The sequence below is a fragment of the Ochrobactrum sp. XJ1 genome (assembly GCF_024701725.1).
GTDB classification, from domain to species: domain Bacteria; phylum Pseudomonadota; class Alphaproteobacteria; order Rhizobiales; family Rhizobiaceae; genus Brucella; species Brucella anthropi.
In genome coordinates this window covers 112404-282431 of sequence record NZ_VDGD01000009.1, presented here as the reverse complement: position 1 = coordinate 282431, position 170028 = coordinate 112404, and the positions used below count along the sequence as shown (strand labels likewise).

The following is a 170028-nucleotide window of genomic DNA, read 5'->3' as shown; positions in this document are numbered from 1 at the left end:
TTGAAATTCCGCGCCGTCTTGCGGTAGATCAGATTTCCTTCCGTATCGCCCTTCCACGCATGGATCAGCGCAAGATCTGCGAATAGCCCCGTCTCCATGATGTAGTCGTCGTTTCCAAACCGCCGAATTTCCTTGCTCTCGGCCACCAGCGTCCCAACTCCCGTTTTAGTGTAAAACGCCGGAATGCCCGCGCCGCCTGCGCGGATACGCTCAGCGAGAGTTCCCTGGGGATTGAATTCGAGGTCAAGAACGCCGGTTAGATATTGCTCAGCGAACAGTTTGTTTTCGCCAACATACGAAGAAACCATCTTCTTGATCTGTCGCGTTTCCAAAAGCACGCCTAGCCCATATCCGTCCACCCCGGCGTTGTTTGAGATGACGGTAAGTTCTTTGACGCCGGCAAGCTGGATTGCTTCGATCAGATTTGAAGGGATGCCACAAAGCCCAAACCCCCCTGACATGATCGTCATGCCGTCAGTCAACACGTCTGCAAGCGCTTCTGTCGCGGTGGCGCGCAGTTTCTTCATGGTTTCAACCTGCTTTTAAGCTTCGAACGATGATCTTTACGGCAAGACTACGACTTGATCCGCGCGACAAGTTAGCAGTATTTATACTGCACCTTGCGAGGAGAGAGATATGGCGGCCGATCGTGGCGCTGAACAATTCGCTTTGAGCGAAATGCCGGTACCGATGGTGTATGCGACCCACCGGATTATCCGCAATTGTAATGAGGAATTCGCGAGGCTCTTCAAGTATCAAAGGTTCGATCTGATCGATAGGAGCTTTGCGCGACTCTATCCCAAACATGCCGATTTTGTACGCACTGGACGGATGTGGCAGGCGCACCTTCCCGGCGGCCAAGTCTATTACGACGAGCGCGTAATGACGGCTAGCGACGGACAGCGCTTTTGGTGTCAAGTACACGGTAGAACACGTCACGCCACTGATCCCTTCGCGCAAGCGATATATTGCTTTCAACCGCTGCCGAGACCCGTGGGACAAGGGACAAGCCTGCTCACACCAAGGCGAGCCCAGATCGTTACGCTGATGACGCAGGGCAAAACCAGCAAGGAGATTGCGAGAGAACTTGGTTTGTCCTGCCGTACCGTCGAATCTCATCGAGCTCGCTTGGCGACATCAATTGGTGCAAAGAATGCATCTGAGATTGTTGCCTGGTTTAGCTGCCATATGCAATCCTAGGGTCAAGTCTGTAATTCGCAGAGCTAGTGGTTTCCGAGGGTTCAACGATCTATCTGCACTCATGGCTACGAGCAACGAGCGTGCTGTATCGGCTTTCAAAAGGCCGAACATTGCTTGGACGAAAGGCGGGCTTTTTGGCCCATCCATCACCCTTTACAGATTAGTCGTTCCTGCTTTCCCTCTCGGGACCCCGCCTCGCGTCAAGGTTCCGACTTCACATCTGTAAAAACAGGGACGAAAATGGGCGATAAAATCCAGTCATACAGCTCGAATAGCATTAGCGAAAATACCTCTGTTCCTTAACGATGCTACACACTAGCTTTGCTCCTCCCCAAGGGATCAAGCGTTAATCGGATGTCGTCAGCTCAATGATTGCGACCGCCCCGAAGCCATGATACGGATCGGCGAAGTAAGCTGTCCTTACTTCAACATTCGCCCTTCGATTCACCGCGCCTGATAGTAGTTGGGATGTCGAAAGCGCTGACATCGGGCAGAGGATCCGTGAAAAGGGATATTTCGACGAGCGCGCTCTGCGCTGAGCAGGCCTGGGCGAGTTTAGACGTTCCCTTGTCGGCAGTCAGGACGTTGACGTTACCATGCTTGTCAAGGCTACCGGCAACACCCATCTTTTCGGGATCGTAGGTAGCGCCCGTCGACAGGCATACGACGCCTGGCCTGATTTCATCGGATATGATGGCGCCGGCAAGAACACTGCCGCGATCATTGAAGACCCGGACGATATCCCCGCTTCCGATCCCCCTTGATACCGCATCGGCAGAATTGATAAGTATGGGTTCTCGACCGGCGATCTTGGCGCTGCGGCTGACGCCGAAATTGTCCATCTGGCCATGCAACCGTTCCCGAGGCTGGTTCGAGATCAGATGGAGCGGAAAATTGCGTGCCGCTAGGGCCCCGAGCCATTCGCCCGGCGGCAGCCAGGTCGGATGTCCCGGGCAATCGTCGTAGCCGAAACCCGCAATCGTCTCCGAATAGATTTCGATGCGACCGGAGGGCGTCTTCAACGGAGAGGCGACCGGATCCCTGCGGAAGCTTTCCAGCATGATTTCAGGATGGTCCGGCTCCGGGATCTCGACGATACCGGCGCTCCAGAAACTATCGAAATCGGGCAACCGGATATCGCGCGTTTCCGCATTCGCGCGGACGACACGATAGAGCTCCCGCAACCACTCGTCCGTATTGCGGCCTTCCGTGAAAGCCTCCCGAAAGCCGAGCTTGTCCGCCAGTCCGGCAAAGATGGCATGGTCGTCGCGCGCCTCTCCGACAGGCGCGATCACCTGGTCCATGGCCATGATGAAGCGGTCGCGCGAGCTGTAGGTGAGGTCGCGCCGTTCGAGGGACGTTGTGGCGGGAAGAACGATATCGGCCATCCGCGAATGGGCGTTCCACCAGGGTTCGTGGACAATGATCGTTTCCGGCCGCTGCCAGGCCTGTACGAGGCGGTTCAGGTCCTGCTGGTGGTGAAATGGGTTGCCGCCGCACCAGTAGATCATCCGGATATCGGGATAGGTGTGGACGGTGCCGCGGTAATCGTAGGAAGCGCCCGGATTGAGCAGCATGTCGCTCAGCCTCGCGACCGGGATCGAACTCTCAGCCTTGTTCCTGCCGGTGGGCAGGCCAGGCATGCGGATATCATATCGCGGCGAACCGATTCCGCCTTCGCACCCGTAGCCGAAACCGACCCCACCGCCGCCCGTTCCGATCTGGCCCAGCATGGCGGCAAGGGTAACGGCCATCCAGTAGGGCTGCTCGCCGTGATCTGCGCGCTGCAGCGACCAGGCGACCGTTATCATGGTGCGGCGGGACGCCATCCGCCGGGCGAGGCCAACAATCTCCTGCGCGGCGATCCCGGTAATCGAGGAGGCCCAGTCGGGATCCTTGCGGATACCGTCGGTCTCCCCCATCAGATAGGGCAGGAAGCGGGCGAAGCCGACGCAGTGGCTGTTGAGGAATTCCCCGTCATGCAGTCCCTCCGCCACCAGCGTATAGGCCAGCCCAAGCATCAGGGCGGTGTCGGTGTTGGGGCGAGGGGCTATCCATTGCGCCTCGAGGAAGGGAGCCGCGTCTTCCTTCAGGAGGCTGATATTGACGAATTCGGTCCCGGCACCCCGCAGTTTCCCAAGCCAGTCGGCCGTGGAATGAGAGCCGATGCCGCCATACTCCATCTGCACGTTCTTCAGGGGCATGCCGCCGAACATGACCATGAGTTCCGTCGAGCCGACCATCGATTTCCATGAGGTGGCGCGACCCGTCACATAGTCGGAACCGCCCAGGATATAGGGCATGAGAACCGTGCCGGCGGCGAAACTGTAACTGTCCGTCTTTTCCGTGAAGCCGCCGGCCAGGTTCATGAAGCGGTAGAGCTGGAAATTGGCGTGGTGAAAACGGCCGGCACTGCCCCAGCCGTAGGAGCCTGCGAAAATGCTTCTGTTGCCATGTTTGTCGCGGACGCGATTGATTTCGGCTGCCACAAGATCGAGTGCAGTGTCCCAGGAAACGCTCACGAAGCTTTCGCGGCCACGGCAGCCGGTCGGTCCGCCAGGGCCATTTTTCAGCCATCCTTCCCGGACCATAGGCGTGGTGATCCGCGTCGGTGCATAGACCGCTTCGACGCCTGACGCGGTTACCGGGCTTGGTGACCTGTCGCCGGACCAGGGATGAAGTGCGACGAGCCTGCCGTCCCGGACTTCTGCCCGCTGGGCTCCCCAATGCGATGCGGTCCGCAGGAAAGTTGTATCGCCCATCATCCGGATGCTCCAAAGCCGCGATTTCGTTCGCGCCCCGTCGATCGGCTTTCGCGGCGGGAGCGCATGTGAACCGATGCTCGTTGCGGCGTCGGAGACGACTATAGGCGAAGCTTGATCCGTGCATCCAGCGCGCGGGCATTTTTCCCGGTGGCCAGAAGCGGGTTGAGCTCGACCTCCACGATTTCGGGCATATCCCCGAAAGCCGCGATTCTCGACAGCGTATCGACAAGCGCATCCATATCGACGGCCGGCTTGCCGCGATAACCGTGCAGCAGCGGCGCGCATTTCAGTTCGTCGAGCATTTCCCGCAGCTCGGTCTTGCCGACCGGCAGCAGCCGCAACGACACGTCCTTGAGCAGTTCCACCGCCGTTCCGCCGACGCCGAGCATGAGATACTTGCCGAACTGGGGATCTTCGGAAACGCCGCAGATCAGCTCGATCCCGGCATCCTTCACCATGGGCTGGACGCTGACCCCATCCATGACGCCATCAGGGACATGCCTGGAAAAACTGGCGTTCATGTGCTCGAATGCGGCCAAGACCTGCGCAGCATCCTCGATGTTCAACGCGACGCCGCCAATATCCGACTTGTGCGTGGCATCGGCCGATTGCAGCTTGAGAACGACCGGATATCCGATCTTCTCCGCCGCGGTTACGGCCTCGGCGCCTGAGCGGACGAGGATGGACGGCACGACCGGGATGGAGGCCTGCGCAAGCAGCATCTTCGAATCGTGCTCGGTGAGCACGTCCTTGCGCGCGGCGATCGCCTCCGACAGCGCCTCGGGGCGCCGGCAGGCCGGTGCGGCTTCCTGCGCTCCGACCTTGATGCGGCCGTGCTCGACGAGGCCCCGGAGCAGCGAAACCGCTTCCTCGGGATAGGTCGTGACCGGGATCGACAGGGTGGCCAGACGCTCGCGAACGGTGGCGATCTGCGATCCGCCGGTTTCGTCGAACACCCAATGGACTGCGCATCCCATTCCCTGCGCCCGCGCTTCGCGAAGCGCTTCGAGGCACGCATCCGCGTAAGCCAGATCGCCAAAGGCTTCGGAATTCGGGACACCCATGACAAGCGGCAGCACGCAATCGAACTCGCCGCTTTCAGCGATCATACGGATGACCGCAGCCAGCATTGCCGGGCTGACGTCACCGGTCAGATCGACCGGGTTTGTGGTGCTTCCTTTCGCGGGAACGATCGTCGCAAGCCGCGCGCGCAGGGCGGCGGACGGTTCCGCGACGTTCAATCCCTGGTCTTCGCACGCATCCGCGGCCACGACACCCACGCCAGCAAGGCTGGTTACGATGGCCACGCGCGGGCCTTTTGCACCGCCCTGGCCGCTCAGCGCCATCGCAAGCAGGCCGACGGACCTCATATCGTCGGCCCAGACGATGCCGGCGCGCCGGAACGCTGCCCTGTAGATCATTTCCGGACTGGAGATGCTCGCCGTATGAGAGAAGATGGCGCCATGGCCGGCGGCAGTCCGGCCACCCTTGATCGCGACGATCGGCTTCGATTTCGTCACCCTGCTCGCGATTTCGACGAACCGGCGACCATCGACCACGCTCTCCAGATACATGCAGATCGCGCCGATATCGTCATCCGATGACAGGTAATCCAGCAGGTCCTCGGCGCAGAGATCCACCTGGTTGCCGAAGCAGATGAACCGGCCGAATTCGAGCCCGTCCTGCCGTGCGTTTCTCTGGATCATGTAGGCGATCGATCCGGCCTGCGACAGGATCGCGAGGTTTCCGGATGCCACCTGACCCGATACGAAAGTCGCGTTGAGGCGGGCGCGATTGTTGGTGAAACCGGGAACGTTAGGCCCCAGGATCCGCATTCCGGCGCGCCGTGCGATCTCCGTGATTTTCTGTTCGATCAAGGCGCCTTCTTCGCCGGTCTCGGCAAATCCGCCGGCGGGGATGACGACCCCCTTGATGCCACGCGCGGACAGCTTTTCGACCGTTTCCAGCACCTGGTCGGCAGGCAGAAGCACGATCGCCAGATCGATGCCGTCCGGCAGAAGGGATGCATCCGATATGCAGGGCAAACCGCAAATTTCGGACGCAGTGGGATTCACCGGGATGACCAGGCCTTCGTATCCTCCGGATAATATTGCCTTCACGGCCGCGTGTCCAAGTTTTTCAGGGTTCGAGGATGCGCCTATGATCGCGATCGATTGCGGTGTGAAAAACCGATGAAGAGGGTGCTCTGAAACTGACTGCTTGAGGCATGCTAGATCATCCTTCGCGTTTCCCAAGTCCCTTGTGACTGAAATGCCCATAGTCCGCCCACTCTCGTTGAAAAATTGGTTTGCATTTCAAAATTCAAGTTTGTATTATGAAAATAATGACAGGCTTGACAATGTCAATAAAGCATTCCTCAATTAATAATAATCGAAATCTCAGTTAGTATGAGTGCCAATCATCGGTATTAGACTACTATCCGTCGCGGCGGTTAGTATAGAATGTCGTTTATGTGATTGATGCTGATCTTAACTGAAATATAAATGAAGTCGTCTAGGGGTAATACGCAGATTTCTGTAGTGCAGCGAATGTATTATTTTCGGCGCTGGACGCGATCCGGCCAATAGCGACAAGGAAATATGGCATGATTACTCGGAGACAGGGACTTAAAGGCGCGGCGGCTGTCATCTTGGCATCAGCGACGGGCAATGGATTTCTAGGTGCTGCTCGCGCCCAGAGCCGCGAAGATACCTTGCGTCAGGTTATGGGAGGTGCGGTCAGCACTCTCGATCCGACCACGCCAGGCAGCACGCGCGAAGCCTATGGCGTTGCCATGGGCGTCTACGACCGGCTGGCGCGCTTCGAAGTGCGGGAAATCGATGGAAACCCCTTCTACGATTTCCGTTCCATTACCGGGGAGCTCGCGGACAAGATCGAGCGTCTGGATAACGACAAAAGATTTGTGTTCCATATTCGCGAAGATGCGTTATGGCATGATGGAACTCCTGTGACGGCGGAAGACGTGAAATGGTCGCTTGATCGGCATGTTTCGGCCAAAACGCTCGCGACCGCGCAACTCGCGACCGGCTCGCTGACCAAGCCTGAACAGTTCCGCATCGTGGGCAACCGCTCGGTGGAGGTTCTGAATGAGACGGGGGATCGTCTGGCCTTGGCCAACACCTGTGTACCCTATGCGATCATGATCAACTCAACGCTAGCAAAGCGCAACGCGACGACGGACGATCCGTGGGCGGTCGGCTGGCTCAAGGACAACGCAGCCGCCGGCGGGGCCTACATGGTCGAAAGTTTTCAGTCGAGCCGCTCTGTCACATTGCGCCGTAACGATTCGTGGAAAAACGGTGCAATGCCATTCTTCCAGCGCGTCGTGGTACAGACGGTGCCCGAAGTATCCACCCGAATGAATCTGATCCAGCGCGGTGGCGCGGATATCTGCCTTGATCTCCAGGCGATCGACGTCGCCAATATTGCCAATGAAAGCCAGTTGAATGTCATTTCGATCCCGCTGGCCAACGCCTTCCAGGCTCTGGTGTTCAACAATCGGCTGGCGCCCTTCGACAATCTGAAAGTCCGTCAGGCGATCGCTGCCGCGCTTCCCTATGAATCGATCTACCAGGCAAGCGTCTTTGGCCGTGGACGACCGCTGTACGGTGCAACATGGTCCTCGCCGCCGGATGCATCCTTTCCACAACCCTTCCCGCAGAACCTCAATATCGACGCCGCCAAACAGTTGATGGCGGAGGCCGGGCTTGCCAGCGGGTTTGCCACGACCTTCAGCTACCCGACGGCCTACGCTCCGATCGCCGATCCCATGTCGGCCCTGATCAAGGAGGCGCTGGCCAAGATCAACATCGAAGTCACCATCCAGAAACTGCCGGATGCGCAGTTCTCGACGCTCGAAGTCGAACGGCGCATGCCTTTCTTCATGGAATCGGGCACGGCCTGGCTGCCTTCGACCGATTATTTTTACCGTACCTTCCTGACCGGCGACCAGCGCTGGAACTGGTCGGGCTACGACAACAAGGAAATAGCTGAGCTTGTCCAGAAGCTGAGGTTCGAGACCGATCCGGAACGTTACGAGGTCGGTTGCCGTCGTCTCATCGAACTGTCGGCAAAGGACACGCCGATGGTCTATCTTTGGCAGCCGAACCTTGATGTCGTAATGAACAGCCAATTGAGCGGCTTTACCTATTGGCCCCATCGTCAGGTCGACTATCGCGACATTAAGCGAGGATGATTGTGTCGAGACCTGTTCTGATCTTCACTCGGCTCACGAGCCGTCTTTTCGCGGCGATCCCTCCGCTTGTCGGAGTCGTTATCGTAACATTCTTGCTGATGCGCGTCCTGCCGGGCGATCCGGCTGTATTCTTCGCTTCCGGACCAAATGCGGGTGAGGCAGAAATACAGAATTTGCGGGAAGAACTCGGATTGGACAAACCGCTCCTGATGCAGCTCGGCTTCTACTTCCGCGACATTCTGACGGGGAACCTCGGGCATTCGGTGATGACTGGGCAACCGGTCGTTGCGGACATGGCCGAGCGTCTGCCGGCCTCGCTGGAGCTGACGGTGGCCGCACTGGTCCTCGCACTGGTCACTGCAATTCCGTTGGGCATCATTGCTGCCCTTCGGTCCGGCTCGTTTATAGATCACTTGGTCCGGCTGCTCTGTACATTCGGCGTATGCGTCCCGACCTTCGTCTCGGGCCTGATGCTGATCTACCTCTTTTACGTCAAGCTGGGCTGGGCGCCCGACCCGAGCGGCCGGATCGATCCCTTCGCCCTGACGCCTCCGGCGGTGACCGGATTCCTGCTGATCGACAGTGCTCTTGCCGGAGACTGGGAGAGTTGGTGGTCGGCGGCGACGCAACTTGTCCTTCCCGCCGGCACGATGGCGCTCTTCGTCCTTGCGCCGCTGACGCGGATGACACGCGCGTCGATGCTTGCCGCACTCGGCAGCGAGTTCATTCGAACAGCCCGCTCGCTCGGTCTGCCGCGCGGCAAGATTGTCGTCACATATGCCCTGCGCAATGCGCTGCTCCCGGTGCTGACCATCGCGGGTATCGTCGTTTCCTCTATGCTGGGGGCAAATGTCCTAGTTGAAAAAGTTTTCTCTTGGCCAGGGGTCGCATCCTATGCCGTGGATGCACTCGTGGCTTCGGACTATGCGCCGGTCCAAGGTTTCGTATTGCTGATGGCATGTATTTTCGTCGTCGTTAATCTGATTATTGACCTGCTCTATGGCTTGGTTGATCCAAGGGTATCAGTCGCATGAAGGCAATGTTGCGTCATATCGGTTGGGTTCTCAGTGAGAACGTTGTCACGGGCTTGGCTGGTTTAGGCTTCGCCCTTCTGGCGATCGTTGGCGTTCTCGCTGACTGGATCGCACCTTACGATCCTTTCGTAACAAATGTTGCGATTGCCCTTCAACCTCCTTCGTCGATGCACTGGTTCGGTACGGACCAACTGGGGCGCGACGTCCTGTCAAGATTGATTCTGGCGACACGTCTCGATCTTGTTATCGCGATAACCTCGGTTGGCATATCGTTCCTTGTCGGTGCGGTAATCGGTGCGTTATGCGGTTATTATATGGGTTGGATGGACCGGGTCGTCGGCCGTTGCGTTGATGTATTGATGGCATTTCCACTTTTCGTGCTTGCTATGGCCATGGTTGCTGCCCTGGGAAATCACGTCGAGAACGTCATCATTGCAACAGCTGCAATCAATCTGCCTTTCTACATCCGATTCGCCCGTACCGAAGTCAATGTTCGCCGTGGATTAGGTTGGGTGGAGGCTGCTCGTGCCAGCGGTGAAGGAAATACCGCGGTGGTCATGCGCTTTCTGCTGCCGAACATCCTGCCCGTCATGGCAGTGCAGATCTCTCTGAACCTCGGTTGGGCCATCCTTAATGCCGCAGGGCTTTCGTTTCTTGGCCTCGGGATCACCGCGCCAACTCCGGAATGGGGCATGATGGTCGCCGAGGGGGCCCGGTTCATCAATGCTGGTCATTGGTGGCTGGTGGCCTTTCCCGGCGCTGCACTAATGTTTGCAGTGCTTTGCTTCAATCTGCTGGGTGACGGCTTGCGCGACATTCTTGATCCGAGGATGAGGACATGAACAATCTCCTGAAGGTAGAAGACCTCAAGGTCGCATTCTCGACGCGACGTGGTACCGTCGAGGCGATATCGGGAGTGTCGTTCTCACTCGCAAAAGGCGAGACACTTGGGTTGGTAGGGGAATCTGGCAGCGGAAAGTCGGTAACAGCCTATGCGATCAGCCGACTGCTGGATCGCGCCGGCAAGATCACAAACGGCCGAATTCTGTTTCAGGGGCACGATATCACCCGGGCATCCGACAGGGAGCTTCGAGAGGTTCGAGGCGCTTCAATGTCAATGATATTCCAGAACCCGCGCGCCGCGCTGAATCCCATCCGCACGATCGGCCAGCAGCTGGCCGATACCTTGCGCGCCCATGGACAGCTGACGGCGCGACAGGCGCGCGACAAGGCGCTCGACCTGCTGGATGGGGTCATGATCCGCAATCCCGCCGAGCGGATGAATGCCTACCCTCACGAACTCTCCGGCGGCATGTGCCAGCGGGTCATGATCGCGATGGCGATCGCCTGCGAGCCGGATCTGCTGATCGCCGACGAACCGACGACCGGGCTCGACGTCACCACGCAGAAGGTGGTGATGGACATGCTTGCGGTCGTTGCGGCCAGGCGCGGCATGGCAACCATCCTGATCACCCACGATTTGGGGCTGGCAGCCCAGTACTGCGGCAATATCGCGGTCATGGAGCGCGGCCTTCTGGTGGAGCGCGGGCAGACGGCCGAACTGTTCCGAAATCCCCGGCATACCTATACGCAGCGCTTGATAGGAGCGTCGCCCACGCCATCCTCGACGATCTCGGATCTCGCCCAGGCGGCGATCACCGCGGGCGAGCCACTCAGCCCTGAACCCCTGGTGGTAAAGCCGCAACAAGACCTCCCAAGCGGGCGCCCGCTGCTGGAAGTGAAAGGTCTCCGCAAGGATTACGACGTGTCGGTGAAGGCGGTCGATGATGTTTCCTTCGCGATTCCTGCCGGCGGCAGCCTCGGCCTCGTCGGTGAATCGGGAAGCGGAAAGAGTACGCTTTCGCGGCTGATCTGCCGTCTTGTCGACAAAACGGCCGGTGAGATTCTCTTCGACGGAAAATCGATTGGAGACATAGCCGCAAATATTTTCCACAAATCGCCGCAGCGCCGCGATATCCAGATCGTTTTTCAGGATCCGAACGAAAGCCTCAATCCGCGTTTCACTGCATATGATTGCATCGCGCATCCGCTGCGCACGCTCGACGGCTTGCGCCCGGGCAATGAATTGCGGTCACGCGTCCAGAATGCGGCTCGGCGCTGCGGGCTGTCGATCGAGCTTCTGAGCCGTTTCCCGCATCAGCTTTCGGGTGGCCAGAAGGCGCGGGTTGGCATTGCGCGCGCTCTCGTCTCGTCTCCGCGCCTGCTCGTTCTCGACGAGCCGACAGCCGCGCTTGACGTTTCCGTGCAGGCGATCATCCTGACGCTTCTCGACAGGCTTCGAAGGGAGGACGGGATCACCTATCTGTTTGTGAGCCACGATCTCAACGTCGTCAGGATGATGTGCGAACAGGTTGTAGTTCTGCGTCACGGCAAAATCGTCGAGGAAAGCGCAAGCCAGTCACTGTTCGACAATCCGGCGACGGATTACACGCGCGAGCTGATTGCCGCGATCCCGCATTTTCGTCCATCGCCCATATCAAGTTAGCTGGCGACAGGCATCAAACCACAAGGTTCTTTTTGCCGACCACCAGAGTCCCATGGTCGAAAGATCAGCATGCGTGTGGATTTCAGAAAGCGACGCAAGAAATGCACCCGAGTTGATACAATCGCGCGGTCAGATATAGGCGCTTGTTATTTGCTCGATTTCCCAAGAAATGACAGTGCCATAATCTGATGAAACTTATTTAAGGTTGATTACGGTTTTGGTAAGCGGTAACGCAATCGCAAAGCAAAAGGTGATCGAGGTGTATGCATGGCGAGCCTAGATAAGGTTTTTAAGCTGATTGATGTCCTTGCCAGCAGGTCCGAGCCGTTCGGGTTGACAGAGCTTGCTACAGTTGCCGGTCTCGACAAAGGTACGACGCATCGTCTGCTAGAGGCTCTTATCGGCCATGGTTATGTCAACCGTTCTATGGACTCGCCTAAATATGAGCTATCGTTGAAGTTGTGGACTCTCGGCTCTCGCGTCGTGGCTGATCGTTCCGTGATGACGCTCTCACGCAGCTACATGGAGCGGTTGGTCAAGCTTACGGGCGAAACTGTCTACCTGACAATCTGCGACAACCTCGAAGCCGTATACATGGCCCGCATCGATAGTCCTCGACTGGTGCGTGCGCATACCCCGATGGGAGGTCGGGTCCCCCTTCACTCGGGCTCGACAGGCAGAGCGTTGCTTGCCCATTTGCCTGAAGAGGAGATCGAGCGTGTTTGCGAGCGTCTGACCAAGTTCACTGAGAATACCATTACGGACAAGGCGACGCTCCTTCTGGAGCTCGAAAGGATTCGAAGCAACGGATATGCGATTAGTGTCGGTGAATGGGAGCTCAGCATTTCCGGTGTCGCTGCGCCGATCTTTGGACATGACCGGCGCGTGGTCGCATCTCTTGGCGTCACCGGTCCGGTGGATCGGCTGTCCGGGTCGCGACTGAAGGAACTTGGACCGTGTGTCGCAGAGGCCGCACTCGAATTGTCTGAGGAGCTTGGCTATCATCCACCTTCTACCAGTCGAACGGCAATAGTAAAGGTCAAGGACCGATTGCCCAAGATGGCTTGACTGCGAGGATTGGTGTTACGTTAGACACTTGTTAAAAATCGCGCGACTTTGTCGCGTTTCGAGGAAACACCGGGATCACGTGTCTCTTAATTGCGTGCGAAACAAAGACCCTTGCTGCGGTATCTCATCTCTGATGTTTCCAAGTCTCAGGCAATGCCATGCCATTGCAAGGTTGCTGGAAAAGACCGGAAGCCCGATCTCCGCTTCCAGGGTTTCTGCGAATTCGCACATGCGCAGGCTTCCGCATGATACGAATACGCCATCAATGCCGCCGCGTGCGACAAGGTTCCGCACCGCTTTCTCGATCGAATCTCCGGTAATCCTGGCGACCTCGCTGTCATTTGGATTAAGAAAGGAGCCCATTATGGGCACCGAAACATTGCGCTCTTCGATATAGCTCCGCATCATGGTGTTGATGGACTCTACATACGGTGTCAGCAGAGCAATCCGCTTCAGACCCAGCGACGACATAGCAGCCATCGCAGCAGTGATTGGCGTCGTACACGCGATCCCCGGTCGCACCTCGCGGATGCGCGCGAAGATACGATCTTCGCCATTGACGATCGTCGCGGAAGTGCAGGTGAAGGCCACAACGTCAAGAGGAAGGCCGGGAAGGATAAGCGACACGGCGCTCGCAAGATGCTGCTCTGTTTCCCTCAAGGTTTCAGGTGACACTATCGTTGAATCCGGCAGGCGCGATACAAAGAACGCAACGCCCTCAATATTCAACAATTTGCGGAACTCATACTCGGTCGTCTGGTTCCCACTTAGTGCGGCCATACCGATTCGAAGCTTCTCGCCAACTCCTCGGTCCAGCATACAAGGAAACGCTATCTGTTCGCTTTGATGAAGCAACGACTTTGAAATCTCTCCCATGCTTACCCCCACACTTAATAGTCATACAGTTATATTCAATCAAGCGATATGGAACCGGATGAGTCAGTAAACACAAAAACTCAGCAAGGCTACGCAACACAATGGAAAGCGAGAACCACACAAATCGGTTTGAATGGCGATATATGATATCAACATGCGAACCTTACATTGAAGTCTGCCCGAGTGCAAATCATGTGATCCGATCAGACTTTACAACTCACGTTTCGCTGGCTTCGACGTCGGTCGGCCGATCCAGCAAGAAGATCAAGTGGTCGCCGCGGACGACTTCGGTACCATCATCCTTGATGAGATAGCCGCGTTCGGTCGCCAGACCGCGGCCCGGCTTGGATGTGCGCCGGCGGTCAACGAACTCAAGTTTGAGACGAACGGTTTCGCCAGGATAGAGCGGCGCGGAAAATTTGATGTCCGTCCAGCCGAGGGATGCGGTCACGGAACGATCGAACACGCCCAGTCGCGCTTTGAGACCTTCGAGCAAGGCAAGATTGAAAAGACCATGGGTGATGCGCCCGGTAAAGCCTGCCGAGCGGGCGAATTCGTCATCCATATGGACAGGATGATCCTCGCCAGTCAGCTTGGCATAGGCGTCAATGTCATCGAATTCGATCGTGCGGGTAGGACTTTCCAGGACTGTGCCAGGGGTAAAATCCTCGTACCAGATTTGATCGGTTCCTGCCTGTGTCATCCCATATCCTTGCCAAGCTCGTGAGTTGAATCGGTTTGCGCTTCTGCCCAAACCTGCGTCTGAAGCGTGCGCCAGTCGATCTTGCGAGTGCCCGATCTGGGCAGCTGATCGCGGAAATCGACCTGGCGGGGTATTTTGTAAGCGGCCATCAGGCCACGAGCGAATGTGATGATGTCGTCTTCGGTCACCATTCCGCGAAACTGCGGGTGCAGCGCAATGATTGCGCGGACGCATTCGCCACGGCGTGGATCAGGTGCCGACACCACTGCACATTCCATGACGGCGGGATGGCGATACAAAAGCATTTCGCATTCCGCCGGCCAGACCTTGTAGCCGGACATGTTGATCATCCGCTTGATGCGGTCCACCAGATAGAAGGCGCCTTCGGCGTCGACATAGCCTAGGTCGCCGGTCCGCAGCCAGGTTCGGCCGTTGAGTTCGATCAACGTCTCCTCGGTCGCCTCCGGCCGTTGCCAGTAGCCACTCATGACTTGCGGACCGCTGATCAGGATCTCGCCTAGCTCGCTGGTTTCAACGACTTCGAGGCTATCTGGATTGACGACGATGGAATGGGTATTGGAAATCGGAATACCCAAGCATTGCGCTTTGGGATGTTTGATCGAATTGATATGCGTCGCCGATATCGTCTCGGTCAAACCGTAGGCCTCGCAGAAGCGCAGGCCCCAGCGATCTTCAAGGCGCTGCGCAATTGGTGCCGGCATGGACGAGCCACCACCGGTGAGGACCTTGAGGCTCTCGAAACAATCGTCCGAGAAGCTCTCGCTACCCAGCACATCGACCACCATTGTTGGGGCGGCTGACCACCAAGTGGGCCTATATCGCTTGAACAGGATTGAAATGAGGTTAGGGTCCCAGCGCGTCTTGATGATGAGCGTCGCGCCGACGGACACGCCACTCGCCATTGACGCCATCATGCCGGCAACATGGAAAAACGGCATGAAGCTGGTCATGACTGAGCTGTGATCCAACCCATACCATATCGCTTGGGCTTCGGCGACAAACTGCGCGGCAGCATGACTGTGCATGCACGCCTTCGGTCGCCCGGTGGTCCCGGAACTATAGGGCAAGATGGCGAGATCATCGTCGCCTCTCGACAAGGGTGGCGCCGACATCCGTAGGGAGAGCGCTTCTGCAAGGTCCGTCACATCCGCCGTGCTGGGGTAACGCGCCTCGTTCATGACGGCGGGGAAGGGCAGTTCGTCATCCGGCACAGCCATGTCGGCATAGTGAGCACTGACGATGTGGTCCAGGCGAGAGCCGATCACGGACGAGAAGCGTGTAACCAGCTCGCTACCGACAATCGCCAGTCTCGCACCGCTATCTTCCAGAAAGTAGTCTATCTCCTCGGCCGTATTCATCGGATTGATTGGCACGACGACGCCGTTCGCCCTCAGGATCGCATAGAAGCTGATGACATATTGCGGTGAGTTCTGCATATCGAGCAAAACACGGTCACCGGGCTTCAAACCCTTCGACACCAGGAAACCAGCCAGTCGATCCACATCCGCGGCAAGCTTGCGATAAGTGTGGCTCGTGCCGTAATAGTGCATCGCCGTCTGCTCGGGATGCCGTGCAGCCGAACGGCTTATCGCCTCAGCGATATTACCTTGCGGGGCATCGATCCGCGATGGGGTGGTACGGACCCAAAGTGGCGACTGCGGCCCCGTCTCAAACGGATGTTGCCTGTACGGGCTTGTGTCCTCGGTCATGCACTGAAACCTGTCACGTTGCGCAGCGCCTGAACTGCATCGGCCAGAACGTCGATTGCGGCATCGATCATGTCGAGATCGGTGTCTTCTTCGGGACAATGGCTGCGCCCGCCGACCGACGGCACGAACAGCATGGCGCCGGGGACAAGCCGCCCGATAATGCCGGCATCGTGGTTTGCACCCGACGGCAGTTCCACCGTCTTCAGTTGCCGGTCGGCCGCAGCTTTGTGTAGGGCCTGCTGGAGGGCAGGGGCCATCGGCACCGGGGAATCGGAATAGATCCGGCGCGTGCGAAGTGAGAGCTTTTCGTCGTCGGCGATCGTCTGAGCGAGTGCTTCTATACGGTCCCTCGTGCTGGCAAGCAGATCCTTATCGGTTCCTCGGATCTCAAGTCCCAGGGTGACTTCGCCCGGCACGACGTTACCTTGATTTGGCTCAACCTTGACGACGCCGATCGTACCTCTCAGCGACGTGCCCTCTGAGCGCACCAGAGCGCGGAACGCCTCGGCAAAGCGGGCGGCGCCAGCGAATGCATCGCGCCGCAAATCCATTGGTGCCGTTCCAGCATGGTCCGGCTGTCCTGTGAACTTGAGGGACAAACGCTCCTGGCCCGCGATCGCTGTGACGATCCCAAGGTCGATACCGGCACCCTCAAGAACCGGGCCCTGTTCGATGTGAAGCTCGAGATAGGCTGCGACCTGCGACCAATCCCGTGGCGCATTTGCAAGAACGAAGCCGGCGGTCTCGACGGCCGCCGACAGCATCTGGCCATCGGCCGCGCGTGCCTTCGCCAGCCCAGTCTCCGTGTGAAGTCCGGCCATCGCGCGGCTGCCGGTAAACGGCCCGAACCGTCCTTCCTCGTCGCGGAAGGCGATGACTTCGACCGGAGCACCCGGCGATCCGTCCCGGCGCAGCCGGCGAAGAATTTCCAACCCCGCCAAAACACCGATGGCACCATCGAAGGCACCGCCATTGACAACCGTATCGAGGTGGGACCCGATCAGGATGGCTGGCCGATCGTCGCCTTCCAGCCGCAGGATGGCATTGCCGAACGTGTCGTAACGCGCGGTGAGCCCTGCTTCCCGACCCTTCCCCAAAAACCATTCATGCGCTTCGATGTCCGCCACCGAGAAGGCCGGCCGGGACCAGCCACCGGCGCTATCTGCACCAATCTCCTTCAGCGCCTCGAAATCTTCGCGAAAGCTCATACGGTTGGCCTTTTCGGCTCCGCCCGAGAGACGAACCGGCCCTGCCCCTCGGCCCCAAGGAAGGCACCGTCCTGAACGACAAGCTTTCCACGATAGATCGTTTCGCTGGCAAAACCGGTCAATTCCATCCCGCTATAGGGATTGTAACCGATATCGCCATAGTCGCTGTCGGTGGACATCGTCCTCCGCCTCACCGGATCGATGATCGCGAGGTCGGCATCATAGCCAGCCAAGATACGACCTTTGCCTTCGAAGCCGAAAATCTCCGCAGGCCAGGTGGAGAAGAGTTCGACGAAGCGTTCGAGACTGATACGCCCCTGATCGACGCCGAGCGTGTAAAGGATCGGCAGGCGCGCTTCGATCCCGGTGACGCCGTTGGCGACATCGGCGAAGGACGGCAACCCCATCGCCTTGGCCTGGGCCGAATAGGAGACCTCGTCGGAAGCGATCAACGACAACGCCGCCGACTGCAGACCGCTCCAGAGCTTTTCCTGGTTCGCTTGATCGCGAAGCGGTGGAGACAGGATGAACTCGTGGCCGTTTTCGCGAGACAGTGCCTCATCGGTCAGGGCAAGATAGTGCGGGCAGGTTTCACCCGTGACAGGCAAGCCTTCGGCGCGGGCGCTGGCGATCAGGTCGATCGCGTCTGCGGCGGCCACGTGGAAGATATGCACGCCGCAGCCGGTCACACGCGAAAAGGCGATAGCCCTCTGGACCGCCTCGATCTCGACGATGGGAGGACGGGTCAAGGCATGAAAGCGTGGCTCCAGATTTCCTGCCGCTACCGCTTCTGCCCGCAGTCGCTCAACGATACCGGCGTTTTCGGCGTGCAGAACTATAGACAGGCCCTGCTTGGCAGCTTCCTGCATCAGCGCGAACAATTCTCCGTCGCCGAGCTTGAGGCCGTCGTCTTCATAGACCGTGTAGACCTTGAGCGTCGTCACGCCTTGGGCGCGGAGTTCCGCGAGTTCCTTCAGCGTGTCCGCGTTGACGTCCGTAACGATCACATGCAGCCCGTAATCGAGCGTGACATTGGCATCGGCCTGCTTGCGGCGATGCGCCAGTCCCTTGAGCATCGATCCGCCTCGGCGCTGGAGGGCAAAATCGACAACTGCTGTCGTGCCACCGCGCAGGGCCGCGATGCCCCCGGATCCGAAGTCGTAGACAGACCGCTGGCCCATGAAGCTGACCATCAAATGAACATGAGGGTCGACGCCGGCCGGAATGACGATCTTGCCGTGCGCATCGACGATTGTCGCATCGGGATATCGCTCCGCGCCTTTGCCGACTGGCATGACCGCGACGATCTTTTCCCCTTCGGTGACGACGTCGGCAAGACGTTTGCCTTCAGGCGTGACGACCATGCCGCCCGATACGATGAGGTTCATTTCAGTTCTCCAGAGCTTGTTGCAAGTCCTCGATGAGGTCGGCCGTGTCCTCGATGCCAACAGAAATCCGTACAAGCCGATCGGAGATCCCCATCGCTAGTCGTTGTTCGGCGGCCACGGCGAAGTGCGAAGTATTGCCCGGCTGCGATATCAGGCTTTCCACACCACCCACTGAAGGCCCGATGCCAAACAGGCGCGTGCGGTCTACAACCTGCCGCGCCGTTTCCGGGCTATCGGTTTCGAACGACATGAGGCCGCCAAAACCCTGCATCGTCTTAACGGCAAGCGCGTGATCCGGATGGCTCTGCAATCCCGGATAAAGGACCCGATCGATCTTGGGGTGAGACTCGAGAAACGTCGCGACCGCCAGGCCGGAGGTATTGTGCTGACGCATGCGCAAAGCGAACGTGGCGATCCCGCGCATGAGAAGCCATGCTGAATGCGCATCGACCATAGATCCGGTGATCTGCTGATGGCTGCGCACGTCGCGGGTGAGGCTCCGGCCACCACAAACCGCGCCAACAATCAGGTCGCCATGACCGTTCAGATATTTCGATGCCGAGTGGACGACGAGGTCGGCGCCCAGTTGGAGCGGTTGCTGGTTCAGGGGGCCGCCAAGCGTACCGTCGACGATTAGTTTCAGGCCATGCTTCGTGGCGATGTTGCCAAGCGCCTGCAGGTCGACAATACGAACCAGGGGATTTGTCGGCGTTTCCGCGTAGATGACTTTCGTGCGAGACGTGATTGCAGCTTCGACGTTATCAGGCGAAATCGATTTCGCCCAAGTGACCGTCGTTCCCTGTCCGGGAAGGATGTCGCGGAAGTATTTAAGCGAACCGCCGTAGATTTCCGGCAGGACGACGACATCGTCGCCGGTCTTCAGAAACGGAGCCAGCGCACCGACGATCGCGGCCATTCCCGAGGAGAACAAAACGCAGGATTCCGACTCTTCAAGCGAGGCGATCCTCTGTTCCGCCGCCACGACGGTCGGGTTGCGAATGCGCGAATAGACATATCCGCGCTTCGCTCCCGTGTTGATTGCCATCAGTTCATCCGTGTCGGCGGCCACGAAGGTCGCCGACTGATAGATCGGAGTGGTGACGGCGCCCATATGCTCGGACGGCGTCAGGCCGGCGTGGACCGCACGCGTGCCTAGTCGGAGCACGGGCGTCTTGCTCATCGCGTCAGCTCACGCGAGATGATGATGCGCAGGATTTCCGACGTGCCACCACCGATTTCGGCGAGCTTGGAATCGCGGAAATGGCGCTGCATGTCGTATTCCATCAGATAGCCCCAGCCACCCATCATGCGCATGCCGTTCAGCGCGGCGCGCACATACATTTCCGACGAGTAGAGATTGGCCATCGCGCTTTCCTTGTTGTTCGGAATGCCGCGGTCGACGAGGTTGGCAGATCTGTAAAGCAGCAGGCGGGCCGCCTCGATTTCCATATCGATATCGGCGAGCTTCGTGCGCGTCTGCTGGAACGAGCTGATCTTCTGGCCGAACTGCTCGCGCTGGCCCGTATATTCCAGCGCGTAATCGAGAACGTGCTGGGCGGCGCCGACATTGACGGCAGACAGGCAGCAACGCTCGTAGTCGAGCGTCTTGAGAACATTGGTCCAACCGTGATTGGCTTCGCCGATGATCGCGTCCTTGGGCAGGCGGACGTCGGTGAGGAAGATCTCGTTGAGGTCCATCGGCTTGAGGCCGAGTTTCTTCAGCTTGCGAATCTCGACGCCCGGCGTCTTGGCCGGCAGAAGGAACATCGTGATGCCCTTGTGCTTGGGCGCCTCGTTGTCGGAGCGGGCCATCAACAGGATGTAGTCGGCGACCTGCGCTGCCGAGCAGAACATCTTTTGTCCGTTGATCACCCATTCGTCGCCTTCAAGGACAGCCTTGGTGCGAAGCGATGCCGCGTCCGAGCCGGAATTGGGTTCTGACAGCGAAAGCGCGAAGCGGATCTCGCCCTTTGCAAGCTTCGGCAGAAGGTCCTTCTTCTGCTCTTCGCTGGCGAAATGAACCAGGGCGTCGGTGGCGATCACGACGGTCGTGTAATAGATGTTGGCGCCAGCTTCGAAATGGCGGGCGAATTCTTCGAGGAACACGGCCAGATCTGTACAGCTACCGCCCATGCCGCCGTATTCGACCGGGATCGGCAGGCCGAGCCAGCCTTCGGCCGCGAGCTTCTCGTAGAGTTCGATCGGAAAACGTTCCTGCTCGTCGCATTCGCGAACATATTCGATCGGGCATTCGCGCGTCAGGAACGTGCGAAGGCTGTCACGCATCAGGCGCTGTTCGTCAGAAATTTCAAAATCCATTTTTTTACTTCCCTGTCCAATTGGGTGGGCGTTTTTCGGCGAAAGCGCGCGGGCCTTCCTTGTAGTCATCGGATGTGCGCAAGCGGTCCCGCCATGGCAGGCCGGCATACAGGCGCTCGAACGCAGCCCGATCCGGAAGGCTCTCGACCTCGCGGGTGACTTCCAGCAGCGCGGCGACGGCAAGCGGCGCGCCCGATATGATCTGGGCTGCCATCTCGTGGGCCGTTTCCATCAGTTTTTCGCGCGCAACGATCTTGTTGACGAAGCCGTAATGACGGCCTTCCTCGGCCGTCAGCCGGCGACCGGTCAGCAGAAGCTCGGATGCGATGTTGATCGGTAGCCGACGATGTGCCCGCCAGAGACCACCGGCCTCTGGAATGAAACCGCGCTGCAGCTCCGGCAGACCGAATTCGGCCTCGGGCACGGCGATAACAAGGGTCGCGTTCAGGGCGAACTCAAACCCGCCGCCGACCGCCAGGCCGTTCACCGCGCAGATGACTGGCTTGATCATGTCGTGACGGTTCAGGGACATGAACCCGTGAGGGCCGAAGTCTTCGCCGTCATTTCCGGCCGCAACACTTTTTAGATCCCAACCTGCCGAGAACATGCGTTCGCCGGATCCTGTGACGATACCCACGCGCAGCGTCGGATCCTCATTCAGGCGGGTGAGCGCCGCGTCGAGATCACGGCTTGCCTGCTCGTCGAAGGCATTGGCCGGCGGGTGGTCGACAATGATCTCAAGGACCTTGTCTTTGACGATCGTCTTGATGCGGCTCATACGCGGAATTCCCGAAGGATGTCGCGCGCAATGATGTCGCGATGAATTTCAGACGTGCCTTCCCAGATGCGCTCGACGCGAACGTCACGCCACATCCGTTCGATCGGCCATTCCTTGGAAACGCCCATGCCGCCGAGGATCTGCAGGGCATTGTCGGTCACGCGACCGGCCATTTCCGATCCGAACAGGTTGACGATCGAGGCCTCGCGCTGACTGATCGTCCCAGCTTCCAGCTTGGAGGCGCCGTCCAGGACCAGAAGGCTTGTGGCCTGGATATCGACCGCCATGTCGGCCAGCTTGAAGGACGTGCCCTGGAACTCGCCGATCGTCTTGCCGAAGGCGCGACGGGTGTTCGCGTAAGTTGCGGCAATTCCCATGGCGCGCTCTGCGAGACCAACCATGTTTGCGGCCAGCATGATCCGGCCCGAAAAAATCCAGCTCTTTGCGATGTTGAAGCCGCCGCCTTCTTCGCCGAGGATGTTGCGCGCCGGAACGCGGACATCTTCAAGGGCGATCGAGCAGGACTTGAAGCCGCGATTGCCGAGCAGGGCCAGCGGCCGGACCGAAACGCCCGGGAGGTCCTTGTCGACGAGGAAGCAGGTGATGCGCTTCTGCGGTCCTTTGGGGGTGTCGTCCACGCCGGTCACGGCAAAGAGGATGATGAAGTCCGCCACCATCGCCATGGTGATGAAGATCTTCTCGCCATTGATGATGTAGTCGTCGCCATCCTTGACAGCTTTTGTGGCAATCTGGCGCGCGTCGGAGCCGGCACCCGGCTCCGTCAGACCAAAGCATTCCCAGCGCTCACCGGAAATCACTGGCTTGAGATAGGTCTCGATCTGGTCGCCGCTGCAGTTCTTCAAAATCGGCGCTGGCCGATTGCAAATGACCGACAGGGCTCGGGTGGTCCGGCCAAATTCGATCTCAGCCGCTGCGCGCAGGGACTGCCCCAGACCGCCGCCGCCGTGTTCTTCCGGCATGTTGATGGCGTAGTAGCCGGCCGCGATAGCCTTCTGCTTCAACTCGGCGAATAGGTCTGGAGGAACATGGTCGTTCTCTTCGACCAGAGCCTCGTGCGGCATCAGCTCACGTTCGACAAAGGCGCGAACGCCATCGGCCACCATTTGCTGATCTTCAGAAAAAGAAAGCGACATTGAAACCCTTCCCAGTCGAAACTTGTCGTATGTTTGTTTCATTATTCGGCACCACGTTTTATTAATTTGCACGTCTTGTCAATGCGTGTTTAAATGGATTTGTCAGATATCCGTCCCTTTGGCGCCGGCTGGATCGGGCAGAAAAAACAGGAGTGAGCGAAATGCCGCAGAAAATATCCAAACATATCAAGGATATGGTTGCCGAGGCTAACAGCCTCGTCAAAACCGTTAGCGTCGAGGAAGCTAAAGCGATGCACGGTCGTGAAGACGTCGTGTTCGTTGATTTGCGCGATCCGCGCGAGCAGCAGCGCGAAGGCATGCTCCCTGGTGCATTTTCCTGCACGCGTGGCATGCTCGAGTTCTGGATTGACCCGGAAAGCCCGTACGCAAAACCGATTTTTCAGGAAGACAAGACCTTCGTTTTCTACTGCGCCTCTGGCTGGCGCTCCGCGCTTGCGACGCGCACTGCACAGGAAATGGGCCTGAGCCCGGTCGCACATATCGAAGGCGGTTTCGGCTCATGGAAGAGCAACGACGGCGCGGTCGAAATGCCACAGCCCAAGCCGGCCAAGTAAGGCGGCTTCTAGTCCCGGATGATCTCAAACGCGCTTCGCCGTTGTCGCGCGGGTACTGTTTTCAGGCGTCTGGATCTCGACCGACTGATCGCGCTTGCAGGGGGCGGGGGCTCTAAGGCGGCGCGTTCTGATCTGGCTTTCGAGGGGCCTTGTCTGGCGCGCGCCTGGTTCGCGCGCCAGCGGGTCCACCGTCACCACGATGCTGTGTTTCGGAGAGAGGTACACTTGTCATGAACATGAGCGCCTTAGCTGAGCCGGCGGAACCCTACGATCCATCGTCGCACTATTCGCCCTATCACAGCTTCACAGCACGCCAGTGGGCTGATTTTCGGGCCGATACCCCGCTGACGCTGACAGCAGATGAGGTGCGCAGACTGCGGTCCCTTGAAGATCCGATCGACCTCGATGAAGTGCGACGCATTTACCTGTCATTGTCTCGTCTACTGTCGGCGCATGTCGAAGCCTCGCAAATGCTTTTCAAGCAACGGGATCGTTTCTTAAACCTTCACGACGTCGCGAAGACGCCGTTCATCATCGGTATTGCGGGGTCGGTCGCGGTCGGTAAATCGACAGTTGCCAGAATTCTGAAAGAGCTGCTCTCGCGCTGGCCGTCCAGCCCCAAGGTTGATCTGATCACGACGGACGGGTTTCTCCAGCCGAATGCAGTGCTCAACCGAGATGGCATTATGGACAAGAAAGGATTCCCGGAAAGCTACGACATCGGCGCGATCCTCCGGTTTCTTTCCGCGATCAAGGCTGGCCAGAGAGACGTCCGAGCACCTCGGTACTCGCACATGACCTATGACGTGATCCCGAACGAGACCACGCTCATTGATCGGCCAGATATCCTGATCTTCGAGGGCATCAATGTCTTGCAAACCCGTGCGCTGCCAGCGACCGGACGCATCGTTCCGATTGTCTCGGATTTCTTCGATTTCTCAATCTATATCGATGCCGCCGAAGAGCACATTCATCGGTGGTATCTGCATCGCTTCAAGAGGCTGCGTGAGACAGCCTTTCGCGATCCTTCCTCTTATTTCAACAAGTACGCCGCCATGCCGGAGCGGGATGCTATCGAGATGGCGGAACGCCTTTGGCACGGTATCAACCTGAAGAACCTGAGAGAAAATATCCTGCCGACCCGTCCGCGCGCCGATCTGATCCTGCAAAAGGCGGAAAACCATCTGGTTGAAACCGTGTCGCTTCGGAAGCTTTGAGCGCGGAACGCAAAGCAGAACTAACACGAATCCAACCCAAAACCATAAACGAGGACCGGATATGCTGAACTGCGGCAAGACCTCCAAGGCCGTCGATAAGGCCCTCAAAATCAAGGAGCGCGCATGGCAGGATTACACGGCATTGGAAAAGATGTCGGCCTGGGGGCTTGTGATGCTGGTGATCGTTTCCTTCATATGGCCGTTGTTTGCCTGAGGGTGTTACCAAAGCAGGATCATATGCAAGCAAGGGTCGCGGCATTGCAGCTGCCGCGACTGTAGATGATGAGGTGACCTTCAGTCCTTAGAGCTTTGAAGTCAGTTCCGGAAGGATCTCGTTGAGATCGCCCACAAGTCCGATATCCGCGATCTGGAAGATTGGAGCATCTTCGTCTTTGTTGATGGCGACGATCAGCTTGGAGTCCTTCATACCGGCCAGATGCTGGATTGCTCCGGAGATGCCGACGGCGACATACAGATCCGGCGCCACGATCTTGCCGGTTTGGCCCACTTGCTGCTCGCTCGACGCATAACCGGAATCGACTGCCGCTCGCGAAGCGCCAACGGCGCCGCCCATCTTGTCGGCCAGCGATCCGATCAAAGCGAAATTGTCCTTCGACCCAACCCCACGGCCACCGGATACAACGACCTTTGCCGACGTCAATTCCGGTCGGTCGGACTTTACGACCTGATCTTCGACCCAGGAGGACAGTGCGACGTCCGGTCCGCTGACAATCTCGATTGCGACGTTCCCACCGGAGGCTACCGCCGAAAGACCGGCGGTCCGTAGGGTGAACACCTTGATGCTATCGCCCGACTTGACCGTCTGCACGGCGCTACCGCTGTAGACCGATCGTTCAAATGTCTCCTGGTCGATTACGGCGCTGACATCTGAGATCACCATGACATCCAGAAGCGCTGCAACACGAGGAAGCGTCGACTTGCCAAACGACGTCGAGGGCGCAGCAATATGGGTGTAATTCTGCGCCAACGAGGCGATCAACGCAGCGGCCGGTTCCGCCAATCCATGGACATAAGATTCGTCTGCTGCATGCAGGACCTTGCTGACGCCAGACAGTGTGGCTGCCTGCGCCGCTGATTCCGCCGTGCCGAAGACGAGTAGATGGACATCGCCTATCGCGCCGAGAGCAGTCAGGGATTTGGCGACAGTGTCAAGGGCTTCAACACCGCCCGAGGTTTCAGATGCGAGGAGAATGGTCATCAGATTACGCTCCTTCCTTGAGCTTTGCGATCAACTCATCGACGGACTGCACTTTGACCCCAGCCGGCCTGACGGCAGGTTCGATTGTCTTCAACACCGTCAATCGCGGCGTAATGTCGACGCCGAGGTCGGATGGTGCCTTGATGGCAAGTGGCTTGGACTTCGCCTTCATGATGTTGGGGAGGCTTGCGTAACGCGGTTCATTCAGGCGCAGATCGGTCGTGATGATTGCCGGAAGCCCAACTTTTATGACCTGCAGACCTGCATCGACTTCGCGCGTCGCCGTGGCGCAATCACCGGAGATTTCGAGGTTCGAAACGAATGTCGCTTGCCCCCAGCCCAGGAGCGCAGCAACCATCTGGCCCGTTGCATTGAAATCATTGTCGATAGCCTGCTTGCCGAGAATGAGCAGGCCGGCATTTTCCTCGCGCGCAATGGTCGCCAGAAGCTTTGCGACTGCCAGTGGTTCGACGTCGACCTGTACATCCTGTGTCGCCTCGACAAGGATTGCGCGATCCGCGCCCATGGCCAGAGCGGTGCGAAGCGTATCCTGGGCTGCCTTGGTTCCGATCGATACAACGACGATCTCGCTGGCAATGCCCTTTTCTTTCAGTCGAACGGCCTCCTCAACGGCGATCTCATCGAAAGGATTCATCGACATTTTGGCGTTTGCAAGCTCGACGCCGGCGCCGTTGGGCTTCAGTCTGGCTTTCACATTGTGGTCGAGTACGCGCTTGACCGCGACAAGAACTTTCATTTTGGACTCCTTCGAATAAATCACGCGCTACGGTGGTCGCGGTAGTAGGACGGGCCGCCTCGCCAGGCTGGCCATCCGTAGCCATGGACCCAGATCACATCGATGTCGGAGGGGCGAACGACGATCTTTTCGTCGATGATACGGCCCACTTCCTCGAGCATCGGCGTCAAGAGGCGCTCAAGCAAAGCGGGTTTGTCGAGGGTCGCGGCTGGCGAAGCCGTTCGGCCACTTTTCTCACGAAACTCGGCGATCAGCTTCAGCGCAGCTTCGGACGGCTGTGATTTTCCTGCAGTGTCATAGTCGTAATAGCCAAGCAGGTTCTTGCGACCAAAACGCTCTGCTTCGCAGAAGACTTCCTCGATCGTCCGACCCGCACTGCCGGCTTTGTCCCAGCCGACATCGAGACCGGCGAGATCGGCCATCTGGAATGGTCCCATCGGCAATCCGAACTCGACCATCGCCGCGTCGATATCGTAAGGAGAAGCCCCGTCGAGCATGAGCTCAACCGCAGCCGTCTGGCGTGGCAGGAGAATGCGATTGCCAACAAATCCGTGGCAATTGCCGACGCACACGGAAATCTTGCCTATGCGCTGGCCAAGCGTCATTGCCGCCCGGATCGTTTCCGGCGACGTCTTGGCTCCGCGGACCACTTCGAGAAGCCGCATGACATTGGCCGGCGAGAAGAAGTGCATGCCAATAACGCGGTCGGGCCGGCCGGTCGCAGAGGCGATCGCATCGATATCGAGAAACGACGTATTGGTCGCCAGGATAGCGCCGTCTTTTGCGACACGATCCAGCTCGCGGAATACTTCAAGCTTCACCGGCATGGATTCGTGAACCGCTTCGATTATGAGGTCTGCATCACCCAGCATCTCCAGACTGTCCACCAGCTTGAGGCGGTCCAGGGCTTGATCCTTGTCGAAGTCTGAAAGCTTGCCGCGCTTGACCGCGCCGTCGAGATTGGCCTGGATAAGACCGCGCCCTCGCTCGAGTCCCCGCTGGTCGACGTCGAACAGAGCAACTGCGAGACCAGAAGTCAGCATGGCCGTGGCAATTCCGCTTCCCATCGTGCCGGCACCGACAACGCCAACCTTGCTTACCGGATGCTCTGAGGCCCCATCAGGAAGGATGGGTAGATCCCTCACACGGCGCTCCGCGCTGAAAATGTGCCGCAGTGCGGCAGACTGCTCGCCTTTTTCGAGGCGTTCGAATGCGGCAAGCGTCTCGTCACGCATATCGCGCGCTGGGTCAGTGGCGGCCGCTTCAATCAGCGTGAGGGCTTCCAGCGGGGCGGTCTGCCCCCTGAGGCGGAATCCATTCTTTGATTTCCACTTCTCGATTTTTGCTGCGGCGTCTGTGTCTACAGATGCCGATGCGCGCTGGCTGTCGCCGGCGGACAGAGCAATGGCAACTTCGAGCAGGTTTCCATCGGTGACCATGTCTATCAGGCCCATCGAAAGAGCTTCGGAGGCTCCCACTTCGCGCCCGGAAATGACCAGATCAAGGGCCGTCTCCACCCCAGCAATACGGGTGACCTGTGCAACACCGTTGCAACCTGGAACCAGCCCAAGTTTGATCTCCGGTAGTCCGACGGAGGCGTTTGCCAACGCGGCGCGGCCCTTCGCAGCCAATGCCAACTCGAACCCACCACCAAGCGTGCGCCCGTTGAGCGCGACAACGACCGGCTTTGGCGATTGCGCGATCGCGGCGATCAGTGACGGCAGATCGGGTACGGCGATCGGTTTGCCGAATTCGCTGATATCTGCGCCGGAAAAGCCCGTCCTTCCCTCGCACACAATCACGACGGAGCGGACGTCCCCGTCGGCTGCTGCCGCATCAAGGCCAGCCAGAAGCCCCTGACGAACCGATGCCGACAAGACGTTCAGAGGAGGGTTATCGACGTGGAGAACGAGCGTGCCCGAAATCGTTTCAGCAGAGACGGTCTCGCTCAGGGATCTTTTTGTCATAGACGGCTCCAATCAATAGATCTCGAATAGGCCCGCGGCACCCATGCCACCGCCGATGCACATAGAAACCACGCCCAGTTTGGCGCCACGACGTTTTCCCTCGTGAAGGATATGGGCCGCCATGCGTGCGCCCGACATTCCGTAGGGATGACCCATCGCGATTGCGCCGCCGTCGACATTGAGCTTGTCGGGAGAGATCCCCAGTCGATCGCGGCAATAGACGGCCTGTGAAGCGAACGCTTCGTTGATCTCCCAGAGATCGATGTCGTCGATGTTCAGATTGAACCGCTTCAACAATGCCGGGATCGCGAAAACAGGGCCAATGCCCATCTCGTCGGGATCACAGCCGGCAACTTCGATACCGCGCATCGCACCCAGCGGCTTCAGACCGCGTCGGGCAGCTTCTTCACCCTGCATGACCACGACCGCGGCCGCACCGTCCGACAGCTGGCTGGAATTACCCGCCGTGATCGCCTGGCCCTTCTCGAGCCTCTGACCATTCTTGAGGACCGGTTCGAGTGCCGACAGCCCTTCCAGAGTCGTCGTCGGGCGGTTGCATTCGTCCGTATCGATGGTCCTGTCCTTTATCGAAGTCTCGCCGGAGGCCTTGTCCGCCACAAGCTGGCGCACAGCCATGCCGACGATTTCAGCATCAAATCTGCCTTCTTGCTGCGCCGCAGCCATCCGCTGCTGCGACAAAAGCGAAAACTCGTCCTGGACCTCGCGCGAAACGCCATAGCGCGACGCGACGATCTCGGCGGTCTCAATCATCTGCATATAAAGAGCGGGACGATTGCGGACCAAGCCCTCATCCTGGCTTCTATAAAGGTTCATATGTTCGTTCTGAACGACAGAGCAGCTTTCGACACCCCCCGCGACCACGATGCCACCGCCCTCGTTGCGAACCTGGTTTGTGGCAATGCCAATCGCCATAAGACCGGAAGAGCATTGCCGATCGACGGTCATCCCTGGAACGGCAACGGGAAGACCAGCGGCAAGCGCGCCCTGACGCCCGACGTTGAAGCTTGTTGCCCCCTGCTGAAGGGCACAGCCAAGAATGACGTCGCGAACGTAAGCGCCGATTTCGTCAAGCGGTGCAACCCTACCAAGCGCCGCCTGAATGGCATGGCCGGCAAGATGCTGCGGAGACGTGTTGTTGAGGGCTCCCCGATAGGCCTTTCCAACGGGGGTACGGCATGCGCTGACGATCACGGCTTCGTTCATGGGTGGCTTTCTTAGATCTGGATTTCACGATCCCATACAGCCCAGACCGAGACTGCTATCAAGGCTGAGGGGTTGCGTCTTTGCAAAAATTCGTTTCATTATCTGGCACCATGTTGCAATTTGTAAAACAAAATGCAAGGGTCTTTTCGTGACAGACGAGGATTCACCCAATGACTCAAGCTACGCCCCTGAACACAAAGCGGATAACAGAACACCAGTTCGCAGAGCGAACGGCGTCCTATAAAGACCGCGACGTCATTCTTTATGCGCTGTGCTGTGGCGCGGGCGCCGATGGTGATCTGACCTTCGTCCACGAGGACTATTTGAAGGTTATCCCGAGCTTCGGCCAGAACCTGTGCTTCGATGACAGCTGGATGGAAGAAAGCGGCATCGATCTTCCGCGCGTCGTACATGGTGGGCTGGATCTTCGGATGCACAAGCCTTTCAAGGTCGGGGGCTCGGTGCAAGTGCAGAGCCGGATCGCGGGTTTGACCGACAAGGGTGAGGGACGCCCTGCCTTCGTTCTCCACCAGTCCGACGTCAAGGACGGTGACGATGTCGTCTTCACATCATACTCCAACCTCTTTGTGATGGGTGGCGGTGGCTTCGGCGGAAGCCAGGGCGAGACGTTCGAAATGGTTCGCCTTCCGGAAACCGCGCCGACATCGACCGCGGTGGTCGCCACGCGTGCCGACAGCCCCGTCCTGTTCCGACTGCTCGGCGACCTCAATCCGCTGCACGTTAAGCCTGATGTTGCAAAGCAGGCCGGCTTCGACAGACCGATCATGCACGGCGCCAACACATTTGGTTACGTCTGCCACGATGTCGTTCTTCGTTTCTGCGGCGGCGACCCGGCTCGCCTGAAACGGTTCGCCGCACGGTTCTCGGGACCGTTCTTTCCGGGCGAACAACTGGCTCTTTCCTACTGGGCCGTGGATGGCGGCGTGAGGTTCGCGGCCAGGTCCGTTGAGCGCGATGCGCCAGTTCTCGATGGTGGCGTGGCGGAGATTATCTGACCATGTCCCTAACCCTGTCCCATTGGGGCGCTGCGTCGCCCGTTATCAAGGACGGTCGGTTGATCTCGATGGATCCCAACCCCGGTGATCCGAACCCATCTCCGATCAACGAAAACTACGTTGAGGCGATCTCAAGCCCGATGCGGATCACCCAGCCGATGGTGCGCAAGGGTTATCTCGAAGGCGACGGTGGCAAGGGCCGTGGTGAGGACAGTTTCGTTCCCGTCTCGTGGGAGACCGCAACGACCCTGTTGGCCGATCACATGAAGCGCATCCTCGCCGAGCACGGCAATGAGGCAATCTTTGGCGGATCCTACGGCTGGGCAAGCGCCGGCCGCTTCCACCACGCCCAAAGCCAGATCCACCGTTTCTTGAACCTCATGGGCGGCTATGTACGCTCGGTGAATACCCACAGCCATGCCGCAGCCGAGGTGGTACTTCCTCACATGATCGGCAGCCAGGACGGGTTGGCGGACAATCAGACGTCATGGGAACTTATTATCGGGCATACGGAATTGTTCGTGGCTTTCGGTGGCCTACCGGTCAAGAACGCAGCGGTCAGCGCCGGCGGCGTGAGCAAGCATCTGGTGACCGACAAGCTGCGTGAGGCCAAGGCTACCGGTACGCATATCGTCAATGTCGGCCCGCTGCGCGATGACGTGGACGCCGAGCTGGGCGCGGAATGGATCGCGCCTCGGCCAAACACCGACGTCGCCTTCATGTTGGGCCTTGCCTACGTGCTGGAGACCGAAGGACTGGTCGATCGGCCGTTCCTTGACAAATTTACGGTCGGATACGAGATGTTCCGGCCTTATCTGCTGGGCACGGATGATGGTCAGCCCAAGGATCCCGCCTGGGCCGCCGCGATCACCGGTGTCGATGCCGACATTATCACCGGGCTTGCCCGGCGCATGGCAGCCAAGCGCACCCTGATATCAATGGCCTGGTCGCTTCAGCGCGCCGACCACGGCGAGCAGGCGGTGTGGATGGTCATCACGCTTGCCGCGATGCTGGGGCAGATCGGATTACCCGGTGGTGGATTTGGCACCGGCTATGCGGCCGCCAACCGGGTGGGCAACACGTCATTGCCGTTCTCTTGGCCGGCGTTTCCACAGTTGCGCAATCCGATCCGGCGGTTCATCCCGGTTGCCCGACTTGGCGACATGCTGGAGTTTCCTGGCGAAGAATTCGATTACAACGGCGAACGCTATACCTATCCAGACATCAAGATGATCTGGTGGGCGGGCGGTAATCCGTTCCACCACCAGCAGGATCTGCGCCGTCTTCACCGCGTTTGGAAAAACCCCGAACTCGTCGTGGTGCAGGAGCCGCTTTGGAACGCGATCGCGCGCCACGCCGACATCGCTCTTCCAGCGACGATGCCGCTTGAACGCAACGATCTCGGTATTACCAAGGGCGAGCCGCATCTGATCGCAATGAAGCAGGTCCTGCCTCCGCCGGATAAGGCTTTGAGCGATTACGACATCCTGGCCCTGATCGCGGATAAGTTCGGTATCAGGCAAGAGTTTACCGAAGGGCGCGACGAACTGGCGTGGATACGCGAGCTTTATGCCCGCAGCATCGAAGTCGCGGGGAAGAATGGCTATAACCTCCCTGATTTCGATAGCTTCTGGGAAACAGGAGATTTCTATTTCCAGTCGCACGAGCCGCCGAAGGCACTCCTGCAGAATTTCCGTCAGGACCCTGCAGCCAATCCGCTTGCGACACCTTCGGGACTGATCGAGATCGGGTCGGCCAAGGTCGCTTCGTTCGGCTACGATGATTGCCCCGGCTATGCTCGCTGGTTCGAACCTAGCGAGTGGCTCGGCGCCGCGCATCCCGACGGACTTCATCTGATCTCGAACCAGCCCTCGCGCAAGCTGCACAGCCAGCTCGACGTCGGAGGTTACTCGCGGGCCGGTAAAGTGGCCGACCGAGAGCCAGCCCGACTGAACAGTCGCGAGGCCGAACGGCGCGGAATTTCCAGCGGCGACGTTATTCGTGTCCGATCACCTCGTGGCGAGTGTCTGGCTGGAGCCGTCGTCAGCGAGGATGTGGCTGATGGCGTGATCCAGATATCGACGGGCGCATGGCTCGATCTCGACGAAGACGGTCTCGATCGGCACGGGAATGTCAACGTGCTGACCATGGACACGCCGACGTCGCGGCTGGCCCAAGGGCCCACGGCGCATACGACAATCGTTTTTGTTGAACGGTACGAAGGCAAGGCACCTGACGTCCTCGCGTTCGAACCACCGCTTTTTGAGAAACAGGAGTAGAAATGACGAACGACACATATTGGAGCGAACAACGGGTCATCATTACCGCGGGTGCAAGCGGAATTGGCCTGTCGATCGCGCGCGCCATGACGGACCTGGGCGCAAAAGTCTGGATTTGTGATATCGCGGAAGCCGAATTGGCGAAGGTCCGGGAAGAGCTGCCGACCGTAAAGACCACTGTCTGCGACGTATCGGATGCTGCGGCCTGCGAGGCCTTCGTCAAGGCAGCGACCGACGACATGGGTGGACTGGACATCCTCGTCAACAATGCTGGCATCGCCGGTCCGGCCGCAGCCGTCGAAGACATTTCAACCGAAGACTGGGCGCGTTCGTTCTCCGTCAACGTCAATGGTCAGTTCTTCATGGCCCGCGCCGCAATTCCGCATCTGAAGCAGAATGCATCCGGATCGATCGTCTGCATGGCATCGGTCGCCGGAAAATACGCGTTCGGCCTGCGCTCGCCATATGCCGCATCCAAGGCGGCCGTCATCGCGCTGGCGCGCTCCATGTCGGTCGAACTCGGTCCCCACCAGATTCGCGTCAATGCGATTGCTCCTGGCGTGGTCGCCGGCGACCGTATCAAGCGCGTGTTCACCGATCGCGCGAAAACGCGCGGTATTTCCTATGACGAAATGGCCGCAACCGTGCTTCGCGCCGTCTCGATGAAGACCATGGTCGAGCCGGAAGAAATTGCCGCGCTTGTCGTCTACCTCACCGGCCCCTCCGGCCGACCAATCAGCGGCCAAGTGATGCAGATTTGCGGCGGCCTGGAGTACACCGAATGAGCATTATCGAAAAAGGCGATCGCAATCGCGTCATCATCACTTGCGCGATCACCGGCGCGACCCACACACCGACAATGTCGGAACACCTGCCGATCACCCCTGACCAGATCATTGAGCAGGCAATCGGCGCCGCAAAGGCTGGCGCCGCCGTCATTCACCTTCATGCGCGCGATCCGGAAACCCATCGTCCCACGCCGGATCTCGACATTTGGATGCACATCCTCCGTTCGATCCGCTCCGAGTGCGATGCGATCTTGAACATGACCACCGGCGGATCGACTTTCATGTCGATCGAGGATCGGCTCAGCGCGCCGTCTAAGGCCTCGCCGGAGCTATGCTCCTGCAACATGGGCTCCATGAACTTCGGCACCTATGCGATGATCGACAAATACCGCGGCAAGTGGAAGTTCGACTGGGAAGAAGACTATCTGGAGGCGTCGCGCAACGCCATCTTCCGCAACACCTTCGCCGATATCGAAACCATTCTTAGTGTCATGGGCGCGGGCGGAACCCGCTTTGAATTCGAATGCTATGACGTTGGCCACCTCTATAACCTTGCCCACATGAAGGACCGCGGCCTTGTGCCGTCGCCGATGTTCCTGCAGCTGATCGTCGGTACGCTTGGCGGTATCGGACCTGGGCCGGAAAACCTGATGTTCATGAAGGAAACCGCCGATCGGCTGTTCGGCGCCGGCGAATATCACTGGTCGGTTCTGGCGGGCGGCAGGCACCAGCTCAACATGGCGACAATGGCGGCCACAATGAGCGGCAACGTCCGCGTCGGTCTGGAAGACAGCCTCTATGCCGGCCCAGGCAAGATGGCTGAATCGAATGCCGAACAGGTCACCATGATCCGCACCGTGATCGAAGGTCTTCGCAAGGATGTCGCGTCACCTGAAGACGCACGCCGCATGCTCGGCCTCAAGGGTGCCGGCCAGGTCGCGTTTTGATTTTTCCGCGGGGGCGTTTGTCGTCCCCGCTTACTTCCTGGTAGCCCTCATCGCCAGTGAAAGACCGATTTTCCAGTCAATCAAATATGGGCCGGAGCTTCAGCCCGGCCGCAGACACGTTTTGCAGGCACGGAGGCCACGATGCGGATCGTAAAGATCAATGACGAATTTGCTATTGCAACACAGCTTGAAGTGGCCGATCTGAAGCTGATCGCTGAGCGAGGTTTTACGAAGATCGTGAACCTGCGCCCGGACCTCGGTCGTCCTTCATTACTCGATAACGCCACGGAGAAAGCTGCGGCCAATTCAGCCGGTCTGCTTTATGATTTCGTCCCCATTCGATCGAGCAGCATCACTCTGGCAGATATCCGCGCATTGCAGCGGTCAGTCTCCAACACAGACGGTCCGATCGTCGTGCATGCCCGCGAACCCGACCTTGCCTTGATCGTCTACGCTATCGCCAAAGTCCTGGACGGCGAAATCGAACTCTCCGAACTACACGAGCTGGGCCGCATTCATGAAGTCGATCTGTCTCCAGCCGAGCAATGGATCGAGCAGCACAATTCACGACGCCCCATCGTCGAAGCCTTCTTTGATCCACGCACCTTCAGCGTCCAATACGTCGTTACGGATCCAGAGACGTCGCGATGCGCCATCATAGACCCGGTCTACGACTATGATGAAAAGTCGGGATCGACTTCGACGAAAAGCGCCGATGCCATCCTCGACTATATCAGTCGCAATGGTCTGAGTGTCGAGTGGATCCTCGACACACATCCACATGCCGACCATTTCTCGGCCGCGCATTACCTGAAGCAAAAGACCGGTGCGCCCACCGCGATCGGCGCCCATGTCGTGGATGTTCAGAAGCTCTGGCAAGCCTTTTACAACTGGCCTGATCTCCAAACGGACGGAACCCAGTGGGACAATCTGTTCCATGCCGGAGACACCTTCAAAATCGGTAATCTAGAGGGTCGCGTCCTATTTTCGCCCGGTCACACCCTAGCCTCGATCACCTATGTGATCGGCGATGCGGCTTTCATCCATGACACGTTGTTTTCGCCGGAATTCGGATCGGCGCGTGCTGACTTTCCAGGCGGCGACGCGCGAAAGCTGTGGCAATCTATCCATGCCATTCTTGCGCTTCCTGATGAGACGAGACTGTTTACCGGCCATGACTATCCGTCGAACGGTCAGCATCCGCGCTGGGAAAGTACTGTCGCTGAGCAAAAGCGTGCCAATCCGCATGTCGCCGGTGTCACTGAGGAACAATATGTCTCGTTGCGGGAGGCGCGCGATCGCACCCTCCCCATGCCGAAGCTAATTTTGCATGCGCTACAGGTGAATATCCGCGGCGGCCGCCTGCCCGAGCCCGACGACACCGGTCGGCGTTACCTCAAGATTCCGATCGACGCGTTTGAAGGATGCAAGTGGTGATGCGCCAGCGTGAACAGAGAGGGAGGCGACACTCACAAAAACAAGCCAACGTGCCGCTGGCACTCAAAGGACGGTGCGAGACGTTGGCGTCTGTTGAGCGCCCGACACGATGAACTCCATCTCCCTAATCCGCGCTCTGGGATCCGGCGGTCTTGTTGGGTTCATGCTTGGGCTCGTCGGTGGTGGCGGATCCATCCTTGCGACACCGTTGCTGCTCTATGTCGTTGGCGTCTCCAGCCCGCATGTCGCAATCGGTACCAGTGCGTTTGCCGTAGCGATTAACGCCTACGCCAATCTCTTCTCTCACTCCCGCAAGGGCAATGTTCTTTGGCGGCAAGCTGCGTGGTTTGCTGCATTCGGCACGCTTGGTGCCTTGCTTGGATCGAGACTTGGACTGCTCGTTGATGGAAAACGCCTGCTTCTGCTGTTCAGCTTTTTCATGTTCATCGTCGGACTTTTCATGCTGTCTAAGCGAAGCACCCATGGCAACGCCCTGCGGGGTATGGATGGACACACAATTTTCCGCACAGCTGCAACGGCAATGGGTACCGGAATAGCCGCCGGGTTTTTTGGTATCGGTGGTGGCTTTCTGGTGGTCCCGGCTCTGATCTTCGCCACCGGAATGCCGACGATCAATGCTATTGCATCGTCACTGCTTTCTGTCGGGACTTTCGGCCTTGCAACAGGCTTGAACTATGCGATTGCCGGCATGGTCGATTGGAGACTCACGTTCGCGTTTATCGTCGGCGGCACGATCTGCGGATACGTGGGAATGACACTTTCGTCCCGTCTTTCGACCCACAAAAATGCTCTCAACCGGATTCTCGCCGTCCTGATCCTCGCTGTCGCGGCTTATGTCATGCTGCAAAATCTGCCTTGAGCGACACAAGCAGCCACCGAATTTCGCAGTCGATGAGGGATTGGCGGCGGGACGTCGGTTCGGGACTGACGCCAGCGGTCATTCGCCGCCTTGTACCAAGTCGGTCACAACACCGATACAGTCAAAATGGTTCCTATATTTGAACTAGCGTTTCAATTAGCGGCATGATACGCATTGATAAAGAGACAGAAGAGGTTTTGAAAATTGATCGACCAAGTCCCCCTTCGTAATTACCTCGAAAAGACACTTGGCAAGCCTGCAGACAGCTTCAGCTTCACCAAATTTGAGGGTGGCCAGTCGAACCCGACCTATCTCGTCTCCTCCGACACAACCAAGGTTGTTCTGCGCAAGCGTCCTGCGGGTGTCATCTTGCCGTCGGCCCACGCGGTCGACCGCGAGTTCCGCGTCCAGCAAGCACTCGCAGGCTCCGACATCCCAGTCTCGCGCATGATCAGCTATTGCGACGACACTTCTGTGCTGCCGGAAGCTTTCTATCTCATGGATTTCATCCCGGGCAGGACCTTCAACCACGTTCAGTTGCCCGAAGTTGCGGCAGATGAGCGCGGTACCCTGTATGACGAAATGGTCGACGTTGCTGCAAAGCTGCACAGCGTGGACTGGAAAGCCGCGGGCCTTGAAGGGTTTGGGCGCGCAGAGGGATATCTGGAGCGTCAGGTCAGGCGATGGACTGCCCAGTACGAGGCGTCCAGAACGAGCGAAGATGACGGCCCGATGAGCAAGATCGCGGACTGGCTACGCGAAAAGATGCCGTTGGAAAGCCCGGTTTCGATCGTTCATGGTGATTACCGTCTCGGCAATTTGATCTATGCCCCAGACAAAAACGAGGTTGCTGCCGTTCTCGATTGGGAGCTGGCGACAATAGGCCATCCATGGGCGGATTTTGCCTATACCTGCCACTTCTACCACATGGGCGACAAGGACGGTCCGCAGTTCGCTCTGGAAGTTCTGCCCGCGGGAATTCCGAACGAGACTGAAGCGCTCGCGCGCTACTGCAAGACTGCCGGGATTTCTGAGATTCCACGCTGGCCTTATTATCTCGTATTCGCGCTCTTTCGCAGTGCGGCGATCCTGGCCGGCGTCTACAGCCGCGCGCTTCAGGGCAATGCGGCCGATGCCCATGCCCGCGAGGTCGGCTCCCGCTACAGGAATGTCGCCAAGAAAGCCTGGCACATCGCCCAGACAAGCAAGCTGTAGAAGCGCCATGACGGAACCGAGGTACCCCCTGTTCACACTCGCCGGCAAGACCGCGATCATCACCGGATCCTCGCGCGGTATCGGGCGGGCGATCGCCGAGCGTTTCGCCGAGGCCGGATGCCGTGTGATCGTCACCAGCCGCAACCTCGACAACTGCGAGGCCGTGGTCGCGGACATCCGCGCGGCCGGCGGCACCGCACAGGCGATCGCCTGCAATATCGCTTCCCACGATCAGGTGAAAAACCTGTTTGCCGCCTGTGAGGGGTTCTTCGGGCCGCCCGACATCCTCGTCTGTAATTCGGCGCTCAACGTGCATGTGGGCTCGATGGCCAGCCTGAGTGACGAAAAATTCGAAAAGACCATGTCGGTCAACGTGAAGGCGAACCTCTGGCTTGCGAACCTTGCAGCGCCGGGCATGCAGGCAGCCGGCGGCGGCGCGATCATCATGATCTCGTCCATTTCCGGTCTTGCCGGATCGAGAACGCTCGGCGCCTATGCGATATCGAAGGCGGCTGAAATACAACTGGCGCGAAACCTCGCCGTTGAACTCGGGCCGTTCAATGTTCGCGTAAACAGTATCGCACCGGGCCTTATCCGGACTGATTTTTCCCGCGTCATCTGGGAAAACCCCGAATTGCTGCAAGGATCCGTCGGACGCGCTCTTCTTGGCCGGATCGGCGAGGTCGATGATGTTGCCGGACCGGCGCTCTTCCTTGCTTCCGATGCTGGTCGCTACGTCACAGGCCAGACCATCGTAGTGGATGGCGGCGTCATGGCCGCTGCAGTCGGCGACTAGCCTCCACTTATGTGATTGAAATTAAAGTCAAAGGACAACAGAAAATGAATTTCGACTATACTGACAAGGTCAAGGCGCTTCAGGCGCGCGTCACCGAATTCATGTCTGAATTCGTGTATCCGAACGAGCGGGAACTGTGGGCATCGATCGGCGCCGAGGGACGTAGCCGTTGGGACCATATTCCGCTTTTGACCGAACTTGCCAAAGAAGCTCAGAAGCGCGACCTCTGGAACCTGTTCCTGCCCGATTCCAAGCGCGGCGCCGGCCTGACGAACCTCGAATACGCGCCGCTCGCCGAGATCATGGGCCGGTCCTTCTGGGCGCCGGAAATCTTCAACTGCGACGCCCCCAACACGGGCAACATGGAAGTCCTTGAGCGCTTTGGCACCGAGGAAATGAAGAAGACCTATCTCGAGCCGATGCTGGCCGGCACGCTGAAATCGGCGTTCGGCATGACCGAGCCGAACCTGGCCTCGTCCGACGCCTCGAACATCTCGCTGGAGATCCGTCGCGATGGTGACGAGTATGTCATCAACGGCACGAAATGGTGGACGTCGCATGCTTGCGACAGCCGCTGCAAGGTGCTGATCGTCATGGGCAAGTCCGACCCCGACAATGCCGACAAGTACAAGCAGCAGTCGATGGTCGTCGTGCCGTTCCCGACAAAGGGCATCACCGTCAAGCGTCATCTGAATGTGTTCGGCTTCGACGACGCGCCACACGGCCATGCCGAGATCGTCTTCGACAACGTTCGTGTTCCGGCCGAAAACATGCTTCTCGGCGAGGGCAGGGGATTCGAAATCGCCCAGGCCCGCCTTGGACCTGGCCGTATCCACCATTGCATGCGCCTCATCGGCGTGGCCGAACGCGCGCTTGAGCGGATGTGCCGTCGTCTGCAGTCGCGTGAAGCCTTCGGCCAGAAGATCTCCACCCAGAGCGTCTGGTCTGAGCGGATCGCCGAAGCGCGCTGCCAGATCGATCAGGCCCGTCTTCTGACCCTTCGGGCGGCGCATATGATGGACACCGTCGGCAACAAGCAGGCCCGGCAGGAAATCGCGATGATCAAGATCGTCGCTCCGAACATGGCCGCCAATGTTCTCGACATGGCGATCCAGGCATTCGGCGGTGGCGGTTTCGCCGACCTCATCCTCACGAACGGCTATCTCTATGGCCGCACCGTGCGCATCGCCGACGGTCCGGATGAAGTCCATCGCAACCAGCTTGCACGTCTTGAGCTCAAAAAGATCCAGGGCCTCGATATCAAGATTACCGGTGGCGATCCGACGATCATGATCGCCGACGGCCAGACGCCTCCCGGCATGCCGCCGGCATAACGGCCGACGTTTCGAAACCGGGCAAGCCCGCCACCTGCGTATATGGAGTAAATCCGATGTCCTCGCCTTTCCTTCTACACGACGTCATCGATCATGTGGCGGTCTTGACCCTGAACCGTCCCGACAAGCTCAATGCCCTGACCTTCGAACTCTACGCAGACCTGCGTGATGCAATCATGCAGGCACAGGGCAATCCGGAGGTGAGGGCGATCTTGCTGACTGGCGCCGGTCGCGGCTTCTGTGCGGGTGCAGATATGAGGGCGCTCGAAAGCGCGACGAAGACTGCAGGTGATGAAAAACATGGTGTTCCCGGCCCGTCCGGGGACACGATGACGATGTCCTACCTCCCAGCTATTCGTAAACCCATCATCGCGGCCGTCAACGGCGTGGCTGTAGGCCTTGGCTTCGTGCTCGCCATGTTTGCCGACGTCCGCTTTTCGTCGGAAAGTGCGATGTTCATGACCTCGTTTGCGACCCGCGGTCTTGTTGCCGAGGACGGGATATCCTGGCTATTGCCAAAGGTCATCGGCCACAGCAAGGCGATGGATCTCCTGCTGTCCGGCCGGGCGGTTCGTGGCGAGGAAGCCTTGTCCATGGGCCTCGTTTCGCGTGTCTTAAAGGATGACGAACTTTTCGACCACGCGCTTGACTACGCTCGTTCCATGGCGAAGAACTGCTCGCCGCGCTCGATGGATATCATCAAGCGGCAAGTCTGGAACGACCATGAGAAGAGCTATTCGGGTTCTGTCGATGTATCGATTGCGCTTCTGCATGAAGCTTTTACGACTGATGATTTCAAGGAAGGCGTGCAACACCATCTCGAGCGGCGTCCGGCAAATTTTCAAGGACTGATGGTCTAGTCGCTTTACCTCAACCAAATCCTCTCGGGGCAATACAATGCTTTCGATAGGGACATAGATTTCGATCTGGTCGACAGATCGACAGGCTTGGAGACAACATTAATGTCAAAACACCTCGACAGCGCACCTTCAAGCAACGCAGCTGGCGGCCTGGGCCCGGCAATGCAGAATGCTTTTCTGCCCTTGAAGCGCTCTGCCGAACGCGCGCCTGACAAGGCTGCGATCCATTATTACGGAACGACCACAACCTATTCCGAGCTGCTCGGCCAATGCGTCGCGCTCGCCGGCTATCTCACGAGCCGTTGCGGCATCAAGCCCGGCGATCGGGTCCTGCTGGACATGCAGAATTCACCGCAATTCGTCATCGCCTACTACGCGATCCTGCGGGCCAACGCCGTTGTCGTGCCGGTAAATCCGATGAACCGGGAAGCAGAACTGCGACGTGTCGTCGAAAACAGCGGCGCGCGCTGTGCGATCGCCGGCATCGAAGTGGCCGACTTTTTCAGCGGCATGGTTGGCAAGGATCTCGATCACGTCATCACGGCACGCTACGCGGACATGCTGATCGATGAGATCGTGGAGCCGCTTCCGCCAATCCTTAAGGAAGAGCGGCGGGATGTGCCGGCAGGCTTCATCGACATGCAGGTGGCAATAGCGGCGGACCTCGTACCCGACGAGATCTCTGCCGGACCGGATGATATTGCCCTTCTTTGCTACACCTCCGGATCGACCGGCGTTCCGAAGGCCTGCATTCATCCGCACAAGAATCTCACCTTCATTCAAGGCGCCGCTGCATCCTGGTATCGACTGGACGAAACGCTAGTCATGGGCGTTTCGATGCCGATGTTCCATATCACCGGCCTGCAGATCTGCATTGGAACGACGATCGCTTGTGGTGGCGCGATTGTTCCGCTGACCCGATGGGACCGCAACGCAATCGCTTCCCTGTTCGCACGCTACAAGGCGACTTTCTGGAGCACAGCTCCACCGATGATCAATGATGTCGTCAACAGCGATAATTTCACGGACGGGGCGTTTGAAAGCCTCAAAATCCTCACCGGTGGCGGCGCGCCCATGCCGGTGGAACTGGCACGCCGGCTTGGCGAAAAATATGGCGTTGTCTATTGCGAAGGTTATGGCCTGAGCGAGACCTGCTCGGCGACGCATATCTGCCCCGTCGACAGCCCCAAGCTCGGCTCGATCGGTGTTCCGATCTATTCGACGCGTGCCTTGATCGTGGATCCCGAAACGCTCGAAGAACTTGCAGGGCAGGAGATCGGCGAGTTGCTCATATCCGGCCCGCAGGTGATGCGCGGCTATTGGAACAGCCCGGAGGCGACCGCCGAGACGCTCATAGAGCGCGACGGTGCCATTTTCCTGCGGACCGGCGACCTGGGCTATAAGGACCCTGACGGCTATTTCTTCATCGTCGATCGCTTGAAGCGCGTCATCAACGCGTCCGGCTTCAAGGTCTGGCCGGCGGAATGCGAACGCGTATTGCAAGCCCATCCCGCAGTCCGCGAATGCTGCGTCGTGTCGGCGCCGGACAGCTATCGCGGCGAAACTGTCCGGGCCGTTATCGTCTTGCACACCGGCTTCGAGACAACCACGTCGGACGACATCATCGCTTTCGCCCGATCGCAGATGTCGGCCTACAAGGTTCCCAGGATCGTGGATTTTGTCGAAAGCCTGCCGACCTTGAGCAGCGGCAAGGTCGACTGGCGCAAGGTCCAGACGGCGGCGGCCTAAATCCGGTCTACCGGGCGACACCGGAAATCACTTCGAGAAGCACGGCGCCAGGCGGCGCCGTCTGGCGTGGATTGTTTAAAAACCGACAGGATATCGTATGACTGAGCAGCAGCTGCCCGAACGCGAAAGTATGGAATTCGACGTCGTGATCGTGGGCGGCGGTCCGGCTGGTCTCTCCGCGGCGATCCGGCTCAAGCAGGTCAATCCGGAGCTTTCGGTGGTCGTGCTTGAAAAAGGCGCCGAGGTCGGTGCGCATATTCTGTCGGGTGCGGTTGTCGACCCGATCGGCATCGACAGGCTTCTCCCTGGCTGGCGGGAGGAAGAGGGCCATCCCTTCAAGACCGAGGTCAAGGACGACCAGTTTCTTATCCTCGGCTCGGCCCGCTCGTTCCGGTTGCCGAATGTTTTGATGCCGAAGTTGCTCAACAATCATGGCAATTACATCGTCCCGCTCGGCAACGTCTGTCGCTGGCTGGCCGAAAAGGCAGAAGCCCTCGGCGTCGACATTTATCCGGGATTTGCCGCCGCAGAGGTGCTTTACAACGACGCCGGCGCTGTAATTGGCGTTGCCACCGGCGACATGGGCATCGAGAAGAACGGCGCGCTCGGCCCCAACTATACCCGCGGCATGGAACTGCTCGGAAAATATGTCCTGATCGGTGAGGGTGTACGAGGTTCGCTGGCGAAGGAACTCATCGCCAAGTTCGATTTATCCAAGGATCGCCAGCCCCAGAAGTTCGGTATCGGCATCAAGGAACTCTGGCAGGTCAAGCCGGAAAATCATAAGCAAGGCCTGGTCCAGCACTCCTTCGGCTGGCCGCTCGACATGAAAACAGGGGGCGGATCTTTCCTCTATCATCTGGAGGACAATCTCGTCGCCGTCGGCTTCGTTGTCCACCTCAACTACAAGAACCCCTATCTTTATCCCTTCGAGGAATTCCAGCGGTTCAAGACGCATCCCGCGATCCGCGATACGTTCGAGGGCGGCAAGCGGCTGTCGTACGGCGCCCGCGCGATCACAGAAGGTGGCTACCAGTCGGTCCCGAAACTGTCCTTCCCCGGTGGCGCGCTGATCGGCTGTTCGGCTGGCTTCGTCAACGTCCCACGTATCAAGGGCAGCCACAACGCGGTGCTTTCGGGCATGATGGCCGCCGACCGGGTTGCGGCCGCGATCGAGGCTGGTCGCGCCAATGACGAGATCGTCGAGATCGAGACCGAGTGGCGCGCGAGCGATATAGGCAAGGACCTGAAACGCGTGCGCAACGTCAAGCCGCTGTGGTCAAAGTTCGGCACTGCCATCGGCGTCGGCCTCGGTGGCCTTGACATGTGGACCAACCAGTTGTTCGGCTTCTCCGTCTTCGGCACCCTTGGCCACGGCAAGACGGATGCTGCGAGCCTGGAGCCCGCGTCGAAGCACAAGAAGATAGACTACCCGAAGCCCGATGGTGTGCTGACCTTCGATCGTCTCTCCTCAGTGTTCCTGTCGAACACCAATCACGAGGAAAACGAACCAGTGCATCTGAAGGTGAGAGACATGGCGCTGCAGAAGTCCTCGGAGCACGACATCTTCGCCGGCCCCTCGACCCGCTACTGTCCGGCCGGGGTCTACGAGTGGGTGGAGAAGGACGGCGAGGAGACCTACGTCATCAACGCCCAGAACTGCGTCCACTGCAAAACCTGCGACATCAAGGATCCCAACCAGAACATCAACTGGGTGCCGCCGCAGGGCGGCGAGGGACCGGTCTATCCGAACATGTGATTGTTGGTCCGTCTGTCTTGTTTCGGCGAATGCGACCCATGCTATGAAGCGCAGACGATTCTGCGGTTCGAAAAAAGCCCTACCACACTGGAGTGTTGAACATGAGCGCATCGGCTCCGAAAGGCCAGACGATAACGTCACAAGCGATCCGACTGCGCAAAGGCGGAGTGCCGATCGTTTGTCTGACCGCATACACGACACCGATCGCTACATTGGTGGATGATGCATGCGATCTCGTCCTCGTAGGAGACAGCGTCGGGATGGTTCTCCATGGCATGGCGTCGACACTCGAGGTCACCATGGACATGATGGTCCTCCACGGCCGTGCCGTCAGGCGTGGGCTGTCGAAAGCCTGCATGATCGTCGATATGCCTTTTGGCAGCTATGAAGAAGGTCCAGCTCAGGCATTTCACAATGCCAGGACGCTGATGGCTGAAACCGGATGCCAGGGCGTCAAGCTCGAAGGCGGTGCGCATATGGTTGAGACCGTGCGGTTTCTGACTGATCGGGGTATCCCTGTCATGGGTCATGTAGGATTGACGCCACAATCCGTGAACGCTCTTGGCGGCTATAAGGTTCAGGGGCGTGGCGAGAACGGTCAAAAGGTCCTGGCCGACGCTTTGGCGATAGCGGAGGCCGGTGCGTTTTCCGTTGTGCTGGAGAAGATCCCGGCCGCGCTTGGAAGGCAGATCACCGAAGCGATCAGTGTCCCGACAATTGGCATTGGCGCCGGGGCGGACTGCGATGGTCAGATTCTGGTTATCGACGACATAATCGGCTTATTTGACCAGTTCCGACCGAAGTTCGTAAAACGCTATGCGGAGCTCGGCAACCAGATACGAGCCGCGGTTGCGGCGTACGCCGAGGACGTGCGCGGCAAGGCCTTTCCAGGCAATGAGCATGTATTCAATGACGAGGTAAAGCAGTGAGCGTTCCAATCGTAGCGTCGATTTCCGATCTCCGGGAGCAGATCAAATCGTGGCGGAGAGCTGGCCAGACGATAGGGGTAGTGCCGACCATGGGTGGACTTCACGAGGGCCACCTGAGCTTGGTACGCGCGGCAAAGCAGAGCTGCGACAGGGTCATCGTGACGCTGTTCGTCAACCCGCGGCAATTCAATAATGAAGACGACTACAGGAAGTATCCGAGAACCGAAGAGATCGACGCAAAGCTACTTGCGCCGCTTGGCGTCGATGTCCTTTTCCTTCCAGACGGACGGGACATCTATCCCGACAATCATGCCACATCGGTGATCGTTTCCGGTGTGAGCAAACCTCTGGAGGGCGTCTATCGGCCGGGGCATTTTGACGGCGTTGCAACTGTCGTCACGATTTTGTTCAACATCACAAGCCCGGACCGGGCCTTCTTCGGGGAAAAGGACTGGCAGCAGCTTCAGGTCGTGAGGACCCTTGTCAGAGACCTCAAGCTTCCGATCGATGTCGTGGCGTGTCCGACGATCCGATCTACCGATGGCCTGGCACTGTCTTCACGCAATATGCGCCTTAGCGCAGACGCAAGACAGAAGGCGGCGAAACTCTCCGAAGCGCTGATGTGTGCCGCGGAGTGTATCGCATTAGGCGAGCCGTCGGCGGATGTGCTGGCACGAGCCAGATCCGCGCTGGGCGAAAATGAGGATTTCGTAGTCGAGTATTTGGAGATGCGGGACGCGGAAACACTCGACGAGGCTACTGCTGGCCGCCCCGCCCGGCTACTCGCGTCCGTATGGCTTGATGGTGTCAGGCTCATTGACAATGTGCCATTAGTCCCGCCCATGTTCGACTACAGGCATCTGCGGTCTGTCTAGACAATAATCGTCTTGCCTGTGGCCCTGAAGGGGACGGCCAAACGCAATGCCGTCTGAATCTCGACAAGTGGAATGGTATCTCTAATTGTCGTCTTGATGACACCCGATGCGATCAGGGCGGCGACCTGATCGTAGATGGATTGGACGGTCTCCATCGGCTGCTTATGAACCCATTCCCGCAAGTGGAAATAGCCGAATGAGATTTCTTTATGGAGCGCCCAAAACGAGGCCGGAATGCTTTCTTCAGAAAGCAGCCCGTAATGGATGAAATGACCTTTTGGTCGTAGCGCGCCAGCAAGTAGGGAGGCCTGCGGTCCGCCAACGCAATCGAGAACCGCATCAAGGTCGCTGCGACTGGACAGCGCCTCCATTAAATGGGAGGGTCGTTCACAGTCATCGAGAATGACCGTTTCCAGGCGCCCCTCGAGTTTTGCAGCGGATTCTGGCGATCGAACGATCGCGATCGGCTCCACGCCAGCGGCATTTGCAAGATTGATCAGGATCGATCCGATCGAGGAAGCCGCCGCGTTGATGGCAATACGCATTCCAGGTCGCACCTTGACCCGGTCGTGCAACATAAGCCAGGCAGTCATCGGGTTGACGTAACTCGTCGCGGCTTCGATGTCGGACAGGACATCGGGAACGCGGAGACACCAGGTCGGTTCTGTATCCTTGAACTCCTGCCAACCACCGGCGTTGCGGATTGGAAGAACCCGCACGCCAGGTGCGATGCCGCGGACTGCCTCTCCGCAGGCATGAACCACGCCGAATGCTTCGAAGCCGGGAATGAAGGGCAGGGTGGTCCGCGTGCTGTAGGCACCGGAAATCGTGATGATATCGGAGGGATTGATAGTTCGCGCCTTCAGGTGGACGCGGACCTGATCACGCCCGAGTACCCGCAAGGCGTTACGCTCAACAACGACGACGTCCGAAGCAGGCCCGAATTTGTGCACGACTGCCTGGCTTTGCATTGCTCCCCCAGTAATTTCCATTTAGACCACCACAATATTCAGGAGCACGCATGGGATTCGACGGCACACCTATATCATCATTTCGGGTCTCGATGCGAGACATCGACATCTACGGCCATGTCCACAACTCCGTTTACCTGGATTACTGTGAGGATGCGGTCGTTGATTATATTCGACACCGAGCGCTCCTACCACATTTCCGTCACACCACATCCGGCGTTGCTTATCACGTCAAAAAAGCCGAGATCGTTTTTCATAGCCCGATCGATGTCGATGATGTTGTCGAGGCAAGCGTGGGTATCGGTTCGATCGGACGTACCAGTCTGACCTTCGGCATTGAGCTGCGCCGGCAACGCGATGGTGCCCATTGTGCGACAGCACAACTGGTCTGGGTCTGCGTCGATTTGTCAACCAATCGACCCGCGCCAATCCCCGACGCAACCCGCGAAGGTCTGGCGGAAGTTTAAGCGCAAAAATCCATGGCATCTCTTGCAGCGGCGTGCTGTCAACGGAGACGAGACGTCGTTCCGCCACAAGGTTTCCCGGGATTGCTTCAGAAGAAAGCTAGAGGTCGCAGAGGTGATCCGGAGCCTCCGGCAATGGGTAGAGGTGCGGAGAACAAAAAGACTTCTCGTGGAACCTTCTCAAGATTTGCCACGCATTCCAGGATAAGAATATCGTTTGGCAGCCAATAGCGCCCGTGCCCGGGGTTGTCGTAATAGACACCGTTCACCATTGCGATCTCGCAGGCGATTGTATCGGCTCCGACGGCCTTTACCCCACGATCGAGAAAGAATTTCGCGGCTGCGTCATCCATTCCCGGCTGGTTCAACGCGTAGAAGTTGGTCTTGTCAGAGGTCGACCAGTAGCGTTCAAGCCAGCCGAAATTGACAAGAGCGATCTCGCCACCGGACACAGGTGAGCCATGAGCCGCCTCGTAGTCCTCAATGTCCTCCAGCGTCAACAATTCTCCTGGTTTCCAATCACGATCCGAAAAATCATAGACCTTGGCAAGCCCGACAAGGCAGTCGGGCGCCGCAGATTCAATCGTCTTGTGCATCAGATTTTTATGGATATGCGCCGGCGCGTCGCAGTGACAACCGATGTGTTCGGGCATATTGATTGTCTGGCAATAATAACCATCCCGCTCGTGTCCAATGGTTGGATCGATGATCAGATGGGGGTGTGTAGGGTATCGAGGAATGCCCTTTTCCAACTTCGGAGCAAGATCGATACAGCTCGCCCCCTTGATCAGGTCGGCAATCATTGTCGGCACGGAAGGAAGCAGCCCTGACGGTGTGTTCATTCGTTCACCTACGCGACCGAAGCGATTTCGAATGGCATTTTCGGGATCGCGTCCAGAAGCATCTTTGTATACTCGTGCTGCGGGTTTTCAAAGACCTCCTGGCTTGGCCCCTGTTCCACCATGACGCCGGTTTTCAGAACGAGCGTGTAATCGCACATCATGCGGACCACATTGAGGTCATGACTGACGAAGAGATAGCTCAAACCACGCTCGTGCTTCAGCCGCTCGAGAAGCGCCAGAACCGTCGCCTGCACGGAAACGTCGAGTGCAGCAGTTGGCTCGTCGAGCACCAGCAGCTGCGGCTCTACCGCTAACGCCCTGGCGATGCCGACTCTGGCTTTCTGGCCCCCCGACAGCTGATGTGGAAGCCTGTCGATAAATTCGATCGGTAGCCCGACCTGCTGGGCAAGCTCGGTCACGCGTGCGCGAAGCTTCTCGCCGGAAAGCCCCTGAAGGCGGCGCAGCGGATCGGCGATCGACTGAAACGCCGTGTAACGTGGATTGAGACTGTCAGTCGGATCCTGGAAGACAAGCTGGATCGCTCGACGAAGGGGTGAAGCGTAGAACTCATCAGCCGAGATCTTGCCGACATCCTGGCCGTCAAAGATGATGGATCCCGATGTCGGATCGAGCAATCGCGTAACAAGGCGTGATAACGTGCTTTTGCCCGATCCTGATTCACCCACCAGGCCGACGCTTTGACCACGGTTGATCGTGAACGAGACATTGGAGACCGCGTCATAATCGTGAAATTTCTTCGAGAGCCCCTGAACGGCCAGTAATACCTGACCGCCGGCATGGAATTTCTCGACGTCCGCCGGGCCCGGTTCGCCGGAAATGCGGCACAGATCGCCGATCGTCGTGGTCCGCATCGGAGACGAAGCGATCAGGCGCTTAGTATAATCATGCTGCGGCCGTTCGAAAATTGTTTGTGAATCCGACGCCTCGATCACCTCTCCATGCCGCATTACGACCATGCGATCGGAATATTCAGCAGCAAGACCGAGGTCATGTGTGATGAGAACCATCGACATGCCGCGATCTTTGATGAGGCCTGCCAGCAGATCCATTACCGTGCGCTGCGTGGTGGCATCCAGTCCCGTTGTTGGCTCGTCTGCGAAGAGCAATTGCGGGGAGCAACTGATGGCGATGGCGATCACGGCGCGCTGGCACATTCCTCCAGAGAGCTGGTGGGCATAGGCATCCATGTGCTTTTCGGGCGAGCGGAACTGCACAGCCTTCAAAAGGTCAAGGGCTTCTTCGCGAGCCTGCTTGGCTGTAACCTGCTTATGCGCGCGGATAGCATCGACGATCTGCTGCCCGACAGGACGAACCGGGTTGAGGGCCGCACGCGGGTTCTGGAAAATCATCGACATCGTCGAACCGCGCAAGGTCTGCAACTGCGGCTTTGAGGCATACGTAATGTCTTGCCCGTTGAGGACGATCTGCCCGCCCTTGATCACAGCATTCGAGGCAAGCAACCCCATAGCGGCAAGCGCGCCGGTGGTCTTTCCGGATCCGCTCTCGCCGACAATGCCCACGACCTCGCCACGACCGACTTCGAAATCAACACCCTTGATGGCCGAGAATACACCGGAACTGGTGTTGAAATCGATTTCGAGGTTTTTGATAGAGAGAATTGAGCTCGTCATCGACGTCCCCTTGGGTCCAGGAGATCACGCAAGCTGTCTCCGACAATATTGAAGGAAAGGACCGCCAACATCAGTGCCAGGCCGGGGAAGGCCACGAGCCACCAGTTACCGTTGGAGATGTAACCGGCGCCATCCGACACCATCATCCCCCATTCCGGGACAGGCGGCTGAACGCCGAGCCCAAGGAACGACAGACCCGCAGCATTCAAGATCGCCCAGCCGAGGTTGAGGCTGATCTGGACGGCTGCCAGCGGCAGAATATTGGGAATGAGGAAAAACAGGATGATGCGCCAGTGACTATTGCCGGAGAGGCGGGCGGCCTCGACCCAACCACTGTGGCGTCTCGCATTCACCTCGGCGCGGGCGAAACGAATGTAAAACGGCAGGTTTATAAGTGCCGTTGCGTAGATGATATTGGCCATCCCGTTGCCCAGCGCCGCGACAAACGCCATCGCGAGAATGAAAAGAGGAAACGCCATCAGGACGTCGACAAGCCGACCGACTATTTTATCGAACCAACCGACGAAATACCCACTGATGGCACCAATGACTGTCCCGAAGCTGAAGGACAACAATACGGCACTGAACGCAATGAATAGATCAATTTGCGCCGCAATTATGAGGCGCGAAAGGATGTCACGACCAAGCTGGTCGGTTCCAGCCCAATGTGCCCAGCTTGGGCCCTGCATGGCGCGCGCCGCATTCGTTGCGAGTGGATCATAAGGGGTGATGTAGTTCGCGAATATCGCCACCAGGATGAGCAGCAGCAAAAACCCGATACCGATCAGGCTCAAGAAATTTATGCGCACGTTTCTACCTTTGGAGGGTGTTTTGATTTTGGTCGCGGGCTGAGCGACTTTGGCCGCCGTCATAGGGAAACTCGCGGGTCGGCGAAGCTGGACAGAACATCGATCAGCCAGTTCAGCACAACGTAGGCGACTGCCATCAGCAGGACGAAACCTTGCACCGGCGCAAAATCGCTCGAGGCGAGGCCATCGGCGGCATAAGAGGCAATCCCGGGCCAGGCGAAAACCTTTTCGACCATCACGTTGGCGCCAAGGAGAGAGGAAAATACCGGCCCAAGCGTCGTCAGCACGGGCAAGATTGCGTTTCTTAGGGCGTAGACCACGATAATCGTCGGTCGACTGAGACCCGTGGCCTCTGCCATTCTGATATAATCACTTTCCAAGACGGATAACATTGAGGCCCGAGTAACTCGCGTCAACGGTGCCACAACGAACAGAGCAAGTGTCAGCGTCGGCAAGACCAACTGACGTGCGGCAGCCCAGAATGTCTCGACATCGCCGACCAACAGTGAATCGATAAGGTAGAAGCCGGTAAAGGTAGACGGTGCTGTGGCAAAGATGTCCATGCGGCCGGTCGGGTCAGGCGCCCAGCCGAGATCATAATAGAAGATGTAAATCAGCAGCAAACCGGACACGAATGTTGGAATTGCGACGCCGAATGTACAGACAACCCGAACAAAGTGGTCGATGAGTGATCCTTGCCGCAGGGCCGCAGCTACACCAAGCGGCAAGGAAAATATGAGCGCCACGATCAAGGCGCATGTGATGAGCTCGATGGAAGCGGGAAGCCGCCGCCACAGATCCGTAGTGACTGACTGTCCCGTCATATGCGACTGACCAAGATCGCCTTGAGCCACCTGAACAGCATAGATTGCAAGCTGCTCAGGTATGCTTTTATCGAGCCCCATCTGTTTGCGGATTTCGTCTAGAACGTCATTGCTCGCTGATGGCGGGGCCATAAGCCCCGCCGGATCACCTGGAAGTACGCGCAGCAGGAGGAAGGTAACCACCAGAATTCCCAGCAAGGCCGGTACGGCGGTTAACAGGCGCTTGAACGCACCTATGATGTGAAACGTCACCAACGACACAATTGATACTCCAGTTGAAAACTAGGACTTGCGCACCGGATCGCGTGAATCGAGATAATACGACGGCCAAATGGTAAAGCCGCTAAGGCTCGGCACCATTGCCACATCCAAATTGGGACCCCAAAGCATGAGCATCGGCTTTTCTTCATTGAAAAGCGAGATCAGCTCCTTTGCAATGGTGCCGTATTTCACCGGATCGACCTCGTATTTCGCGATGGCCAGGAGTTCGTCGACGCGGGCATTCTTCCAGCTGGAAAAGTTCCAACGCTGCTCGCCGCTCAGGAATACCCTGAAGAAGTAGTCCGCAACGGGGAAATATGCCAGTGAACGCTCCAACATCATCGGCATTGTCTTGTTGGTGACCGCTTCGGTAAACTGTGCATCGGCCAGCTTCTGGATTTTCACCTTGATGCCGATCTTGCCCAGCGCTTCCTGGATAAGAGGCGCTGCGATGTCGGCCCATTCGGCGCGATAGGCGCCGTAAGACAACGTCGTCTCAAAACCGTCCTTGAAACCCGCCTCGGCCAGCTTCTGCTTCGCAAGCTCGATATTGGTCTTTTCCGGCATCGGCTGCGGAAATTTCTCGCTCGGAGGGGAACCGCTCCAATCACCGCCAAAGAGCTTTACTCCGCGGCCAAGCGCGGCTGTCGACAACAGATCCTCGTAGGGCGTGGCTGCGGCAATGGCCTGGCGCACGAGCGGGTTATCGAACGGCGCCATGCGTGTGTTGAAGCTCAGCGCGACAAACGCGGTTGGCATCGGCATGGACGCGACCCTGACGTTCTTGGAATTTTCCAGAGCAACGACGTCGGCCGTCTGCAGCTGGATCGTTATGTCGGCATCGCCGCGCTCAACCAGGCTCCGACGCGTCGCCGCCGCCGGCACCGTCTGAAGGATGACCCGTTCCATGAAAGGAAGGGGACCGTTGGTCCATTTGTCATTGCGCTTGAGCACGACTTGCTCGCCGGAAACGAACCTCTCCACCGTATAGGCACCGCCCGCCGCCGTGTTGGTCTTGAGCCATTCCAGACCCCATGGATCGGCTTCGGTGGTGTGCTTCTTGACCAGGGTGGAATTAAACATCGGCGAGTACAAGGTCGTCAGGTTGGGGATCGCCAGGCGATCGCCCTTCGCCAGCGTCACCTTGACGATCTTGTCGTCGACGGCTTCGATCGTTGCATCCTTGGTGAGTGAACCCGTCGACATCTGGGCCTTGGACATTGTCTCCGCCGTAACAGCGCGTTCCAGCGACCATTTCACGTCCGCCGCGGTGACCGGGGTGCCATCGTGCCACATCGCATTGGGTCGAACGTAGATGGTCAGTGTGCGACCGTTGTCGGAGATCTCGTATTTCTCGGCGAGTTCGCCCTGAACATCGTTGAAATCGTACGTGAAGGTCTCGCCGTTCGGCTTCTTTCCAAACCGAAACAGCCTGTCATAGACGGCGGCACTCATTGCCGTCGATTCCGTCGTTGCCGTGAACGCAACCGGATCGAGGGAGTTGACTGCTCCCGGCGTGACATAGCGCATCATCTTCGTGCGATCATCAGCCAGGGCCGACCCGCCAAAAGGCATGGCAAGCGCTCCCAAGCCGATCGCACTGCTGGATATGAGATTGCGTCTTGAAATCTCGAACATTGTGGCTTCCTTCCTCAGTTAGTGGGTCCTCACTGCAGCTTGTGCTGCAGTTCATTCACTTTGCTGCTTCGGGGGGAGCAGCATCCTGTAGAAAAAAGCCGGCGCCATCTCTCGGTTTGTGAGAGATCAAAAGCGACACGATCACGGATTACTACTCCGCGACTTGCATGACCACTTTCAAAAGCTCGCACAAATACCGTGATACAGCATTTGCTTTCGTTCCCCGATTACCCATCATTGCGTGGATAATTTCATTATTTGACACCTTGTTTCATAAAATGGCTGTTATTGTCAACTGCGATATGGGTAGAATAGATAACGAAAAGGAGCTGACTGCCTGTTCCGTAATGATGTTAGCGCCTAGGTCTAGTTGGGTGATACGAAGAGTCGAGGTTGAAAAAAAGTGTACGGCTGGATATGGGTGGACGATCACATAGTGGCGTCTTCAACTTATCCGTAACTGCCTTTGGGCGCCCTGTTTTAGAGAGATCGAATGTCTGGCACTGTTGACAAGGCACTTAAGATTCTGGAACTGCTGTCGACCTACGACGCTCCTGTACGAATGGCCGACTTGGCGCGCGCTGCGAAGATGAACAAGAGCACGGCCTACCGCATGCTCGAAACGATGAGCCAACTTGGCTACGTGCAGCAAGACGAACCGAACGGACGATATATGATCACCACAAAAATGTGGGAGATCGGAGTCCGTGCGTTTCAACGGCTAGACATCAGGGCGTGGAGCCGACAGCATCTTGAGAAAATTCGCGATTTGACGGGCGAAACCTCCGTGCTCGCGATCGTCGAGGGAAATGATGTTGTGATCATCGAAAAATGCGAGAGTTCACAGTCGATCCAGACCTTCTCGCCCATTGGTAGCCGAACACCCCTCCATTGCTCGTCTCTGGGTAAGGCGTACCTCATGGTGGACACTGACGAAAAAATATCGAAGCTCAAGGCTCCCTATGTCGCTTTCACCTCCAGCACGATAACGACCTCTGGAAAATTACGAAAAGACATCGAGGCCTCGTTTGAGGAAGGTGTTTGCCTTGGCGTAGATGAATTCAGCGAAGGCGTCTGCGGGATATCCGCACCTGTTCTGGGGGCGGATGGACGCGTACATGCTATGGTGGGCATAACTCTACCCACGGCCAGACTCAACGAGAAATTGGTTGCATCCGCGAAGGAGGTTATACGCGCCGAGGCCAATACGTTCTCAGCGAATCTTGGATATGCAGCCCAGTTGGTTCAATCGACAAGTGGTCGCAAAGCACGCATGAAGGTGGTTGCGAATGGCGTGTGATTTGTTCATAGACAATTCCTCTCTCACTTCTGGTAAGCGGATTATTATGATCTTAGCTTCTTGCGCATTTGAAGTAATGTGTGCGGTTGTCGATTGTGAGAAATAGCAAAACTGACAGCATCGGCAGCATTCAGGTCCTGTTCTCAGAGGAAGTAGACAGTACCAACACAGAAGCTGCTCGCCAACTTGCGGTCGGGCGGACGCGACCGTTTGTGATCTCAGCCGACCGCCAGACCAAGAGCCGGGGGAGGTTCGATCGACAGTGGGTCTCTCCTGCTGGCAATTTGTCCATGACAATTGCAGTAGCCCTTCCGCGAAACCGTTACGATACGCCCGTATTATCTCTGGTGACTGGTTTGGCGATAAGTGATGTGCTGGAAACCGTTCTTCCCAGCTCGGCCAGACTCAGTATAAAGTGGCCGAACGACGTGCTTATCGATGACGGCAAGGTTTCCGGGACCTTGATCGAAGTCACCGGTTTGAACGCATTCGTCGGCATTGGCGTAAACATCGTTACACATCCTGAAACAACCATCTACCCCACGACATCGCTCGATCGTTATTGTATGAGCAGCCGCGATGAATTGGTGGGCCTGATTACGGCTGAATGGTTTCGACGGTTTGAGACTTGGTTGGCGCATGGCTTTAAGGCTCTTGCCCAGGACTACAGCGCTAAGCTTTGGCGTCTCAATGAGCCACTTTCCGTTTCGTTGGATGCAGAAAGATCTGTAAGGAAAAACGGCCTGTGCGTCGGTGTCAATGAGCATGGCCACTTGATGCTGCAGGACGAGACCGGACAAGTGGCACCAATCCATGTTGGAGATGTGCTGGCGCCTCTCGTGAATGAGGCTGCTCCGATCTGCGACGACGGCGAGTAGGCGCCAGATGGAAAGAAACCGGCGACCATCTGCTCAGCAGCATTGTTGATATCCACCAAAAGCTCATTGCAGAGCCTCGAAGCACATTGCAATGCCCATACCACCGCCGATGCATAAGGTCGCAAGTCCTTTTCTGGCATAGCGGCGCTTCATCTCGAACAGCAGCGTGTTGAGAATGCGGGCACCGGACGCCCCGATAGGATGGCCGACGGCAATCGCCCCTCCGTTGACGTTGACGATGGCGGGATCCCAGCCGAGGTCGCGGTTGACGGCCAAGGCCTGCGCCGCGAAGGCTTCGTTGGCCTCGACCAGATCGAGATCTCTGACCGACCAACCGGCCTTCTCGAGCGCCTTTTGCGAGGCTGGGATCGGTCCGGTGCCCATGATCCGTGGATCAACGCCCGCCGTCGCCCAGGAGACGATGCGCGCCAGCGGCTGTATGCCGCGACGCGAAGCCTCTGCTTCAGTCATCAGAACGGCCGCCGCCGCTCCGTCGTTGAGCCCGGATGCGTTGGCTGCTGTCACCGTACCCTCTTCGTCAAAGGCGGGGCGGAGCTTTGCCGTTGCCTCCATGGTGGCGCCCTGGCGGATGTATTCGTCAGCATCGACGGTAACGTCGCCCTTGCGACCCTGGATGACGTAGGCAATGATTTCGTCGGCGAAACGCCCGGCCTTTTGCGCCGCTTCAGCCTTGTTTTGCGAAGCCACGGCAAACAAATCCTGATCCTCTCGCGAAAGATACCACTGACGCGCGATGTTTTCGGCCGTGACGCCCATGTGGTAGCCGTAGAAGGCGTCGGTCAACCCGTCTTTCATCATAGTGTCGATCATCTTCATGTCGCCCATCTTGGTGCCGCCGCGCAGATGCGCGGCATGCGGCGCCATTGACATCGACTCCTGGCCACCGGCGACGACGATCTTTGCGTCGCCAAGCGCAATCTGTTGCATGCCGAGCGCCACGGCGCGAAGCCCGGAGCCGCAGAGTTGGTTGATACCAAAGGCAGTTGCCTCCTTCGGCACGCCGGCCTTTAGCGCCGCTTGTCGAGCCGGGTTCTGCCCCGCGCCTGCTGGTAGCACCTGACCAAGTATGACCTCATCGACCTCGGCGGCATCCACGTTCGCCCGCTCCAGCACGCCCTTGACGACTGCTGCCCCAAGCTCGTGTGCAGCAACGGTGGCGAAGACGCCATTGAACGAGCCCACCGCCGTGCGGCCGGCGCCGGCTATAACGATGGAGGCCTTAGACATGTGCGCTGGCACCTTGAGTGAGTTTCACAGTGAACGGAGCTTCTGTCTTGGACCGTACTTCATCAACAGAAACGTTTTCCGCCAATTCGATGAGGGTCAATCTGGGCGCTCCGTGGCGTGCAACATTGAACACACCGAGATCAGTGATGACCATGTCAGTGACCCGCCGTCCGGTCAGCGGGAGGGAGCACTCCTTGAGCAATTTGGGTTCGCCCTTCGCGATATGTTCCATGACCACGACGACTCTTTTCACGCCAGCCACAAGGTCCATCGCACCTCCCATGCCCTTTACCATTTTACCGGGGACCATCCAGTTGGCGAGATCCCCGCTCAACGAAACTTGCATCGCACCTAAAATCGATAGATCAATGTGCCCCCCGCGGATCATCGCAAAGCTATCCGCTGACGAGAAGAAACTGGTTTTCGGTAACTGTGTGATCGTCTGCTTGCCCGCGTTGATCAAGTCGGCATCTTCTTCACCTTCGAATGGAAAGGGACCCATTCCCAGCATGCCGTTTTCGCTTTGAAGCGTGACCTCGATGTTTTCAGGAATATGGTTGGCGACAAGGGTCGGAATACCGATGCCAAGATTGACGTAAAAACCGTCTTCCAACTCACGTGCGGCGCGCGCGGCCATCTGCTCTCGTGTCCAAGCCATTCATACGACCTCATTCGTTTGTGTTCTAACGGTCCTTTGTTCGATCCGCTTTGTGCTGTCAGTGACGACGACCATTCTCTTGACGAAGATCCCCGGCGTGTGGATCGCGTCAGGGTCGAGATCACCAGCAGACACAAGGTTCTCGACTTCAGCAACCGTTACGCGCGCGGCGGTCGCCATGATCGGGTTGAAATTCCGCGCCGTCTTGCGGTAGATCAGATTTCCTTCCGTATCGCCCTTCCAGGCGTGGATCAGCGCAAGATCTGCGAATAACCCAGTCTCCATGATATAGTCGTCGTCTCCAAACCGTCGGATTTCCTTACCCTCGGCCACCAGCGTCCCAACTCCCGTTTTAGTGTAAAACGCCGGAATGCCAGCGCCGCCGGCGCGGACACGCTCAGCGAGAGTTCCCTGAGGATTGAATTCGAGGTCAAGAACGCCGGTGAGATATTGCTCGGCGAACAGTTTGTTTTCGCCAACATACGAAGAAACCATTTTCTTGATCTGTCGCGTTTCCAAAAGCACGCCTAACCCATATCCATCCACCCCGGCATTGTTTGAGATGACGGTGAGATCTTTGACGCCGGCAAGCTGGATTGCTGCGATCAGATTTGAAGGGATGCCACAAAGCCCGAACCCCCCTGACATGATCGTCATGCCGTCAGTCAACACGTCTGCAAGCGCTTCTGTCGCGGTGGCGCGCAGTTTCTTCATGGTTTCAACCTGCTTTTAAGCTTCGAACGATGATCTTTACGGCAAGACTACGACTTGATCCGCACGACAAGTTAGCGGTATTTATACTGCACCTTGCGAGGAGGGAGATATGGCGGCCGATCGTGGCACTGAACAATTTGCTCTGAGCGAAATGCCGGTACCGATGGTGTATGCGACCCACCGGATTATCCGCAATTGTAATGAGGAATTCGCGAGGCTCTTCAAGTATCAAAGGTCCGATCTGATCGATAGGAGCTTTGCGCGACTCTATCCCAAACATGCCGATTTTGTACGCACTGGACGGATGTGGCAGGCGCACCTTCCGGGCGGCCAAGTCTACTATGACGAGCGCGTAATGACGGCGAGCGACGGACAGCGCTTTTGGTGTCAAGTGCACGGTAGAACACGTCATACGACTGATCCCTTCGCGCAAGCGATATATTGCTTTCAACCGCTCCCGAGACCCGTGGGACAAGGGACAAGCCTACTCACACCAAGGCAAGCACAGATCGTTACGCTGATGACTCAGGGGAAAACCAGCAAGGAGATTGCAAGAGAACTTGGTTTGTCTTGCCGTACCGTCGAATCTCATCGAGCTCGCTTGGCGACATCAATTGGTGCAAAGAATGCATCTGAAATTGTTGCTTGGTTTAGCTGCCGTATGCAATCTTAAGAGGTGTGCACACTAAGGTCGCGCCAATGCTCGCCGGACCGCAAAACCCACGACCAGCCATTGATGAACAGACGGTTGTCCTAGGCGCCCCGTCTGGGATCACCAACCTTGCCAAGCAATAGGGGTGCAATCTTGAGCCACTGAGCGTCGCTCAGTTCAGACAGCTAATCGCCATCATCAATCTCCGTGACAAACGCGGTGATCTATGAAGCAGTGACCGACCGAAATAGCGGCTGAAGCCAGTCCTTCAATCGATGGGATGTACGCATATGTGCCAGAGCTTCTTCGTTTGGCAGGACTGGATGAACAGGGAGGCCGTGCTGACCGATGCACGGGCAAGAGAGAATTTGGATAGCTGCGTACGTGCATTTTGCGATGGTCTTGATGCCTTTGAGCAAATCAAACGTCGCTCAAAGCCATTGAAATAGAGTGAACAGCTCCCATTGCTGTGATTTCCGACACTAAGGATGTGATCCAGCCGCTGTTGAGGTTGCAACGGTATAGCCTGGGGATGTCTGGAGACAGCGCTACGATACTTTGAGCCTTTTCACGTTACGCAAAATGAGCGGCCTTCCCAGACTTCCTCTTGCCGGAGATCTGGACTGTTGCCCAACTGCCTTCGAATTTGCGAACTATCCAGCGCGATTTGAACGGACGGCGGTCATCGGGTGTAAACCGGACGAAAGACGGGTATTATATTCCATCATGTTGCCAACGATGCCGCCGTTTCGCGCTGTCAGGTCAGAGACGGCATGACCGCCTCCCGCCCAGGTCACATGAAACGGGACTGGTGCGCACTTTTCGCGTCAGTGCCGGCCTGGCTCATCTGAATTCCGCAAGAAGCGCGTCGGCACCTTTTTGTATCCCGACCTTCGAAGCCTCGAGGGAGGAGAAGGTGGCCCCCACGTTCATCGCATTCGGATATTGCTTGGTAATGTAGGCGTGGAGGAGGCGATTGTTTTCTGCGTCGTAGATTTCGACCGCATAGCTCACCGAGCCCGACATGGATCCTTCCCGCCCCCTTACCGCCTGGACGCCGTTATAAATCCCGCCCGCCATGTCGAGGCGTGACACCGGCCCAAGCACGGGCATTGTTGTTTTCGCACCGGTGAGAGTAAGATGAATCCTGAGCGTTCCCGGTCCCGGTGCGTTGACGATAGCAAAGCGCGTTCTCAGCCTTGCCGTGAACTCGCTCTGCATATAGCTGGCGAGCGCCAACTTGTCCTTTTCTTCCACCTTGACGAACTGGTTGTCGGGACCTTGGTAGATCGTGACATGGTCAACGATGATTTTGCCATACTGCCGTCAGTTGGCGTTGCTCCGATAGCTGTAGGGAACGAGCCCGGTCTTGTCGTGCACATTAGGTCGAAGGTCCGCGGCCGAAGAAAGACCGGCATACACGTTCGGATCGGCAGTCGTGCATCCTGCAAGGATCGAAACGGCAAAGAGGGCGAAGGCGGTGGTGCAACGGGTTCTGGTCAAATCAGGCTCTAGGTATCAAACATTACCAGAAGCAAGTTCTATTGAGACACAGATTGCAGTGTTTGCTTTAATGTTGGGAAATATTGGGGGCGTCGTCAGCACCGCTGATCGCCGTCAGGCTTCGATGGTCTTCGGACCCGAATGGCGGAAGCCTGATTTCGGCCACCAGCCCATGAGGTTTGCCATCCAGAAGAACCAGCCGTCCGCCGTGGCCTTTTCGGATAACACCTTCGGCGGTCGGCAAGCCAAGGCCGAAGCCGCCACCCGCCCCGGTCGTCCGCGCCGTTTCGACCTTGAAGAAGGGTTGCAGAACCTTGACCTTCAGTTCGTCGCTGAGACCCGGCCCATTGTCGCTGACACGGATTACGACGCCACCATCGGCGGCTTCGGCGAGCTCGATCTCGACCTTGGTGGCATAGCGCGATGCATTTTCAACGAGATTGGAGACAGCGCGCGTGATCGCTTGTGGCCGGCAAACATACTTGAGACGGCGAGGACCGGAAAAGCTGACATTGGCACCAGTTTCGCTGAAGTCAGTGGCGATCGTCTGAAGAACACTCGAAAGATCGACCTTCCGGGACGGCGTGGCGTAGAATGTGTTTGAAAGGAATGCCAGGGCCTCGTCGATCATCGCATCTAGGACCTTCAGATCCGCGACCATCTTCTTCTGCAATTCGGGCGGCTCGCAGCGCTCCGCGCGCATGCGCAGCCTCGTCAGAGGCGTGCGAAGGTCGTGGCTCATGCCACTCAGCATCCGTGTACGAGCTTCCGCCATTTCCAGAATTCGCCCGCGCATGATATTGAGTGACGTCGCAAGGCTTCTCAGTTCCGAGGAACCCGTCACGGAAAATGGCATCTCCAGACTGTCATCGGTACTTGCTCTCTTCGCATCGGCAGCAAAACGAATGAGAGGTTTTGTGATGAGCCAACTGCTCGCATAAGCGAGAACCGTAAGAGGAAGGATGATCTTGAGGATTCCACTAATGACGGCTGGGAAAAACCACAAGGATCGCGGGAAGCTCGGCAAATGAAATAGCAGAGCCCGATCCTCATCGATCCGTACGACCAGTGGCTCTGGCGTCGCCTCCCGATCAAACATATGACCGAGAATATAAAAGAAGCCCTTTTCCAGGGTTTCACGAATGCGTTGCCGAATAACGGCAGGCTCCGCCTCGATCGTGTCGATCATCCTGACATCTTTGGTCGAGATTACCTCGATCGAAAGCCCCAACCGTTCTGCAACGCGCATGGCATTTTCTGCCTCGTCAACAGAGCGTGCTTGCTGAAACTCATCGACAACCCGTTCGATATGTCCAGCCAGCAAGCCAATCTCCATCCCCTTGTCGTGCCGGCCATAGATGAAGGGTTCGGTCGTGGCCGCGACCACCGACACCAGCAGGGTCAGAAGGATAGCCAGGGCGAGAATTTGCGTGCGGATGGATGCGGTGCGAAGACGGTTCAAGATAGCCTCCGGACAGTGGCCGCGAACAGATAGCCGCCCAGACGCACGGTCTTGATGAACGAAGGATCCTTGAGGTTGGGCTCAATCTTCTGGCGAATGCGGCTGATATGGGCGTCGATACTTCGCTCGACCGGACCCGCGGTACCGGCATGCGTCATCGATAAAAGCTGTTCGCGAGTCAGGACCTTGTTCGGATTGCAGCAGAACGCCCATAGCAGATCAAACTCTGCCGTAGTCAAAGAGACCTCGTCGCCGTCCGCATCGAACAGTTGCCGGCTGTTGGGATCGATCCGCCAACCCGAGAAGGTCATCGTGGCGGAAACGTCATCCGCGTGTTGGGACAGGGAAGTCCGGCGCAGAATGCTTTTGATCCGTGCCAGGAGTTCGCGGGAATTGAACGGCTTGGTGACGTAGTCATCGGCGCCGATTTCGAGGCCAAGAATCCTGTCGACATCATCGCGGCGTGCGGTCAGCATGAGAATGGGAATAGCATTCGATGACCGCAGGCGCATGCAGATATTGAACCCGTCCTCGCCGGGAAGCATGCCGTCGAGGACGATGAGATCGAACCGTCGTCGGTTGAGTTGTCGGTCCATCTCTGCACCGTTACCGACCGCTTGGGCATCGAACCCGTTGGCCTTCATCAGGTCGACCAGCATGCTGGCGATATCGGAATCGTCTTCGACGATAAGGATGTTCGGGATGCTCGCGGTTCGTTCGAGTAACGACATTCAAATGGCCATCAAGTTGCATCGAGTGATCATGGGTTAGGTACCCGTCAACGCGATCATCTCACTCGAACACTGATGTGTCACGCCAGCGTTCTGGCACAATCGTCAGCCGCTTACCGGCAGCTCCGATAATGAGGGTGCGTTGCACCCCGTTTCGAACCTGCTTTCGAAGTCTTCACACCGCTCATGACAAGATACTCCTACCAGAGTAGCTGAAACTTTGTCATCTTCTATTCTGAAATGTTGAGATTTGTTGCGAGCGAGCGTCGGTATCACGGCTTGTGAATATCCTCACCGGCAAATCATCCTGCAAGCATGCGATGTTTTGTGTTCATGATGTCGAACACCCGCTTCAGAAAGGACGCCGCATCGAACTGTCGTTTCCGAGCCGACCCGGCGTCATCGCTTTTCTCGAAGATGAAGGTTTCGAAATTGACGACCGGCAGGTCCATGAGCGCACGAACACACCCGATCATCGCCGTGTAAGTGACGACCACTCGACAGTGGGGGAGATCCCATCCGGTAGACACTGCCGATGGAGAGATTCCGACCGCTATCACACCATGCTGCCTGAGTAGCGCCTCGATACGCGCGGAGATTTGCGCGTTTTCGAGGCAGATCACGACTTGGGGATCAGGCGACATAGCTGCGGTCATTTATACTCGATCTCGATTCGGATCGAACAACTATGGACACTGCATGTATGAACGCGTGTTCTGATTTGTTGCGTTTTGTTGTGCGAGAACCGCCGAAAGCTTCGTCATCGAATACAATCCACCGCAACATAAGAGAACACCCGGCTTTCCGAAAATGCGCTGAGATGGAGACGATTCCATCGGCGACGGAGAAAACCATGACCGGCAACAGGCAATCGAGGGGTGCCGCGTTCTCGCTCGGAGATGCCATAGGCTTCCTGCTCGCTCGCAAGACGCCTGACTTTCTGATCTGCCTGGCCGGAAACGCGATGCTTTGCATTCTCCTCGCGAGTTTCTGGCAGTTCGCAATCCTCAACATACTCTGCTTTATAATTTTCGTGATCAGACATTGGAACCGACCCGCAGAACAGCGCGCAGAGCGTGATGTTGCAGACCTGCCTGCGCGTCGGGCGTTTCTAATTTTTTTGCTGCAGGTGCTGATCGCCTGTGATGTCGTTGCGGCAGTCGTCGACAGCTTTTCCGCGAGCGCGATTGTTTAGCAGGAACCGGTTGCGGGCAACGGCAACAAGCAGGCTCGCTTCCCTCGTTTCCCGGCGCAACATTTCTCAATCAAAAAGCACACAGGCCAAAACGGAAATCGCCAGAATTGGGAAACTGCCGGCTGATTGCCGACAGGTGTTCATCGGTTGAGCGATGGAAGGATTGAACGATGAAACTACGCAAGACTGTACTCACCGCAGCCATGATCATAACGGCTGCGTTTGCTGTGCCCGCGAGCGCCCAGGTGGTCATTCAAGAGGGCCGGTATCCCGGATATTACGGCGACGACTCTCAGGACGAGGCTGACTTCCTCCAGCGCTGGAACCGCCGACATGACCGGCGAAGCGAATGGTCGCCGAACTGGTCGAACTTCGGCCCGAGCGATGCGGTCCGCCTGCTCGAGCGGCGCGGCTATCGTGTCAGAGACGTGAGGGATGTCGGCGAACGTTTTCTGATCCGGGCCTGGCGTGACGGCGATGACCTCCTGGTGAGCGTCTCGCGCAGGGGCGAGATCGTCGGCGTGGTCCACGACCAATACTGACATGCCTGCTGGTGAAAGCACGGGAAACCTGACGAATGTCAGATGGCGCGAACATTTCGCAACATAACAGGACGCAAGGCAACATCCGGATCGACCACAATGCCGGAGGCTGCCGTCCCGGCATACGTGTCGCTGGCCGGTGGTCCGAAACCGGGAAGATCGGGGGGCAAGGATGAGCATCCGAAGAACCCCGCTCCCGACCGACATGAAGAGAGATCCGGCAACGAGGCTATCCGCCCATGCCGCATCCGGGGTGTTTCTTGGGGGTAGTAAGTATGAAATTCACGAGCCGAACATGGCTTATCGCCGCTATCGTGGGGGGCGCAGCGATCACAGGCTATCTTGCCTGGCTGACATCGGCGCGCTCCGGCCTTCCTGATGGCATTGCGAGCGGCAACGGCCGGCTTGAAGCCGTCGAGATCGATATTTCGGCAAAGACGGCGGGCCGTCTGAAGGACATCCTTGTCGGCGAGGGCGAATTCGTCAACGCCGGTCAGCCTCTGGCGCAGTTGGATACGGTCCAGCTCGTTGCCCGGAAAAGGGAAGCGGACGCGCAGCTTCGCCGTTCGCAGATCGCCATCGAGACCGCCGGCAGCCTGGTCTCACAGCGCGAGGCCGAGCGTGCGGCGGCTGAAGCCGTCGTCGAACAGCGCCAGGCAGAGCTTGAAGGCGCTCAAAGCAAGCTTGCCCGATCCGAACAGCTCGCTCGCGGCAATACGATCTCCCAACAGACACTCGATGATGATCGTGCAACGGAGCGAAGCGCGAAAGCCGCCGTGGCCGCGGCAAAGGCATCGCTTGCCGCCTCTGATGCGGCGATCGGATCGGCGAAAGCGCAGGTGATCGACGCGGAGGCCAGCGTGGAGGCGTCCCGTGCCGCCATCGAAAGCCTCGAAGCCGACATTGCCGACAGCACTCTTGTGTCACCGCGCGACGGCCGTATTCAGTATCGCGTCGCCCAACCCGGAGAGGTTCTTTCCAGTGGTGGCCGCGTCGTCAACATGATCGATGTGTCCGATGTCTACATGACCTTCTTCCTGCCCACGGAGCAGGCTGGACGCATCACACTTGGCACTGAGGCCCGCCTCGTCATGGATGCCGCCCCGCAAGCCGTCATTCCGGCAACGGTCTCCTTTGTCTCCGATGTCGCGCAGTTCACGCCGAAGACAGTGGAAACCGAAGAGGAACGGCTCAAGCTGATGTTCCGGGTGCGGGCGCGCATCCCGCCCGACCTACTGCAGCGCTACATCCAGCTGGTGAAGACCGGCCTTCCGGGCATGGCCTATGTTCGCCTTGATTCGGCAACACCGTGGCCGGCCTTCCTGGAAGCGAATCTCGTGCGATGAGCGAGCAATCCGAAAACCCCGTCGTTTCCTTCGATCAGCTCGAGCTCACTTACCGAAAAGCCCGCGCATTGGATGGAATCTCCTTGTCGATCCCGGCAGGCCGGATGATCGGCCTGATCGGCCCGGACGGCGTCGGCAAGTCGAGCCTGCTGTCACTGATCGCCGGCGCCCGCGCCATGCAGGGTGGCACCTTGCAGGTGCTCGGCGGTGACATGCGCTCCTCCGCCCATCGGCGGCAGGTCTGCCCGAAGATCGCCTATATGCCGCAGGGGCTCGGCAAGAACCTCTATCCGACGCTGTCGATCTTGGAGAATGTCGATTTCTTCGCCAGGCTGTTTGGTCAGGACGCCCGCGAGCGCGACGCGCGCATCGCCGACCTGCTGGAGGCGACCGGGCTTGCTCCCTTTCGCGACCGCCCGGCCGGCAAGCTGTCCGGCGGCATGAAGCAGAAACTCGGCCTTTGCTGCGCTCTCATTCACGATCCGGACCTGCTGATCCTCGATGAGCCGACGACGGGTGTCGATCCCCTCTCCCGCCGCCAGTTCTGGGAACTCATCGACCGTATCCGCGCCGACCGGTCAGGCATGAGCGTCATCGTTGCCACGGCCTATATGGAGGAGGCAGCAAGGTTCGACTGGCTGGTCGCGATGAATGCCGGAAATATCCTCACCACCGGCACGCCAGAAGAACTTCTGACAAGAACCGGAACCGACAATCTCGATGCAGCCTTCATCGAGCTTCTTCCGGAAGAAGACCGTAAAGGCCACCACAGGGTCGACATTCCGCCGATCGACGGAGACAACAACGGCAGCTATGCCATCGAGGCCGAACATCTGACCATGCGTTTCGGCGATTTTACCGCCGTCGATAATGTCAGCTTCCAGATCCCGCGTGGCGAGATATTCGGATTCCTCGGGTCCAACGGTTGCGGCAAGACCACCACCATGAAGATGCTGACCGGACTTCTGGCGGCGACCGAGGGAACCGCGAAGCTGTTCGGCCAGGAGGTCGATCCCAACGACATGGCGGTTCGCCGGCGCGTTGGCTACATGAGCCAGGCCTTCTCGCTCTACGGCGAACTGACCGTCGCCCAGAACCTCGATCTGCATGCGCGTCTGTTCAAGATTGACGATAATGACATTCCGGCGCGCATCGATGAGATGGCAGAACGGTTTAACCTGAAGGACGACATGGGCGCCTTTCCAGCCGCACTGCCGCTCGGCATCCGCCAGCGCCTGTCGCTCGCCGTCGCCATGATCCACAAGCCGGATATCCTCATCCTCGACGAACCGACCTCCGGCGTCGATCCTGTAGCCCGCGACGGCTTCTGGCAGATCCTCGCCGACCTGTCGCGCAAGGACGGTGTGACGATCTTCGTATCAACGCATTTCATGAACGAGGCTGAACTTTGTGATCGTATCTCGCTGATGCATGCCGGAAAGGTACTCGTCAGCGACACGCCTCAGGCCATCATCGTGAACAGGTCCGCCACCAGTCTTGAAGAGGCTTTCATCGCCTTCCTTGAGGAAGCGATCGCAGAACAGCCCCGTCGGCCTGCAACCCCACAGGCTGCAAGGACGGATGAAGCCCATGCCCCCCCGAAGGCAGCTTCATCCGTCCGCCCTCCATTCGATCCACGCCGGATGATGAGTTATGCATGGCGCGAAACGCTGGAACTGCTGCGTGATCCGATCCGGGCAACGATGGCGGTGCTCGGCACACTGATCCTGATGTTCGTCATGGGCTACGGCATCAACACCGATGTCGAGGATCTGACCTTCGCCGTCCTCGACCGCGACGACTCCACCATCAGCCGTGCCTACGTGCTCGACATTTCCGGTTCGCGCTATTTCGTAGAGAAGTCGCCGATCGCGAGCTACGACGACATGGACCGTCGCATGCGCAGCGGTGAACTGAACCTTGCGCTGGAAATACCGCCGGGTTTTGGCCGAGATGTGCTGCGCGGCAAGGATGTCCAGATTGGCGGCTGGCTCGATGGCTCCAACCCGAGCCGCGCCGAAACCGTCAGCGGCTATGTGCAGGGCATGCACGCAGTCTGGCTGTCGTCGCGGGCGCGTGAAGCATTGGGACGGACCGCAACCGAACCGGAATTCAGCATCGAGCTGCGTTACCGTTACAATCCCGACATCAAGAGCCTCGTCACAATGGCGCCCGCCGTTATCCCGCTGCTCCTGATGATGATCCCGGCCATGCTGGCGACACTGAGCGTCGTGCGCGAAAAGGAACTCGGCTCGATCACAAACCTTTACGTGACTCCGGTGACCAGGCTGGAATTCCTGCTCGGCAAGCAGCTTCCCTATATCGTCGTGGCAATGCTGAACTTCATCCTGCTGACAGCTTTCGCGGTCTTCGTCTTCCAGGTACCGTTCACCGGCAGCTTTGCCGTCTTCCTGCTGGCCGCACTCCTCTATGTGACCGCAGCCACGGCGCTCGGCCTCGTCGTCTCCGCTTTCGTGAAGAGCCAGATCGCCGCCATTCTCGCGACCTCGGTCGTGACCATCCTTCCGGCCATGCAGTTCTCCGGCCTCGTCGATCCGGTATCCTCGCTCGAAGGCTTCGGCGCCTTCATCTCGAAGATCTACCCGACGACCTACTTCACGACCATCGCCCGCGGCACCTTCTCCAAGGCGCTCGGGTTCGAGGCGCTGGCCGATTCCCTGATCCCGCTCGCCATGACCGTTCCGGCGCTGATCGCGCTCGGCTCGGTCCTTCTGAAAAAGCAGGAGACGTGAGCCATGCTGAACGCCAACATCATTCAACTCGGCATCAAGGAACTGAGGGGCCTGTTGCGCGACCCCGTGATGCTCATCCTGATCGTCTATTCCTTCACCATGGGAGTCTACACCAATGCAACCTCGTCGCCGGAGACGCTGAACCGTGCGACCATCGCCATCGTCGACGAGGATCAATCGCCTCTTTCCGGCCGGATCGCGACATCCTTCTACCTTCCCTATTTCATGCCCCCCGAACCGATCACCATCGCCGAGATGGACCGGCGCATGGACAACGGGCTGGACACCTTCGCGCTCGACATTCCGCCGAACTTCCAGCGCGACCTGCTGGCGGGTAAATCGCCCGTCATCCAGCTCAACGTCGACGCGACGCGGACATCGCAGGCCTTCACCGGCGGCGGCTACATCCAGAACATCGTGTCCGCCGAGGTGAGCGAATTCCTCCAACACTACCGGGCATCGAGCCAGCCGCCGGTCGATCTTTCATTACGCTCCCGCTTCAACCCCGAACTCAACAAGGGATGGATGACCGGGGTTACGGGCATCATCAACAATATCACCATGCTGTCGATCATACTCGCCGGAGCAGCCCTCATCCGCGAGCGGGAACACGGTACGATCGAGCATCTTCTGGTGATGCCGGTCACGCCGCTGGAGATCATGATCAGCAAGGTCCTGTCGATGGGGTTTGTCGTTCTCGTGGCCGCGACCTTTTCGATCGTCGTCGTGGTGCAGGGTATCCTCGGCATTCCGATCTACGGCTCTTTGGCGCTGTTTCTCGCAGGTGCGGCGCTACAGCTCTTCGCATCCACCTCGCTCGGCATCTTCCTGGCGTCGGTCGCGGGTACCATGCCGCAGTTCGGCTTGCTGATGATCCTGGTACTCATGCCGCTTCAGGTCCTGTCGGGCGCGATGACGCCGCGCGAGAGCATGCCGGAAATCGTCCAGACGATCATGCTCGCGGCCCCGGATACGCATTTCGTGATGCTGGCCCAGGCGGTCCTCTTCCGTGGGGCAGGCCTCGACGTCGTCTGGCCGCAACTCCTGGCACTCGCCCTGATCGGCTCGGTTCTGTTCTTTTTCTCGCTCAGGCGCTTCCGCGCCTTCCTGAAATAGGAAGGCGGTGCCGCGACCAGGCCACGCCATCCTACATCCGCGACCCGCTTGTACTACCAAAGGGAATATCGAAATGACGATCAGACCGTTGATCTCACGTCTCGCAATCGTATTGGCAGGCCTCTTTCTCGCAGGTTGCGTCAGCGATCCGTACGATGGCAACTATCGATACTATGACCGATATGATGGCGGAAGCCGGCGGCCTGCCGTTGTCTACCGCGGCGACCGGGCGGATGGATGGGATCGGCGTTACCCACCGCGTGTTTACCGGGAGGGACGGCGCTATCAACCCCAGCCCTGGCCAGTCTACCGATAAGCAACCCGGCCAGCCCTCGCCTCCGGACAAGGTAATCTGATCAGGCGCTTGCCGGCAAATTCCCATATTGACTCTCTTCGTAACCGATCTGCATCTCACTGGAGACAATTCAGATGATCGTCGACAATCCCGAAGTCACTCTCGACATAGAGGCTCATGGCATTCCCGATGACGCCCACGAGGCGCCATTCCTCGACTGGCTTTGTTCGGCCGTTGTCGAAGGCGATGACGGCCGGATCTACTGGTTCGGCGCCTCGCCACTGATCCTGCCGCTCGACGGCCGCGAGATCTGGAACATGGAAATCAGTTGGGAGACCGGAAAGATCGTTCAGATTCCCGGCTCGATCCACAAGCGCGCCGATTTTCCGCCGGTCGGCGTAACGACACAGAAGGTCTATCCGACTGGCACTCTTTCGGTCGAGCAAGGCCAGAGGCAGGTGGTGGTGCGCCTCGGCGACGGGTTCCAGGTGGTCTGCAAGGACGACAAGACCTGGCGCTACACCATCGAGGACCCCGAAACGGGGATCAAGGCGGATTTCCTTCACCGGGGCGCCGGGTTTCCGACATGGTACGGTCGCGAGAAACCCTCCTATCTGACCCCGCACAGCATCGCCTATGGCTATAACTGGTCAGGAACGGTTGAAGGCACCCTGACCGTCGAGGGCCGCACGGTGAACTTCAAAGGCAAAGGCATCCGGGAACGATACATCGCGGTGGATTCTTCCGCCGCGGAGATCGGCGGCTGGGAAGACTGGATGTGGTTCCATTTCGATGAGGTGTTCGGCAGCCTCTACGAAATGAAGCTGGGACAGAAGGATATGTCCCTCAACGTCGCCGGCGCCGGCTATTTCCCTGCGGGCCGTTTCGAGATCGAGCACCATGACTGGGCCTGGCTGCCCGCGCTCGGCGGCTTCATTCCCGCGCTCTACAAGGTAACGATGGAAGTCGAAGCTGGCACGCTTGAATTTATAGCGAAAACCGTTGGAGCGACCGTCTGGGGAGTCACGACCAAGCCGCCCGCCACACCGGTCGCCACACTGAACTGGGACCGGCTCGAAGGAACCTTTACCGACAGGCAAGGAAACCGACAGGTGCTGAGCGGCGGGTTCGGCGGCGTCTCGATCCGCCAGTGGCGACCTTATCCCGATATCTTCGGAGCGACACTTGGTGATGCCAGCGGGCTTCAGTCGACCGGCCGGATGACGACACTTTGATCCAGATTGACACCTTTCTGTCCTTCAACCTCGCCGTCGTGCTGCTCATCTGCGGCAAGATCTTCACCATGAACGTCCGGCTTCTGAGGAAGTATTCCATTCCCGAACCCGTGGCAGGCGGCTTCCTTTGCGCCGCCCTTGTCGGGGCGGTTTATTTCGCGTTCGGAAGCAAGGTGGAGTTCGACCTGGGGATGCGCGACTTCCTCCTTCTCATCTTCTTCGGCGGGATAGGCCTCAACTCCGACATCCGCACCCTTGTGAACGGTGGCAAGCCGCTCGCCGTCCTGGTGGTGCTTGCCGCTTTCTTTATCGTCCTGCAGAACCTGACCGGAATGGGTATCGCCTCCCTGTTCGGGCTCGATCCAAGGACCGGCCTGATGGCAGGATCGATCTCTCTGACGGGTGGCGTCGGCACTGCACTCGCCTGGGCACCAATCCTGGTCAACGATCACGGGATCAGCAACGCGCTTGAAATCGGTGTTGCAAGCAACACGGTCGGGCTGATCGCCGCCTGCGTCATTGGCGGCCCGGTCGCAGGTTTCCTGATCAGGCGCTTTAGAATCGAGACCTCCGGTAATACCGATCTCGATATTGGAGCGCCCTATGCAAGTCCGCATATCCGGATGGATTATTTCTGCGTGCTTTGGGCAATGCTTGGCCTCAATCTCGCGCTGATGGTCGGGATCGGCCTGCATCGCCTTATTGAGGCAGCGGGGATCACACTGCCCGCCTTCGTGAGTTGCCTGCTCGCCGGTATTCTGATCCGCAATCTGACCCCCCTTGCGGTCGGCAACACCATAGCGAAACTCTGGCCGGGAATCGGCGACGGACTGGCCCTTATCTCCGATCTGGCGCTCGGTCTGTTCCTGACGATGGCGCTGATGAGTCTCAAGCTCTGGGAACTACAAGGCGTCTTCCTGTTCATCGTCACGGTGCTGGCCGTCCAGGTGGTGCTGACCATCGCCTACATTCTGCTCGTCGTCTTCCCGGCCATGGGACGCGACTATGAGGCAGCGGTGGTTTCGGCCGGTTTCGGTGGTATCACGCTTGGATCGACCGCCACGGCCATCGCCAACATGACGGCGGTGAGCCAGCAACATGGCGCAGCCCACCGCGCCTTCATCATCGTGCCGCTGGTCTGCGGTTTCTTCATCGACCTCGTCAACGCGCTGATGATTTCAATCTTCCTGAGATAATGCCTGTCGGGGGGACGCCGTTCGCATCTCTTCGGTCACCAGGCGATCTGGTACATTGGCTTCTGCTTCACGACGAATGTCCTGCGCCGAATGATCGGACTGGTTGAGGTCCGGCGGTCAGGAGATGGAAGTCGAATGCCGTTCTGCGATCTGCATCGAGGACATATTGCCGATGCACACGAAGCAGGTTCCATTTTATCTTCCGATAGCGCTCGGGAGATAGCATGTTTCTCATGCGGATGAACCGGATCTCAGCCTGCGGTGCGTCCGGGTGGCCGCACGAACTGACGGTCTTTGTCTTGTAGAAATTGATCACGTCCGTCAGGCACTGCACGTCCAGCCAGAACATTTCCTTCGTCCGTGCGATTTGGCCCACTCGGGACCGTAACACCCGGGCAGAACGCAACAGCGCGCACTGAAGGACCGCACCACCGAGCGTGACGAACGCGACCTTTTTACCTCGAAGCAGGTCTGGCTGTCTGCCAAGCAACATGCCCGTGACATGTGCGGCGACGCAGGAGCCCATGCTATGGGAACTGATCACAAACTCATCCGCATCCTGCTGCAGGATCAGCGTCATGCGCTCCGCACATCGATCTAGAAAATCGAGAAGTTCATGATCGTCCAGACGGGCGACAGAAAGGGCCATGTCCCAGTCGGAAAACAGATGCATGACATAAAAGCGATCCGACCATGGAATAAACGCGTTGAAGAAAAAAGCGTAAGCCATCGCCAGTGCCGGCGCGAAATGCCATGCGGCGAGGCCAATCCAAAGAGGATAGGCCGCGATGACCAGACTTGCTGCCATTGCCAGGGAACCGAGCGCGAAAGGAAACAGGAAAAAGAGGCCGAAACGCCAGGCATGACTGAAATATCCGTATGCACCGCCTTCCAGAACGACACGGAAAGCACTCGCGAACCCACTCAAGAGTCGTTGATAACGCGGGCGAGCGTTCAATCGCCAGACAATGTCATTATGATCGAAAATGTAAATCCGGCTGGTCGTCTGCCATCCGTCCCCCTCGCTTGAGACATCGAAATAGCTCCCCGTTCCGTCGTGTTTCAATGTGCCGGCTTGCGCGCGGAACGCCCAGAGATCAGCAGCCTTCATCAAACATCGATCGTAGCGAGCGCGATGCTGGTCGGCGCTCAAACGCTCGAAACCGGGAAAGTGCAGGACGATACGTTTGCAGACTTGCTGCTCTGGCCTGTCTGAATACATGGATTGTCTCTTTTGCGCCAATCGCTCGCTCAAAAGGCAAAGATTGGCGTCGGTGAAACGTTTTCGGCAGCGAGGCGGATCCGGGAAACAAAGGCGGCCCGGTCGAACAGGCATGACGGCTTGCCCGTCCCATCGTTCGGCCAGGCATGAATGAACGACCGGATGTTGATGACCGGAAGGGCGGCGACCGATCGAATGAGATCGATGACCTCATCGACAGCGACAATCGCGCTATAGCCACCAGCGCGGCTGGCCTCATCGAACTCAGCCAGGTTTCGCACACTCGTCACGGAAAAACCTTCCCGAGTCAGAATTTCGTTTACGAGAACAATTGCCTTGGCATTGGAGAGGCAAACCAGAACCGGCAGTCGCTCCCTCGCGTTGGAACGCGTGTCCATCATCGTATTTCTCCCACGGGTCACCGTGGCATGATGCCGAAATGCACGTTCAACGGTGTTCTGTTATGTTGAGATTTGTTGATGCGCAGGCAGTGACCTCGTGAACGCCCTGATGATTTCCCCTCCGCAAAACAGAGACCAGCTTTGGTGTCGGCCAGCCCGTTAGACGTCCCTCACCGGATTGCGTTGACTGCGAACTGGATCGCCCTCCGCCCCATCGTCAGGGTCGTGTCCGGCACGTCGGCAACGCGCCCGAGCAGGTCTCGGCCACGGCCGACAATCGAGCGGTCGGAGGCGAGGGTCTCCTGTTCCTGAACGGATGGAACCTCGTCCAGGGACATCCGGACCGAAGGTATCCGTTCCATCGCCGAGCGGTTGGCGACCTGCGGGTCGCGTGTATCACAAGCCGGGACGCAGCGATCGAACCGCTGGACCTCCGTGCGCGTCGTGCTGACCGTCTTCCTGGACGGCGCCAGACTGTCGCGAAGCACTGCCTGGGTAGGTGACTTGACGTGCGGTATCACATCCTGCGAACGAGCCTCGGAAGGTTTCTCCACGCTAATGACCGTCTCTACTTTGGCCGGTATTTTCTCCGGGGCATCGGTCTTGATCGTGCCAAGTTGCTTGTGATCGGTGACCCGCAACGCAGACTCTGGGAAACCACCATTGGCGACAGCATAAATCAGCGCGGCGCCGAACCCAGCCACGCCGACACGTATCGCTGCTTTCTTGAGCCGCTCGACCTTCTCGTAGGGTGTCATCTGCAGCGGGACCATTGTTTTCTCCTATGGGTTACAGTTACAGTTTCAACCCCGCTTTGTGGCGCTTTCGGCCAGAAAATGTGTTCGGACAACGGCCTGTCTTAAAGAAACATTGCGACGATGACGGCAAATGGATTCGAGCAAGACCATAGCTTTCTTCCGGTGATGCTATGCATCAAGAAAGAGCCGACAAACCTCTCCTACAGCCCGGCATGATGTTCAGCCGCAGCATCCTGGCCATCCGGCAGCGGATGAACTGCCGGAGCCGGATCGAGATCAAAGATTTCATGCACAGCCTGAAGGATGCGCAATGCGTCACGATGGGCACATGAATAGTAACGCTGCTGAGCCTCGTAACGAACGCTGACCAATCCGGACTGCCGCAGACGTGTCAGATGTTGGCTGAGAGCGGACTGAGACAGACCTACCCTGACCGCAAGGCTTTTGACGTTCCATTCCCCGTGCGAGAGAATCGTGCAGATGAGCATTCGTTTGGAATTGCCCAATTGACGAAGCAATTCTGCTTGCCTCGCCAGCCGTTGTTCCAGATGAGTTGTATCCGAATCCATGAAATCGCTCTGTGTCGTACGAAGCGAGAAAGTTCGCGCAATCAGCCTAACCGGAACTCTTGCAACCTTTTATTCTTTCTTATTCAGAAATATTGTCGGCATCGGTGCGGCGGGTGGCGAAACGCTCGATCTCATTATGAAATCGATCCAACGTCCTTTGCATGAGCAAGCGGCTGTTCCTCGGGTTTGCGCGCTTGCGCTATCTTCATGACGACCACGAAGAAGACGGGCACGAAGAAGATGGCGAGCACGGTCGCGGAGATCATCCCCCCCCATGACGCCCGAGCCGATGGCACGCTGGCTGGCCGAGCCCGCACCGCTTGCAATTGCCAGCGGCACGACGCCGAGCGTGAAGGCGAGTGAAGTCATCAGGATCGGCCGGAAGCGGAGATGTGCAGCTTCCACCGCCGCATTGTAAACCGACTTTCCCTGTGCCCGCAGATCCTTGGCGAATTCGATGATGAGGATCGCGTTCTTCGCCGACAGGCCGATGATGGTGATCAGGCCGGCCTTGAAGTAGACGTCGTTCGGCATGTCGCGCAGCATGACGGCGGCAAGCGAGCCTATTATTCCCAGCGGGATCACCAGCATGACGGAGACCGGAATGGCCCAGCTTTCATAGAGTGCATGTAGCACATGACGGACAATCATTCGGCGATTGAAGGGAAGTCGTTTGGGAGGCAATCTACGGTGCTGGACATTGCGTGTGATTGTTTGTTGTTCAGAAATGTTGTGGTTATGCGTTGAAACGACTTTCCGCATGCAGGTCTCCCCACCCTTCGCTATCGCCGTCGCGTCGTACAATTCGCCATCGCAACAAAACTGAACATGAAAGCACGCTCTGCAACATTGCGGTCGGCATAGTTCGGTCATGAGCCGGGCCGATGCGTCTTGCAGTCGCCCTCTCGTTTACTGCAACTAAGGACGAGGCACTTCCAATCATGCAGATCAAATCATTTGTCTTCATCGCTCTGGCAACATCCATGGCAGCCGTCCCGGCGATCGCCGCTGACCTGACCTACGATAATCCCGCGCCTGTCGGCGAACAGCAGGCTTATTCGGCCTATGACTGGTCCGGCTTCTATCTCGGCGCACAGGGCGGCTACTCCTGGAACAAGGGAACCGTTCTCGGATCGGACCAGAACATCGACAGCGGCACCGCCGGCATTCATGCAGGATACAATTTCCAGTCCGGCAGCATCGTCTACGGCATCGAAAACGACTTCAACTACAACTTCGAGGACAAAAACGACGCGAATCTCGAGTGGGATGCTTCCGGCCGCGCGCGCGTCGGTTACGCGCTCGACAGGACGCTGGTGTACGCGACCGGTGGCGTTGCCGCGGCAGGCGGTAAGGTCGATGTGCCAGGCGTTGGCAAGAAAGACGATATCCTGATCGGATGGACTGCGGGTGGAGGCGTCGAACATGCGTTCACCAATAACGTCACCGTTCGTGGCGAGTATCGCTACTCCGACTTCGGAAACAAGGATTTTGGGTCGTCGATCGGCGATTTTGGCGCGACGCAGCACAAGGTTATCGTCGGTGCGAGCTACAAGTTCTAGGACGAAGCTCGCTTCCGCTTGATCGATGGTCTAACCTCCGAACGAAATGGTGATCATGACGGGTTGAAGAAGCTGGCCGGCGTACGAGCTGCCTTTCAGGCCGCAGTCATCCAAGCTAGTTGCTTTTGAAGCACTTTCAGCCCGTCAGGCCGCCGTCATTCGGTTTGACGTTTACGATCCAGGCAAGCTCATGCAGCATCGCAGTGATACGGCCGTGACAACACCGGGCTTGCGGAGAGCAAGCGCCGCAATCTCGGCGATCAATGCCCCTCGTCATCAGGGATTCTTGCGATATTGCCCTGTGTCGAACGATATTGACCGCGACCCCGGCATGACGGGATCGGAACAAGATTTGCCCCCAGTCGATGGGGTTGTCGAATCGCCGCTGGGGCGTCAAGCGTAAAGTCGTTGAGGCGGTTCTGCCGGATGCATGGTTGTCTTCGCGGTCGACATCAGGCGCCGCATGATGGAGCTTCGCGGGACGAGCCTTCAATGTGGATGACGCATTCAGCTGAGACAGCGATGCAATCCCATCAACGGAATGGCTCAGCTTACGTCCCGGCAGGGACGCTTCAAGCGCTCAGTCTTGAGCCCTATTACCATCTTGGCACACTGCGATACCGGTGGGAGGGGCATCCAACCCATCAATGGAAATTATGCGCCTAACCGGCTCAGTTCTGCATGGAAACCAACAGTCAGGACCCTGTTGGCTGCCTGCGAAATGGTCCGCTCGGTCGAAAAGGTCGTCGCCGCCTTTGCCTCACCAGCCTTCAGGACCGGATTGCGAGAGCCTGACGAAACATAGGTGCCGGAGCCATGCCGCGCGACGGCGTAGCCTTCGGCAATCAGGATTTCATAGGCCTCGGCAACGGTGCCGCGCGACAGTTTCCATTCCTGTGACGCAAGACGCGTGGACGGCAGCCGCTGACCTGCATCCAGGCGACCATCAGCAATCGCCTCGCGCAGTCCTAGGTAGAGTTGCCGTGCTAGGGAGGCTGGTGACAACTGATCGACCTTTGGTTGGAAACCGGCAGACGGACTCTCCCTGTGCCTTTTCAGATTCACGTTCTGACTTCCAAGTGGCCCGATGTACCTAACTAAAGTGGCTCTTTATCTCGCACCAATATTGTACTCTTAATAATCCACTTTCAAGCCACCACAGCGCATTGAAATGTGCCGATGATCCGGGATGCCAATGAAAAACGTGCCATACTTCAGTCAGTGGGAAACGCCCGAGATGACATTGCCTGTCCTTGCAAAGGGCGCTGTCGCTTTGCTCGACGATCCGCTATGGCAGCGATCGGGAGCGGAGAGCGTCGAGGAATACGCCCAGTGGGCCGTTAACCTCTGCGGCATGGCGTGCCTGAAGATGATCCTTGCTACGCGGGGCGAGGATCATTCCGCGCTCGAACTCGCCCGGGCCTGTACCCGGTACGGGGGCTATGTCGTCAGCGCAGACGGGATTTCCATCAAAGGTTTGATCTATGCGCCATTCGCCGAACTGGTTTCCAGCCAGTTCGGGCTGAAAGCCGAAGTCATGACAGGTGTCGAGACCGCAGCGCTTCCGGAGCTTCTGTCCCGCTGGCCATTCTTCATGGCCTCGGTGCATCATTCGATCCGCTGGCCCGACCAGGCTCCGCCATTGAAGGGTGGCCATCTGGTGCTCATTACGTCAGCGTCGTCGCAAGGCGTTCGGTTTCACAACCCGTCCGGGCATGACCGGGCCAGCCAGGCAGATGTGGTTCTGCCACTTGATGTCTTCGATCGGTTCTTCGCTGGTCGCGGAATCGCCGTGAGCTTCTAACTTTGTCTTCAAAACACCCTTCTGGAGTTTCCATGCCTGTATCTCCGACCAGACGGAGGATCGCCGTGCTCTTCGGCGGACGTTCCGCCGAACACGACGTCTCCATCCTCTCCGCGACCAATGTCATGGCCGCTTTGGCCGCGGAAAAATACGATGCGGTTCCGGTCTTCGTGACACGTGAAGGGCGCTGGCTGCGAAGCCGATTCGAGAACGGGGTGCTGTCGAGACCTGAACAGGGCACCGAGCTTTCTCTTGTCCCCGGGGGGCGGGGTCGGATGATCGCGATCGGACCGGATGGCCAGATCGGCGCTGCGGGGAGCATCGATATTCTTTTTCCGGTTTTGCATGGGCTTTATGGAGAGGATGGGTCAGTACAGGGCCTTGCGGATGTGGCGCGTGTGCCGCTTGCCGGGTGCGGCATTCTCGGCTCCGCGACAGCGCTGGACAAGGTGATGGCCAAGCGCCTGTTCAAGGCCGCTGGCCTGCCAGTCGCGAGATCGGTCACGATAAGGGAGGAGCAGGCCCCTGATTTTGCAACGCTCGAAAGCGAACTTGGACTTCCACTGTTTATCAAGCCGGCACGGCAGGGATCGTCGGTCGGTGCCCGAAAGGTTTCCGGAAGCCAGGAGTTCATGCCAGCGCTGATTGAAGGCTTTCGTCATGACCGGGAATTGCTGGCGGAAGAGTTCATAGAAGGGCACGAAATCGAGTTCAGCGTGTTGGAAGACGCCTTGGGCGAATTGTTCGTCTCCCGCCCCGGCGAAATCGTTCCGGCCGAAAGCCATGGTTTCTACAGCTATGACGCAAAATACCTCGACCAGGACGGGGCTACGCTCAAAGTGCCAGCAGAGCTGCCGCCCGAAGTGGAGGTGGATATGCGCGCGATGGCCGGCCGGGCGTTCAGGGCGCTCGGCTGCGATGGCATGGCCCGCGTTGATTTTTTCCTGATGCCGGATATGACGTTCATCATCAACGAGGTGAACACCATTCCCGGCTTCACCAATATCAGCATGTATGCGAAGGCGATGGCCGCAAGCGGTGTGAGCTATGCCGAAATTATCGATCGCCTCGTCGACCACGGGTTGGCCAGGGCGGGGCGGGCCGCATGACCATGCCAGCGCCCCGGATAAGAGTGCAACAGTTCGATCCGGTATTTTTACCTGTCTCTTGGGCCGCGATCGCCGGCATACCGGCTCTTGGCCAGCTACTTCTTTTTGGTGAAAAACGCCCGAAATGATCTCCTCGACACGAGGAAGGTGAGCGGGAGTGAGCCTCGATTGGCTGTGCGTGGCTCGGGCTGCGGGTTGAGACAGACCACTTCACCATCGGACAGGAACGGATCAAAATCGGCACGATGACCTCAAACGCCTGGTTGTTTTCTTCCGGAACGTGGGTGGATACTTATGAAGCTATCTCATTGATCGCAGAATTCGAAACCACGTCTTTGTCTATTGCAAATCGACTGAGGTCGCTTTCATTCCGCGGTGGAAGTGATATTTCGATCATCAACCCATGTGGATTCAGATCAGGCAAGACAAATTTTCCGCTGTGCCCGATACAAATAATCCCTTCGGCAGTTGGTAAAACCGAGCTCGAAGCCGCCGCCTAAGCCAACAGTTCGAGCGGCATCGACCTTAAAGAATGATTCAAGTACCCGTGCTTTGAGTTCATTCGTCAGGCCGGGGCCGTCGTCGCTCACCCGGATAATGACGCCGCCATCGCCGGTATCTTCCAGTTCGATGTCCACCCGCGTCCCGTAGCGGGCGGCGTTCTCGACCAGGTTTGATATCGCGCGTGTTATGGCCTGTGGTCGGCATGTGTACTTCAGCCGCAGTGGCCCCGAAAACCTGACATCGGCGCCCGTTTCTGAGAAATCCGTCGCGATTGTCTGAAGCAGACTTGATCCGAGCCCACCGCAACCGTCACAAGCGCGCCGCTGCCGAAAGGCGGGTGCCAACGACGAATAGTCCCTTGCCGCTCGCTTACCGAGACCCTGCAACCAGGCCCGCGATAACGCCGGTGGCGATCGAGACCAGGACGTAGTCGTTGCCGACCCTGATCCATTGCTGCCCGCGTCCAGGCGCGCGCAGGCCGTAGCGGCGATGGTCCCGAACGCTGTTGTATCGGCGCCAATCGCTCATGCGTTGACCTTTCGACCACTTTTTCCGCTGCACGTTTTTCCTCGTGTCATAACGGGGCTCCTGAACACGGCGATCGTGCCGGGGCTGTTCCTTCCATTGCTGTGCTTGCGCCACGGGAACCAGCAGCATCGTGGATGTGATCATGGCTGCGAATAGTTTTTTCATTTCTATCTCTAGGTTTCAAAGGGGGGTTTCTGTCAATGTGAGGGCAGTGATGATTTACCAGATGGTGTCCATAGCAAGGCGCAACGTCGCCTTGCCCTTGTTGAGAGCAGCCCCGGACGCATCGGTTACCAGGCCAAGGACTTCGCGGCCGCCGCGTACCAAACGACCATGTGAAACAACGGGCTCTGACTCCGGAATGGGAGCCTGGATGGGCTGGAATGCCGACTCCGGAGGGACTTGCGCCACGTCCTGCTTTGCCGCGACCAAAGGATCACGCGTATCGCAGGCCGGGCGGCAGAGGTCGAACCGCTGGACGTCGACGCCCAAGGTTGCCTTTCTATCCGGTTTCACGCTGGCGCGAAGCATCTCCGGGTCAGGCAATACAACATGCGTCATAGGACTTTCACGATGACCTTCGGAAGAGGCTTTCACAGTCAAAGGCTCTACCCTGCTATGAGGCAATTCACCGCCACCGATCTCGTTCGGGTGCGATGCCGTCATTTCTGCAGGTGACGGTTCGGTGCGTGGAAATACGCCGCCAGCAGCAGCGTAAACCAGAGCGGAACCCAGACCGGCAACACCGATGAAAGCTGCTACTTTTCCGGCTCTCCCGGCCCTTTCATAGGATGTCATTGGCAACGGAGCCATTGTTCTTTTCCTCATGAACTACAACGTCACCACTTGAACCCGGGAATGTGGCGCTTTCGTCCGTGAAACGTGTCCTGGGGGAGGCATTGCATGCTTAAATATTGTCGCCAGCCTACACGATGCATCGAATGCGGACCGAATGGCACCTGCGAAGAACCGAAAGCCGTTTTGCCCATCCCAGTGCCGTATCATTCCGCAGCCGAAAGTTTCTCACCGCCGGTTTCCTCCACTGACGGTCGCTTGCCGGCGAAGCGCATGACCACGACGAAAAAGACCGGCACGAAGAAGACGGCCAGCACGGTCGCGGAGATCATCCCCCCCATGACGCCCGTGCCGATGGCCCGCTGGCTCGCAGAGCCGGCACCACTCGCGATCACCAGTGGCACGACGCCAAGCGTGAAAGCGAGCGACGTCATCAGGATCGGCCGGAAGCGCAGATGGGCCGCCTCAACCGCCGCGTCCCATGTCGATTTTCCTTGTTCCCGAAGATCCTTGGCGAACTCGATAATGAGGATCGCGTTTTTGGCGGATAGTCCGATGATGGTGATGAGGCCAACCTTGAAATACACGTCGTTCGGCATGTCTCGTAGCATCACTGCGGCAAGCGAGCCGACGATACCGAGCGGGATCACCAACATCACCGACAAAGGGATCGCCCAGCTTTCGTACAGGGCCGCCAGGCACAGGAAGACCAGCAGGCAGGAAAGACCAAGCAGCATGGGCACCTGCGAACCGGACTGGATCTCCTGAAGCGACTGGCCGCTCCACTCATAGCCGAATCCCGAAGGAAGCAGCCCGGCGATCCGCTCCACTTCGGTGATGGCGTCACCGGAGGAATAGCCAGGAGCCGCCTGCCCGCTGATGCGGATCGCCGGAAAGCCGTTGTAGCCGACAAGCTGCGTCGGCCCCTTCGACCAGTCGTAGGTGGCGAAGGCCGAGATTGGAACCATGCCTCCTTCGCTGTTGCGAACACTCATGTTCATGATGTCGAAGATGTTACCGCGTTTGCCGGGATCGGCCTGCACGGTCACCCTCTGCATGCGCCCTGCATTGGGGAAGTCGTTGACGTAAGCCGATCCGGTGCTGGTGCTGATCGTCTGGTTGATGTCGGCGAAGGTCACCCCGAAAGCGTTCGCCTTCTCACGATCGATCGTCATCACCATCTGCGGAGCATCAGCCAGGCCTTCCTCACGCACGCCGGCGAGGATCGGGCTCTTCCGCGCCTCGGCCAGAAACTGGTCGCGCGCGGCCGACAGAGCCTGATAGCCGCGATTGCCGCGATCCTGGAGCCGAAAGGCGAAGCCATTCGTCGTACCAAGTCCTGAGATCGCCGGCGGCGAGGTCGCGAATGGGACCGCATCCTTGATCGACTGGAAGGCTCCGTTGAGTTTTTGCGCGACAAGGGCAGAGGCTTGCTCCGCGCTGCGCTCACTCCAGTCCTTGAGCGTCATGAACACCAGCGCCGCATTCTCACCCGCGCCAGAGAAGCTGAAGCCGTTGATGGCGACGACGCGTGTAACGGCGGGATCGTCCAGTACGATCTTTTCCATCGCCTCGATGGATTCGAGCGTGCGTGCAGACGTCGCGTCGGCAGGTCCCTGCACCTGCGCCAGAAGCGTTCCCTGGTCCTCGACGGGCAGGAAGTCGGTCGGAAGCCGCAGGAACATGTACCCGGTCGCTCCGGCGATAACGAGGTATACCATCATCACGCGAATGCTCTTGTTCAGGAGCGTACCAACCCATCCACTGTATCTGCGCGAAGTTTTGTCAAAACCACGGTTGAACCAGCCGAAGAAGCCGGTCTTTGCATGGGCGTGGCCCTTCTCGACAGGTTTCAGGAACGTGGCGCAGAGCGCCGGCGTCAGCGACAGTGCCAGGAAAGCGGAAAACAGGATCGAGGCCACCATCGTCAGCGCGAACTGTTTATAAATAACGCCGACCGCACCGGGGAAGAAAGCCATCGGTACGAACACCGAGGTGAGCACCAGGGTTATGCCGATCACCGCTCCGGTGATCTGCTTCATCGCCTTCTTCGTCGCCTCCTTCGGCGAAAGCCCCTCCTCCATCATGATGCGCTCGACATTCTCGACCACAACAATGGCGTCATCGACGAGGATGCCGATGGCGAGCACCATGCCGAACATGGTGAGCACGTTGATCGAGAAACCGAGCACCAGCATGACGGCGCAGGCGCCGAGCAGCGCGATCGGAACGACAATGGTTGGGATGATCGTGTAACGGATGTTCTGCAGGAACAGGAACATCACGAAGAACACCAGAACCACGGCCTCGAGCAAAGTGGTGAGCACCTTCTCGATGGAAACAGACACGAAGGGCGTCGTGTCGTATGGGATCGACCATTCGATATCGTCGGGAAAGGACGGCGCCAGCTCCGCCATCCGCGCACGGATCGCCTCCGCCGCCGAAAGGGCGTTCCCGCCCGGAGCAAGTTCAACGGACGCACCGGATGCGGGGCTGCCGTTAATCCGGGTCGACGTGCTGTAACTTTCCGCTCCGACCTCGATGCGGGCGACGTCGCGCAGCCGCACGGTGGAGCCGTCGGGTTGGGCACGTAGCACTATCCCACCGAACTCCTCCGGGGTCACGAGTTGCCCCTTGATCAGCAGCGATCCCGTGGTGCGCCGTTCGGGTCCGGCAGGTGAAGCGCCGACACGGCCGGCGGCGACCTGGGCATTCTGGGAACGGATCGCATCCGTGACATCGGAGGGGGAAAGATTGAAGCCGAGCAATCTGTCGGGATCGATCCAGACCCGCATCGCCCGTTCGCTACCGAAGATCTGGACGTTGCCAATTCCAGGAATGCGGCGCAGTTCGTTGGCGACGTTGCGGCTCATATAGTCGCCGAGGGCGAGGCCATCGGTCTCACCCGATTTGGAAGTTAGAGCCACCAGAAGCAGCGTGCCACTGCTGGCGGCATTGACGGTGATGCCTCGCTGAACAATTGCCGCCGGAAGCCGCGCCTCGACCCGGCGCACCCGGTTCTGTACCTCGACGGCGGCGGTGTCGGGATCGGTTCCCGGTTCGAAGGTCACCGTGATGCCGATGGAGCCGGAAGCGTCGGATGTCGATTCGTAATAGAGCAGGCCCGGCACGCCGTTGAGTTGCTCCTCGATCAGCCGGGTTACGCCTTCATAGGTATCTTCCGGAGACGCGCCCGGGTAGGTTCCGGAAATCTTGATCTGCGGCGGCGCGACGTTCGGATATTGCGTGATCGGCAAAGCCGTCAGAGAGAGAATGCCCGCCAGCATGATGGCGATGGACAGAACCCAGGCGAAGACCGGGCGGTCGATGAAGAAGGCTGCCATACCGTATCAACCCCTGTCCGCATTTGCAGTTTGGGCGAGAGCAGGATTTGTCCAGGGTTCCGGCGTGACTTTCGCACCCTGAGCAATCCTCTGGAAGCCCTCCACGATAACCCGGTCACCGGCGGTTATGCCGTTCGTCACCACCCATCGGCCGTCGAGAAGCCAGCCGAGCTGGACGTTGCGAACCTCCACCTTGTTGTCTATTCCGACAATGTAAAGCTGCGATTTCCCGGCGGTATCGCGCTGAACCGCCTGCTCCGGCACGGCGAGTGCCCCTTCCATTGATGCCTGCTCCATCCTTGCCCGCACATACATACCCGGCAGCAGGTTCTTTTCGGGGTTGGGGAATTCGGCCCGCAGGATGACCTGCCCGGTCGCCGCGTTCACAACCGCTTCGGAAAACAGAAGCTTTCCGTTGTGGGGATAGGGTGTTCCTTCGGCCGACATCAGCTTCATGACGGCGCTGCCCGATTCATCGGCCTGAAGGTTGCCCTGCGATACGGCGTTCTTGAGCGCAATCAAACTATCCGCCGGCTGTGTGAAGTCGGCATAGATAGGATCCATCTGCTGGATGGTCGCCATGATATCCGAGGTCGGGCTGATGAGCGCGCCTTCGGTGACGAGCGCGCGGCCGATATTGCCAGAGATCGGGGCGCGGATTTCGGTGTATTGCAATTCGAGCTGGGCGGTTCTGAGATCGGCGCGGGCGCGTTCAACGTCGGCGTTGCTTTGCGCGAATTGGGCGACGGCGTTTTCGGTTGTTTCCCGGCTGGCGACACCTCCTTGTAGCAGTTGTGTCTGCCTGTCGGCCTTTTGCCTAGCGAGCGTCTGCGCAGCGATGGCCGAATCCAGCGTCGCCTGGGCGGATGCTACTCTGGCCCTGAAAGGCTCCGGATCGATGACATAGAGAACATCGCCTTCGTGGACCGCCGATCCCTGCTCGAAAACACGCTTCTGAACCATGCCGGTGATCCGCGGCCGGACATCGGCCGTCACCATCGGCGCCACGCGCCCGGGAAGTTCGGTGATGACCGGCAATGTCTCAGCCTTGACTTCGACAACGGCAACCTTCGCCGCCGGCGTGGCCGCTGCCTGTGTCGCCTTCTCCTCCGAGCATCCGACCAGAGCAAGACCCAGCCAGGACACGATAAGGAACTTGTGTCCTTTCAACAAATGCGGCATCGACAAATCCTTCAATGTTCAAATCCCTCAGACTATTGGCTGGTCTTCGAGGTTTGTTCGGAGCGGAGGCTATGCCGCTCTCAGGACAAGACGCACCGCTCAGTTTTCGGAGCAGTCTACATAAACCGGATGTTGCGATTGTTGTTTTTTTGTTCAGAAATGTTGTGGAGTTGATCAGGCGGTTGCTGCTGTGACCATATGGTTTGCTCGGGAAGTGGTAGATTGTGTCTTGTTCATGGATCGAGGTCAGATCCTGGAGCGCGCTCTGCCCGAATATTTTTTCTCCGCGCCTCAAAATCCGCGGTCTCGGGAATTCGTTGCCCAAATCCGAGCACATGGAGCATGAACTCGGAAACATCGTTCAAATCCCACTCAAGTCTCAATTTTCTCCGAATAGACAGCAGCTAGACTCTTTCCCAGTCTGCGCCAGCACGATCTGATGACTATTCCCATGTGAGTTCGATCAACTGGCGGCGGCGCCATGCCGCACATAAAAGTAACAGGACCGGCGCTGTTCTGACTTGGGTTTTGGGCAGGCATGCCCACCTTGACCGTTTAACAAAAGCAACCTGAAATCGCGATTAAATTGTTACGGTCGTTACATTATAGAAAAGCCTATGGTTTCTCTGGAATGGCTTCTCCTGACCTATAAGGTTCCCCCCGAACCCGCGACCAAGCGCGTTGCGCTGTGGCGCAAGCTGAAGGGCATGGGAGCGGTCTATCTGCAGAACGGGGTCTGCCTGCTGCCAAAAACCGACGATCACATACGCCGCCTGAAGATGATCGAAAACGACATTTGCGAAATGGGCGGCGAAGCCGTGATCCTCGAAACGACCGCGCTCGACCGGGCGCAGAAGGACAAGGTGATCGCCCGCTTCAAGGCGGATCGTGACGACCAGTATCGGGAATTCCTGGGGCGCTGCGCCGGTTTCGAGGCCGAAATCGCCAAGGAGATCGCCATCGAGAAATTCACTTATGCCGAACTGGAGGAAGAGGACGCCGACCTGAAGAAACTCCAGAACTGGCTCGAAAAGATCAGGAAGCTCGACTTCTACGGCGCATCGCTTGCCGAAGAGGCGGAAACCCGGCTGCGGGCCTGCGAAGCCCTGCTCGACAGCTATGCGCAGCGTGTCTTCGACGCCCATGGGGAGAACCATTGATGGGCGATCTGAAGGGCGGCGCGGACGCCGCAACAAAGGCAGGAGGTGGCCTGCGCGGCGTTCCCGGTAGCATCTGGGCGCTCGGCTTCGTGTCGCTCCTGATGGATGTTTCCTCCGAGATGATCCACGCGCTCCTGCCGGTCTATCTGGTGACGGGTCTGGGCGCTTCGATGCTGACCGTGGGTGTCATCGAGGGCATCGCCGTCGCCACCGCCTCGGTCGCCAAGGTCTTCTCCGGTGCGCTGAGCGACTGGTTCGGCAGGCGCAAGCTGCTCGCCGTGATCGGCTACGGCCTCGCCGCCGCAACCAAACCCATCTTTCCGCTGGCCCAATCCATCGACTGGCTGGTCGCCGCCCGCTTCATCGACCGCATCGGCAAGGGCATACGCGGAGCGCCGCGCGATGCGCTGATCGCGGACATCGCGCCGCCGGACCTGCGCGGCGCGAGCTTCGGCCTGCGCCAGTCGCTCGACATGGCCGGTGGATTCCTGGGGCCGCTTCTCGCCATCGTTCTGATGGGACTGACCGCCAATCACTTCATCACCGTATTCTGGATCGCGGTTATCCCGGCCTTTCTCTGTGTCGCCGTGCTGCTGATCTTCGTGAAGGAACCCGAGCGGCCGCAGACGGAGCGCAAGGTGCGGATGCCGCTGCGCCGCGCGGAACTGGGCCGACTCGGCGCGCGCTACTGGTGGGTTGTCATCCTCGCCGCCGCGTTCAGCCTGGCGCGGTTCAGCGAGGCGTTCCTGATCCTGCGGGCGGAATCGCTCGGTCTGTCGCTGATGTGGGTGCCGGGCGTGCTCATGCTGATGGCGCTGGCCTATTCGCTGTCGGCCTATCCTGTCGGGGTGCTCTCCGACCGCATGGACAGGATCACGCTCCTGATCGTGGCACTGCTATTGCTGATCGCCGCCAATCTCGTGCTGGCCTTCTCGGCAGGTATCGTCCCGCTCGCCCTCGGCGTGATCCTGTGGGGCCTGCACATGGGCTTCTCGCAAGGGCTGCTCGCCACGCTGATCGCGGAAACGGCCCCTGCGGAGTTGCGGGGCACCGCCTTCGGCATGTTCAATCTCGTGACCGGGCTGGCGTTGCTGGTGGCCAGCGTGATCGCCGGCATATTGTGGGACACGGTTGGCCCGCAGGCCACGTTCCTCGCCGGAGCGGCTTTCTCGGCGTTGGCGATCATCGGTCTAGTTGCGAGGCGCAGGCTCGCCACATGAAAAAACCTGCGGCGAAACGATGTGCAGGATTTCCCTCGAATAAGACCCGAAACTCTCCCACGCTTCTTCAAAACGCCCGCACTGCCCCAGGGACAAAAATGTGCCTTCTTGCCGACACCGCTGGACGTGCTTAGCTCAGTTCTGTCAATCGCCGTGCGGTTCCGCGCCGCATGCCCGGATATAGTCGAACGATATTTACAGGAGCAGGATACATGGTCGATAAAGTGGCAGTCGTCACGGGTGCAAGCCGGGGGCTTGGACGGGGGATCGCGCGCGGTCTCGGTAGCAAGGGCCTGAAGGTCTATGTCACCGCGCGCACGGTCGAGGCGCTTGTGAAGGCGGTCGAGGAAATCGAAGCCGCCGGTGGCCAGGGCGTCGCCGTCCAGTGCGACCATTCCGACGACGGGCAGATCAAAGCCCTCATCGAGCGCGTGCGCAACGAAAGCGGCCGCCTCGACATTCTCGTCAACAATGCCGCCTATGTCGATCAGCGCGGGCTTGTCGCACCGGGCGGCTTCTGGGAGAAATCGCTCGATCTGGTGAAAATGATCGAGGTGGGCCTGCGATCCAACTATGTCGCTGCCTACTACGCCGCACCGCTGATGATCGAGACCGGCGGCAGCCTGATGGCGCATATCTCCTTCTACGGCGCGGTCTCCTATCACTACGGCCCGGCCTATGGCGCAGCCAAAGCCGGCACCGACAAGATGAGCTTCGACATGGCCGCTGACCTGCGCGGGCATGGCGTGGCTTCCGTCGCGATCTGGCCGGGGCTGATCCTCTCGGACGAACTGAAGGCCGTTCCGCGTGAATATATCCCGCAGAATGTGCTCGACGATCTGCCCAACTTCGAGACGCCCGAGTTCACCGGCCTTGTCATCGAGGCGCTGTGGCGCGATCCCGAACGGATGCGCCTCTCGGGCGAGACGCTGATCGGCGCGAACCTTGGCACCCGCTATGGCATCAAGGATCTGGATGGGAAGCAGCCGCGTCTCTACACTGACGCGCTGGGCAAGCCGGAGCGGTTCATCCTTCCCGCAACGTGACCCATCAGTTCCGGTAGCTTTGACAGGGTCCATCGCCCTTCCGTTTTCGTTCCATCATTGTTTTGGCGAGCGCCACCCGTCGCGGCGACCGTCAAAAACCGCATCAATCTGCATGTCGGAAATCAACGAAGTTTGGACCCTTCGTGACGCTTCGATAGCCTTTTCGTGATCGGGATGATCGCACTCTCCTACTGGCCAGACCCGGCTATAGCTATACCGTCGGGGATCGCGGCAGGCTGGTGACGACAATCGGTGTCCTGTCCGGCACGCGGCCATAAAGATCGACCACATCCTGGTTGATCATCCGCACGCAGCCCGAAGACACTGACTTACCGATCGTCCACCACTCGGGAGATCCATGGATGCGATAGATCGTATCCTCACCGTTCTGGAAGATGTAAAGCGCGCGCGCTCCCAGCGGGTTGGTGAGGCCTGGATCCATGCCACCGTTGGCAATGCTGTAGGGCTGAAGCTCGGGCTGGCGCGCGACCATCTCGTCAGGCGGCGTCCAGCGCGGCCACTGCCGCTTGTACTGGATGACCCCGCGACCGGACCACTCGAAGCCCTGCCGGCCAAGGCCCACACCGTAGCGCATGGCCTGCCCGCCTTCATAGGTGAGATAGAGGAAGTAGTTGGCCGTATCGACGACCAGGGTGCCCGGGCGCTCGCCGGTCGGGTTGCTCACCATCTGGCGGTGGAAGCGCTTGCTGATCCTCTGATACGGAACAGCCGGCAGCGGAAACCGCTCTCCCGGCATCGGCCCATACATCGTGGCGAGGACGGGGTTTTCGGCGGGAACGACTACGGGCTGTGCGGTCTCGGCTATCGTCGTCGAACACCCCGACAAGGCTGCCGCGGCGAGCCCAGCCCCGCCCATCAAGAACCCGCGTCGCGTCAAAGTATCTGGCTGCAATTGATTTCCTCTTGAGTGCTGGGTTGTCCGCCCTGGCGACGGCTTGGCTAGATCAGCTCGATGTTGCCAGAAGATTGCGGATTTTCTGAAGGCGGACTTCACGGCTTTCATGCATGTCGAGCGTTCCCTTGAAGCCCCCCTCCGCGTCCATGAGGTAGACACCAGCCGTGTGGTCCATTGTGTAGTTTCCGCCCTCGGTCGGCACCTTCCGGGAGTAAGCCGCGAATGCCTTCACCGCGGTTTCGGTCTGCTCGATATCCCCGCGGAGCGCCATGATCCTCGAATCGAAAGAAGTCATGTAGCCCGCAAGCATTTCCTGCGTATCCCGCTCGGGATCCACGCTGATGAATGCGACTTTGAATTCATCCGCCGCCGGCCCCAGTTCCTTCATGAGATCGGTGAGCTCGAACAAGGTCGTCGGGCAGATGTCCGGGCAATGCGTGAAACCGAAAAATACCAGGTATGGCTTGCCTCTGAGTGCGTCGTTATTGATGACCTGCCCGGTGTGCGAGACGAGTTCGAACGGCCTGCCAATGACGACGGTCCCCGCATTCTGAGCGTCGATATTTTTATCCTGACGCGGCGGCAGGTCTCGACCGGGAATGAACAGCCATGCTCCAACCAGGGCAACCAAGCTCCAGATCGCGATCCGGAAAATTTTCAGACCTGTCATTCGACCTCTCGTCAACACCCCTTCCCTGCGGGAATCATCATCCACAAGAAACTCCTAATCCCTCTAGTAGCATGAGGTTCAAGAGCCTTTCTGCGACAACCTTCGGTTCCGCTTCAAAAACCGCATGCAAGTTACGTCCTGAATATCGCTTTGTTCCACCAACCCGCCCGCAACTGGTCCTTGACCCTCAAGCTACTAGAGGTCTCACAATGGGCACGAATCTGAGGACCAAGTGCATGAGCGAGACCACAATACGATCGGGCGACGAGACGTGGCTTCCAACATTCGGGGCATGGATCATCGCGCTGACTTCGACCCTGGGTGCCCTGTTCATCGGGGAAGTCATGGGCCAGCTGCCGTGCGATCTCTGCTGGTATCAGCGCGCCTTCATGTTTCCGCTCGCGGTGCTGCTTGCCGTCGCCGCGTTCCGATCCGACGGGGGAGCTTGGTTCTACGCCGCTCCACTTGCAGCGATCGGCTGGCTCATCGCGGGCTTCCACAATCTCCTTTATTTCAAGGTCATCCCGACCGCCATCAAGCCATGTGGCCAAGGCCCGTCCTGTTCGGGTGAAGGAATGCTGCTGTTCGGATCCGTTCCCATTCCCCTCCTGTCACTCGCGGCATTCACTGCGATCATCATCCTTCTTGTCATCGTGCGCCGGAGAACACCAGCATGAACAGACGCACCCTCGTCATCGCCTCGGCCTCGGCCGCCATCGCCGTCTTCGCAGGTGGCGCGGCGCTTTACACCGGAAACAGAACCGAGCAGACACCTGCTCCGGCCCCAGTAACAGCGTCAGGGAACGACACCCTCGTCAGGATGCACTCGCCCGTCATGGGCCCGGTTGCTGCGCCTGTCACGATTGTCGAGTTCTTTGATCCCTCCTGCGAGGCCTGCCGGGCCTTCTATCCGCTGGTGAAGCAGATAATGGCGCAGACCGGAAACGACGTCCGCCTCGTGCTTCGCTACACGGCGTTCCACGAGGGATCAGACGAGGCTGTCCGGATCCTCGAGGCCGCCCGCAAGCAGAACCGATTCGAGCCCGTCCTCGAAGCCATTCTGGAGCAGCAGCCGGTATGGGCCGATCACGGCAGGCCGGATATCGAGAAGGCATGGCAGATCGCGGGATCGGCAGGGCTGGATATCGAAAAAGGCAAGAGGGACGCGGTTTCGTCAGCGGTGGACAACGTCCTCGCCCAGGACATGGCGGACGTCCAGGCCAACAACGTCAAGCAGACGCCGACATTCTTCGTGAACGGAAAGCCGCTCACGGAGTTTAGTCCGCAAGGCCTTTACAATCTCGTGAAGGCTGAAATCGATGCGTCAAAAGCCGGATCCTGAAAACGCAGGAACGATCATTATGGAAGCGTAGCATATGAGCGGTCACCATCATGATCATGGTGCAGACGCGGGCGACAAGCGCATCTGGTGGGCCATCCTCGTCAATATTTTGCTCACCTTCGCGCAGATTGCTGGAGGGATCGTCTCCGGAAGTCTGTCGCTGATTGCCGACGCGCTCCACAATTTCAGTGACGCGGCGTCACTCGTCATTGCATACGGCGCACGCAGGATCGCGCGCCGGCCGGCCGACGACACGATGACCTTCGGCTACGGTCGTGCCGAGATCGTTGCGGCGCTCATCAACTACACGACACTGATCGTGATCGGGCTCTATCTCGTCTACGAGGCGGTCATGCGTTTCATCACACCCGAGCCTATCGAGGGGTGGACGGTTGTGATCGTTGCGAGCATCGCGCTTGCGATCGACGTGGCCACGGCCATGCTCACCTATGCCCTTTCCAGGACCAGCATGAACATCCGGGCGGCATTCCTGCACAATGTCGCGGATGCCCTGGGTTCGGTGGGGGTCATCATCGCGGGCACGGTCATCCTCATCTATGGATGGACCTGGATCGATCCCGCCATCACGCTCCTGATCGCAGGCTACATCCTCTGGCAGGCCTTCACGGAGATCGGCGGATCTATCCGCGTGCTGATGATGGCAACGCCGGAAGATGTCGATCTGGAGAAGGTCGTCGCGGACCTGCTCTCGGTGAAATTCATCGAGGACGTGCACCATGTCCACGTCTGGGCTCTCGACGAGGGGCACAAAGCCCTGGAGGCCCATCTGGTCGTCGCAGACCTGTCGCTTGCGGATGTCGCACGGGTGAAGCGGGCTGCGCGCAAGATCCTGCGGAACAAGCACGGCATCGGACACTGCACGCTGGAAATCGAGACGGCTCAAGATCGCGACGAGGACGACGTGAAGGTCATAGGCCATGACGTGAGCAGAACCTGACAGCGCCGACTATCGCATCACGACGACCCGCGTTGAGCCGATGACCTGAACGTCGTTCCTGATGGCATATTGTGCGAGATAGTCCGCGAACTCATTCTTCGTGGCATAGCCATCCGGATCGTCGGGCAGCAACATCCCCGGAAGTGCGCTGATGCTGCGGGGTGTGAAAAGCTTCAGCACATCATAGCGGTTCCGCCAGCTATCCCCGACCGCCTCGCCCGCATCAACCAGCAGAAATCTCAAACCAGCCACTCTCAGGGCGTAGGCGGTAGCAAGCCCCGCTTGCCCCGCACCGATCACGAGGACATCGGTTTGCAGCATCCCCGCCATACCATTGTCGTTACGGCAGCAAGTCATGGACGGGAGAAACTCATCGAAGCAGCACCGCCCGGATCGGCTTCCTGACCGATGTGAATAATGCTGTAAAAGAAAATGGCCAGGACAAAGGATGTCAGTATCCCCAAGGTAACCCGCTTCCTCCGCCAAACTCGGCGGAGGTGTTCGTCGGACTGAACCATATCAGTCCCCAGTCGATCTATCGGACGCCAGACCGGCTCCGGTACGTTTTGCCATGCCCTTGAACGGATCGGCGAGCGCTGCGTCTGGCCTCGAAACCGGATATTTAGTGTTCGAGATCCGGGCGGCCAGCTTGTCCGCGCCATCCTTCTTGAGGAGCGAGCGGAAGCTCGGATGCATGCCGCCATCGACATAGGCGGACACCGTCGAATCGCTGCCGGCCGCAATCGCGGCGTCCAGCTTCTTCTTCTCCACTTCGATCTGAGCCATGAGCTGTGGGTCAGGAGGATTGGAAACTGCAGGGCACTGCGCCAGCGGATCACGCGGCTCTCCGCCCTCGAACTCGGTGTTGAACATGTAGCGGCGGCCACAGACGGAGACCTTCGGCTGCTGCCGGGTGATCTCGAACGCGTCGTAGCCTTCCTTTAAGGTCCGCCAGAAAGGCATGTTCTCATCACCCTGATGAAGCGCCATGTTCTCCGCAGTCATGCGGAAGGGATAGGCCTGCACCTGGAAGCGCCCCTGCCCCGAGGAGAGCGCCTTCGCGACGATCGCATATATCTCTCCTACACCCTGATCTGTCAGCGCGTAGCAACCGGACGACGAACAGGCTCCATGAACCATGAGCGCCTCCCCGGTATAGCCGAGCGCGGATTCAAGCCTGTTCGGATATCCAAGATTGAAGGAAACGTAATACTGGGATTTGGGGTTAAGCATGCCCGTGGAGACGTGGTAGAACCCTTCCGGTGCCTGCCGGTCCCCGTCCTTCATCTTGGGCCCAAGCTTTCCCGACCATCTGCACATCGGGTACGTTTTGAGGAGCGCATAACGCCCCGTACGATCGATCTTCCAGATCTCGAGTTCGCTTTCCTGCTTGAATATCCGGACGAGCACCGGGCTTTCCGCCTTCATGCCCTTCTTCGACATCTCCGCAAGCATCTTGTTGGATACCTGTGGAGCACTGCTGGAGAGATCGTCGAGAGCCATGTCGGTGACACAGCCAGAGAGCGCGACGCTGACCGCCGCTCCGAGGAAGATATTGCGTGCGATCAAACGCACCCGATATTTCGAATTCCGCAACCAGTTCATTTCGCCACTCTGTGCGTAGACATCAGGATGTTGGATTACAAAGCCACGCGCGCAATCCAGGATCTGAAGGATCCGCTGCCCCAACGCCAAATCAGTGGCCGGATCATAAGACCTCAGGTTACTTGAGGTGCAAGAGGCTGGATGCAGCGCGGCGCTGCCGCAGGCGAACGTCGGCTCCGGCTTGCTATTTCCAAATGGTCACGCCCGTGGGGGAGGATCGACAAGACTGATACCACTCTCATTCCGCATCATATCCTGTGCAGCGGCGTAACCAGCCTCCGCGCATTCTCTTGACGATACATCTCCCTGCAACGACGGGAGGATGTCGTGCGAATGGTCAGCGGGATGCTGACATCGCGGATGGGCGCTTGCCAGTTCGACACCATGCCGAGCAACGTTTGTGATCGTCGCCACATTCGTCTCGCCGTACCGGAAGACCGAGCCGAAGGATACCGTCACGGCACCCGTCAGCAGCAGCACCGCGCAGATGATTCCCAACGATCGATCGAACAGCGACATGGGCATGCAATATCCTAAACACGGTATAGATTGCATGGACCTGAAGCTCAGGTGCACTCTGCCATCAGTGAGCAGTAACAAGAACTGTTGATTTTCGTGTGACCGGGTACCGCGGTTATCATAATTTTCATGATCGCTATTGTTGTTCGCGCTTCAAAAGCGCTTGGCCTCATATTTGCATTTTCACTGGTGGGTTTCGGGCTCATCAAGCTTGTTTTCACATTCGTTTGCTGGGGCATTGGACACGACGGCTTTGAAGCCATGATTGGTATGATTGCATCAATCGGCTTCGGCGCCTGGATAGGCATCGAGGCATACTTATCCCTGAAAGACTGGCGGTCCCACAGGGCCCCGCAACATTTCGATGCATCTCGATAAAATTGCACCGAAATTCTTTGCGCGTTGGTGGTAGGCGCTCCGCATAAGTTGTCCCAACAAACGAGGACAACAAATGACCTTCAGGTTTCTGCTCGCAATGATCGCTGTGACGACAATTTCGATGGGCGTTGCCTGGAAGCCGGAAGCGGCAACGCTGGATGCGATGCCCCTCGCTGGAGCGACCTCCCAGCCGATCGGTCACTTCCAGTTCTGTGACCGCGTCCCGAGGGAGTGCCGTCCCGGTGCTGTCGATCGTGGACCGATGAAGCTCACACCGGAGACCTGGAGCAGCCTCGTCGATGTCAACCGCACGGTTAACCTGATCCCTGCGATGACGGACATGGACCAGTATGGCGTCGAGGAATACTGGACCTATCCGGTCGATGCGGCCGATTGCGAGGATTTCGTTCTCCAGAAGCGAAAGCTTCTGATGGAACGTGGTTTTTCTGCCTCCAACCTGTTGATTACTGTAGTCCTGCAGCCGGACGGCTCGGGCCACGCTGTACTCGCCGTACGATCAGGACTGGGAGACTACGTCCTCGACAACCTCCGCGCCGAAATCAGGAAGTGGTCGGAAACCGAATACACCTATCTGAAGCGTCAGGATTCGCGTGATCCGGGCAAGTGGGTGAAGATAAACGATGGCCGCGACACGATCGCCGTGAGCGGCATCCGCTAGTCAATCCTGGGGGGCTGGAGTTCCGTCCGCTCTGACGACGGGCGAGTTAATCCCGATCACAGCGCTCCGATCAGGAGCGTCGCCAGGACCAGGCCACCCAGAAAAACCGAAACCATTGTGGTCGTTCGCGCACTTGGGCGTTCCGGTGTCATTGGCTGCGATGAACTGTCGCCTTGTTGCTGATCTGCCTCCCTTATTTCGACCGGCGTATGCGTCGTCGCTTGCTGCCTCTGATCTGAGGTCGGATCGTCGGTCTGTAATGAGCGAGGCTCCTCTCGCACTTTGTCGAGCACGACACGGGTGATGGTCGCTTCATCGAACTTCACTTCGAATTCGAGTTTGCGGCCACTTTCGATTTTCTCGAGCGCTTTGACGGCAGCGTCCTGTTCGCTGTCGGCTTCAACGAGCGATCGGTGGGTTACGAGAAAGAATGGCATTTGTTCGCCAATAGTTGTCGGAGTGAAAGGGAGCCGGAGACCGCCAGATCCCACCTTGATGTTTCCCGATGACGGCTTCCGGATTCGTGATTTGTATCCTTGTGCGGGATGGCCGCGCACAAGGATAAGCCATCGCCGTATGGACTGGACGAAGGTGACTGCATTACGGCATGTTTTTCATCATCTCCGGCGACATCGGCATCATGTTGGTGTTGAGGTGGTACATGACCCACAGGGAGCCGACGAGCACGATGACCAGGATCACGATCGTGAAGATCAGAGCCATCATGGTCCAGCCTCCCTCGGATCGGCTGTTCATGTGCAGGAAATAGATCATATGGACAACCATCTGGATGCCCCCGAGGATCATGATCGCCGCGATCGTCACCGTCTTGCTCTCGATGACATCCCCCATCACAAGCCAGAACGGGATGGCCGTTAGAATGAGCGACAGGACGAAGCCCGTCATGTAGCTTTTGAGAGAGCTGTGACCCGACCGGTGGCCGGAATGCTTTCCGTGCGCTTCGAGATGCGACGAATTCGACGTCATGCGACAACTCCCATAAGATAGACCACCGAGAAGACCCCGATCCAGATGAGATCCAGGAAGTGCCAGAACATCGAGAGGCACATCAGCCGCCGATGGTTTTCCGGAGTGAGGCCGAATTTCGAAACCTGGATCATGAGGACGACAAGCCAGACGACGCCGAACGTGACGTGCAGGCCGTGCGTGCCAACGAGCGCGAAGAACGACGACAGGAAAGCGGAACGTTGGGGACCGGCACCTTCGGCGATCAGATGATAGAACTCGTAGGCTTCGAGGCCGAGGAACGCGAGACCGAGCAGTCCCGTGATCCCGAGCCAGAACAAGGTCCCGCCTTTCGAGTTGTTCTCGGCGCGAATCATCGCAACACCATAGGTGATGGACGAGACGAGCAGGATTGTCGTCGCAACGGCGATCAGTTTCAGATCGAACAGGTCCGCAGGCGCTGGTCCGGCCGCATAGTTCCGGCCAAGAACGGCGTATGTTGCAAAGAGAGCTGCAAAGATAAGGCAGTCACTCATCAGGTAGAGCCAGAACCCGAGGTTCGTGCTCCCTTCAGGATGATGCTCTTCCTCGAGATGAAACTGTTTCTTGGCCCGCAGGCCCTGGGTAGGATTTGCCATGTCAGGTCCTCTGAGCGAGCAGCTTCGTACGTGCGTCTTCAACCTCGGCAACCGTTTCCGCCGGGATGTAGAAGTCGCGGTTGTAGTTGAAGGTGTGAGCGATCGAGACAATCAGGATGGCTGCAAATGACACGATGGCGAGCCACCAGATGTACCAGATGAGCGCGAAGGCCAGCGCAATGCAGATGCCCGACAGGATGACGCCGGTGCCGGTATTCCTGGGCATATGGATCGCCTTGTATCCGGTCATCGGGCGCTCGTAGGCGCTGTCCTTCATGTCGTTCCAGGCGTCCATCTCGTGCACCACCGGGGTGAAGGCGAAGTTGTAGTCCGGCGGCGGAGAGGACGTCGCCCATTCCAGGGTTCGACCACCCCACGGGTCACCCGTCGTGCAACGGAGCTGATCACGTTTCATGACGCTTACGACCATCTGGATGATGAAGGAGGCGATGCCGAGTGCGATGAGGCCCGCCCCGAATGCGGCGATGATGAACCAGATCTGCAATGACGGGTCTTCGAATTGGGACACGCGGCGCGTCACGCCCATCAGGCCGAGCACGTAGAGCGGCATGAAGGCGAAGAAGAAGCCGATCTGCCAGAACCAGAAGGTCATCTTTCCCCAGAAAGGATCGAGCTTGAACCCGAACGCCTTGGGCCACCAGTAGGCTACCCCTGCCATCAGGCCGAACAGCACGCCACCGATGATGACGTTGTGGAAGTGGGCTACCAGGAAGAGCGAGTTATGGAGCACGAAGTCGGCCGGCGGAATTGCGAGCATCACCCCTGTCATGCCGCCGATGACGAAGGTGAACATGAAGCCGATGAGCCAGTACATCGGTGGCTCGTACCGGATGCGACCGCGATACATCGTGAACAGCCAGTTGAACATCTTCGCCCCGGTCGGGATCGAGATGATCATCGTGGCGATGCCGAAGAAGGCGTTCACCGATGCCCCTGCCCCCATCGTGAAGAAGTGATGCAGCCACACGATGTAGGAGAGGATCATGATGGCGCAGGTCGCGTAGACCATCGACACGTAGCCGAACAGGCGCTTGCCAGAAAATGTCGACGCGACTTCCGAGAAGATGCCGAAGGCCGGGAGAATCAGGATGTAGACTTCCGGGTGCCCCCACATCCAGATCAGGTTCACGTACATCATCGGATTGCCGCCGAGGTCATTCGTGAAGAAGTTGGTGTTCAGGTAGCGGTCAGCGGCGAGCAGCGTCAGCGTCGCGGTCAGGATCGGGAAGGTGGCGACGATCAGGATGTTGGTACAAAGCGAGGTCCAGGTGAAGACGGGCATCTTCATGAAGGACATGCCGGGAGCGCGCATCTTGACGATGGTGGCGACGAGGTTGATGCCTGACAGCGTCGTTCCAACGCCGGCGACCTGCAGGCCCCAGATGTAATAGTCGACACCGACACCCGGACTGTAATCAGCACCCGATAATGGCGGATAGGCCAGCCAGCCAGTCTTTGCGAACTCTCCCACGAAGAGCGAGATCATGATGATGATCGCGCCCGCAGCCGTCATCCAGAACGAGAAGTTGTTCAGGAACGGGAAGGAAACGTCACGCGCGCCGATCTGTAGTGGCACGATGTAGTTCATGAAGCCGGTGATGAACGGCATCGCCACGAAGAAGATCATGATCACGCCGTGGGCGGTGAAGATCTGGTCGTAGTGGTCGGCGTTCAGATAGCCCTCGTTACCGTTGAAGGCGATGGCCTGCTGGATGCGCATCATGATCGCATCCGCGAAGCCGCGCAGGAGCATGACCAACGCCAGGATGATGTACATGATGCCGATCTTCTTGTGATCGACAGATGTGAACCATTCCTTCCAGAGATAGCCCCACAGCTTGTACCTCGTGATCAGTCCCACCATGGCCAGGCCTCCGATGACAACGGCGACGAAGGTGCTGCGAATGATTGGATCGTATGGGATCGCGTCCCAGTTCAGCCGTCCGAAGACAAGCTGGGCGAGTGATAGATTCTCGAACATCGTATCTTCCGATTCTTTCAGGGGTTCGTGGAGGCGTCGTCTGCGAGCGGGCCGGGTGCCTGCAGGCTCTCAACGCTTCCGGGTGTCGTGGGGTGCTGCATGCCCTGCATGCCGTGGTTCATCGAATTCGGCGACTGGGTCGCATTGATATCGATGACGTCCGCTGCGTCCTCGCCATGGGCTGGAGCGGATGTGACCGGAGCGGCCGCATTGGAGGTGACCTCCGCCTCTTCGCCCGGATCGGTCGATCTGCGATTATCGTATTGCAGGCGCGCCCGGTTCTCCTGGCTGTCCACCCCTGCCCCGCCCATCTTGTCGATGTGCATCATCTCATCCATACACATCTGGCCTTCGCGGGCGCACATGTTGAGGACCGAGCGGTAGAGGCCTTCCTGAACCGACGAATAATACCGCACCGGTTCCTTGATGCTCGGCTTCTCGAGCTTCAGGTAGGTGTCCCGGTTGAGGGCAATGCCGTTCTGCTTGACTCGTGCGACCCACTGATCGAAATCCGCTTGCGCCAGTCCGAGAAACTTGAACCGCATGTCGGAAAAACCCTCCCCGCTGTAGTTCGCGGAAAGACCTTCGTACGTGCCAGGCTCGTTGATGACGGCGTGGAGTTTCGTCTGCATCCCCGGCATCGCGTAAATCATGCCGGCAAGCGCGGGCACATAGAACGCGTTCATCACCGATGAGCCGGTAAGCTTGAAATTGATCGGCACGTCCACGGGCGCTGCCAGCTCGTTGACGGTGGCGATGCCGTATTCGGGATAGAAGAAAAGCCACTTCCAATCGAGAGCGACGACCTCGACCGTGATCGGTTTGGTATCCGGCGTGACAGGTCGGTTTGCATCGATCCGGTCGAGCGGACGATATGGATCGAGCTTGTGGGTGCTGATCCAGGTGATGGCGCCGAGGGCAATGATGATCGCCAGGGGAGCCGACCAGATGACGAGTTCGAGCCTGGTGGAGTGATGCCACTCCGGATCATATTTCGCCTTTTTGTTGGTGTGGCGGTAATGCCAGGCGAAATACAGCGTGAGGAAGAGGACCGGCACGATGATGAGCAGCATCAGCACGGTTGCAACGATGATGAGATCCGCCTGCTGACGTGCGATATCGCCGGAGGGCGACATCACGACCATCTTGCATCCGCCGAGAAGGAGCAATGAGGTACCGGCAGCGAGGCGAAAGAGCGTCTTTGAAAGAGGCATCTTCGACTCCCGGACAAGGGATTATGATTGCAGGATGAAATCCGGCTGCCCGATGGGATCCCGATAGATCGCGCACACGCTCCGCCAGAAATCTGGTCGAGGAGTGGCTTCATGTATGGATCCGTGGTCGAGCTTTTTCAGGACCAGATGCCTGGGCAATGCCGGACGGATTGCCTTAGCTCAAGATTTTCGGAGGGCGGGCGATCGGGTAGATCTGATTTCCCCGCAGGACGTCTGCGGACATGGAATACCGCAGTCCCTCCGAGAATCTGAGATCGTCGATTTCGGATTGTGGACACCGCTGCTCGTATCGGACGTGATGATCAGCATCGGACACAAGCAGCGCCCTGTTTTCCGCCGGCGAACCGCGTTCCTGCATGGCCGCGGCGACACTGGATGGAACGAAAGTGCGATCTGTTACCGGTGTTGAGCACAGGCTTCCAGAAATGATCTGAATGAAGATCATTGCCAGAACAGCTAGGGCCTTCCAACTGGTTGAAGCGCTATGGGTCATTCGTTCCTGATAGCAAAATGACATAAATCAACCGACGACTAGCAAAGGTTCGCTTGACACAAAAGCTGCAAATCTGCGACTGCGCCAATTTGTCTCTGAGGCAAAACACGCATCATCACGAACCTTACACAATTCCTTGAGTACCGGCCTTGGCAGCCAACGAACGCTTGAACCTCAAGCTACTAGAGATCGTAAACCCGGACGGAATAAACAAAGCGGATGGCGCATTTACGTCCTCCGAATGAGGACACGCATGCCCAAGCCGGGTCTAATGAAACGTCGATCGCTCGTCGCGCTATCTGGTGCTGCTCTGGCCGCAGCCGCGTTCGGAAGTCCCGCAGCCTCGTCCGCTGGCAGGTTCGCGGTCCCCATGGGGCCAAGCGAACGTGACCTTGCGTCTCGTTACGCAGCGAGAACCGATGGCGGCCACCGCCTTCCCGGCGTACCTTTCCAGAAGATCGACCCGAAATACTATCGGCAGCGTGTTGAAAACCTAACCGGCGAGCCTGGGGGAGTTGTCGTCGTAGATGTCGCCAACAGGTTTCTCTATCTTACCGAGGATGACGGCACCGCGATGAGGTATGGAATCGGCATCGGTCGCGCCGGCTTCACCTGGTCCGGCGAAGGCGTCATCCAGTGGCGGCAGAAATGGCCGCGTTGGACACCGCCTCCGGAGATGATCGCCAGACAACCGGAATTGCGGAAGTACTCCTATGCGAACGGCGGACAGGCGCCCGGTCCCAACAATCCGCTTGGCGCCCGGGCGCTCTACATCTTCCAGAACGGCAAGGATACCCTCTATCGCCTTCATGGGACCAGGGACTGGCGGTCGATCGGAAACGCCGTTTCGTCAGGCTGCGTCCGCCTCATCAATCAGGATGTGATCGATCTCTACGAGCGGGTGCCGGCAAAGGCCCGGATTGTCGTCTGGCAGCAAGGTGGCGAATGACGACCTCAGTCAACAAGCTCGCGGCGAAACTTGCCCTTGTCCTTCTCTGGGTCTCCGCACTGTGCATCATTGACCTGACCGTGAAGCATCTCGTGGTGACCGAGCTGATGGATCCGCCGCGAGTAATACCGATCACTCCGTTCTTCAACCTGATACTTGCCTACAACCCGGGTGTCAGCTTCGGTCTCTTCTCGGACACGATGGGTTCGGCTCCGCAGCTGTTCGCGCTTCTTCAGGGCATCATCGTCATCGCGCTGGTAATCTGGGCTGTGATGACAAGGAATGTCGCCGAGCGTGTTTCAATCACGGCGGTCGCAGGCGGCGCGAGCGGCAATGTCGCTGACCGCTTCTGGAACCTTGCCGTCACCGACTATCTGGATTTCCACGCCTTCGGCTGGTCATGGCCGGCCTTCAACCTGGCGGACGTGTTCATCGTCTGCGGTGCCGCCGCTATCGTCGCTATCTCGTTTAGCCAGGACAAAGGCACGAACTCAAAGGTGAAGGCATGATCGTCCGGGTTGACAATACCCTCATCACCGAACTTGATTTGCCCTGCGGAATCCTCACATCTAAGCCCTCCGGCGGAGGCCACGTTGCCTTTCGATGAAGCAGTTCTGACTGAAACACAAACAAACCGCAGCGGATTGGCGCTGCATCTCATGACTGGAGGATTAGCATGCTGACGATCGGGGATCTATCGAAGACGACAGGCGTGAAGGTTCCGACAATCCGGTATTACGAGCAGATGGGGCTTCTTTCCCACCCTGAACGCTCTGAAGGGAATCAGCGTCGTTATTCGAAGACGGAACGCGAGCGACTGTCCTTCATCAAGCATGCGCGCGAGCTCGGTCTGACGATCGAAGCCATACGTGAACTCATCGACCTCAGCCAGCACCCGGAGAAGCCGTGCGAGGAAGCTGACCGCATCGCCGCCGAGCAGCTCGCCACCGTCCGTGAAAAGATCCAGCGGCTCAAGAAGCTGGAAGCGGAACTGGAGCGAATATCAACGCACTGCCATTCGAACCAGGTGCGCGATTGCTATGTCATCCGGGCTCTTGCCAACCATGACCTCTGCTCGACGGAGCATGACTGACGTTTCCACAACGCTGATCTACCGTCCTTGAGCGACACCGTAGAACAAGTCCTTTCGGAAAGACGTTATGGTAGCCGGCAAAACAGCGTCGATGTTCAGCCAAACATCCCGTCCCCCAAGTTTCACAACCCAGGCAAACCGACTCTGGCCTATTCACAGTTGAATTGGTCGATAGCTGACTTCTCCGCTGGCGTCACATTGAGTAATGAAAGTGCGTCAACACTTACCTCAGTATCCGTAATGACACCGCCGAAACCGCTGGCCTCTGCCAATCTCTTCTGTTCAGATATTGACGAAACCTCGTGGAGGTAAGTGATAGCCAACGCCTGTCCTATCAATCAGGCAGTCTGTCAAGACAGCGATCCGAAACACTTTGAAGTAACCCGCGACCGGGGCTGCCTGAATCAGCAGCCCATCCGCTACCCATGGTCAGACATCCTTTGCTTCGCTCGAAGCGTGCGAATTAAGAATAGTCGTGATCTTGTCGCAGGCCGCCCCTCGGCCTGAGAGTAGACTTTCCGGTGCGGTTGCACCGATCGACACGTTGATCACGGTCCACATCGCCCACGACCAATCGTTCTTCGCCTGGCTTATGATTGATGGCACCGCAGTCGAAACGCATTCTGATATTGAAGCACCCAACTCCGTCGATTTGGCCGGATCGATACGATCGGACAGTTCAGCCTGCAGTGGGGAGATGACAAGCAAAGTGAAGAGATAAGCTATGAAGTTCGACATGTCCGTTCTCTATGAATCTACTGATCGATCATAACCATGGCACCTGACGGGGTTCTGACCAGTAGATCGACCGGATACGGATTGGTCAGCTCAGCGTTAGCGCAGACGGGGTAGTGCTGCATGCCTGTCGTTATCTGCGCCCAATGAGCAGTGTATGTTTGTAAAACGGCTTCTCCTGAAGATCGCCTCAGCCATCGCTCTGGTGGCGCTCCTCGTGATGCGGCCTCCTCGTGATGCGGCCTCCTTGAGATCGAGCATGAACTTGGCCACGATCGGTCAAGGAGCAAGGCCTCGTCAGGTTTTGGTCAGCGGCTCTGAGGGAAATGGTCGAGGAACATGGTCGGTGGGGCAGATGAAGATATTACTTGTGGAAGACAATGGCTCCCTCCGGGAGCTCGTTGAAGAGCATTTGAGCCGCAACGGCTTCGTCGTCGATACAGTGTCCAGCGGGGAGGATGCGCTTGATGCAGTCCGAAGGTCGGACTACGACGGGATGATCCTCGATCTTGGGCTGCCGTCCGTTGATGGCATGAAGGTTCTCCAGCGGGTGAGACTGGACCGGGATCGTGCCCTCCCCGTGGTGATCATGACCGCGCGCGACGAACTCAGCGACCGCCTAGCCGGCTTGAACAGCGGAGCTGACGACTACGTCGTGAAGCCGTTCGACATGCTCGAATTGGAAGCGCGCCTGCGGGCCGTCCTGCGCCGACCTGGCTCCCGGCCGATGGAAGTGTTTGAGATCGGCAATGTCGTGATCGACGTAGCCCGGAACGATGTGATCATCGCCGGCGAGATCATCGACCTGTCGCGGCGAGAGCTGACGCTCATTCAGGAGCTTGCCCGTATCTATCCCGGTGTAGTAGCCAAGGATAGCCTTGAAGACAAACTTTACTCCTTCGACGAGTACGTCACCGCGAATGCTGCGGAGGCGGTTGTCTCGCGGCTGAGGAAGAAACTGGTATCGAGCAATGCGGATATACGCATCGCGACCGTCAGGGGAATCGGCTATCGACTTATGAAAGGTGCCGAACGTGAAATGGACTAGGAGCCTGCAGGGTCGCCTGACGGCGGCAATGCTCTTGGTGTTTCTGCTCGGCGCTGCCGACGTCGGCATCTATCTGTTCGATCTGGACGACGACTTCCGAGCTCACATCCTTGACAAGCAGGTTGACACCATCCTTGCCGGGCAGCCGGTCGCCAAAGCGCAGGATCTGCGTCTGCTGCCGACAAGGTTCTCCGAGGCCGACTGGCGATACGCCCTATATGCCGAAGATGGTCGGCTCCTTGGCTCAATGCCTGTTGATGGTTCTCCGGTCCGGTTCCTGCGTGCAGGTGATGAACGCATTGATAGTAGATCTGCCGAACTCGCCCGTGAAATCAGTCCCGGCAACATCCTGGTGATCGCCAAGGATGACATCTTGGAGCGGGGGGAAGTTGGAGAGCTCGTGAGCCGAAACCTTGCAGGCAGTTTCCTGCTCATGCTGATCCTTGGCGCAGTTTCGCTGACTGCTATGTACATGCTAGCGAGATGGACTTTGCGATCAGTAGGTCATGCTGCCGCACTCGCCGAGACGATCGGCGTCGAAAATACGGAACGGCGCATCCCCCTCGAAGGGCTGCCGCTCGAAGTTACCCCGCTTGCCCTTGCCGCCAACACTGCCCTTGATAGACTCGCCACTGCATACTCTATAGAGCGCCGCGTCACCGCAGATGCCGCGCACGAGCTCCGCACACCGCTGGCAATCCTGACCCTGCGTCTGCAGCAGGCCAAGATGAGTGAAAAGGTCAATTGGGAATCCATCGAGCGGGAGATGCGCCAGATGAAGCGGCTTATCGACCAGTTGATGACGCTCACACGGGCGGAGGCTCCGCAGGGTTACACTAATGCCAGACACCCCGTATCGGTGTCACGTGTCGTACGGCTGGCTGCCGCCGACATGATGCTCCTGTTTGAAGCCGCCGGACGCAAACTTGAAGTCGACACCGACGCCGAACGATACACGCAGGGCGACGAAGCCCAGTTGCGGCAGGCGGTGCATAGCCTCCTTGAAAACGCCTTGATCCACGGCGCTGGAACCGTCAGCGTGAGATTGCGCGCACCTTCCCCCGAAATTATGACGGTCGATATCATGGATGAAGGAAAAAGTCCTGAACGGCAGGAGGCGCAGGATTGGTTCAAGCGGTTTCGAAAAGGCCGTCAGGGCGGCCCCGGCGCAGGTCTTGGCCTATCCATCGTCGCCCAGATCGCAAGAAACATGGGAGGAAGCGTCGCCATTCTGGACACCCCGAGTTTTACCATTCGGATGTGCTTGCCACCCGACGGAGTCGCCCTTCCCCCGAAATCTGTACGATAGGAGCGGATTGGTCGATCTGTGTACCTTCCCACTCGTCGGGCATCAGAACAGCTCGATGCCTCTCATGGCAAGCCAACTCGGAAGAAACATCATCGGCCCAAAAAACTGCCGACATAACGTTGGCGACCTGAACCGCACCCATGCCCATCATGCCAGAGACGAATTGGAATCGTGCATCTGAATGCAAAGGAAACGGCCGATGAAGACGGAGGCGGTGAAGAGCGCCCTCGCTTTGGCAGTTCGTGTCCGATGCCGCTTGGGCCACGCGCTGCATAGGCTCTTGCGCCCGGAACGCTTCCCGATGATTTAGGAAACGAAGTCGGTGATGATCTGAATGAACGCTTCCCAGCCTGCCCCGTTTTAATCTTCTGGAGCCAGACCAAGCGGCTCGCGCTAACCGAAACCTGGCCGCTGAGGTCGCTTGGCTACTCTTCATTGCGCGGCTGGATTTCGCTGCTTCCTGTCCCTCGGTTTCCATCAGGTGCTCGTCAGAGACCGTAAGTTAATCTGAACTTAGGCAGCCCTCGTCCGGCCGCACACACGAATTTCAATAGCAGGTAATGAAATGTTCATCAGCCCTTCCGATCCCGTGCAGCCGTTCAAGCAGCGAAAGCGAATTGTCGCGCTCTGGGTCCTCGCCATCCTGTTCCTAACTTACATTGCGGCAGGCGATACAATCATCCGTGAAAAAACCCTTTGGCGCGAGTCCTGCGAACAGGTCGGCATCGCGCTCGTGTTTGCCGGCATTCTCGGACGCCTCTGGAGTATCCTCTACGTTGGCGGACGAAAGAATTCAGAGTTGGTGACTGCCGGTCCCTATTCGATATCGAGAAACCCGCTCTACTTCTCCTCGATGTTGGCAATCACCGGAGGCAGTCTCATCACTGGCTCCCTGATCGTGACCGTCATTTTCCCGGCATTGGCCTACATCGTCTTTCGTTGCACCGCAGAGCGCGAAGCGCGGTATCTCCGAAGCGCGTTCGGGGCCGCCTACGATACCTACGCGTCCAGGACGCCTCTGATGCTGCCGAACCTCTCTCTGTTCGAACCGGGTTTGGAGACAATGTCGTTTAAGCCACGCTTGGTGATGTCGACGGCGCGGGATGCTATTTTCCTCTTCTCATTCATCCCGCTGATGGAAGCCATCGAATACTTGCGGTCCAACGAGATCATCGCTCCGCTTTTCAGGATACTATGACGGCAGTCGGAACCCTGATGTCACCACCATAGGCGATCGTCAGGGTCAAACCTGTACCGTTGTGCGATTCTTCGCGGAGGAGTCGGTAATGGTCCGGGCCGTGTCGGTCTGCGTGATAGCGACGGCCCTCCTCATAATCTTAGACACACCTTAGCAAAATAGCGGCTGGTCTGAAAAAGTGAGTCGACGTTTTCCAAGACGGTCCGTGGCAGCCTCGCAACAACGTGAACATCGGCCTGGGGCATCTCAACACGGATGTGCTGGAGCTTTGTTGACCCTCATGTTGCTAGAGGTCCTATGAAAACGCTCCAAGCCGTGGCCGCTCTCTCGGCTGATTCATGCACATGGAGCGAATGCCGGATTGCAGCACACCAAATTGATAAAGCTATCGCTTGGGACCGCCGAGCCGATCTCGGCTGATGGCAGGCGAGCACTCGATCGCAGGGAGATTTCCCTCAGGTGGCTCACGGGTACATTCCTTGTCGGGCTGACCTCCTGTGCGCTGATGGGCTACGCGCTCCTCGCGGCATTCGAGGGCAGGCAACAGCTAGGGATCCCTGCCGAAGCGCTTGTGACCGGCCGGAAGGTCCCGCACCAGATATCCGAACGCGGCGAACGTATCGTGCAAAGCAAGATCGCTTTGCGCCCCGTCGATCGCACGATCATCAGGGCTCCCATTGTTGTCCGGGAGGGAAACACCGACCTCGTTCGACCTGAATCCTTTTCGCTGGTTCGAATGCCCCTGGGATCCAATTTCAAGGTTCAGGAGGCGTACCCGCCCTTTGATCCGCTTGAAATTTTCGCAAATGAAGGCGCGAATGTGCTGCCCGAAACCGGCATGAGCGCCATCTATTCCTCAGACCTCGTGTCCGAGATCAGTCTCCGGACGACTCCGTTTCCCAAAACCGATGCCGAGTTCTCAGTCGTTGACGAAATGAGTGTCGAAGAGATCGAGCAGGAAATCAGGTCCAATGGGGCACTGCTTTCGTCATTGGCTTCCAACCGCGACAACAGGTACCGTGTCGATCCGCTACGCTTCGCCGACGCTTCCGAGATCAGTACGGACATCACCGGGGGGCTGTTCGCCAAGGTGCTTGAAGAGAACGTCACCACCACGATCGCCGAGAACGACAAATCCGCCTTCTCCGAATTCGAAGACGACGTGATCACGTCAAATCGGAGACAACGGATATCATCGACCATAGAGGCGAGGGGATACGATACGGCGGCCGCAGCAGATGTCGAGAAAGCCTTAAGCGCCAACACGGGCGATGACGAACTGAACGAGGGACAGGCCCTTCGGATAGGAATTCTGCGGTCCGGCGACACGGCACGGATCGTTCGCTTCAGCCTTTATCAGAATGCGCGACATGTTCTGACCCTTGCTGTGAACGACAGACAGCGTCTCGTATCGGGCGTAGAGCCACCAATGAACGAAGACATTTTCGCGGCGCTGAATGAACAGGCTCCGCCCACTTTGCCGACCGGGGAGCAGCCTACCGTCTATGACGGGATCTATCGTGCAGCGCTCTCATACGGCATGACGAAAACGATGATTGCCCAGGTGATGCGACTCGTGGCTGCCAATGTCGACCTGCAAGCAAAGGCGAAACCGACCGACAGGCTTGAGGCGTTCTTCTCCGCGGCCGATCAGGAAGGAAAAGCAACCGCTGCTTCAGAATTGCTCTACTTGCGCACCCGGTTCGGTGACGTATCCAAGTCGATCTATCGCTTCCAGGATCCGGCGACAAGGCTGGTCGAATATTACGACAGCGAAGGCAAGGGCGTGAGACCTCTCCTGCTACGCAGGCCCGTACCAAACGCTCGCCTCACATCAAATTTCGGCAACCGTGTGGACCCGATACTCGGATACATGCGAAGACATAGCGGCACGGATCTCGCCGCACCGCAGGGCACACCAATCATGGCCGCCGGTGACGGAGTCATCGAGAGTGCAGGCTGGTCTTCTTCCTACGGTAACCATACCGTGATCAGGCACAGCAATGGCTACGCCACCTCCTACTCTCACCAGAGCGCGATCGCAAAGGGCATCGAGGCAGGTACAGAGATCAGGCAGGGGCAGATCATCGGCTTCGTAGGATCCACCGGACGCTCTACCGGCTCGCATCTGCATTACGAAATGACCGTGAACGGCACCAGGGTCGATTCGATGCGAACGAAGCTTCCGCAGGTTGGCAATCTTGCAGGAGATGCCTTCGCGCAGTTCGTGAGCGGTAAGAAACGTATTGAGCAATTGCTCAATGCCGAAGGTGAGCCATCCCCAGCCCCTGTCACCAAACTCCGATAGTACATGCGGCTGGGCATTCCCTGATTTCTGCGAACCGTTCAACTATCGATTCGATGTCTACCCGCGTCGAGTCGAAACCGATGCCGTAGGTAGGATGGCAGGCATCTGCCGGGCCTTGGATGAAGCGGCAGCGAGGTATTGCTTGGTCCACATCCAATGTGTGTCCCGGCGCTTTACCGATGGCACGCTAAGGTAGTCAATTCCATGACGTACGATTGTACGGACCAATGTAAACCGCTCCTGACCGCTCCCTCAAGACAGAGCGAGAACACCGAGAAATGCGCGCAATCCAACCCTGCATAGGTATATCGATGGGTTGGCATGAGCTCTACTTGGACACGTGTGGCGACACCCTGGCTCACGGGAGCTATCACATGGATGAAGTGGTCCGGCCTTATCATAGGTCCTGGTGGCCGGAATGATCGTCTTCCGATTCCTGCTGGGGCTTCTGGACGACGAACTCGACTTCGACAGATCCTGCCCTCTCGAACCGGAGCGTCGCCTTGAACTTCTCGCCTTCGGCAGGCCGCATTGTGGGATTGATCAGCATGATATGCGTACCGCCGGGTTGAAGCTTGAGTGTACCTCCTGGAACAATATCGAGTCCCTGCTTCGCAGGCCGCATTCTTGCTATGCCATCCACCAGGGAGGACTCATGGATCTCGAGCCGCTCGGCAATGTCGGTCGTGCCGCCAATAAGACGGTCAGCCTCCTGTCCTGTGTTGACGATCGTCACGTAACCACCGAGCACGGGGGCGACCGCAGGCGCGAGCGCTGACCATGGATGTTTCAGTTCGAGGCTTGCTGCTTTGAAGTCATGCGCAAAACCAGGTCCTGCCATCAGATAAGCGAGAAACATGGCGGTCGCGCCGAGTGCCGAAGGCAACCTGTTGTTCATTGTGGTCTCCCTTCATGGCGACGCCGTCTGCTCGGTACCGTACTGGAAAAGCTCCATAGGACTCCAGACGGCCAGCACTCCCACTAGACTGAATACCACCGAAGTCGCGACCATCAGCAGCATCCCTCCGAAGATAACCTTTCTCATCATGTTCTGACTCTCAGCCTACCGGGCGCAAAAGGCGCAAGGCATTGATCGTGACAAGCACGGTTGCGCCCGTGTCCGCCAGGATCGCGGGCCAGAGGCCGGTGATCCCCATAACGGTGGTGACGAGAAATACGGCCTTGAGGCCGAGCGCGATGGTGATGTTCTGGAAAATGTTGCGCATCGTGCGCTTCGAGAGATCGACCATGAGGGCGACATCCCCGACCCTGCCATGAAGGATTGCGGAATCGGCGGTTTCCAGCGCCACATCCGTGCCTCCCCCCATAGCGACACCGATGTCTGCCGCGGCAAGTGCCGGGGCATCGTTGATGCCGTCGCCGATCTTGCCGACGACATAGCCTTCCCGCTTGAGTTCGCCGACAATGCGCTGCTTGTCCTCAGGCATCAGTTCGGCACGGACCTCGATGCCGAGCTGAGCGCCGATGGCCGATGCCGTGCGAGCGTTGTCGCCCGTCAGCATGACGGTCTTGATCCCGGCATCGGTCAGGGCCTTGAGGCCTTCGATCGCGTCCGGCCGGGGTTCGTCGCGCATGGCGATGGCGCCTGCCAGGACATCGCCGATCACCAGAACGGAGACCGTCTTGCCCTCGTCGTTGAGGGCGGTGATCTGCCGCGAATGCGCCGAAGGGATCGTCACGCGCTCGGCGGCGGCCTTCGGTGAGCCGAGGAATACTTCCACGCCGTCGATGACCGCGGTAACGCCTTTGCCGCCGAGCGCCTTGGCGTCGGTCGAAGCCGGAGCGTCAAGCCCGTCCTCCTGTGCCTTGGCAAGGATCGCGACCGCCAGCGGATGGCTGGATCCGGTCTCGAGTGCTGCGGCATAGCGAAGTACGTCGGGACCGCTGCGGCCGAAGGGGACGACGTCGGTCACCTTGGGCTTGCCTTCGGTCAGCGTTCCGGTCTTGTCGAACGCGACGGCGGTCAACCTGCCGACGCCTTCGAGAACCGCCCCGCCCTTCATGAGAAGGCCACGCCTTGCGCCCGCCGACAATGAAGCGGCGATGGCGGCCGGCGTCGAGATGACGAGGGCGCAAGGGCAACCGATCAGCAGGATCGCAAGCCCCTTGTAGACCCACTCGCCCCAGTCGCCGCCTGCGAACAGCGGGGGGATGATGGCGACCAATGCAGCGACAACGACCACCCCGGGCGTGTAGTACCGCGAGAACCGGTCAATGAACCGCTCCGTCGGAGCCTTCGATTCCTGGGCTTCCTCGACGAGGCGCACGACGCGGGCGATGGTGTTGTCCTCGGCAGCCGCGGTAACACGGACACGGAGCGCGGCGTCGCCGTTCACTGTTCCCGCGAACACGTTGTCATCGACCCCCTTGCGGACCGGCACGCTTTCACCCGTCACCGGAGCCTCGTCGACAGAGCTTTCTCCCGACAGGATCACGCCGTCGGCGGAAATCCGGTCTCCGGGGCGAACAAGGATGATCGAACCGACTGCCAGCGTTTCGGCCGGAACCTCGCGGGTCTTGCCGCCTTCTTCCAGCAGTGCCGTCTTGGGCACCAGGTTGGTCAGTGACTTGATACTGTCACGCGCCTTGCCAGCCGCGACGCCTTCGAGCAGTTCGCCGACGAGGAACAGGAAAACGACGGCGGCAGCCTCTTCGGTGGCGTTGATGATCAGCGCGCCAACCGCGGCGATCGTCATCAGCATCTCGATCGAGAACGGCGTTCCTGCCTTCGCAGCCATAAGGGCGCGACGGGCGATGGGCATCAGACCCACCAGCATGGCGACCATGAAAGCATATGTCTCGATGGTCGGGAAAAGATTGCCAATAGCATAGGCGACAACCAGAGATCCGCCCGCGAATATCGTCAGGCGGCCCTTGCGGCTGCGCCACCATGGCCCTTCGCTCGGCCCATGATCGTGACCGTGAAGGCTGTCCATCTCCTTGTCTGCCAGCGCTGGGCCGTGCGCATGACCGGCGTGGTCGTGCGATTCCGAATGGGTGGAGGGCGAACGCTTTGCCACGGGCTTGATCGCTGCAACCGAGTATCCGAGGCCGGCCACCTGCTTTTCGATAGCTTCGAGATCGGCGGACGCATGCTTGACCGTCATCGTCCCCGAGGTCACCGAAACGCTGACGTCTTCAACGCCTGAAACGCGACGAACGGCCGTATCGATCTTGCTCGCGCAGGAGGCGCAATCCATCCCGCCGACCCTGAAACGAGCCTGCTGAACGCCTCCCGATTGGCTCGATATGGCAGCGATGTCACCATCGACCGCTTCGGTTACAGGTTCGTGATCATGGGCATGATGATGATCGTGATCGCCATGTTCATGAGGTCGGCTGTCGGCGTGCTGATGAGCGTTACCGGCGTGATCGTGATGGTCGTGGTCGTGCGTGCAGTCTGGACCATGCTCATGCACAGGTGCCGGTTCTGCAGCTTTCACGGCTCGCACCGGAATCACCTTTGCGGGATAGCCGAGGGCCGACAGTTTCCTCCCGATCGCATCGGGTTCGGCCTCGCTACCGTGCGTAACCTTCATCGTTCCAGCGGTGACCGATACCGATACGTCCGTCACGCCCGGCATGCGCCTTACGGCGGTGTCGATCTTGCTCGCGCAGGAGGCACAATCCATTCCATCGACACGAAATCTGGTCTGCATCGGTTCAGTCATCGTAGCAAATCCTCATCTATCTAAGAGGAAATTTACGACCTCTAGCTGCTAGAGATGCAAGAGGAAAATCACTATCTCCCGGCGGCCCAATGAGGGTTGTATAAACATTAACGCTCTTGAAGACTCTGCGTCTGCGTCCTTAATGGTTTCCGATTTTAATAGCCGGGTTGTCGAACATTTCGATGTAGTCGAACACGTCTCGGCGAGCTTCATCACGGGAACGGTGGACTTTGCGACGTATCCGCTCTCGCTTCAGAAGGTTGAAGAAGCTCTCGGCCACCGCATTGATGCTCCTACCATCTGTCAAGGTCGAGAAAACGGGAACCGGACGGCGTCCAGAGACAGCGATATATCGTCCCTGATGATGTATCGTTTTACGCATCGAACGATTTCCAGCCTCGTTCTGCCTTCGGCAGTTCGGCGAGCCGCGTATGTTTTCGTTCTGTCGTTATCACGCATTCGAACGACCGCAACACGTTAAATGGCGGCATTAGCCTCGCGATTACCGCCTCGATTGAGCCGCATTCGGTTGGTCTTGCAACTGGATACCGGAATTGGGTATACGCCGCACATTTTTATCAAGGCAGCTTTCGATTTGATGCGCTCGGGATAGTCACCGATTAGGATCAACATCTCGGCGACGGCCATCGTTGATATGCCGCGACTTCATCAATGCAGGTGCTTAGTCGGTAACCATGCGGTCGAGCTCACACTCGACAGGCAAGGCCGCGATAACGCGCCTTTACGGCGCAGTTCGCTTTATGATCGGGTTGGTTCCGGCACCGCCCTTCGGGAACGTCGCGTCGAACTCTGCCTGCGCGGCGTTGATCTGCGCACGGTTCTGGATCGCCCATTCGGCAAGGGCGCGCACCGGCCCGGTCAGGGTCCGGCCGAGGGGCGTCAGGTCATATTCGACTGTGGGCGGCACGGTGTCGAACACCGTCCTGCCGACTAGCCCGTCACGCATGAGCAGGCGCAGCGTGCGCGTCAGCATGCGTTGCGAGATACCGTCCACGCTACGGCGCAGGTCGCCGAACCGGCGCGGGCCTACCGCCAGAGCGCCGATCACGAGCAGGCTCCATTTGTCGCCGATGCGATTGAGGATTTCGCGGATGTCGCCGCATTCGCCGCCGTGCTGGAGTGAGGAATGGCTGGGCATGAACTCGCTTTCTTCAGGCATTGCAGGACGATTTCATCGGTATTCTATCGTAACCAGCATCCAATTGGGAACTGAAAGCGCAATTACCTCCCAACAACGGTATGCAAGGAGGAACAGGAACATGAAGAATATAACGGTCTTCGGCGCCACGGGCATGCTGGGCAAGCCCGTCACACAGGAACTGGTTCGCGCCGGCTACAACGTCACGACTCTTGTGCTAGACCCGGATGATGCAGCCGCAATGCTGCCCTCGGATGTGCGACTGGTGAAGGGTGACTTGCAGAATATCGACGCCATCCAGGCTGCGACGGCTGGCGCCGATGGCGTCTATATCAGCGTGTCGAACAAGAACATGGGATCGAAATTCAACGCTGAACGGCAGGGAGTCGGGATTATCCTGACGGTCGCGAAGGAGATGAACGTCGGCCAGGTCGTGTTCCTCTTCTCCTTCCTCGCCAGAAACTATCAGGGCGACTGGTGGGTCTATCGCGACAACAAGGGGTCGTTTGCGGGAGGGGCGGAATCCTACGCTAAGGCTTTGGCCACCTATATTCGCCGGTGAGATTGATGTGCTCCCATCCCAGCGGCGAGACATGGGCCAGGAGATCGGGCGATAGCAGCTTTCCATCGCGTTTCTGACTGGCAACGACGTCGCCCAGCTTCACCGTGTTCCAGAAGATGATGATGGCGGCGAGCAGGTTCATACCGGCGATCCGGTAATGCTGGCCTTCGGCGGAGCGGTCGCGGATTTCGCCGCGCCGGTGGAAGCTGATGGCACGTTTCAGCGCGTGATGGGCTTCACCCTTGTTGAGTCCTATCTGCGCGCGGCGTTGCAGATCGGCATCCAGAATCCAGTCGATCATGAACAGCGTCCGCTCGACGCGGCCGACTTCCCGGAGAGCTGTGGCCAGTTCGTTTTGCTGCGGATAGGAGGCGAGCTTTCGCAGAATCTGGCTGGGCGCGATGCTTCCGGCCGCAATGGTGGCGGCGATGCGCAGGATATCAGGCCAGTTGCGCTCGATCATGGCCTGATTGATTTTTCCGCCGATCATGGCCCGTAAGTGGGCCGGGCGGCCGATGGATTGAACGCATAGAGTCGCTTGGACGGCAGGTCGCGGATTGCGGCGCGAACCGGTAGCCGAGAATGGCGCACGCGGCAAAGACGTGATCTGTGAAGCCGCCCGTATCGGCGAACTGCTCGCGGATATGGCGGCCGACATCGTTCATGAGTAGGCCGTCGAGGATATAGGGAGCTTCGCTCGCGGTCGCGGGAATCACCTGGGTCGCGAACGGCGCGTATTGGTCCGAGACGTGGCTATAGGCTTTCAGGCCCGGGGTATTGCCGTATTTCGCGTTGACCAGGTTCATGGCCTCACCTTGCTCTGTGGCGGCGAAGAATTGGCCGTCGCTCGAAGCCGAGGTGCCCATGCCTCAGAGCTGGGCCATGGGTAGCGCCGCCTGCGCCTCGACCACTATGGCCAGCTCCCGATCGTAGGCTTCGCCTTCGACATGCCATCTGGCAATGCGGATCAATTCCCAGAAGGTGTGCGTGTTCGTCGCATCGGCCATCTTGCGCAGGCCGAGGTTGACCCCTTCGGCAAGGATGACGTTCATCAGCCCGATCCGGTCGGCGCAGGGCGCTCCGGTGCGCAGATTGTCAATGCCGCGTGAATTTTCCCCAGAAGTGCCGAAGTAAAATTCCCCATTTATGCCGATGTGGACGCCAAGGAGAATTGCGGATTTTTCGGCGGCCGACCGCGTGGCTTTTGTGGCGGCGCGAATGCGGGCGGAGCTATGAGGGCTTTGGAGCGGACATGCTCCGGCATGAGTTCGGCATGCTGGCGTAGCCGATAGCTGGAACCTTCGATCTGCACAACGACGGCATGGTGAAGCAGTCTGTCGAGCAGCGCCGTTGCGACGACCGGATCGCCGAATACATCGCCCCATTCAGCGAAGCCGCGGTTTGACGTCAGGATCATGGCGCCGCGTTCATAGCGGGCATTGACGAGCTGGAAGAACAGATTGCCGCCGCCCTGGACGACAGGGAGGTATCCGATCTCGTCGACGATCAGCAGACTCGGCCTGCAGAAGAAGCGAATGCGCTCCTGAAGCCTGCCTTCGCGTTCGGAACGAGCCAGCGAACCGATGAGGTCGGCAAGTGTTGTGAAGTAGACGCTCTTACCAGCCTTGACGGCTTCGACGCCGAGTGCGGTGGCGAGATGACTTTTACCTGTTCCAGGTGGGCCGAGGAAATGGACAGCCTCGTGACGGCCGACGAAGCCGAGCTGCGCCAGGGTAAAGATGCGATCGCGGTCGAGCGAAGGCTGGAAGGTAAAGTCGAAGCCAGCGAGTGTCTTGATCGTCGCGAGTCTGCCCATTCGCAGCGCCGTCTTGATCCGGCTGTTCTCGCGCAGCGTCAGTTCCTCGGAAAGGAGGATATCGATCGCTTCGAGGGCAGACAGCTCGCCGTGTTCGAGGCGTCGGACAACGTGGTCGAGCGCTTCCAGTGCGCGCGGCATCTTCAGGCCGACGAGATCATGCCGAATACGGTCGATCATGGACGGGATGGCATCGAGGGCCGCGCTCACGGGCGGTTCTCCTTTGCCAGGACCTTGCCGACGGCATCATAGAAGGCGAGCGACCGCTGCAGCACGGTGTCGCCGGCGGGTTTGACGACAATGGCTTCGCTTTGTGTTCGTGGCCAGTGTTGCGGTGTGAGTGCTCGTCGGTGGTCAGGATGAACCCGGCGTTGTTTACGGCCCTCGAGGACCGGATGAGCGGCGATCAGGGTGCCGTTCTCGAAGATGCGGACCTCGTCGGCAAGCGAATGGACCTCCACCGCCCGACTGCGGGTCGCATCCGGAACGCTGTAGGTATTGCCACCGACGCTGACCATGCCCTCTCGCGATACGCGGCGCTCCAGCTTGAGAACGGATTTGAAGGGTGCCAGGGGTAGCGGCCGCAGATACCGCCGCTCCTCGGCGAAGGCCTCGTTGACGACCCGCTGCGTCGTCGCGTGCTTCCTTGGATTGGCAACGGTGTCGAGCCAGTGCCGGAGCTGGGTGTTCATGTCGTCGAGATTGCGAAACGAACGGGCGAGGAAGAAGTCTTCGCGAATATACCGAAACGGCCGCTCGACCTTGCCCTTTGTCTTGGCTCGGTAGGCTTTGCATGCCTTGGGATGGAACCCATAGTGGCGGGCCAGATCGATGAGAGCACGGTTGTAGATGATGCCCTCTGTCTGACCTTCGCCGATGACGGCGGTCTTCATCCGATCGTAAAGCACCTCCCGCGGCGCACCACCAATCGCCTCGAATGCGGCGATGTGGCAACGCAGGACGCTCGGCAGGTTCTGATGCATGACGAAACGCGCCCAGATGAAGCGGCTGTGACCCAACACCATCGAGAATAACCAGACGATCCTTGGCGTCATCGGCTCGTCGGTGAAGACGACATGGAACTGGGCGAAATCGACCTGAGCTTGTTCGCCAGGCGGTGTCTCGAAACGGACTTCGAAACCCTGGCTAGCCGGAGGCCGTACATCGCGGAGAAAATCCGTGACCGCAGTGTAGCCGCCGGCATAACCTCGGTCCCGGAGTTCTCGGAGCAACCGACTGCCAGTGAGGCCGGGATAGGTCTTCACCCGCTCCCGCAGGTATGAAGCGAATGGATCGATAACCGTTGCCCGTGGCTTTCTGGGACCGTAGGCCGGAGCCTCGAGGCCCCGCTCGATATATTTGCGCACCGTCTTGCGATCGATACCAGTTTCTCTGGAAATGGCTGACACTGTCAGGCCCTGCTGATGCAGATCCAGGATCATGATCGTCTCCCTCAGCTTGATCACCAATGTCCCCCCTTCCGACCATCGGAAGGAGTATTGGCGATGACGAGCCGCCGGTCTTCCGGGGCGCGCCCCGGAAGACCGGCAACCGCAGCACCTGGGGAAGATTCAAACGGCACTATTGGGGAGTATTGCTCCGGTAATGACACGCAGATGCGTGAACGCTTCGGTGAAGCCGGTCGCTGCATCTACCTCCAGCAGGAGGTTGGTGATCCGCGTGGGCGGAATCTGCTGGTAGAGGTCGAGCACCAGGTTCCCGGCGCCTTCAGGCGCGGTAGCTTCTAGCTTCTCGATATGCAGAACGCCGTTTTTGATCGACCCGCCGGGTATCGTACCCATGCGCGCTGCACGCCCCAGCTCGCGCAGCCGGCTATCGAGCCGGCCTTGCCGATCCGCCAGCCATTCCTCCGGCCGCAGTGGCACATCGAGACGACCGCCTTCAGCGACAGCTTGCGCCGGAACGAGCGCATGCTTCAGGTCGCCATAGCGCCGGGATCTGGCCAGCCAGATATCTCCGGATCGGAACGCATCGCGCAGATGGAACAGCACCGCGATCCCCCATAGGCGGGCGTCACCAGCCGCCTGGGCCCGAAGATGGCGATGCCATTTCGAGCTCGGCTGCAGGAAGCCGGTCTGCGCGGCATCGTTCAAACCGGTGCGCAAGGCCATCACCGCTTCGAGAAGCGGGAGCGCGACGGGCGCAGCCCGCAGATCGAGCAGGCGCAACATGCGCGGAGCGTATCGGCGGAAGCGATGATAGCCGTCGAGCACATGATTGAGAGGATCGTCCGCCATGGTGGCGGTGAGTCTGGTTGCCATTGCAACAAGGGTTTTGAAGCCGCCCCACCCTGACCCGCTCGCGATGACGTTATCCAGCGGCTGGCCATCATCCTGTGCATCGACCAGTGCACCGCCGATTTCGGCGACGTACAATGCACAGAATAACGCCTCGGAAACGATGGTTTCCGAGGCGCCGATGGGTATAGGCTTTGTGGTATCGGAACTTGTGCGTTCGCTATCGTCTCAATTCGCGAAGTCGGGCTCGCTCCTCATCAACTGCCGCCGCACGCTTTCGAGATGGAGGCGCGCACTTTCGGGATCGCCTTCCCGCATTTCGAGATAGGCCTTCTGCGCGATGTCATGCGGGATCGGCTTGAGCGGACGACCGGTGGCCATCGCCTTGACCTGCACCTCGGCGGCGCGCTCGAGATAGTATAAGTCATCGAAGGCCTCGGCGATCGTCGGGCCGAGCACCATGACGCCGTGGTTCTTCATGAAGACGATGTCGGCATCGCCGATCGTGTTGGCGATGCGTTCACCCTCTGCATTGTCCAGCGCCAGCCCGTTGTAATTCTCGTCGACGGCCGTGCGCCCGTAGAATTTCAGCGACGTCTGCCCGGCCCAGATGAAGGGCTCGCCTTCCAGCATGGAAAGCGCCGTCGCATTCGGCATATGCGTATGGAATGCGGCCGTCGCGCGCGGCAGGGCCTTGTGAAGCTGTGCGTGGATGAAGAAGGCCGTCGCTTCCGGCTTGCCCTCGCCTGCCACGACATTACCGTCGTAGTCGCAGATCAGCAGCTGCGAAGCGGTGATTTCCGCAAATGCCCAACCATAAGGATTGACAAGGAACAGGTCGCTATGGCCGGGAACGACGGCAGAAAAATGGTTGCAGATCCCCTCCTGCAAGCCGAGCTTGGCCGCCATGCGGAACGAAGCGGCCAGATCAAGTCGCGCTTCTCGAATTTCTTCGCTGTCCAGCGCGCTGTTGCGCAGAAGGGCCGGCGTCACGCCGGAAGTTTTCAGTTCATGGGCCATGATGCGCCTCCGTTAAAGTGATAATGAAACTCGGGTTGAAGTTAAGTCGAACCCGCTTGCGATCTGATTGACGCCAGCCAGAGACAAATCACCAGGCACAGGGCGAGGAGAGCCGTTATTCCCGGCCAACGGGCATAGTCCCACACGAGGCCGCCGAACCAGCTTATGATCGCGCCACCCATGTAATAGCTGAAGAGATAGAGCGACGAGGCCTGAGCCCTCGCCTGCGTTGCCTCCCGGCCAACCCAGCCACTTGCCACCGCGTGCGAGGCGAAAAAGCCGATCGTAAAGACCACTAGCCCGCCAAGCACGAGCGGCAGCCAGTCGAAGAGCATCGCCAGAGCGCCCGCAACTGTGACACCGAGCGATATCAAAAGTACCTTGCGGCGTCCGAAGCGATCGGCCATCGCGCCAGCCATCGGCGAGCTGACGATGCCAGCGATGTAAATGCTGAAGAGAAGACTGACGATGGTTTGGCTGAGAGTAAAGGGCTCGGCCAGCAGGCGATAGCCAAGGTTATTGTAGACCGTGATCAGCCCGCCCATCAGTAGGAAGCCTGTGACGTAGAGACGTCGCTGCGCAGGGTTACGTAGATGGGCGGCGTAATTCGATAGGATCCGCACGGGATCCACGCCTTGCCGAACGAAGTGACGTGACGCCGGTAGAAGCACCGTGAAGGCCGCGGCCGTGATCATTCCGGCTATGCCGATAGACAGGACCGCGACATGCCAGTCGCTATAGTCGAGCACGATACCGGTCATGACCCGGCCGATCATGCCGCCGATGGCCGCGCCGCTGACATACAGCCCGATCGCATAACCTGCCTGCTTTGGATCAATTTCCTCGCTGAGATAGGCCATGGCAACTGCCGGCACGCCGCTCATCGCTACGCCCTGCAGCGCACGATAGATCAGAAACGTCGACCAGTTGGTCTCATAGGCCGACGCCAAGATCAGCAAACCGGAGAGAAATAGCGAGACAACCATCACCGACTTGCGACCGACCACCTCGGAAAAGGCGCTCGTCACCGGCATGCAGATCGCAAGCACCGCAATATTGACGGACAGCGACAAGGCTGCATCCGCAGCCGTGATGCCATATGCCTGCGAGAAGACCGGCATCAGGGGCTGGACACAGTTCATCAGGGCAAATGTCGAGAATCCCGCCGCGACCATGGAGATGGCAACGCGGCGAAACTCCCAGGTTCCGCGGCTGATGAACGGGTTACTGTGCGAGCGGTATTCCAAGCGACCGTCCGATCTCAATGCGTGGACGGCAGCAAGGCCTCGGTCAGGGCCGCAACCTTCAGCAGAAGACGTTCCTGGTACCAGCCTGACATGATCTGCAGACCGACCGGAAGTCCGTCCGCTGTCCTGCCGCAGGGCATCGATATAGCCGGATGGCCGGTCAGGTTGAGCGGGAAGGTGAAGGGATACCAGGCGCCACGTACCGTTCCAGCCGGTCGGCCATCGATCTCGATCTCGCCGTGGGTATCGACGGTGATCGGCAGGGGCGGCGCCGTCAGGACCGGCGAAACGATGACATCGTAAGTCGACAACGCATCCTGCAGCTTTCTGAAGAAAGCAGTTCTGGCAAAACTCGCATCCGCAACCTCGATCGCGCTGCGCCGCCGCCCCTGCTCGATCCGGTCGATCAGGGTCTCGTCCATGACGTCTCGGAATTTTTCCAGATGGAGGCCAACGCGTGCGGCAAGGCCGACGCTTAGAACCGTCATGAAGGCTGGTTCCATCGCCTTGAAATCGATGTCGATCTCTTCCACCACGGCGCCGGCATCCGCCATCGCATCAACGGCGGAACGGGTAATCGATGCGACCTGCCCTTCCACATGCGCGCCGCCGGTCGGCAGCCAACCAACCTTTAGGCCCTTCAACGACGAAACGCTCTTCTGCATCGGCATCTCCGCCTGGCCGTAGGGATCGCGGCTATCGAAGCCGGCGATCGCCTCGAACAGAAGCGCAGTGTCGGCGACGTTACGTGCCATCGGGCCGACATAGGAGTTGGCGCCGAACATGTCGGGGAGCTGCAGGTGCGGGATTGTCCCAAGCGTCGCCTTGAGGCCAACAATGCCGCAGCACGCGGCAGGGATGCGGATCGAACCACCACCGTCGGTGCCAAGAGCAAGCGGCCCCATTTTGGCTGCAACGGCGACAGCAGCGCCGCTGCTGGATGCACCCGGCGTCACGTCCGGATGCGTGGGATGCAGGGTGCGGCCACTGACCGGTGAGGTGGCCGATGGCTTGTGGCCGAACTCAGGGGTCGTGGTCTTCCCGATCAAGATGGCGCCGGCCTTCTTGCTGCGGGCAATCGACACCGCATCGTCTTTCGGAACGAAATCGGCAAAGATCTTCGAACCGTTGGTGGTGCGCACACCGGCGGTGTTGATCATGTCCTTGGCCGAATAGGGAACGCCGTGCAGCGGGCCGAGTTCGGCGCCGGACATGACCATGTCCTCTGCGATCTTTGCCTGCGCTAGCGCTTGCTCGCCCGTCACCGTGACGAAGGCGTTCAGCGCGCTGCCGGCCTCGATGCGATCGAGGGCAGCCTGGACGGCTTCGACAGGCGAGACAGTCTTGTTGTGAATGGCCGAGGCCAGCTCGACGGCGGACAGATCATGAATTGCAGACATCGGCTACTCCTGAGGGATCGCTCAATTAAAGGAAGCTGTGACCGCCATTGAGGGCGATCGTCTGGCCGGTTAGAAAACGAGCTTCGTCGCTCGCGATATAGGCGACGAGACCGGCAACCTCATCCGGCTCGGCGACGAACCCGACCGGAGTGGCATCGAGCAGAGCGTTCAGCGTTTCCGCCGGGATCTTGTCATGGGCGCGCGTCTTGATAGCACCGGGGCAGACGGCATTGACCGTGACGCCATGCGGCGCCATTTCGCGCGCCAGTGCTCGGGTAAACCCAACAACCCCCATCTTGGCGGCCGCATAATCCGCGAGCCGCAGATCGCCAGCGAGCGCCGCGTTGCTGGACATGTTGATGATACGGCCCTTGCCGCGCGCCTGCATCTTCGGCGCCATGATGCGGCTGCTGCGCATCGTCGTCATCACGTTGATCTCCATGACGAAACGCCAGACGTCTTCGGTGGAATCAACGAACAGGCTGGCGCGCTCGCGGCCGCCCTGCCCGACATTGTTAAAGAGAATGTCGATCTCGCCCAGCTCGCGCTCGACCTGATCGAAGAATGCCTGAAGGCAGGCCGTGTCGGTGCAGTCGCCGGCGACCGACAGGAGGCCTTCCATGTCGTCGGCGCCCTCAACACGATCGAGATCCAGCACCGCAACACGGGCACCTTCGGCGATGAGGCGCTTGGCAGTGGCCAAGCCGATCCCGTGGGCGCCGCCGGTGACGACGGCAACCTTGTCCTTGAAACGCATCATAGTTCAGTGTCCTTTAGTGAAAGGTTCGTCCACCATCGACGGCAAGCGCCACGCCGGTGATGTAGCTGGCGGCCGGAGAGGCGAGAAAAACAATCGCTTCGGCCAGTTCGGCCGGATCGGCGATACGCTTCAGGGCGTAGCGGGTCTTGATCTGCTCAAGCCGTGCGGCCGGGTCCGGCGCATTCTCGTAGCTGGTGCGAAAAAGCGGCGTATCGACAGCGCCGGGGCATATGGCATTGACGCGAATGCCGTACGGCGCCCATTCCATGGCGAGCGTCTTGCTCATCATCACCAAGCCAGCCTTGGCGGTGCAATAGGCGGTGCGGTCGGCAAGCGGCATCAGACCGGCACCGGAAGACAGGTTCACGATGGCACCGACAGGGGACTGCTTGAGATATGGCAGCGCCGACTGACAAGTGCGCATCGGGCCGGTCAGATTGACGGCGAGGATGCGGGCCCATTCGGTGTCGGACATTGTCTCGACAGGCTTCAGCAGGTCGATGCCGGCGCAGTTGATCAGCCCATCCAAACCACCAAGTGCCGCGACGGCACTGGCAAATGCCGCGTCAAAGCCCGCGTGATCGAGGAGATCGCCTTTGAGTGATGCGACAACGCCCTCGGACGAGACGCCAGCCGCTTCGTTGCGATCAATGATCGCAACCTTGGCACCGCGTGAGGTAAGCAGTTGTGCAGTGGCGAGCCCGATCCCGGCCGCGCCGCCGACGACGATGAACCGCAGGCCTGAAACGTCAGTCGTCATGCCACCTTCTCCGATTGGAGCAGCACGCGCATGTCGTCACTGATGGCATCGCAGCGGTCGATCCAAAGGCCGGAATGGCCGGTGACATATTCGAGGAACTTGGTCAGCAGCTTGGCGCCCGAGGGCTGGCCGATGAATTCCGGATGGCAGGCGAGCACCATCATCCGGTCCTCTGCATAGAGTGTATCGAATTCCCAGGACCAGATGTCGAGCACGTCCTTCGGATTGGTGATCGTGCGGCCCGGCAGGATTTTCGAGAACTGGAAGAAGGGCGAATCCGTCAGGATGTAGCGGAATGGCAATTCGACGATATTCGTCTCCTTGCCGCGGATCTTCAGCATGTAGGGCGCATCATTATCGAAGAAGTTCGAGGAATAGTCGAACTTGTACTGAAGCATCAGGTCCATCGTGTAGTCGGTCACCTCGGCGGCCGGCGAACGCCAGCCGCGCGGCGCCTTGCCGGTGGCCTTCAGGATTGCCTGGTAGCCCTTTTCCATCTCCTCAAGCTCTTCCTCGGGCGACAGGTTGACGATCCAGCGATGGGTATGGCTGTGATGGGCGATCTCGTGACCGTCCTTCAGCAATGCATCAATCACTTCCTGATGGGCCTCGACCACCTGGCCGGGCACGAAGAAGGTCGATTTCACGCCGAATTTCCGCAGCACGTCCATCACCCGCCAGACGCCGACCTTCCAGCCATAGGCGCCCTGCGACATCAGGATCGGACGTTTCGTAGCTTCCGGATCGCGAGCCGTCCACATCGTCTCGCAATCGAGATCGAAGGTTAGCATCAGGGGGAAGCCCTTGCTCGTATACGCCATTGAAGTCTCCTTGAATTCGGTCGGTCGCAATAGGTCTTTAGAAAAACCGGGTGAAGTTGACCCAGCGCTGGGCCAGCATGAGGATGAGTGCGGTGCCGACGATCATCAGCGTGGAGGCTGCCGCGATCGAGGGATCGACGCCCTGCTCGACGGCCGCGAAGATCTTGACCGGCAACGTCGTCTGACGCGGCGAGATCAGGAAGATCGTCACCGGCACGTTGTCGAGCGAGGTGACGAAGGAGAAGATGCCGCCGGCGACGAGGCCGGGCTTGAGGATCGGCAGCGTTACGAGGCGGAAGGCCGTGAAGCCGCTGGAGCCGAGAACGCGGGCCGCTTCCTCGATCTGCGGGTTGAGGCCTGAAAGGCTCGCCAGTGCCGAACGCACCACATAGGGCAGCGTGATGATCGCATGGGCCAGGACCAGCACGGTAAAGGAGCCACGGAAGCCGATCATGCTGACATATTGCAGCAGCGCCACGCCGATGACGACGGCCGGAAAGACCAGCGGCGCCATCAGCAGCGAGATGATCGCATCGCGACCTGGCACCATCCGGTGATGCAGCGCATAGCTTGCGGCGACGCCGAGTACGAGCGACACGACGGTGGCGAGCGATGCCAGCAGAAGGCTGGTGCCGATAGCCCGCAGGTAACCTGCGTCGTTGAGGACGGCAGCGAACCAGTCGAGCGTCCAGCCTTGCGGCGGGATCGTCAACAGCGCCGTGCTGTTGAAAGACGCAAGCGCGATGACCAGCGTCGGGGCGTTGAGAAAGAGCAGGACGAGAACGGCGAATGCAGTCAGCAGCACCGAGGGATTTCTTGCCATCATGCCGGGAATCCTTTCGTCCAGTTGGCGGCAACCCGATTGGCGCCCCAGATGAGGAACAGCGCGATGAAGGTCAGCACGAAGGCGAGCGCTGCTCCGGCCGGCCAGTTGAGATTGGTCATGAACTCGTCATAGATCTGCGTCGCCATCACCGCGTAGGTCGGCCCGCCCAGCATGCGCGGGGTGACCAGCGCGCTGATGGCCAGGACGAAGACCAGGATCGAGCCGGTGATGATGCCGGGCAGCGCCAGCGGAATGGTGATCGAGAAGAACACTTGCGGGCGGCTGGCAAGCAGGGTCTGTGCCGCGGCCTCGACATCGGCCGGAATGTTCTGCAGAGCCGGCACGAGCAGCAGCACCATGAAGGGCAGGTAAATCTGCGTCAGGCCGATGATCACGCCGGTCAAATTGTACATAAGATCGAGCGGCTCGGTGACGAGGCCGAGCTGTATCAGGCTGTCATTGACCAGCCCGCGCGGCGCCAGCAGGATCATCCAGCCATAGGAGCGCACGACGATGTTGAGCAGCAGCGGAAAGATGACCAGCAGCAATGTCGCCGTCTGCATTTTCGGGCTCGAACGCACGATGAACAATGCCAGCGGGAAGCCGATCAGCAGGCAGGTGACGGTGACGACCGCGCCGAGCGCCAGCGTGCGCCCGATGATTTCCAGATAATAGCCATCGGTCAGGACGACCGCATAATTGGCGAGTGTCCACTCGGTGCCCAGCCCCTGCATCGACGTATAGGACCGCAGGCTCATCACGAACATCAGGATCGTCGGCACGACGAAACCGACGAGAAGCAATGCGAGCGGCGGCGAGATCAGGACCACGCCGGATTTGTTCTTGGCAAACAGAGTCATTCGGCAGCCCCTTCATGGGGAGAAACGAAAACCTTTGCCGGATCGACCGCCAGCTTGACTTCGTCGCCGACCTCAAGGCCCGCAAGAGGTCCCGTTGATGGCACCTTGGCCAGCAATTCCGCATCGCCGCCGACATTGACCAGATACTGGATCGAAGCACCGGAAAAGATCTTGAGCACGATGCGGCCTGCAACCGCGTGACCGGCTGTCGCCGTGTCCGACGGATTGAGAACGACATCTTCCTGGCGGATGACTACGCTCACGGGCTTGCCCGCGAGGAAGCTGACTTTGTCGGCCTTCAGCTCGGCGCCCTCGGCAAGCGCCACGGATCCGGCCTTGCCCTCGATGCGTGCCACGGTTCCGCTCAGCTTGTTCGGGCTGCCGATGAAGCCGGCGACGAAGCCGTTGGCCGGCGAGAAGTAGATCTCTTCTGGCGTGCCATATTGCTGGATGTCGCCAGACGCGAGCAAGCAGATGCGGTCGGAGAGCGACATCGCCTCATGTTGGTCATGAGTGACGAACAGGCTCGTCATATTGAGTTCGCGCTGCAAACGCTTGAGTTCGATCTGCATTTCGTCGCGCAGCATGGCATCAAGGTTCGACAGCGGTTCGTCAAACAATAGAATGCCCGGTCGCGGCGCGATTGATCTCGCAAGTGCGACGCGCTGCTGCTGGCCACCCGAGAGCTGGCGCGGATAGCGATCCGCATGCTTGTCCAAGCGCACGCGTGCCAAAGCATCGTTGACCCGTGTCGAAAGTTCGGATCCGCGAACGTTCTGGCGGCGAAGGCCGAAAGCAACGTTTTCGAAAACCGTCATGTGCGGAAACAGCGCATAGGACTGGAAGACCAGGCCGATATTGCGCTTATTGGTCGGCAGCCGCGTCACGTCGCGGCCGCCTATGGAGATTTCCCCGGATGTCGGCTCAAGTAGGCCGGCCACCATTCTCAGGATTGTCGTCTTGCCACAACCCGAGGGGCCGAGCAGCGAAACGAACTCGCCTTCCTTTACGTCGAGCGAAATGTCGTTGACGATGGGCGTCTGATTGTAACGCTTGACAAGGGCGCGGAGAGAAAGACCTGACACGATGGGGCCGTCCTTGCTTGAATTCGATTTCGGGGGAGAAGATCAGCGCGTGACTTCACGCTGCCAGCGCTGGCGCCAGGACGCGACATCCTTGGCGATAACGGACGGCGACGGGAAGTAGAGTTTGCCGTACATGTCCGGCGGCACGACGGACGCGGTCTTTTCGTTGAGCGTGACGGTCGTGTTGACGGGGCCGGCATACATTTTCTCGGCAAAGCACTTCTGCGCATCGGCCGAAATGACGGTGTCGATGTATTTGAGCGCCGCTTCCGGGTGCTTGCCACCCTTCGGAATGACCATCGTCACTTTGATGCCGATCGCGCCTTCCTTCGGATAGGCAATGGCCATCGGTGCGCCATTGTCGGCGGCGATCGTCGCACGGTCCGGATAGAAGGGAGCAATCACCGCTTCACCGCGTTCGAACATCGAGATGATCTGGTCAGGTTGGGTGTAGAAGGCAACAGCACTCGGCTTCAGCTCCTTGACCGCCTCAAAACCCTTGTCGAGATTGGTCAGATCGCCACCGCGCAGACGGTTCATGGCGATAAGGAAATGCACACCGGATGTGCCAGCAATATCGGGCAGCGCCACCTTACCCTTGAATTCCGGTTTGAACAGATCGGCCCAGGAGGTCGGCGCTTCCTTGACGACCTTCGGATTGTAGGCGATCAGCGTCGCGCTCCACTGATACTGGACGAAGTATCCGCCCTCGCCGACAGCGCCCCGGGCGAGCTGCGCGCCATTGGCCAGCTTGGTCACGTCGACCTTTTCCAGCAGACCTTCGGCAGCGAGCTGGGTTGCAAACGAATCGTCGATGTAAACGGCGTCGAAATCTGACTGCCCGCCGGTTGCGCGGATCATTGAAGCGAACTGCGAGGAGTTGCCCTGCTGGACCGTCACCGTATTTCCCGTTGCTTTCGCGAAGGGCTGGATATGGCAGGCATCCGCCGACTTGGCGAAGCTGCCGCCGAAGGCGCCGACCACGATATCTTCAGCGGAAGCGGTCGTCGCAAAAATGGAGGCGGAAAGGGTAAGCGCAAGCAATCTGGAATTCATTGATGTTCCCCTTGTTGATGTCTGCTGCTGAGCGACATGGAACAACAATAATTTACAAAAGGCAATATTATCTTTCGCGAAAGATAGCTGAAAGATTTTGCATTTGATGTAGAATATAAAGGCAATCGCCTATCGAGAATGCAGCAAGGCTCTCACGCCAGCTTAACGCTCAACTTTGTTGCATTTCTGGTTGGGCAGGCCGATCGACAGGGACCTGCGGCATACTATTAATCACCATCATCCGCCGCAGGAGGTTCGTTAGAAGATCGAGCTCATCCTTAGAAAACATCCGCACCATATGTGACTCGAGACCGGCATGCGCCGGCATGGTGCTTTCGCTCAAAACATAGCCTTCGTCGGTAAGCTCGACGATCGTCCCACGTCCGTCGTGCGGATCTACCAGGCGACGAATGAACCCCTGTGCCTCGACCTTGCGGATCAGGTTCGAGACCCCGCCGGAGGTGATTAACAGCGTGTTCTGCAACTGCGTGGGCGACATCCTGTAGGGTGCTCCGACGCAGCGCAGGGTCGCGATGATGGCATAGGTGGAATATTTGATCCCGAATTTTGCGAGATTGGCGTTCATCGCCGACATCAGCATTTCACTGAAATGAAGAATTCGCCCCGTGACAGCTTTTCCGCTGCAGTCGATCTCCGGCCGCTCCTGCTGCCAGTAGCCAATACCGACATCGACAATATCGGTCATTTCATCCATCATTAGTCTCACCTCAAAATGCCTTTGACTTATATTTATCTTATCTGAAAGGAATTTTGAAGGTTTGTAAATGCATCTCGACCGCACCCGCATTTCTGCGAGGCGACCGAAATCCGATAGTGAAGAGCGCAAGGCAGCTCCGCCCCTAACAGCCCTTGTTTGATGTTATTTAGAGATCACCGGCAACGAATTGAGCGCGACCGAGGCCGAACGACCAGTCGACCAGTCGTCATCCGTGTTTTGGATAAACGAAATCATCACATCGCTTGATTCTATCCCACACTCGTCTTTCAAGTCTGCGCAGAGATTTTCGTAGAATGCCAGTTTCGCCTCTCAATACCGAGGGCGCGAGACGACTTCCAACAGGACGAACTTTTCGGTGCGGGGAATGTCGAGGCCGGTGTCGAGCGCCTGCAGGTGTGAGGCTTCGTGCTCGGTCAGAATCTGGTAGCGGTCGCGCTCCGGGACTTTGAAAGACCGGACCATCGAATGATGAGCCGTGTCGAGAAAAAGTTTGATCTCTTCCTGCGTGCGACCCTTGAGGACATGAAATTTCATAAGCGGCATAAAGCATTCTCCTGCTTTGGGTTGCCCTCCTCCCAAAACTTGTAAACTGTCTGATTATTTCGGTGATCGGGCGGCCTGAAAGACCGCCCAGAGCGCGGATCAGGCGGTGCGCTTCAGCGCGTCGCCGATGATCGAGACGATCGTGCCGATCTGCTCGCGCTCGACAATGAGTGGCGGCGAGAGCGCGATGATATCGCCAGTGACGCGGATCAGCAGCCCCTTGTTGAAGCAATCGACAAAGACGTCATAGGCACGCGTATCTTCTCACCGTGCCTGTGCGGCAGGTGTCCTAGATGGGGTTCGGGCTTGCCGCACGCGTCACCGCCATCGGTGCAAGCGTTCTTCTGGCGCTGTGGGTGGCGATGATTGCATTGTTCTACTGGACGAACGATCTTTCGCACACGGCAACCCGCCTGCCGGCCGAACAGTTGAAGGCCATCGTCACCCTGATCGACGCGACGGCACCGGCCCAGCGTCCGCTAGCGCTGGACGCGCTCCAGTCCTCCATGCTCTCCCTCTCGCTTCTGGCGGCTCCCGCCCCACCGGCCGGCGCTGCCGAGATGCGTGACGAAAGCGGTTTCGCGACCTACCGCGAATTGCTCGGCGCCCGGTTGCTGTCGATCCGGCTTCTTGAAGTGCCCGAAACCATCACCCGGCCCCGCCTTTTCCAGCGCGCCGCCCGACCGCTATCCTTTCAGGTAACGCTCGCCGACGGTCAGGTGCTTCTTGCCGAAGCGCGCACCCCATTTATCGTCACCTTTTACGGCCTGCCAGCCGGCATGGGGGCCGGCCTCGTCGGCACATTGTTTGCGGCCATAGCCTTCTTTCTGCTGCACCGGGAAATCCAGCCGCTGACCCGGCTTGCCGCGGCCGTGGACGCCATCGACCCCTCCGGTGAACCGGTTCCCCTGCCCACGATCCGCGCCACGACACCGGAAATCCGGGCGTTGATGCGCGCTTTCGAGCGTCTGCAAAGCCGCCTTCGCGTCATGACCCGCTCACGCATGGCGCTGATCGGCGGCATCCAGCACGATGTGCGCAGCTTCGCTACCCGCCTGCGGCTTCGTCTCGAGCAATTGCCCGATGCCGCCGAGCGCGAGCGCGCGACTGCCGATATCACCGACATGATCGACCTGCTCGACAACGCGCTTCTGACTTCCCGCGCCGGCGTGGGCGCTCTGGAAGAGGAAATGCTGGATTTGGCCGAATTCCTGCGCGGTGAGGTGGCCGATTTCCGCCGCGCCGGCCAGCCGGTGGTGCTGGAGCCCTTTACCCCGGATGGGGAGGCCTGGATGATCGGCGATCGCCTGGCACTGCGGCGCGTCATCGGCAATATCGTAGACAATGCCGTGAAATACGGCCGCAGCGCACGCGTTTCCCTCATGGTGGACAGCCGCACGCTGCATGTGCTGATTGCCGATGAGGGGCCGGGCTTTTCGGTACGGGATGGCGAACTGCTGCTGGAGCCCTTCGTGCGCGCAGAGCCCCCGCGCGCCCGCGCGACCGGTGGCGCGGGGCTGGGGCTGGCCGTTGCCCGCACGCTGATCGAGGCGCAGGGCGGCTCGGTCAGGCTTGGAAATGGTCAGCAGGGTGGTCTGGTGGAATTGGTCCTGCCCCGCTTCACGTCCACCTGAGGCGCAACAAAACGCTACATTTTCAAACAGCCGGAACATTCCGGCGAAAACTGCGGGCCCCATCCTGTCATCATCAGGAACACAGGAGGACGCCGTGAAAAATCGGATTATCGTTTCCATTGCCGCCAGCATGATTTCTGAGCGGACGCTTGACCCGCAATCCATCAACGCGATCCTGAAGCAGCGGGCGGAGATGGCCGGGCTGGAGCCAGCAGAATTCTCGGCGCATGGGCTGCGGTCGAGCTATCTGACAGAGGCCGCCAATCGCGGCGTCCCCCTGCCCGAAGCCATGGAGCAGTCGCGACACCGCTCGGTGCAACAGGCGTCGAGCTACTACAACAATGCGACGCGGTGCAGCGGAAGGGCGGCGCGGCTGCTTTGAAGTGATTTTACGTTGCCCCAAGCGTGACCAACGCCGGCTCCACTGCGACATGCTTTCGAACATTTGTGTTCACCAAGGATGTCGATGAGACTCGGGCCATTCACGTAAAACCCTGCAAGACAACCTGCGGTTTTTCACGTAGCCGCGATTTCCTTCGCCAGCCGCATAAGCGCCGCGACCTCTCGCCGGCGCATGTTCCGACTGAGGCATGTGACGTGTTCCATGTAAATCTGTGGCATCTCGACGATTGGCAGACGTACAGGCCCATCGCTGCGAGTCACCGCCTGCTCGAACATGAATCCGATCCCGAGCCCTTGCGTAACCGCTTCATAAAGCGCCTCGCGTGCGCCCAGCCGGATAACCGGATCGAGGATTAAACCGCAGGCTTTCAGCGCAGCGTTGACAGCCTCCTGCGTCAATGACGTTTCCGTGCGAAAGACGACCGGCTGATTGACCAGTTCATGGAGCGATACGGGCGTGCCCCGACGCGCAAAGACATGCTCGGGCGGAACGAGTGCCACGACCTTCTGACCAACATAGGGAACGGACGAGAGATCGGAGTCGGTGGGCGCCTCGGTCACGATGGCCGCGTCGCAACGGTGGGTCATCAAGGCATCGCGGACCTGATGCCAGTCTCCGAACGTCGCCGTCACCCGAACACCCGGGTAAATTCGCTTGAACTCGGCAATAAGTTGCATGGCCGGGTTGGGCGCACCGCACATCACGCTCAGTTCGCCAAAGCTCAACGCCCGGGACGCGGCAAGAATGTCGCGGGCAATATTCTCGATATCGCCAATTGCCCTTGTTTCGGCAAAAAGACGAACCGCAAGCGGTGTCATGCGCACCCCCTGCCCGGTCCGTTCGAACAAAAGCACGCCGAACTCGCTTTCCAACGAACGGATCTGCGCCGTTACAGCCGGCTGACTGAGGCCGAGCTTGCGGGCCGCACCGGAAACGCTGCCCTCGCTGGCAACGGCATTGAAACTGCGCAGCTGGGCATGACTGATAGACGTCGACACGATTTTCACGACCCATAAATTGAATTTATATCACGTCATATAGATGTAAATTGAATTTTATATGACCACGCCAACTCAGGAAAAGGCGTCGTCATGGCTCGGCTGGAAATTGAACGGATCGGCAAGCGGTTCGGAACCACGGACATCCTTAAATCGATCGATCTCGATATCGCGGATGGCGAGTTCATCTCACTCGTCGGACCTTCCGGCTGCGGAAAATCGACTTTGCTGCGGATCATATCCGGGCTGGAACAACAGAGTGAAGGGCATATTCGCCTAGGCGGCAACGCCGTAGACAATTTGCGGCCACGTGACCGCGACCTTGCAATGGTGTTCCAGTCCTACGCTCTTTATCCCCATCTTAGCGTCGAGCAGAACATCGCTGTGCCGCTTACCATGCGACGCCTCGGCTCGCTGCAAAGGCTGCCTTTTGTCGGGGCCTTACTGCCCGGCGTGCGCCAGCAGCGTAAGACCATTGCATCCGATGTCGATGCCATTTGTGAGAGCCTTTCGATTGCCCCGCTTAAGAACCGCAAGCCGGCCGCGCTTTCCGGCGGTCAGCGTCAGCGCGTGGCCCTTGCCCGCGCTATGGTCAGGCAGCCGAGCGCCTTCCTCATGGACGAACCGCTCTCCAACCTCGATGCCAAAATGCGCGTGCAGGCACGCGCGGAAATCGCAGCCCTTCATCGCAAACTTGCGACCACCTTCGTCTATGTCACGCATGATCAGGCCGAAGCCATGACCATGTCGGACCGGATTGCCGTCCTGATGGAGGGTCGCCTGCTACAGGTCGGCAGCCCGGACGAAATCTACAGCAAGCCGCAGGACCTGCGCGTCGCCCAGTTCATCGGAAGCCCCGTTATCAACACGGTCGAAGGTCATGAAATCGACGGGCGTTTTGTCGGGATGGATCGCAATGGTGAAGCATGTTCGACGGGCGAACCCGTACATCTCGCCTTCCGGCCAGAAGCAGCCCGCCTCACGGCGCCCGGCGCCGGCATGTTCGCGGGCCGGGTTCGACATCTGGAAAACCTGGGCTCGGAGATATTCGTTCAGGCCGAGACGACGGACGCCCGGACGCTGACAATCCGACTGCAACCGGAAACGCCACGTCCCGGTATCGGCGAGACCATCGGCATCGACGTCGATGCGCGGCACTTCCATGTCTTCAGTGTCGATCTTCGCCGCCGTAAACCCGTCTTTCTGCCGGGGGGCGCGGCATGAACGGTCGACTTTCCATCGCCTGGCTTTTCATGACCCCGGCGGCGGTGCTGATGATGGTGTTCCTGCTCGGACCACTGGTCGCGGTCTTCCTGCTGGCGTTCACGGATTACCAGCTTGGCGCATCGACCGTTGAAATGATCGGCCTCGCAAACTTCCGTCAGCTTGCCGATGATCCGGTGTTCCGCCGCTCGCTTGGCAATACGCTGCTTTACGCCATGATCGTCGTGCCGGGCTCGGCCGCACTCGGCCTTTCTGCCGCACTTCTGGTCAATGCACGCCAGTCGTTGCGCACCTTCTATCGCACGGTCTTCTTTCTGCCCGTCATGGCAAGCCTGATCGGCATGGCGATCGTTTGGGAGTTCATGCTGCATCCGGGGTTCGGAATTGCCAACCACATCATGCGGTTTCTCGGCCTTTCACCACAAAACTGGCTGAACGACCGGAACCTCGCCCTGCCGGTTCTGGCGCTCATCGGCATCTGGCAGAATTTTGGGTTCAGCATGGTTCTGTTTCTGGCCGGCCTCGCCAACATTCCGGCCGATCTTTACGACGCCGCCGAGATCGACGGGGCACCGAACGCCTTCGACCGCTTCCGACTGGTGACATGGCCACTGCTACGACCGGTCACCGTCTTCGTGCTTGTTACCTCGGCAATCCGTTCCTTTCAGGTTTTCGATACGGTTCATGCCTTGACCAAGGGTGGACCGGCAAAAGCGACAGAAGTGCTGCTCTACACCATCTACGCCGAGGGGTTCGAGTTCTTCCGAACCGGCTACGCCGCCGCCCTCAGTGTCGTTTTCGTCCTCATCATCACCGGCCCCGGCCTGCTGCGTCTTCTCCGCTCGAGCCGCAAGGAGGAAACTGTATGAGACACGGTCTTTCCTGGAGCCTTGCGGGTTTATTCCGCCATGCGATGTTGCTTGCCATCGCCGCCTTCGCACTCATGCCCTTTGCGGTGATGCTGACCACCTCGATCAAGCCTGCGGCGGAAATCTTCACCGAGGGTTATCGCTGGTGGCCCCATCAGACGGCCTTCATCGCCAATTACACCGAGGCGCTGACGCGCGTTCCGGTCGCCCGTTACCTCCTGAACGGGGTCGTCGTCACGGTCTCGGTCCTTTTCCTGCAGATGCTCGTCGCGATGCCGGCCGCCTATGCGCTTGCCAAACTGCGCTTCATCGGACGCAAGGCCGCCTTCGGTCTGGTGCTCTTCTGCCTGCTCATCCCCTATCACGCCATTGCCGTGCCCTTGTTCATGTTGCTGCACATGACGGGCTTGCTCGGCGGTTACGCGGCGCTTGTCCTGCCCTTCACGATTTCCGCCTTCGGCATCTTCCTGATGCGGCAGTTCTTCGTGAGCGTTCCCGACGATCTGCTGGACGCCGCCCGCATGGATGGCCTCGGCGAGTTTTCCATCGTCTGGCGTGTGATGCTGCCGGCGAGCCTGCCAGCGCTTTCGGCCTTCGCGATCTTTTCGGTCATCGCCCACTGGAATGACTATTTCTGGCCGCTGATCGCCGTTTCCGATGACCGCTACTTCACCCCGCCGCTCGGTATCGTTGCCTTCCGCAACGCCGAGGCTGGCGACGATTACGGCCCGCTGATGGCCGCGACCACCATCATCGTGCTGCCGCTCGTCGTATTCTTTCTCATCGCCCAGCGCCGCTTCATCGAAGGCATCGGCTTTACGGGCGTGAAATAACCCCCCTCCTCCCGCAACCCAACCGGAGACCTCCCGAAATGAAACATCTCATGACTGCGGCAGCCTTCGTGCTCGCCGCAACGGCAGCGCATGCCGAAACGGAAATCGTCGTGCAATATCCCTACGCCGAACTGTTCGACGCCACGATGAAAGCGGAAGCGGAAGCCTTCTCCGCAGCGCATCCGGATATCAAGGTCACCTATCGCTCGGCCTACAAGGATTATGAGGACGCCTCACAGCGTGTCCTGCGCGAAGCGATCACCGGCTCTACCCCGGACGCGACCTTTCAAGGCCTGAACCGCGTTCGGGTTCTGGCCGACAAGTCGGTTGCCGTGGCGCTCGACAGCTACGTCACGGCGGAAAAGAACTTCAGTCTGGATGGCTATCATGCCGGCATGCTCGCCGCAGGCGAAGCCAATGGCAAGGTCTACGGCCTGCCGTTCGCCATCTCACTGCCGATCATGTATTACAACCTCGACCTCGTGAAGCAGGCGGGCGGCGACCCGGACAATCTGCCCAAGACCTGGGACGAGGTGATCGCACTTGCCAGGAAGATCAACGGGCTTGGCAACGGTGTCCACGGTATCGCAACAGAATGGGCGATTTCAGGAAACTGGATGTGGGAAGCCATGATCCGCGCCGAAGGTGGCACGCTGATGAAGGCCGACGAAACCGACGTCGCCTTTGATAGCGAAGCCGGCCGGAAAGCCATCCACCTCCTGGCCCGCCTGGTCACGGAAACCCAATCCCCCAATCTCTCGGTCAGTGACATGATCGCCTCCTTCTCCGCAGGCAAGATCGGCATGTATTTGACCAGCACATCGCGCCTGAACACGCTGCAGAAGCAGGCGGGCGGAAAATTCGCGCTGAAAACCTGGACCTATCCGGGTCTGGTGCCGGGTGTGTCGAAGCTGCCCGCCGGAGGCAATGTCGGCATGATCCTTTCCAAGGACCCCGACAAGCAGAAGGCCGCCTGGGAATTCCTGAAATTCGTCAGCGGCGCCGAGGGTGGCGCAATCATGGTCAAGACCACCGGTGCATACATGGCACCGAACACCAAGGCCGCCGAAGGTCTGAAGGACTTCTACGCCGCCAATCCCAACCAGTACACCGCCGTTTCGCTCCTGCCGTATTTCACCGGCTGGTACGCATTCCCCGGCGAAAACGGGCTGAAGATCACCGACGTGATCAAGGACCGCCTGCAATCCGTCATGGACGGCACGCGGACCAACGAGCCGGACAAGGTTCTGGCCGACATGGCCGCCGACGTTCGCGCCCTTCTGCCGCGCAAGTAACCCCCAGGGCCGCCCGGCAATCCGGGCGGCCCTGAACGCCGAACGGGCAGCTACCGGAAATGCTCCGGCCGCCAACAGGAGAGCCCCATGAAACTCATCCATCTGACCGATACGCATCTCGTTCCCGCACCGGCCCGCCTCTACGGGCTGGACCCGCGCGCCCGGCTCAAGACGGCGCTTGCCAGCATAGCCACGCGCCACGCTGACGCCGATGCGCTGATCGTGACCGGCGACCTCTGCCACTGGGGCGAGGAAGCCGCCTATCGCGAACTCGCGGATCTGGTCGCCGACATCAGGATTCCCGTCGTTCTGATGATGGGCAATCACGACGACCGTGCCGCTTTCCGCAAAGTGTTCCCCGACGCTCTAAACGATGGAAACGGCTTTGTGCAGGGAAGCCGGATCATCGACGGTCACCGTCTGCTTTTTCTGGACACCAAGGAAGATGGAACCCATGCCGGCCACTACAGTGCCGAACGGCTGGCCTGGTTTGAACAGACACTTGCCGAAAGCGACGAGTCCATTCTGCTCTTCATGCACCACCCGACCTTTCTCATCGGCATTTCCTCCATGGACGCGTTGCGCCAGCAGGACAGCGACGCCCTGTGGGCAGTGCTCGCCCCCCATGCCGCACGCATCCGCCACATCTTCATGGGTCATATTCACCGCCCGATCTTTGGCAACTGGCACGGGATCTCCTTCTCCATCCTGCCGAGCCTGATGCATCAGGTGCCGTTGCGACTTGATGGGCATGGCCGTGACGTTCCGGGCAGCCACGAACCGCCCGCCTACGCCGTTGTCGATATCAGCGGAGATGCAGTCGTTTCGCATCTCGATTTCTTCATGGACGCTTCGCTGCGGTTCCCGCTGGATGGCCACGAGGTTCACGGGCGCGACTACGCCCTCACCTTTCCGCCCGCGTCCTGAATGCTATCTCATCGGGCCGCGCGCCGATCGACACGCTTGACCGGCGCGACCCATCTCACCATGAAAGCAGAGTTTTCCTTGAACCCATCAATTTCAGCAGCCAAGGGGTATCTCGTAGACCTCGACGGCACACTCATGAGCGGCGGGCAATTGCTTCCCGAAGCGGATACGCTGCTCGGCCTGCTCCAAAACCGTTTCGTGATTGTCTCCAACGATTCCGAGCATACGCCCAGCCAACTGGAACGAAAGTTCCGGCAATGGAATCTGAAGATACCCGCAGACCGCATTCTTCTCGCGGGCACATGCGCCCTGGAAACGATAGCCCGGCGTCAACCCGGCGCGCGTATCCTGATTATCGGCAGCACGGCGTTGAGGCGCCATGCGCAGAAGCTAGGCCTCGTTCCCGATGCGGAGCGACCGCAGGCCGTTCTCGTCGCGCGCGACAGGAGGTTTACCTTCGAGCGGCTTTACAACGCTGTGAATGCCGTAAAAGCAGGCGCGGAGCTTTACGTCGCCTGCCCCGACCGCACCCACCCCGCACCGGATGGCGGGTTGTTCCCCGAAGCAGGAGCACTTGCCGCTGCGATTTTCGCCTGCGTCGGCGACGTTTCCCACCATGTCATCGGCAAGCCGGAAACAGCGCTGTTCCATATGGGATGCGAACGACTTTGTATCGCTCCACAAGACGCCGTCATGATTGGCGACAACCCGCTGACCGACGCCGCAGGCGCGGCCCGGGCCGGCCTTCGCTTTCTGCAAGTGGAGCCGAACAGGCCACAATCCGCCATTCGTTTCTGGCGTGATTATCGAGCGCTTGCCTGAACTGTGTGTTTGCGTCTGCGACCGAGAAAGAACAGCCTTATGTGAAAGGTCTGCATATCCCAAGCCCAATTGGGTGGCCACACAGCTGCCCCCTTTGCACCTGTTGGTTTAGGAATTTATGTTTTATGGAGGGGATTTAGCGCCGATGATCGTAGCGCCTTAGCGTACTGAATCGTAATTTCGGGCTATTGTCGGATAGTATGGAGTAGGAACTGGTTGCGGGGGCAGGATTTCACCTTAACTTGCGATGTTCAACGCTGGCGGATCCATTGCTTATGCTTTTGGATGCCGAGAACCGGATGGGCCTATTTCGTAGTGCTGCGTAGGGTCGCCATTGTTACCAGACCAGCTTTAGCTCTGCCCTGAAATAGTTGCTATTGCGGCCGCCCGCAGCTTCAAGCGCCGACCCGACCTGATAATGAACAGCCTCCAGCGACCCCGTAAGATTGGGATTGAAGCGGTGATCGGCCTTGACCTGCAGATAAGTCCCCGTCCATGCAGAGCCCTCACCCGCTGTGCCAACAACGGGAACGCTTGGCAGGGTGTAGATGTCGTCTTGCGTCGTGTGGCGCCAGAGCAGCCCGACCCCAGCCATTAGAGCCAGGTCTTCTGCCGGTTGAAGCGTGAGCGATGGTTTTACGTGAATGAGGTTGGCGTATCCAGTATGACCGCCGAGCGAGAAATAGAAGCCATTCGGAAACAGCGGATTGAATGTACCGAGTGTGCCATCTCCCGCATCGCGGTCGCCCGATGCGACATCGAACTGCAGACCGATCCGCGGTGACCAAGTGAGCTCCTCGAAGGTATAGCCGGTCCTCGCACCCACGGCCCATTCCAGAATGTCGGCCGAGCCGACCTTGCCAACCTGCCCCATTGCCTCCGCGTCCCAGTCAAAACCGGCGTAATTGCCGGCCGACCGGATATCGAAAACGTGCCTTTCCTCTTTGCCCGATGCTGTGAGAAAGGCGGCGGCCTCGCGCCGATAAAGGGCGTAATAGGCGGAGGCCTCGATATCCGGTGAGAGCTGTCGCTCCACGCGGGCTCCGCTGAACGTCGCGCCGCTACTTGATCGATCGTCGAAAGGATCGTCGTCGTGATACTGAACAGGCTGGCTGACAAGACCATAGAAGCGCCATGCATTCGTCTCCCACCCGGCCCAGACAGCGTCGAATGACTGGCGAACATTTGGTCCATCGCGCGTCGAAACGAACCGCTCCAGGTCAAAGGCAAAGTCTTGACGGCCGACCCTTGCCCTGAACGTTCCGATGTCGGTCTCCTGCGTATAGCCGATGAATGCTTGCCGAAGGTCAAACCGGTTTGCATCGTTAGGACCGACCACCGTCTTGTCTAACGCACGCACATCCTCGAACTGCGTGAACACTTGCCAGTTTTTATTCAGGTGAGCATCGATATGGAGCTGCGCGCGCTGTAACCCGTATGTGTCTCTGGGGTTCGTACGCACGGTTCCGAAAGCGGGTGCGTCACTGACTTCGAAGATCTCGCGGAGATTGAGCCCAAACGAGATGTAGCTGTCGGGATTGGCGGGAAACAACGGAATGTATTTGAAACTGTCCAACGGCTCAGTCCGCAGTTTCGGGTCCGCGAGAGACGACCAGTCCTCCTGCGACCGGTCGGCTTTTATCGAGGGCCTCTTCTGCTCCAACAGAAGATCATCCGCAGCCAGGGCAGACCGGTAGTCCCATTGTGCAAAGGCGACGGCGTAAAGCGTAAGCAGGAGTGACTGCGCGTAGGGAGCGGATCGAAGGCTGAGCGCCAATGATATACCGGGAATGACATATTTCTTCTGGCCGATCATTGGCTCTCTTTCCGGCTTTCGCCACATGGCAACGTCCTATGTCAGCTTTTGTGGGTGATCGCGGGCAACTGCCACTAATCCGGCGAAGCACGCGGCGATCCGAGCGCTGCCCGAACTTGGGATCCCGTAACCCTACGGGCTTAAGGTGGAATCGTTTGGCTTCGTCCGCGAGGCTATGCGCGTGTGCGATGCTAGATGATTTCGGCCAATTCAATCACGTTCCCAAAAGGATCGGCGATGAAAGCGATCTTGCTGCTGATCTCATCCACCTGAAACGGTTCGACGAGGATATTGACGGCGCGGCGGCGCAGCTCGTCTATCGTGGCTTCGATATCGGAAACGGTCAGGCAGAAATGATGGTAACCAGCGTAACTCAAGCTATCGGTCAGATCCTTGTAAGGCGGTAGCGGGTGCGGGTGGCCACCTGCAAGCAGTTCGACCATGAACCGATCGTCATCTGGCGGCGCGAGAAAGGCGAGCTGCTGGTCACCATAAGGCCACATGTGGACGACGCGCCAACCGAGCTTATCCTGATACCATTTTATGGCGACGTCCCGATCAGGAACACGGATCGCAACGTGATGTCCGCGCACATCGGCGAAGAGCGAGGATGTTCCATCACCCTGCGGATTTGAGTGTGACAATTTCTATTCTCCTGAATGTTACGACGGACACCTTGCCGCGCGTTGTTTTCAACGGGGGGTAAGCATTCCCTGTCAGTGTCGGCATGGTTCTGAATGGCGTCGAAGCCTCAGTCCAATGACCTTTCAGGGAAACGCGGAGGGATTTTCCGCGGGGTTCATTTTTCCCCGTAATAGGTGCCGAAATATTTCACGGGCGACCAATCTGGAACGATCGCAGGCAGTCGTGGTGATAGATCGCTATATTCCTGCGCACCAAACACGACCCTGCCGTCCATGACAGTCAGAACGGAAGAAACGGATTTGATCTGATCCTCCGGCACCGAAAAGTAATCCCTGTCGAGAACAGCGAAATCCGCGAGAGTGCCGGGGGCGATCAGGCCCATTTCGGACTCCGTGTTCATGAACCACGCTGCGCCATTGGTGAACAGTTTCAGCGCCTGCGTGCGGGAAAGCCGATTGTCGCTGGCGAGGACCTCGGACCCGGACACCGACTTCCCGGACACCATCCAGCTTAAAGCGACCCACGGATTGTACGTCGCTGCCCGAAAGGCATCGGTGGTCATGGCCAGAGGAATACCGCTATCCACGAGCATGCGCAGGCGCGGCGTCTGTAGCGCCTTTTCGCGACCATATGTTTTTATAAAACTATCCGCATGCAGCGCCATCTTGGCATCGAGGGCAATACCGCCGCCCAGCTTTTTCACCCGGGCGATGTTCTCCGGACTAATGGTCTCGGCGTGTTCGAGACTCCATTTCAGGCCATCGAGCGGGATCGTTTCGTTTACCTTTTCCAGACCGTCGAGGAAGGGGGAGATGTTCTCGTTATAGCTGATGTGCATGCGGAACGGGACACGCCGCTCTACCAGCTTCATCACATCCTGCTCGACGAAACGCCGCATCCTCTCAGGCTCGATAATGACCGCCGGACGATCAAAATTCTCATGATCATGCACTTCGCCGCTCAGAACCTCCCCGGCGCCCCGATATTCGTGGCCATGTGCCAGGTTGGGATGCAGATTTTCACCCGGACTTATCGGCGCCGTTTTGGTGATCGCCTCGATTTCGAGGTCCACCATGTTTACCGGCCCACCGTCCCCTAGTTGCAAGTCCACAAAAGGCATGCGCACGTTGAGGCGGTTGTCTCGCGCGAGCACGTCTACCCTTGCCTGTGCCTCCGGGTAAGGAAACCTGCCGCCGTTATCGATGATCGAGGTCACGCCGAAACGGTTCAAGCCGTGAATGCTGTAGATCAACGAGCTCACCTGTTCGTCGAACGTGGGCTGTGGCACCATGCTTTCGAGGGCAAGGAACAACCAGGTATAGCCATGGACCACACCAGTGGGCTTGCCTTGGCTGTCCTTTTCGAATTCGACGTCCGGTATCTGTGGGAACCGATCGGTTCCCACACCAAGGGCCTCCATCGCCTGCTTGTTCAAGAAAGCTTGGTTGTAAGCATATTGCACGATCATGGGGCGATCGGGCACGGCCTTGTGCAGTTCTTCCAGCGTGGGAAAGCGATTCTCTTCGAATTGGTAGGGCGACCACCCTCCGATTACTTTGACCCATTGGCCCTCAGGCGTGCGGACAGCCTGCGCGCTCAGCATCGTCAATGCCTCGCGCAGCGTGGGGACCCCATCCCATCGCACATTGTAGCTATAGGCCAAATCGTTGAGAACATGGATATGGGCATCGATGATGCCGGGGATCAGCCTGCGGCTGCGAGCATCAATGATTTCGGTCTTGGAATTCTTCAGACCGATAATGTCCGCATCAGAACCGACCGAATAAATACGGCCTTTCTTGACCGCCAAAGCCGAAGCTTCGGGCTGAGCACGGCTGCCGGTGAAGATTTTTGCATTGATAACGATAAGATCAGCGCCGGGCTGTTCCTGCGTCATTTGGGCCTGAGCTACCGAGAAAGAAAGACTTGTCACACACGCGATGATTATTTTCCTGATCATTTTTCCCTCGATCGACTACTTCACAAATTGCGCTGATGCGGAAGCTGGCGCCCTGCGGACGGTTGCAATGGATTGACGTACGTTGAAGCTGTCGCGAAACGGCATCGCTTTCCATCCCGTCGTTGAAGGGCGACTCCTCACACGGCACCTTGGCAACAATGTCCAAGTGGACTTTGCCATTGCAATTTCAGCTACGGTAGGCCATCAAAATGCCACACCGTGTCGCCGAAAAGGAAACGCCAATGGATATCGAGGAACTGCGCACCTTCGTGGAAGTCGCCGACGCCTCCGGCGTCACGCAGGCAGCGCGCCGGCTTGGGGTTTCCAAATCGCTCGTCAGCCGACGGCTTGCTCGGCTTGAGCAATTTCTGGGCGTTCAATTGCTCGCGCGAACGACGCGCGGCGCCTCCTTGACCGAAGCTGGCGCGACGTTTCGCGAGCATGCGGCAAAAATCTGCAATGAGTTTGATGTTGCAAGGGACGCCACTCTTCCCTCAGGAGATCTTCGCGGCCGGTTACGTGTCGCTGCACCGCTTTCTTTTGGCCCGACACATTTTGCTCCCATCCTCTCTCAAATGGCGCGCAGACATCCGCAACTGCAAATCCTCTCTTCCTATACCGATCGTTTCGTCGATCTCGTCGGAGAGGGTTTCGACTGCGCCATTCGGCTTGGCCATCTTCAAGATTCTGTCCTGGTCGCGAGACGTGTCGGGTCGATCTTCGGCATCCTGGTTGCGAGTCCTGAATACATCGAAGTTCACGGTGCTCCGGTAACACCGGACGAGATCGTAAATCATCAAGTCGTCATGCGGGACAACGAGATGTGGCAATTCATGGACGGCGACAGGATCGTTACGGTACGTCCCCAGGGGCGCTTTGTCGCTGATAGCGGAATATCGCTCGTATCCGCCGCTCTGGATGGTATTGGGATCGGCTACCTGCCGGAACCGCTTGTCGCGGATCATATTCGTTCGGGTGCATTGGTGTCAATCATGACCCGCTATCCGATTCCGCCAGCCGGCATCTTCGTCGTAAGGCCACCCGGCCAGCATCCCTCGCGAAAGGTGAGGATACTGACTGAAATGCTCATCGAACGTTTCGGAACCGCAGCCGTCAAGGAAGGCGCAGCAGGCCTCGGCAGGCAAGACGAACGATCAGCTTGTGTGTGACGGCAAGCTTGCAGGTAGACCGGTTCTCTCAAACTCTGTGGCTTCGCAAAATAGATCGCTGCCCTGAAGTCAAATCAGGTTCTCGGATCAGCGATCACGAATGGGCTTTCTCTTTTCGCCAAGCTCATCAGCAATTTAAGGGACCACCGACGCAACAACTGCGTGATACTGGGTGTCGATGAATAATCCAGCGCTATTTCGCTGGATAAGGCTCGAAGTCAGCGGACCAATAGTGCCTGGCGATATTCTGGGCGTTGCGGATAACGTGATAGGCAATTTCGGGGTTCCCCCCTTCGAAAGTATCCGGGTCTGCATCACACATGAGACAATACATTCTCTGATGAACGACTGCCGCAAAATATTGCAATACCGGCGCAGCATCTCCCTGGCCGATTGCTCGCATTTCCTCGAGCGCCCTTCTGGTCGCCTCTTCCAGAGCGCAGGAGACCGCGGCAGCTAGAGCCTTGTCGGTGCGACTGATGACCTCGGCGATCTGGCGCTCTGCCAAAGTTAGTTCAGGAGTGTTTTCGGCCATTGTTCATCTCTCCGGCAGCAGCTTGAAGGGCCTGCCTTGCCTACTGAAACCTGTAGGTGCTCTTCCGCATAACATTCCTTATGGCCGGCTCTGGTTCCATCAGCGGAATTTTTCACTTTCTCAAGACATCCTGCCATTCCGCATGGCGTTCGATCTGCGCTTTCGCGAATGGGCAAAGCGGGATGATCGTAATGCCTTCGCGCCGGGCATCCTCGACCGCCCGGCGGACCAATTGCTCGCCGATTTTCCGGCCACGCAACGCGGCAGGAACATCCGTGTGGTCGATGATGATCAGCTTTTGCCCCGCACGACTGTATGTCATCTCGGCTTCGTGCCCATCAACGACGATCCGGTAGCGTCCCTTGGACTCGCCATCTTCCCGTTCAACCTCCTCGCTCAACGTATTTCCTCCGTCATCAATCCTATATCTAACCTGCCGATCCGCCCCATCCACGATTGGCCTCTTAATTGAAGCCGATCGGCAAAACTCAATCGGGCAAGGGAATGTGCTCATCCCGGTCGTCAATCGGGAGATCGAAACGCCCCTTCCCCCAGTTCTCGGCACGCCATTCGGCCTTGGCCTCTTCGATACGCTCCTTCGAGGAGGCGACGAAGTTCCACCAGATATAGCGTGGTCCCGAAAGTGTCGCGCCACCGAGGGCCATAAGCCTTGCACCTTGGTCGCCAGCGGTCACCGTGATCCTGTCACCGGGACGAAACACCATCATCTGCGGCGCTTCGAAAGCCTGGCCGGCAATCGAGATAGTGCCTTCGACGATATAGATCCCACGATCCTCGTGATCGTCCGGCATGGGCAGGCGTTGATCCGGCTAGATTTTGAAGCTTCCACGGTCAGCGTAGCCTTGCGGCCACACTTCCAAAGATGCGACTTCTTCCAAACGGTGCTTGCGGCACGCGAATTCAGGGCCGCTGGAAGATACCTGAAGCCAGGCACCGTCCCGGCGTTCCAACCAGCCTGTCGCAAAAACCTCGCCGGCGCGGAAGTTTCCGTTGAGCGACCGGACAATCCGAAGCCCGTCCTCTGTTGGCCAAAGCGCCGCGTGGATCGACAGTTCATCAAATCCGCCATCATGAACCGATGCGACAGCCGGAATGCTTCCGATCGAGAACCGGAATGAAAATGCTTCGCGCCGCTCAACGTATTCACCACCCGGCCAACGATTGTCACCGGGCCGGATCGAAAACAGGCGCTGCTCAATCCCTGCGTTGATGGCTGCCACCATCACATTGCGCCAGGCCCGCTTCAATCTCGAAGTAGCGCCGCGACGTTGTGCTAATGCCGCCTGCCTCTACTGCGAAATTTTGTAAATGGAACGGAATGTCACTTTCGTTCACAGCGTGCCCGGAAACGTCCGAGAGCCGCTTTTCGAACGACAGACGGTCAAGCAGCACGAAGTTAGGGTCCTGGTCGTTGCCGGCTTCGAGCGCCGAGACAAGGGCAGCATGCGTCTTGAATCCACACGCTGCCACAAGGGCTTCGGTCAAATGAGAAGACCGGACTGTAGGAAAATAGTTCTTGAGAGCACGCTTAGCCGAGCGTACCCCCACTTCAGTGAAGGAGATGGATGTCATCGGTCAAATCCTCATAGCTCGTCGATGTCTGCGGATTACACATCGAGCGAATATGACGATCGACCATAAAAATACGCGAAGCCCACTTTGACCCCGCAGAAGGTCTGGTGAGACGGCCACAACGATAATTGGGAACCCGTACCGCTTGTGTCAAGGAATGCAAATACGCTAATCTTTGATTCTGCCGCTGACGTCGGCGTGGCCGCTGCCTGGCGAAGGATTATTGATCCAACGTTCCTCCTGATAGCTCACGTGACCGCAACTTTGTCTGGCCGCCTGAGACGAGCAGCGCGTCGACAATGGCCGGAACGAAGGATGCAACGATGTATTCGACGCTCAGCGGCGCCAAAAGCCACGCCAAGCAACTTAAGCGTATTCTCAGCGCAAGTAGTCTCATCTATTCGCTGGCAAAATGCCAAGCCGCGGTCGCACGCGCGGGTGGCTTCCGGGACTGGCATGATTTGACCACGAATTTGCAGATTGGTGCCCCTCCGAGGCCGCTTTTCGACTTTTGGGGCGCGCTCATTCAGCAACTGCCCGGTCCATGCCATCTTCCGGTTCGATCGTACCTTAGAGATCGCGAGGACGTGTCTTGCAACGAGCGCGGTCTGTTACAAAGGTGGGTGCGAGATGTCATCCCGTACTGTGCCAGCCTGGAACTCATTCATCGGAAGCATTCCTCAGTCCTGATACCTGGTTCGGGCAGGGGACAAAAGTTGCGTCTTGAGATCGTTTCAGGCCTGCTTCTCAATATCGAAGGGCAGGAGGACTTCAAACCAGAACTCGATCCCGAAACTCTTTCCATCGTCCTTCGCGGACAGCCCGCGTCACTCTTGCCAACGTTGGCTCAAAAAGCCGACTTTTCGCATGAGATCGACGTGCTGATTTCGTCGGAAATCCTACGGATCGAAAACGAAACAACAACCATTCTCGGCCCGCCGAACTCCTCGCTTCGCGATCAGATAGTGCGCCGGGCGCAGCGTTGGAACAGCCAAAAGGAGTCTGAGTCCAAGACCTTTGAAATCAGCGAAGAACTGGCTTCCCGGCTGAAGCTTCAGTTAGAATTGGACCGCGCCGAAAGCGGTCCAAAGGCCCCGTATGACGAGCTTGAGCACCTTGGGGTGGTTTTGGCAAGTCGGTTTTCCGTGGTTCACGAGTTTAAAACAATGCAAGCCGTCGTTGACGGAATGGGGTCGACCATCCGTCCCCGGGTAGCGTCGATCTGGTGTGATTCCAGGGCGTGTGCTGTTTATGCCGTGGAGATTAGACTCGGCATGAACCACCCTGCGCTGGCAGAGCAGATCCGTGCTTGCTTCCAGCGAGCAACTGATGGCTTCAATGGTCTCACGGTGAGCCATGGTTCCAATACAGAATTTTTCAATCCGGAATGGCCCGGGTTTGAGCACGATGATCAGGAAATTGGGGTAGACGAAAACACCTTCTGAATTTTTTTGACAAGCGTCGCCAGAGAGTCGCGGTCGTTGACAGCAACTCGTCTGGAAACCTGGGTTCAGCCCCTACTGAGCTCGGTATATGTGCGGAGACGCACCAAAAGCATCTGCCTTCGTCTCATCCCTTCTCTGGAAGCCCTCAGCTTGCAGAAATTTTGGATGGAAAATGAAACACCCGGTTGGCTCTCCTCTTTGAGATGTCATCCTAACGTTGTATTCCTTGAGAAATTATTGGGGGGTGAGGATGTCGAATCGCAAGTCCAAGGCTGGATATCTCTCCGAATATACGCTTGACGACAAATATCTTCTTCGGCCGGACCGTAAGCACGGTCGTGCGGGTATTGATACCGCGCGGACGCGTGATTCTCGCGAAGTGCTTATCAAGACATGGCCTCGCGCCAAGGGCGCCGATGACCAGGATTTGGAAGTTATCTGGCGCAGCGAAATTCGACAGCTACAACGGCTGTCTGCGGTTCCGCGGGCAGATGACCTTTTCGTGTCAATGGTGGCAAGCGGCAAGGACAAGGATGGATTTTATCTGGTCATGGACCCCGGACAGGGAAGCCCACTTGAAGTTCTGCTCAATGCAAGCCGAAGGCCTTCGCTTTTGGCGCAGGCCAGACAGCCTCGCTCACGCCGTCTCCTCTGGGCGAACATCCTTCGCCTCGCAGATGGCGTTGAACTACTGCACTCTCAAGGTACCATCCATAGAAATATCGACCCTTGGTCCGTTGTGACCGCGCTTGGCGAAGAGCCCGATTTCCGTCTGACCGGTTTTGAATGGTCGATGCGCATCGTTGCCATTGATACAAGTGATGGGAAGAAGGTTAAAGCGCCTCGCGAGGAGAGAACTTTTTCCTTCGCTCATGACTGGCGCGACTTGGCGCATCTGGCCGCCATCGTTCTTGATATCCCGCTCGCCCCGCTAAACGATCTGAAAATCGTCGCCTCGCGTGTCGCTGAACATGCCCCAGCTGCAGAGGTGAGACTTTTGCGGGCCATGCTCGGGCTTGAGCACGTCGAGCGTTTGGACGGTGAATATATTTCGACCCGAATTCAGTCGATTATTGACGATATTGCCGCCGAAGTCGCTGGAAAAGACGCCGCGCTTTGTCTTGCGGTAAGGCTCGGCTCCGGAAGCCCTCTTTCCGAAGCCATCAGAAAGGCTTCCCAAAATGAAATTGAAATTGCCGACGACGTACAACAGTTGCGTTTCATGCGTGACGATCTTGGTGAGCAGGTTCAGCTCATCGCGCTGCGGGAAGGAGGAACCTCGCGCTATGTCCTCCTCGGTCAGCGTCTTACCTATAGACTGACGCCCTATCGACGTCCGAATTCGCCGGATGCCCCGACATGGGAGTTCGCCTTTTCGGAACGAGTTGATCTGGAGCCGCCTGCAAAGCAGCAGGTTATCGGTGAAACCCTAATCAACACAGCGTCGCTGGACCTCGTCAAAACTGGAGACGCCGCGCAATCGTTTCCGCGCAGACGTGGGAAGGTTCAGCACTGGGATGACTATATCAACCGTACGGTTGGGCAGGCGGCGCATAAGTCGGACATGGCCCGTATGCACCAGGCATTTGCGCTGCTTCTGATCTTGGAAATGGCATATGCGGCTGCCGACATATTTCCAATTGAAGTTGTCTCGAAAGGAAGCGGAGATAGCATCGACCAAAAGGTGATGCACGTCGTCTCTCGCATCGATAGAGATCGTGCTGATCTTTCCACCCACCTCGGCTTAGAGGCGCCGGCAGTCAGGTTGAAGAAGCTGTTGAGCTCCGAAACGCCGAGGGATGAAGGCGGATGGATTTTCTCCGAGCCTGGGACGCTCGGCGACCGGTCGCCAACCAGCACCGCCTGGCGTTTCATTGATTTCGACGAACTGAACGATGTCGAATGCATGAAATTCGAAGGGCAATCTTTACCTCAGACGCGGTCCTTTGGTTTTCTTGTCCCGTCCGACATGTCGGGGCGAATTGCGCAGTTCAAACGCCGCCTCAAAGCTCTGACCGCATTGAAGAATCACGGCGAACTTCTGCGGATGTTCGTGGATCCACGGCTAAAGATTGACGACAGTCAGGATCCTCTCGACGAAGAGACCGAAGCGTTCAAGAAGCTCGACCAATCAAAACAGCGCGCGCTTCGCGAGATTCTCTCGACGATTCCCCTATTCCTCCTTCAAGGCCCGCCTGGAGTAGGCAAGACATACCTCGTCGGCGATCTAGTGACGCGTCGTATGGAGGACGATCCAACGGCACGCATTCTTCTGTCCGCCCAAAGCAACTCCGCGATCGACCACCTGATGAATGAGGTTCAAGCAATATTCAAGTCCTCCGATGAGGAAAACGGTCCGTTGATGGTGAGAGCACGCGCCGCTGATGACGACGAAGCGGCAGGAGAGCTTGAGATCGACGTGCAAGCTGACAAGCTCTTACAGGACTTATCTGCAAGCCCGCTTATGCAGGAGGCCGCCCCTCGCTTGGCATCAAGGGTGCGTGCGCTCGCGAGCGTGAAGACTGCGTCTGGTGCGCGGCGTTCCGCCGGAGATGGGGCTGGCCGGCGCATTGCAGCCGAGCTTCGCGCTTTTGAAGGCATGATCCTCCGGGCCGCCAATTTGGTTTTCGCAACCACAAACTCCGCTGCGGTCGAGCGATTGATAGAAGAACAAGGTCTGTTCGATTGGACCGTTGTTGAGGAAGCCGGCAAAGCCACCGGTGGCGAGTTGCTCTCCCCGCTCCTTTTATCGCACAGGAGGCTGATGATTGGGGATCACAAGCAGCTGCCCCCGTTCGACGTCGACAAGATGGCCAAGCTTTTGTCGTCCACAAGTGCGGTGCAGGATGTCGTCAAGCTCGCGGAAAGTCTGGTCTCAAGATATCTTAAAGACCCCGGAATTGACGAAACATTTGATGAAGTTTCCAAGGCTGGTGACGATTTCGGCCGAACTTGTGCGGAAGCCTTGTCATTGCTGACCTTATTCGAGACTTTCGTTGAACGGGAGTTGTCGCGCCAGAAAAAACGCGACATCGGCCCTCGTATTGCCCGCCGGCTCAACGAGCAATACCGCATGCATCCTGCTATAGCGCGGATCGTTTCCAAGTGCTTCTATGAAGGCGAATTGGAAACCAACGCCAAGCAAGCTGCGAAATTCGCAACCACCACTCCTCCCCTCAAGAGTAGCAATCCGGCAATCTTGCCGGATAAGCCGATTGTCTTTGTTGATATGCCCTACGCACAGGAAGAGGGCCCTGGCGGGCGCGGCGGAGAACGAGCTCCGCCTTGGTCTAATCCCGACGAAGCAGCCGCCGTTGTCCAGGTTCTGAAACACCTCCTCCCCCAGGATGCTGAAAAAAAGCCTTCGCTTGCTGTTCTGTCCCCCTACTGGCAGCAGGTTCGGCGCATTGAGCGGATGATCGATCAGAACCGAACTGGGTCCCTGTCAAATCTGTCCAGCTTTGAACCTGCCGTTGACGCCGGCGCCTTTTGCGGCACCGTGGATTCGTTCCAAGGGGGCGAAGCTGACGTCGTTGTCGTTTCCATGGTGCGCAACAATCATCATACGACGCCCGCGCGTGCGCTCGGTTTTTTGCGAGACAACCGCAGAATGAACGTCATTTTGAGCCGCGCGAAGTGGCGTATGGTCATCGTGGGCAGCCTTTCGTTCTACAAGCATGTCGTTTCCGCGGCGCAGCATCTTCCAGATCAGGACATTGGCTTTCTGTCTGATTTTCTCACGGCTCTCGACGCTGAAAAAGCGGCAGGGCAGGCAGCAGTCGTCAATTGGGGCACATTGAAGGGGGCGAAGAAGTGACAACGGTCCAGGTTACTTTCCCAGTCCTGAGGGGCAGCAGGCGCTTCATCATCGAGCGCGGCCGTCGATGGAGCGTTATCGAACACCTTCTCCTCGATGCCGTTTCGAGAGGGGCGGCCTCGGCAGCGGATCTCGCCGAGCGCTCAAGCTTGCCTCGGCGCGTGGTCGTCGAAGCATTCATTCGGCTGATGCGTGCAGGATGGGTCGAGATCGTCGCGACCTCCAAGGGTTCGCTGTTTCAGATCACGCCCTCCGGATCATCCCGGGTGCACTATGAACAGCTGCCCTCAGCGACAGTTACCGAACCGCGATGGAGAGCCTTTGCTGTCGAGCAAGTGACCGGAAGCGTATATCGCGGGCGAGAGCTTGAGCTTTGCCACAAGACCCAGCTTCCGTCCCACACGGACGAAAGCCCTGTCGCTCACCTCGAGGCTTCATCTGCTCATGAGCTTGAAGACATGGGAGATGTGTTCACAGCGATCGAGGGAGAAGACGAACTGATCGTCGGCGTTGATCGCGGATCTGAGAAGCTGGCTGAGCGATATGCTGTGGTGACGGTTCGAGATGGTGTCATCGAGGGCCTTCCGGCGCGCGCGCCGGCGCTTCTGCGTCACCAAATCCTGCATGCGGCCTTCAAAGTTTTAGGTAACGGCCCAGCAGCAGGGCTAGACAAGACCGCTTCCCCAATTGTCCTGAAGGAAGCTCCCGACGAATCTCCTGAGTCCGTCTCCGCAGCCTATGATCCTTCCGACCTTATCGTTGATGGAGACGAGCATTGGCGTTCTTTTGAACGTATCGTTGCTGCGGCTTCCGAACGGGTCGTGATCCATTCCACATTTATAAGTGATGAGCGTGCGGCTATAGTTCTGCCGTTGCTTATGCGCGCTGCCGAACGTGGAGTGAAGATCGACGTCCTTTGGGGGCAAGACGACCTCGGTTCTTCGACACGCTCCGCTCAGTTCGCCGCCGCGAAAATGCAGTCGGCGGTGGATTCTGCCGGCAGAACAGGTGCAATCACAATCCACCCGTTCTCAACCAACTCTCATGCCAAAGTCGTGTTTGCTGATTCCGCCAAAGGTTGGAACGCGCTGATCGGATCGTGCAATTGGCTCGCTTCGGATTTCAAGAGCTTCGAAACATCCCTTCGGCTGCGCGAGCCGCTTCTCATAGGTCAGTTGATCCGCAAACTTGCCGGACTCGCTCAGGGAAGACCGGGGGTATGGAACGATCTTGCGATTGAACTTGCTATTTTGGGGAAACGGGTGATGAACACACCTGGCCCTAAAGGACGGACCGTTCCGATGCGCCTGCTATATGGGTCGGATCACGCGAGGCTCGTGCTGGAAGCTCGTGACGCGGCGACAACCCGAATTTTTGCTCTTAGCCACCGCATTGGGATTACCGCGAAGTCGATGGCGCTGCTTCCGGCGCTCGCAGCCGTGCAGGCCCGCGGAATAGAGGCATCGTTCTTTTATGGGAGAACCACAGGACCGCTTTCAGGAGAGGCCGGTGCTGATCTTGTCAGAACATTTGCCAAAGCCGGCCTGGAAGTCAAACCAGTTCATAAGCCCCGCATTCACGCCAAAGTCTTAGGATGGGATGACGACAATCTGACGGTTTCAAGCCTCAATTGGCTTTCCGCTGATCCTTCGGAAGCAGCACCTTACCGAGAGATTGGGGTGCTCGTCACAGCACCTAAGATAGCAGACAATTTCATTCGCCGCTTTGAGACTGCGGTGGAAATATAAGTGTCTTCAGTGGATCATCGCCTGTTATTGGCCAACTCAAATGGAAACAGCAAAATGGCAGCTATCTATGACGGGCTCGTATTCAAGACCACACTGGAAGCCCGATGGGCAGCTTTTTTCGATCTCGCTAAATGGGATTGGGACGTAAACCCGGTCCCAGTTGGCGATTGGGTACCTGATTTCCGGGTTTCTATCCCGTGCGGGCACTCAGAATGCAGCGGATCGCATGACCTGCTTGTTTCCATCCTACCTGTCGCAAATATCGACGACGCGGGGAACCACCCTGCTTTACTTCAGCGATATGAAATCGAGGGCCCCGGCAGTGAGCATCACAAGGGAATTGATGCCGGTGCAGTTTTCGGTATCAACCCCCATGTCTCCCGATTTGAGTTTGCTCACGGCGCCGGGAGTGGGGTCGATGACGTTCCGATGTGGGTAGAGAACGCCAATGCCCTATGGGAGCAGGCTGGCAAGCGCGTTTCCTGAATTAAGCCATCGAACGCTGCACAAGCCGACCGCCGACCTATGTCGTCATTCTTCAGCCGATGGTCTCATTCATTTTCAACGTCTCCTTCCGCGGAAAGCGGCTCGTTTAATACAGCCTGCCGACTGAGCAACCCAGCATCCTCCAAAGCTTCGATGTCGGGCAAATCTCGCAATGACTGCATGCCGAACGCCGAAAGGAACTGCCTGGTGGTGACATAGGTATAGGGCGCGCCGGGAGTCGGGCTGCGTGGCCCAGAACCAATGAAACCCGCTCCACGCAAATTGCCGATGGTGTCGCGGCTGACCTCCTTGCCGAAAATTTTCGACAGCTCGCCGCGGGTGACCGGCTGGAAATATCCCACCGCCATCAGCACCATCGCCTCAAACTCCGACAGTGCCGCGGCCCCTCCGCGCGTCGGCGCGGACGAAGCGTGGATCGTCTCCGCGAACCGCGGCCGCGTTCGATGCTGCCAGCCGCCGGCGACGGACACCAGCTCGTAGGGCCGGTCGCGCAGTTCCTCCCGGAGATCGTCGATCAGCAGGTCGATGCTGCACTCTTTTCCGACCACCCGCGCGAGCGTCTCGCGGCTGACGGGCTCGATCGAAGCGAAAATCACCGCCTCGACGCGCAGCATCCATTCGCGCCAGCGCAGCTCGGGCGGCAGGTCCTCAAGCTCGCGATCATAGAGGATTTCATCCTCCGACCTCGATTTGCTTCCGCGATGCGTCCTGGTTGCGTTCGTTCCCCCCATCGTCACAACCCATAGATCCGAAACGACGATCGGCCGGACAGTTCGCGCACGGCGCCGAACCCTTCCAGCCGTTCGAACAGCCGGGTCGCGGCCCAGCGCGACAGATTGCTGCCGGACGCCGAGGCCGGCACGGCATCGTCGTCGAGCAGCTTTTGGATGACGACGCCGGCGCCCTTGGTCCGCACTTTTGGCACAGTAGCCAGCAATTTCTCGGCCCGTCGCGCAATCTCACTCGCCGACCGCAGAGCAGCGCTTGTTCCTTCGACCAGAGCCAAGCAGACCGCGCGCGGAAATCCGGTTTCGCCAGGGCGGACGCGGCCCCTGCCCCCCAACGTCTTGAAGGCCGGCCCGTAGCGCTCGGCCATCAGCAGCGGCGCGGGCCGGTCCCACTTCAGCATTACAGCGACAAGCATATCGGCCAGCGCCCAGGCAAGCGGCTCGGCGTCGGGACGATCGGCAACAATCGCCGTCACCAGGTCCGCCGCCGCAAAGGGCGCGACCCGCGCGGACTGCAATACACCGTCGGCATGGTCTACGGCCGCCGTCAGCCGCTCGTCCCAGGCCAGTCCCAGCAGATCGGCCAGCTCGGCCGTGCCCTTCGACGAAAAGCCGGGTTTACGGCTCGCAATCCTTTTGTAGGCCAAAAACACCTTTCCGGCGGGCCCCGTATCGTCGCCGGCGGCCGTGAGCAAAAGCGCATCACGCAACGCGTGTTCGTCCTCGTTGCGCCCGATCAACCGCACCGCCGTCGTAGCGCATTTGAGGGCCTGGCGGGCGCGCCAGCAGCCGGCCCAGACGGGCTCGGAACGAACGATATCGTCCAGTGATTTCAACGCGATGCCGGCGGCGAAGGCGGCGTCCGCTTCCGTCAGCTCGCGGCCGCGCGGAAATGCCCAAGCTGGCAAATTGGCCGGTGGCAGTGTAGTCCGAGCGGGGGCGACGGCGAGCGAATCCATGCGTGCCATGCTACATCATGTGTGCACTTTATGCCATCTAAATTGGCAAAATCCGCACGACTTGTCTTGATTTTATAACGTCCGATAATCTTGCATTATCGGACATTATGCTCATTATAGAGAAATGGCCCAATGTCGGTCCTTGAGGATCGGCGGAAAAGCCGCAAATGCAGGCTTTTTCCTCGTATTTCATTTTGGATCGGTGGAAAATTCTGCCTGATTGAGTGAAATAACGCGCGCCGAACCGTTCGGCCGAGCGCCCCTCCCCCAAGCACATCTCGCCAAAGTCTGCCCAATATGGCAGCGCAGCGCTCGACCCCTCGCAAAACAGCCAGTTTCGGGGCACTTCGGCCAAGGAGGGCCGCTGACGGGCGTGCCGTGGCCTAGATGGGTCGTTCCTATGTCGGATCGGAAAACGCGCTATATGGCCCCGTATTTTAGTCTTAAAACACGCTTGCAAACCCTCATTTTCTCACGCATTCATTATCTGTACAAACGCCCCCAAAAACGAGCCAAAACTAATGCCACAGGTTGCAACCGTTAGCTCCCCCTCCCCTTCGCAACGGCTGATCGGATACGCGCGGGTTTCAACCGACGATCAGCTCAACGATGCCCAGGTCGATGAGTTGCGCGCGGCCGGCTGTGATCGCATTCATCAGGAGCACGGATCCGGCTTGTCCCGTGCAAGACCGGTGCTCACCAAGTTGCTGAAGGATCTGACTGCCGGCGACGTGCTGGTCGTCGTTCGTCTCGATCGCTTGGCGCGATCGGTCAGCCATCTGCTGCAAGTGATCGAAGACCTCGAACAGCGCGGCGTGCATTTCCGCTCGCTGCGCGATCCGATCGACACGTCCACGCCGCAGGGCATGTTTTCTTTGCAGGTGCTCGGTGCCGTCGCCCAGCTCGAGCGCGCGCTGATCGCCGAACGAACCAAGGCCGGCATCAAAGCCGCGAAAGCCAGGGGCAAGCTTCCCGGAAATCCCGGTCTGCGCGAGCGCCGGCCGGAAGCGATCAAGGTCGTGTCGCAAGCGCGCGAGAAACTTTATCTCGACGAACTGATTTCGTCGGCACAGACATGGCTGCCGATTGTGCGGCAACTCCGGCCGCAGCATAGTTGGGACAATGTCGTGCGCATCCTCAATCGCCGCGGTCATGACTGGACGGTCGAACGGCTGCGCCGCGCCGTCCATCGTATGGTGCGCGAGAAGCTGGCCGATCCCGGTTTGCTTGCCCGGTCGCCGCGCCGCGCCCCGGAGGATCATCTCATGAAGCTGGTTGCCGCGATCACCATCGCCGATCCGGCTTTGTCGTTGCGCGACATCGCCGCGCAACTGGACCAAATGGGGGAGCGGCCGGTGCGTGGTGGTAGGAAGTGGCAGCCGTCTTCCGTCAGAGCCCTGTTGGACGAGGCGCATCGCTTCGGCCTCGTTCGCTCTTGAGTGCCTGGTTCATAAGGCGCCCGAGCCTCCTGTCCCACGAACTCCCCTTTTTGGCCGAAATCGCTTTCCAATCCTGGCTGGCCAGGATCTGTTCGGCCAGTTGATGATACTCGATATCGGGTCTGAGCCTGAGCTTCGGAACGGTTTCCAGAATTCCAACCGAATGGGGCGTTTCCGCGTCCTGTGGCAGTGTATTGCGTTTACGATTGGCCAACTCTCGCTCGAGGTAAGACGGCGGCGGTCCGAGCCATCGCCTTGCCTGCGCCAGATCAAGCAACTGCGCCACGGCCATGAATGTGACGATGCGCCACGGAAACGACAGGCAGACGAGAGGGTTGCCGCGGGCGGCGAAAGCGGGAAGGCGTCCCAAGGGAAGCTTCAGGTCAAGCCATGCAATGAACGGTTTGCCATTTGCCTGTGACGGCGACCACAAGGTTTCAATCGCAGCCTTTATCTCATCCAGTGCGACGCCGCCCTCCCTCCCCTCGATAGCGGCGTCTATCGCGGCCGTCAGCATGAGCAGGAAATCTACCGTGGTCGTCCCTTCGACCTTCTTTTGTCCCCCCGATACCGTGATCGAGCAGTGTCCGCAGATCAGCCGCGCCTCTTCCTCGATACATTCGAAGCGGAAGCGGTCCCGTGCGAAACACTGGCCACACCAATCTTGCAGCATGCAACGATGTTTCCGACAAACCGCCGCTTCGACATGAGCCCATTCACGGCGAAGATAGTGATCCCGGCCCTCCGACACATCATCATCAAGGCATTCGAGGCAAATCCCGCGGTCCCGGCGGTCGGCAACATACCAGGCGATCGACCTCACCGATCGGCTCAACATCATTGCTTCGACTTCAGCGATCTTTAGTCTGGCGGTGCGCGCCCACGATCTAAGGACCAGCGGATCCGGGCGAAAATCCCGCAATTCGAAACTGCCGGAAGCCGGCGGCCGATCCTCATGCCCCAGCCAATGCTCGATTTCGCCCGGCGTGCATCCGTAGCGACAAGCCACTCTGGACTGCCAAGATGAGATCAGTTCATTTGGGTAAGGCCGCGGTGCGATCGGCAAGAGGGGGATTTGCCTCACCGCGCCGATCGCCGCTGGAGCGAGCGTTCCGACCGCCGAACCATGGCGACAAGCGGCAACACAAGGTCGTCGCGGCTGAAGCTGTCGGCGGTGATACATTCACCACCGTTGCGGATGGCGTCGGTAGCAACGGTCTCCATCAGCCGGAATATGCGCACAGTCACGCCATCGGTGAGCTCAAGAACCCGCCGGCGAACCGCCGGAGATGTCACTGCCGATGGCCGGCGTAGGGGAAAAATCGACGCCAGGCTCGAAAGAAGCTGGCCCAGCTGTTGATCGTTCGACCAGCGCTCCAGGTGAAACGCTTCGAACCGCTCGGCGAGCTGCGGGTCCGTGAGAAGCGCCTGCCGGGCAAGATCGGTGCCGGCGCAGATCAACGGCACCTTCAGGTCGTTGGCAAGAAAGCGGATCACATTAAGGAAAATCCGTTGCTGGCGAAACGTGCCGGTCAGCATGGCGTGGATCTCGTCGATAACAAGCATTCGCACGCCCATCCTGCGCATCAGGCTACGGCAGATCGTTTTTAAGCGGAATGCCGCGTCGCTGTTCGGCCCCGGCGCGCCGAGCGCATTCAAGAGCTCGCCATAGACATCGCGCTCCAACGGCTCTGCGGGCATCTGCATCGCCACAACCGGCATGAAGGTCACGCCGGTTCCCCTGTCGAAAGTCACGGGATGATCACGAAGAAACTTGCGGATGATCTTTGTTTTTCCCATGCCGGTGTCTCCATATAGGAGCAGGCAGGGCATGCGGTCGCGCGGAGGATAGGAGAGCAGATCCTCGAGCCGCAGCAGGGCCGAATTCGCCTGAGCCGTTTCGAGCCAGCGATCTGCCCGGATCCAGGCGATGTGCTCACTGTCGCTCAACTCGGCATAACTCCGGTAGGCCGGGAGAAGATGGGCATAATCGCTCACGACCATTCCTCCACGGCCAATGGCGACACGTCGACGCAGACATCGTCTTCGACGTCCGATTCCGGTAAATCGGTAGTCCGATCACGGGCTGCCAATGCACGCTCTTTCCGCTCAGCATGGCGGCGCATGGCCCGGGTCTGCTGAACGGCGCTCTCCATAAGCCGCCGTTGCTCGGCGATGGTTTCGAAAATCAGATGCTCGTCGACAGCTCGGACTCCCCGAGCCCTCAGTGCAGCACGCGCCAGGCGATGTTCTCCGAGCGTAATCGGCGGCCGGTCCAGGGCCGCAAAACGCACTGGCCAGATCGAACCGTCTGCCTGCTCCACATAAACACAGGAGAGATCGCGCGGATCATACTTGATCCGGACCTGGCGCGACGATCGCCCAGCCAAAGGACTGAGAACGTCATCCCAATAACGAATTCCGAACAGATGCAGGCCATCCCTGCGGATACAGCGCTCCTCGTAGGGGAGAAAATCGCGCAGAAACTGTTCTGGATCACGCGGCAGGCGCAGGGGCTGGGAACGGGCCGCGACCGCATCGTCCCAGGCTGTCCTCGGCGGAAGCAGCAATGCGCTGTGAACTTCGGCATGGTAGCGGCCGACGATCTGGAGGGCCAACCATCTCTCCAATTCGTCCAGTGTCATTGCGGCATGCTTCTGCGGATCGTAAGAGCCCCGCTTGGCAATGCTGCTCGAAGTGGATCCTGGCAGCAGATGCACTGCGCCCATCATGGTTCCGATCAGCCGTTCGATATGCCCGCCGTAATGCGGCCGCGCCACAGGCCGGTACATCAGCTCGATCCCATGCTCAGGGGCTCCCCTGACAAGGGCCTTGCCATGGAATTCTGCTCCATTGTCGAGGTGAATAACGTCAGGCAATCCAAAAACCGGCCACTCGGCATCAATGCCCTTCGCCTGCAGCCAAGGTTCTTTGGGCATCACCAGATTCTCGATCGCCAAGGCGACTGATGTCGACGATGGGCTTTCCAGGCTGAGATAGAAGCCGGCCACCATGCGGCTGGCAACATCGATCGCCAACGTCAGCCAGGGGCGCTGCAGCGGCTTGCGGCTAACCGCATCGACGATGAACAAATCCACCAGCGTGTGATCGATCTGAATAATCTGAAGGGCATAGTCGGCGTTATATTCTTGCACGACAACGCCGAACTTTTCGGTTGCCGCCTTCGCTCCTTCCCTCCATCGCATAAGTATCTTGGGATCTATGCAGTCTACCCGCGCCCGGACAGCCGTCCACGATGGTGCGCGAACTCCGCGTTCATGGCAAACTTGCCGTACCCGATCGTAAAGAGCGGTGATCGTTGGCCGCTCGCGTTTCCGGTAGGTATCATGAATCGCCGCTTGAATGATCTCCTCAATGTCCTGCGGCAACAGCATTCTACCCTTGGAGGGTCCCGGTATAGCATCCAGCAATGAGCTCGTGACCGGCGATGCGCGATATTGGTTCAGCAGCTTATAGAAACGCGTCTGCCCCAACTTCAGCTCCCGGCAGGCCCTGCCCACATGCGCGGCAGAAAGGCGGGACAGCAAAGCCAAGGGGCGAATAACCTTCTCGCGCGACACAGCCCTCAGCCAGGCTGCGTCGTCGACGGTCAACTTGTCTGGTTTCCGGCCCATCGACGCTCGCTCTTACATCGATCTGCAAATCAGGCTAAATTCCACCGAACCTACTCAAGTTCACTCAATTAGAATGAGCGATTATTGTTACGCGGCAAAGACATGCAGTCCGCTTATTTAAAAAGAGGCACACTTGCTGTCGTTAGATAAGCAGGTTTCAGAACCTAAGAGATGATGCTATTGATAGCTAGACAGACTAGCTAGATTGGAGCGGACTTATGGATTGGCAGCTGCAGGACGCGAAGAACCAGTTTTCGAAAGTGGTGCAAAAGGCACGCTTCGAAGGCCCGCAGGAAATCACCGTGCGTGGAGAGCGCACGGCAGTCGTTTTGTCCGCCAAAGACTATGACGCCTTGCGCGCAGGACGACCGACTTTGGTCGATGACTTGCTCGCCGGTCCCCCTTGGGATGAAGCCTTTGCCGACGAGGTCGACGCGCGGGCAAAAGTGGCAAGCCGCAACGTGGCCTTCTGATGTATCTCGTGGACACGAACATTGTTTCGGAGGCTAGGCGCGGCACGCCGCAGGCAGTATCCTGGCTGCGCTCAGTCGATCCGTTTAGCGTACATCTGAGCGCGCTGACGCTTGGTGAGATTATGCGCGGTATTGCTCTGAAGCAGAAATCAGATCCGAGGGCTGCAGCGCATCTTGCCGAATGGCTACGCAAGCTGCGCCACGACCATGGTGATCGCATCCTAGCAGTGACCGATGAGATCGCGGTCGAATGGGGCCGCATCGCTGCGGTCCGTCCCCGCGGCGACTTTGACGGGCTGATCGCGGCCACTGCGATCGTCCACGACTTGATCCTCGTCACTCGCAACGTCAAGGACTTTGAGGACACAGACGCAGCCGTGATCAATCCATGGGACGTGTAAGATGAACGGGTTTGTTGGGAGCCAAGCTGAGGAAGACGAAACACCGATCTCGGGAGCCGACGTCCCCTCCCCTGCTCTCCCGCCGAGCTCCAATCTGCCAGGACACCTTCAGCAACTCACCGATCGAGCGCGCGGTTACGTCGAGGCAGCCAGCTCAATCAACACCCGCAAAGCCTATGTCTCAGACTGGAAGCACTTTTCTGCGTGGTGCCGGCGCTCCAGCCTTTCCCCCCTCCCCCCGCATCCACAGACAGTCGGGCTTTATATTACCGCCTGTGCTTCCGGCGCGGCCGAACGCGGCATGAAAGCGAATTCTGTTGCAACGATCGAACGCCGCCTCTCGTCGATATCCTGGAATTACGCGCAACGCGGCCTGAGCCTCGATCGCAAGGACCGACATATCGCCACCGTCATGGCCGGCATCCGCAACAGCCATGCCCGCCCGCCGGTCCAGAAGGAAGCGGTCATGGCGGCCGACATCATCGCCATGCTGGAAACGCTCGATCGCGGCACCCTGCGCGGCATCCGCGACCGGGCCATGTTACTCATCGGCTACGCTGGTGGACTTCGGCGGTCGGAGATCGTCGGCCTCGATCTCAAGGCTGATCAGACCGAAGACGGTCGCGGCTGGATCGAGGTCTTCGATAAAGGCATGCTGGTGACGCTTCGCGGCAAGACCGGTTGGCGTGAAGTCGAAATCGGCCGCGGCTCTTCGGACACTACCTGCCCCGTCGCCACCGTCGAAACCTGGATTAAGCTCGCCAAGCTCGCCCATGGCCCGCTGTTTCGGCGGGTGACGGGCCAGGGAAAATCCCTGGGATCGGAGCGCTTGAACGACAAAGAGGTCGCCCGCCTGGTCAAGCGCGCAGCCATGGCTGCCGGCATTCGAGGCGATCTGGCCGAGATCGAGCGGGAGTTCAAATTCTCCGGCCATTCCTTACGCGCTGGCCTTGCATCGTCTGCCGAGGTCGATGAGCGATATGTGCAAAAGCAGCTAGGCCATGCGTCGGCGGAGATGACCCGGCGATATCAGCGTCGGCGTGACCGCTTCATGGTAAACCTGACCAAGGCGGCGGGGCTGTGAGGAACGCTTTGGAGCGCGGTGATGCTGATTAGCCAGGGAGCGGCGCGCAACGCGCGGATCAATTTGCACCTCGCCTGCTCGCTGGCATTGATCGCTGGCGCTCTGAATGCGGCCGCCTTCTATGCGGTGGGCTTTTTCGCTGCCAATATGACTGGCAATGTGTCGGCGCTGTCTGATCATTTTGCGACGGCGCAATGGGGACCAGGCCTCTTTTTCCTCGCCATCGTCGTCACGTTTATCATCGGCGCCACCGTATCCAGCCTGTTGATCAATGCGGGGCGGCGACGGGGGATAGTTGGTATCTACGCTTATAGCATTCTTCTGGAGGCATGCCTCCTCGCTCTGCTTGGCGCCGCCGACATCTGGCTGCTGACGGTCTGGCGCCCTCCCCTCTTGATCCTGGGCCTCTCCTTTCTGATGGGATTGCAGAATGCCACCGTGACGCGGATTTCCGATGCCCGCGTGCGGACAACACATGTCTCCGGCATGGCGACCGATATTGGCATCGAGCTTGGCATCGCCTTCGATATTCTGCGTGGGAGAGAGCCGGATATTCACGCCGCCGAGAACCGCGCGAGGCTGAAGCTCCACGCCTGGACCATTGCCGCCTTTCTCCTCGGGGGCGTTGTCGGCGTTCTCGTCTATCGCGCGATCGGTGGTTATCTGTTTCTGCTCTGCGCCGCGGTGTTGCTGCTGATAGCGATCGGAGGAATTAGAAAGCGCAAAACGTTCACCACAACGGCCACACGTCGGTTTCGCTGGATGCCGCAAAGACGCCGCTGATTTTTCCGTGTAACGCCCGGTCAATTCTGTATGTTGCAATTGGAGCCTGAGACTGAGGGAAGGCGCCCGCGGAACGCTCACCTCAGTGTATTGCCGCGATCCTGATGGTAGCCTCATTGAATCTCAAGCTACCAGGATTGAGAGCAAGGCGCGCAAGGCAGCTTGCCACCCCTATCGCATTCCGTATGATCGCAGCCGGTGGTCCGACGAAGTTTAAAGCATATACATGCGAAGAACACAGAAAACCCTGTTCGTCGCTCCTGCTTTGATAGCTTGTGGTGTAGTCGCCTTTTCCTCTTTCTGTTCGTCACCGGTCATGATCCCGACGAACGGCGGCTGACTCTTGATAGAGTGGATCATTGGCGGCTTATTGATCGGACCGGGATTTGGCTAGCTGCTGAAATGGCGCCGGCTGAGGGGCCGGTGACAAGGCAGGTGTCGGTGCCCGGCCGACAATCCGGTCGCGCGAACTCCACTTCCGTCGTTCAAACCAGTCCGGAGATGCTTGCCACGATGACACCGTTCACATTTGATCCGTTGCCCAGGATCATCACCTTCGACTGCTATGGTACAATCGTACAGTGGCATGAAGTGCTTTTGCGCGAGATCTCCGAGACGCTTGGAAAGCAGTCGGACAGCGTGACTGCGACGGCGGTGCTCGACGAACACGGGATTTCACCCGGCGCAGCCGACATCTAAAGTATTGACTCCTCGGTCAAGACGATGGGCCCGCATCCAGACGCGCGGGACGCTCTTCACCGGTTACGCGAGAGCTACAAGCTGACGATTCTGATCAACTCCGACGACGATCTGATCGCTTCTACTATGGCTCGAATCGGCGTCCCCTTCGACTACGTGATTACCGCTCAGCAGGCGCAGGCTTACAAGCCATCTCCCAAGGCTCTTCGAGTATACCCACCGGCCAATGAGCCGCACTCAACTGATGCTGGCTCAAACGATTGGCCTGACGGGAAACATTTCCTCGCCGTAATGATGAAGGCGGGTGTGATGCCATCGGCATAACCATCGCACTTGCAATGGTAGTCATACTGATCGTGGTGGGCGTCTACCTTCTGTGCCCCGCAGACCTCACAAGTCTGCCTTTCCAGATCGCCCGATGTCACCGCCCGCTGCACCGCGAGAAGGGCATCGTATTTGCCTCGATTCGCACGGCGCCAGTCTGCTTGGTATCGGTTTTGAGCATCGCGGTATCCATCTAGAACTAAGGCGAACACTATACGACGAATTTTGCCTCTCATTGCGAAAACGAAATCAACCCGCTAGGGACGCATTGCTTCGACCAGAACATAGCCCGGGATTGCAACGCTTGCCGTCGTAGCGATGATAACACATCCTAGCCTGACGAGACGAGTTCGACGAGCCTTGCTGGCATCCCATTGATACGACATGATTCTCTCCATCTCCGCGTAATACACCTTTCCGCAAAAACGATGTCGAGTGCAATGTTATGTAATTCCTGTGAACTTATCAGCGCGCCGACGCGGTAAGTTTCGGCCTAATCCCTAATCCCGCCTGCATGCGCAAAGCAGAGCTTGTTGCCTTCCGGGTCGCGGCAGTAGGCCGGATAGAAGTCGTCAGCGTATTTCGGCCTGAGCCCCCGGGGCGCCCTCGTCCATTCCTCCATGTTCGATAGCGGCACGCCAAGCTTCGTCGACAATAGCCCTGGAATATCTGGCGAAGCTGATCTGCACACCGTTGCCCCACGTCGCCGGCAGACTGTTGATCGGTTTTCGGGTAGCGAACTGTTGCCAGCGTTTGCCGATTCGCTTCCAGATGGTGCCCGCCGGATCATCATGATCGGAGGCATGGTCGCGGTGAAGCTCGAGCGGCGCGAGGACGGCATCGTAGAATGCCACCATCACTGCCAGATCCTGCGCTCCGAGCATGATGTGACTGAACATGCCACTTTCTGTTCGATCGCCATCAAAAGGCTCAGCTACGCCGACCTACTGGTCATTGATCGATGGGAGCAAATCCTCCCCCTGCTTCCGTTCATCCTCCCTCAGCACCTCAACCTTCTCTTTCCAGAACTTCGCGGCCTCTTCCGGCTCGTCGTCCCATATGCGGGTGTCGGTTATGTTGTCGTCAATCTTCGACTTTCGAGTGCCGCCGAGGCTCAGGTACTGCTTTGCCGGTCTCAGGGATGGCGTCTCTTCCACGGTAGCTGTTTCCGTTGGCCCTGACTGACGCGATATCTTCCGCAGCCGAAACATCCAGTCATGGCTACCATCGCCCTTTTCCAGAGAGCGCGCGACCGGCCAGATGACGCCGCCGCTTGCAAAGAGCGGCAGCTAGGCGATGACCGGCTTAAGTGCAAGACGCGGAAGGTGATAAAGCCGCTTGAGCACGCTCGCATCTGTCACGAACAGGCTATCGATCGCATGTTTGATATTCGCTGGATCGACGCGGACCGCGTATAGCGCCAGCCCGATTGCCGCTGCTGCTCGCGTCCAACTAAGGAAGAACGCCTACTGCACCCGCAAGCTCGCTCACATCTGTCAGAAAGATAGCTGCGTGCGGGAACGGGAACCAGTGAGGTGTGATTGACAGGAACGGCCCGGGGCCCAAACGATATGAAGAACGCCTGCAAGGTCATACAGCAGCGATAAGCCGGTCCGTGATCGCCGTCGCCATGCGTCGATCGATTGACCTGGGCTCATCGAAGGAACGCCAGGATGGCGGCCGCGAGTTCGTCAAGGCTCTCCTCTGCCACATGATGGTCGCTGTCGATACCATGCCCCTCAACATCGGATGCCCAGTTGCGCCAGATTGCCAGTGGGTCAGCGTAGATCTGCTCGAGATCGTCACGGGTGGACCACAAACACGACGTCGAGCATTACCGCTTTCGGCCTGCATCCCGGTCCTCGCGCTAATGAACATGGTCTATCCGCATTCCCGCGGGGTGATCTTCCACCATGCCGTGGATGACTGCGAGATCGTGCAGGGCGTTGACGAGATCGTCGTAGGCCTCGATGCCCATGAGGTGCGGGGAGACCTGATTGTACCAGGCCATAGGGTCGGCCGGCATTGCCCGTTCCGGCTTTCCGGCTGAGCAAAGAAAAACCAGTGATACAAGTCGCCGGCGAATTTCCAGTCGGCGCGATCAAGATGCTCGATGATGGGCAAGCAATCAATGACGTCAAGCTTCTCGATAACCTCAGGACGATCCTTTGCCATTCGAAAGGCCAAGTAGATCCCGCGATCATGGCGACGACGGAGAACCTCCCGATGGCCGAGCTGCCCCATCAACTCGATGAGAACTTCGGCCCTCTCCCGCTTCGACGAGTAACGACTGTCAGGGGCGCCCGGCAGCACATAAGATTTGCAGGAGCCGGCAGATCCGCGCAAATCACCGAATGAAACGATGCAAGCTTTTCAGCCACCCTTGCACAGGTCATGTGGGTGAAGGGATGGTCATGGAGAAGCAGGGCCGCCGGTCCCTGCCCTCCCTCACTTACGCGGATCTGGCCGCGAGAGGTTTCGATCATTCGGAGTTGAAAGCCCTCGAACATCTGGATCCGTCAGTGGCTTGAGTTCGACGTTGGTGAATTGATCAACCTGGACCATCGACCGAAATAGGTACCGAAAAGATAGGTCGCGAGATCCTCCGGGATACGATATCGCTAGACGTGATGATCGTAAGCGGCGCGGGCGAGAATTTCGAGCACCTTATTTTGCGGCTGAGCTTCATATGACAGCAGCCATTCGGTCACATCTCCCGAAATCGTGCCAGAACTGTCATCATCTACCGACCCGCTCATGAGTTGCCCCTCCCACGAGAGGACTTAATTCGGTTGGTCGTCGCTTCAACCCAGCGACGCGGAAGTACTGCGACCGCCAGCATGCATCCAGACACAAAGGAAGCGCGAGTTCAATTCCTCCTCAAAAAGACATCTCGTCCTTGAATCGACGAAACCTCAAACCCGGAATTTGGCTCCCTCGGCCCATGCCAAGAAGGAGATTTACGACAGCATTTGGCAAATTCGACCACCCGGTCAGTGCGCAGGAAAAATAACTCGTCCAAGAAATCTGCGGGATTGATGATGTCTTCCACTATCTCGATCAATGGCCGCACGACCAACGCAACTTCGCCTACGAAACCTTGGACAGGTTCTCCCGGTAGCCAATCTGCAGACGGTTTCCGATCCCTGAGCCAGCTAGGTGGCGCACTGGCTTCGACTTACTTTTCGGCTTGCCCGATACACCAGCCACGATAGGCGCAAGTGAACCGAGTGCGGTCGTGGAAGCCTTGGTGAAACTACTGCCAAGGACTGCCTCGATGGCGCATCCGTGGCTGGAACGGCAGCCAGTTAGCACATCCTCGAAACGACCGTTGCCAAAGCCTCCCGGGGCACTCCGGAGA

The 170028-nt window shown here is 58.6% G+C and carries 157 protein-coding genes and 12 pseudogenes; 73 read left to right on the top strand and 96 right to left on the bottom strand.

What is annotated here, in order from left to right:
• Positions 1–527, bottom strand: a 527-nt coding sequence (locus FG152_RS18280) for a CoA transferase subunit A (RefSeq protein WP_498987836.1), incomplete at its 3' end; no start/stop codon positions are given.
• A gap of 109 nt (positions 528–636) precedes the next feature.
• Between FG152_RS18280 and FG152_RS18275 the strand changes: the two genes are divergently transcribed.
• Positions 637–1200: a helix-turn-helix transcriptional regulator gene (locus tag FG152_RS18275; protein WP_498987833.1), complete on the top strand. Its 564-nt coding sequence runs from the start codon at positions 637–639 to the stop codon at positions 1198–1200.
• A 425-nt stretch (positions 1201–1625) separates the two neighbouring features.
• Here the strand turns inward: FG152_RS18275 and FG152_RS18270 are convergent, their stop codons facing one another.
• A complete protein-coding gene (locus FG152_RS18270) occupies positions 1626–3965 on the bottom strand; it encodes a molybdopterin-dependent oxidoreductase (RefSeq protein WP_498987831.1) in 2340 nt (779 codons plus the stop codon).
• A 98-nt stretch (positions 3966–4063) separates the two neighbouring features.
• Positions 4064–6244 (bottom strand): acetate--CoA ligase family protein, encoded by a 2181-nt coding sequence (locus tag FG152_RS18265; protein ID WP_498987829.1) that lies wholly within the window; start codon positions 6242–6244, stop codon positions 4064–4066.
• 326 nt (positions 6245–6570) lie between these two features.
• Between FG152_RS18265 and FG152_RS18260 the strand changes: the two genes are divergently transcribed.
• From FG152_RS18260 to FG152_RS18240, 5 genes are all read left to right on the top strand, one after another.
• Positions 6571–8181 (top strand): ABC transporter substrate-binding protein, encoded by a 1611-nt coding sequence (locus FG152_RS18260; protein WP_498987826.1) that lies wholly within the window; start codon positions 6571–6573, stop codon positions 8179–8181.
• 2 nt (positions 8182–8183) lie between these two features.
• Positions 8184–9215 (top strand): ABC transporter permease, encoded by a 1032-nt coding sequence (locus FG152_RS18255; protein ID WP_498987824.1) that lies wholly within the window; start codon positions 8184–8186, stop codon positions 9213–9215.
• The gene (locus FG152_RS18250) at positions 9212–10057 is read left to right on the top strand and encodes an ABC transporter permease (protein ID WP_498987821.1); all 846 of its coding nucleotides are present in this window, start codon (positions 9212–9214) and stop codon (positions 10055–10057) included. Before FG152_RS18255 ends, FG152_RS18250 begins: the two co-directional genes overlap by 4 nt.
• On the top strand, positions 10054–11721 hold the full coding sequence (locus FG152_RS18245; protein WP_498987818.1) for a dipeptide ABC transporter ATP-binding protein: 1668 nt from the start codon (positions 10054–10056) through the stop codon (positions 11719–11721). The genes FG152_RS18250 and FG152_RS18245 overlap by 4 nt, the downstream gene beginning before the upstream one ends.
• A gap of 267 nt (positions 11722–11988) precedes the next feature.
• Positions 11989–12789 (top strand): IclR family transcriptional regulator, encoded by an 801-nt coding sequence (locus FG152_RS18240; RefSeq protein WP_498987815.1) that lies wholly within the window; start codon positions 11989–11991, stop codon positions 12787–12789.
• A gap of 75 nt (positions 12790–12864) precedes the next feature.
• On the opposite strand, the gene FG152_RS18235 is transcribed toward FG152_RS18240, so the two are convergent.
• The 9 genes from FG152_RS18235 to FG152_RS18195 all read right to left on the bottom strand — a co-directional run bounded on the left by FG152_RS18235 (position 12865) and on the right by FG152_RS18195 (position 22945).
• Positions 12865–13665 carry a maleate cis-trans isomerase family protein gene (locus FG152_RS18235; protein ID WP_498987812.1) on the bottom strand — a complete coding sequence of 267 codons (801 nt, stop codon included), beginning with the start codon at positions 13663–13665 and terminating at the stop codon, positions 12865–12867.
• Positions 13666–13882: 217 nt separating this feature from the next.
• Positions 13883–14368 carry a MaoC family dehydratase gene (locus tag FG152_RS18230; RefSeq protein ID WP_498987809.1) on the bottom strand — a complete coding sequence of 162 codons (486 nt, stop codon included), beginning with the start codon at positions 14366–14368 and terminating at the stop codon, positions 13883–13885.
• Positions 14365–16098, bottom strand: coding sequence for an AMP-binding protein (locus tag FG152_RS18225; RefSeq protein WP_498987806.1), 1734 nt, complete (start codon positions 16096–16098; stop codon positions 14365–14367). The genes FG152_RS18230 and FG152_RS18225 overlap by 4 nt, the downstream gene beginning before the upstream one ends.
• Positions 16095–17306, bottom strand: a complete 1212-nt coding sequence (locus FG152_RS18220; protein WP_498987803.1) for a Zn-dependent hydrolase — start codon at positions 17304–17306, stop codon at positions 16095–16097. The genes FG152_RS18225 and FG152_RS18220 overlap by 4 nt, the downstream gene beginning before the upstream one ends.
• Entirely contained in the window at positions 17303–18694 is a 1392-nt protein-coding gene (hydA, locus tag FG152_RS18215; protein ID WP_498987801.1) for a dihydropyrimidinase, read from the bottom strand. Before hydA ends, FG152_RS18220 begins: the two co-directional genes overlap by 4 nt.
• Position 18695: 1 nt before the next feature.
• Positions 18696–19874, bottom strand: coding sequence for a trans-sulfuration enzyme family protein (locus FG152_RS18210; RefSeq protein ID WP_498987798.1), 1179 nt, complete (start codon positions 19872–19874; stop codon positions 18696–18698).
• Entirely contained in the window at positions 19871–21013 is a 1143-nt protein-coding gene (locus FG152_RS18205) for an acyl-CoA dehydrogenase family protein (protein WP_498987795.1), read from the bottom strand. Before FG152_RS18205 ends, FG152_RS18210 begins: the two co-directional genes overlap by 4 nt.
• 4 nt (positions 21014–21017) lie before the next feature.
• The gene (locus FG152_RS18200; RefSeq protein WP_498987792.1) at positions 21018–21791 is read right to left on the bottom strand and encodes an enoyl-CoA hydratase-related protein; all 774 of its coding nucleotides are present in this window, start codon (positions 21789–21791) and stop codon (positions 21018–21020) included.
• Positions 21788–22945: an acyl-CoA dehydrogenase family protein gene (locus FG152_RS18195; protein WP_498987790.1), complete on the bottom strand. Its 1158-nt coding sequence runs from the start codon at positions 22943–22945 to the stop codon at positions 21788–21790. Before FG152_RS18195 ends, FG152_RS18200 begins: the two co-directional genes overlap by 4 nt.
• Positions 22946–23106: 161 nt before the next feature.
• On the opposite strand from FG152_RS18195, the gene FG152_RS18190 reads away from it, so the two are divergent.
• The 3 genes from FG152_RS18190 to FG152_RS18180 all read left to right on the top strand — a co-directional run bounded on the left by FG152_RS18190 (position 23107) and on the right by FG152_RS18180 (position 24951).
• A complete protein-coding gene (locus FG152_RS18190) occupies positions 23107–23520 on the top strand; it encodes a rhodanese-like domain-containing protein (RefSeq protein WP_498987787.1) in 414 nt (137 codons plus the stop codon).
• Between the two features lie 236 nt (positions 23521–23756).
• On the top strand, positions 23757–24737 hold the full coding sequence (gene coaA, locus FG152_RS18185; RefSeq protein WP_498987785.1) for a type I pantothenate kinase: 981 nt from the start codon (positions 23757–23759) through the stop codon (positions 24735–24737).
• A 61-nt stretch (positions 24738–24798) separates the two neighbouring features.
• The gene (locus tag FG152_RS18180; RefSeq protein ID WP_498987784.1) at positions 24799–24951 is read left to right on the top strand and encodes a hypothetical protein; all 153 of its coding nucleotides are present in this window, start codon (positions 24799–24801) and stop codon (positions 24949–24951) included.
• A gap of 87 nt (positions 24952–25038) precedes the next feature.
• Here the strand turns inward: FG152_RS18180 and FG152_RS18175 are convergent, their stop codons facing one another.
• The 4 genes from FG152_RS18175 to FG152_RS18160 are packed head-to-tail and all read right to left on the bottom strand — an operon-like array spanning position 25039 to position 29904.
• Positions 25039–25956 carry an electron transfer flavoprotein subunit alpha/FixB family protein gene (locus FG152_RS18175; protein WP_498987782.1) on the bottom strand — a complete coding sequence of 306 codons (918 nt, stop codon included), beginning with the start codon at positions 25954–25956 and terminating at the stop codon, positions 25039–25041.
• Between the two features lie 4 nt (positions 25957–25960).
• Positions 25961–26713 (bottom strand): electron transfer flavoprotein subunit beta/FixA family protein, encoded by a 753-nt coding sequence (locus FG152_RS18170; protein ID WP_498987779.1) that lies wholly within the window; start codon positions 26711–26713, stop codon positions 25961–25963.
• 20 nt (positions 26714–26733) lie between these two features.
• Positions 26734–28680, bottom strand: coding sequence for a 3-hydroxyacyl-CoA dehydrogenase NAD-binding domain-containing protein (locus FG152_RS18165; protein WP_498987776.1), 1947 nt, complete (start codon positions 28678–28680; stop codon positions 26734–26736).
• 12 nt (positions 28681–28692) lie between these two features.
• Positions 28693–29904 carry an acetyl-CoA C-acyltransferase gene (locus tag FG152_RS18160; RefSeq protein ID WP_498987774.1) on the bottom strand — a complete coding sequence of 404 codons (1212 nt, stop codon included), beginning with the start codon at positions 29902–29904 and terminating at the stop codon, positions 28693–28695.
• Between the two features lie 170 nt (positions 29905–30074).
• Between FG152_RS18160 and FG152_RS18155 the strand changes: the two genes are divergently transcribed.
• The 14 genes from FG152_RS18155 (at position 30075) to panC (ending at position 46768) form a co-directional block, all read left to right on the top strand.
• Positions 30075–30920, top strand: a complete 846-nt coding sequence (locus FG152_RS18155; RefSeq protein ID WP_498987772.1) for a MaoC/PaaZ C-terminal domain-containing protein — start codon at positions 30075–30077, stop codon at positions 30918–30920.
• A 2-nt stretch (positions 30921–30922) separates the two neighbouring features.
• Positions 30923–33199 carry a molybdopterin-dependent oxidoreductase gene (locus tag FG152_RS18150; RefSeq protein WP_498987769.1) on the top strand — a complete coding sequence of 759 codons (2277 nt, stop codon included), beginning with the start codon at positions 30923–30925 and terminating at the stop codon, positions 33197–33199.
• Between the two features lie 2 nt (positions 33200–33201).
• Entirely contained in the window at positions 33202–33984 is a 783-nt protein-coding gene (locus FG152_RS18145) for an SDR family oxidoreductase (protein WP_498987766.1), read from the top strand.
• A complete protein-coding gene (gene kce, locus FG152_RS18140) occupies positions 33981–34934 on the top strand; it encodes a 3,5-dioxohexanoate:acetyl-CoA acetone transferase (RefSeq protein ID WP_498987764.1) in 954 nt (317 codons plus the stop codon). Before FG152_RS18145 ends, kce begins: the two co-directional genes overlap by 4 nt.
• A 141-nt stretch (positions 34935–35075) precedes the next feature.
• Entirely contained in the window at positions 35076–36371 is a 1296-nt protein-coding gene (gene blh / locus FG152_RS18135; RefSeq protein WP_498987762.1) for a bifunctional sulfur transferase/dioxygenase Blh, read from the top strand.
• A gap of 109 nt (positions 36372–36480) precedes the next feature.
• Positions 36481–37251 (top strand): sulfite exporter TauE/SafE family protein, encoded by a 771-nt coding sequence (locus tag FG152_RS18130; RefSeq protein WP_498987760.1) that lies wholly within the window; start codon positions 36481–36483, stop codon positions 37249–37251.
• 204 nt (positions 37252–37455) lie between these two features.
• The gene (locus FG152_RS18125) at positions 37456–38466 is read left to right on the top strand and encodes a phosphotransferase family protein (protein WP_498987757.1); all 1011 of its coding nucleotides are present in this window, start codon (positions 37456–37458) and stop codon (positions 38464–38466) included.
• 7 nt (positions 38467–38473) lie between these two features.
• Entirely contained in the window at positions 38474–39262 is a 789-nt protein-coding gene (locus tag FG152_RS18120) for an SDR family NAD(P)-dependent oxidoreductase (RefSeq protein ID WP_498987755.1), read from the top strand.
• 44 nt (positions 39263–39306) lie between these two features.
• Positions 39307–40596 carry an acyl-CoA dehydrogenase family protein gene (locus FG152_RS18115; RefSeq protein WP_498987752.1) on the top strand — a complete coding sequence of 430 codons (1290 nt, stop codon included), beginning with the start codon at positions 39307–39309 and terminating at the stop codon, positions 40594–40596.
• Between the two features lie 56 nt (positions 40597–40652).
• Positions 40653–41456 (top strand): enoyl-CoA hydratase-related protein, encoded by an 804-nt coding sequence (locus FG152_RS18110; protein WP_498987749.1) that lies wholly within the window; start codon positions 40653–40655, stop codon positions 41454–41456.
• Positions 41457–41558: 102 nt separating this feature from the next.
• A complete protein-coding gene (locus tag FG152_RS18105) occupies positions 41559–43205 on the top strand; it encodes an AMP-binding protein (protein WP_498987746.1) in 1647 nt (548 codons plus the stop codon).
• Between the two features lie 97 nt (positions 43206–43302).
• Positions 43303–44964: an electron transfer flavoprotein-ubiquinone oxidoreductase gene (locus FG152_RS18100; protein ID WP_498987744.1), complete on the top strand. Its 1662-nt coding sequence runs from the start codon at positions 43303–43305 to the stop codon at positions 44962–44964.
• 101 nt (positions 44965–45065) lie between these two features.
• Complete coding sequence (gene panB, locus FG152_RS18095; RefSeq protein ID WP_498987742.1) at positions 45066–45893, top strand: 3-methyl-2-oxobutanoate hydroxymethyltransferase; 828 nt, start codon at positions 45066–45068, stop codon at positions 45891–45893.
• Complete coding sequence (gene panC / locus FG152_RS18090) at positions 45890–46768, top strand: pantoate--beta-alanine ligase (protein ID WP_498987740.1); 879 nt, start codon at positions 45890–45892, stop codon at positions 46766–46768. The genes panB and panC overlap by 4 nt, the downstream gene beginning before the upstream one ends.
• Here panC and FG152_RS18085 read toward each other — a convergent pair.
• The gene (locus FG152_RS18085) at positions 46765–47739 is read right to left on the bottom strand and encodes a zinc-dependent alcohol dehydrogenase family protein (protein ID WP_498987879.1); all 975 of its coding nucleotides are present in this window, start codon (positions 47737–47739) and stop codon (positions 46765–46767) included. The two genes, panC and FG152_RS18085, sit on opposite strands and share 4 nt — an antisense overlap.
• Positions 47740–47789: 50 nt before the next feature.
• Here FG152_RS18085 and FG152_RS18080 point away from each other — a divergent pair, with 50 nt between their 5' ends.
• Positions 47790–48206 carry an acyl-CoA thioesterase gene (locus FG152_RS18080; protein WP_498987737.1) on the top strand — a complete coding sequence of 139 codons (417 nt, stop codon included), beginning with the start codon at positions 47790–47792 and terminating at the stop codon, positions 48204–48206.
• Positions 48207–48292: 86 nt separating this feature from the next.
• On the opposite strand, the gene FG152_RS18075 is transcribed toward FG152_RS18080, so the two are convergent.
• The 5 genes from FG152_RS18075 to FG152_RS18055 are packed head-to-tail and all read right to left on the bottom strand — an operon-like array spanning position 48293 to position 54181.
• Positions 48293–49006: a cyclase family protein gene (locus FG152_RS18075; RefSeq protein ID WP_498987735.1), complete on the bottom strand. Its 714-nt coding sequence runs from the start codon at positions 49004–49006 to the stop codon at positions 48293–48295.
• A 47-nt stretch (positions 49007–49053) separates the two neighbouring features.
• Entirely contained in the window at positions 49054–50697 is a 1644-nt protein-coding gene (locus FG152_RS18070) for a dipeptide ABC transporter ATP-binding protein (RefSeq protein WP_498987733.1), read from the bottom strand.
• Positions 50694–51569, bottom strand: coding sequence for an ABC transporter permease (locus FG152_RS18065; RefSeq protein WP_498987730.1), 876 nt, complete (start codon positions 51567–51569; stop codon positions 50694–50696). The genes FG152_RS18070 and FG152_RS18065 overlap by 4 nt, the downstream gene beginning before the upstream one ends.
• Positions 51566–52591, bottom strand: coding sequence for an ABC transporter permease (locus FG152_RS18060; protein ID WP_498987727.1), 1026 nt, complete (start codon positions 52589–52591; stop codon positions 51566–51568). The genes FG152_RS18065 and FG152_RS18060 overlap by 4 nt, the downstream gene beginning before the upstream one ends.
• Positions 52592–52612: 21 nt before the next feature.
• Positions 52613–54181 (bottom strand): ABC transporter substrate-binding protein, encoded by a 1569-nt coding sequence (locus FG152_RS18055; protein ID WP_498987724.1) that lies wholly within the window; start codon positions 54179–54181, stop codon positions 52613–52615.
• Positions 54182–54722: 541 nt separating this feature from the next.
• On the opposite strand from FG152_RS18055, the gene FG152_RS18050 reads away from it, so the two are divergent.
• Both FG152_RS18050 and FG152_RS18045 read left to right on the top strand, forming a co-directional pair.
• Entirely contained in the window at positions 54723–55529 is an 807-nt protein-coding gene (locus FG152_RS18050; protein WP_498987722.1) for an IclR family transcriptional regulator, read from the top strand.
• Positions 55530–55609: 80 nt separating this feature from the next.
• Positions 55610–56407 carry a biotin--[acetyl-CoA-carboxylase] ligase gene (locus tag FG152_RS18045; RefSeq protein WP_498987721.1) on the top strand — a complete coding sequence of 266 codons (798 nt, stop codon included), beginning with the start codon at positions 55610–55612 and terminating at the stop codon, positions 56405–56407.
• 63 nt (positions 56408–56470) lie between these two features.
• Here the strand turns inward: FG152_RS18045 and FG152_RS18040 are convergent, their stop codons facing one another.
• Genes FG152_RS18040 through FG152_RS18030 form a run of 3 tightly spaced genes read right to left on the bottom strand, consistent with a single transcriptional unit; the run spans position 56471 to position 59027 of the window.
• Positions 56471–57655, bottom strand: a complete 1185-nt coding sequence (locus FG152_RS18040; protein WP_498987718.1) for an acetyl-CoA C-acetyltransferase — start codon at positions 57653–57655, stop codon at positions 56471–56473.
• Positions 57648–58313 (bottom strand): 3-oxoacid CoA-transferase subunit B, encoded by a 666-nt coding sequence (locus tag FG152_RS18035; RefSeq protein WP_498987716.1) that lies wholly within the window; start codon positions 58311–58313, stop codon positions 57648–57650. Before FG152_RS18035 ends, FG152_RS18040 begins: the two co-directional genes overlap by 8 nt.
• A complete protein-coding gene (locus FG152_RS18030; protein WP_498987714.1) occupies positions 58314–59027 on the bottom strand; it encodes a CoA transferase subunit A in 714 nt (237 codons plus the stop codon). It lies immediately after the preceding gene.
• 109 nt (positions 59028–59136) lie between these two features.
• Between FG152_RS18030 and FG152_RS18025 the strand changes: the two genes are divergently transcribed.
• On the top strand, positions 59137–59700 hold the full coding sequence (locus tag FG152_RS18025) for a helix-turn-helix transcriptional regulator (RefSeq protein ID WP_498987712.1): 564 nt from the start codon (positions 59137–59139) through the stop codon (positions 59698–59700).
• A gap of 14 nt (positions 59701–59714) precedes the next feature.
• On the opposite strand, the pseudogene FG152_RS18020 reads toward FG152_RS18025, so the two are convergent.
• The 6 genes and pseudogenes from FG152_RS18020 to FG152_RS17995 form a co-directional block, all read right to left on the bottom strand.
• Positions 59715–59864, bottom strand: a pseudogene (locus tag FG152_RS18020) (transposase); the annotation flags it as partial.
• A gap of 658 nt (positions 59865–60522) precedes the next feature.
• Positions 60523–60990: a DUF3313 domain-containing protein gene (locus FG152_RS18015; protein WP_498987876.1), complete on the bottom strand. Its 468-nt coding sequence runs from the start codon at positions 60988–60990 to the stop codon at positions 60523–60525.
• 15 nt (positions 60991–61005) lie between these two features.
• Positions 61006–61182 carry a hypothetical protein gene (locus FG152_RS18010; RefSeq protein WP_498987710.1) on the bottom strand — a complete coding sequence of 59 codons (177 nt, stop codon included), beginning with the start codon at positions 61180–61182 and terminating at the stop codon, positions 61006–61008.
• Positions 61183–61249: 67 nt separating this feature from the next.
• Positions 61250–62644, bottom strand: coding sequence for an ATP-binding protein (locus FG152_RS18005; RefSeq protein WP_498987708.1), 1395 nt, complete (start codon positions 62642–62644; stop codon positions 61250–61252).
• Complete coding sequence (locus tag FG152_RS18000) at positions 62641–63375, bottom strand: response regulator (protein WP_498987706.1); 735 nt, start codon at positions 63373–63375, stop codon at positions 62641–62643. The genes FG152_RS18005 and FG152_RS18000 overlap by 4 nt, the downstream gene beginning before the upstream one ends.
• A 302-nt stretch (positions 63376–63677) precedes the next feature.
• A complete protein-coding gene (locus FG152_RS17995) occupies positions 63678–64031 on the bottom strand; it encodes a hypothetical protein (protein WP_498987704.1) in 354 nt (117 codons plus the stop codon).
• A gap of 197 nt (positions 64032–64228) precedes the next feature.
• Here FG152_RS17995 and FG152_RS17990 point away from each other — a divergent pair, with 197 nt between their 5' ends.
• Together FG152_RS17990 and FG152_RS17985 are read left to right on the top strand one after the other, a co-directional pair.
• On the top strand, positions 64229–64570 hold the full coding sequence (locus FG152_RS17990) for a hypothetical protein (protein WP_498987701.1): 342 nt from the start codon (positions 64229–64231) through the stop codon (positions 64568–64570).
• Positions 64571–64740: 170 nt separating this feature from the next.
• On the top strand, positions 64741–65112 hold the full coding sequence (locus FG152_RS17985) for a hypothetical protein (protein WP_498987700.1): 372 nt from the start codon (positions 64741–64743) through the stop codon (positions 65110–65112).
• A gap of 38 nt (positions 65113–65150) precedes the next feature.
• On the opposite strand, the gene FG152_RS17980 is transcribed toward FG152_RS17985, so the two are convergent.
• Positions 65151–65282, bottom strand: a complete 132-nt coding sequence (locus FG152_RS17980) for a hypothetical protein (protein ID WP_498987698.1) — start codon at positions 65280–65282, stop codon at positions 65151–65153.
• 105 nt (positions 65283–65387) lie between these two features.
• Here FG152_RS17980 and FG152_RS17975 point away from each other — a divergent pair, with 105 nt between their 5' ends.
• From FG152_RS17975 to gltS, 5 genes are all read left to right on the top strand, one after another.
• Entirely contained in the window at positions 65388–66458 is a 1071-nt protein-coding gene (locus FG152_RS17975) for an HlyD family secretion protein (RefSeq protein ID WP_498987696.1), read from the top strand.
• Positions 66455–69211, top strand: a complete 2757-nt coding sequence (gene rbbA, locus FG152_RS17970) for a ribosome-associated ATPase/putative transporter RbbA (RefSeq protein ID WP_498987693.1) — start codon at positions 66455–66457, stop codon at positions 69209–69211. The genes FG152_RS17975 and rbbA overlap by 4 nt, the downstream gene beginning before the upstream one ends.
• Positions 69212–69214: 3 nt before the next feature.
• Positions 69215–70327 carry an ABC transporter permease gene (locus FG152_RS17965; RefSeq protein ID WP_498987691.1) on the top strand — a complete coding sequence of 371 codons (1113 nt, stop codon included), beginning with the start codon at positions 69215–69217 and terminating at the stop codon, positions 70325–70327.
• 429 nt (positions 70328–70756) lie between these two features.
• A complete protein-coding gene (locus FG152_RS17960; protein ID WP_498987688.1) occupies positions 70757–71857 on the top strand; it encodes a hypothetical protein in 1101 nt (366 codons plus the stop codon).
• The gene (gltS, locus tag FG152_RS17955; protein WP_498987686.1) at positions 71854–73053 is read left to right on the top strand and encodes a sodium/glutamate symporter; all 1200 of its coding nucleotides are present in this window, start codon (positions 71854–71856) and stop codon (positions 73051–73053) included. The genes FG152_RS17960 and gltS overlap by 4 nt, the downstream gene beginning before the upstream one ends.
• Positions 73054–73120: 67 nt before the next feature.
• Here gltS and FG152_RS17950 read toward each other — a convergent pair whose 3' ends face one another.
• The 5 genes and pseudogenes from FG152_RS17950 to FG152_RS17930 form a co-directional block, all read right to left on the bottom strand.
• Positions 73121–74164 carry a hypothetical protein gene (locus FG152_RS17950; RefSeq protein WP_498987683.1) on the bottom strand — a complete coding sequence of 348 codons (1044 nt, stop codon included), beginning with the start codon at positions 74162–74164 and terminating at the stop codon, positions 73121–73123.
• A 140-nt stretch (positions 74165–74304) separates the two neighbouring features.
• Positions 74305–74676 (bottom strand): hypothetical protein, encoded by a 372-nt coding sequence (locus FG152_RS17945; RefSeq protein ID WP_498987681.1) that lies wholly within the window; start codon positions 74674–74676, stop codon positions 74305–74307.
• A 170-nt stretch (positions 74677–74846) separates the two neighbouring features.
• Positions 74847–75449, bottom strand: coding sequence for a hypothetical protein (locus FG152_RS17940; RefSeq protein WP_498987678.1), 603 nt, complete (start codon positions 75447–75449; stop codon positions 74847–74849).
• A 185-nt stretch (positions 75450–75634) separates the two neighbouring features.
• The gene (locus FG152_RS17935) at positions 75635–76003 is read right to left on the bottom strand and encodes an ArsR/SmtB family transcription factor (protein WP_498987677.1); all 369 of its coding nucleotides are present in this window, start codon (positions 76001–76003) and stop codon (positions 75635–75637) included.
• Between the two features lie 134 nt (positions 76004–76137).
• A pseudogene (locus FG152_RS17930) lies at positions 76138–76639 on the bottom strand (efflux RND transporter permease subunit); the annotation flags it as partial.
• Positions 76640–76944: 305 nt separating this feature from the next.
• On the opposite strand from FG152_RS17930, the gene FG152_RS17925 reads away from it, so the two are divergent.
• Complete coding sequence (locus FG152_RS17925; RefSeq protein WP_498987873.1) at positions 76945–77565, top strand: outer membrane protein; 621 nt, start codon at positions 76945–76947, stop codon at positions 77563–77565.
• A 654-nt stretch (positions 77566–78219) separates the two neighbouring features.
• On the opposite strand, the gene FG152_RS17920 is transcribed toward FG152_RS17925, so the two are convergent.
• Positions 78220–78570, bottom strand: a complete 351-nt coding sequence (locus FG152_RS17920; protein ID WP_498987674.1) for a GntR family transcriptional regulator — start codon at positions 78568–78570, stop codon at positions 78220–78222.
• Positions 78571–78754: 184 nt separating this feature from the next.
• On the opposite strand from FG152_RS17920, the gene FG152_RS17915 reads away from it, so the two are divergent.
• Both FG152_RS17915 and FG152_RS17910 read left to right on the top strand, forming a co-directional pair.
• Complete coding sequence (locus tag FG152_RS17915) at positions 78755–79369, top strand: hypothetical protein (protein ID WP_498987671.1); 615 nt, start codon at positions 78755–78757, stop codon at positions 79367–79369.
• A 32-nt stretch (positions 79370–79401) separates the two neighbouring features.
• Positions 79402–80478 (top strand): D-alanine--D-alanine ligase family protein, encoded by a 1077-nt coding sequence (locus FG152_RS17910; protein ID WP_498987668.1) that lies wholly within the window; start codon positions 79402–79404, stop codon positions 80476–80478.
• A 416-nt stretch (positions 80479–80894) separates the two neighbouring features.
• On the opposite strand, the gene FG152_RS17905 is transcribed toward FG152_RS17910, so the two are convergent.
• The 5 genes from FG152_RS17905 to FG152_RS17885 form a co-directional block, all read right to left on the bottom strand.
• A complete protein-coding gene (locus tag FG152_RS17905) occupies positions 80895–81326 on the bottom strand; it encodes an ATP-binding protein (protein ID WP_498987665.1) in 432 nt (143 codons plus the stop codon).
• A 25-nt stretch (positions 81327–81351) separates the two neighbouring features.
• A complete protein-coding gene (locus FG152_RS17900) occupies positions 81352–81675 on the bottom strand; it encodes an RcnB family protein (RefSeq protein ID WP_498987662.1) in 324 nt (107 codons plus the stop codon).
• Positions 81676–81729: 54 nt separating this feature from the next.
• Entirely contained in the window at positions 81730–82323 is a 594-nt protein-coding gene (locus FG152_RS17895) for a hypothetical protein (protein WP_498987659.1), read from the bottom strand.
• A gap of 188 nt (positions 82324–82511) precedes the next feature.
• Entirely contained in the window at positions 82512–85649 is a 3138-nt protein-coding gene (locus FG152_RS17890; RefSeq protein WP_498987657.1) for a multidrug efflux RND transporter permease subunit, read from the bottom strand.
• A 6-nt stretch (positions 85650–85655) separates the two neighbouring features.
• On the bottom strand, positions 85656–86831 hold the full coding sequence (locus FG152_RS17885; protein ID WP_498987655.1) for an efflux RND transporter periplasmic adaptor subunit: 1176 nt from the start codon (positions 86829–86831) through the stop codon (positions 85656–85658).
• 617 nt (positions 86832–87448) lie between these two features.
• On the opposite strand from FG152_RS17885, the gene FG152_RS17880 reads away from it, so the two are divergent.
• From FG152_RS17880 to FG152_RS17870, 3 genes are all read left to right on the top strand, one after another.
• Complete coding sequence (locus FG152_RS17880; RefSeq protein ID WP_498987652.1) at positions 87449–87991, top strand: Chromate resistance protein ChrB; 543 nt, start codon at positions 87449–87451, stop codon at positions 87989–87991.
• The gene (locus FG152_RS17875; RefSeq protein WP_498987649.1) at positions 87991–89211 is read left to right on the top strand and encodes an MFS transporter; all 1221 of its coding nucleotides are present in this window, start codon (positions 87991–87993) and stop codon (positions 89209–89211) included. The genes FG152_RS17880 and FG152_RS17875 overlap by 1 nt, the downstream gene beginning before the upstream one ends.
• A gap of 212 nt (positions 89212–89423) precedes the next feature.
• Complete coding sequence (locus FG152_RS17870) at positions 89424–90257, top strand: SDR family NAD(P)-dependent oxidoreductase (protein WP_498987646.1); 834 nt, start codon at positions 89424–89426, stop codon at positions 90255–90257.
• A gap of 211 nt (positions 90258–90468) precedes the next feature.
• On the opposite strand, the gene FG152_RS17865 is transcribed toward FG152_RS17870, so the two are convergent.
• The gene (locus tag FG152_RS17865) at positions 90469–91134 is read right to left on the bottom strand and encodes a L,D-transpeptidase (protein ID WP_498987870.1); all 666 of its coding nucleotides are present in this window, start codon (positions 91132–91134) and stop codon (positions 90469–90471) included.
• An 88-nt stretch (positions 91135–91222) separates the two neighbouring features.
• Complete coding sequence (locus tag FG152_RS17860) at positions 91223–91888, bottom strand: SCO family protein (RefSeq protein ID WP_498987643.1); 666 nt, start codon at positions 91886–91888, stop codon at positions 91223–91225.
• 191 nt (positions 91889–92079) lie between these two features.
• Here FG152_RS17860 and FG152_RS17855 point away from each other — a divergent pair, with 191 nt between their 5' ends.
• Genes FG152_RS17855 through FG152_RS17845 form a run of 3 tightly spaced genes read left to right on the top strand, consistent with a single transcriptional unit; the run spans position 92080 to position 94143 of the window.
• Entirely contained in the window at positions 92080–92520 is a 441-nt protein-coding gene (locus FG152_RS17855; RefSeq protein WP_498987641.1) for a disulfide bond formation protein B, read from the top strand.
• On the top strand, positions 92517–93185 hold the full coding sequence (locus FG152_RS17850) for a DsbA family protein (RefSeq protein ID WP_498987638.1): 669 nt from the start codon (positions 92517–92519) through the stop codon (positions 93183–93185). The genes FG152_RS17855 and FG152_RS17850 overlap by 4 nt, the downstream gene beginning before the upstream one ends.
• A gap of 34 nt (positions 93186–93219) precedes the next feature.
• Positions 93220–94143, top strand: coding sequence for a cation diffusion facilitator family transporter (locus FG152_RS17845; protein ID WP_498987635.1), 924 nt, complete (start codon positions 93220–93222; stop codon positions 94141–94143).
• Between the two features lie 9 nt (positions 94144–94152).
• On the opposite strand, the gene FG152_RS17840 is transcribed toward FG152_RS17845, so the two are convergent.
• The 3 genes from FG152_RS17840 to FG152_RS17830 form a co-directional block, all read right to left on the bottom strand.
• A complete protein-coding gene (locus FG152_RS17840) occupies positions 94153–94500 on the bottom strand; it encodes an FAD-dependent oxidoreductase (RefSeq protein WP_498987633.1) in 348 nt (115 codons plus the stop codon).
• 162 nt (positions 94501–94662) lie between these two features.
• Positions 94663–95748, bottom strand: coding sequence for a hypothetical protein (locus FG152_RS17835; RefSeq protein WP_498987630.1), 1086 nt, complete (start codon positions 95746–95748; stop codon positions 94663–94665).
• Positions 95749–95946: 198 nt separating this feature from the next.
• Positions 95947–96267, bottom strand: coding sequence for a hypothetical protein (locus FG152_RS17830; protein ID WP_498987627.1), 321 nt, complete (start codon positions 96265–96267; stop codon positions 95947–95949).
• A 129-nt stretch (positions 96268–96396) separates the two neighbouring features.
• Here FG152_RS17830 and FG152_RS17825 point away from each other — a divergent pair, with 129 nt between their 5' ends.
• Both FG152_RS17825 and FG152_RS17820 read left to right on the top strand, forming a co-directional pair.
• Entirely contained in the window at positions 96397–96645 is a 249-nt protein-coding gene (locus FG152_RS17825) for a hypothetical protein (RefSeq protein WP_498987624.1), read from the top strand.
• A gap of 73 nt (positions 96646–96718) precedes the next feature.
• Positions 96719–97324, top strand: coding sequence for a transglutaminase-like cysteine peptidase (locus FG152_RS17820; protein ID WP_498987622.1), 606 nt, complete (start codon positions 96719–96721; stop codon positions 97322–97324).
• A 56-nt stretch (positions 97325–97380) separates the two neighbouring features.
• Here FG152_RS17820 and FG152_RS17815 read toward each other — a convergent pair whose 3' ends face one another.
• The 5 genes from FG152_RS17815 to cyoA all read right to left on the bottom strand — a co-directional run bounded on the left by FG152_RS17815 (position 97381) and on the right by cyoA (position 102144).
• Positions 97381–97761, bottom strand: a complete 381-nt coding sequence (locus tag FG152_RS17815) for a hypothetical protein (RefSeq protein ID WP_498987619.1) — start codon at positions 97759–97761, stop codon at positions 97381–97383.
• 163 nt (positions 97762–97924) lie between these two features.
• Complete coding sequence (gene cyoD / locus FG152_RS17810; RefSeq protein ID WP_498987617.1) at positions 97925–98311, bottom strand: cytochrome o ubiquinol oxidase subunit IV; 387 nt, start codon at positions 98309–98311, stop codon at positions 97925–97927.
• Positions 98308–98928: a cytochrome o ubiquinol oxidase subunit III gene (cyoC, locus tag FG152_RS17805; RefSeq protein ID WP_498987615.1), complete on the bottom strand. Its 621-nt coding sequence runs from the start codon at positions 98926–98928 to the stop codon at positions 98308–98310. Before cyoC ends, cyoD begins: the two co-directional genes overlap by 4 nt.
• A 1-nt stretch (position 98929) precedes the next feature.
• Positions 98930–100930, bottom strand: coding sequence for a cytochrome o ubiquinol oxidase subunit I (gene cyoB / locus FG152_RS17800; RefSeq protein ID WP_498987613.1), 2001 nt, complete (start codon positions 100928–100930; stop codon positions 98930–98932).
• 17 nt (positions 100931–100947) lie between these two features.
• Complete coding sequence (gene cyoA, locus FG152_RS17795) at positions 100948–102144, bottom strand: ubiquinol oxidase subunit II (protein ID WP_498987610.1); 1197 nt, start codon at positions 102142–102144, stop codon at positions 100948–100950.
• Positions 102145–102929: 785 nt separating this feature from the next.
• Between cyoA and FG152_RS17790 the strand changes: the two genes are divergently transcribed.
• From FG152_RS17790 to FG152_RS17780, 3 genes are all read left to right on the top strand, one after another.
• Positions 102930–103607, top strand: coding sequence for a L,D-transpeptidase (locus FG152_RS17790; protein ID WP_498987607.1), 678 nt, complete (start codon positions 102930–102932; stop codon positions 103605–103607).
• Positions 103604–104116, top strand: a complete 513-nt coding sequence (gene lspA, locus FG152_RS17785) for a signal peptidase II (RefSeq protein WP_498987604.1) — start codon at positions 103604–103606, stop codon at positions 104114–104116. Before FG152_RS17790 ends, lspA begins: the two co-directional genes overlap by 4 nt.
• Before the next feature lie 167 nt (positions 104117–104283).
• On the top strand, positions 104284–104700 hold the full coding sequence (locus tag FG152_RS17780; RefSeq protein ID WP_498987601.1) for a MerR family transcriptional regulator: 417 nt from the start codon (positions 104284–104286) through the stop codon (positions 104698–104700).
• Positions 104701–105129: 429 nt separating this feature from the next.
• Here FG152_RS17780 and FG152_RS17775 read toward each other — a convergent pair whose 3' ends face one another.
• Entirely contained in the window at positions 105130–105438 is a 309-nt protein-coding gene (locus tag FG152_RS17775) for a hypothetical protein (RefSeq protein WP_498987598.1), read from the bottom strand.
• A gap of 154 nt (positions 105439–105592) precedes the next feature.
• On the opposite strand from FG152_RS17775, the gene FG152_RS17770 reads away from it, so the two are divergent.
• From FG152_RS17770 to FG152_RS17755, 4 genes are all read left to right on the top strand, one after another.
• Entirely contained in the window at positions 105593–106483 is an 891-nt protein-coding gene (locus FG152_RS17770) for a response regulator transcription factor (RefSeq protein WP_498987595.1), read from the top strand.
• On the top strand, positions 106470–107792 hold the full coding sequence (locus FG152_RS17765) for a sensor histidine kinase (protein ID WP_498987592.1): 1323 nt from the start codon (positions 106470–106472) through the stop codon (positions 107790–107792). The genes FG152_RS17770 and FG152_RS17765 overlap by 14 nt, the downstream gene beginning before the upstream one ends.
• Before the next feature lie 565 nt (positions 107793–108357).
• The gene (locus tag FG152_RS17760; protein ID WP_498987589.1) at positions 108358–108990 is read left to right on the top strand and encodes a methyltransferase family protein; all 633 of its coding nucleotides are present in this window, start codon (positions 108358–108360) and stop codon (positions 108988–108990) included.
• A gap of 361 nt (positions 108991–109351) precedes the next feature.
• A complete protein-coding gene (locus tag FG152_RS17755; protein ID WP_498987586.1) occupies positions 109352–111298 on the top strand; it encodes a M23 family metallopeptidase in 1947 nt (648 codons plus the stop codon).
• Between the two features lie 397 nt (positions 111299–111695).
• On the opposite strand, the gene FG152_RS17750 is transcribed toward FG152_RS17755, so the two are convergent.
• The 5 genes and pseudogenes from FG152_RS17750 to FG152_RS17730 all read right to left on the bottom strand — a co-directional run bounded on the left by FG152_RS17750 (position 111696) and on the right by FG152_RS17730 (position 116170).
• Positions 111696–112196, bottom strand: a complete 501-nt coding sequence (locus FG152_RS17750) for a copper chaperone PCu(A)C (protein WP_498987584.1) — start codon at positions 112194–112196, stop codon at positions 111696–111698.
• Between the two features lie 160 nt (positions 112197–112356).
• Positions 112357–114990 carry a heavy metal translocating P-type ATPase gene (locus FG152_RS17745; protein ID WP_498987581.1) on the bottom strand — a complete coding sequence of 878 codons (2634 nt, stop codon included), beginning with the start codon at positions 114988–114990 and terminating at the stop codon, positions 112357–112359.
• A 139-nt stretch (positions 114991–115129) separates the two neighbouring features.
• Positions 115130–115276 (bottom strand): annotated as a pseudogene (locus FG152_RS17740) (IS3 family transposase); the annotation flags it as partial.
• A 191-nt stretch (positions 115277–115467) separates the two neighbouring features.
• Positions 115468–115638, bottom strand: coding sequence for a transposase (locus FG152_RS17735; RefSeq protein WP_498987578.1), 171 nt, complete (start codon positions 115636–115638; stop codon positions 115468–115470).
• 94 nt (positions 115639–115732) lie between these two features.
• On the bottom strand, positions 115733–116170 hold the full coding sequence (locus FG152_RS17730) for a winged helix-turn-helix transcriptional regulator (protein ID WP_498987575.1): 438 nt from the start codon (positions 116168–116170) through the stop codon (positions 115733–115735).
• 100 nt (positions 116171–116270) lie between these two features.
• On the opposite strand from FG152_RS17730, the gene FG152_RS17725 reads away from it, so the two are divergent.
• Entirely contained in the window at positions 116271–116711 is a 441-nt protein-coding gene (locus FG152_RS17725; RefSeq protein WP_498987572.1) for an SDR family oxidoreductase, read from the top strand.
• Here the strand turns inward: FG152_RS17725 and FG152_RS17720 are convergent.
• From FG152_RS17720 to FG152_RS17640, 17 genes and pseudogenes are all read right to left on the bottom strand, one after another.
• A pseudogene (locus tag FG152_RS17720) lies at positions 116680–117805 on the bottom strand (Tn3 family transposase); the annotation flags it as partial. The gene FG152_RS17725 and the pseudogene FG152_RS17720 sit on opposite strands and share 32 nt — an antisense overlap.
• A gap of 50 nt (positions 117806–117855) precedes the next feature.
• Positions 117856–118737, bottom strand: coding sequence for an IS21-like element ISRel3 family helper ATPase IstB (gene istB / locus FG152_RS17715; protein WP_498987570.1), 882 nt, complete (start codon positions 118735–118737; stop codon positions 117856–117858).
• On the bottom strand, positions 118734–119993 hold the full coding sequence (gene istA / locus FG152_RS17710; RefSeq protein ID WP_498987867.1) for an IS21 family transposase: 1260 nt from the start codon (positions 119991–119993) through the stop codon (positions 118734–118736). Before istA ends, istB begins: the two co-directional genes overlap by 4 nt.
• A gap of 129 nt (positions 119994–120122) precedes the next feature.
• A pseudogene (locus FG152_RS17705) lies at positions 120123–120914 on the bottom strand (Tn3 family transposase); the annotation flags it as partial.
• 99 nt (positions 120915–121013) lie between these two features.
• Positions 121014–121805: an aldolase gene (locus tag FG152_RS17700; protein ID WP_498987567.1), complete on the bottom strand. Its 792-nt coding sequence runs from the start codon at positions 121803–121805 to the stop codon at positions 121014–121016.
• Positions 121806–121846: 41 nt separating this feature from the next.
• On the bottom strand, positions 121847–122980 hold the full coding sequence (locus FG152_RS17695) for an MFS transporter (protein ID WP_498987864.1): 1134 nt from the start codon (positions 122978–122980) through the stop codon (positions 121847–121849).
• A gap of 86 nt (positions 122981–123066) precedes the next feature.
• Positions 123067–124452, bottom strand: a complete 1386-nt coding sequence (locus FG152_RS17690; protein ID WP_498987564.1) for an amidase — start codon at positions 124450–124452, stop codon at positions 123067–123069.
• A 25-nt stretch (positions 124453–124477) separates the two neighbouring features.
• Complete coding sequence (locus FG152_RS17685) at positions 124478–125212, bottom strand: SDR family NAD(P)-dependent oxidoreductase (protein ID WP_498987562.1); 735 nt, start codon at positions 125210–125212, stop codon at positions 124478–124480.
• Between the two features lie 13 nt (positions 125213–125225).
• Complete coding sequence (locus tag FG152_RS17680; RefSeq protein ID WP_498987559.1) at positions 125226–125972, bottom strand: SDR family NAD(P)-dependent oxidoreductase; 747 nt, start codon at positions 125970–125972, stop codon at positions 125226–125228.
• Complete coding sequence (locus tag FG152_RS17675; RefSeq protein WP_498987557.1) at positions 125969–126793, bottom strand: polysaccharide deacetylase family protein; 825 nt, start codon at positions 126791–126793, stop codon at positions 125969–125971. Before FG152_RS17675 ends, FG152_RS17680 begins: the two co-directional genes overlap by 4 nt.
• Before the next feature lie 37 nt (positions 126794–126830).
• A complete protein-coding gene (locus FG152_RS17670; protein ID WP_498987554.1) occupies positions 126831–127619 on the bottom strand; it encodes an ABC transporter permease in 789 nt (262 codons plus the stop codon).
• Positions 127616–128479 (bottom strand): ABC transporter permease, encoded by an 864-nt coding sequence (locus tag FG152_RS17665; protein WP_498987551.1) that lies wholly within the window; start codon positions 128477–128479, stop codon positions 127616–127618. Before FG152_RS17665 ends, FG152_RS17670 begins: the two co-directional genes overlap by 4 nt.
• Positions 128476–129564: an ABC transporter ATP-binding protein gene (locus FG152_RS17660; protein WP_498987548.1), complete on the bottom strand. Its 1089-nt coding sequence runs from the start codon at positions 129562–129564 to the stop codon at positions 128476–128478. The genes FG152_RS17665 and FG152_RS17660 overlap by 4 nt, the downstream gene beginning before the upstream one ends.
• Positions 129565–129606: 42 nt before the next feature.
• Positions 129607–130620: an ABC transporter substrate-binding protein gene (locus FG152_RS17655; protein WP_498987546.1), complete on the bottom strand. Its 1014-nt coding sequence runs from the start codon at positions 130618–130620 to the stop codon at positions 129607–129609.
• Between the two features lie 169 nt (positions 130621–130789).
• Entirely contained in the window at positions 130790–131338 is a 549-nt protein-coding gene (locus FG152_RS17650; RefSeq protein WP_498987544.1) for a MarR family winged helix-turn-helix transcriptional regulator, read from the bottom strand.
• 166 nt (positions 131339–131504) lie between these two features.
• Positions 131505–131902 (bottom strand): annotated as a pseudogene (locus tag FG152_RS17645) (tautomerase family protein).
• A gap of 99 nt (positions 131903–132001) precedes the next feature.
• A pseudogene (locus FG152_RS17640) lies at positions 132002–132157 on the bottom strand (aspartate aminotransferase family protein); the annotation flags it as partial.
• 38 nt (positions 132158–132195) lie between these two features.
• On the opposite strand from FG152_RS17640, the gene FG152_RS17635 reads away from it, so the two are divergent.
• Positions 132196–133536, top strand: coding sequence for a sensor histidine kinase (locus tag FG152_RS17635; RefSeq protein WP_498987543.1), 1341 nt, complete (start codon positions 132196–132198; stop codon positions 133534–133536).
• Positions 133481–133918, top strand: a complete 438-nt coding sequence (locus tag FG152_RS17630; RefSeq protein WP_498987861.1) for a tyrosine-type recombinase/integrase — start codon at positions 133481–133483, stop codon at positions 133916–133918. Before FG152_RS17635 ends, FG152_RS17630 begins: the two co-directional genes overlap by 56 nt.
• Positions 133919–134052: 134 nt before the next feature.
• Here the strand turns inward: FG152_RS17630 and FG152_RS17625 are convergent, their stop codons facing one another.
• Positions 134053–134937 (bottom strand): LysR substrate-binding domain-containing protein, encoded by an 885-nt coding sequence (locus FG152_RS17625; RefSeq protein WP_498987541.1) that lies wholly within the window; start codon positions 134935–134937, stop codon positions 134053–134055.
• Between the two features lie 93 nt (positions 134938–135030).
• On the opposite strand from FG152_RS17625, the gene FG152_RS17620 reads away from it, so the two are divergent.
• The 6 genes from FG152_RS17620 (at position 135031) to FG152_RS17595 (ending at position 140907) form a co-directional block, all read left to right on the top strand.
• Positions 135031–136161 (top strand): ABC transporter ATP-binding protein, encoded by a 1131-nt coding sequence (locus tag FG152_RS17620; protein WP_498987538.1) that lies wholly within the window; start codon positions 135031–135033, stop codon positions 136159–136161.
• Entirely contained in the window at positions 136158–137030 is an 873-nt protein-coding gene (locus tag FG152_RS17615) for a carbohydrate ABC transporter permease (protein WP_498987536.1), read from the top strand. The genes FG152_RS17620 and FG152_RS17615 overlap by 4 nt, the downstream gene beginning before the upstream one ends.
• A complete protein-coding gene (locus FG152_RS17610) occupies positions 137027–137863 on the top strand; it encodes a carbohydrate ABC transporter permease (protein WP_498987533.1) in 837 nt (278 codons plus the stop codon). The genes FG152_RS17615 and FG152_RS17610 overlap by 4 nt, the downstream gene beginning before the upstream one ends.
• A gap of 38 nt (positions 137864–137901) precedes the next feature.
• Entirely contained in the window at positions 137902–139158 is a 1257-nt protein-coding gene (locus FG152_RS17605; RefSeq protein WP_498987530.1) for an ABC transporter substrate-binding protein, read from the top strand.
• Between the two features lie 87 nt (positions 139159–139245).
• On the top strand, positions 139246–140085 hold the full coding sequence (locus tag FG152_RS17600) for a phosphodiesterase (RefSeq protein WP_498987529.1): 840 nt from the start codon (positions 139246–139248) through the stop codon (positions 140083–140085).
• 78 nt (positions 140086–140163) lie between these two features.
• Complete coding sequence (locus FG152_RS17595) at positions 140164–140907, top strand: HAD-IIA family hydrolase (protein WP_498987526.1); 744 nt, start codon at positions 140164–140166, stop codon at positions 140905–140907.
• A gap of 337 nt (positions 140908–141244) precedes the next feature.
• Here the strand turns inward: FG152_RS17595 and FG152_RS17590 are convergent, their stop codons facing one another.
• The 3 genes from FG152_RS17590 to FG152_RS17580 form a co-directional block, all read right to left on the bottom strand.
• Positions 141245–142723, bottom strand: a complete 1479-nt coding sequence (locus FG152_RS17590; RefSeq protein WP_498987858.1) for an alginate export family protein — start codon at positions 142721–142723, stop codon at positions 141245–141247.
• A 191-nt stretch (positions 142724–142914) separates the two neighbouring features.
• Positions 142915–143367 carry a VOC family protein gene (locus FG152_RS17585; RefSeq protein ID WP_498987523.1) on the bottom strand — a complete coding sequence of 151 codons (453 nt, stop codon included), beginning with the start codon at positions 143365–143367 and terminating at the stop codon, positions 142915–142917.
• A gap of 155 nt (positions 143368–143522) precedes the next feature.
• The gene (locus tag FG152_RS17580; protein WP_498987521.1) at positions 143523–145328 is read right to left on the bottom strand and encodes an amidohydrolase; all 1806 of its coding nucleotides are present in this window, start codon (positions 145326–145328) and stop codon (positions 143523–143525) included.
• A gap of 242 nt (positions 145329–145570) precedes the next feature.
• On the opposite strand from FG152_RS17580, the gene FG152_RS17575 reads away from it, so the two are divergent.
• Positions 145571–146497, top strand: a complete 927-nt coding sequence (locus FG152_RS17575; protein WP_498987855.1) for a LysR family transcriptional regulator — start codon at positions 145571–145573, stop codon at positions 146495–146497.
• A gap of 193 nt (positions 146498–146690) precedes the next feature.
• On the opposite strand, the gene FG152_RS17570 is transcribed toward FG152_RS17575, so the two are convergent.
• From FG152_RS17570 to FG152_RS17550, 5 genes and pseudogenes are all read right to left on the bottom strand, one after another.
• Entirely contained in the window at positions 146691–147032 is a 342-nt protein-coding gene (locus tag FG152_RS17570) for a hypothetical protein (RefSeq protein WP_498987518.1), read from the bottom strand.
• A gap of 112 nt (positions 147033–147144) precedes the next feature.
• Positions 147145–147432: a GNAT family N-acetyltransferase gene (locus tag FG152_RS17565; RefSeq protein WP_498987516.1), complete on the bottom strand. Its 288-nt coding sequence runs from the start codon at positions 147430–147432 to the stop codon at positions 147145–147147.
• A gap of 88 nt (positions 147433–147520) precedes the next feature.
• Positions 147521–147859: pseudogene (locus tag FG152_RS17560) on the bottom strand (pirin-like C-terminal cupin domain-containing protein); the annotation flags it as partial.
• Between the two features lie 3 nt (positions 147860–147862).
• Positions 147863–148276 (bottom strand): hypothetical protein, encoded by a 414-nt coding sequence (locus FG152_RS17555; protein WP_498987514.1) that lies wholly within the window; start codon positions 148274–148276, stop codon positions 147863–147865.
• Positions 148248–148625 (bottom strand): hypothetical protein, encoded by a 378-nt coding sequence (locus FG152_RS17550; protein ID WP_498987511.1) that lies wholly within the window; start codon positions 148623–148625, stop codon positions 148248–148250. The genes FG152_RS17555 and FG152_RS17550 overlap by 29 nt, the downstream gene beginning before the upstream one ends.
• Before the next feature lie 323 nt (positions 148626–148948).
• On the opposite strand from FG152_RS17550, the gene FG152_RS17545 reads away from it, so the two are divergent.
• The 4 genes from FG152_RS17545 to FG152_RS17530 all read left to right on the top strand — a co-directional run bounded on the left by FG152_RS17545 (position 148949) and on the right by FG152_RS17530 (position 156121).
• On the top strand, positions 148949–150070 hold the full coding sequence (locus tag FG152_RS17545) for a hypothetical protein (protein WP_498987510.1): 1122 nt from the start codon (positions 148949–148951) through the stop codon (positions 150068–150070).
• Positions 150071–150320: 250 nt separating this feature from the next.
• Complete coding sequence (locus FG152_RS17540; RefSeq protein ID WP_498987507.1) at positions 150321–153887, top strand: DEAD/DEAH box helicase; 3567 nt, start codon at positions 150321–150323, stop codon at positions 153885–153887.
• 161 nt (positions 153888–154048) lie between these two features.
• Positions 154049–155635: a phospholipase D-like domain-containing protein gene (locus FG152_RS17535; protein ID WP_498987505.1), complete on the top strand. Its 1587-nt coding sequence runs from the start codon at positions 154049–154051 to the stop codon at positions 155633–155635.
• The gene (locus FG152_RS17530; protein ID WP_498987502.1) at positions 155636–156121 is read left to right on the top strand and encodes a hypothetical protein; all 486 of its coding nucleotides are present in this window, start codon (positions 155636–155638) and stop codon (positions 156119–156121) included.
• Positions 156122–156186: 65 nt separating this feature from the next.
• On the opposite strand, the gene scpB is transcribed toward FG152_RS17530, so the two are convergent.
• Positions 156187–156873: an SMC-Scp complex subunit ScpB gene (gene scpB, locus FG152_RS17525; RefSeq protein WP_498987500.1), complete on the bottom strand. Its 687-nt coding sequence runs from the start codon at positions 156871–156873 to the stop codon at positions 156187–156189.
• 2 nt (positions 156874–156875) lie between these two features.
• Positions 156876–157829, bottom strand: a complete 954-nt coding sequence (locus tag FG152_RS17520) for a DUF1403 family protein (protein WP_498987852.1) — start codon at positions 157827–157829, stop codon at positions 156876–156878.
• A 521-nt stretch (positions 157830–158350) separates the two neighbouring features.
• On the opposite strand from FG152_RS17520, the gene FG152_RS17515 reads away from it, so the two are divergent.
• A complete protein-coding gene (locus FG152_RS17515) occupies positions 158351–159268 on the top strand; it encodes a recombinase family protein (protein ID WP_498987498.1) in 918 nt (305 codons plus the stop codon).
• Here the strand turns inward: FG152_RS17515 and FG152_RS17510 are convergent.
• Genes FG152_RS17510 through FG152_RS17500 form a run of 3 tightly spaced genes read right to left on the bottom strand, consistent with a single transcriptional unit; the run spans position 159219 to position 162882 of the window.
• Complete coding sequence (locus FG152_RS17510; protein WP_498987495.1) at positions 159219–160334, bottom strand: TniQ family protein; 1116 nt, start codon at positions 160332–160334, stop codon at positions 159219–159221. The genes FG152_RS17515 and FG152_RS17510 overlap by 50 nt on opposite strands.
• 14 nt (positions 160335–160348) lie before the next feature.
• Positions 160349–161272, bottom strand: a complete 924-nt coding sequence (locus tag FG152_RS17505) for a TniB family NTP-binding protein (protein ID WP_498987492.1) — start codon at positions 161270–161272, stop codon at positions 160349–160351.
• On the bottom strand, positions 161263–162882 hold the full coding sequence (locus FG152_RS17500; RefSeq protein ID WP_498987491.1) for a TnsB C-terminal domain-containing protein: 1620 nt from the start codon (positions 162880–162882) through the stop codon (positions 161263–161265). Before FG152_RS17500 ends, FG152_RS17505 begins: the two co-directional genes overlap by 10 nt.
• A 239-nt stretch (positions 162883–163121) precedes the next feature.
• Between FG152_RS17500 and FG152_RS17495 the strand changes: the two genes are divergently transcribed.
• From FG152_RS17495 to FG152_RS17470, 6 genes and pseudogenes are all read left to right on the top strand, one after another.
• A complete protein-coding gene (locus FG152_RS17495; protein ID WP_498987489.1) occupies positions 163122–163376 on the top strand; it encodes a type II toxin-antitoxin system Phd/YefM family antitoxin in 255 nt (84 codons plus the stop codon).
• A complete protein-coding gene (locus FG152_RS17490) occupies positions 163376–163777 on the top strand; it encodes a type II toxin-antitoxin system VapC family toxin (RefSeq protein WP_498987487.1) in 402 nt (133 codons plus the stop codon). Before FG152_RS17495 ends, FG152_RS17490 begins: the two co-directional genes overlap by 1 nt.
• A 1-nt stretch (position 163778) precedes the next feature.
• Positions 163779–164861, top strand: coding sequence for a site-specific integrase (locus FG152_RS17485; RefSeq protein WP_498987485.1), 1083 nt, complete (start codon positions 163779–163781; stop codon positions 164859–164861).
• 21 nt (positions 164862–164882) lie between these two features.
• Positions 164883–165644 (top strand): YoaK family protein, encoded by a 762-nt coding sequence (locus FG152_RS17480; protein ID WP_498987482.1) that lies wholly within the window; start codon positions 164883–164885, stop codon positions 165642–165644.
• Positions 165645–165699: 55 nt separating this feature from the next.
• Positions 165700–165785 (top strand): annotated as a pseudogene (locus FG152_RS17475) (VOC family protein); the annotation flags it as partial.
• A gap of 372 nt (positions 165786–166157) precedes the next feature.
• Positions 166158–166343: a hypothetical protein gene (locus FG152_RS17470; RefSeq protein ID WP_498987479.1), complete on the top strand. Its 186-nt coding sequence runs from the start codon at positions 166158–166160 to the stop codon at positions 166341–166343.
• A gap of 252 nt (positions 166344–166595) precedes the next feature.
• On the opposite strand, the pseudogene FG152_RS17465 reads toward FG152_RS17470, so the two are convergent.
• The 6 genes and pseudogenes from FG152_RS17465 to FG152_RS17440 form a co-directional block, all read right to left on the bottom strand.
• Positions 166596–166879 (bottom strand): annotated as a pseudogene (locus FG152_RS17465) (hypothetical protein).
• A 45-nt stretch (positions 166880–166924) separates the two neighbouring features.
• Complete coding sequence (locus FG152_RS17460; RefSeq protein WP_498987477.1) at positions 166925–167053, bottom strand: hypothetical protein; 129 nt, start codon at positions 167051–167053, stop codon at positions 166925–166927.
• A 186-nt stretch (positions 167054–167239) separates the two neighbouring features.
• The gene (locus FG152_RS17455; protein ID WP_498987475.1) at positions 167240–167566 is read right to left on the bottom strand and encodes a VOC family protein; all 327 of its coding nucleotides are present in this window, start codon (positions 167564–167566) and stop codon (positions 167240–167242) included.
• 45 nt (positions 167567–167611) lie between these two features.
• Positions 167612–167818, bottom strand: a pseudogene (locus FG152_RS17450) (hypothetical protein); the annotation flags it as partial.
• A gap of 503 nt (positions 167819–168321) precedes the next feature.
• A pseudogene (locus FG152_RS17445) lies at positions 168322–169177 on the bottom strand (alpha/beta fold hydrolase).
• Between the two features lie 111 nt (positions 169178–169288).
• Positions 169289–169426: a hypothetical protein gene (locus tag FG152_RS17440; RefSeq protein WP_498987473.1), complete on the bottom strand. Its 138-nt coding sequence runs from the start codon at positions 169424–169426 to the stop codon at positions 169289–169291.
• Between the last annotated feature and the right edge of the window lie 602 nt (positions 169427–170028).

Bases quoted from the DNA above. Each gene is read 5' to 3' on its own strand.
- FG152_RS18180 (WP_498987784.1), top strand. From the start codon at position 24,799: ATGCTGAACTGCGGCAAGACCTCCAAGGCCGTCGATAAGGCCCTCAAA.
- cyoB (WP_498987613.1), bottom strand. From the start codon at position 100,930: ATGTTCGAGAATCTATCACTCGCCCAGCTTGTCTTCGGACGGCTGAAC.
- kce (WP_498987764.1), top strand. From the start codon at position 33,981: ATGAGCATTATCGAAAAAGGCGATCGCAATCGCGTCATCATCACTTGC.
- FG152_RS17840 (WP_498987633.1), bottom strand. From the start codon at position 94,500: ATGACTTGCTGCCGTAACGACAATGGTATGGCGGGGATGCTGCAAACC.
- FG152_RS17760 (WP_498987589.1), top strand. From the start codon at position 108,358: ATGTTCATCAGCCCTTCCGATCCCGTGCAGCCGTTCAAGCAGCGAAAG.
- FG152_RS17505 (WP_498987492.1), bottom strand. From the start codon at position 161,272: ATGGTCGTGAGCGATTATGCCCATCTTCTCCCGGCCTACCGGAGTTAT.
- FG152_RS17680 (WP_498987559.1), bottom strand. From the start codon at position 125,972: ATGACGACTGACGTTTCAGGCCTGCGGTTCATCGTCGTCGGCGGCGCG.
- FG152_RS17770 (WP_498987595.1), top strand. From the start codon at position 105,593: ATGTTTGTAAAACGGCTTCTCCTGAAGATCGCCTCAGCCATCGCTCTG.
- FG152_RS17985 (WP_498987700.1), top strand. From the start codon at position 64,741: ATGAAACTACGCAAGACTGTACTCACCGCAGCCATGATCATAACGGCT.
- FG152_RS17480 (WP_498987482.1), top strand. From the start codon at position 164,883: ATGCTGATTAGCCAGGGAGCGGCGCGCAACGCGCGGATCAATTTGCAC.
- coaA (WP_498987785.1), top strand. From the start codon at position 23,757: ATGAGCGCCTTAGCTGAGCCGGCGGAACCCTACGATCCATCGTCGCAC.
- FG152_RS18105 (WP_498987746.1), top strand. From the start codon at position 41,559: ATGTCAAAACACCTCGACAGCGCACCTTCAAGCAACGCAGCTGGCGGC.
- FG152_RS17590 (WP_498987858.1), bottom strand. From the start codon at position 142,723: ATGATCGGCCAGAAGAAATATGTCATTCCCGGTATATCATTGGCGCTC.
- FG152_RS17440 (WP_498987473.1), bottom strand. From the start codon at position 169,426: ATGAGCGGGTCGGTAGATGATGACAGTTCTGGCACGATTTCGGGAGAT.
- FG152_RS17965 (WP_498987691.1), top strand. From the start codon at position 69,215: ATGCTGAACGCCAACATCATTCAACTCGGCATCAAGGAACTGAGGGGC.
- FG152_RS17880 (WP_498987652.1), top strand. From the start codon at position 87,449: ATGGTTTCTCTGGAATGGCTTCTCCTGACCTATAAGGTTCCCCCCGAA.
- panB (WP_498987742.1), top strand. From the start codon at position 45,066: ATGAGCGCATCGGCTCCGAAAGGCCAGACGATAACGTCACAAGCGATC.
- FG152_RS18195 (WP_498987790.1), bottom strand. From the start codon at position 22,945: ATGTCGCTTTCTTTTTCTGAAGATCAGCAAATGGTGGCCGATGGCGTT.
- FG152_RS18080 (WP_498987737.1), top strand. From the start codon at position 47,790: ATGGGATTCGACGGCACACCTATATCATCATTTCGGGTCTCGATGCGA.
- FG152_RS17790 (WP_498987607.1), top strand. From the start codon at position 102,930: ATGAAACGTCGATCGCTCGTCGCGCTATCTGGTGCTGCTCTGGCCGCA.
- blh (WP_498987762.1), top strand. From the start codon at position 35,076: ATGCGGATCGTAAAGATCAATGACGAATTTGCTATTGCAACACAGCTT.
- FG152_RS18030 (WP_498987714.1), bottom strand. From the start codon at position 59,027: ATGAAGAAACTGCGCGCCACCGCGACAGAAGCGCTTGCAGACGTGTTG.
- cyoD (WP_498987617.1), bottom strand. From the start codon at position 98,311: ATGACGTCGAATTCGTCGCATCTCGAAGCGCACGGAAAGCATTCCGGC.
- FG152_RS17780 (WP_498987601.1), top strand. From the start codon at position 104,284: ATGCTGACGATCGGGGATCTATCGAAGACGACAGGCGTGAAGGTTCCG.
- FG152_RS18025 (WP_498987712.1), top strand. From the start codon at position 59,137: ATGGCGGCCGATCGTGGCACTGAACAATTTGCTCTGAGCGAAATGCCG.
- FG152_RS17940 (WP_498987678.1), bottom strand. From the start codon at position 75,449: ATGGTCCCGCTGCAGATGACACCCTACGAGAAGGTCGAGCGGCTCAAG.
- FG152_RS18115 (WP_498987752.1), top strand. From the start codon at position 39,307: ATGAATTTCGACTATACTGACAAGGTCAAGGCGCTTCAGGCGCGCGTC.
- scpB (WP_498987500.1), bottom strand. From the start codon at position 156,873: ATGGGGGGAACGAACGCAACCAGGACGCATCGCGGAAGCAAATCGAGG.
- FG152_RS18245 (WP_498987818.1), top strand. From the start codon at position 10,054: ATGAACAATCTCCTGAAGGTAGAAGACCTCAAGGTCGCATTCTCGACG.
- FG152_RS18070 (WP_498987733.1), bottom strand. From the start codon at position 50,697: ATGACGAGCTCAATTCTCTCTATCAAAAACCTCGAAATCGATTTCAAC.
- FG152_RS17870 (WP_498987646.1), top strand. From the start codon at position 89,424: ATGGTCGATAAAGTGGCAGTCGTCACGGGTGCAAGCCGGGGGCTTGGA.
- FG152_RS18175 (WP_498987782.1), bottom strand. From the start codon at position 25,956: ATGACCATTCTCCTCGCATCTGAAACCTCGGGCGGTGTTGAAGCCCTT.
- FG152_RS18150 (WP_498987769.1), top strand. From the start codon at position 30,923: ATGTCCCTAACCCTGTCCCATTGGGGCGCTGCGTCGCCCGTTATCAAG.
- FG152_RS17600 (WP_498987529.1), top strand. From the start codon at position 139,246: ATGAAACTCATCCATCTGACCGATACGCATCTCGTTCCCGCACCGGCC.
- FG152_RS18075 (WP_498987735.1), bottom strand. From the start codon at position 49,006: ATGATTGCCGACCTGATCAAGGGGGCGAGCTGTATCGATCTTGCTCCG.
- FG152_RS18235 (WP_498987812.1), bottom strand. From the start codon at position 13,665: ATGGGAGAGATTTCAAAGTCGTTGCTTCATCAAAGCGAACAGATAGCG.
- FG152_RS17865 (WP_498987870.1), bottom strand. From the start codon at position 91,134: ATGGGCGGGGCTGGGCTCGCCGCGGCAGCCTTGTCGGGGTGTTCGACG.
- FG152_RS18155 (WP_498987772.1), top strand. From the start codon at position 30,075: ATGACTCAAGCTACGCCCCTGAACACAAAGCGGATAACAGAACACCAG.
- FG152_RS18130 (WP_498987760.1), top strand. From the start codon at position 36,481: ATGAACTCCATCTCCCTAATCCGCGCTCTGGGATCCGGCGGTCTTGTT.
- FG152_RS18220 (WP_498987803.1), bottom strand. From the start codon at position 17,306: ATGAGCTTTCGCGAAGATTTCGAGGCGCTGAAGGAGATTGGTGCAGAT.
- FG152_RS17515 (WP_498987498.1), top strand. From the start codon at position 158,351: ATGCCACAGGTTGCAACCGTTAGCTCCCCCTCCCCTTCGCAACGGCTG.
- FG152_RS17620 (WP_498987538.1), top strand. From the start codon at position 135,031: ATGGCTCGGCTGGAAATTGAACGGATCGGCAAGCGGTTCGGAACCACG.
- FG152_RS17910 (WP_498987668.1), top strand. From the start codon at position 79,402: ATGCCTGTATCTCCGACCAGACGGAGGATCGCCGTGCTCTTCGGCGGA.
- rbbA (WP_498987693.1), top strand. From the start codon at position 66,455: ATGAGCGAGCAATCCGAAAACCCCGTCGTTTCCTTCGATCAGCTCGAG.
- FG152_RS17945 (WP_498987681.1), bottom strand. From the start codon at position 74,676: ATGATGGACACGCGTTCCAACGCGAGGGAGCGACTGCCGGTTCTGGTT.
- FG152_RS17845 (WP_498987635.1), top strand. From the start codon at position 93,220: ATGAGCGGTCACCATCATGATCATGGTGCAGACGCGGGCGACAAGCGC.
- FG152_RS17630 (WP_498987861.1), top strand. From the start codon at position 133,481: ATGGTCAGCAGGGTGGTCTGGTGGAATTGGTCCTGCCCCGCTTCACGT.
- FG152_RS17690 (WP_498987564.1), bottom strand. From the start codon at position 124,452: ATGTCTGCAATTCATGATCTGTCCGCCGTCGAGCTGGCCTCGGCCATT.
- FG152_RS18050 (WP_498987722.1), top strand. From the start codon at position 54,723: ATGTCTGGCACTGTTGACAAGGCACTTAAGATTCTGGAACTGCTGTCG.
- FG152_RS18085 (WP_498987879.1), bottom strand. From the start codon at position 47,739: ATGCAAAGCCAGGCAGTCGTGCACAAATTCGGGCCTGCTTCGGACGTC.
- FG152_RS18200 (WP_498987792.1), bottom strand. From the start codon at position 21,791: ATGAGCCGCATCAAGACGATCGTCAAAGACAAGGTCCTTGAGATCATT.
- FG152_RS17695 (WP_498987864.1), bottom strand. From the start codon at position 122,980: ATGGTCGCGGCGGGATTCTCGACATTTGCCCTGATGAACTGTGTCCAG.
- FG152_RS17700 (WP_498987567.1), bottom strand. From the start codon at position 121,805: ATGGCCCATGAACTGAAAACTTCCGGCGTGACGCCGGCCCTTCTGCGC.
- FG152_RS18230 (WP_498987809.1), bottom strand. From the start codon at position 14,368: ATGACACAGGCAGGAACCGATCAAATCTGGTACGAGGATTTTACCCCT.
- hydA (WP_498987801.1), bottom strand. From the start codon at position 18,694: ATGAACCTCATCGTATCGGGCGGCATGGTCGTCACGCCTGAAGGCAAA.
- FG152_RS17555 (WP_498987514.1), bottom strand. From the start codon at position 148,276: ATGGTGGCAGCCATCAACGCAGGGATTGAGCAGCGCCTGTTTTCGATC.
- FG152_RS17685 (WP_498987562.1), bottom strand. From the start codon at position 125,212: ATGATGCGTTTCAAGGACAAGGTTGCCGTCGTCACCGGCGGCGCCCAC.
- FG152_RS17675 (WP_498987557.1), bottom strand. From the start codon at position 126,793: ATGGCGTATACGAGCAAGGGCTTCCCCCTGATGCTAACCTTCGATCTC.
- FG152_RS17975 (WP_498987696.1), top strand. From the start codon at position 65,388: ATGAAATTCACGAGCCGAACATGGCTTATCGCCGCTATCGTGGGGGGC.
- FG152_RS18205 (WP_498987795.1), bottom strand. From the start codon at position 21,013: ATGGATTTTGAAATTTCTGACGAACAGCGCCTGATGCGTGACAGCCTT.
- FG152_RS17670 (WP_498987554.1), bottom strand. From the start codon at position 127,619: ATGATGGCAAGAAATCCCTCGGTGCTGCTGACTGCATTCGCCGTTCTC.
- FG152_RS17960 (WP_498987688.1), top strand. From the start codon at position 70,757: ATGATCGTCGACAATCCCGAAGTCACTCTCGACATAGAGGCTCATGGC.
- FG152_RS17730 (WP_498987575.1), bottom strand. From the start codon at position 116,170: ATGCCTGAAGAAAGCGAGTTCATGCCCAGCCATTCCTCACTCCAGCAC.
- FG152_RS17610 (WP_498987533.1), top strand. From the start codon at position 137,027: ATGAGACACGGTCTTTCCTGGAGCCTTGCGGGTTTATTCCGCCATGCG.
- cyoA (WP_498987610.1), bottom strand. From the start codon at position 102,144: ATGCCTCTTTCAAAGACGCTCTTTCGCCTCGCTGCCGGTACCTCATTG.
- lspA (WP_498987604.1), top strand. From the start codon at position 103,604: ATGACGACCTCAGTCAACAAGCTCGCGGCGAAACTTGCCCTTGTCCTT.
- FG152_RS18065 (WP_498987730.1), bottom strand. From the start codon at position 51,569: ATGACGGCGGCCAAAGTCGCTCAGCCCGCGACCAAAATCAAAACACCC.
- FG152_RS17635 (WP_498987543.1), top strand. From the start codon at position 132,196: ATGGGGTTCGGGCTTGCCGCACGCGTCACCGCCATCGGTGCAAGCGTT.
- FG152_RS18110 (WP_498987749.1), top strand. From the start codon at position 40,653: ATGTCCTCGCCTTTCCTTCTACACGACGTCATCGATCATGTGGCGGTC.
- FG152_RS18145 (WP_498987766.1), top strand. From the start codon at position 33,202: ATGACGAACGACACATATTGGAGCGAACAACGGGTCATCATTACCGCG.
- FG152_RS17830 (WP_498987627.1), bottom strand. From the start codon at position 96,267: ATGTCGCTGTTCGATCGATCGTTGGGAATCATCTGCGCGGTGCTGCTG.
- FG152_RS17745 (WP_498987581.1), bottom strand. From the start codon at position 114,990: ATGACTGAACCGATGCAGACCAGATTTCGTGTCGATGGAATGGATTGT.
- FG152_RS17540 (WP_498987507.1), top strand. From the start codon at position 150,321: ATGTCGAATCGCAAGTCCAAGGCTGGATATCTCTCCGAATATACGCTT.
- FG152_RS18225 (WP_498987806.1), bottom strand. From the start codon at position 16,098: ATGACCGAGGACACAAGCCCGTACAGGCAACATCCGTTTGAGACGGGG.
- FG152_RS17900 (WP_498987662.1), bottom strand. From the start codon at position 81,675: ATGAAAAAACTATTCGCAGCCATGATCACATCCACGATGCTGCTGGTT.
- FG152_RS17885 (WP_498987655.1), bottom strand. From the start codon at position 86,831: ATGCCGCATTTGTTGAAAGGACACAAGTTCCTTATCGTGTCCTGGCTG.
- FG152_RS18000 (WP_498987706.1), bottom strand. From the start codon at position 63,375: ATGTCGTTACTCGAACGAACCGCGAGCATCCCGAACATCCTTATCGTC.
- FG152_RS17470 (WP_498987479.1), top strand. From the start codon at position 166,158: ATGACACCGTTCACATTTGATCCGTTGCCCAGGATCATCACCTTCGAC.
- FG152_RS18100 (WP_498987744.1), top strand. From the start codon at position 43,303: ATGACTGAGCAGCAGCTGCCCGAACGCGAAAGTATGGAATTCGACGTC.
- FG152_RS17935 (WP_498987677.1), bottom strand. From the start codon at position 76,003: ATGGATTCGGATACAACTCATCTGGAACAACGGCTGGCGAGGCAAGCA.
- FG152_RS17815 (WP_498987619.1), bottom strand. From the start codon at position 97,761: ATGCCATTCTTTCTCGTAACCCACCGATCGCTCGTTGAAGCCGACAGC.
- FG152_RS17855 (WP_498987641.1), top strand. From the start codon at position 92,080: ATGAGCGAGACCACAATACGATCGGGCGACGAGACGTGGCTTCCAACA.
- FG152_RS17615 (WP_498987536.1), top strand. From the start codon at position 136,158: ATGAACGGTCGACTTTCCATCGCCTGGCTTTTCATGACCCCGGCGGCG.
- FG152_RS17650 (WP_498987544.1), bottom strand. From the start codon at position 131,338: ATGATGGATGAAATGACCGATATTGTCGATGTCGGTATTGGCTACTGG.
- FG152_RS17495 (WP_498987489.1), top strand. From the start codon at position 163,122: ATGGATTGGCAGCTGCAGGACGCGAAGAACCAGTTTTCGAAAGTGGTG.
- FG152_RS18170 (WP_498987779.1), bottom strand. From the start codon at position 26,713: ATGAAAGTTCTTGTCGCGGTCAAGCGCGTACTCGACCACAATGTGAAA.
- FG152_RS17725 (WP_498987572.1), top strand. From the start codon at position 116,271: ATGAAGAATATAACGGTCTTCGGCGCCACGGGCATGCTGGGCAAGCCC.
- FG152_RS17735 (WP_498987578.1), bottom strand. From the start codon at position 115,638: ATGGCCGTCGCCGAGATGTTGATCCTAATCGGTGACTATCCCGAGCGC.
- FG152_RS18265 (WP_498987829.1), bottom strand. From the start codon at position 6,244: ATGGGCATTTCAGTCACAAGGGACTTGGGAAACGCGAAGGATGATCTA.
- FG152_RS17820 (WP_498987622.1), top strand. From the start codon at position 96,719: ATGACCTTCAGGTTTCTGCTCGCAATGATCGCTGTGACGACAATTTCG.
- FG152_RS17485 (WP_498987485.1), top strand. From the start codon at position 163,779: ATGAACGGGTTTGTTGGGAGCCAAGCTGAGGAAGACGAAACACCGATC.
- FG152_RS17455 (WP_498987475.1), bottom strand. From the start codon at position 167,566: ATGTTCAGTCACATCATGCTCGGAGCGCAGGATCTGGCAGTGATGGTG.
- FG152_RS17665 (WP_498987551.1), bottom strand. From the start codon at position 128,479: ATGACTCTGTTTGCCAAGAACAAATCCGGCGTGGTCCTGATCTCGCCG.
- FG152_RS18035 (WP_498987716.1), bottom strand. From the start codon at position 58,313: ATGGCTTGGACACGAGAGCAGATGGCCGCGCGCGCCGCACGTGAGTTG.
- FG152_RS17550 (WP_498987511.1), bottom strand. From the start codon at position 148,625: ATGACATCCATCTCCTTCACTGAAGTGGGGGTACGCTCGGCTAAGCGT.
- FG152_RS18275 (WP_498987833.1), top strand. From the start codon at position 637: ATGGCGGCCGATCGTGGCGCTGAACAATTCGCTTTGAGCGAAATGCCG.
- FG152_RS18210 (WP_498987798.1), bottom strand. From the start codon at position 19,874: ATGAGCAAGACGCCCGTGCTCCGACTAGGCACGCGTGCGGTCCACGCC.
- FG152_RS17915 (WP_498987671.1), top strand. From the start codon at position 78,755: ATGCCAATGAAAAACGTGCCATACTTCAGTCAGTGGGAAACGCCCGAG.
- FG152_RS17580 (WP_498987521.1), bottom strand. From the start codon at position 145,328: ATGATCAGGAAAATAATCATCGCGTGTGTGACAAGTCTTTCTTTCTCG.
- FG152_RS18260 (WP_498987826.1), top strand. From the start codon at position 6,571: ATGATTACTCGGAGACAGGGACTTAAAGGCGCGGCGGCTGTCATCTTG.
- FG152_RS17995 (WP_498987704.1), bottom strand. From the start codon at position 64,031: ATGACCGCAGCTATGTCGCCTGATCCCCAAGTCGTGATCTGCCTCGAA.
- FG152_RS17575 (WP_498987855.1), top strand. From the start codon at position 145,571: ATGGATATCGAGGAACTGCGCACCTTCGTGGAAGTCGCCGACGCCTCC.
- FG152_RS17835 (WP_498987630.1), bottom strand. From the start codon at position 95,748: ATGAACTGGTTGCGGAATTCGAAATATCGGGTGCGTTTGATCGCACGC.
- FG152_RS18120 (WP_498987755.1), top strand. From the start codon at position 38,474: ATGACGGAACCGAGGTACCCCCTGTTCACACTCGCCGGCAAGACCGCG.
- FG152_RS17520 (WP_498987852.1), bottom strand. From the start codon at position 157,829: ATGGATTCGCTCGCCGTCGCCCCCGCTCGGACTACACTGCCACCGGCC.
- FG152_RS17990 (WP_498987701.1), top strand. From the start codon at position 64,229: ATGACCGGCAACAGGCAATCGAGGGGTGCCGCGTTCTCGCTCGGAGAT.
- FG152_RS17545 (WP_498987510.1), top strand. From the start codon at position 148,949: ATGTATTCGACGCTCAGCGGCGCCAAAAGCCACGCCAAGCAACTTAAG.
- FG152_RS18040 (WP_498987718.1), bottom strand. From the start codon at position 57,655: ATGTCTAAGGCCTCCATCGTTATAGCCGGCGCCGGCCGCACGGCGGTG.
- FG152_RS17750 (WP_498987584.1), bottom strand. From the start codon at position 112,196: ATGAACAACAGGTTGCCTTCGGCACTCGGCGCGACCGCCATGTTTCTC.
- FG152_RS17490 (WP_498987487.1), top strand. From the start codon at position 163,376: ATGTATCTCGTGGACACGAACATTGTTTCGGAGGCTAGGCGCGGCACG.
- FG152_RS17950 (WP_498987683.1), bottom strand. From the start codon at position 74,164: ATGAAGGCTGCTGATCTCTGGGCGTTCCGCGCGCAAGCCGGCACATTG.
- FG152_RS17655 (WP_498987546.1), bottom strand. From the start codon at position 130,620: ATGAATTCCAGATTGCTTGCGCTTACCCTTTCCGCCTCCATTTTTGCG.
- FG152_RS17875 (WP_498987649.1), top strand. From the start codon at position 87,991: ATGGGCGATCTGAAGGGCGGCGCGGACGCCGCAACAAAGGCAGGAGGT.
- FG152_RS17850 (WP_498987638.1), top strand. From the start codon at position 92,517: ATGAACAGACGCACCCTCGTCATCGCCTCGGCCTCGGCCGCCATCGCC.
- FG152_RS17570 (WP_498987518.1), bottom strand. From the start codon at position 147,032: ATGGCCGAAAACACTCCTGAACTAACTTTGGCAGAGCGCCAGATCGCC.
- FG152_RS18165 (WP_498987776.1), bottom strand. From the start codon at position 28,680: ATGACAAAAAGATCCCTGAGCGAGACCGTCTCTGCTGAAACGATTTCG.
- FG152_RS18240 (WP_498987815.1), top strand. From the start codon at position 11,989: ATGGCGAGCCTAGATAAGGTTTTTAAGCTGATTGATGTCCTTGCCAGC.
- FG152_RS17890 (WP_498987657.1), bottom strand. From the start codon at position 85,649: ATGGCAGCCTTCTTCATCGACCGCCCGGTCTTCGCCTGGGTTCTGTCC.
- FG152_RS18250 (WP_498987821.1), top strand. From the start codon at position 9,212: ATGAAGGCAATGTTGCGTCATATCGGTTGGGTTCTCAGTGAGAACGTT.
- FG152_RS17460 (WP_498987477.1), bottom strand. From the start codon at position 167,053: ATGTCGTATCAATGGGATGCCAGCAAGGCTCGTCGAACTCGTCTCGTC.
- FG152_RS17825 (WP_498987624.1), top strand. From the start codon at position 96,397: ATGATCGCTATTGTTGTTCGCGCTTCAAAAGCGCTTGGCCTCATATTT.
- FG152_RS17925 (WP_498987873.1), top strand. From the start codon at position 76,945: ATGCAGATCAAATCATTTGTCTTCATCGCTCTGGCAACATCCATGGCA.
- FG152_RS18190 (WP_498987787.1), top strand. From the start codon at position 23,107: ATGCCGCAGAAAATATCCAAACATATCAAGGATATGGTTGCCGAGGCT.
- FG152_RS17775 (WP_498987598.1), bottom strand. From the start codon at position 105,438: ATGTCGAACTTCATAGCTTATCTCTTCACTTTGCTTGTCATCTCCCCA.
- FG152_RS18270 (WP_498987831.1), bottom strand. From the start codon at position 3,965: ATGATGGGCGATACAACTTTCCTGCGGACCGCATCGCATTGGGGAGCC.
- cyoC (WP_498987615.1), bottom strand. From the start codon at position 98,928: ATGGCAAATCCTACCCAGGGCCTGCGGGCCAAGAAACAGTTTCATCTC.
- FG152_RS17895 (WP_498987659.1), bottom strand. From the start codon at position 82,323: ATGGCTCCGTTGCCAATGACATCCTATGAAAGGGCCGGGAGAGCCGGA.
- FG152_RS18160 (WP_498987774.1), bottom strand. From the start codon at position 29,904: ATGAACGAAGCCGTGATCGTCAGCGCATGCCGTACCCCCGTTGGAAAG.
- FG152_RS17605 (WP_498987530.1), top strand. From the start codon at position 137,902: ATGAAACATCTCATGACTGCGGCAGCCTTCGTGCTCGCCGCAACGGCA.